Genomic DNA, 224,728 nt, shown 5'->3' with positions numbered 1-224,728 from the left:
CGTCGGGCGGGTCGCCTACCGGTACTACGTACCGGCCACTGTCTACCGGGGCGCCACCTACCAGGCGGCGTACTCCCCGAACTTCGTCCTCACCACGATCTGAACAGGCCTTCATGAGAATCCTCCCTGCCCTCGCCGTCACCGGCGGCCTCGTCGCCGCCCTGCTCGTCGCGTCCCCCGCCCACGCGGTGGAGCCGGCGCCGACCAACATCAAGCTCAGCTGGAAACCGAACGCGACGGAGCGCATCGTGGTGAGCTGGGACGAGGCCTCGCCGGTCGCGAACGTCATCTCGCTGCGTCAGCGCGGTCAGACCAAGGTGTTCCGGTCCTGGTCGACGACCGCCGAGCAGCCGAACTCGATCGAGCTCTGGACCGGCGCGGTCTCCTCGAGCTACGCCGGGATGCGGGACGGCCTCCCGCTGGAGCTCGCCGTGTCGGCGGGGTCGGACGGTCCCGAGGCACTGTCGCCGGGCTTCGACGCGGACGTGCCGGTGACACCGCAGCGCGTCTCGTCGACGCTGGCCGCCTCCGGCGCGATGACCGTGAAGTGGAAGTCGCCGCCCCTGACCGACCTCACGCCGAACGACCCGCTCGACCTGAGCTCGCCGGTGACGTACCAGGCGGGGTACGACGCGGCCGGCTTCTCCAAGATCAAGATCGGTGGACGGACCACCGCGACGCAGCTGACCTACACGCTGCGATCGGCACACACGCTGTGGGTCGACGCGTACAACGAGTGGGGCAGCTCCAGCGCCTACAACTTCCTCTCCACCTACCCGACGAGCGTGACCGCCAAGGTCCCGGCCTGGGCCGTCTACAACCGGGCCGCGAAGATCACCGGAACCTACGCGCCGGCCCACGAGCAGCGACAGATCGTGCTGCAGGCCCGGAACACCTCGACCAGCGCCTGGTACACGGTCAGTTCGGGCAAGTTCAGTGACGGCACGTTCTCCTTCCCGTTCGGAACCGGCGGCAGCCGCCAGTACCGAGCCGTCGCGCCGGCGACCTGGTTCGGGAACACGCTCGCCTACCAAGGGGTGAGCGCGACGTCGTCGTCCACGACGCAGCTCGACGTGTTCGGCTTCTTCGTGTCGCCGCAGATCGGCACTTACGACCGGAACACCGCCGGCGTCTACGTGTACCCGCAGGCCAACACGACCGCCACGCTGCAGCGCTGGAACGGCAAGACCTGGACGACAGTCGGGCCGGTCGCGGTGAAGAACGGCACCGGCAAGGGCTACATCATCGCCCCGAAGGCCGGCCGGACGGCGTACAGGTACTACGTGCCCGCCACCGTGTACGGCGGTGCGCGGTTCGCGGCGGCGTACACCAACACCTTCGTGAACAACGTGATTCCGGGGATGAGCACTCCCTGTTTGCCTTCGCAGGGCTGCCACTACTCGACCGCTCCTCGCTGAAAGGCGTTGCTGTGCAGAAGAAGCTGATGGCTCTGTCCGTGGCGGCCGGGATGCTCGGTTCGGTGCTGACGGCCACCGAGGCCTTCGCCGCCGACCCGGCGCCCACCGGTGTGACGATCACGTGGAAGGACGCGACCCACGCGTTCGTCCGGGTGACGTGGACCGACGAAGGTGACCTGCCGAACAAGGTGGTGGTGCGGGCGCCGAGCACGATGGCGACGCTGCTGCCGGTGTTCGTCCCCGCGGGTGCGGCGAACGTGGTCGACTACCCGGCCACCAGGCTGCCGATGGATGCCGACGCGCTGCAGATCGAGGTGTCGGCGGGGACGGCGGCGGGGGAGACCGGTCCGGCGGGTGTCTCGCCGCAGTTCGACACCACCGCGGCGGTTCCTGTCACGAAGGTCTCGGCAACGATCTCGGGAAGCAGCGCGATGCGGGTGCGGTGGAAGCCGATTGTCAGCTCCACCACGGACCGGACGCCGAGCGACCCGCTCGACCTCGACGGCACGACGCTGTACACGCCGCGCGTTGTTGCCGGTGGCAAGATCACCGACCTCGCGGCGGCGTCGAAGGCCACCGAGATCAGCTTCACCGGACCGCCGCCGCCGTACCGGTTCGAGGTTCTCACCAGCAACGAGTGGGGGTCACGCAGCAGCGAGGTGGTGACCGCGGCGACCAGCGGCCTGACCGCCGTCATCCCGGCCTGGGTGAAGTCGGGCTCGCCGCTCTCGGAGCCGGCCATCACCGGAACCTTCGCCGGCGACAGCGCGCAGGTGATCCTGCAGGCGCGCAACACCGCGACCAGCCCCTGGTACGTCGTGGCCTCGCAGATGAACTACGAAGGCACCTACAGGCTCGGCCTGGGCGCCGTCGGTTCGCGGCAGTACCGCGTCCAGGTGCCGAACCGGGTGAACGAGTTCAGCAACGTCGTCCACTTCGGCGGCTTCAGCCAGACCCAGGCGATGACGGTCCAGAACAACGCGTGGAGCGTGCGCTGGGAGCCCGCTGCGGTCAAGCGCGGCCAGACCGCGATGGCTGCGATGTCCCACTCGCCGGCGGCCGTCTACTCCGTGATCCTCCAGCGCTGGACGGGCACGACCTGGAGCACGGTCGGCCCGGTCAAGGCAGCCAGCGGGTCCGCTCGGGGCTACGTCAAGGGTGGAGCTCTCGGCCGGGTCGCCTATCGCTACTACCTACCGGCCACCACGGTGAAGGGCCTCTGGTACGCCGCGGCGTACTCGCCGAACTTCGTCCTCACCACGACTCCGTGAGGCCGGCCATGAAGAAGCAGCTTGGACTCGTACTCGCTGCCGGTATGGCGGCGTCGGTACTGGTAGCCGCGCCGGCGTCGGCGACGGATGTCGTGCCGACCAACGTCCGGATCGCGTGGAAGGACACGACGTTCCAGACGGTCGTGGTGAGCTGGGACGAGGCCGAGCCGGTCGGCAACTCGATTCAGCTGTTCAAGCGAGGCTTCACCACGGCGTACTACGCCACCTCGTTTCTGGCGGACCAACCGAACTCCGTGGAGGTTCCGGCGGCGACGATTCGGGCCGCCAACTGGCGTGAGGGGCGGGACACTCCGTTCGAGTTCGCGGTCTCGGCGTCGGGCGGGCCGAAGGTCGTGTCGATGAGCTTCGACGCGAACACGCCGGACGCGCCGGAGGTGGTGTCCAGGACGCTGTCGACGGCGGGTGTGAGCACCGTGCGGTGGAAGGACGCGTCGCGCGACACCACGCCGAACGATCCGCTCGACCGGACCGAGCCGCTGACGTACCAGGTGAACTACGTGCCGACGGGGTCGCCGAAGTCGTACCCGATCGGGGCCCGGACCGCCGCGACCCAGGCGACGTACACGCTGCGGTCGCCGTACTCGCTGTACGTTGCCGGGTACAACGAGTGGGGCAACCAGTTCTACCGCAGGCTGCTGACGGCCGAGGCGACCCGGCTCACCGCGAAGGTCCCGTCCTGGGTCGTCTACCAGGACTCCGCGAGGGTGACCGGCACCTACACGCCGGCGACGGAGAGCCGGCCGGTCGTGCTGCAGGCCCGCAACAGCTCGACCAGTCCGTGGTACGTCGTCGCGTCGGCGGTGTTCCGAAGCGGCAAGTTCGGCTTCCAGCTCGGCACCGGAGGCAGTCGCCAGTACCGCGTGGTCACGCCGACAGCGACGTACTCCGCCGGCGCCGTCATCGCGTACGGCGCGTCGACGGCACCGGCAGCGTCGACCACCCAGCTTCGGACGTCGGGATTCTTCACCGGGGACCCGATCCTCGCCGGGATGCGGAACACTGCCGGCGTCTACGTCTACCCTGCGCTCAACACGACCGCGCAGCTGCAGCGGTGGACAGGCACGGCCTGGTCGACTGTCGGCCCGGTCACCGTCAAGGCCGGCACCGGCTACGGCTCGGTCCTCGCCACCAAGCCCGGCCGTACGGCGTACCGCTTCTACGTCCCGGTCAGCAGGACCGGCGGGACCTGGTTCGCCGCGGCTTACACCAACACTTTCGTCAACAACGTCGGGCAGTGAGGATCACCATGAAGAAGCACGTCGGGCTTGCTCTGTCGGCCGGCCTGTTTTTCGGCGGGCTGGTGGCCACCCCCGCACATGCGGCCGACCCCGCGCCGACGAACGTGAAGATCAGCTGGAAGGACGACACGTTCGAGTTCGTCCACGTGACCTGGGAGGAGACCGGGGACCAGCCGAACCGGGTGTTCGTGCGGCCGGTGGGCGGCACGGCACAGAAGTTCACCGTGCACGTCGCCGCGGACGGCGAGAACACCGTTGACCTGCGCAAGGACCTGATCAGCGAGTACGGGAGCCGCAACGCGCCGCTCGAGGTCGGGGTCGCGGTCGGGACCGCCGAAGGGCTCACCAGTCCGGTGGCGGTCTCCGCGGCGTTCGACACGACCGACGCCGGAGCGCCGAAGCTCGTGTCCTGGAGTCCTGTGGCCAGCAGCACGCTGAACGTCAGGTGGGCGGCCGAGGCGCCGCCGGAGGACACCACCCCGGGCGATCCGCTGGACCGCAGCGATCCGGTGATCTTCCACCCGCGCTTCCGGATCGGTACCGCGGAGTGGAAGCCGGCCGCTCCGGCGGGTACGGCGACCGCGCTGACGTTCACCGGGCCGCCGCCGCCGTACGACTTCTCGCTGCTGTCCCAGAACGAGTGGTTCACCGGACTGTCGAGCGAGTGGATCCGGGCCGGACAGACCAAGTTCACCGCGAACGTTCCGGCTTGGGTGGTCGCCGGGGCCAACACCGTGATCAGCGGCACCTACACCGGCCCGGAGCACCTGCGAGCGACCTTGCAGGCCAGGAACTCGGCGACCAGCCCCTGGTACGCCGTGGCGTCGTACGACCTGTTCGACCAGACCTACCGGTTCGCCGTGCCCAGCCGGGGGACCAGGCAGTACCGGGTCGCCTTCGGGAACACCACCGGGAGCTACGAACAGGCGTGGTTCGGCGGCTACAGCGCGGCCGTCACGACGACGACTCAGCAGAAGGCCGTCGCGAGCCTGGCGGCCTCGAAGACGTTCGCGGGCGAGAAGGTCCCGGCATACCTGACGGTCAACCCGGCGGTGAACGGCACGGCGACCCTGCAGCGCTGGAACGGCAAGGCCTGGACGGTCGTCGGCTCCGTGGCCGTCAAGAACGGCGAGGCGACCGGGATCATCCACCAGACGACGGTCGGCTCCACGGCGTACCGGTACTACGTGCCGGCGCACACCTTCAACGGCCTGGGCGTCGCCGCGGCGTACAGCCAGCAGTTCGTACTGACGACGTACCGCTAACTCGCCGACCAGCCGGTCAACTTGTCGACGCTTGCGACGATGAACGGGCCGGCTGGAGGCGTCTCGGCGTACTGCTCGTACTTGGCCGCGAGAGCATCCACTGGATGCTCAGGCACGACCACAGCCGTGCAGTCCGCTCGGACCCACCACAGCTCGGTCCAATCCGGTGCGTAGTGGTCGATCAGCAGCGTGGCCCGCGGGTTCTCTGTGAGGTTGCGGAGGCGGCGCAGGTTGCGGGTGGTTTTGGGCTTGTGGTCGACGGCGATCAGGACGAGGTCGCCGGTCATGGCGAACGTGACCGGGACCACATGCGGCCGCAGGTCCAGACCGGTAGTGGCCAGGAAAGCTCGGTCCGCCGAGGCGAAGCGGATGCGGCAGACCTCGGTGGGGAGTATCACGATTCGGCCCTCCTGCTAGGCAGCCCGGGGTGCCAACTATGTATGGTCAACGCGTTCCAGCTTCCGCTAGGCAGGTGAGGTGCGATGGGCAGGGTGCGGTCACTGCCTGCCGTGGTTGCCGCGACAGTGCTCGGCGCCGCGGTCCTCACCGCCTGTTCGTCGGACCCGATGCCGACCGGGGTCTCGGTCGCCTGGGACCAGGCGCGGACCGCGGTGCAGGTCAGCTGGAAGGACGACAACGCGCCGAACCGGATCTCGATCGAGGGTGTCGTGTCCAGCAGCCCGTCGTACGTGAAGTACGTCGCGGCGACCGACCCGAACACCTGGGCGATCCCGACCTCGGCGTTCCCGGCCGACGGGAACTACCGGATCGCGGTCTCGACCGGTACGTCGCGCGGCGGTGTGACCAGCAAGCCGGCCCGGTCGCCGATGTTCGACACCGACGGGCCGCTGCGTCCGGCCGAGGCGGTCGCTCGGGTGTCGGGCAAGGACGTGCTGGTGAGCTGGAAGGTGCCGGCGGCGGCGCAGGACTTCACGCCGAACGATCCGCTCGACGTACCGGCCGGGACGCAGCAGTACACGCCGGTGATCGGCGTCAACGGGCAGCCGTTCAAGCCGGTCGCCGCGCCGACCACCAAGTCGAGCCTGGTGCTGAAGAACGTGCGGCCGCCGTACTACTTCCAGCTCCGGGCCAAGAACGAGTGGGCCTCGCTGACCGGCGCCGAGATCGCCGGGCGGACGACCGCGACGACGGCCGCCGTCCCGACGCTGTGGACGTTCGGCAAGCAGATGCTGATCCGCGGCCGGACCGTCCAGCACGAGATCAGCTGCGGCGGATCTCGTTGCACGGTGCAACAGTCGACGTCGGCCGGGCTGCCGGTGGTCGTGCTCGCGCAGAACCGGGCCGGCGGTCCGTGGGTGCAGGCCGGCCGCGGGACCACCCAGCCGGGCGGGCACTTCGAGATCCGGGTCAACACCGGCGGCAGCCGGACGTACCGGGCGTACGTGCCGGTCAACAGCCGGGTCGGCGCGCTGACCAGCGCGTCGAGCAGCAAGAACTACCTGACCCGCAGCCGGCTGCTGATCCAGGGCGCGGGGTACGCCGGCGGCAACCTGCACAACCGCAACGAGGTGATCAACGCCGCGGTCGTCGTCCGCCCGGCGCAGAACACCACCGCGATGCTGCAGTTCTGGAACGGCCGGGCCTGGGGCAACGTCAAGGCGACGCCGATGCGCGGCGGCCGGGCCGCGATCAGCTTCAAGGCGGTCAAGCCGGGGCTGTTCGCCTACCGCTTCCTGGTCCCCGGTACGACGTACCAGGGCACGCCGGTCTACGGCACCGCGACGCCCAGCCTCGTCCTGCGGATCCGCTGAGGGTTACTGCGCGTCGACCGTGACCTCGACCGGGTCGTCGGTCCGGTGCCGGTGCCGCAGCTTGTAGACGGCGTACGCCGTGACCGCGGCCGCGCCGATCAGGGCCAGCGCCCAGACCGACAGCTCGCCGAAGATCTTGTCGGCGTTGTCACCGATGTTGTACGCGACGATGCCGATCGTGGTCGACCAGGCGATGCCGCCGGCGGCGTTGGCGGCCAGGAACTGCGGGTACGGCATCCGGAGCATGCCCGCCATCGGCCCGGCGAAGATCCGCAGCAGCGCGACGAACCGGCCGAAGAAGACGGTCCAGACGCCGTACTTGTGGAAGTACCGTTCGGCCCGCTCGATCCGGTCGGTGGAGAAGTGCTTGGACCGCCGGCCGAGCCGCTCGAACAGTCCGCGGCCGGCCTTGCGCCCGATGAAGTAGCCGATCGAGTCGCCGACGATCGCGCCGGTCGCGGCCGCGGCGATCACCAGCACCAGCCGCAGGTCGCCCTGCGACGCGAGCAGCGACGCGGCGATCAGCGTGGTCTCGCCGGGCAGTGGGATGCCCATCGACTCGACGCCGATGACCAGTCCGACGACCAGGTACGCGACCACCGCGAGTCCCCCGGTCGGTACCGCGATCGCGAGTGCGTGAAGTTCCCCCATACTTCAATCCTGGCACTGGCAGGCAACCGTTTTACTGATCTGTGAAGTATCCGGCGCCAGGAATTTATGTGGCCGGCCCGGTGTTGGCCGGAGGATCGCCGGTCGGTACGACGGCCAGCAGCGTGCTCACCTGCCGGGCGGCGGCCGGGTGCGTGCTCTGGCTGCGGCCCTTCCGGTAGCGCTCGACCAGGTCCTCGAGCTCCTGGTTGAACTGCCGCGCCTCCTCGTGGGTGAGCCACAGCCGGGACCGGCTCATCGTGCTGACGTCGTCCCAGGGATCGGTCGCGGGCAGCTGCTGGAACTGCTCGAGAATCCGCTCGGCGGAGGTGCGCATCAGCGCCTGCCCGGCCAGCCGGCCGGCGCCGGTCGACTGCGACGAGATCACCAGCCGGGCGGCCGGCGCGCGCCAGGGACGTTCCCGGCCGTCCGGCGACTCCTCGGCACGCTCGACGATGCCCCACCGCTCCAGGGCCCGCAGGTGGTAGCTCATCGCGGACGGCGTCAGCCCGGCGAGCTTCGCGCACTCGGTCGCGGTCAGCACCTTGCCGTTGTAGAGCTCGTCGATGACCTGCTGCCGGGCCGGGTGCGCGAGTGCGCGGATCGCCCGGGGATCGGTGAGCACCACACGCTTCTTCTGGGCCACGGGGCTCAGCGTAACCAAAGCCCTTGACCGGTCAATCCGTGAAGCAGTAGCTTCACAAATATGAAGCAAACACTTCAGACTTCGATCTGGTCCTTCCGCGACATCCGGCTGGTGCTGCCGGCGCGGGCGCTGTCGTACGCCGGTGACTCGGTGGCCCTGGTCGCGCTGATGCTGAGGGTGTCGGAGAACGGGGGACCGGGGGCGGTCACCGCCCTGCTGCTGGCGTTCGCCGTACCGACGGTGGCGATGATCCCGTTCGCCGGCCGGATCGTCGACGGGCACGACTCGCGGACCGTCCTGGTCTGCGCGTCGCTGCTCCAGGTCGTCGCCGGCCTGGGACTGGCGTTCAGCCACGGCCTGGCCGAGACGCTGGCGCTGGTCTGCCTGCTGCAGGTCGGCCAGGCTGTGGCCGGTCCGGCCTGGGCCGCGCTGATCCCGCGGATCGTCGGTGAGCAGCTGGTCGGCAAGGCCACTGGAACGAGCCAGGCTCTGGTTGGCGTCGCGACGCTGGCCGGGTCAGCGGTTGGCGGCGTACTGGTGAGCTGGTCAGGTGAGCGAGGAGCTCTGCTCGTCGACACCGCTACCTTCGGCGTCGTCGCGCTGGTGGCCCTGGCGGTCCGGACCAGGCGGCGGCCGGTCGCTGGCGCCGTACGGGAGCGTGGTGCGCTGACGGCCGGGCTGCGCAGCCTGCTCGGGGATCCGCTGCTCCGGATCCTGGTGGTCTGCCTGTGGATCTTCGTGGTGGTCGGCGAGGCGGTCAACGTGGTCGAGGTCTTCCTGGTCACCGACGAGATCGGGCTGGACGCGGCCGGCTACGGCTGGGTCATGGCGGCTCAGGGCGGCGGGGCGATCCTCGGCGCCTGGGGGACTGGCCGGCTGACGTCGTCGGCGGGCCGTTCGCGGGCGATGCTCGCCGGGATGGCGGCGATCGGTGGCGCCTGCGTGCTGATGGGTGTGGCCGGTGGGGCGATCACGCTGTTCGCCGGCGCCGTGGTGGTCGGGGCCGGCAGCGGTCTGCTCAACGCCGCGTCCAGCACGCTGATCGTCACCCGTACGGCGGAGGAGGTGCGCGGGCGAGTGATCGCGGCGCTCGGCGGGACCGTGCGGACCTGCAGCCTGGTGGCGCTGCCGCTCGGTGGGCTGCTGGCCGCCGTACTGGGGACGCGGACGACGTTCGTGGTGTGCGGGATCGCCTGCGGTGCGGCCGCCGGGCTGGCCGCCGTACTGGTGGTCAGGACAAACGATTCGGTTCCGGAGGCGGTCAGTCACTAGCCTTTGCCCTATGACTGAGCCACGCGAGACCCCGGTGACCCCCGACAGCGGGCAGGACGGCCTGCCCGAGCAGATGCGGGTCCGCCGGGAGAAGCGTGACCGGCTGCTCGCCGAGGGGGTGCAGCCCTACCCGATCACGGTCCCGCGGACGCATCTGCTGAAGGACCTGCGGGCCAAGTACGACGCTCAGGAGCTCGCGCCGGACACCCGGACCGGGGAACAGGTCGCGGTCGCCGGTCGGGTCATCTTCCTGCGCAACACCGGCAAGCTGTGCTTCGTCCGGCTCCGGGAGGGCGACGGGACCGAGCTGCAGGTGATGCTGTCGCTGGCCGACATCGGCGAGGAGGAGCTGGCCCGGTTCAAGGCGCTGGTCGACATCGGCGACCTGCTGTCGGTGCAGGGCGAGGTGATCACCAGCCGGCGCGGTGAGCTGTCGGTCCAGGCGACCGCCTGGCAGATGGCGGCCAAGACGCTGCGCCCGCTGCCCAACGAGCACCACCCGCTGAGCGAGGAAGCCCGGGTCCGGATGCGGTACGTCGACCTGATCGTGCGGCCGGAGGCCCGCGACATGGTGCGGACCAAGGCGACCGTGCTCAAGTCGCTGCGCCAGACCTTCGACGACGAGGGGTTCGTCGAGGTGGAGACCCCGGTGCTGCAGCTGACCAACGGCGGCGCCGCGGCCCGGCCGTTCCGGACCCACCTGAACGCCTTCGACCAGGACATGCTGCTGCGGATCGCGCTCGAGCTCGACCTCAAGCGGGCGATGATCGGCGGCGTCGACCGGGTCTACGAGATCGGCCGGACGTTCCGCAACGAGGGCCTGGACTCCACCCATGCCGCGGAATTCTCGATGATCGAGGCCTACCAGGCCTACGGTGATTACGACTCCATGAAGACTTTGACCCGGGATCTGGTCCTCAATGCGGGAGAGGCGTTGGGTCGTACGACCGTCACTGGGCGCGACGGTTCGGAGATCGACCTGACCCTGCCGTGGCGCTCGGCGAGTGTTTTCGACCTGATCTCGGAAGCGGTCGGTGAAGCCGTCGACGTGACCACCGACGCGGCCACGCTGACCAAGCTCGCCGAGCAGCACCAGGTCGAGTTGCAGCCCGGATGGAATGCCGGCGAGATCGCTCTGGAGCTGTACGAGAAGCTGGTCGAGCACACCTTGATCCAGCCCACCTACGTGCAGGACTACCCGGCCGCGGTCCGGCCGCTGGCCAAGCCGCACCGGACCACCGAGGGACTGGTCGAGGCCTTCGACCTGATCATCAACGGGGTCGAGCTGGCGCCGGCGTACACCGAGTTGAACGATCCAGTCATTCAGCGTGAACGCCTGGTGGCACAGTCGATGCTGGCCGCCGCCGGCGATCCCGAGGCGATGGAGCTGGACGAGGACTTCCTGCGCGCGATGGAGTTCGGGATGCCGCCGGCCGGTGGACTCGGGATGGGCCTGGACCGGCTGATCATGCTGTTCACCGAGGCCGGGATCCGGGAGACGATTCTCTTCCCGTTGCTGCGTCCGGAGTGAGCTGGAAACAGTCCCCGGCGGCTGTTGCTTAGCACAACCATCGGCCAGTTCAATTTCCGGGTCCATTCCGTTGCGGACGCATACGGTGAGTGACGGGGTTTTAAGTCACATCTTTCCCTACATTCCGCCTGTTGAATGACAACACCGGGGTTTGTGCGGTACAAATCAGGGGGAAGCCAAAAAGTAGGGGGATTGTGCCCGGTGGCGGGCGCGGAAAGGACTGTCATCGATGGCGCAAAGGGTCCAGGTAGTTCTCGAGGACGATCTCGACGGTGGTAAGGCCGACGAGACCGTGACCTTCGGATTGGACGGCACGACGTACGAGATCGACCTGTCCAAGAAGAACGCCGCCAAACTGCGCGACGCGCTGTCCGGGTACGTCGGGGTGGCCCGCAAGGTGGCCGGCCGTCGCGGTCCGGCCGGTCGCAGCGGTCGCGGCCGGGGCCGGTCGGCGACCGACTCCGCGGACATCCGCGCGTGGGCCAAGGACAACGGCTACGAGGTCAGCGAGCGCGGCCGGATCTCGGCCGAGGTGCGCGCGGCGTACAACGAGGCGAAGTAGTCCCCTGCGGATTCGGCCTCCGGGTCGCGCTGGTGAGAGCAAACGGTCCCGGTGCCTGCGACAGGCACCGGGACCGTCCGCATTCCGGTTGTTTCACACTGTGGACACTTCCGGGGACACGCCGTACGCAAGGTGCCTTCCGGGGCAGCTACCGCCACGAATTCGCTGGTGGCGAACACCGGGCGCGCCGGGAACACCGTGGCGGGCCCAGAGGTTGTTCCCTTGTGATCCCCAGTGGGCGGCCGGCGAGAGGTCTTCGCTTGTTCGCTGAGAGCGAGCCTGTCGATGCCGGGGACTAGCATGCATGTACGGGGGTCGGCCTACACGGCACGTCCGACTCCTCTGAGGCAAGGAGCGCTTTGGCGATGTTTGAACGATTTACGGACCGCGCCCGTCGGGTAGTCGTCCTGGCCCAGGAAGAGGCCAGGATGCTCAGCCACAACTACATCGGGACCGAGCACATCCTGCTCGGCCTGATCCACGAGGGTGAGGGTGTCGCCGCCAAGGCTCTGGAAAGTCTTGGTATCTCGCTGGAGGCTGTCCGTTCCCAGGTCGAGGAGATCATCGGCCAGGGACAGCAGGCTCCGAGCGGGCACATCCCGTTCACCCCTCGCGCCAAGAAGGTGTTGGAGCTCTCCCTGCGTGAGGCCCTGCAACTGGGCCACAACTACATCGGCACCGAGCACATTCTGCTCGGCCTCATCCGCGAGGGTGAGGGTGTCGCCGCGCAGGTCCTGGTCAAGCTCGGCGCGGACCTGAACAAGGTCCGGCAGCAGGTCATCCAGCTGCTGAGCGGGTACCAGGGCAAGGAGACGGCCTCGGCCGGCGCCGGGGCCACCGAAGGTGCTCCCAGCAGCTCCCTGGTGCTCGACCAGTTCGGCCGGAACTACACCCAGTCCGCCCGCGAATCGAAGCTCGACCCGGTGATCGGGCGCGAGACCGAGATCGAGCGGGTCATGCAGGTGTTGTCCCGCCGTACCAAGAACAACCCTGTCCTGATCGGTGAGCCGGGCGTCGGCAAGACCGCGATCGTGGAGGGTCTGGCCCAGCAGATCGTCCGCGGTGACGTCCCCGAGACGCTGAAGGACAAGCAGATCTACAGCCTCGACCTGGGCGCCCTGGTGGCCGGTTCGCGCTACCGCGGTGACTTCGAGGAACGCCTGAAGAAGGTGCTCAAGGAGATCCGCACCCGCGGCGACATCGTGCTGTTCATCGACGAGATCCACACCCTCGTCGGGGCCGGCGCGGCCGAGGGCGCGATCGACGCCGCGAGCATCCTGAAGCCGATGCTGGCCCGCGGCGAGCTGCAGACCATCGGCGCGACGACCCTCGACGAGTACCGCAAGTACGTCGAGAAGGACGCCGCGCTGGAGCGCCGGTTCCAGCCGATCCAGGTCGCCGAGCCCTCGATCGCGCACACGATCGAGATCCTCAAGGGCCTGCGCGACCGCTACGAGGCGCACCACCGGGTGACCATCACCGATGCCGCGCTGGTGAACGCCGCGCAGCTGGCCGACCGGTACATCTCCGACCGGTTCCTCCCGGACAAGGCGATCGACCTGATCGACGAGGCCGGGGCCCGGTTGCGGATCCGCCGGATGACCGCTCCGCCGGACCTGCGCGAGTTCGACGAGAAGATCGCGAACGTGCGCCGGGAGAAGGAGTCGGCGATCGACGCCCAGGACTTCGAGCGGGCGGCTTCTCTGCGCGACGACGAGAAGAAGCTGATCAACGCGAAGGCCGAGCGCGAGAAGCAGTGGAAGGCCGGCGACATGGACGTCGTCGCCGAGGTGGACGAGGAGCTGATCGCCGAGGTGCTCAGCACCGCGACCGGCATCCCCGTCTTCAAGCTGACCGAGGAGGAGTCCTCGCGGCTGCTGGACATGGAGAAGGAGCTGGCCAAGCGGTACGTCGGCCAGACCGACGCCGTCAAGGCGCTGTCGCGGTCGATCCGGCGTACCCGCGCCGGTCTGAAGGACCCGCGGCGGCCGAGCGGCTCGTTCATCTTCGCCGGCCCGTCCGGTGTCGGTAAGACCGAGCTGTCGAAGGCGCTGACCGAGTTCCTGTTCGGCGACGAGAGCGCGCTGATCAGCCTCGACATGTCGGAGTACTCCGAGAAGCACACGGCCTCGCGCCTGTTCGGTTCGCCTCCCGGGTACGTCGGCTACGAAGAGGGCGGCCAGCTCACCGAGAAGGTCCGGCGCAAGCCGTTCAGCGTGGTGCTGTTCGACGAGGTCGAGAAGGCCCACCCGGACATCTTCAACTCGCTGCTGCAGATCCTGGACGAAGGTCGCCTGACCGACGCCCAGGGCCGGGTGGTCGACTTCAAGAACACCGTCATCATCATGACCACGAACCTGGGCACCCGGGACATCGCCAAGGCCGTCAGCCTCGGCTTCTCCCAGGTCGGAGACGTCTCCGGTTCGTACGAGAAGATGAAGGCGAAGGTCACCGAGGAGCTCAAGCAGCACTTCCGGCCCGAGTTCCTGAACCGCGTCGACGAGATCGTCGTCTTCCACCAGCACGGCAAGGAAGAGATCGTCCGGATCGTCGACCTGATGGTCGCCCAGGTGGAGGAGCGCCTCAAGGACAAGGACATGGGCATCGAGCTCACGCCCGCGGCCAAGGCCCTCGTCGCCGACCGCGGCTTCGACCCGGTCCTCGGTGCCCGCCCGCTGCGCCGCGCCCTCCAGCGCGACGTCGAGGACGTGCTCGCCGAGAAGATCCTGTTCGGGGAACTGCGCCCCGGCCAGATCGTCCTGGTCGACGTCGCCCCCGAAGGCACCGTCAGCTCCGACGGGCTCCCGGAGTACTTCACGTTCACCGGAACCCAGAAGAGCACGCCTGACCTGGAGCTCACCGAGATCGCCGGCGGCGGCACGGGAATCCAGGACAGCTGATCAGCTAGCTGACGAAGGACCCCGCGGACTGATGTCCGCGGGGTCTTTTGTTGTGTGCTGGGGTAATCCGATTGCTGGTCGTTCGGGGTGGGCGGGACGATGCGGTGATGGAGATCAGGCAGATCGAGCCGGGCGACGCCGTGGGGTTGGGGCGGTGGTACGACCTGCGGGTGGTAGTGGCTCGGCATGATCTGCCGGACTGTGCGGTGCCGGGTCGGCGGGAGCATCTGGCTCGGTTCGAGTACCTCTGGCCTTCGGTGGACGAGGAGGCGGTGCTGGCCTGGGACGGCGGCCTGGCGGTTGGCGCTGCGTCGTACGAGCTGCCTCAGGTGGAGAACCTGCGGATGGTCTACCTGGACCTGATCGTGCATCCGGAGCACCGGCGTCGCGGTATCGGGACGAGGCTGCTGGACGAGGTGTACGCGGCCGCGCGACGGCACGGGCGGAGTCTGATCGAGGTGCATGCGGTACGGACGTTGCCCGGCGGGGTTACTCGCGACGAGGCCGGCTACCGGTATCTCACCAACCGCGCCCACCAGCCCGGCGCCACCGACATCAGGTCCCGGCTCGACCTCGATCTGGCCGACACCGAGGCGATCCTCGGCGAGGCGCGGGCCCACGCCGGCGGGTACTCGCTCGTGCAGTGGCGCGACGCCGTACCGGATGAGCTCGTCGACGACGTCGCCGCGCTCCAGAGCCGCCTCATGCTCGACGCCCCCACCGGCGACTTGGCGGTCGAGCAGCAGGTGTACGACGCCGCCCGCGTACGCCGCCAGGAGGCGACCGAACTCGGCCGCGGCCACCGCTCCTACTCGACCGCAGCCCGCCACGACGCCACCGGCCGGATCGTCGCCCGCACCAAGCTCGCCTTCGAGGCCGACGACAACACCCACGCCCGCCAGCGCACCACCATCGTCGAGCCCACCCACCGAGGCCACCGCCTCGGCCTGCTCGTGAAGGCGGCCAACCACGCTTACGCCGAGTCCAACGAACCAGCCCTCCGAGCCATCGACGCCTGGAACGCCGAAGACAACACCCCCATGCGAGCAGTCAACACAGCCCTCGGCTTCCGGCCAGTCGACCGCTGGTCGGTCTTCCAGCTCCCGGTCCCGGCTCCGTAGCCGCGCGTAGGTCACTACGGAATCCGCAGACACTCGCATTGGCGCACTCCAGGTCGCCAGCGGCGTACTGGCCCAAGTGGCTCAGCTGCGGAGCGCCGTGACACTTTCCAGCAGGCCGAGATGTTCGAGAGCGTCCAAGACGTCCTCGACAGTGCTCGGGCGGATCCAGGCGTCGGCCATGCGTTGGACCTGCGCGTAGACCTCCTGCCGGTTGAGATCGATCAAGTCATGGACGAATTCGTCGGCGTTCCGGGTCTCGAGGTTCCACGGGGTCAGCGCGGCGCGCGGGAAGTGCTTCGTGTTCTCGGTGACGATCACCTGCGCGTGCGCCTTGATCGCTGCCGCGAACACGTGCCGGTCGTCTGGGTCGGGAAGGTCCAGGCTGTCGATCAGCGGTTCGTAGCCGGTGACCCGCACGTCGCGGATCGCCTTGTTCATCAGCTCCCGGGTGCGGTCGAGCTTGGCCGGGTCGAGGTCGGGGCGGTCGATCCGGAGATTGCGGAAGGTCTCGTCGAGGATCTGGTCAGTCCATTTCGCCTGGACGAGGCCGGCCTGTGCGACGCGGATCAACAGGTCGCGCAAGCTGTTCGGGTAGAGGACGTTGGAGTCGTAGACGACGATGAACGGCACGTCAGTACAGGCCCATGTCCTGGTTGAGCTCGGTGAGTTCGTCGGCGACCTCGCGGCGCTCGTGATCGTCCTTGCGCCGATACTCGAGCAGGGAGTCGGCGCGGACGCGACGGTGGCTCCCGACCTTGCGGAAGGCGATCTCGCCGGCGTCCAGCAGGCCGATGAGGTGTGGCCTGGAGACGTTCAACAGGTCGGCTGCCTGTTGCGTCGTCAGCTCGGCGTGGGCGGGAACAACCGTGACGCCTTGGCCGGCCGCCATGTGGGCGAGGACCCGGGCCAGGAGTTCGACCGCGCTGCGGGGGATGGCGAGGGTGTCGTCGGGATCGCCGCCGACGACGACCCGGATGTCGCGTTCGTCGGTGTGGTCGGCGAGGTAGCGCTTGACCCGGCGCATGGCGACGTCGGCGGTCCTGACCTCGGCGGCGTCCGGGCGCGCGGTCGCGGGTTCTGCTGCGTTCATGACCTCTCCTCTCGTCCATCTGCAGTATCCGCAACAAACGCAATAAGCGCAAAAGCCGGAGTGTCGGTCACAATGAGTGGGAACTCGCAGCAAAGTGGTTGCTGACAGCCACAGGGCTCGTTGAGGAGGCCGGGATGGCACGCCGTAAGCATCGAGCGAAAGCTCTGGTCGCCGGGTGGTGGCGGGTGGTGGCTGTCTTGTGTGGGGTGCTGGCTGTGGCCGGGGTGGCTACGGCTGTGGTGCTGTGGCGATCGGGGGATGAGGCGCCTGGTGCTGGGGCGACTCCGGCGCCTGAGCGGGTGGTGGGGATCAGTACGCCGGTGGCTGGTGGGCAGGTTTCGCAGGTGGAGCGGCTGGTGGGGACCGTGCGGGGGCTGCGGGCGGGGGAAGAGGTGTGGGTGCTGATTCGGCGGGCGGCGGCGCAGGAGGCCTACTATCCGGCGTCGGGGCCGTGTCTGACTGCTGGTGAGGCGCTGACGTGCCCGGACGTGACGATCGGCGGTACGGCCTCCACGGGGACCTTTGAGTTGGTGCCGGTGGTGGTGGACGGCGACGGGCAGCGGGCGTTGGTCGACTACCTGCGGGGGGCGGGGAAGCAGTCGAGCGGGCCCGGGCTGGCGGGGGTGCCGCGGGGGACGGTCGCGCAGGGGCCGACGGTCACGGTGTCCCGCCGGCCCTGAGCTGTGCAGGCTTCCCTTCCGAGCCCCCGAGCCCCCGAGCCCCCGAGCGCGCGAGCCCGCGAGCCCCTGAGCCGCGAGCCGCGGTGACCTGCCGGCCCGGAGGGGCTGGAGCGGCCGGAGCCGCCGGACCCGGTCGGCTGAGCCGTACGGCGTACCGGCCGGCTGGCTAGGCGCACGTCGGGCAGGGCTTGCGGCGGCGGTAGTAGTAGGCGGCTGTGGCGACCGCCAGGGAGGCGCCCCAGAGGGGGAACGGGAACAGGGCCAGGTGGCCGAGGTTGGTGAGGAGGGACTCCTCGGGGAGCCAGAGCAGCTGGCCGAGGGAGAGGCTGCTGACCAGGAGGCAGGCGGCGACTGTGGTGGCGGGGATCAGGGCGGCCTTCAGGGGGACCGGACGGCCGGCGAGGAACGGGATCAAGCGGGGCCAGGTTTCGCCCCACGGGCGGATCAGGCCGAGGGTGACGATGCCGGAGGTCAGGGCGACCACGCCGAGGCCCAGGCCGAACAGCTTCAGGCCGGGGTTGGCGTCGAGGGTGGCGGAGTCGATGCCTAAGCCGACCGGCGTCGGGAGTAGCCAGGTCAGGCGGACGAGCGCGTAGGGCATCGGGCAGAGGGCGGCGATGATCGTGGCCCAGAAGCCCCAGCGGCGGGCGGACTCGGGATCGGTCCAGTGCGGGGGCCCGCCGAGCGGATCAGCACCAGCCCGAACACCGGCCGCGTCGTGAGAACGCCCGCAGTGCAGGCAGCGGCCGCGCACGGCGCGAAGCGTCCGGACGCCCAGGGCGACCCAGCCGGCGCCCAGCAGCAAGGCGCCGAAGACGAACAGCGGGTCGGTGCCGATGCGTTCAGGCACGTCCGCCAGAGCGGAGCCGAGTTCGCGAAAGGCCTGCCAGTCGAACAGGCCGGTAGTGAACTGCAGCACGGCAACAAGCGCGAGCACACCGAGCAGCAGCACCCGAGTGACCGGCTGGCGCCAAGCACCGGCGACCAGGAACGCGAAGGCGACCGGCAGACCGACCAGCACCAGCAGGTACCCGACGACGATGATGACGGTCATGCTCGGTGCGAGCACGCCGAAGACGACGGCTTGCAGCGCGGTGAAGAGCAGCAACGGCCGGTACGCCGACGGCGTCCACGTGGTCTGCGTGTGCCCGAGAGCAGCCGGTACGCCGAGGAACCCGAGCACGGCCACGAGTCCGGCGCCCACGTCCGTCGAGACGAACGCGAGCAGCGAGATGCGGTCGCCGTCAGCTCTGGTCGGTCCGAACGGGTAGTCCAGCGGACCGCCGAGCAACCAGGTCAAGCCGAGTACGCCGTACAGGAGGGACAGCGCGGCCACCGCCACCGGGAGGCGGCTGGTGCGGGTAGGTCTGGCGGTGGTGACGGTCATGACTTCCTCCGGTGCTCGTGTGGTTCCACGGTGCGACCGGAGGGGCCTCGAGCACCTCCGTCCTGCGAGGGGTTCGGCTCCCTCGCACGGGTGAACTTCAGCGGTTCTGACGGAGACGCCGTACGGCGGTTGCGACCTCCTCGGCGTCCGGCTCGACCGGATGCGGTTGGTCGGCGATGAGCTGCGCACTGGCGCAGAGCAACCAGATCAGGCCGGTGACGAGTGCCACCGCCGGACCAGGCCCAGGCCAGGTGTCGCTGAGAGCGCTGGCGGTGTTGGCCTGCCAGCCGCCGGCCGCGTAGATCAGTCCGACGACTCCGGAGACAGCGGCCGCGGCCTGGGCCAGCTGGCCGGGCGGGAGAGCCAGAGCCAGTACGGCGGCCAGCAGCCCGGCCAGCCAAGCCAGAGCCAGCGTCGGCTGGGTCTCGATGCCCAGCTGCCAGACGGATTGACCAAGACGTCGGCTGAAAGCCCACGGCAGCAGGAGCGCAACCCCAGCCGGCAGAGTGGCGAGCAGCGTGGCCAGAGCGAACCAGCGGTGCTGACCGACCGAGAGCCGACGCTCGGCCTGCTCGACCAAGTGGGGAAGCGCTTCGTCGGGCAGGCTCATCGGATCGGTTCCAGACGGACGGTGTCGTGGCCGAGCGCGAAGTACAGGCTCGTGCCGATCGGGGTGACGTCGTCCGCGGCCTGCGGGACGCCGTCGGCCGGTCCGGCGATGACTGTGACCCGGCCGGGGCCGTCGACCCGGGTGAGATGCGTGCCGTCGTAGACCCAGGGCCTGCCGTCCGGCCCGGTGAACCAGGTGCCGTCAGTCGTCCGCTCGGCCGCGGGGACGCCAGCAGCCGACACCGGCCACCCAGTCGACGAGCCGCCGAGGAGGACGGTCTCCCGGCCGTCGGGCTCGACCTGGATCAATCTCTCGCCGAGGACCATCGCGATCGCGCCGGACGGCAGCTGGGCCAGGGCCCGGAGTTTCCCGTTCACCTGAAGGCGTTTCACCGTAGGCCCGTAGAAGTTGTACTGCCCACCGCCGATCGCGTTCACCAGGAGGTCGCCCGCCGCGGCAGCCGATTCGCCGCGCTGATCAGGGGCCGTCGGCAACGGATCACGCAGCACGGTCGCCTTCCCGGACTTCAGGTGGACGGCCAGTTGGTACGACGGCTTGGCGCGGCCGGCGACAGTCCACCAGACACCGCCCTGCCCATCAGGAGCCCACACGTGCGCGGCATTCGGCACCCGCATCCGCACCAGCCGGCCGCCGGCGTCCAAGGCCAGCTGCGAGCCAGTCCCCGGGACTGCCTTGCCTGCTTGGCCTTCCACATCCACCGGCGGATCCACCAGGGGCACAGGTGACACCACACTCATCCGGTACGACGTACTGCCACCAGCCGGCTTGCGCCGATCGCACCGGGCCGACGGCTCACCAGCGGCCGGGTACGACGCCGCCGACGCAGCCGCATCCGGTACGACGAGCACCTGGTCCCCGCCACCCGGCGAGACCCCCAGTACGACGGACCCGTCGGGCCGGGCCTCGATGCTGTCCACTCCGGCGACACGACTCGGTAGCGGCCGCAGTACGCCGTCCGGCGTGACCACCGCGGTCGGAGCACTCCCACCGAGCCACAGGTTGCCGCGCACATCCACCGCGAACGCCTCGACGGTCAGCGACGAGCTGGCCGCGTCCCGACTCAGAGGACAGCCGGCAGGTGCGACTCCGGCGAGCTGCGCGACTCCTGAGCCCGGTCGGTGAAGAGCGAGACCGGTCTGGCTCGTCCGCCAGGCCACCGTGCCGTCCGGCCCGGTGGAGACCGAGTTGCCGGGAGCACCAGGCCCGGGGTTCACCAGGAAGTCGTCGAGCTTCATCCCGGGCCGCAGCTCAGCAGCCGGGATCTCCCACGTGCTGGTGCCACCCCAGATGACGACCGAGCGGTCCGCGTTCCGGTGGGTGAGGGCCGGTCCGGTGCCGCTGGCGAGGACCTCGACGCCAGGCGTCACGTAGTACCGGCCGTCGGGGTCGCGGTGACTGAGGCTGATGTCCGCCGAGACCAGGTTGAGCGGGACCGCCAGGACAGCCCACGGCCGGTTGCCGGCGCCTCCGGCGAGCAGCAGCATCCGGTGGTCGGCGACACCGAGCAGAGCCGGCGGTGTGGAGCCATGGCTCAGTGCGACCTGGGGCAGCGCGACACCGTCGGCATAGGCGAAGACCGTCGAGCCCTCCGAACCGGTCCGGCCGAGCAGCCACTCACCTGGTGTGCCGTCGAGGTTGCCGGCGATGGAGTCGAGCGGGTCCGACGTACCGATCGCCACGCGCATGCCCATGGGGTCTTCGAGCTGACCGCCGTTGAGGTTCAGCAGGCGGTGCGGTGACCCGGCCGCGACCTCAGGCTCGTACGCCGCGGCAGCAGCCTGGGGTACGAGCAGTCCGCCGACCAGGCCGAGCACAGCCGCCGCCGCGACCGCCGCGAGCTGACGCAACGGCAGGAGACCAAGGACCAGAAGCAGTACGCCAAGCAAGAGCGCGAGCCAAGCGCCGATGCCCGGCTGGTAGCCGACGCCGTCCGGTAGACGCGGCGGGAGCTGCACGAGCGAGTGGAGTGTGCCGACCACAGTCAGCGCTCCGGTCGCGGTAGCGGCTGTCCGTCGTACGAGGGGCAGGTCAGTGACAGAAAGGGCGAGAGTGCCGGCGGCCAGTACGGCGACGAGCACGGCCCACGTCAGCGCGTACGGCAGCTCCCACAGCTGGGAGCGGAGCAGACCCGCCTCGGCACCCGCCGGGCCGAGCGCGACCGGGTCCACCAACTCGCGCCAGGGGAGCAGGGTCGACAGGAGCAGAAGTGCCGACGCCGCGGCGGTCAGGACCGCCGCGACGGACCGCCGAGGGGGTCCAGGAGTGACGAAATCGCAGAGCTGGACAAAGGTTGCCCGCAATTCGGACTGGTTCAGCGGCTGGTCCGAAGATTTTTCGGGACGCTCGGGGAGCAGCTCGTCGACCGGTACGCCGCGGGTCGCCCAGTGCGCGCAGACCGTCGCGGCCAGCACTCCGCAGACGACCGCACCGATCACAGCCGGTGAGGTGGCGCAGCCGGATCGGCCCTGGACCACCAGACCAGTCCAGACCACAGCGGTGAGCGCGGTCAGTCCCACGGAGGCCCAGCCGCGTACCTGCCGTCGTACCGCGATTTTGTCCGCCCACAAGCGATCCGCGAGGACGACGACCAGCATCGCGAGCGGCAACGCGAGGGCCGGACCACGCCCGCTGACTGGTTGGGTCGTGGCTCGCCAGAGGTAACAGCCTGTGCTTGGGGAGCCCGGGAGCAGCACCGAAACCGCTGCGGTCACAGCGAGTCCGGCGAGTGCTGGACCGTGCCACCCTGTCCGTCGTACGGTCACGCGGTGCCGCAGCCGCTGCACCTGGAGCAGGCCCGTTGCGGCCTTCGATTCAGTGGGAAGATCACGCAACGGCATAAAAAAGAAGCTACCCGTAGCCGGTTGTGGCTCGTTGTAAGAGCATGACTGCGCCAAGTGGACCCGGACTGTTGGAGAGGGGGCCGGAGATGGAATCATCTCGTCGCATGGACGCACCGCGTCTGCCCCTGACCCAGGAACCGGTCGTCGACGCCGGTTCCTTTGGCGTGCGGCAAGCGGGCGGCGTGCTGGAGCGCGCGCAGCGGATCGCCGACACCCTGCGCGAGCAGGCCGAGCACGAGAACGACTCCGCCCTGCGCGAGGCCGAGGAGATCCGGGCCCAGGCCGAGCAGTTCAGGGCCGCGGCCGAGAGCGAGGCCCAGAAGCTCCGGGCCGACGCGTCCGCGTCCGCCGAACGCCTGCTCGCCGACGCCGAGCGGGCGGCCGAGAAGTTGCGGACCGACGCCGAGAACGAGTCCGAGCGGGTCCGCACCGAGGCGGCCGAGGAGGCCGAGCAGCTGCGCGCGACGGCGACCGCCGAGGTGGCCAAGCTGCGGGCCGACACCGCGGCCGAGGTGCAGCGCCTCCGGGACGAGGCCGACGCCGAGGTGGCGAAGGTCCGGGCCGACGCGACCAGTACGGCGGAACGCCTGAAGACCGAGTCCGAGTCGGCGGCCGAGCAGTTGCGGGTCGAGGTCGACGACGAGGTGACCCGGCGCCGGAGCGAGTCGGAGGCCGCGGCGGACAAGCTGCGCACCGAGACCCAGGCGGCGGCCGACGAGCTGCGGGCCGAGTCCCAGGCCGCGGCGGCCCGCCGGATCGCGGACGCCGAGATGACGGCGGCGCGGATCAAGGCCGACGCCGACAACCACCGCGGCGAGGCGGAGGCGGCGGCCGAGCAGGTCCGGACCGAGTCCGAGGCGACGGCCGAGAAGCTGCGCGCCGACTCCGAGGCCGCGGCGGCCCAGCTGAAGGCCGACTCCGAGGCGGCGGCCGCGAAGGTGCAGGCCGATTCGGAAGCAGCCGCGGCGAAGCTCAAGGCGGATTCCGAAGCCGAGGCGGAGAGGCTGCGGTCCGAGTCCGAAGCCGCTGCCGAGAAGCTGAAGGCCGAGACCCAGGCCGCCGTCGACAAGCTGAAGGAAGAGACCGAGGCCGAGGCCGCGCGGCGGATCGCCGAGGCCGAGAAGGCCGCGGCGCAGATCAAGGCCGACGCCGACGAGCTGATCGTCGAGGCGCGCGAAGCCCGCGAGGCCGCGGCGCAGAACGTCGAGCGAGCCGGCCGCGAGGCGCAGCAGTTGGTCGCCGACGCCGGTGAGCAGGCCGCGCTGGTGTCGCAGGCCGCCGTACGGGCCGAGGCCGATCTGATCTCACGCGCCGAGACCGAGGCGAAGGACCTGCGGATCGCCGTCGAGCGCGAGGTCGAGGCGGCCCGGGAGAAGGCGCGCAGCGAGATCACCGAGGCGCACGCCGAGATCGAGCGGCTGCGCGGCGAGAACCGGGCCGAGCTGGAACGGCGTACGGCCGAGCTGGAGGAGACCGAGCGGGCCAAGCTGGCCGCGATCTCCCTGGAGATCGACAAGCTCCGGGCCGAGGCCGTCGAGGACATCGCCCGGCAGAAGTCCGAGGCCGAGGCGGCCAACGAGCGGCTGATGGCCGACGCCCGCGCCCAGGCCAAGCTGGTCGTCGACAGCATCGAGGCGGACCGCCGGACGGCGTCCGCGGAGGCGCAGCGGATCGTCGAGGACGCCAACAAGGCCGCCGAGGTCGCGATGGCCGAAGCCGAGAAGCAGACCGCGTGGACGAAGAAGACGGTCGCCGAGCTGGTCTCCGCGGCCGAGTCCGAGGCGCAGGCGATCCGGGAGAAGGCCGCGGCCGAGGCGACCGAGCTGATGCGCGAGAAGCGGGCGCACCTGCGCCGCGTGGTCAGCCGCTCGACGAGCCGGCTGAAGGCGACCCAGGAAGAGATCACCCGGCAGAACGCCGAGCAGACCACCCAGGCCAACGCCGCGCTCAAGCAGGCGACCGCGCAGGCCGAGGCCGCGCTGGAGAACGCCGCTCAGCAGGCCGAGCGGGTCACCGTCCAGGCACAGGCCAAGGCCGAGCGGCTGAAGGCGACCGCCGAGGCCGAGGCCAAAGAGATCGTCGACCGGGCCAACCGCCGGGTCGCCGAGGCCGAGGCCAGCACGCAGGTACTGCGCGAGCGCGCCGCGAACGACCTGGCCGACGCGCAGCGCCAGTCGCACGACCTGATCCGCAAGTCCCGCGCCGAGGCGCAGCAGCTCGAGGCGCAGGCCCGCGCGCACGCCGACGAGCTGCGGTCGCAGGCCCGAAAACTTCTCGCCGACGCCGAGGCGAGGGTCGCCGCGCTGAACCAGCGCCGCGACGAGATCACCAAGGAGCTCACCCAGCTTTCGGGTGTGATCGAGGCACTCGCTGTACCCGGCTTCCGCGTTGATGGTGGAATGTCCTCCAGCGAGGGTTCCACGGGGGAATCAGGATGAGGACGTGACAGTCAGATCCTTGTCAGTGACAATGTGTGATCCACCCACCAGTCGAAGTGAGCATCTGAAGACATGAGCAGTGAAGCACCAACCCCGTTCCGCACCGTTCTGCGTGGCTACGAGCCGGCCCAGGTGGATCAGCACGTTCGGGAGCTGACCACCTCGCTGACCGCACTCCAGCAGCAGTCCGAGCAGTTGCAGCGCCACGTGCAGGAGCTGCAGACCCGGACCGACGCGGCCGAGTCGGCTGTCATCTCGGCGCAGGAGGACAACAAGGACCGTGCGCCGACGTTCACCGAGTTCGGTGAGCGCGTCGCCAAGATCCTGTCGCTGGCCGACGACGAGGCGCGCGACCTGGTCACCCGGGCCCGCACCGACGCCGAGGCGATCGTCGCCGACGCCGAGGCGCACGCGAAGAAGGTCCGCAAGGAGGCCGAGCAGTACTCCCTGGACTGGAAGAGCGAGGTCGACGCCGAGGCTGCCCGGATCCTCGAGGAGGCCCGGACCCAGGCCGACGACATGCGCGACGAGGCCGAGCGCGACGCGAACGCGCGGCGCAGCGAGGCGCAGGCGCTGTACGAGCAGGAGCGGGCGAAGTCCGCCCAGGCCGCGGCCGCCTTCGAGACCACCCTGGCCGAGCGCCGCGGCAAGGTCGAGCAGGAGTTCGCCGCCCGGACGGCGCTGGCCGAGCAGCAGCTGGCCGCGGTCACCGACCGCGCCGCCCAGGTGCAGCGCGAGGCCGACCGGTCCCGGTCCGAGGCGGAGCGCCTGGCCCAGCAGCAGCTGGCCGACGCGAACCGTCAGGCGCAGGAGATCGTCGCCGCCGCGAAGGACAAGTCGGAGCGGATCCGCGCCGAGTCCGAGCGCGAGCTCGCCGCCGCGACGCAGCGCCGGGACAGCATCAACGCGCAGCTGACCAACGTCCGCCAGATGCTGGCGACGCTGTCCGGCAGCCCGGCGATGCCGCTCGACCTGCTCGCCGACGACGAGGACGAGACCGCCACGTCCAGCAAGAAGAACTGAGCAGACTCCACCACTGCTCCGTCGCGTTGAGGCCGGCCCTCCCCTCGGGGAGAAGCCGGCCTCAAGCATGCTCTCACCCAGGTGGTGGGAATGGGAGGGGTAGGGGTGCGGCCGCCCCGAGGCGTGCGCTTCGCGCCGCCAACCGCCGGCTGCGCCGCCAACCGCCGGCTGCGCCGCCAACCGCCGGCTGCGCCGCCAACCGCCGGCTGCGCCGCGAACCGCCAACCGCCGGCTGCGCCGCCAACCGCCGGCTGCGCCGCCAACCGCCGGCTGCGCCGCGAACCGCCAACCGCCGGCTGCGCCGCCAACCGCCGGCTGCGCCGCGAACCGCCAACCGCCGGCTGCGCCGCCAACCGCCGGCTGCGCCGGGAACCGCCCCCAACCGCCGGCTGCGCCGGGAACCGCCCCCAACCGCCGGCTGCGCCGCGCCGTCACCCGCCGGCTGCGCCCGCCGCTGCTCCTGCGTCGCCGTGCCTGCGCTGCGCCCCGCCTGCGTGTGGGCGGGCTACTGCGGGAGCTGGTAGCGCTTTCGTGCGAGTGGCTCGACCAGGCCGTCTGCGATCAAGCCGTCCAGAGCTCTTTCGCGTTGCACGTTGTCCGGCCAGCAGGCGTCCAGGGTCTTCTTGGGGACCGGCCCGCTGGCAGCGCGTAGTACGGCGAGGAGGCGGCCTCGGACCTGGCGGTCGGTGCCTTCGTAGGTCTGGCCCTTGCGCGCTGGGCCGTCGTACGGCGGGGAGCCGGCCAGGAGCCAGGCGCACTGGGTGCTGATCGGGCACCGGACGCAGCGGGGGACTCGGGCCGTGCAGACCAGGGCGCCGAGCTCCATGGTCGCCACGGCCCAGCGGGCGGCGACGCTCTCCTCGGCGGGCAGCGCGGTGACTGCCAGGCGCTGGTCGGCGGCAGTGGGGGAGATCGTCGGCTGTGCGACCCCGGTGAGGGCCCGGGCGAAGACCCGGCGCACGTTGGTGTCCACGACCGCGTGCCGCTGGCCGAAGGCGAACGAGGCGATGGCAGCCGCCGTGTAGGTGCCGACACCAGGCAGAGCCAACAGTGCAGCGTGGTCCGACGGCACCTCCCCGCCGTGCAGCTCCACGATCGCCTTGGCGGCCGCGTGCAGCCGGAGGGCCCTCCGGGGGTAGCCGAGCCGGTCCCAGGCCCGTACGGCCTCACCAGGCGGCTCTGCGGCCAGGTCACCCGGCTTGGGCCACCTGCGCATCCACGCGTCGTACGCCGGCAGCACCCGCGCGACCGGTGTCTGCTGCAGCATGAACTCGCTGACCATCACCGCCCAGGCCCCGGCATCCGGCTCCCGCCAGGGCAGCGTGCGGGCGTTGGCGGCGTACCACTGCAGCACGGGGGCGTGCAAGGCCGAAGCGGGGGAAAGCGGCGAGTCTGACATGTCGGGGTCAATCCTGACATTAAGGTGCGGACATGAGCAGCATGCTCCGTCCGGTCGGGCACCTGCCTGCCAGCGTCTACTGGTTCCGCAGGGGCCTGCTGCTGGTCGCCCTGGTGGTCGTGCTGGTGCTGTTCGGTCGGCTGATCGGCGGAGGCGGCGACAAGCCCGAGAACACCGCGGCCAACGGTCCGCAGCAGGGTGAGACTCCCGCGGCCCCGGTCGACCCGACCAGTACGCCGTCGACCGACGAGCAGACCCCGGTCAAGACCCCCACCGGCAAGCCGACGCAGAAGCCGACGGACAAGCCGAGCACTCCGGAGACCCCGAAGACGCCCGAGGCGCCGAAGGACTGCGCCGGCCGCGACGTCCGCGTGAACGTCCTGCCCGCGGTCCGGTCGATCAAGTCCGGCGGTGCGCTGAACTTCGCCGTCCAGCTCAGCGCCGTCCGCGCCGAGTGCAAGGCCGCGATCGACCCGACGCTGCTCTCGCTGACGATCACCTCCGGCGCGGACCAGATCTGGTCCACCACGCAGTGCGAGCAGACCGTGCCGCGGGCCACCTTCCTCGTTGCCAAGGGCAAGCAATCCACCAGCACGGTCGCCTGGGACGGACGCCGGTCCGGCCCCGGCTGCCTGCCGGGACAGCCGCTGGCCAAGCCCGGCACCTACGTGGCCAAGGCCGTGTACGACGGACAGGCGTCCGCCGCACAGGCCTTCTACATCGTCGCCGCCTGAGACTGCGCCGGCCGCGACGCCCGCGGTCCCGGCCGCCGATGCCGAGCTCGAACTAGTCCGCTTCGACCTTCGCCGTACTCGCGTAGGCCTTGTCCTGCAGGTGCAGCGGCCGCGTGAAGAACAGCGCGGCGACCAGACCGATGATCAGCACCGCCGCCGGCAGCATCAACGACTGCGCCATCGCGTCGCTGAACCCCTGGTGGATCGCCTCCGGCAACTTCCCGGCGAAGCTCGGCTCCGACGACGCCCCACCCGGCGCGGCCGGCAGGTTCGCGACCAGCCGCGACTCCATCAGTACGGCGATGCCCGCGCTGCCGAGGACCGCGCCGACCTGACGCGTCGTGTTGTAGACGCCCGCGCCCGCGCCGGCCTGGTGGTACGGCAGGTTCCGCGTCGCGGTCGTGCCGAGCGGCGCCCACATGAACCCGTTCGCCACACCCAGCAAGGCGATCGGCAGCAGCAGTTGCCAGATCGGCACGGTCGGCTCCATCACCTGGCTGAGCCAGAACAACGACACCGAGCAGCACAGCAGCCCGAAGCCGGCGATGAACCGCGGCGGCGCCTTGTCGGTGAGCCGCCCGACGAACGGCGCCAGCGCCCCGGAGATCACGGCCATCGGGACCAGCAGCAACGCCGCCCGGGTCGGGCTCAGGCCGCGCACGCTCTGGGCGTACAGCATCAGCGGGAACGTCATCGCGGTGATCGCGAACCCGACGGTGGTGATCGCGGTGTTGGCCAGCGAGAAGTTCCGGTCCTTGAACAGCGACAGCGGCAGCAGCGGCTCGCCCTTGTTCTTCGCCTGCCAGAGCAGGAAGCCCGCGATCACGACCAGCCCGGCGATGATCAGCGACCAGACCGAGATCGGCCCGGTGATCTGACCCCAGTCGTACTTCTGCCCTTCCTGGATGCCGAACACCAGGCAGAACAGGCCGATCGAGCTCAGCGCGACGCCGAGCAGGTCGAACTTGTGCTCGTTGGTCGGCAGGTTCGGTACCAGCCGCAGCGCCAGCACGAAACCGACGATGCCGACCGGCGCGTTGATGAAGAAGATCCACTGCCAGCCGAGCCCGTCGACCAGGACGCCGCCGAGGATCGGGCCGACCAGCGTGGCCACGCCGGCCGTCGCGCCCCACAGGCTCATCGCCCGGCCGCGCTGGTCGGCCGGGAAGATCCGGGTGATCACGGCCATCGTCTGCGGCGTCATCATCGACGCCCCGAGGCCCTGGAAGATCCGGGCCACGATCAGCATCTCGATCGAGTTGGTCAGCCCGCACCAGATCGACGCCAGCGTGAACAGCGTCAGGCCGGTCAGGTAGAGCTTCTTCGGGCCGAACCGGTCCCCGAGCCGGCCGGTGATCAGCAGCGGTACGGCGTACGCGAGCAGGTAGGCGCTGGTCACCCAGACCACGCTGCTGACGTCCGCGTCCAGGTCGGTCAGGATCGCCGGCGTCGCCACCGACACGATGGTCGAGTCGACCAGGATCATGAAGAAGCCGAGCACCAGCGCCCACAGCGCCGGCCACGGCCGCACGTCGGGCCTCACTTGCGGTGTTGCCATGAAAGATCCTTGCTCTCGATGCGGTGGATGAGGGTGGCCAGCCAGTCGCGTTCGGCGGCCAGCACCGCCCGTTGGTAGTCCGCGGCGACCCAGAACTGCTCCGGGACCTGCCGTTCGGTGACCTCGGCGATCGAGGCGTGCAGCTCGGCCAGCTCGGCGTCGAGGGCGGCCAGCCGCTGCCGGAACGCCCCGGCCGCGTCGTCGGGCTCGAGGTTGTGCGCCTCGCTCAGGACGACGGGGAACAGCGGGTACTCGTACACGTAGTTCTCGATCCCGGTCCGCACCCGCTCCGCGAGGGCCCGTTTCCCGGCCGGGGTGATCTCGTACGTCGTCCGCTCGGGGCGGTTGCCCGCGCGTTCGGTGCCGGTCGCGTGCACGAGTTCCTGCCCAGCCAGCCGCTCGACGGTGTGGTAGAGCGAGCCGGGCTTCACCTTCAGCAGCCGGTCGTTCCGCCGCTGCAGGAGGAGCTGGTACATCTCGTACGCGTGCATCCCGCGCTCGTCCAGCAACGCGAGCACCGCGATCCCCAGAGGCGTCAGTTCCGCCACGTCTCCCACTCCGACTATTCCGTGCGAACTATTCCACATGGAGTATTACGCGCCCGCTGCCCCGGAAGCAAGTTCACGCGGGCGCGACGCCGGGATCATTTGGTGGGTGAACCCATGAAGAAGCCCGTTGGCCCACGGAATTTCGGTGGGCCAACGGGCGAGCTCGTGGGTTGACCCACGAAATGCGGAGAGGTGGGGAGGCGCGGGCGAGGGGGAGCCGAGCGGTGTGGAGGTGGGGGCTAGACGTAGCGCTCGAGGATGCTGGACTCGGCCAGGCGGGACAGGCCCTCGCGGACCGTGCGGGCGCGGTTCTCGCCGACGCCGTCGACGGTCTGCAGGTCGTCGATGCTCGCGGCGAGCAGCTTCTGCAGGTGGCCGAAGTGCTCGATCAGGCGGTCAATGACCGCGCCGGGCAGGCGCGGGACCTTGGCGAGCAGCCGGTACCCGCGCGGGGTGACGGCCGCGTCCAGCTGCTCGGCCCCACCGAGCTGCAGGGCCCGCGCGACCTGGCCGATGTCCAGCAGGTCGGTCGGGCTGACCGCGTCCAGCTCCAGCAGTACGTCGTCCGCCGTCTTGGCCTTGCGACCGGTCGCGGGCGGCAGGTAGTCCCGGACGACGAGCTCGCGCTCACCGGCGACGCCGGCGACGAGCTCGTTCAGCTGCAGCGTGAGCAGCCGGCCGTCGGTGCCGAGCTCGACCACGTAGCCGTCAATCTCGGTGGCGATCCGGCGGACCATCTCGAGGCGCTGGGCGACGGCGGCGACGTCCCGGACGGTGACCAGGTCCTCGATCTCCAGCGCCGACAGCGTGCCGGAGACCTCGTCCAGACGCAGCTTGTACCGCTCGAGGGTGGCCAGGGCCTGGTTCGCCCGGGACAGGATCGCGCCCGAGTCCTCCAGCACGTAGCGCTGGTCGTCGACGTACAGCGCGATGATGTGCATCGACTGCGACACCGAGATGACCGGGAAGCCGGTCTGCCGGGCGACGCGGTCGGCGGTGCGGTGCCGGGTCCCGGTCTCCTCGGTGTGGATCGACGGGTCCGGCATCAGGTGCACGGCGGCGCGCAGCATCCGGCTCATGTCGCGGTCGAGGATGATCGCGCCGTCCATCTTGCTCAGCTCACGCAGGCCGGTGGCGGTGAACGGAACCTCGATCTCGAACCCACCGGTCGAGATGGAGTCGACGACCTTGTCCTGTCCGAGGACCAGCAGGGCGCCGGTGCGCCCGCGCAGGATTCGTTCCAGGCCTTCACGCAGTTCGGTACCGGGCGCCACGGCGGCGAGGGTCGCACGCATCCGGGCGTCGGTGCTGTTCTTGTCGGAGTTCGGGGCCACGATCCCTGAGTCTATGCGGGTCGGCGCCGTGGTGTGAGCGAAAGCCCCCGGAGCGACGACTCCTGGTCCGGGCGTTTGCAAACGCCCGTGCATCCGAATGTGCACTCGACGCGTGCAACACCGTTTCCCGCGTACGGGCTCAGGTTTCCGGTCCTCGGCGGCACCGGAAACCTTCGGCGGTCAGTCATCCGGCGGGCGAAAACTCGCACACGCCGTACGGCGAGTCTCAGGGGCAGCGGATGATCTGACCGGCGTACGACAGGCCGCCGCCGAAGCCGAACAGCAGCACCGGGGCGCCGACCGGGATCTCGCGGCGCTCGACCAGCTTGGACAGCGCGATCGGGATGCTGGCCGCCGAGGTGTTGCCGGACTCGACCACGTCCCGGGCGACGACCGCGTTGATCGCGCCGAGCTTCTTGGCCAGCGGGTCGATGATCCGCAGGTTGGCCTGGTGCAGGACGACGCCGCCGAGGTCCTCGGGGACGATGCCGCCCTTCTCGCAGACCTCCTTGGCGATCGCCGGCAGCTGGGTCGTGGTCCAGCGGAAGACGCTCTGCCCATTCTGCGCGAACTTGCCGCCGCCCTCGATCCGGACCGCGTCCGACATCTCCGGCACCGAACCCCACACCACCGGGCCGACCCCGGCCTCGTCGCTGGCCTCCAGGACGAGCGCGCCGGCGCCGTCGCCGACCAGGACGCAGGTGGTCCGGTCGGTCCAGTCGGTGAAGTCGGACAGCTTCTCGACGCCGATCACCAGCGCCTTCGACGCCGCACCGGCGCGGATCGCGTGGTCCGCCGTCGCGAGTGCGTGGCTGAAGCCGGAGCAGGCCGTGTTGATGTCGAGGGCGGCCGGGTGGCCGAGGCCGAGGCGGGCGGCGACGCGGGCGGCGATGTTGGGCGAGCGGTCGATCGCCGTACATGTGGCGACCACGACGTAGTCGATCTCGGCCTTGTCCAGCCCGGCGTTCGCGATCGCCTTCTCGGCCGCCCGCCAGGCCATCTCGTCGACCTGCTCGTCGGGCGCCGCGATCCGGCGCTCCTTGATCCCGACCCGGCTCTGGATCCACTCGTCGTTGGTGTCCACCATCGTGGCGAGCTCGGCGTTGGTGAGCACCCGCTCGGGCTGGTAGTGGCCGAGCGCGACAACTCTGGATCCGGTCATGGAGGCTCCTTCGTGGGCGGCCGCGGGGAGGGGTGGGCCGTCCACCAGAGTACGTAATGGCGACTCAGGGTGTGGACACCCGTCTCACGCTTGTGAGAGGGATTACAGAATCCCCGCGGCGTGCATCGCGGCCCGGATGTCGCCCGCGGCGAAGACCCGCAGGCCGTACTTGGCCTGCATGTCGAGCGGCTTCAGGTCCTTGCCACGGTTCGGTACGTCGGCCGGCACGATCGCCTTGGTGAAGCCGAGCCGGGCCGCCTCGGCCAGCCGCTTCTCCAGGCCGCCGACCCGGCGCACCTCGCCGGCCAGACCCACCTCGCCGATCGCGATCAGGCCGGGGTGGATCGGCTTGTCGGTGACCGACGAGGCGACCGCGATCGCCACCGCCAGGTCCGCGACCGGCTCGGTGATCTTCACCCCGCCAACGGTCGCGACGTACACCTCGTGGTCGTGCAGCTTCACGCCCGCCCGGTTGCCCAGCACGGCGAGCACCATCGCGACCCGGGACGACTCCAGCCCGGAGGTCGTGCGCCGGGGCTGCGGCGCCGAGGACGGCCCGACCAGCGCCTGCACCTCGGCCAGCAACGGTCGGCGGCCCTCCATCATCACCGTCACGCACGTGCCGGCGACCGGCTCGGAGTGCTCGGAGACGAACAGGCCGGTCGGGTCGCTGACCTCGACGATGCCGGTGTCGACCATGTCGAAGCAGCCGACCTCGTCGGACGGGCCGAACCGGTTCTTGGTCGCGCGCACCATCCGGAAGCCGGAGTGCCGGTCGCCGTCGAACGCGAGCACGACGTCGACCAGGTGCTCCAGCATCCGCGGACCGGCGATCGCGCCGTCCTTGGTGACGTGACCGACCAGGACAACCGCGATGTTGCGCTCCTTGGCCAGCCGGACCAGCGCGCCGGTCACCTCGCGGACCTGCGTGACGCCGCCCGGAGCGCCGTCGACCTCCGGGTGGGCCATCGTCTGCACGGAGTCGATCACCAGGAACGCCGGATCGACCGCGTCGACCTGACCGACCACCGCGCCAAGGTCGGTCTCGGCCGCGAGGAACAACTCGTCGACCAGGGCGTCGGTGCGCCCGGCCCGCAACCGGACCTGCGCCGCGGACTCCTCGCCGGAGACGTAGAGCGTGCGGTGCCCGTTGCGCGCGGACTGGGCCGCGACCTCGAGCAGCAGTGTGGACTTGCCGACGCCGGGCTCACCCGCGAGCAGGATCACCGCGCCCGGGACGACGCCGCCGCCGAGCACGCGGTCGAGCTCGCCGATCCCGGTCGCCCGGGACTCGGCCTCGACCGCGGACACCTGCGCGATCGGCATCGCCGGCGACGAGACCGGGCCGGCGGTGATCCGCGCGGCCTTCGGCGCACCGACCTCGACGACCGTGCCCCAGGCCTGGCACTCGCCGCAGCGCCCGATCCAGCGCGCCGCGCTCCAGCCGCACTCCGTGCACTGGAACGGCGACTTGCCCGCCGCCTTCGACTTGGTCTGCCCCGTCGCCTTCACCATGCCCACAACCTAGGCGACGCCACCGACAAAGCTCAGCGCAACCGCCACTGCTCGATCTTGCGCCGCAACCATCCGATCGAACCGCGCCGCGACACCTCGGTCTCGACCGCGGCCGGCTCGGTCTGCGCGGCGACCTCCAAGTACTGCACGAGCACCGGACTCTCGTACCTCCGCAGTACGGCGCTCTGCTCCAGCAGCGTCCGCCCGCCGTCGCGATCACCGGCGACGACAGCAGCCGACCCCAGGTGCTGCAGGCACCGCGCCTGCCCTTCCCGCTCGTCGATCTCCGAGAAGAGATGCTCGGCCCGCCCCCACCACTTGGCCGCTTCGTCCGGCCGCTTCAGCATCCACGCGGCCACCCCGATCAGCTCGAACGCGTGCGCCTGAGCACTCCGGTCACCAGCCGCAGCTGCCCGAGCAGCTGCGGGCTTCAGGTGATCCAGCGCGCCTTCGGCGTCCTCCTGGTACAGCTGGACGATCGCCAGGTTGATCGAGATCGCCACGTCAGTTGCAAGGTCCGGACCGGGTCTGCTGAGCCGTGCGTCGTCCAGTCGGCTTCGGGCGTGCGCGACTGCCTCCTCCTGTTCACTGCCGACAGGAGATGCGTCCGCTCGCGCCAGGTGGACCAGCGCCAGCTCAACCTGCCGTCGGGTCTCCAGTGCTGCCGCTGTCCGGCTGTGCCCTCGCCGTGAAGGTGCGACGTTCGCCGAGATGCCGATCTTGGTGATGGCTGTGTCCAACTCGTCCAGCAACCGGTACGCCGTGGCCTCACGCGCTGTCGCCAGCTCCTCGAGGTCCTGCCGGCCGCAGCCCTCCGCAACTCCCAGCAGGTAGACGCTGACCTCCAGCAGGTCCTCCGCGCGGCCCTGCCGGACGTACCAGGCATCCAGTGCGTCGCAGATCCGGGCAAGGTCGTCAGCCGAAGCGCTGGTCGGCTTCTCGCTCGCCAGCACGTTCCGCAACCGTGGCTCGTTCAGGTCGAACCACTCCGCCGCAGCCAGTCCGGCAGCCTCGGAGCCGAGCGCCACCAACCACTGCTCGGCCTCTTCGGCCGCGGCGTGCAGCTCGGTCGGCGTACTGGTCGCGACAGCGCCGGCCCGCCAGGTCCGGTACTTCCGCAGCCCCACCGGCGCGTTGTAGATCGCCCAGATCAGGAAGAAGCCGATGGTCAGGCTCCACCCGGCCACCTTGATCCAGCCGCCGCTCTCCAGACTCTGCGACAGCTTCTCGCTCGCCAACCCGGACAGCAGACCCGCGGCGATCGCACTGATGCCGAGGAAGTCCCCGCGCCGCCGCTCGCTCTTCGGCTTCTCCTCGTCGGGTGTGCTCACGGCCTGCTCCCGATGGTCAGTCCACGCACGACAGTCCGCCAGAACGTCAGCATCAGCACCGCCGGTACGACGGACGCGACCACCGCTGCCGCAGCGACTGTCCCGCTCGACGAGGAGAACTGCCGGGCCTCACCCCACAGCACCAGCGACAGCGGCGTCGTACCGGCTCCGCTGATCAGGAAGCCGACGATGAAGTCGTTCCACACCAGCACGAACTCCAGCACAGCAACGGCAATCACCGCCGGCCGGTAGGTCCGCTGCACAGTCGCCAGTACGGCGCTCTGCCGCGCCGGCCCCTGCAACGCTTCGGCAACCAGCATCGGCGGAGCCGACGCGAACGCAGACCGCAGCAGCAGTACGGCGAACGGCAGCCCGGCCGCCGCATGCACCAACCCCAAAGCGATCCGCGACCCGGTCAACCCGGCCGCGTCGATCGCATCCCGCAGGGGCGCGGCGTACATCTGCACAGGCGTCACAGCCAGCACCACGAAGACCGACGTCACCACACGACCCAGCCAGGTCGGCAGGCCACCCCACGCCACCAGGTACGCCGTCGGCACGGCAACCACGAGCAACACCACCGTGGCGACCGAGGAGATCAGCACAGTCGACAGCAGCGACCGCAGCAACCCGATGCTCGCCGCAGCATCGAACGACGACAGCCCCAGCCCGTGCAGCGACCACCAGCCACGCAGTCCGGCCTCCCGCGGCGAGTGCAACGCAGTAGCCACCAGTACGACGGCCGGCAGGATCCAGAAGAGGCTGACGGCGAACCCGGCAGTCCATCCGATCCGCCGGACCCGCTTGCTGGGCTTGGGTCTGCGCAACGTCGAGTCAGCCGGTACGACGCTCACCGGCATCGCCCAGCGCCGCCGGCGCAACCCGCGGACGCCGATCACCGCCACGGCGGCGACGATGGCGAACAGTACGACGCCCAGCGCCGCCGTACGGCCGGAGTCGTCGCCGGTGGTGGTTGCTCGCCACCAGTTCAGGCCGAGCACGTCGGCGTCGTGCTGCATCGGACCCGGTACGACGATCAGCACCAGGTCGAACACCCGGACCGCCGCGACCACCAGCGTCAGCGTGATGACTCCGGTGATCGGCCGCAGCAGCGGCAGCTCCAGAGCACGCCAGCGACGCAGTCCGGTCAGCCCTTCGGCAGCGATCGTCCGGCTCACGTCGTCCGGGATCGCGTCGAGTCCGGCGCGGAACAGTGACACGACGTACCCGAGCCAGGTCCAGCCGAACGCGGACACCAGTACCAGCCAGAACAGGCCGGGCCCGAGCCAGACCGGACTGCTGCCGAACAGCGAGCTCCAGACGGCCGTCACCGTGCCGCGCTCAGGAGCCGAGTCGAAGATCAGCCGGAACGTCGCACCGGACACCAGCACCGACACGGCGAACGGAATCACCAACGCTGGTTGGAGAAACGAGGACAGGCCGGGCAGCCGGTAGCTCACCACGGCCAGCAGGAACCCGACGACGACCAGTGCGACGGCAACAGCCACCCAGGCCACGCTGTTCCGTACGGCGTGCAGTGCGGCCGGGTCACCCATCACCGCGAAGTTGCTGAACCCGAACGACCCGTCCGGCAGCCGGAACGCCGCGACCACCGTGATCACGATGGGCACCAGCAGCAGACTGGTCAGCAGCAGCGCCGGAATCCCCAGCAGATAAGGCCCTGCGGGCCGCTGCGGCCGTCCGGTCACCGGGCGACCGGAGACCGCGCGCCCGGCAACCTCGAGCGACAAGCCGTTGCTGCGCAGGCCCATCAGCCCTCCACCTTCTCCAGCTCTTCCAGGGCGAGCCGCACTGCTTCCGGTACGACGTCAGGCCCGCGATTGCCGACCCGCACGAGCAGATCGGTCAGTACGCGCCACAGCCCGTCGATGCCACCTAGTTCGCCCAGCCGGTCCGACAGGTCGAACTGCAGCGACGTACCGGGCGCGACCAACTGGTTGGCAAGGAGGGTCAGCTCGGGGGAGTAGCCGGTCGTGCGTCCGTCGACCAGGAAGCCGCCGGACGAGATCCAGGGCGCCGGAGCGGCCGGTGCCGCGAGCCGGCGCAGCAGATCCCACGCGTCGTCGGTCGCCGGTCGCGGCAGGACCATCACGTCCCCACCGACCACCACCGGCGCGGCCGCACCCGCGCCGAAGGCGGGGAAGGTGAACAGGCCGACGTCACCAGGGTCAGCGGCGAACGAACGGATCACCGGCTCGGCGAAGTCCGACGCGGCGACCATCGCGGCCCGGCGATGCCCGAAGACCTCCACGACCGCGTCCGGGAACTGCTGTGTGAGCGAGCGTTCCACTCCACCGGCCAGTGCGCCCGGAGCGGCCCACATCGTTGCCAGCCGCTGCAAGGCGGCCGCGAACTCCGGTACGCGCGAGGGCCGCGGGTCGTCCGACACGGCCAGTGCCCGGTACGCGTTGGGCGCCGTACCGAGGAGGACGTTCTCCAGGAAGTCGGTGAGCACCCAGCCGTCTCCTGCGCCCAGCGCGAGCGGCCTGATGCCTCCGAGCGACAGGGCCTTGTTCAGCTCCAGCCACTCGTCCCACTGCGTCGGCGGTCGCACGTTGGCCTTGCGGAACACCGACGGCCGGTACCAGACCGCCGACTTGTGCGCCGTCTTGAAGGGCAGCCCGTACGTCGTACCGTCGTGCGTCAGCAGCTCGTCCCACAGCCGGGCCCGGCCACGCTCGGCCAGGTCGGACGGCATCGCCTCCAGGTCACCGCGGTGCGGCGGGACCAGTCCGGGCTGCGGCAGCATGACGAGGTCGGGCCGGCGGGCCGAGCGAGCGCCGAACGCTGTGGAGATGTCGTCGCCGAGCGGAATGACCTCGACGGGGTAGTCGAGCTCGCCCAGCCCGTCCAGCACCCGGTGGAAGGCCCTCAGTTCGGGACCACTCCAGCTGACCGCCACTCGGACGCTGCGGCTCAAGCCGAGTACGTCGGGACTGCAGCCGGACAAGGCCGCGGCCGCGGCACCGGCGAGTACCACCCGTCGGCGGATCACGAGTCGAACCCCTTGGCACGGTCGACGTCGGTGGTGATCAGCACCAGCGCGATCGACCACAGCTCAGTGATGTTGTCCGGGCGCAGCAGCGAGCCCCAGGTCGGTAGGCCGGGGGCGTCCTCCAGCACGATCACCGACGGGTCTGCCCGGACCGCGCGAGCCAGTCCGGCCAGCCGGCGTCGTCCTGGGGTGATCTCGTGCGGGTAGCGGAGCAGTACGTCGTCCAGGTCGCAGTTGGTCGCGGTGAGCCGGCACTGCTTGTCCGCTGCGTCTCTGGTCACCCGGTGCGTGGCGATGTGGCCGTGCGCGATGTTGCCGAGCACAGTGAGGTGCGGCAGCAGTCCGCCCTCGGCAGGCACCAGCCGGACCGGTCCGCTGGTGTGGACCGCGGCCCCTGGCGGCAGGTCTTCCAGACCGGCGATCAGGTCGGCGCACAGCCGCGCCTCGGCCCTCGTCTCGAGCACCAGCGATCGCTGCTGTCCCGCACCGACCCTCACCTCGTCGGGGAGTCCCGGCAGCAGTCGCTGGAGCAGCAGTCCGTCCATGCCGGCGAGGCGCCTCCCAGGTCGTGGCGATGCTCACCTTAGGGCGACTCCGGGGCCACTGCATCACACAGCGTGTTGTCAGTAAGTGCGACTCCACAGGTTGATCGCGTAGTCGACCTCGTGCCCGGCGTACGACGTGATGATCCGCTCGGCGATCTGTGGCTGGAACTCGATCCGCACCACCGCCTCGAAGTCGGCGCGGCTCTCGAACCGCCAGCCCATGTCCAGCGGCGTGCGGTGCCAGCCGCGCGAGGTCCAGAACCGTTCCACCTCGGGCGCCTTGATCATCGGGTACGCCGCGCTGAACCAGCGGCCGAACGTCGACCGGCTCCCGTCGTTGTCGATGACGAAAGCCGTGCCGCCGTGCCGCATCACCCGGTCCAGCTCGGCCAGACCCGGCTCGCTGCCCGGACCGAAGAAGTAGGCCCACCGCGCATGCATGACGTCGATGGACGCGTCCGCGACCGGCAACTGCTGTGCCGTTCCCTGCTTGACCTCGACGTTCGCCAGCTGACGAGTACGCCGCCGAGCGGTCTCGGCCAGCGTCCCGTGCGGCTCCACCCCGATCACCCGCGCGGCGGTCTGCGCGAACATCGGCAGGTGGAACCCGGTCCCGCAGCCGAGATCCAGCACGGTTGCCCCGGCCCAGTCCCGGATCGCCCGCATCGCCGGTTCGATCACACCGTCCGGATCGACCGCCCGGTTCTCGATCTCGTACGTCTGCGGGTGGTGCCAGATGTTCGGGCTGGGAATCCCACCGTCGGCGATGCTCACGGCGAAACCTTAGTCAGGCCCGTCGTGCGTACTCGACCGGGTCGTGCGCCGAGAACACCACCGGACCGCCGGGGCGTCGCACCGCCTCACGCAACCGATCCCGGTTCGCGAGCCGCTGCGCGCGATCGGTTTCGGCGCGGGCCTGCAACTGGTCCCAGCCTTCGGGCCACGTCCCGTCCTCGCGCAGCTCGTGGCGATGGAAGTACGCGTCGCCCGCGTGCAGCAACCAGCCGTTCTCGGCCTGCACGGCGACCCCGACGTGCCCCGGTGTGTGTCCGAGCAGGGGCACCATCAGGATCTCCGGCAGCCCGTCCAGCTCCCGTACGCCGGTGAAGCCCATCCACTCGTCTCCAGCCGCACCGTCGTACGTCACCCACTTCGGTCCGTGGGCGTAGGCGGCGTTCAGGTAGATCCCCTCACCCGGCAGCGCCGCGTCGTACTCCGCCGCGTGCAGGTGCACCGAAGCATCGGGGAAGTCGGGCAGCCCACCACAGTGATCGCGGTGCAGGTGCGTCAGGACGACGTGCCGGACGTCGGACGCGGCGAATCCCAGCCGCTCGACCTGGCGAACGGCCGTCTCCTCGGATCGCAGCACCGGCGCGGCCCACCCGAGAAAGTCCTCCCCCAGTGAGCCGACCGGGTCCTTGACGTTCAGCAACCCCAGGCCGGTGTCGACCAGCACCAGCCCGTCGGCGTCGGTCTCGATCAGCAGGCAGTGACAGACAGCTGGTGGTTCTCCCGGCCCGGCCGATCCCATCGTCCCGCAGTTCAGCGAATGGACTCGCACGTTCTCGCTCCAGTGGTAGAAGGTGGGTGTTGTTGTTGCCGAAGCTAGGAGGGCGCGTCGTGGCTCACCAAACGGTTGGTCTCCTGCCGTCCTGCGCGGAGCTGGACGGTGAACCGCCGCCGGCCTGCCCGGTCGACGTCGCGCTCGACACGTTGCGCGGGCGCTGGACGGCCTTGATCATCGGCGAGTTCCGGCACGGCGACCGGAGCTTCTCGCAGTTGCGCGACGGACTGCCGAAGCTGTCCGACAAGGTGCTCACCGAGCGGCTCCAGCAGCTGACCGCCGACGGGGTTCTCGAGCGCACCCGGACGTCGGCCTATCCGCCGCGGGTCTCCTACAGCCTCACCGATCGAGGCCGTGCCCTGGTTCCAGTGCTGCGGGCGCTGTGGGAGTGGGGCTCGCAGGGATAAGGACTTGAGCCGGCCGGGCGCGGCCCGCGATGCTTCGACCTGTGCAGATGACCGAGTACGCCGGCCGGGACGGCCTCAGGGAGATGCAGGAACTCACCCAGCGAATCTGGAGCCCGGCCTCGCGGCTGCACCTCGGAGACCTGGCCTGGGAGCGGAGTGCGAACGCCGGCCGCGCAGACGGCTGGCGTACGGCGGTCTGGCGCGACGATGAGCAGGTCGTCGCCTGGGCTTGGCTGGCGCAGCCGGGACATCTGCTGATGACAGTCGACCCGGCCAGGCCGGAGCTCGCCGCGACGGTCGTCGAGTGGTTCCGGGCGGCAGCTGATGGGCCGGGGTTGGCAGCCGGCGTACTGGAGACCGAGCAGCACCTGCTGGCCGCGCTGGAGGCGGCCGGGTTCCGGCGCCAGGATGATGCGCCGTACTACACGCACCACTGGATCTCGCTGGACGACCTGGCCGAGCCGGTCGTGCCGGAAGGACTCACCCTGCGCCACGTGCGAGTGGACGAGGTCGCGCAGCGGGCCGCGGTGCATCGGGCGGCCTGGTCCGACGTGGCGCCGTCCACGATGGGTGAAGAGGCGATGGGCGAGGTCATGTCGACTTGGCCCTATCGGCCGGAGCTCGACTGGGTGGTGGAGAACGAGGCGGGGGAGTTCGTCGCCTCGGCGCTGATCTGGCTGGACGAGCAGCACCAGGTCGGGCTGGTCGAGCCGGTGGGCGTCGCCACGGCGTACCGGCGGCGTGGGCTCGGCCAGGCGGTCAACCTGGCTGCCCTGTACGCGCTGCGCGAAGCAGGTGGGACCAGGGCAGTGGTGTGCCCGCGGGGCGACGACGGGTACCCGCAGGCGCGGGCGCTTTACCAGAGCATCGGCTTCCGGCCCGGCTTACGCACTTTGCACCTGCTGCTTGGTTAATGCGGCGGTCAGGGCGACCGGGATCAGGAACAGCCCGCAGAGCACCGCCAGCCAGTGGAAGCCGAGGCCGGCCAGGACCGGCCCGGCCGCCGTACCGGCGATGGAGGCGAAGGCGCCCATCGTCAAGTCGGACAGGCCCTGCGCCGACGTACGGATGTCGGTGGGGACCGAGTTGGACAGCAGTGTGGAGCCGGCGACCAGGCAGGCCGACCAGCCGAGCCCCAGCAGGACCAGGGCCAGCGCGGTGAGGCCGTGCGCGTCGTCCGGAGCGACTGCGGCGACGGTCATCGCCACAGCCAGTACGGCGAGGCCGATGCCGATGGTGGGGATGCGGCCGAGGCGGTCGGTCAGCCAGCCCATCACCGGCGACAGGGCGTACATGCCGGCCACGTGTCCGCTGATGACGAAGCCGACGACCGTCAGCGAGGCGCCGTGGTGGCGCAGGTGCACCGACGTCATCGACATCACCCCGACCATCACCGAGTGCGCGGTCGCGATCGCCAGGAGGCCGAGCCGGGCGTGCGGGATCGCGACGACCCGGCGGAACGTCGTCAGCAGGGGCTGGCGTTCCACCTTCGTCCGGGGCGTCGACTGCTGCAGCCGGCGCAGCCCGAACCAGACCGTCGACAGACTGAGCGCGAACGCGATCACCGAGAACAGGTAGGGCCCGGCCAGCGCCAGTACGCCGACCGAGTCGCCGAGCGAGCCGCCGAGGCCAGTGAGGTTGGGGCCGACCACCACGCCGATCGTGGTCGCCCAGACCACCACCGACAGCGAGCGGGCGACGTACCGGGGGTCGGCCGCGTCGGTCGCGGCGTACCGGGACTGGAGGTTGGCGGCCGACCCGCTGCCGAACAGGCAACCGGCGAGCAGCAGGAGGAGCAGCGAGTCGATCTGGGCGGCGACGACGCTCAACGCGGCGCCGACCGTGGCGATCAGGTAGCCGGTGGCCAGTGAGACGCGGCGGCCGTGGCTGCGTGCCAGACCGGCCAGCGGTACGGCGAGAATCGCCGCGCCGAGCGTGGTCGATGTGGCGACCAGACCGGCCATCGAGGTCGAGCCGGAGATCTGCTCGGCGAGCAGACCGGCCACCGCGAACCCGCTGGCCACGGCGACCCCGCCGACGACGTTGCTGATCACCAGGACCCGGAGCGTCGTGCGCTGGAGACCGCGGGCGGTCACGTCCTGGGGGCGAGCGTCGGCGGTCACGCCTCAGCCTCTCACCCGGAAGGTTGTCGCGGCAGAGATTTTCCCGCGCGGTCGCGTTGCACGATTGTGCTCATAGACGGCATTAGCGTGCAGTTCAGAGCCTGGACCATCCCTGTTCCAGGCCCGGCGCCGGCTTGTAGGGTCCTTTCTGCAGCCTTCTTGCCGAACCATTCTTCGAGACCTCCTGGAGTCCGGATGCCCGACATCGCGATCGTCCCCGCACCGCGTGAGCTCGTCGTCGACGACGGCGCCTGGATCACCGCCGACCCGGCCGCCGACGCGGTCCGGACCGTGGTGGAGAACCTCGGCGAGACCGAGTACCGGATCGACGTCAGCGCCGACGGCGCGCGGCTGTCGGCCGGCTCCGAGGACGCGCTGCGCTGGGCCGAGACGACGTACCGGCAGCTGCTCGACGCCGCCGAGCCGGCCGACGGCGGCCAGGTCGCCGTCCCGGCGGTCCGGATCGCCGACGCGCCGCGGTTCGGCTGGCGCGGGATGATGCTCGACGTCTCCCGGCACTTCATGCCGAAGGACTTCGTGCTCAAGGTCGTCGACGGGGTCGCGCTGCACCGGATGAACGTGCTGCACCTGCACCTGACCGACGACCAGGGCTGGCGGGTCGAGATCGAGGCCTACCCGAAGCTCACCGAGGTCGGCGGCTGGCGACCCGAGTCGATGGTCGGCAAGATGACGCACGACCAGACCGAGTTCACCTACGACGGTCAGCGGCACGGCGGTTTCTACACCAAGGACGACCTGCGCGAGATCGTCGCGTACGCCGCCGAGCGCGGCATCACGATCGTGCCGGAGATCGACCTGCCCGGTCACATGCAGGCCGCGATCGCGGCGTACCCGGAGCTCGGCAACCACCCGGACACCCAGCTCGGCGTACGGCAGATCTGGGGCATCAGCGACGACGTGCTGAACGTCAACGACGCGACCGTCGAGTTCGTCAAGACCGTGCTGCGCGAGGTGCTCGACATCTTCCCCGGCCCGTACATCCACCTCGGTGGCGACGAGTGCCCGGACGTCCAGTGGCGTGAGTCGGACGCGGCGCAGAGGCGCCAGGCCGAGCTCGGGCTCACCGACGCCGGCCAACTGCAGGGCTGGTTCACCGCGCAGGTCGCGGAGGTGCTGGTCGAGCAGAACCGGCGCCTGGTCGGCTGGGACGAGATGGTCGAGACCGACTGCCCGAAGGACGCCGTGATCATGGCCTGGCGCAGCGCCCAGCGCGGGGAGATCGCCGCGAAGGCCGGCCACGAGGTGGTCATGTCGCCGTGCGAGTCGGTCTACTTCGACTACTACCAGGGCGACCCGGACACCGAGCCGCTCGCCATCGGCGGCTTCATCCCGCTGGAGAAGGTCTACGACTTCGAGGTCGTGCCCGAGGGCCTGACCGAGGACGAGCAGGCTCGTATCATCGGCGCCCAGGCCAACGTCTGGACCGAGTACATGGAGGGCCCCGACCAGGTCGGCTACATGCTCCTGCCCCGGCTGTCCGCCGTCGCCGAGCGCGCCTGGGGCTCGCCGAAGACGTCGTACGACGAGTTCCTGGGCCGGCTGCGGCCGCACCTGTCCCGCTTCGAGGCCCTGGGGCTCAACTACCGCCCGCTGGACTGACCTACATCAAAATTCGCCCCCGCCGCGTTGGCAGGTGTAGACGCGACCGGCTCCGCCGACGACGATGAGTCGTCGGCTGGAGCCCGGGTCGGGAGCGGAGGAGTCATGACCGCGGTAGGACCGCTCGACGCGATGTTCCTGCTCGGGGAGACCCGTGAGCAGCCCATGCACGTCGGTGGGCTGATGCTGTTCGAGCTGCCGGACGGCGCCGGGCGGGATCAGGTCTTTCCGGACGGCGGGCGGGAGTTCCTGTCCCGGCTGTACCAGGAGATGGTCGCGGGGGAGGCGCTCAACCCGGTCTTCGCGCGGCGGGTGCGACAGCGGGCGCGCGATCTCGGGTACTGGTCGTGGGAGCCAGACGGTGAGATCGATCTCGAGTACCACGTGCGGTTGTCGGCGCTGGCGCGGCCGGGGCGTTACCGCGAGCTGTTCGAGCTGACCTCGCGGTTGCACGGGACGCTGCTCGATCGGCGGCGGCCGTTGTGGGAAATGCACGTGATCGAGGGCGTGGAAGGGCACCGGTTCGCGATCTACACCAAGATTCACCACGCGCTGCTGGACGGCGTGAGCGCGTTGCGGTTGATGCAGGAAATGCTCACCACGGATTCCACCCGCACGAACATGCCGGCGCCGTACTCGATGCTCACCGAAAGGGCGGCCCAGCCGTCGCCGCTGGGTTCATTCCTGCGCGTTGTGCCGGACCTGGTCGGATTGTCGCCGGTCGCGCTGAAAGGTGCGGTCCGCGCCGTGCTGAGAGAGCATTCCCCGCTCGCTTTTCAGGCGCCGCGGACGATCTTCAACCAATCCATCACCGGCGCTCGCCGATTCGCCGCGCAGTCGTGGCCGATGGAACGGCTGGAGAAAGTCCGCGCGATCACCGGCGCGACGCTGAACGACGTCATGCTCGCGATGTGCGGTGGTGCGCTACGGACCTACCTGCTGGAGCAGAACGCCCTTCCCGACAAGGGACTGACGGCGATGGTGCCCGTCTCGCTGCGCGGCCTCGAAGGCACGGGCCCCGGCGGCGGCAACTCGCTCGCGACCCTGATCGCCGACCTCGCCACCGACGAACGCGATCCCGAACGCCGGATCCGCCGCGTGATGGACTCCACCACCTACGGCAAGACGATGCTCTCCCAGTTGAGCCCCCTGCAGAACCTGATGATCGGCGCCCTGGGCCTCGGCGTAGCCGGCCCCGCCGCGGTCCTGCCCGGGCTGGCGGGCCGCACACCCCCGCCGTACAACGTGGTCATCTCCAACATCCCCGGCCCGGCGGAGAGCCCGCTCTACTGGAACCGCTCACGCCTGCTCGGCATGTACCCGGCGTCCATCGTTCTCAACGGCCAAGCCCTCAACATCAGCGTCACCAGCTACGCCCACCAACTCCACGTAGGCCTCACCGGCTGCCGCCGAACCGTCCCCCACCTGCAAAGACTCCTCACCCACCTCGAGAACTCCCTGCAGGAGCTGGAACGGATCTAGATCAACCGCGGCACGATCTCCCGCTCACCGTCGGTGGTCACGTGCCACGCGCGTGCGTCCGGCAGGACCGAGATCACCTCGTGCAACGCGCCGTCCACGTAGTGGAGCCCGACTCCGTCCTCGGTCGCGTACCCGGCCGGCAAGGTGCCAGCGGCAACCAACTTCCGGTACGTCGTACGTCGCGGCTGGTCGCCGAGGTCGTCGTGGACCCCGTTGCTCCAGGGCAGCCAGCCAAGGCAGTTGCTGTAGGCATCGAGTGAGGACGTGAACGAGTCGGTGACGCCGCCGGTGTGCCAGCACAGGCTGCCGGCGCTCTGCCCGGCCAGCACGACACCGCGCTGCCAGCACTCGTGCAGGATCTCGTCGACGCCGTGCGCTCGCCAGAGCGCCATCAGGTTGACCACGCTGCCGCCGCCGACCCAGATGACGTCCTGGGCGAGCAGTTGCTCGCGGGACATGTTCGGGCGGGGGAAGACGGCGAAGACCGAGGTCTCCAGTGCAGGGTCGTCACCGAAGGTGTCGGTGAACCACTGCACGGCCAGGGGATGGTCGCCCTCAGCGGTGGGGAAGAAGCAGAAGCGGACCGGCCGATCAGGCCCGTCGGCACCAGCCGCGGGTGACAGCGCGACGGCGTACCGGATCAGGTCCAGGGTCCTGGAGCGGTCGCCGGTGAGGACGCCGGAGACGGCGAAGATCTGGCGGGCAGCCGCGCCGGAGTGCGGGCTGCCCGGAGCGGTCACAGCCGGACGATGCCGTTCGGGGTCTGGAAGACGGCGGCGTTGAGACCGGGCTGGCCGTTGGGGCCTACCCAGGCGACGTCGAGGTCGTCGAGGAGGTGGTCGGCGGGGTGGCCGATCCACTCGGTGACGCGGGTGGGGTCGCCGGCGATCTCCAGGGCGGTGAGCTTGATGCCCTTGCCGCCGACCGACGGGTGCTGGCCGAGGTCGTCCCAGTGGATGAAGAACGGCAGCTGCGGGTCGGCCATCAGGCCCTTGACGCCGATCTGGCGCCAGGTGATGTTCGCCCCGTCGGGGCGGTGCCGGTTGCCGGGGACGGCGTCGCGGCCGAGCCGCTTCTCCATCCGTTCCATGTCGCGGACCGCGACGACCCAGCCGAGCCAGCCGCCGCCGAGCTCCTTGCGGGCGCGGACGGCCTGGCCGAACGGCGCCTTGTCCGAGGCCGGGTGGTCGAGCACGTCGACCACCTCGATGTAGCGGTCGTTCTCCAGCGGGAGAATGTGGTTGACGGTCCCGAACCGCGGATGCACGCCACCGTCGACGAAGTCCGCCCCCAGCAGCGCGGACAACCGCTCGACCGTGGCGCGGTACCCGTCGGGTCCGGCCGCGTACGACAGATGATCCAAGCGCATGCCAGTCATTCTGGGCCCACCGAGGAATCCGCGTGGAATCGGGGTGTCGCAGCAAAGGGCACCCTTACCTGTTGCGACCGGGCAGAACAGGGCAGGCTCGGACCATGCGAACAGTCGTCGTCGGAGGCACCGGACACATCGGCACCTACCTCGTCCCCGGCCTGGTCAGAGCCGGTCACGAGGTCGTCGTACTCACCCGCGGAACCAGTACGCCGTACAGCTCGGGCGGGGAGTGGAAGCAGGTCGAGCTCATCCAGGCCGACCGCGCCGCGGAAGATGCCGAGGGCACCTTCGGCCGGCGCGTGGCCGACCTGAACCCGGACGTCGTGGTCGACCTGATCTGCTTCACCGAGGACAGCGCCCGGCAGCTCGCCGAGGCGCTCACCGGCAAGGTCCAGCACCTGCTGCACTGCGGCACGATCTGGGTCCACGGCCCGAGCGCCGAGGTCCCGACCCGCGAGGACACGCCCCGCAAACCCTTCGGTGACTACGGAGTCCAGAAGGCCGCGATCGAGACCTACCTGCTCGACCAGGCGCGCCGCCACTGCCTGCCGGTGACGGTGATCCACCCCGGCCACATCAGCGGACCGGGCTGGGCGCCGGTCAACCCGGCCGGCCACGTCGACGTCACCGTCTTCGAGAAGCTTGCCCAGGGCGCCGAGCTGGTCCTGCCCAACCTCGGCCTGGAAACCGTCCAGCACGTGCACGCCGCCGACGTCGCCGGGATCTTCCTGGCCGCGATCGCCAACCGTTCGGTCGCGGTAGGGGAGAGCTTCCACGCCGTCGCCGACGGCGCGATGACCCTGCGCGGGTACGCCGAGGCCGTCGCCGCGCACTTCGGGCAGGAGGCCAACCTGAGCTACCAGCCGTTCGAGCAGTGGAAGGCCACCGTCAACGAGCGCAGCGCGCAGACGACGTACGACCACATCGCGCACAGCCCGCACTGCTCGATGGAGAAGGCCGCGCGGCTGCTCGGCTTCCGGCCGCGCTACTCCGCGCTGGAGACCACGCTCGAGGCGATCGACTGGCTGGTCGCCAACGGCAAGCTCAACTAAGGATCACGGCGAGGCGGGGTGCGGCAGCAACGGCTGCGCCGCCTCCAGGTGCCGGCGGCAGTACTCCGCCAGGACGTCGTACGCCTTGAGCCCCATCAGCGTCTGCAGCTCGACCTTGCTCGACTCGAAGACCGCCTCGACGCCGATGTGGGCCTCGGTGTTGCCCGTGCAGTACCAGTCCAGGTCGTGCCCACCCGGACCCCAGCCGCGCCGGTCGTACTCACCGATCCCGACCTCCGTGTACGACGTACCGTCCGGCCGCTCGACGTCGCGGAACGTCCGCCGGATCGGCAGCTGCCAGCACACGTCCGGCTTGGTCTCGACGAAGTGCACGCCCTGCTTGAGCGCCAGGCCGTGCAGCGCGCACCCCGCGCCACCCTCGAAACCCGGCCGGTTCAGGAAGATGCAGGCGCCGTCCCAGACCCGGGTCTTGCGGTCGCCCTCGTCGTCGGTCTCGACCCAGCCGTTGGTCTTGCCCTCCTTGCGGAACTGCCAGTCCTCCTTGCCGAGCTGCTTCACGTAGCCCTTGACGCGCTTCTCGTCGTCCTCGTCGGAGAAGTGCGCGCCGAGCGTGCAGCAACCGTCGTTCGGGCGGCCCTTGTAGATCCCGCGGCAACCACCGCCGAAGATGCAGGTCCAGTTGGACGTCAGCCAGGTCAGGTCGCAACGGAAGACCTGGTCGGCGTCGTCGGGGTCGACGAACTCGACGTAGGCACGGGGGAAATCGAGAGAAACCTCAGGCACCCGAAAAGCGTACGCGCACCGTCACCGATCTTCGGCATCCTGACGCCGATCGGGGCCGCCCGTTCTGCCTGCCGGACGGTAGGTGACAGGTCAGATCCCGTGGAAGACCGCACCGGGTAGGGCCTGGTCTGGACGACTGTCCAGTAGCGTGAGGGTATGCGGCTCGGCGTACTCGACGTAGGTTCCAACACCGTCCACCTCCTCGTGGTGGACGCCCATCGTGGTGCCGCGCCGCTGCCGGCGTACTCGCACAAGACCGAGCTGCGGCTGGCCGAGCACCTGGAGAAGGACGGCAGCATCGACCACGCCGGCGCCGAGAACCTGGTGTCGTTCGTCAAGGAGGCCGCCGAGCTGGCCGAGGACAAGGGCTGCGAGTCCGTGCTCGCGTTCGCGACCTCCGCGCTGCGCGAGGCACCGAACGGGATGTCCGTGCTCGACCGGGTCCGGACCGAGAGCGACGTCGACCTGCAGGTGCTCAGCGGGCAGGACGAGGCCCGGCTGACGTTCCTCGCCGTACGCCGGTGGTTCGGCTGGTCGTCGGGACGGCTGGCCGTGTTCGACATCGGCGGTGGCTCGCTGGAGATTGCGGCCGGGTCCGACGAGGAGCCGACGATCGCGGTGTCCGTGCCGCTCGGCGCGGGCCGGCTGACCCGCGAGGGCCTGCACAGCGACCCGCCGGACAAGGACGAGGTCCGGGCCCTGCGCAAGCGGATCCGGGTCGAGATGGCCGCGGTCGCCGGTGACGTGCTGCGCGCGGGCAAGCCGCAGCGCGCGGTCGCGACCAGCAAGACGTTCCGTTCGTTGGCCCGGATCTGCGGCGCGGCGCCGTCCGACGACGGCCCGTACGTCGCCCGCTCGCTGCACCGCGACGACCTGACCGAGTGGGTGCCGAAGCTGATCGCGATGACCGCGGCCGAGCGCGCCGACCTGCCCGGCGTCTCGGCCGGCCGGTCGACCCAACTGGTCGCGGGCGCGCTGGTCGCGGACGCGGTGATGGACCTGTTCGACGTGAACTCGCTCGAGGTCTGCCCCTGGGCCCTGCGCGAGGGCGTCATCCTGAACCGGCTCGACCAGCTGCAACCCCGATGAACTCCCACGAAGGCACCTACCGATGAGCACCCGCACGGCCGCGAAGATCGGCCTGTCCACCGCCTCCGTCTACCCCGAGTCGACCGCCAGCTGTTTCGAGCTGTCCGCGCGGCTCGGGTACGACGGCGTCGAGGTGATGGTCGGGATCGACCCGCTGAGCACCCAGATCGACGCGATCAAGCGGCTGGTCGACTACCACCAGCTGCCGGTGCTCGCGATCCACGCGCCCTGCCTGCTGATCACGCAGCGGGTCTGGGGCACCGATCCGTGGGGCAAGCTCGAGCGGTCGGCGGAGGCGGCGAAGGATCTCGGCGCCGACGTGGTCGTCGTCCACCCTCCGTTCCGCTGGCAGCGCGACTACGCGCGCGGTTTCGTCGAGGGGATCGCCCGGCTGGAGCAGGAGAGCGGGATCGTGTTCGCGGTCGAGAACATGTACCCGTGGCGCGCACCGGGCAAGGGCCTGCAGGCGTACGCGCCGAGCTGGGACCCGACCGAGCAGACGTACGCGCACACCACGCTCGACCTGTCGCACTCGTCGACCGCCGAGCAGGACTGCGTCGAGCTGGCCGCGACGATGGGCAGGACGCTGAAGCACGTCCACCTCACCGACGGCACGGGCTCGGCCAAGGACGAGCACCTCGTGCCGGGTCGAGGCACCCAGCGCGCGGCGGATCTCCTGCAGGGCCTGGCGAACCAGGACTTCCGCGGGCACATCATCATCGAGATCAACACCCGCCGGGCCGCCACCCGCTCCGAGCGTGAGGTCGACCTGATCGAGTCGCTCGAGTTCACCCGCAAGCACTTCGTCCCGACCCCGGTTCCCCGTCACCCAGGCTTCGCCGTCACCCCGGACGGCGAGGTCTCGGAGCTCACCCCGTGAGCAACCGGACCGACGCGCGGGGGCGACGTCCGGGCGGCCCGGACACCCGCGGCGACATCCTCCGCGCGGCGCGGGAATCCTTTGCCAGTAACGGTTTTTCCGGTACGTCGATGCGCGGCGTCGCGCGTGGTGCCGGAGTAGATGCCGCTCTCGTCCACCACTACTTCGACAGCAAGGACGCCTTGTTCGTCGAGGCGATGGCCCTCCCGGTCGACCCGCGGCAGGTCGCCGCGACGGTGCTCGACGGGCCGCGGGAGGAAATCGGCGTACGGATCGTGACCGTCTTTCTCGGGGTGTGGGAGTCGCCCGACGGCCAGCAGCGGATGAAGGCGTTCCTGCGGAGCGTGGTGAGCAGCGACCAGGTCGCGCAGCTGATGCGGGACGGCATCAGCCGGCTGATCCTCGCGCCGGTGTCCGAGGTGATCGGCGGGAACGACGCCCGCCTGCGGGTCTCGCTCGTCGCCTCCCAGCTGATCGGCATGGCGCTGACCCGGTACCTGCTCGAGCTCGAGCCGCTCGCGTCGGCCCCCGTGCAGACGCTGATCGACCGGATCGCCCCGGTCCTCCAGCAGTACCTCACCGACTGATCCCTCCTTTCCCCTTGCCAGCACCCGTCCTACGTCCTAAATTCATCACATGATGAAAAATGCGGTGGAGTGCCGGAACGTGGTCGTCGTCCGCGGCGACCGCGAGGTCCTGCACGGGATCGACTGCAACCTCGCGACCGGCTCGGTGACCGGGCTGCTCGGCCCGTCCGGCTGCGGCAAGACCACGTTGATCCGCGCGATCGTCGGTCTCCAGGCCAAGGTCACCGGCGACGTCCAGGTCCTCGGCCTGCCCGCCGGCGCCGCGAAGTTGCGCGGCCGGATCGGCTACGTCACCCAGGAGCCGAGCGTGTACGGCGACCTGACCGTCGCCGAGAACCTGCGCTTCTTCGCCGCCGTACTGGGCGTCCCGGCCGCCGACGTCGACCGCGTGATCGAAGCCGTCGACCTCGGCTCCCACGCCACCGCGCGCGTCGACCAGCTCTCCGGCGGCCAGCGCTCCCGCGCGTCGCTCGCCGCCGCCCTGCTTGGCAACCCCGAGCTCCTCGTTCTCGACGAGCCGACCGTCGGCCTCGACCCGGTTCTGCGGCGCGACCTCTGGGACCTGTTCCACCGGCTCGCCGGCGACGGCGCGACGCTGCTCGTGTCCAGCCACGTGATGGACGAGGCGAGCCGCTGCGACCGCCTGCTGCTGATGCGCGACGGCGACCTGCTCGCCGACGACACCCCCGACGCGCTGCTCGCCGCGGCCGGGACCGGCGACATCGAGCAGGCCTTCCTCACCCTGATCGACCGGAAAGCAGGTGCCCGATGACCCCCCGCGTCACCTTCGCCGTCGCGGCGCGCGTGCTGGCCCAGCTCCGCCGCGACCACCGCACCGTCGCCATGCTGGTCGTGCTCCCGGCGCTGCTGGTCAGCCTGATGTGGTGGATGTTCACCGACTCGCCGTCCACCTTCGACCGGGTCGGCGGTCCGCTGCTCGCGGTCTTCCCGGCGATCATCATGTTCATCGTCACCTCGGTCGCGACGCTGCGGGAACGCTCGACCGGCACACTCGCGCGCCTGTTCACGATGCCGATGGGCAAGCTCGACTTCCTGCTCGGCTACGCGCTCGCGTTCGCACTGATCGCCGTCGTCCAGGCGGCCGTGGTCGTCTCGATCTCCCTGTACGCGCTCGATCTCGACATCCGCGGCGCCGCCTGGCAGCTCGGCGTGGTCGCCGTGCTCGACGGAGTGCTCGGTACGGCGCTGGGCCTGTTCGCCAGCGCGTTCGCGGCGACCGAGTTCCAGGCGGTGCAGATGATGCCGGCGGTGATGATCCCGCAGATCCTGCTGTGCGGACTGCTGGTCCCGCGCGACCAGCTGCCCGGCGTACTGCACGCGGTGAGCGACGTACTGCCGCTCTCGTACGCCGTGGACGCGGTCGCCGGGGTTGCCGCAGGCAACGGGTTCGGAGAGGGTGCGGGGGTGGACGCGCTGGTGGTGACGGCCTTCATTGTGGGAGCGCTCGCGTTGGGCGCGGCGACGCTCAAGCGCCGTACTGCCTGAGGCCGGACGTCCACCACTCACCAACCCTCGCACCCGACCGATTCGTACCGCCCCGGCCCGTCGGAGATCTGTCCTGCGCTGGAGGTTGCTGAGTGGTGGATGTCCGCGAACGCGGGGGATGGGCCGCCGGCGAGGGAGTATGGGGGTATGCGCATTTTCAAGCGGCGGCGGCCGGTCGACCCGATCGAGGGGTTCTGGGGCTGGTGGAACGAGTCCGGCGCCCAGCTGGTCGCCGACGCGATCGAGCGGAAGGACCCCGCCTCGACGTCCGCCGTACTGGCTGAGCACGTCAACGCCATTCACGGCGGCCTGGACTGGGAGCTCGGCCCGGGCCTGCACGCGAAGCACACGCTCGTGGTCACCGCCGCCGGCGATCCCGCGACCCGCGCGGTCGCACGCCGGTGGTTGCGCGCGGCGCCGCCGTCGGACCGGCTCTGGGAGTACGCCGACCTGCGGCGTCCCTCGCCGGAGGTGACGATCCAGTTCGAGGGCATGCCGCCGGTCGCGTCGGACGAGGCCGTCGTCGCGATCGACCCGGACGAACGCGCGGCGGCCGTGCACGTCGGCGTACACCACCCGGTCTTCCCGCAGCTGTCGGAGGACGCGCAGCGCCGGATCACCTTCCTCCTGCTCGACCTGTCGCTCGGCGAGGAGATGACCGAGACCTGGATCGGCGCCGTCGAGACCCTGATCGACCGCCCGGCCGAGGCCCGGCCGATCAGCGAGCTGCTGCCGACCGTCGCCAAGTTCGCCGCCGGTTTCACCACCGAGGACGGCGACCCGACCTGGCGCCTGCTGGAGGGCGAGATCGACGGCCACCGCCTGATCGCGACCACCGAGGTCCCGCTGCGCTCGATCCGTCTGCCCCACCTGGACACCCACGTCGGCGTCACCATCGGCTACCCGGCCGGCCGCGAGGACGGCCTGCCCGACGCCGAGATGCTCGACCAGCTGCGCGACCTCGAGGACCACCTCACCAACCGCCTCGGCGACTCGGGCCGCCTGCTCGCCCACGAGACCGTCGCCGGTGCCCGCACGCTGCACTACTACGTCGACGGCAGTACGCCGGCGCCCGCGCAGCTCCAGGCCGCCACCACCGGCTGGACGCACGGCGAGGTCTCGCTGACCACCGCCAAGGACCCCGGCTGGCACAACCTCAGCCACCTGGGCAGCTGACTGGCGATTCGCTTGTTCCGGCCGGAGCGATCCGTCACGCTGGAGAGCCGGACCACTCGGGCCACTGGTGTGGTCCTGGCCACACGATTAGGGGCGGTCCGGTCCAGGCGCGTAGCCTGCTGACACCCCTGGCATACGGGGCCAGGGGCGATGAGGAGGAACACGAGTGCTTCGGCGAGTCCTGCTGGGCGTGTCCCGCAGTCCCCAGATCAAGAAGGCTGTCTCGTCGTTGCCGGTGTCCAGCGGCATCGTCGCGCGGTTCGTCGCCGGTGAGACCGCGCCGGAGGCCGTACTGGCCACCGAAAAGCTGGTCAGCAACGGCCTGAACGTGACGCTCGACCACCTCGGTGAGGACACCACCGACCTCGCCGCGGCGACCGCCACCGCCGACGCGTACCTGGAGCTGCTCAAGCAGCTGAGCGAGGCCGGTCTGACGCAGAACGCCGAGGTCTCGGTGAAGCTGTCGGCGGTCGGCCAGGCGCTGCCCGGCGACGGCGAGAAGATCGCGCTGGAGAACGCCCGGACGATCTGCCTGGCCGCGCGCAACGCCGGTACGACGGTGACGCTCGACATGGAGGATCACACCACCACGGACTCCACGCTGAGCATCCTGCGCGAGTTGCGGCAGGACTTCCCCGAGACGGGCGCCGTACTGCAGGCCTACCTGCGCCGCACCGAGGGCGACTGCGTCGACCTGGCCCACGCCGGCTCCCGCGTCCGCCTGTGCAAGGGCGCGTACAAGGAGCCCGAGTCGGTCGCGTTCCAGAACAAGCAGGCCGTCGACAAGGCGTACGTCCGCGCGCTGAAGATCCTGATGAACGGCGACGGCTACCCGATGGTCGCCTCCCACGACCCTCGCCTGATCGCGATCGCCGGCTCCCTGGCCGACCGCGCCAACCGCGCGCCGGACACCTACGAGTACCAGATGCTCTACGGCATCCGCCCCGACGAGCAGCGCCGCCTGGCCCGCGAGGGCAACACCGTCCGCGTCTACATCCCGTACGGCGAAGACTGGTACGGCTACCTGGTCCGCCGCCTGGCCGAACGCCCGGCGAATCTGCAGTTCTTCGCCCGGTCCCTGATCAGCAAGAAGTAAGCGAGGTACGACGGCCCGGCCGGTCCCCAGGGATCGCGCCGGGCCGTTGGCGTCCGCGCCCAAGCGCGGCTCTCGGAGCGCGTCCTCAGGCAATCGGCGAATGAGTCAGCGCTAGCGGGCGCCTGGCTTATAGGTGTGAATCCGCGCGATTGTGTGGCCGGGCGGCAGCCCACGCCTACGCGCAACAGCGCGCACTTCGCGCGGTAGCGCGTACTCGGGCGGCAGCCCACACCTCCGCGCGACAGCGCGCACTTCGCGCGGTAGCGCGTACTCGGGCGGCAGCCCGTCCCTCAGCGCGACAGCGCGCACTGAAGCGCGCCAGCGCGTGGAACAACTGGGTGGGCGGGAGCGCCGCGTAGCACGCGACGGAGGAGCGGGCGTAGTCGGCGCGTGGGATGAAAGCAGGCGTGTGAGGTGAAAGCACTAGCCTGGCCACATGAGCGTGAACGGGCAGGTGGCGATTCTCGGCGCGGGTGTGATGGGGGAGACCCTGTTGTCGGGGCTGTTGCGGGCTGGGCGGCGGCCGGGGGAGTTGTTGATCACCGAGCGGCGGCAGGAGCGGGCGGACGAGCTGCGGGAGCGGTACGGCGTGGACGTGGTGACCAACGTCGAGGCCGCCGCGAAGGCGGACACGTTGGTGCTGGTGGTGAAGCCGCAGGACATGCCGGATCTGCTGGCCGAGATCGCGCCGGTGGTTCGGCCGGAGCAGACGGTGGTGTCTCTCGCGGCGGGGATCACGACCGGGTTCATCGAGTCGCGGCTGCCTGACGGGGTCGCGGTGGTGCGGGTGATGCCGAACACGCCGGCGCTCGTGGACGAGGGGATGGCGGCGATCTCCCGCGGCGCGCACTGCGACGAGAGCCACCTCGAGCTGGCCGAGGGGCTGCTGTCGGCGACCGGCAAGGTCGTTCGCGTGCCGGAGAAGCAGCAGGACGCGGTGACGGCGATCAGCGGGTCCGGGCCGGCGTACATCTTCTTCGTGGTCGAGTCGATGATCGAGGCCGGCGTGCACATGGGCCTGCCGCGCGGTACGGCGACCGAGCTGGTGGTGCAGACCGTGGTCGGGTCGGCGAAGCTGCTGCGGGAGACCGGCGAGCACCCGACCGTACTGCGCGAGCGCGTCACCTCACCGGGCGGTACGACGGCAGCCGCCGTCCGCGAACTCGAGGACCACAAGGTCCGCGCCGCGTTCCTGTCCGCGATCGAAGCGGCCCGCAACCGCTCCCGCGACCTCGCCGCCGAGTAACCCGAGCGTCCCTGGCCGCGACCGTTCACCGCCACGGTGGGGTGGGAATGGTGGAGGGTCCGCCGCTCCGCCACCGGCTTCGCCGGGGCGCCGGAACTGGCGGCGACCCATCCCACAGAAGTCGACCGGCAGCCGCAACCGCTGCCGCGACCTCGCCGCCGAGTGACTCCGCGCGCCGGACGTGGAGTGAACCCGAGCACCGCGCTCACCCGCCGCGCGTAGCACCGCGCGCGGCAGTTACCGCCGCGGAGTAACACCGTACGGCGGGTCACCGTTAGTGTTGTCGTCGCGGTTTCCTGCCACTTCAAGGATGAGACGACTATGGTCCCGGCCATGAACAACCATTCGGTGGACCCGGCTGCCACGGCTCCGGCCGCCGGGCGGGCGCCGGCGCTGCCCGCGCTGCCGTGGCGGGTCCCGCTCGACCGGGCGCCCTGGTGGGCGTGGGCGCTGTTCGTGCTGCCCTTCGTCGCGGTCCCGGTGCTCAACTCGTGGCTGTGGATGGGTGCCCGCGACTTCCTCGCGGTCGGCCTGTTCACGCTGATCGGCGCCTCCGTCGTCCGGGTCGCGGGCGGCGTCGTGCTCTACAAGGTCGAGATCACCCAGGCCACGCTGAAGGCCCGGACCAGCCTGCTCGTCCGCAGCTTGGCCTGGCAGGACGTCGACCGGGTCGAGGTCGTCGACGACTCCGTCGTACTCGGCTCCGGCCGCGACGAGAACGAGATCAACGGCATCTCTAAGGGCCGCACCGACGAGGTCGCGCGCGTGATCGAAGCCGCCCGCGACGCCGCGGCCGACCAGCCCGTACGCCGGTCCCGCCCGCGCCCCGGCCTCGGCGTGCTGCTCGTCCTGATCTACCTGGTGCTCTCGGTCGGCGCGTTCCTGATCCGCTGGCACCTGATCTGAATCCCCGATCCGTTCCCTCGATCCGGCTACGCTCGACAGCACCGGACAGCGAACGGAAGGTGCACGATGCTGGGACTGCCTCCTCAGGTGACGGTCTGTCTGTTCGACCTCGACGGCGTGCTGACCGACACGGCGGCGGTGCACATGGCCGCGTGGAAGGAGATGTTCGACGCCTTCCTCCGGGACCGCGGTGGCGCCCCGTTCACGGCGGAGGACTACGAGCAGTACGTCGACGGCAAGCCGCGGACCGACGGCGTCCGCGACTTTCTCGCCTCCCGCGGCATCACGCTGCCTGAGGGCTCACCCGACGATCCCCCGACGGCGAGCACGATCAACGGTCTCGGCAACCGCAAGAACGACGCGGTCCAGCACCGGATCCGCACCGACGGCGTTCGCGTCTTCGAGGGCTCCCGCCGCTACCTGCAGGCCGCGCAGCAGGCCGGTCTCCGTCGCGCCGTGGTCTCGTCGAGCGCGAACACCCAGGAGGTCCTCGAGGTCACCGGCCTCGCGCAGTACATCGAGCTGCGCGTCGACGGCGTCACGATCCGCACCGACAAACTCCGCGGCAAGCCCGCGCCCGACACCTTCCTCGCCGCCGCCCACCAGCTCGGCGTCGAGGCGTCCCAGGCGGTCGTGTTCGAGGACGCGCTGGCCGGCGTCGAGGCGGGTAGGGCCGGCGGCTTCGGGTACGTCGTGGGTGTCGATCGCGTCGGCCAGGCCGAGGCCCTGCGCCAGCACGGCGCGAGCGTCGTCGTACAGGACCTTGCCGAGCTGCTGGACGGAGACCACCGATGACCGAGCGCGCCGCCGAGCACCCGGTCGAGCCCTGGGCGCTGCGGGAGACCGGGCTGGACCTCGACCGGATGGCCCAAGCCGAGTCGCTGTTCGCGCTCTCCAACGGACACATCGGCCTGCGCGGCAACTTCGACGAGGGCGAGCCGTTCGCGATCCCGGGCACCTACCTGAACTCGTTCTACGAGCGCCGCCCGCTCCCGTACGCCGAAGCCGGCTACGGCTACCCCGAGTCCGGCCAGACGCTCGTCGACGTCACCAACGGCAAGCTGATCCGGCTGCTGGTCGACGACTCGCCGTTCGACGTCCGGTACGGCGACCTGCACAGCCACGAGCGGGTGCTCGACTTCCGGACCGGCATCCTGCAGCGCGACGTCGACTGGACCTCACCGGCCGGCAAGCGGGTCAAGGTCCGTTCGCGCCGCCTGGTGTCGCTGACGCAGCGCGCGATCGCCGCGATCGAGTACGTCGTCGAGGCGGTCGACGAGCCGACCCGGATCGTCGTCCAGTCCGAGCTCGTCGCCAACGAGTCCCAGCCGCGGTTGTCGGCGGACCCCCGCGTCGCGGCGGCGCTGGAGAACCCGCTGGAGCCGGTCTCCCAGCACGGCGACGCGGAGGACGTCGTACTGGTCCACCGCACGCGGCAGAGCGAGCAGCTGATGGCTTCGGGGATGGCCCACGAGGTCGACACCCCGACGCGGTTCAAGGTCGACCTCGACGTCCGCGAGGACTGGGCCCGCAACACGGTGATCTGCGAGCTGCAGCCGGGCGAGAAGCTGCGCGTGGTCAAGTACGTCGCCTACGGCTGGTCCAGCCTGCGGTCGGAGACGGCGATCGCCGATCAGGTCGCAGCCGCGATGGCCGCCGCGCAGTTCACCGGCTGGGACGGGTTGGTGCAGCAGCAGAAGGAGTTCCTGGACGACTTCTGGGACGCCGCCGACGTGGAGGTGCACGGCCACGCGGAACTGCAGCAGGCGGTCCGGTTCGCGCTGTTCCACGTGCTGCAGGCGGGCGCCCGCGCGGAGCGCCGGGCGATCCCGTCGAAGGGGCTGACCGGCGCCGGGTACGACGGGCACACGTTCTGGGACACCGAGGGCTTCGTGCTGCCGGTGCTGACGTACACGATGCCGGACGCCGCCGCCGACGCGCTGCGCTGGCGGCACTCGATCCTGGACCAGGCCAAGGAACGGGCCGGCGTACTGGGGCTGAAGGGTGCGGCGTTCCCGTGGCGGACGATTCGCGGGCAGGAGTGCTCGGGCTACTGGCCGGCCGGTACTGCGGCGTTCCACCTGAACGCCGACATCGCCGAGGCGGTCACCCGGTACTACTGCGCCACGCTGGACGAGCAGTTCATGACCGACGTCGGCGTCGAGCTGCTGGTGGAGACCGCCCGGCTGTGGATCTCGCTCGGGCACCACGACCGCGACGGCCGGTGGCACCTGCCCGGCGTGACCGGCCCGGACGAGTACAGCGCTGTTGCCGACGACAACGTGTTCACCAACCTGATGGCGGCCCGGAACCTGCGCTCCGCGGCGACGTTCGCGGCCAAGTACCCGGCCAAGGCCCGCGCGCTGAAGGTCGACTCCGAGGAGGAGGCCGCCTGGCGGGACGCGGCCAACTCGGTCTACGTCCCGTACGACGAGAAGCTCGGCGTGCACCCGCAGTCCGAAGGCTTCACCGGATACGCCGAGTGGGACTTCGAGGCCTACAAGGACAAGTACCCGCTGCTCCTGCACGCGCCGTACTTCGAGCTGTACCGCAAGCAGGTGGTCAAGCAGGCCGACCTGATGCTCGCGACGTACTGGTGCGGTGAGTCGTTCACGGCCGAGGAGAAGGCCCGCGACTTCGACTACTACGAGCGGCTGACGGTGCGGGACTCGTCGCTGTCGGCCTGCGTCCAGGCGGTCGCGGCGGCCGAGGTCGGGCATCTCGACCTGGCCTACGACTACGCGTACGAGGCGGCGCTGATCGACCTGCTCGATCTCCACCACAACACCGGCGACGGGCTGCACATGGCGTCGCTGGCCGGTGCGTGGATGGCGCTCGTCGCGGGCTTCGGCGGACTGCGTGAGCGAAACGGCCAGGTGAGCTTCGACCCGGCCCTGCCGGACGGGCTGGACGGGCTGGTCTTCCGGGTCCGCTGGCGTGGGGTGCGGCTGCGGGTCGAGGTCCAGCACCACCAGGTCACGTACGCCGTCCACGACGGTCCCGGCGCGCAGATCACCTTCCTGCACGCGGGCGAAGAGGTCCACGTGACCGATGAGCAACCGGTGACCAAGCCGCTGAGGAAGCGCAAGCCGCTGCTGCCCCGGCCGCCGCAGCCGGTCGGCCGGGAGCCGATGTCCGCCGTCACCAAGCACCCGAAGGAGAACCGCGAGAAGCACATCGCCGGCGAGGCATAGAGTCGGGCATATGGACTTTTCCCTGTGGCCGGCCGCGTCGCGGACCTGGCCGGAGATTCTCGAAGGTGCGGAGTACGCCGAGCGGACCGGCTGGCACAGTGTCTGGATCGCCGACCACTTCATGCAGAACGGCGACGACCTCTCGATCCCGGTGAACGAGGCGCTGGCGCTGCTCGCCGGCCTGGCGGCGCGGACCGAGCGGGTCCGGATCGGGTCGATGGTGCTCGGCAACACCTACCGGCACCCGGCCGTCGTGGCGAACTGGGCCGCGACGGTCGACCAGCTGAGCGGCGGCCGGTTCGTGCTGGGCGTCGGCGCGGGCTGGCAGGTCAACGAGCACGAGGTGTACGGGATCGACCTGCCGCCGGTGAAGGAGCTGCTGGCGCGGTTTGAGGAAGCCTGCCAGGTGTTCCGCGGGCTGCTCACCGAGGACCGCTTCAGCTTCGACGGCCAGTACTACCAGCTCGCGGGTGCGCCTTTGGAGCCCAAGCCCGCGCACCTTCCCCTGCTGATCGGCGCCTCCGGCGAGAAGGTCGCGCTGCGCATCGTCGCCCGGTACGCCGACGAGTGGAACCACTGGGGTCTGCCCGAGGTGGCCCGCCACAAGGGAGAGGTCTTCCGGTCGCACTGCGAGAAGATCGGCCGCGACCCGGCGACCGTCCGGCGGTCGACCCAGGCGATGATCCAGGTCATCGACCCCGGCGACACCGAGGCCGAGGCGCGCCGCGACAGCCTGATCGCCGCCGGCCGCCCGACGATCATCGGCACCGCTGATTACGTGCTCGACACGCTGGCGCAGTATCCCGACGCCGGCATCGACGAGCTGCTGATCCCCGACTCCTTCTACGGCTCCGGCAACCAGCGCTTCGACGCTCTGGAACGACTGCGCGAAGAGGTCCTGGTCAAGCTCTGAGCGTTGCCACGACCGGCCAGTGGTCGCTCGGCAGGCGACCACCTGGCCGGTACCGCGCGACGGACGCCTCCACCACCTCGAGGCGCTTGACCAGGATGTGGTCGATGCGTTCGTCGGCCTCGCCGGTGAAGTCGTGGAACGTCCCGCCGGCCTCGGTCGGCAGCGCATCGGTCCAGCCCGCGTCGGTGAGCACCTTGAGCGGCGGTGAGCCCGGCTCGGCGTTGAGGTCGCCCATCAGGATCCACGGCTGATCGGGAGTGGCCCACTGGTCGAGCAGGCGGGACGACTCGAGCCGGGCGATCTCTCCCAGGTGGTCGTAGTGCGTGTTCAGTACGCCGATGCGCTGCCCGTCGCTGTGCTTCAGATCGACCAGCGTCGCGATCCGGGTCAGATCGGCGTCCCACCCGACAGACCCCACCGTCTCCGGCGTCGGCGACAACCAGCGCGTCGCGTACGACGCGATCGTCCACGCACCAGGCCGCACCATCACCACCGAGTGCTCACCCGCCGACACCCCGTCGTCCCGCCCGGCGCCGACGATCTCCCACCCGTCGAAGCGCTCCCGCAGGTCGTCGAGCTGATCGGGCAGGACCTCCTGCAACCCGACCACGTCGGCCGCGAGCTCCGTGATCGCCGCGGCCGTCGCCTCCCGGCGGAGCGGCCAGGAGTCGTCGCCGTCCGGCGCCGAGGAGTTCCGGATGTTGAACGTCGCCACCCGCAGCTGCACACTCACCCCTCGATCCAACCATCCGGGGAGGGCGGGCGGCCCCGGCCCCCGCCCTCCCGGCGCTCCCGGACCCGCCCTCCGCGGGGTCGGGGCCCCGCCCTCCGCGGGCTCCGGCGCCTTCGCCGGGCCCCCGCTTCAAACCACGGCCGCCACCCTTCCGGTGCCCAGGCCCATCGCAGTCGTTGCCGAACGCAACAACGGCGCGCTCGCCTCGATCGCCCGGTCCCGCCCGGCGGCCAGCATCGCGTCGACCGTCGCCGGATCCGACGCCAGTACGGCGTACTGGCGCTGCAGCGGTTCGATGACACTCAGCACCGCGTCGGCGACGTCGGTCTTCAGCTCGCCGTAGCCTTGGTAGCCCTTGGCAAGCTCTTCGGGGTCCCCGTCGGTGCACGCGGCCAGGATCTCCAGCAGGTTGGTCACTCCGGGCTTGCCCGACGGGTCGTACCGGACGACGTTCTCGGAGTCCGTCACCGCCTTCATCACCTGCCGGCGGATCACGTCCGGCGGGTCGAGCAGCCGGATGGTGCCGATCGCGTCGTCCACGTCGGACTTGCTCATCTTGGCGGTCGGCGTCTGCAGGTCCTTGATCCGGGTCGCGTACGCCGCCTTGGCCAGTTCCGGGACGACGAACGTCTCGCCGTACTCGCGGTTGAACCGGATCGCCACGTCGCGGGCCAGCTCCACGTGCTGGTCCTGGTCGTCACCGACCGGCACCCGGTCCGTGCCGTAGAGCAGGATGTCGGCCGCCATCAGGCACGGATAGGTGAACAGCGACACCCGGGTCATCGGTTTGTCGCGACCCTTCTCCTTGTACTGGATCATCCGCGACAGCTCCCCGACGTACGACGTGCACTCGAGCAGGTACCCGAGCTGCACGTGCGCCGGCACCTCCGACTGCACGAAGACGGTGCCCTCGGGCGACCCGGCCGCGAGCATCAGCGTCGCGGTCTCGCGGGTGAGCTCGGCGAGTCGTCGCGGCACGTGCCGCATGGTCATCGCGTGCAGGTTCGCGACGAAGTAGAACCCGTGCGGGTCCGTGAAGCGGCGCAGCGCGCCCAGGTGGTTGCCCAGGGTCAGCCGGCCGGTCGGCATGATGCCGGATACCGAAGTCATCTCGTGTTCGTCCTCTTCTGTCGGGGCGAGACCACCCCGTCCGAGGGCAAACACTCTGCTGTGAAAAAAGAAGAGGCCGCCTCGGCGAGGCGGCCTCTGGATGCGTGTGAACGCTGCGGGTCCGCCCTCAGACGGCCCACCACTGCTGCAAGGTCAGCTGGTTCACTCGCACAGCATAGATCAGGCGAACATCTCGGCCAACAGTTCCGGGCCGATGACGATCGGCTCGGGGCGGTAGCCGGGCGGCGGCGTGCCCATCAGCTCGCGGACCAGGAAGTCCCAGCAGCGGCCGCGGACGTACGCCAGGCAGTCGAGGAACGAGTGCTCGGCACCCGGTACGACGAGCAGCTCGAAGTCCTTGTTGGCCGCGATCAGCCGGTCGGCCAGCCGCAGCGTGTGGTCCGGGTGGACCTGGTCGTCCAGCTCGCCGTGGACCAGCAGCAACTTGCCCTCCAGCCGGTCCGCGCGCTGCACGTTCGACGAGCGGTTCCAGGCCTCGGGGTTGCCCGCGCCGTCGTAGGCCTCGGTGAAACCCGCGTTGAAGAAGTGCGGATCGTGCGAGCCGGACAGTGCGACCCCGACCTTGTACGTCGCCGGGTGATCGAGCATCGCCCGCGCCGCCGCGAACCCGCCACCGGAGTGGCCGAACGCGCCCACCCGGTCGAGATCCATCCATGGCCGGGTCGCAGCCAGCTGCCGCAGCGCCGCGACGTGGTCGTCCAGGGAGCCGGCGTCGCCGAGGTGCCCGTACGACGCGTCGTGGAACGACTTGCTCCGTCCAGGACTGCCGCGCCCGTCCAGGGCGACCACGACGAAGCCCAGGGCGGCCAGGGGTTCCGCGTCGAGTCCCATGCCGCCGGGGTCGAAGCACGGCGCGACCCGGGTGACCTGCGGCCCGGGATAGAGCGTGTCTACGATCGGGTAGCGCTGGTCGGACGCGAACCCGTGCGGCCGGTACAGCACGCCGTACAGGTCCGTCTCACCGTCGGCGGCCTTCACGCGGAACCGCTCCGGCGCCGTCCAGCCGGTCGCGACGAGCTTGCTGATGTCGGCGCGCTCGAGCTCGACCAGCACCCGGCCGGTCCAGTCCCGCACGCTGATCACCGGTGCGGTCTCGACCGTGGAGGCGGCGTCGACGAAGTACTGCTGGTTCTCCGAGACCGTGACGATGTGATCCTGGTCGTCGTCGGTGAGCTTGGCGAAGCCGGAACCGTCCAGGCCGACCCGGCAGACCGTACGCCGGTACGGGTCGTCGTCGACCAGGCCGGACGCGGTGAAGTACACGACGCGCTCGGTCTCGTCGACGTGCAGGATCTGCCGCACGGCCCACTCGCCTTCGGTGACCTGGCCGAGGAGTTCGCCGGTGTGGACGTCGTACCGGTAGAGGTGGCCCCAGCCGTCGCGCTGCGAGTACCAGAGGACCTCGTCGGCCAGCGTCTTGACGATCGGCGCTTCGGTCATGAACTGGTTGGGCTCGACCCGGGTGTCGCCGGACTCGCTGAGGACGGTGGTGACTTCGCCGGTGTCGGCGTCCATGCGGTGCAGCGTCAGGGTGCGCAGGTCGCGCGGCCGGCTGAGGTAGTAGACCGCCGAGCCGTCCGGAGCCCACCAGGCCCACTGGGCCGTGACCGGTGACATCACCGGCGTCAGCAGCGGCTCGGCCTGAGCCCGTACGACGTTGCCGTCACCAACATTCAGGACGACCAGCTCGGCCAGCGGCAGGTGCTCGTCACCGGCGTACGGGAAGCGCTGGGTGTGGATCGCCGGAGCGCCGCCGTCGGCGGGCCGGGCTTCCAGGAGATGGGTCTGGCGCACGTCGCGCTCGTCGGTCCGATGGGTGAGGACCTTCGTCGAGTCGGGCGACCAAGCCACCGCGGGCGGCAGGTACGGAATGCCGAGCTTGCGCAGCAGCGTCGGGTTGGCGGTGGACGACGGGCCGGCGCCGTACTGGTGGTCGGCCTCGCCGTCGGTGGTCAGGGCCGACTCGCTGTCGGCCGAGACCGCCCACAGGTCGTGGCCCCGGCGGGAGACCGCGAACTTGCCGTCGGGCGACGGTACGTCGAGCGGGTTGGCGGACGGGCTGCCCGGCGCGGTGGGCGCGGGCGGCTCGGTGATGGTCTCGCGGGTCCCCGCGGCGGGGTCGACCAGCACCAGCCGGTGCTCGGTGCCGGTGTTCACGGCGTACCAGAACCGGGCACCACCGTCGATCCACTGCGGCCTGACCTTGTCGCCCACCACGAGTTCGCCGGGCCGGGCCGGGCGGCGGAGCAACCGCTCCGCCGCTTGGTAGTCCTGCGTGCTGGTCATCTGCTGAGGTGTCCTTGTCGTTCAGAGGCTGTGGGCGGTGATGTCGCCCTGGACGGTGGTGGCCTTGATGGTCAGGTCGGTCTCGCCGCTGTTCTTCAGCGAGTTCTGGACCCGGCCGACAGTGGTGCCGGCGTCCAGGGCGGCCGAGGCCGCGGAGCCGACCGAGATGTTGCCGGACTGGGTGGACAGGACGACGGTGCCGCTGACCGCCTCGTCGATCGTGAGGTCGCCCTGCAGGGTGGTGATCTCGCCTGACCCGTTGAGCCGACCGACCGAGACGTTGCCGGCCTTGGTGGCGAAGCGGACGCTCGCGGCCTCGTCGACCTTGATCTCGCCCTGCGCGCCGTCGAAGGAGACGTCGCCGAACCGGCCGACGGCGCGGAACTCGGCGCCGGCCGCCTTCGCCTCGACCTGCGAACCGGTCGGGAGCTGGACGGTGACCTCGATGGAGCCGGAGCTGCCGAGGACCTGGTTCTTCGCCGCGGCGACGATCCGCAGCACGCCGTCGGCGTACTCGACCGTGGTCTGCTCGGCGACCTTGACGTCGCGGCTCTTCGAGGGGTCGGCCGGGAGGACCTCGACGGTGGCGTCGGCGCGGTCGGCGGCGATGAGCTGGATCCGGCCGGCCGGGATGTCGACGACGGCGGTGATCGGGGTGCTGGTGCCGAACTTCTGCATGAGGTTTCCTTCGTTCGTGATGTCGTTTCTGATAGGTGAAACGCTACGTTGCGTTCATCAATCCTGCAACAACACTGTCGACCATGCGAGGCATTTGTGCAGGTCAGGTGCCTGTTTTCGTTGCAACGGCTGTGAATCTAACGCAACATAGACAGCGATGAGCGTTGCTTTGGGTTGGAAGTGGACGCACCGGCGGGCGTGTTCGCCGGACCGGGGCTAAGGTCTTGGCATGAGTGGTGAGGCGATGCTGGTCTTCGACGAGGAGCTGACGGCGTACGACTTCGGGCACGGGCATCCGATGAGCCCGGTGCGGGTCGACCTGACCGTCAAGCTGGCGCGCGCCCTCGGGGTGCTGGACCAGCTGAAGGTGGTCCCCGCGCCGACCGCGTCCGACGAACTGCTGCGGACCGTGCACACGCCGGACTACATCGCCGCGGTGAAGCGCGCCGGGCAGGATCCCGACGTACCGGATCTGCGGCACGGGCTCGGCACCGACGACACCTACTGCTTCCCGGGCATGCACGCCGCCTCGGCGCACGTCGTCGGCGCCTCCGTCGAGGCCGCGCGCGCGGTCTGGGAGGGCGAGGTCCTGCACGCCGCGAACATCGCCGGCGGGCTGCACCACGCGATGCGTTCGCAGGCGAGTGGCTTCTGCGTCTACAACGACCCGGCGATCGCGATCCAGTGGCTGCTCGACCACGGCGCCCGCAAGGTCGCGTACGTCGACGTGGACGTGCACCACGGCGACGGCGTCCAGGCGGTCTTCTACGACGACCCGCGCGTCCTCACCGTCAGCCTGCACGAGTCGCCCACCACGCTGTTCCCGGGGACCGGTACGGCGGGGGAGACCGGCGGGCCGGGCGCCGAGGGGACGGCGGTCAACATCCCGCTGCCGCCGGGGACGGGCGACGCCGGTTGGCTGCGGGCGTTCCACGCGATCGTCCCGGACGTCGTGAAGGCCTTCGGGCCCGACGTCCTGGTGACCCAGCACGGCTGCGACTCCCACGTCGAGGACCCGCTCGCCCATCTGACGAAGACCGTCGACGGGCAGCGCGCGGCGTACGCGGCACTGCACGACCTGGCGCACGAGGTGTGCGAGGGCAAGTGGGTCGCGACCGGCGGCGGTGGCTACGCGATCATCGAGGTCGTCCCGCGCGCCTGGACGCACCTGCTGGCGATCGTCGCCGGGAAGCCGATCGAGCCGACCACCGCGGTGCCCGAGTCGTGGCGCGAGGAGGTCAAGATCCGGTACGCGCGGATCGCGCCCTCGCGGATGACCGACGGCAACGACGGCTCGTACGAGTCCTGGTCCAGCGGGTACAACCCGGACACCTGGCTCGACCGCTCGATCAAGGCGACCCGGGACGTCTCGTTCCCGCTGCTGGGCCTCGATCCGACGTACTGAATCGAGCGCTGGAGTCAGTCACACCAGACACCCTCTTTCCCATTCGTACCATCAGCCACTACGCTCGGTTCATGCACGGGCGGAGGTGCCGGAGGGGAAGCCGGCGCACGATCCGTGCTGGAAGTGCGGTGCGTTATGGCATCAAAGAAGTCCGGTGGTGAGCAGCCGCTCGCCGAGGTGAAGTTCCTGACCGTGGCTGAAGTCGCCACGGCCATGCGCGTGTCCAAGATGACGGTGTACCGGTTGGTGCACTCCGGCGAGCTGCCCGCGGTGCGGGTGGGTCGGTCGTTCCGGGTGTCGGAGGACGCGGTGCACGACTACCTCAAGGGCGCCTTCTTCCAGGCCGGATAACTACGAGAAGCACAGCGGCCGGAATCCTCAACGGACCGGCCGCTGCGCCTTGCCCTGCCCTAGGCTGCCGAGGTGCCCGACATCCCGAAGCGGCAGGTCCGCGCGGACTTCGACGAGACCAGCCTGACCGTCTACCAGGCCTACGCCCCCGAGATCGCGGATCCGGCGCTGGCGGCCGGCCGGTTCGTACCGCCGTTCAAGCCGGACCGGATGACCTGGATCAAGCCGTCGTTCCTGTGGATGATGTACCGCTGCGGCTGGGCGACCAAGCCCGGTCAGGAGCGCGTGCTGGCGGTCCGGCTCAGCCGCGCGGGCTTCGACGCGGCGCTGGCGGCGTCGTACCTGAGTCACTTCGATCGCAAGGTCCACGCGAGCCAGGAGGAGTGGGCGGCCGGCGTACGGCGGACTTCGGTGCGCGTGCAGTGGGACCCGGAGCGCTCGCTGCAGCTCGAGCGTCTCGAGCACCGCTCGATCCAGATCGGCTTGAGCGGGTCCGCGGTGCACTCCTACGTCAACGAGTGGATCGTCGGGCTCACCGACGTGACCGAACTGGCCAAGCGCGTCCACGCCGCCGTACGGGCGGGCGAGCTGGAGACCGCACAGGCGATGCTCCCGCTCGAGCGCCCGTACCCGCTCCCGCCCGAGGCGGCGCTCGCGGTCAGCGCTTCAGCAGATTCCTGATCACGTCGGTGATCTCCTGGGGTGACTCCTCGGCCATGAAGTGGCCGCTGGTCGTCGTGCTGTGCACGAGATCCGGCGCCCAGGCACGCCACCGCTCGGCGGCGTCGAACCCGAGCGCGCTGCCCCAGTCCTGCTGTACGACCGACACCGGCATCGCCAGCTTCCGCCCGGCCTCCAGATCTGCTTGGTCGTGCCGTACGTCGATGCCCGCGCTCGCCCGGTAGTCCGCCACGATCGACGGCACCGCCGCGCGGCAGGCATCCAAGTACGCCGTACGAATGTCTGCCGGGATCGCCGCCGGGTCCTTCACCCACAGATCCAGGAAGTACCCGAAGAACGCGTCCGAGCTCGCCGCGATCATCGTCTCCGCCAACCCAGGCGGCTGAGCCATCAGGTACAGGTGGAACCCCACCGCGGCCGATGTCCCCTGCATCACCGACCACATGTCCAACGTCGGCAACACGTCCAGGCTCGCCAGGTGCGTCACCACGTCCGGGTGATCCATCGCCGCCCGAAACGCCACCAGCGCGCCCCGGTCATGCCCCACCAACGCGAACCGCTCATGCCCCAACGCCTTGGCCACCGCAACGACATCAGCCGCCATCGTCCGCTTGGAGTAGGTGTCCTCGCCGTCCTCCACCGGCTTGTCGCTGTCCCCGTACCCCCGCAGATCCGGACAGATCACCGTGTGCTCACCCGCCAGCTCCACAGCCACATGCCGCCACATCAGATGCGTCTCCGGAAACCCGTGCAACAACACAACCGGGCTCCCCACCCCACCCACCGCCACCTTCAGCGCCACCCCGTCGGCCACGCCGACCCGCCGATACTCGAACCCTTCGATCCCGCTCATCAGACTCCCGTCACAAATCACCAGTACGCCAAAAGCCTGCCGCCCCCGAATGAGCAACCAATGAGCACACCGCCCATGCCGGCTCTCCCGCGCTGAGCCCGGGCCGGTGCTCCGAGCCCGGCGCCCCACCGCGCGCTTCACGCGGCGCGTGCTCGCCCCGCCCCGCCCCGCCCCGGCCCCCGCCTGCCTGCCGTCACACGTGCCCCGCCCGCGCCCCGGCGCCCGCCGTCACACGTGCGCCGCCCGCGCCCCGGCGCCCGCCGTGACACGTGCGCCGCCCCCGCCCCGGTGCCCGCCGTGACACGTGCGCCGCCCCCGCCCGCCGTCACACGTGCCCCGCCCGCGCCCCGGCGCCCGCCGTCACACGCGGACCGCCCCGGCCCGTCGCCGCGCAGTGCTCCGCCCGGCGCCTGCGCTTTCCTCCCGCGCCTCCGGCTGTGCTCGCCGCCCGCCGCCCGCCTGCTCCGCCCGGCGCCCACGTCACACGCGTTCCGCCTGACGCCCACCGGCGGAGCGTCCGGGTTCGCGCCGTTGGCGACACCCCGTGCGCACGGGCTGGCCTGCTGCCTCCCCGCCGCCTCCCGCTGTGCTTCCGCGCCCGCCGTCTCCCGCCGCGCCGCGCCGCACCGGCCCCCGCGCCTCGCCGCACACGTGCTGCGCCCACCACCCGCCGCCACGCGTGCTCCGCCCCGGCGTCCTCCGCCACACCTGCTGTGCTCGGTGCCCACTGCCGCGGGTCCTGCGCCCGGTGCCCGCCGCCACGCGTGCTCCGCCCCGGCGTCCTCCGCCACACCTGCTGTGCTCGGTGCCCACTGCCGCGCGTCCTGCGCCCGGTGCCACGCGTGTGCCGCTCCGCCGCCACGGGCTGTGCCGCCAGCCGCCAGCCATCAGCCGCCCGCGTGCTCCGCCAGCCGCCCGCCGGCACACGTGCTCTGTTCGCCGCCGCCGCGGCGTGCTGCGCTCGGCGTCCGCGCCATGGGCTGTGCTGGGCCGCCCCGCCGCCCGCCCGCGTGCTCCGCCCGCCGCCGCGCGCTAGGCCCCGCTACCGCTACCGCTCGCGCCCGTGCCGCGCTTGCCTCGCGTCCGCCCAGCAGCCGACCCAGCTCTTGCTGTAGGTCCCAACCGGTGCCTGCTCCCCGCTCTGCTCGGCGGCGGTCCTCGCGCCGCCAGCTCCGCCCGCCGCCGCCCGCGGCCTCGCCGCGTCCGCTGCCACGCACCCGCACCGAAGTTCGGCGTGCAACTGCTCGCCCGTGAGCAGCACCTGCAGTTGCGCGTGGCGTCGCGTCCACCTGACGCTCTTGCGTCCGAAGAAGTTGCATGGGTCCGAAGAAGGGTGCGCTATAGCCTCGGCTTTTTCGGACGTTGCGCGATTGTTCGGACGCTACGGGCCGCTCACCGCTGCGTGAGCTTGGGGGCGGGGCGCGCTAGCGTGGGTGGGGTGAGTGACGAACCGCGGGCCGGGGGTGCGGGGGAGGGTTCGCCGGTGTTCGGGGTGCTGGGGGCGGTTGTTGCTTGGGGCAAGGACGGGGAACTGCTGCCGTTGAAGGGTCCTCGGCATCGGGCGGTGCTCGCGCGGTTGATCGTGGCGCGGGGGCGGGTGGTACCGGTCGACGTACTGGTGGACGACCTGTGGGTCGCGCCGCCGGCTGGTGCGGTGAGTGCGGTGCGGACGTTCGTCGCGGCGCTTCGCCGGGTGCTGGAGCCGGAGCGGGCGGCTCGGGCGAAGCCCCAGGTGCTTGTGACCGAGGGGCCGGGGTACGCGCTGCGGCTTCCGCCGGACGCGGTGGACGCGTGGCGGTTCGAACGTGCGGTCGCGGGTGGTGGAGTGGTCGGTGGTGGAGGTGCGGCTCGGGGCGGTGGATGGGTTGGTGCTGGACCTGCGGCTCAGGGCGGTGGACGGGCCGCTGGACCTGCGGGTTGGGCCGGCGACGGGCTGGGGATTGCAGAGGCGCTGGGGTTGTGGCGTGGCCCGGCGTACGCGGACTTTGCGGAGGAGCCATGGGCTCGGGCGGAGCGGTCTCGGTTGACGGAGCTGCGGCTGCAGGCCGTTGAGCAGCTCGCGGCTGCTCGCCTGAGTGCCGGGCGCGCGGTGGAAGCGGTGCCTGAGTTGGATGCGCACGTCACTGAACACCCTTGGCGGGAAGACGCTTGGCGTCTGCTGGCGTTGGCTTTGTACCGCTCCGGCCGCCAGGGCGACGCGCTCGCTGTACTGCGCCGGGCGCGCATGCTGCTGGTCGATCAGCTGGGTGTGGATCCGAGCCCGGCGCTTCGGCAGTTGGAAACCGACATCCTCCACCAGGCCGACCACCTCGCGAACTCAGCCGCAACCGCGCCGGCAATTGGGGCAGCAAGTGGGCCGACGACCGGGTCAGCGCACGAGTCGGCGGCCGGTGAGTCGACCGTATGGGATCGCGCGGTGGCGGCGTACGACGAGGGCGTCGGAGCGCGGGCCCGCCTGGAGCCGACCGTTGGGTTGTTGCGGAGTTTGGCGATTACCGGAGGCGGCGGGCTCGTCGCGGCGCGGGAGCAGCGCGTCGCGGTGATCGCGGCGGCCGAGGAGCTTGGTGATGCCGAGCTGACGGCCCGCGTGATCGGCGCGTACGACGTACCGGCGATCTGGACGCGCTCGGACGACGAGGAGCAAGCGGCCGCAGTCGTCGCCGCAGCGGAGCGCACGCTGACCGCGCTCGACCAACGCCTCGCGGAGAGCGAAGCCGACGCGCCGCAGTCAGACAGCGCGCCCGACGCGTCGCATGCAAACAGCGCGACCGCCGCGCCCTACGCAGACAGCCCGACCAACCAGCGCACCTCCCCGCTGCGAGCGCGGCTGCTCGCGACCATCGCGATGGAGTCCCGCGGCAGCGGATCCCCGCGCGCCCGCCGAGCAGCAGAGGAAGCCGTCGCGATCGCCCGCCGCCTGGACGATCCCGGCGTACTGGCCTTCGCGCTCAACGGCCTGTTCCTGCAGACGTCCTACCGCACCGGACTCGCGCCCGAGCGAGACGCGATCGGCGTCGAACTGATCGACCTGGCGGCCAAGCACGGACTGACGACGTACGAGGTTCTCGGCCACCTGATCCGCATCCAGGCCTGCAGCGCACTCAGCGACTACGACACCGCCGACCAACACGCCGCGGCAGCCGACCGGCTGGCGGCGAAGCACGAGACACCGCTCGTCAGCGTCTTCACCCGCTGGTACGCCGTACTGCGTGCCCCCAGCGAAGCCGCCTACCGAGACGCCACGAAGCTGCTCGACGGCGCCGGAATGCCTGGCCTGCAAGACGGTCTGGAAGCACTCGCCGTCCTGACGGTCAGGCTTCGAGAAGGCCGACCGCTGGACAGGAACGCGGACTACGGCCCGTACGAGCCCTGGATCCGCCCACTGCTCGACGGCGACGGCGAAGCCCTCGACCAGATCCCAGACCCGCCGAAGGACCTGCTGCAAGAACTCCTCTGGACTCTCCTCGCCGAAGCAGCACTTGCCCAAGGCAACAAACAGCTCGCCCAGCGAGCCGAACGAGCACTCACGCCGGCAGCCGCAGAAGACACAGCCGGTAGCGGCCTGATCACCCTCGGTCCAATCCAAACGATCCTGGATCGCCTCCGAGCCCGTCGTACAGCAGACTGAACCGCATGACGATCAGGTACGGCGGCCCTGGGGTGCGGATCGCGGGGGACGGGCTGGTGCTCCGCGAGTGGGAGCGCGGCGATCTCGCCGCGATGTCGGAGCTGTTCGACAACCCCGAGGTCGCGTACTGGACCCCGCTGCGCACCCCGTTCGACCTGGCCGCGGCCGAGGCGTACTACGACGCCGCGCACACCGACAACGGCCGGACCCACCTCGCGATCACAACCGACGGCGAGCAGCCGCTCGGTGAGGTGATGTTGAACGAGAAGACCGGCTCCCTCGGGTACGTCGTCGGCCAGGCGCACCGCGGCCAGGGCCTCGCCGTACGGGCCCTGACCCTCCTGACCGACTACGCCCACGGCGAGCTCGGTCTGCCCCGCCTGATCCTCGAGATCGAGCCCGAGAACCAGGCGAGCCAGTCGGTCGCGACGCGGACCGGCTACACGCTCACCGATCTCCCGCCGACCAGGCTGATGGAGAAGGGCCGTGACCTGCAGCTCCTCACCTGGGAACACCTGAGCTGAGCCGGGCCCGCACGGCCAATGCACCGGGCACCGGCCCGTCGCCCGGCTCGACCGCGTGTTCGAGCACGAAGCCCGCCGCGAAGAACGCGTTCAGGAACTCGGCCAGCGGCGTGTGCCGCATCCCCACCGTCCCGCGGATCCCGTCGCCGGCCCACCACGCCGACGGCTGGTGCCAGCCGGACTGCCGGTACGTCGGGTGCGCCAACCGTCCGCCGTCCTCCTGGTACTCGACGTGCGGACCGTTGAAGCACGGGTGAACCCCGTAGAAGTAGAACAGCCCGTCCGGCCGCAGTACCCGCCTGATCTCTCGCAGCGTCCCCGCGAAGTCGTCCAGATCGGTCGAGATCCACAGCGCAAGTACGTCGTCGAAACTCTCCGCCGCGAACGGCAGCCGCGCCGCGTCGCTCTCGACCAGCGGTACGTCGCCCTTCGTCCGCGCGAACCGCAACTGGTCCGACGACCGGTCCAGCCCGAACACCCGCCGCCCGGTCTCCTTGATCATCGCGAAGTAGTTCCCCGTCCCGCACCCGAGATCCAGGCACAGCCGGCCTTCCCCCGGCCCGAGCAGCGCGAGCAGGTCCTCCCTGTTGTCCTCGGCCCAGTTCGTGCTGCGGGCGGCGTACCAGTCGGCGACTCCGTTGTAACGAGCTCTCATGACTCCTTCCTACCCACTCCCGGGCACCTCACTTAGGTGACCGGCTGACTTGCAGGTAGGCTTTGCCGACGCTCTCTTTAAGTTTGGAAGGTCCAACTGTGGGTTCGGTAATCAAGAAGCGCCGTAAGCGTATGGCGAAGAAGAAGCACCGCAAGCTGCTCAAGAAGACGCGGGTGCAGCGCCGCAAGCTCGGCAAGTAAGCAGTTCCAGCCGCTCTGGTCACCAGAGCGGCGTTGTGCGGGGTTGCTGTCTGGCTGGGGGTCACTCGTGGCACAGGTAGTGATGGTCACCGGCGTCTCACGGGACGCCGGCGCTCGGTGTGCGCGGCGACTGGCCGCGGACCCGTCCATCGGGACCGTGATCGGGATCGACGTGGTCCCGCCGCGGGCCGAGCTCGGCCGGGTCCGGTTCGTCCGGGCCGACATTCGCAACCCCGTGATCGCCAAGGTCATCGCCGGTGAGGACGTCGACACTGTCGTCCACACGGGCGTGGTGGCGACCCCTGGAAGTGCCGGTGGCCGGTCGTCGATGAAGGAGATCAACGTCATCGGCACCATGCAGCTGCTCGCCGCGTGTCAGAAGGCACCCGGCCTGCGCAAGCTGGTGGTCAAGTCGTCGACCACGGTGTACGGCGCAGGTCCGCGTGACCCCGCGATGTTCACCGAGGAGATGGCGCCGCGGGCGATCCACCACACCGGGCTGAGCAAGGACGCCGTCGAGGTCGAGGGCTACGTCCGAGGCTTCGCCCGGCGCCGCCCCGACGTGACGGTCAGCACCCTGCGGATGGCCAACTGGATCGGTCCGCAGACCGACTCGCCGATCACCCGCTACTTCGCGATGCCGGTGGTCCCGACCGTCTTCGGGTACGACGCCCGCCTGCAGTTCCTGCACGAGAGCGACGGCGTCGAGGCGATCCACCACGCCACCGTCGAGGACCTCCCGGGCACGTTCAACCTGGCCGGCGACGGTGTCCTCGTGCTGTCCCAGGCGATCCGCCGGCTCGGCCGGCCGGTCGTCCGACTGCCCTCCTTCACCGCGTCGAGCACGGCGGCCGTCGTACGGCGTGCGCGGCTGGCCGACTTCTCGCCGGACCAGATCACCTTCCTCACCTACGGCCGCGCGGTCGACACGACCCGGATGCGGACCGAGTTCGCCTTCGAGCCGAGGTACACGACCGCCGAGGCCTTCGACGACTTCCGCGCCTCGATCGGGACCGGCGCGATGACCGCGGCCTCGAAACTGCTGACCGCCGGGCTGGGAGCGCTGCGTGGCTGACGCCGACATCATCCCGATCGGCTCCGGCGGCCGGCCCGGTCGCGGGAGCGCCCGGCGGACGACGCCGTCGGCGGCCGCGCGATCGCTGGCGGGGAAGAACAAGAAGGCCTCGCCGGACCGAGCTTCCGACCCTGAGCAGGCCGAGACGCCGGCAGCTCCCGGCGGCCCGATCGCGGGCGAGCCGTGGGGCGTGGGCGAGCAGGCGAGCCCGGCCGACGCCGGTGCCCCCGACTTCGTGGCGTTCGAGCGGATGGTGCGGGACCTGTTCGGGGCCGCGGGGGAGCAGAAGGTCGCGGAGTGGCTGGCGTTCCTGCGCCGGCGGCTGACCGGGCAGTACGAGGTGGACGAGTTCGGGTACGACGCCGAACTCACCGACCAGGTGCTGCTGTCGGCGCTGCGGCCGCTGGCGGAGAAGTGGTTCCGGGTCGAGGTGCGCGGGATCGAGAACATCCCGGACACCGGCAGCGCGCTGATCGTCGCGAACCACTCCGGCACGATGCCGCTCGACGGCCTGATCACCCAGCTGATCGTCGCCGACCACACCAACCGCCCGCTGCGCACGCTCGCCGCGGACCTGGTGTTCCGTACGCCGTTCGTCGGCGAGCTGTCGCGGAAGGCCGGTGCCACGCTGGCCAGCAACGACGACGCCGAGCGGCTGCTCCGCGCGGGCAACCTGGTCGGCGTTTGGCCGGAGGGGTTCAAGGGCCTCGGCAAGCCGTTCAGCGAGCGGTACAAGCTGCAGCGGTTCGGGCGCGGCGGCTTCGTCAGCGCGGCCATGCGCACCGGCGTACCGATCGTTCCGTGCTCGATCGTCGGCGCCGAGGAGATCTATCCGCTGGTCGGCAACATCGCCTCGCTGGCGCGGCTGCTCGGCGTTCCCTACATCCCGGTGACGCCGTTCTTCCCGCTGCTCGGACCGCTCGGCATGGTCCCGCTGCCGTCGAAGTGGCTGATCGAGTTCGGCGAACCGATCCGCACCGACGACTTCCCCGAGGGCGCCGCCGACGACCCGATGCTGGTCTTCAACGTCACCGACCAGGTCCGCGAAACCATCCAGCAGACCCTGTACGCCCTGCTCATGCAACGCCGCAGCGTCTTCTTCTGATCGCCCGATGAGTGCGGTCGAGGAAGAGTCCCCACCACGCGAGGGGCTGTTGACCGGCGGCAACGTCGCCGATGCGGTGGTCCGAGTCGGTACGACCGTCCGCAAGCCGGTCACCGCCGCCACTCCCGGTGTCGAGGCCGTCCTCGACCACTTGCACCAGAGGGGATTCGAGGGTGCACCGCGCACCCTGGGCCGCGACGACAAGGGCAGGCAGGTCCTCGAGTTCGTGCCGGGCACCACCGCCATGGAGCTCCCGGCGTTCACCCCGGACGAGTTGCGCCGCCTCGGACGGTTGATCCGCGCGCTGCACGACGCGATGGAAGACTTCTCCCCGCCTGTCGACGCGCAGTGGGACATGCCGATCCCGGACCCGACCGATGGACGCCTGATCTGCCACAACGATCTGGCGCCGTGGAACCTCGTGGTCGACGGCGCCCGGTGGGTCTTCATCGACTGGGACGGCGCCGGACCGGCCTCACGCTCCTGGGACCTCGCCTACGCGGCCCAGAGCTTCGTGCCACTGCAGGCCGGCGGTCTGGTGGCCGAGGCTGCGCCGCGCCTCCGGGCCCTGGTCGACGGCTACGGCCTGGACGACGGCGAGCGGCGAGAGTTCCCCGGGCTGATCGCTGCGCACACCCGAGGCATGTTCGACCTGCTCGTCCGCGGCGCCCGGACCGGCGAACAACCCTGGGCCCGCCTCCACGCCGAAGGCCACGCCAACCACTGGGGTCCCGCCGCGGAGTACATCGAGTCCCACCAGGCCGCCTGGCTCGACGCTCTCCTCTGACGTGTCGGGACCCTGAACAAGGCAGCGAACGAGGCGTGGACCGTGGACTAGCTGCGGGACCGTGAACACCAAACCGGGACCTGGGACATGGCACGACGTGTTCAAGGTCCCGATTTCCTGTCCGAGGTCGCAGCTGCGGGACGGGAGCGACGCGCCTGCGATCGCCCTGGGCGTGCGAAGAGCCCCGGTCGACAGCTGTCGACCGGGGCTCTTCAGGTAGTGAAAGGTGCTACTTCCAGGGAGGTAGCAGAGTCTCGATCACGCCGGGCAGGTTGATCGTCGGCAGCGGCAGGCTCAGGGAGGGGAACGGCCAGGGCCAGCTCGGCGTTCCGGCGGTGGGTAGGGAGGGGAGCGGGGTTCCCGACGGTGTCGTCGTCGGGTTCCCGGTCGGCTGGCTGCCGGGCGGGGTGAGCAGCTTGGTCGGCTGCGTCGTGTTCCGCTCCTCCACCTTGGTGGTGTCCGGCACCTCGGTCGGCGCCGTGCTCGGCTTGGCGCTCGGCTTCGCCGACGGCACCGTCGTCGGATCCGACGCGATCGGGTCCTTCGGGTCGTTCGGCTGACCGGGCTGCTGCTCGGTGCTCGGCTGGATCGCGTTCTTCGCCGGCTTCGGCTGGTCGCACTTGGGGCAGGCCAGCTTGGTGTGCCGGGTCAGTTCGTCGATCGTCGTGACCGCCTCGACAGCGGCCTTCAGCGAATCCGGGGGCAACTTCGGTGCGAGCTCACCCATGGCCTGGCGGGCGCTGGTGATGAACGTCGTGATCGCCTGGATCGAGCTGGGGTCGTCGTCCTGCTGGTACGACGCGACGAGCCGGGACACGCCCTTGCGGGCCTGCTCCGAGAACAGGCCGAGCGTGCTGTCGATGGCAGCCGTGTCGCCGCCGTTCGACACCAGCGCGTCCACCTCGGACAGCCTGGTCATCGCGTGCTCGAGGTCACGCCGGCCGCGGGAGTCGTCCCCCACGCTGACGTTGGTCGAGACGTTCTCGATGCTGCGCTTCATCCCGTACAGCGTGTCGCCGGGCATCGCCTGCTGGGCGGCGGCAGCGGAACCGATGCCACCTCCGAGCAGCACGAGCGCGGCGGTGCTCGCCACCAGCCGGATCCTCCGGCCGGGGCGATGACGGATCGGTGTCACGGACGCCTCGTCGTCCTCGCGGGGCGGCAAGTCCTCCTCGCTGTCCGGCGAGCTGTGCACCACGGTCGGGGTCGTTGCCGCCCGGGCGGCCGCCTGCTCCAGCAGACGGTGCCTCAGTTCGGCGCTGAACTCCGGTCGCGGTGCGACTGCCCCGGCGGTCCTCAGCCGCCCGGCCAGTTCGACAGCTTCCAGCAACTCAGGGTCATCGCTCAGTCGCGAAGAGTGACGGGGCCCGTGATCGACGGCGTGCGCGAATGCATCCGCGCGCGCTCGAGCCCTGGTTAGGTCACTCATGATGTTCGTTCTCCTCAATGGTCCGCCGGGGTCACCGACGGGTCCTCATGAGGAAGAACGAGGAAAGTCGCTGACTGGTTACGGAAGACATTCGTTGTCACCCGTCTCACCTCAAGTCCTTGGGGATTACCTTCGCCAAGTGCCTGACGGCCCTCAACTGCAGTTGCTTGACCGCGCCTTCGGACTTCTCCAGCGCCTTGGCCGTCTCGGCGATCGACAGACCGGCGAAGAATCGCATGGTCAGGCAGTCGCGCTGCTCGTCCGGCAGGGCCGCGACGGCGTCCCGCAGGACCTCGGCGGTCGCGGCGGCCAGGACGTCGACCTCCGGCCCCTCGGTCTGCCGGTCGTGCGTCTCGATCTCGTCGGTGACCACCTCGAGACGGACCCGGCCCGACTTGTAGTGATCGGTGATCAGGTTGCGGGCGATCGTCACCAGCCAGGCACCGAAGTCCCGGCCCTGCCAGCGGAACGAGTCCAGCGCGCGCAGCGCCCGGACGAACGTCTCGCTGGTCAGGTCCTCGGCCAGGGCCGAGGACGACACCCGCGCGTAGATGTAGCGATAGACGGTGAGCGAGTACTCGTCGTACAGCTCACCGAATGCACCGACGTCTCCAGCCTGGGCGCGATCGACGAGTTCTGCACGTCTCATCCCGTCCGGGCTCGGCTCCGGCGTCGTCAAGATCTCTCCCCGTTTCAACTGACACGTCTACGACTTGCACATCCCCGACTGAGACATCGTTGGATGGCCACAGCGGCTGAGACAGCACCGAGCGTTACGCCTGAAGCACCCGCTGTCAACAGGAGAAGGCGCGTCGCCCTCCGTCCGGTCCGGTAGTCCCGGACCTGCCAGCCGGCCGTCCGGGCATGCCGCCGCAGCCTGCTGTCAGGATTGATCGCCCACGGATTCCCCACCATTTCCAGCATCGGCAAGTCGTTCACCGAGTCCGAGTACGCCGAGCACGCGGTCAGGTCCAGCTCCTCGTGCTTGGCCAGCGCCCGGACGGCTTCCGCCTTGGCCGGGCCGTGCAGAATATCGCCCACAAGTACACCTGTATAGACCCCGTCACTCTGGGCTGCAACCGTGCCCAGCGCGCCGGTCAGACCGAGCCGCCGGGCCAGCACGCGGGCCACCTCGACCGGGGCGGCGGTGACCAGCCAGACCCGTTCGCCGGCGTCCAGGTGCTGCTGCGCGAGCGCCTTCGTGCCCGGCCAGATCCTGTCGGCCATCAGCTCGTCGAAGATCTCCTCGACCAGGATCTCGACCTCCGAGACGCGGTGGCCGGCGATGAACGACAGCGCCGACGCGCGGGCTTTGGCGACCGAGTCCGGCGTCTCGCCGCGCAGCCGGAAGGCCAGCTGCTGCCAGCCCTTGGCGGCGATCTCGGCGAAGGTGAAGAACCGGCGCCGGTACAGACCACGGGCCAGGTGGTACACCGACGCGCCCTGCAGCAGCGTGTTGTCGACGTCGAAGAAGGCGGCGGCGTGGCTCACCGAGGGGGTCGCCAACGCGGCTTCCAGTTCGGCCGCGGCCGCGCTCGCCTCACCGGCCAGCACGGACCTGGCGCGTAGGTCCCGAGTCACTCTGAGCACCTTAACGGGAACATGACAGACTCGCCTGGTGAACTTCAACTTCGCGGATGTTCTTCGTGACACAGCGCGACGTCATGGGGAGCGTCTCGCGCTGGTCGACGGTGACCGGCGACTGACCTGGAGCGAGCTCGACGAGGCCGTCGAGCGGACCGCCCAGGGGTACGCCGGTGCGGGGCTCGTGCCCGGGTACCGGGTCGTCCTGCTGATGGCCAACAGCATCGAGTTCGTCACGGCGTACTTGGGATGTCTGCGCGCCGGCCTCGTCGCCGTACCGCTGAACACGGGCCTGACGAAGACCGAGATCGGCAACGTGGTGAAGCACTCCGGCGCCCGTCTGGTGGTCGCCGACGGCGGCCTCGCGGACAAGGCCGAGGGCGTCAAAGTGGTCCGGGCCGGCGAGCTCGACGGTCACGCTCCGTTGTCGCCGCAGACCGACCCGGAGAGTCTCGCGGTCCTGCTCTACACGTCCGGCACCAGCGGCGACCCGCGCGCCGCGATGCTGACCCACCGCGCGCTGGCCGCCAACGTCGAGAACCTGGCCGGCCTCGGCGAGGACCGGATGGGCCCCGAGGACCTCGTGCTCGGCGTGCTCCCGATGTTCCACGCGTTCGGCCTGAACGCCGTCCTCGGCTGGGCGGTCGCGACAGGCGCCGCGCTCGTCATCGACCAGCGGTTCGACTCGACCGGCACGGTCGACCTGATCAGCTCGTACGCCGTGACGCGGCTCCCGCTGGCGCCGCCGGCCCTGCACGCGCTGCTCGCCCGCGACGACCTCCGGGAGCGGCTCGCCTCAGTGAAGGTCGTGCTGACCGGCGCGTCCAGCCTCGATCGCGCGCTGGCCGACCGGTTCGAGCAGGCGACGGGCCTGTTCGTCCACCAGGGCTACGGCCTCACCGAGGCGTCCCCGGGGGTCACCACGACGCTGGGCGAGGAGAACCCGAAGCCGGGCTCCGTCGGTCGCCCGCTGCCCGGCGTGGACCTGCGGATCGCCGACGAGCAGGGTGAGGACGTCGAGGGCGACGACCCGGGAGAGATCCTGATCCGCGGCAAGAACCTGTTCTCCGGCTACTGGCCCGACGGGGCCGGCGGCCCGGACGCCGACGGCTGGTACCGCACCGGCGACGTCGGCTTCCTGGACGCCGACGGCGATCTCTACCTGGTGGACCGGCTCCGCGAGCTCGTCATCGTGAGCGGCTTCAACGTGTTCCCGAGCGAGGTCGAGGAGGTCCTGGTCGGCGCCCCCGGCGTCCGCGAGGCGGCGGTGATCGGCGTCCCGTCCGACGACACCGGCGAGGCGGTCAAGGCGTTCGTCGTACCGGCCACCGGTGCGTCGGTGGACGTCGCCGACGTGCTCGAGTACGCCGGGCAGCGGCTGGCCCGCTTCAAGCTGCCGGTCGAGGTCGAGGTGGTCGACCACCTGCCGCACTCGGTCACCGGCAAGGTCGCGAAGGGCCGGCTGCGGGAGGCGGACCGGTGAGCGAACCGCGCGTCACCCTGTACGGGAAACCGGGCTGCCACCTCTGCGAGGACGCCCAGGCGATCGTCGCCGCGGTCTGTGCCGAGCTGGGCGTCGGCTGGACCGAGATCGACATCACCACCGACCCCGAGCTGTTCCGCGAGTACGGCGAACAGATCCCGGTCACCTTCGTCGACGGGCGTCAGCACGACTTCTGGCGGGTCGACCCGGTCAGGCTGAAGAAGGCCTTGACAACGGCGTGAGTTTCGACGTGACGTCCGTCATGGGTGTCGTCGCCGATTTTGTTCTCACGTTCACAAGCTCCTAGAGTGGGGGTGTCGCCCGCCGTGAGGCGAGTGACTCGCGAACCACCTTTCCAGGAGAACTGTGACGCCTGCCCGCAGCCGTCGCCCCGGCGCGCCGACGCGAACCGAACGCGGCATTCCCGAGGCCACTGTCGCGCGCTTGCCGGTGTACCTGCGGGCCCTGACCGCGCTGTCGGACAGTGGCATCGCCACCGCGTCGAGCGAGGATCTCGCGACCGCGGCCGGCGTCAACTCGGCCAAGCTGCGCAAGGACCTGTCCTACCTCGGCTCCTACGGCACCCGCGGGGTCGGGTACGACGTGGAGTACCTGCGCTACCAGATCGCCCGGGAGATCGGCGTCACCCAGGACTGGGCCGTGGTCATCGTCGGGATCGGAAACCTGGGCCACGCGCTGGCCAACTACTCCGGCTTCGGCACCCGTGGCTTCCGGATCGTCGCCCTGCTGGACGCGGCGCCCGAGCTGGTCGGCGAGCGGATCGGCGACATGGTCGTCCGCGACTTCGCCGAGCTCGAGGAGATCGTCGCCGCCGACCGGGTCTCGATCGGTGTCATCACCACTCCCGCCGGTCCCGCCCAGGAAGTCTGCGACCGGCTGGTCGCCGCCGGGGTGACCAGCATCCTCAACTTCGCGCCGGTGGTGCTGTCCGTGCCCGACGGCGTCGACATCCGCAAGGTGGACCTCTCGATCGAGTTGCAGATCCTGGCGTACCACGAACAACGAAAGTCCGGAGAGGCGGCGCTCCCCGAGGTGCCCGAGCTACCAGCGATCAACGGCCTGCCCGATCTGCCCAGCGTCAACGGGGGTGTGGGCGCATGAGCTACCTGGTCGTCGGCATCTCGCATCGCAGCGGGGACATCTCGGTTCTGGAGCGGGTCGCGCTGGACGCGGACGCGGCGACCAAGCTGGCGATCGCCGTCCAGCACAGTCCCGCGGTCAGCGAGTCCGCCGTCCTGGCGACCTGCAACCGCACGGAGGTCTACGCCAACGTCGACCGCTTCCACGCGGGCATGGACGAGGTCACCGCGATCCTGTCCGACATCACCGGCGTACCGCTGCTGGACCTGGCCGAGCACCTGTACGTGCACTTCGAGGAAGGCGCCGTCGCGCACCTGTTCCAGGTGTCGGTCGGGCTGGACTCGATGGTCGTCGGCGAGAGCCAGATCCTCGGCCAGGTGAAGGACTCGCTGCGCGTCGGCCAGGACCTGGAGACGATCGGCAGCGGCCTGAACGCCCTGTTCCAGCACGCGTTGCGGACCGGCAAGCGGGCCCGCACCGAGACCGGCATCGACTCGGCCGGCCGCTCGGTGGTCACCGCCGGGCTGGACGCCGTCGGCGGCTTCGAGGGCCGCCGCGCGCTGATCGTCGGGGCCGGCTCGATGGCCTCGCTGGCCGCTCAGACCCTGATCAACGGCGGTGCCGCGAGCGTCACGATCGCGAACCGCAACCACGACCGCGCGGTCGCGCTGGCCGAGCGGATCGGCGGTACGGCGATCCCGCTGGCCGGCGTACCGGACGCGCTCGCCGAGGCCGACCTGGTGGTCAGCTGCACCGGCGCCCGCGGCACCGTGCTGACCGAGGAAATGATCCGCACCGCGACCGACGGGCGCCCGTTCGGCGTACTGGACGTGGCCCTGCCGCGCGACGTCGAGCCCGGCGCTGCACGGATCCCCGGCGTCACGCTCGTCACCCTGGCCGACCTGGCCGGTACGGCGGGCGGCAGCGAGCACGACATCGACGAGGTCCGCCGGATCGTCAGCGAGGAGACCGGCGCCTTCGAGGCGACCCGGCGCGCGGCCTCGGTCGCGCCGACCGTCGTCGCGCTGCGGGCGATGGCCTCCGAGCTCGTCGACTCCGAGCTGGCCCGCCTCGACCGCCGCCTGCCCGGCCTGGACGAGCACCAGCGCCACGAGGTCGCCCGGACCATCCGGCGCGTCGTCGACAAGGTTCTGCACACCCCCACCGTCCGCGTGAAGGAACTGGCCGCCGATCCCGGCGGCCCGACCTACGCCGACGCGCTGCGCGAGCTGTTCGCGCTCGACCCGGCGACCGTCGACGCGGTCACCGCCCCCAAGACCACCACCGGAGGTGAGTCCGCATGATCAAGCTCGGTACCCGCCGGTCGGCTCTCGCGACCGCGCAGGCCACCACCGTCGCCGAGGCGCTGCGGGCGCTGGGGCACGAGGTCGAGCTGGTCCCGATCGTCACCACCGGCGACACGAACCGGGCGCCGCTGGAGCAGATCGGCGGCACCGGCGTCTTCGTCAGCGCGCTGCGCGACGCGCTGGTGGCGCACGAGATCGACATCGCCGTGCACTCCCTGAAGGACCTGCCGACCGCGCCGGTCGAGGGCCTGACCCTCGGCGCGATCCCGGTCCGCGAGGACCCGCGCGACGTCCTGGTCGCCCGCGACGGGCTGACGCTCGGCGAGCTGCAGACCGGTGCCCTGATCGGGACCGGGTCCCCGCGCCGGGTCGCGCAGATCGAGGCGCTCGGGCTCGGCGTCGAACTGACCGGCATCCGCGGCAACGTGGACACCCGGATCGGGATGGTGGCCGACGGCAAAGTGGACGCGGTGGTGCTGGCGAGGGCAGGGTTGGCCCGGTTGGGCCGGCTCGCCGAGATCACCGAGACGCTCGACCCGATCCAGGTGCTGCCGGCTCCGGGACAAGGTGCCCTGGGCATCGAGTGCCGCAGCGACGACACCGTCGTACTGGCCGCGCTGGCGCCGCTCGACGACCCGTCCACCCGGATCGCGGTGACCGCCGAGCGGCAGTTGCTGGCGACGCTCGAGGCCGGGTGCACCGCGCCGGTCGGGGCGCTGGCCGAGGTGGTCGAGGGTGAGGACGGCCCGGAGCTGTGGCTGCGGGGAGCACTCGGTGAGGACGGCGGCGGAGTTCGCCGGCTGTCCGCCAACGGATCGGTCGACGATCCAGCGGCGGTCGGACGGGCGCTGGCGCACGAGTTGCTGGAGCAGACATGACACCGGCACGGGGCACGACGACGGAAAAGACGAGCAAGACAAGGGCGAAGGCGACGGCAGACGTGAGCAGCGCGAAGACAGCAGCGGCCACCCAGACTCCGCAGAAGGTGCCGGCCAAGGCCGCGGCGGCAGGCAGCACAGCCAAGCAGACCAGACCGCTCGGGCACGTCACCTTCGTCGGGGTCGGTCCGGGTGATCCGGCGCTGCTGACGATCGCCGGGCGCGACGTCCTGGCGAACGCCGACGCCGTGGTGGTCGAGGGCCCCGAGCACGACGCCTTCCTGGCCTACTGCCGGCCCGGCGTCGAGGTGATCGACGGCTCCGGCGCCGAGGGCAGCCGGGCGCTGCGGGTCGCGGCCCGCGCGCGGCTGGTGGTGAAGACCGCCAAGACCGCGTCGAACGTGGTCCGCCTGCTGACCGGTGACCCGTTCACCTTCTCCAGCGGCGCCGAGGAGGCCGCCGCCTGCCGCAAGGCGGGGATCAGCTTCAACGTCGTCCCGGGCGTCAGCGAGGTCAGCGCCGTACCGGCGTACGCGGGCATCCCGCTGACCGTGAAGAGCGAGCGCGAGGTCACGGTCCTCGACCTGGCCGAGGCCAAGCTCGACTTCACCCGCCTGCACCCGAAGCAGACGCTGGTCCTGCTGAACGCGGTCGAGATCCTCAAGGACGTCACCGCCGCGCTGGTCGAGGCCGGCTTCGACGCCGGTACGCCGGTCTGCGCGACCGTCGGTGGCACCACCACCGCCCAGACCAGCGTGGTCGGCACGCTCGGCACGATCGTCGCCGACCTGCGGTCCGCCAAGGTCGTCGGCGAGGCCGTGATCGTGGTCGGCTCCGTGGTCGAGCAGCGCGAGGCGCTCAGCTGGTTCGAGACCAAGCCGCTGTTCGGCTGGCGGATCCTGGTGCCGCGCACCAAGGACCAGGCCGGGCCGCTGATGGACCGCCTGCGCCGGTACGGCGCGATGCCGGAAGAGGTCCCGACCATCTCGGTCGAGCCGCCGCGCAACCCGCAGCAGATGGACAAGGCGATCCGCGGGCTGGTCGAAGGCCGGTACGAGTGGGTCGCGTTCACCTCGGTCAACGCGGTCAAGGCCGTGCGCGAGAAGTTCGACGAGTACGGGCTGGACGCACGGGCGTTCTCCGGGCTGAAGATCGCCGCGGTCGGCGAGAAGACCGCCGAGGCGATCGCCGCCTGGGGCATCCGCCCCGACCTGCTGCCCTCGGGCGAGCAGTCGGCCGCCGGGCTGGTCGAGGACTGGCCGCCGTTCGACGAGGTGCTGGACCCGATCAACCGGGTCTTCCTGCCGCGCGCGGACATCGCCACCGAGACCTTGGTCGCGGGGCTGACCGACCTGGGCTGGGAGGTCGACGACGTCACGGCGTACCGGACCGTCCGGGCCGCCCCGCCGCCCGCGCCGACCCGCGAGGCGATCAAGTCGGGCAAGTTCGACGCGGTCGTGTTCACCTCGTCCTCGACCGTGCGGAACCTGGTCGGCATCGCCGGCAAGCCGCACGCGTCGACGGTGATCGCGGTGATCGGTCCGGCGACCCTGAAGACCGCCGAGGAGCACGGCCTGCGCGTCGACGCGATGGCCGAGTCGCCGTCCGCCGAGGAGCTGGCCGACGCACTGGCCCGGTTCGGCGCGGACCGGCGTGACACCATGGTGGAGGCGGGGGAGCCCGTCACCCGTCCGTCCGAGCGTCGCTCGGGCTCGCGCAGGAAGAGCTGAGTGCTGTGACCGGTTTCCCGGATGTTCGTCCGCGGCGGCTGCGGTCGTCGGCGGCTGTCCGACGGTTGGTGTCGGAGACCACGATCGAGCCGCGGCAGCTGATCCTGCCGATGTTCGTCCGGGAAGGCGCACGGGAGCCGATCGCGATCAGCTCGATGCCGGGCGTCTACCAGCACACCCGCGACACCGCGCGGAAGGCCGTCGCCGAGGCGGTCCAGCTGGGGCTGGGTGGCGTGATGCTGTTCGGCGTACCGACTTCCAAGGATGAAGTCGGGTCCGGGGCACTCGATCCCGAGGGCATCCTCAACGTGGCGATCCGCGACGCGGTCTCCGAGGCCGGCGACGACCTGCTGGTGATGTCGGACCTGTGTCTGGACGAGTTCACCTCGCACGGGCACTGCGGCGTACTGGACTCCGCCGGCCGCGTCGACAACGACGCGACTCTGGAGATCTACGCCGAGATGGGCGTCGCCCAGGCCTCCGCCGGCGCGCACGTCGTCGGCCCGTCCGGGATGATGGACGGCCAGGTCGGCGTGGTCCGATCCGCCCTCGACGCCGCGGGCTTCCTGGACACCGTGATCATGGCGTACTCCGTGAAGTACGCGTCCGCCTTCTTCGGCCCGTTCCGCGAGGCCGTCGACTCGTCCCTGCAGGGCGACCGCAAGAGCTACCAGCAGGACCCCGCCAACGGCGGCCGCGACGCGCTCCGCGAGGTCGACCTCGACATCGCCGAAGGCGCCGACCTGGTGATGGTCAAGCCGGCCCTGGCCTACCTCGACATCATCCGCCAGGTCCGCGACCACGTGAACGTCCCGGTCGCGGCGTACAACATCTCGGGCGAGTACGCGATGGTCGAGGCCGCGGCGGCCAACGGCTGGATCGACCGCGAGAAGGCGATCATGGAAACGCTGACGAGCATCCGCCGCGCGGGCGCCGACACGATCCTGACGTACTGGGCCGCCGAAGCCGCGCAGCTGCTGTCGCACCACCGGTAGGCACCCTCACGGGCCGACTCCGGTCTCCCCACGCGGCCGGCTACGGTCGCTCCTTCGTCGCGACCTACGCAGTCCGCTCCCACCCGCCCTGGGTGCGGGCTTCGCGCCCTGACATGAGTGCGGGTGGGCGTGCGCTTGTGTGGGTTCGGTGCGTGCGCCGCCGTTCGACGTTCCGACCAGCTGACGCTGCTGGGCGGCCATGCACCACTCACCAACTTCGCGGCGGGGCAGAAGCGACGCCTGGAAGTCGCCGCCCTGTGGAGACGACGAGCGGTTGGTGAGTGGTGGCGGTGCGCTTCGGCGACTGGTCAGGGACGACCCGGCTGACTCGGGCTGCATGCGGCGGACCGACGTGCACCACTGATCAACCTCGCCGGAATAGTCGGCGCTACGCCCGCAAGGCATCGGAATGCGTCAGCGGGAGCGGGTTGATCAGTGGTGGGCGTCGCTTGTCTGCGCTCGCGGAGGGGCGGTCTCGGGGTTACGTGCGGGCAGCCTTCAGGACTGCCAGCCGCTGCGGGCGAATGCGTCGACCACTCCCGGCGCGGAGGCTAGGCTGCCTGCGTGCGGGAAAACTGAAGGCGCAGGCGGCTTGCCGACCGAGCGCGTACTGGATTGGGCAGCTGCAGCGACCGGCGGTGAGGCCAGGACCGTTGGGGTGCGCGCTCTCCACGAGTGGCAAGGGCCGTGGCTCCTGCGGATCGAGAGCCGTGGGCGGCTGACCGAAGCCGTGCTGCGGGCACCGACCCCGCGGATCGACGCGGCGATGATCGCTACCGGAGCTGCCGCGCTCGAGTTCGCAGAGCGACACAGCCTGCCGGCTCCGCGGTTGCTCGGCGCCGACTTGCTGGGTGAGACGGCTGGCGTGCCCGCCACGCTCGAGACCGTCGTACAGGGCAGCGCTCAGTGGTCGGCGTCTTCGTCCATCGAACGACTGCGTACCGCGGGAGCCGTTCTCGCTCGTGTCCATGCGGTCTCGACAGCACCGACCGACGCGTTGCCCGTCCGGCCGCGGCCGATCGCGGTGGACGACTTCGCGGAAGATCGGCGTACTGGCCGCATGCCGACGACAACCCTTCTCGAGATCGCCGACGAGGCGGTCACGGCGTGCGGCGTGCCGCCCAGCGAGCACGTCTTCCTCCACGGGGACGTCTGGCCGGGCAACCTCATCTGGGCAGGTGACGAGGTTGCAGCCCTCATCGACTGGAAGACCGCCGGCGTCGGAGCCCCCGGCGTGGACCTCTGCGAACTCCGCAAACAGGCCGCCATCTCTTTCGGCCCCGAAGCACCCGCCAAGGTACTCAATGGCTACGAACAGGCGACGTCCACCAAGGCCGACCACGTCGCCCACTGGGACGCGGTCGCCGCCCTCAACACCCCCACCGAGCTGTACGACGCCAGAGCGACCGCCCGCCGCGACACCTTCCTGAGAACTGCGCTCACTGCTCTCGGCGCCTGACCACTCCTGACGTCGGCGACTCCAGTTAGCAGGCCGGTAGGTGTAGCCGCCGCAGAGTCAGGTGAAGGTGCCGAGGAATCCGGGGGACGGGAGCCCCGCCTGGGCAGCGAAATCCGCGCTGATGCCGACGAGTTCGCTCATCGGGACTCGGCGACGGCTGGTCGCCGGAAGGTTGGACTGAGCTTCCTTCGACCACAGGAACGGGTAGACCGCGATGCCCTGGGTGGGAGTCAGAGTTCGGCTCTCGTCCTGCCAGCCGGGCCAGCGGAGGGACTCGTAGAACTTGTTCGTAGCGCCGGAGAGAAGCCAGCCGATCCATTGGCTGTGGGTGATCTCGAGGGTCTCCCACTCGAGGGTGTCAGGGGCGAAGTAGCCGACCTGGCCGGGATCACCAGGGCGGCCGGTGGTTGCCGCGTCGTACGAGCTGAGGGCGAACACACCACCCAGTACGTCGTACCCGATGATCAGCTCGTCGCGCGGTCCCCAGTTCGGATCGGGGCTCGTCGGAAACTCGTTGACTCGGCCGATGCCCAGGCCGGCGTCCGAGGAGCCGCCGAGCACGCGGGCCCAGCCGCTGTCGACGAGGAGGCCCCCGCAGTTCCGGACGATCGCGCCGAGTGCCGAGCGCTCGGTGACCTGCAGTTGCGCGAGGGCCGCCCTGCCCGACGGCTCGTCGAGCGGCAGTACCTCCACCTGCATGGGCTTCCGGCGATCTGCTCCAGGATCCACGGCCAGGCCGAGTCGGTTGCGTTCACCGGAGCAGTCTGGCGGACAGGGGGCTCTTGCCGGGGATCGAGCCGGGTGGGAGCATCGCCGGATGCTGCACACACGAAAGGTTCATGCCGCACCGCATTGTTGCTGACGGCAAGCACTCGTGGCTCGACCGGCGGGATGGGGAGTGCGGGATGTGGGTGTGCTGTCCGCCGACCGCGGGGATTTGGACGTTGCTCGCGATGCTGGAGCCGGAGATGCGGCGACCTGATCGGGAGAGGTTGTACGCCGAGCTGCGGTGGGTCCAGTCGCTCGGCTAGTGGGAAGCGAGTTCGCCGGCGAGTTCGGCGGTGGCTGCCCAGCTCGACAGCAGCTTCAAGGCGTCTGCGGTCGGGCTGCCGGCGGGCGCGGTGTAGACGAGAAGCGTGAGCCCTGGGTGTCCCGGGAACTCCAGGGCCTCGAAGGTGAGGTCCAGGGTGCCGACGACCGGGTGGTGGAGCTTCTTCAGGCCGGTGCGGTGGAAGCGGACGTTGTGGGCGGCCCAGCGGGTGCGGAACTCCTCGCTGCGGGTGGAGAGCTCGCCGATCAGCTCGATCAGGAGTTTGTCGTGCGGGTTGTGGCCGGCCTCGGAGCGGAGCATGGCGGCGATGTCGTTGGCGGTGCGGTCCCAGTCGGGGTAGTAGTCCTGGGCGGCGGGGTTGAGGTACACGAAGCGCGCGGTGTTCGCGGGGCGCCGGGGGTCGGCGAGGACGGGGGAGTAGAGGGCGCGGGCCATCCGGTTCGCGGCGAGGATGTCGTGGCGGGCGTTGCGGACCCAGGCGGGGGCGTCACCGATCGTGTCGAGGACCAGCTGAACGCTCGCGGGGACCGTCGCCGGGGCGGCTTTGCGTTTGCGTGCCGGGACCGGCGCGGAAGCGCGGGCGAGGTCGTACAGATGTGCCCGCTCGGCGTCGTCCAGCTGGAGGGCCCGCGACAGACCCTCCAGTACGGCGTCCGAGGCGCCCGCCAGATTCCCGCGTTCCATCCGGACGTAGTAGTCGATGCTGACCCCCGCGAGCAGCGCGACCTCCTCGCGGCGCAGCCCCTTGACCCGCCGGTTCCCGCCGTACGCCGGGAGGCCGGCCTGCTCAGGCGTGATCCGGGCGCGCCTGGAGGCCAGGAACTCGCGGATCTCGGCACGGTTGTCCATGCCTCCACCGTAATCGGTGCCCGCGGGCCGAAGGAGGTACTGGCATTACCCGGAAGACCAGTGACTCCCGCGCGGCCGCGACCAGGCGTTGACTGGGTGGCATGCAGACCCCCACCGATCCGGAAACCATGACCCCCGCGCAGCGCGCGGTCGGGGACTTCGCGCCCAAGCTGGTCGAGCTGACCGACGACGTCCTGTTCGGCGACGTCTGGACCCGGCCCGAGCTGAGCCCGCGGGAGCGCAGCCTGATCACCTGCGCCGCCTTGGTGGCCAACGGCAACACCGAGCAGCTGCCCCACCACCTGGCCCGGGCCAAGAGCAACGGTCTCACCGAGACCGAGCTCAAGGAACTGATCATCCATCTCGCCTTCTACGCCGGCTGGCCGCGGGCGATGTCGGCGATCGCCGTCGCCAAGGACGTCTTCGGAGCCCAGGAGTGAGCACCATGCAGTACACCCGACTCGGCAGTTCGGGGCTGAAGGTCAGCCGGATCGCGCTCGGCTGCATGAGCTTCGGCGACACCTCGCGCGGCTTCAACACCTGGGCGCTCGACGATGCCGGCGCCGAACCGATCTTCCGGCAGGCCCTCGACTTCGGCATCACCTTCTGGGACACGGCGAACGTCTACGGATTCGGCAGTTCTGAGGAGATCGTCGGCCGTGCGATCCGCAAGTACACCCGCCGCGAGGACATCGTGCTCGCCACCAAGGTGCACTTCAAGCTGCACGACGGACCGGGTGGTTCCGGCCTGTCCCGCAAGGCGATCATGGAGCAGATCGACGCCTCGCTGACCCGGCTCGGCACCGACTACGTCGACCTCTACCAGATCCACCGGTTCGACCCGGAGACGCCGGTCGAGGAGACGATGGAGGCCCTGCACGACGTGGTCAAGGCGGGCAAGGTCCGCTACCTCGGGGCCTCGTCGATGTGGGCGTGGCAGTTCTCGAAGATGCAGTACGTCGCGCAGCTGCACGGCTGGACGAAGTTCGTCTCGATGCAGAACCAGTACAGCCTGATGCAGCGCGGGGAGGAGCGCGAGATGTTCCCGCTGCTCGCCGATCAGGGCGTCGGATCGATCCCGTGGAGCCCGCTTGCCAAGGGCCGGCTGGCCCGCCCGTGGGGCACGCAGACCACGCGCGCCGGCAACGACCCGGTCGCCGACCGCCGCTTCAGCGAGGCCGACCGGCCGGTGGCTGACGCCGTCCAGAAGGTTGCCGAGGCGCGCGGCGTACCGATGGCCGCGATCGCGCTCGCCTGGGTACTGAAGCACCCTGGCGTCACCGCGCCGATCGTCGGCCCGACCAAGGAGCACCACCTGGCCGACGCGGTGGCGGCCCTGGACCTGACCCTGACCGACGACGAGATCAGCACCGTGGAGGACGCGTACACCAAGAGCGTCCCCGCCAGCTTCTGAGCAGAGGAATCCATGAAAGCGACCTACCTGTACGGCGCCGGCGACGTGCGCGTCGTCGACGTTCCCGACCCGACGGTCAAGGAACCGACCGACGCGGTCGTCCGCGTCGTCCGGGCCTGTGTGTGCGGGTCGGACCTGCACCCGTACCACTCGATGCCCGCGGCAACGGACGGCCGGTCGATGGGCCACGAGTTCGTCGGCGTGGTCGAGGCCGTCGGCAACGACGTGGCGACGGTCAAGCCCGGCGACTTCGTGATCGCGCCGTTCGCCTGGTCCGACGGGATCTGCGACTTCTGCCGTGAAGGCCTGCAGACCTCGTGCCGGCACGGCGGCTTCTGGAACGCCGGTGAGGTGAAGGGCGGCCAGGCCGAGGCCGTCCGCGTCCCGCTCGCCGACGGCACGCTGGTCGCCGTACCGGTGGAGGAGTCGTCGCCGCTGATCCCGTCGCTGCTGACGCTGTCGGACGTGTACGGCACCGGCTACCACGCGGCGGTCAAGGCCGGCGTCAGCGCGCGCACGACCGTCACGGTGATCGGCGACGGCGCCGTCGGCCTGCTCGCCGTCCTGTCCGCGAAGCGCCTCGGCGCCGAGCAGATCATCCTGATGGGGCGGCACAAGGCGCGCACCGATCTCGGTCGGGAGTACGGTGCCGGCGAGGTCGTCGCCGAACGCGGCGAGGAAGGCATCGCTCGGGTGCGCGACCTCACCGGCGGCGACGGCACGCACGTCGTGCTCGAGGCGGTCGGCCACCGGCCGGCGTACGACCAGGCGGTCGGCGTGGTGCGCGCCGGCGGCGTGATCAGCCGCGTCGGAGTTCCGCAGTACGACGACGCGCCGGTCGGCTTCCCGAGCCTGTTCGGCCGCAACATCACGCTCACCGGCGGTCCGGCTCCGGCCCGCGCCTACATCGAGACGCTGCTGCCGGACGTGCTCGACGGCACGGTCGACCCGGGCAAGGTCTTCGACCACGAAGTTGCCCTGGACAAGGTCGCCGAGGGCTACCGGGCGATGGACGAGCGGACTGCTCTCAAGGTCCTGGTCAAGCCGTAGACCGAATGCCCGTCAGCGCGACGCGTCGTACCTGCGGAAGGTCTTGGACGAGGCGGTGAGGAGGCCCGCGCCCAGGAGGCAGGTGAGGCCTCCGAGGAGGAGGGCGGGGGCCGGGCCGAGGACGCCGCCGAGGGTGCCGGCCCGGAGGTTGCCGAGGTTCGGGCCGCCGATGCCGACCATCAGGTCGAGGGAACTGACGCGACCCAGGAGGTCGTCGGGGGTATTGGCCTGAAGGATGGTTGCGCGGAAGACGGTGGTGATGATGTCGGCGGCGCCCGCGGTGGCCAGGCAGATCAACCCGAGCCAGAGGTGGGTGGTGAGGGCGACGGCGCCGATCGCCGTACCCCAGAGGGCTACCGAGATGAGCATGGCTCGGCCCTGATGTCGGAGGTGGCCGAGCGGACCGGAGAGCGTGGCGGCGACGATGCCACCGTCGCCGATCGCGGCGAAGAGGTAGCTGACGGTCTGCGGGCCGCCGCCGAAGTGGGTGTCGGCGAGGGCCGGGAACAGCGCGGTCGGCATCGCCAGCGCGGTCGCGTTGAGGTCGAGCAGGAAGATCATCCCGATCAGCGGGTGGCGCGCGGCGTACCGGATGCCTTCGGCAACAGACCGGAGGCCGAAGGTGGCGCCACCGCCGACGGGAGGCATGGGTGGGAGGCGCCGGACGCCGGCGAGTGCGGCGAGGAACGTGACCGCGTCCACGGCGTACGCCGCTCCGATGCCGACCGTGGCGATCAGGACTCCGGCGAGCAGGGGCGCGGCGATGATCGCGACCTGGAAGGACAGCTGGTTGAGGGCCGCGGCCGCGGGGAGCAGGCGGGCCGGCAGGAAGCGCGGCGGGAACGTTCGGCGGGCCGATCCGTCGACTGCCGCGAGGGCCGCAGACGTTGCTGTCAGCAAGTAGAGGAGCCAGAGGCGGTCCCAGTGCAGGAACGCCTGTACGGCGAACAGGATGGCGACGGCCATCAATCCGGTACTGGTGAGCAGGACGAGGCGTCGGCGGTCGACGGCGTCGGCGATCGAGCCGCCGAAGAGGCCGAGGAGCAGTGTCGGGATCAGGTTGGCGAGGCCGAGTCCGCCGACGGCGATCGAGGAGCCGGTCACGTCGTACGCCTGGATCGAGACCGCGACCATGGTCATCACGTTGCCGACGGCGGACAGTGACTGACCGGCCCACAGCCAGCGGAAGTCGACCGACTCCCGTAGCGGACTGAGGTCGGCGAACAACCGTCGTCGGGGCACGAGCAGCAATCTTCGTCCTCGTGCGGGGGGCGGGCAATCGGGTTTCTCGTGGGCCGTTGCGGGGAAACCGGGCGGTGTCGTGGAGCGGGGTGGCCTGCTGAGACGTCTACGGTTGGTGAGCAGGTGCCGAGCGAGAGGGAGTGTTGAGCGTGGGCGAGCAGCCGGGTGGGCCGACGCCGGAGCAGGATGTGCGGGCCGCGAGCAATCACCTTCGGGACGCGGCCGCCGTACTGCGGCAGGCGCTCGCGGCTGACGACGAGCTTGTTGGTGGGCCGACGCCGGGTGAGCCCGGCCCGGCGGACGGGGGCGCGCGATGAACGACCCGGTGGAGATCGCCAGACACACCGAGGACGTGGCGAGCGCGGTGGGCGCCGCGCGGCCGCTGATCGAGACGGTCGCCGGGGACGCGGTCGCGCTCGCCGAGCAGGTCGAGCGCAACAGCGACGACATCGGGATGCTGCGGCAGCAGGCCGAGCGGCTCCGGACGTACGACGACGTGGAGCCGGCGAGGATCCTGCAGAGTGCGATGGTCGACGCCGACACGATCGACGCGCGGCTACGGCGTACGGGCGGGCAGGTCGACGAGCTCCGCGGCGACTTGGACCGCGCCGGCAGACATCTGGCGGAGGGATCGAAGGCCCACGCGAAGCTGGTGGACGAGCTCGGCGGACCCACGCCACAGACCGAGCAGCTCGGAAGACGCCTGCAGGATCTCTCGGGCGCGGTCAAGGCCGCCCATCAGTCGCTGGACGCCGCCGACCAGTGCATCCGGGGCGCCCGCGGCTCGTTGAACGCGTTGATCATGACCGACCTGCAAGCGGACCGAGCCGGCACCGAGGCGAAGATCGAGTCCGCCCACACCGCCACCCGCGCCGGCGCGGCGTCCCTCGGCTCCGAACTGAAGAACGTCACCCAACGCCTCGAGGGCGTCCGCCCGCAGCTCCAGGGCGCCACCGCCGAAAGCCAGGCCCTCGCCCAAGCAGCCCACGCCGCCCTCAACCCGACCCCGAAGTCCCAACAGGTAGCCCCTGGCTCAGCCTCCCAGTCCCACGCACAGTCCCACCGCCAAGACGCCCCCACCCGAGAACGCGACCGCTAACCCGCGTACGAGAGGGGGAGGGAACCTGCCGCCCCGCCTACGCTCCGCTCGGCGACGATCTCCGCCGTTCCGACCTCAGCGGTGGATCGTGTAGTCCGACTGGACGAAGCCCGCGTTCAGCGTGCGGGTGGCGTTGTGGTTCAGGGAGATGTCCTGGTCGAGCGCACCGAACAGCGGGATCCCCGAGCCGATCAAGACGGGCACCGTGGTGATCGTGAGCTCGTTCAGCAGGCCCGCGCGGAGGAACGTCTGGACGACGCGCCCGCCGTCGGCGTAGATGCGTTTGGCGCCTCGGTCGTCGAGGGTTTGGACGAGGGCGTCGAGGGTGCGGTGGACGATGACGCGTTCGTCGACGTCGAGGGGCAGCGTGGTGCTGAGGACCTCGACCTGTTTGCCCTCGTACGGCCAGAAGTCGAAGGTGAGGACCGTCTCGTAGGTGTTGCGGCCCAGTACGACGGTGTCGATCGCCGCCATGAACTCGTCGTACCCGGTCTCGCCGGCTCGTTCGCCGCGCTCGGTCAGCCAGTCGATCGCGCCGTCGGGGCGGGCGATGAACCCGTCCAGGCTGACCGCGATGAACACCGCCGCGTGAAAGCTCACTCTGCTCCCCGTCTGTCGTGGAACCCCAGTTTTCCACGCGCCGGAGCGGGGCGGCCGCGCAGCGTCGGTCCGAACGTACGCCGGACCGCCGCTGCTGAGGGGTCAGACCCCGGCGACCATCGCCTGGTCGACGGAGTCGACCACGGTGAACACCTTGTCGAGCTTGGTGATCCGCAGGATCTTCGCGACCCGCGGGTGCGGGCCGGCCAGGATCAGCGCACTGCCTTGGACGGCGGCCTGCTGGTGGACCCCGACCAGGACGCCGAGGCCGCTGGAGTCCATGAACTCCACCTCGGTCAGGTCGAGCACGAGTGGTTGGGTGCCGATCGTTGCGAGCACGGCTTTGAGGGTCTCGGTGAGTTCGGGGGTCGACTCGACGTCGACGTCGCCGGACAACCGGACCAGGGGGCTGGGGCCGAGGTGATCGACCTGGACGGACAGATCCGCGCTGTGGACAGCCACGATCTGATGCTCCTCGAGATTTTCGGCGCCCGCTGATGGTCACCACGGGTACCGGCCGCGTCCGTGGGGGTCCGACGGACACGATGGCGGTGGCTCCAGACTGAACCACCGGACTCTGATCAGTATCACCCGCCGAGCCGCCGGAGCCAATCGTTCGTCCCGGTCGAGACGCCGTTGTGCGCGAAGCGTGAGGCAATCAGTACCGGCGGCGACCGGTTCAGCCCTTCAGCCCGGTCTGGGCCAGGCCCTCGACGAACTGCCGCTGGGCCAGTACGAAGATCACCAGCACCGGGAGCGCGCTCAGCGTCGCGGCCGCGAGCTGGACGTTCCACAGCGCGCCGCCGTACGCGTCGACGTACTGGGTGAGGGCCTGCGGGATGGTGAACCGTTCCTTGCTGGACAGGAACACGATCGGTTCGAGGAACAGGTTCCAGCTGTGCAGGAAGGTGAAGATCGAGACCGCGCCGATCGCCGGTTTCGCCAGCGGCAGCGACACCTGCCAGAACAGCCCGAACCGGCCCAGCCCGTCGACCCGCCCGGCCTCCTCCAGCTCGCGCGGCAGCGTGATGAAGAACTGCCGCATGATGAACGTCGCCAGCACGCTCGGCGCCCCGAGCATCGGGATCAGGATCAGCGGCCAGTGCGTGTTCACCAGGCCGAGCCCGTCGAACATCCGGTACAGCGGGATGATCGTCACCTCGTTCGGCACCAGCAGCCCGGCCAGGACGACGACGAACACGACGCCCGACCCGCGGAACGGGATCCGCGCGAACGCGTACCCGGCCAGCGACGACACCACCAGCGTCCCGAGTGTCACCAGGACGGCGATGTAGAGGCTGTTCAGGTACTGCTGCCCGAACGGCTGCAACGCGAACACCTGCCGGTACGCGTCGAACGTGACGTCGCGCGGCCACAGCCGCGGCGGGAACGCGAAGATCTCGTTCACCGGCTTCAGCGACGTCGTCGCCATCCACCAGGTGGGGAAGACGAACGGCACGCAGCAGACCAGCAGCACGCCGTACACGAGCAGCTTCAGCCTACGACTCATGGAACACCCACTTCCGCCGCATCCGCCACTGCAGGACAGTCAATGCGAGCACGATGACGAACAGCAGCAGCGAGATCGTCGCGCCGTAGCCGAAGTGATGGAACTGGAACGCCTGCTGGTACAGGTAGTAGACGAGCACCGTCGTCGACGTCCCCGGCCCGCCTTGCGTCAGGACGGCGATCTGCGCGAACACCTGCAGCGACCCGACGACGGTCAGGATCGAGGTGAGCAGGATCGTCGGACTGATCAGCGGCACGGTGACCCGGCGGAACCGGGTCCAGGCCGACGCGCCGTCGATCCGCGCGGCCTCGTACAGCTCGGCCGGAACGCCTTGCAGGGCAGCGAGAAACAGCACCATGTTCAACCCGACGCCCTTGAACAGCTGCACCACGATCACCGAGATCATCGCCGTGCCCTCGCCGCGCAACCAGTTGGGCCCGTCGATCCCGATCACGTCCAGGAAGCCGTTGATCCCGCCGTTGTCCTGCAGCAGGAAGCCCCAGACGATCGTCCAGGCGACCAGCGTCACCACGACCGGCGAGAAGAACAGCGTCCGGAACACCACGGTGCCGCGCAGCTTCTGGTTCAGCAGTACGGCGAGGAACAGCGCGAGACTCAGGTTGAGCACGACGAGCCCGACCGAGAACAACCCGGTCGCCCGCAGCGCCGGACCGAGTCGCGGGTCCGAGGCGAGCTGCTCGAAGTTCGCAGCCCCGACGAAGTCGAACGTGCCGGCCAGCACGTTCCACTCGTGCAGGCTGTACCAGACCACGAGCCCGAGCGGAACGAGGACAAAGGCGACGATCCCGACCAGCTGCGGCGCGACCATCAGCCACCCGGCCAGCTCGTCGCGCCGCCGCATCGTCCAGTACGGCGCCCGCTCCGGCGACGTGACCGAAGGAGCGGGCCGGGAGGCGAGCAGCGTCATTTGGCCAGCAGCGGGTTGATCTTGGCGCAGACACCCGACATCACGGCCTTCACGTCCGCGTCCGGCTTCCACAGCGGGTCGAGCGCGGCCCGTACGGTCTGCTGCAGCTCGGCGTACCCGGTGTGGCTGGTCTTGATGTCGCCGCGCTCGATGCCGTCGATCACGACGCTCTGCAGCTGCGCGGGCTCGAGCAGCGGGTTCGCCTTGGCCAGTACGGCGGTCGTCAGCTGCGACTTGCGCGGCGGCGGGAAGAACGCGGCGAGCTTGGCCGAGTTCTCCTGGTTGGTGAAGAAGGCCAGGAAGTCCTTCGCGGCGTCGACGTGCTTGCCACGCTTGAGGACGCCGATTCCGGCCTGCCCGACGACGGCGTACTCACCGGCGGGGCCCTTCGGCAGCGGCACCAGGTCCCACTTGAACTTCGCCTTCTCCAGCAGGGCCGCACGGCTGATCTGGGTCAGCACCATCGCGGCGTCACCGGCGAAGAAGTCCTTGGTCACGCCCGGCCCGGGCATCGCCTGGTCGGTGAACACCATCTTGTGGATCGCGGTCATCGCGTTCACCATCTCGGGCTGGTCGAACCCGCAGGTCTTGCCGTCCTCGCTCCACGGCCGCGCACCCCAGCCGGCCCAGATGGAGTTCAGCGTGTCCCAGCCCTTGTAGTCGAAGTCGCCGACCACGATGCCGCCCTTGCCTGCCTTCTGGACGGCGGCGCCGGTGGCGACCGCCTGGTCCCAGGTCCAGTGGCCAGCGGCAACCTGTTGCGCGGGCGCCGGTCGTCCGGCCGCCGTCACCAGGTCGGTGTTGACGAAGACGCCCAGCGGCGAGGTGGAGAACGGGTACGCGAACAGCTGACCGTCCTGCTCCCAGGTCTTGGTGGTGCTCGGCACCAGGTCGGGGTCCTTGTCGATCGGCGCGAGCGCGCCCGACGTGACGAAGTCCTGCGCCGTGCTCTCCAGGATCCAGGCCAGGTCCGGCACGTTGCCGCCGCCGATCTGGGTGGTCAGCGCGGTCGTGTAGTTCTCGTACGGGATCGACTCGAAGGTGATCTTGCCGACCTCCGGATGCGTCTTCTGGTACTCCGCGGCGATCTGCTCGAACAGCGCGGTGTGCTTGGCGTTCGCGCTCCAGATCGTCATCCGCAGGTCGGCCGGGCCGGACGCGCCGGCGTCGTCGGAGCCACCACCGCAGCCGGCCAGCGCCAGCATCGCCGCGACGACACCGGCCGCGGTCAACGAACGAACTCTCATCAGTCCTCCATCAGTAGCCGGAGATGGCCGGCCAGCTCAGTTCGACGCCCTGGGCGACCAGTCGTGCCTGGAAGTCGCTGAGCAGAGCAGGGGTGGCCCGGACCGCGTGGGGGCTGACCCCGCGGTCCAGGCAGAAGGCGGCGAGCAGCCCGGCGGCCTCGCCGATGTTCCACTCGACCGGGTGCAGCCGGTAGCAGCCGTTGGTGATGTGGGTGGTGCCGAGGTTCTTGCTCGCGGGCAGCAGGTTCTCGACCCGGCGTGGGATCAGCGCGCCGAGCGGGATCCGGAACGGGCTGCTCGCGACGTCGATGTAGTTGTCGCCGCCGGTCGACGGGTGCAGGTCGATCCGGTACATCCCGATCCCCACGCTGTCGCCGTACTCGACCGCGCCGGCCGCACCGCGTACGGCGACCGACAGGTCCTGCTCGACGACCGTGTATTCCGCCAGGATCCGGCGGGACTCCCGGATGTACGGCGCCTGCGCGAGCCCGTCGGCCGAGCCGAGCAGGTCGCCGCGCAGCCGGAGCCCCGGGAAGCCGGTGCCGCCGTCAGGGCGGGGAGCCTCGGTCTGCAGCCAGTACAGGACCGACTGGGACAGTTCCTTGGCGCCCTGCAGGTGCCGCTCGGCGTCGGGCACGTCGAACACGTTGCCCTCGAGGTAGTCGATCATCGGCCAGTTCACCAGGCAGATGTCGCTCGCGTACGCACCCGGCCGGAAGTGCCGGCGGGCGGCGATCCGGCGGAAGGTCCACAGGTTGGTGTCACCGCCGGTACGCCGCTGGTCGGCGACGACGGCGAGCGGGTCGTCGTCCGGGTTGGGGGTGAAGGTACGCCGGGAGGTCTGCAGCGTGCGCGGATCCGGCGCGTTCCACGACAGCATCCGGTCGCCCCAGAACGGCGGCTGGTAGTTGCGCCAGAACGCGTAGTTCGCAGGCTTGTCGCCGACCTGGTCGCCGTCCACGTGGTCGACGGCGAAGCAGTACGAAACCGCCTGCATGTTGAGCGGCTGCGCCGTCGCGGGCGCGCTCGGCTCCTGCGTGTCGGCCTGCGACTCGAAGCCGGTGACGTACTCCGTGCCCGTCAGCGGCAGCAGCTCGCCGGTCTCGGTCGCGTCCAGGATGTACGGCGCGGTCAGCGTCAGCTGGTCGCCGGTGTCGCGATGGGCGACCGTCACCGAGGTGACGTGGTCGCCGTCGGTGGTCGCGTCGACCGGCCGGTACGGCTGGAGGATCCGGAGCTGGCGGCTCGCCCGGTACGGCGCGAGCAGGGCCTCCATCACCGCGACGGCGACCCGCGGCTCGCTGCAGAGCTTCGAGACGTAGCCGGCGCCCGGGTTGAGCTCGGGCGCCGCGCGCGACGACTCGGTGAGCGGGTAGTGGCGGCGGTAGTAGTCGCGGATCCCGTCCCGCAATGACCGGTACGACGCCGTGACGCCGAACTGCTCGACCCAGGTGTGCTCGTCCGGCGGGACGGCCTGACTGGTGAGCTGGCCGCCGATCCAGTCGTACTCCTCGGTCATCACCACGTCGCGGCCGGCGCGCAGGGCGGACAACGCCGCCGCCACGCCGCCGAGACCGCCGCCGATGACGAGTACTTCGGTATGCATCGCTCAGAGCCCTTTCGGTGGCGCGAGAGTGCTGCCGTCGACGAGCTCGCAGGGCAGCAGTTGCTGGAGGTCGGGGGTGTCGCCGGAGAGGATCGCCTCGAGCAGGCCGACCGCTTGGCGGCCCATCTCCTTGCGCGGGATGTGGAAGCCGGAGTAGTCGACGTCGCTGGGCACCGGCCGGCTCGCGTCGCCGAGGGCGACGACGGACAGGTCGCCGGGCACGGTCAGCCCGCGTCCGCGCGCGGCCTCGGCCAAGGCATCGGCATCGGCGAGGTCCTCGACGAACACGGCGGTGACGTCCTTGGCGAGCAGCTCGTCCAGTACGTCGGTCAGCGGGCGGTCGGTCGGCGCGATGTGCAGTCCCCGCGCGGCGATCTGCCGGAAGCCGAGAAGACGATCGGCGGAGGATTCGGCGCCCTCGCCGGGCCCGACGAAGGCGACCTGCTGGTGCCCCAGCCCGCGAGCCCGCTCGGTCAGAGTGGCGGTCGCGGAGACGTAGTCGGCGCCGACGTACGGGACCAGAGCAGAGCTGTCCGGGTTGTCGCGACGGCCGACCGAGACGAACGGGTAGTTCTCGGTGACCAGGCGAGCCAGCTCCTCGGCCGGGATGTGACGACCCAGCAGCAGTGAGCCGTCGGCGAGGCGGAGGCGGTTGTTGGCGTGGAAGACGCGGCGGCGGCCGTCGGTGACGGGCGCGCTGGTGAAGAGCAGCAGGTCGAGGCCGCGCTCCTCGGCGCTCTCCTCGATACCGCTCAGGAACGGGTGGTAGAAGTCCGCGCTCGCACTCGGGAACACCGACTCGTAGGTGAACACCCCGAGGATCTGGTTGCGCTGCTGCTGCAGCCGGCGGGCCAGCGGGTCGGCGACGTACCCGGTCTCGCGGATCACCTTGAGCACCCGGTCGCGGGTCTCGGCCGGGATCCGCGCGGACGCGTCGGCGCGGTTGTTCAGCACCAGGGAGACCGTCGTCTGGCTCACCCGCGCCAGCCGCGCGATGTCCCGTTGCGTCAGTCGCACTGTCGATCTCCCTTGAGTAATACGTATTGCCCAGGAACGGTAGGGCGACCAGCCTAGACCGTCAAGAGGACAGATCCCAGGTAATACGAATTAGCAGATCAGCAGACGACAGCGCCCGAAGAACCTGAGGCTCTTCGGGCGCCGGCGGGCCGGGCTAGGAGGAGGTGCGCAGGCGGAGCGTGAGCCGGCCGGGGGAGCGGCCGGTGACGTAGACGCGCTGGCCGTCGGGGACGAGCGAGCCGTTGAGCTGGGTGTAGCGCTCGCCCGGGTCCATCGCGACGCGCGTCGCGCCGTTGCCGGGGCCGAACTCGATCCGGTCGGTGCCGACGGCGTACGCGCCGGTGCCCTCGACCAACTGGTAGTTGCCGGGGGCACCCAATGACTCGACCCCGGAGAGCGTCCCGCCGGCCCGGAAGCACAGCTCGATCGCGAACGGGACCTCCGAGCCGTCCAGCGCGAAGGTGAGGTCGAAGCCGTCGCCGCTCTCGGCGACCGTGACCGACGTCCGCAGTGTCCGGTACTGCTTCGGCCGGTGCGGGAAGTCCATCGCCGCGTAGAACCGGCCGTCGAGCGTGAGCGGGTACGCGCCGTCCTTGCGCCGGTACCGCTTGGGCAGCGGCAGGTGGTACGGCACCTTCACCTCGTCGCCCAGGCGGAACGTGCGCGACCCCGTACGCCGTAAGCCGTCGCTGCGGAAGTGTCCGGTGCTGAAGAACTGCGGCGAGAGTCGGACCGAGTCCAGGATCGCGGCGCCCTGGCGCAGCTTGAAGAACGTCGGGTTGGTGGACAGCCCGGACGCGATCACCGGGATGTCGTGGAAGTCGGTGCCACCGAAGATCGTCGCCGTACGGTCGCCGCGACGGACCCGGGCCAGCGCGTGCGCCGGGAACTCGGCCACGAAGTCGGTCGGTGCCGCCTTCGGATCTGGCAGTACGGCGGCCAGCTCGGGCCGTTCGAGCACCTCGGCCAGGAAGTCGCCGAGCTCACCGGTCCCGCGGCGCTCGATGTCCTTGGCAACGGTCGCGAACCGGCCGTCGCGGTCGTGCAGCGCGAGCTCGCGGAACTGGGTCAGGTACCACCAGACCTCGCGGACCCGATTCTGGTCCTGGCGCCGGGATGCGATCGTGTCGACCTCGCCGTTGGGCTCCAGCAGGTGCAGCGTCGCCTCGAGGTTGCGGCGGACGAACCCGAGCAGCTCGGGCTTGTGGCGCAACCAGGCGATCGTCAGCAGGCTCGGGTTGGTCACCTCCGAGGCGTACGTCGCGGACCGCTCGCTGTAGATCCCGTCCGGCGTCGCGTCGATGCCTTCGTCCAGCCAGTCGTCGATGCGGGCGGCGTACCGGCGGTCCGGGAACAGGTGGTGGGTGCGGGCCAGCGCGGCCGACACCTCCCAGCGGTGGTTGGGCGTGTGCACGCCACCGGTCGCCAGGGCCGGGCCGGCTTTGCGGATGACGCGGGCGAGCACCGCGCGGTGGGCTTCGGTGTCCGGGCTGCCGTCGGCCTCCAGCAAGGAGTAGACCGTGCAGAAGTCCTGGACGGCGAACGCGCTGTCCGGCGGCGAGTGCAGGTTGCCCACGTCGTACGTGCCGTCGTCGTGCTGGGTGCTCTCGAGTTTGTCGACCAGGAAACGCAGCGGTGTGAGCAGCGCGGCGTCGTGGTGGAACCGCGAACGGCTCCAGATGTAGCCCGACACCAGGCGGCGGGCTTTGCGGGCGACCGTGCGGACGCTGTCGCCGGTGCTCTCGTAGTTGCCGAGCACGAGCGGGATCTGTGCCTCGTTGAAGCGGGTGAGAAGCGTCAGCAGCTCCTCGTCGGCAGCCGCGGCCGGCGCGGCGTTCGCCGTACCGGTCAGTCCGGGGAGAACGGTCCCGGCAGACAGTCCGGCGAGCGATCCGGCCAGAAAAGTTCGACGCTGCATGAAGCCTCCACTGACTCGGAAAGCGATTGCCAAATGCCCAGTACTGTTCTTCGGTGGTGCTGCGCTGTCAAGACTTCGCAGGTGTCCGGAATCGGTCACTTGACTGTCCGGCGAGGTCTTGTCCGAACCGGTTCACTGCATTAGTTTAACCGCTCCGGGTAAACGCTTTCCATGAATCGTCCAATACTCTCTGGAGGAAAGAAAGTGAGTGGGCAGAAAAAAGACAACGTGGCTGCCTACCTCTTCCTGTCCCCGTGGCTGGTCGGCCTGTTCGTCATCACCGTCGGACCGATGATCGCGTCGCTCTACCTCGCGTTCACCGACTACAACCTGATCCAGGCCCCGGAGTGGATCGGCCTGGAGAACTTCACCCGGATGCTGTCCGACCAGCGGCTGCACAACTCGCTGCAGGTCACCTTCACCTACGTCTTCGTCTCGGTGCCGCTCCAGCTCGCGGTCGCCCTGCTGCTGGCCGTCGTGCTCGATCGCGGCGTACGCGGGATGGCCTTCTACCGTTCGGTGTTCTACCTGCCGTCGCTGCTCGGCTCGAGCGTCGCGATCGCGATCCTGTGGAAGCAGGTGTTCGGCACCGACGGCCTGCTCAACCAGGTGATCGCCCCGCTCGGCTTCGACGGCAAGGGCTGGATCTCCGACCCCAGTACGGCGCTCGGCACGCTCGTCGTCCTGAACGTGTGGACCTTCGGCGCCCCGATGGTGATCTTCCTGGCCGGCCTGCGGCAGATCCCTTCGATGTACTACGAGGCCGCCTCCGTCGACGGCGCCGGCCCGCTGCGACGGTTCGCGAGCATCACGCTGCCGCTGCTGACGCCGATCATCTTCTTCAACCTGGTGCTGCAGATCATCCACGCGTTCCAGTCGTTCACGCAGGCCTTCGTGGTCTCCGGCGGCACCGGCGGCCCGTCGGACTCGACGATGTTCTACACGCTCTACCTCTACGACCGTGGCTTCGGCAATTTCGACATGGGCTACGCCTCGGCGATGGCGTGGTTCCTGCTCGTGATCATCGGGGTCTTCACCGCGGCGAACTTCGTCGCCTCGAAGTACTGGGTGTTCTATGACGACTGAGACCCTGCCCCGGTCGGTCCCGGCCAGCTCCGGTACGACGCTCGCCTGGCGGCGGGTCCGGCCCGCGCTGACCCACGTCGCGCTCGCCGCGACCGCCCTGGTGATGCTCTACCCGGTGATCTGGATGGTGGTCAGCTCACTGCGGCCGGGCAACGAGATCTTCCGCGACCCCGGCATCCTGGTCCGCGACCTGCGGATCGAGAACTACCGGGTCGGCTGGAACGCGTTGACCGAACCGTTCACCCGCTACCTGCTGAACTCGGCGGCCGTCGTGCTCGGCTCGATCGTCGGCAACCTGGTGTCCTGCTCGATGGCCGCCTACGCGTTCGCCCGGCTGAACTTCACCGGCAAGCGGTTCTGGTTCGCGATCATGCTGGTCACGATCATGCTGCCGATCCACGTGGTGATCGTGCCGCAGTACATCCTGTTCAGCCAGGCCGGCTGGATCAACACGTTCCTGCCGCTGGTGGTGCCGAAGCTGCTGGCCACCGACGCGTTCTTCGTGTTCCTGATGGTCCAGTTCATCCGCGGCATCCCGCGCGAGCTGGACGAGGCGGCGCGGATCGACGGCTGCGGCAAGGGCGGCATCTTCCTGCGGGTGATCCTGCCGCTGATGGTGCCGGCCCTGGCGACCACCACGATCTTCACCTTCATCTGGACCTGGAACGACTTCTTCAGCCAGCTGATCTACCTGACCGACCCGAAGATGTACACCGTCCCGGTCGCGCTGCGGGCCTTCGTCGACGCCACCGCGAGCACCTCGTGGGGCTCGCTGTTCGCGATGTCGGTGGTCTCGCTGGTCCCGGTCTTCCTCGCCTTCCTGCTCGGCCAGCGGTTCCTGATCAAGGGCATCGCGACCACCGGCATCAAGTAGTCCCCCGTAGTTCTGCTCTGCAGTACCGCTCATCAGAAAGGTTCACCATGAGGCCGCTACCCCGACTGACCGCACCGCCGCGCCGGCGTGTGCGGGCCCTGGCCGCCGTCGCGATGGCCGCCGCCCTGCTGGCCACCAGCGCCTGCGGAGGTGACTCCGGCGGTGGCGGTGGCGACTCCGCCGGTGGAGAGGTCACCCTCCGGTTCAACTGGTGGGGGTCCGACACCCGGCACAAGATCACCCAGCAGGTGATCGACTCCTTCCAGAAGGAGAACCCGAACATCAAGATCAAGGGCGAGTTCGGCGAGTGGGCCGGCTACTGGGACAAGCTCGCCACCACCGTCGCCGCCAACGACGCGCCCGACGTGATCCAGATGGACGAGAAGTACCTGCGCGAGTACGCCGACCGCGGCGCGCTGCTCGACCTGAAGAAGGCCGACGGGCTGGACACCGGCAAGTTCGAGCCGGACACGCTCGGCGCGGGCGAGTTCGACGGCGGCCTGTACGGGCTGAACGCCGGCATCAACGCGTTCACGATCGTCGCGAACCCGGCCGTGTTCAAGGCCGCCGGGGTGGCGATCCCGGACGACACCACGTGGACCTGGGACGACTACGCGAAGACCTCGGCCGAGATCAGCCGGAAGCTGAACGGCAAGGGCTGGGGCACCGCGGCGTACGGGGCCAACGACGCCAGCCTGAACATGTGGCTCCGGCAGCGCGGGGAGTCGTTGTTCACCGAGGACGGCAAGCTCGGGGTGAGCAAGGACAAGCTGGCCGAGTTCTACACCGACCTGCTCGCGCTGCAGGCCTCGAAGGCGACGCCGTCGCCCGAGTTCACCTCGCAGGACATGACCGCTCCGCTGGACCAGAACGGGATGGCGACCGGGAAGCTGGCGATGGCCTACTCCTGGAGCAACCAGCTCAACGCGCTGAGCAAGGCGTCGGGTCAGCAGCTCAAGCTGCTGCGGCTGCCGAGCGTGACCGGCAAGGCGAGCGACAACGGTGCCTACTACAAGGGCTCGATGTTCTGGTCGATCTCGTCGCGGTCGAAGCACCCGAAGGAGGCCGCCAAGTTCGTCAACTACCTGGCCAACAGCACCGCCGCCGGGAACTTGCTGCTGGCCGAGCGCGGCGTGCCGCCGAACACGGAGATCCGCGCCGCGGTCGCCTCGAAGCTGCAGCCCGCCGACGCCGCCTCCGCAGCCTTCATCCAAGGCATCGCCAAGGAGCTCGGCAAGCCGTCCCCGCCCCCGCCGGTCGGCGGTGGACAGGTCGAGAAGATCATCCAGCGCTACACCACCGAGGTCCTCTTCGGCCGCCTCGCCCCCGCGGACGCGGCCCAGAAGTTCCTCGACGAGATGAACAACGAGATCGCCAAGTAAACGGTGCAGGAGGCAACTGATTCATGGTGAAGCCGAGGGTCGCCGTGGTGGGCGTGCACGGGCACGGCACGTCGCACGTCCGCCACTGCACCGACCTGCACACCACAGGCCGGATCCACTTCGCCGCCGTCGCCGACCCCCAGCTCGCCCCGCCGGCGAAGCCAGGCGATGCCGCCCGGCTCAGCCCGCCGGCGGAGCCAGGCGTCGGGGGCGCCGGGCCCTCCCCCTCCCCGCCCGCCCCCGGCGCAGCCGGGGGCGGGCGGGTCACCCGGGTGGAGGACCTGCCCGAGGGCACACAGGTCTTCGCCGATCTGGCGAGCTTGCTCGCCGGTGCCGAGGTCGATGTGGTGGTGATCAGCACGCCCATTCACACCCATGTCCCCTTGGCTGAGCTCGCTCTGCGTGCCGGCGCGGATGTCTTGCTGGAGAAGCCTCCGGCGGCTTCGCTTGGGGAGTTCGGTCGGCTGTTGCAGGTGGTGGCGGAGACCGGGCGGGCCTGCCAGGTCGGGTTTCAGGTGCACGGATCCAAGGCCGCGAGGACGATGAAGGAGTGGGTGGCGGACGGGCGGCTCGGTGAGGTGCGGGGGATCGGGGCCGTGGGCACCTGGATCCGGACCCAGGAGTACTGGCAGCGCGCGCGGTGGGCCGGGCGGCGCGAGCTGGACGGCGTCGCCGTGGTGGACGGTGCGGTGACCAACGCGTTCGCGCACGCGTCGGCGACCGCGCTGCTGGTCGACGGATCAGGCGCGGCCGAGCAGGTCACCAGTGTGGAGACCGAGCTCTACCGCGCGAACCCGATCGAGTCCGACGACACATCGAGCGTCCGCATCCGCACCACCCGCGGGACGACGATCGTTGCCGCGCTCACCCTGGCCGCGGAGCCGCCGGGTGCCGACCCGCGGATCATCGTGCACGGATCGCGCGGCCGCGCCGTACTGACCTATCCGTCGGACCGCCTCGACCTGACCGTCGACGGCGTCACCACCGGTACGACGTACGAACGCGACGACCTCCTGCTCAACCTGATCGAGCACCGCGAAGACCCCGGCGTCGAGCTGCTCGCACCGCTCGAACAACTCGGCGGCTTCACCAAGGTCCTCGAAGCCGTCCGCCTCTCGACGCCCCCGCATCTGATCGACCCGGCGTACGTCACCTGGCAAGGCGAAGGCCAAGAACGCCACCCGGTCGTCGCCGAGGTGAGCAAGTGGGCCGAGCAGGCCGCCGAGAACCTCGCGCTGTTCAGCGAGCTCAACGCTCCCTGGGCCTCACAGTAGGCGCCCGGCGGCCAGGCGAAGCTCCGCCAGTTCGCCGGCCGCCCAGCCCTCGCCCCGCGACTCGGTGCCGTACCACTGCGGCTTGCGGACCAGGTGGAAGTGCAGGTTCGCGATCCGCCCGGCGACGCCCAGCCAGTCGATCGCCGCGAGATCGTCCGTCGAGATCTCACGATGCCGCTGGTACCCGTCGCGGAAGGCCTGCCAGTACGGCGTCGAGGCGACCCCGCAGAAGTCCGCCGCCAGGAACCCCTCGCCGGCCAGGTCGAAGTCGTGCAGGTTGAGCCCGTCCGGCGCGACGAGCACGTTGTCCATCGACACGTCCCCGTGCCGGACCCCACGACTCGCGCCCTCGGCAACCTTCCCCGGTACGGCGGCCGCCAGTGCCCGGACGACCTCCGCGTCGGCCGGCGAGACGAGCGGCACGATCTCCCCGACCAGCCGGTCGAGATCGTCAGGGTGCTCGGCGGCCCGGCGTCCCGGCATGTACGTCGAGGCCGAGAGGTGGAACCGCGCGATCAGCTCGCCGAACTCCCGGTAGAGCTCGTCGCCGAACGGCGGCTGCGGCTTGCGACCGTCGACGAAGGCGGTCAGCACGAACGGCCGATCGCCCTCCGGCAGAGCAAGTGCGCCGCACGTCGCGCCGTCGGCCAGCGGCTGGATCGGCGGGGTCGCCACCTTGCCGAGCAGGTGACCGGAAAGTCCTGCCTCCCAACGGATCTCGGCCACCGGGCGACCGGCGTACAGCTTGAGGACGTAGGCGCCTGTCGGGGTGGTCAGCCGGTAGACGTCGTTGACCAGCGATCGCACCAGCGAGCACCCGGTGAAGGGCAGTGCGTAGACCTCCGCGAGGTGGTCGCGCAGGCCGTCGGGGTGGGGCAACGATCTCAGGGTGCGGACCATGTGATGTCCTTTGCGTGACGTCGCGGGGGTGGCAGGCGTTGGAGAGTACTGAAGCAGACGATTCCGTACTCGGGCGCTCCGCAGGAAGCGGGTTTTCCTGCGGGACAGATGAGGTCCACGGGGTAGGACGGAATCGTTGTACGGATTCACCTCCCCTGAACGCCCCGGGAACCGGTAGCCTCGTGCAGCCGCTGCAGTACTTGCCTGGGGAGGCCCAGACGGTCGCGGTACGACGACCACCACCGACGAACTGCCGGAGAGCCCAAACCGGTCAGGAGATCACGTCTTGCAGGAGAACACCACCAGCGCCAGTTCCGGCGAACTCTCGAACGTACCCCTCACAGGTGCGGACAAGGTCGCCTACGCCTTCTACGCCACCGCGGCCACCGCCGCACTCGTCGGCCAGGTCTGGGCCGGCGTCACCCACATCCCCTGGCCCGACGAGGGCTTCTCGACGTTCCTGAAGATCGCCCTCGTCACCCCCGCCGTCGCCGTCATCGAGCTCGGCGGCGTGGCGACCGCGGCGCTCGCCGACCTGCGCCGGCGCAAGGGCGAGCAGGCCTACGCCTACCGCGCGATGTCGCTGTTCGCGGCGATCGTCGCCCTCGTCTTCAACGTCGTCGGCCACTGGCGGCCGGAGGAGCGGTTCCTGGCCTTCGGCTTCGGCGGCCTGTCCGCGTTCGCCTACGTGCTCTGGCTGATCCACAGCTCGGCCCGGCGGCGCGACGCGCTGCGGGTGTCGGGCCAGATGGCCAACACCGGACCCGTGTACGGCGTCGTGCAGTGGATGCGCGAGCCGCGGCTGACCTGGCAGGCCCGGTCGCTCGCGATCGAGCACGGCTACGGGATGTTCGAGAGTCTGCGGGCGGCCCGCGAGCACGTCCGCAACGCGGCCCGGCGGAACGCGATCGCCGGCACGGTCGCGGAGTACATCCGGTCGGAGCACCAGGACGAGCGGCTGGCCAAGATCGCCGAGACGACCTACGACGCGGACCGGCTGGCCGGGATGCTCGAGGAGCGGATCAACTACGAGGTCGTCACCAACAAGCTGACCCGCGCCATCTCGCCGCCGCCGGAGGAGCCGCCGGCCGAGGAGCGCAACGACCTGCGCGCCGCGGTCTGGGTCGTCGAAGGGCAGACGCTGAAGCCGCAGCAGCTACGCGCCGACGGTGGCGTCAACATCCGCGACGAGGACGCCTGGGGCGAGGCGATGACCGGCGAGCTGATGGCCATCGTCGACCCGCCGGTCAACGCCGAGGGGGTCGCCGAGGCCGAGGTGGTCGAGGACGAGGCCGAGCACGTGGTCAACGGATCGCGCAAGCCGGTCAAGGCGTCGCCGGTGGTGCAGAAGCCGCAGGAGCCGTCGCCGTTCGCGCCGGCCGACCAGGTCGCGCGCCCCGGCGTACCGGAGCCGGTCGTCGAGTCCGTGCTGCCGCCGGTGCTGCCGGAGCCGGTCGTCGTCGAGCCGGTCGCCGCCCAGCCGGCCAAGCCCGCGAAGGCGAAGCCGGCCGCGAAGGTCGTCGCGGCCGAGAGCGAGGCCGAGCCGACGGATCTGGAGAAGCGCCGGATGCGCGCGTGGAACATGCTGTCGGACTGGCCGGAAGGTCACGAGCGCAGCGCGAAGAAGCTGGCCGAGGCGATCGGCTGCAGCGAGCCGATGGCGAGCCGCTTCATCGAGCAGTACGAGACCGAGCACGACCTGGTCTCGCAGAACTGAACCTCTCACCCGACCCCCGCTCCGGCTGCCCGGAGCGGGGGTCGGGTGTTTGTGGGGGGAGCGCCGCCCCGAGGCCTGCGGGCAAGCCCGCGGCCGCTCAGTTTCCGAGGTTGACGGGGAGTTCGGCGAGGCCGCTCACCAGAACTCGTCGCCACTCCAGTTCTTCGGCAGGCTTGGCCAACGACAGCTTCGGGAAGCGGCGGAGCAGGGCCAGCAAAGATTCCTGCAGTTCGATGCGGGCCAACTGCGCGCCGAGGCAGAAGTGCGGGCCGAAGCCGAACGAGAGTTGCTTGTTCTCCTTGCGGTCCAGCTGCAGCTCGTCGGGATTGGTGAACGCGCGCGGATCCCGGTTCGCCGAGTTGAGCGCGGCCATCACGCCCTCACCGGCCTTGATCCGTACGCCGTGCAGCTCGACGTCCTCGACCGCGACGCGCAGCTGACCGACCTCCGAGAAGCGGTTGAAGCGCAGAAGCTCCTCCACCGCAGACGGGACCAGCGCGTGGTCGTCGACGAGCCGCGCCCAGTTCTCCGGCCAGCGCAGCAACGTCGCCACGCAGCTGGAGATCTGGTTCGCCGACGTCTCGTGCCCGGCGACCAGCAGGTTCACCCCGAACGCCATCAGCTCTTCCTGACTCAGCCGATCGCCTTCCTCCCGCGCCCGGACCAACTCGTCGAGCAGGTCCTCGGCCGGTTGCTCGGCGTTCGCGAGCTTGCGGTCGACCAGCTCCTCGATGTACGCCGTCAGCGCCGTCATCGCGTTCTCGACCAGGTCCTTCTCGGCCATCTTCATGCTGTAGCCGAGCTCGGTCCACTCCCGGAACTGCTCGCGGTCGTCGTACGGAACGCCGAGCAGCTGGCAGATCACCTGGATCGGCAACGGCAGTGCGACCAGCTGCCGGATGTCCGCCCCGTCCCCGGCCTTCGCGACGTCGTCCGCGAGCTGCGCCGACAGTTCGGCGACCCACGGCCGGGTCCGCTCGATCCGCCGGTGCGCGAACGTGGTCGAGACGAGCTTGCGCAGCCGGGTGTGCTCGGGCGGATCGGTCGTGGTCAGACTGTTCGGCATCGGCTTGGCCAGCGCGACCCGCGGCGCGCCCTGCTTGACCACCGCGGCCCGCGAGAACCGCGGATCGGCCAGCACCAGCTTCACGTCGTCGTACCGGGTGACCAGCCAGACTTCAGCGCCGGCCAGCGTCCGCACCCGCGCCACCGGCCGGTTCTCGCGCAGCTCCGCGAAGGTCGGCGAGGGATCGAACCGGAACGCGTCGTCGAACGGGATGTTCAGCACGGTCTCCGTCATGGCTCGACCCTATGTACTTAGGTGACCCTTCGCTCGGCGTCTCAGCGGGTCGCGTGGGCGGCCGCGGCGGGCGTTCAGCGGGTCGCGTGGGTGCGCAACGTGTCGGCGAGGCGGCTGTAGTCGTCACCTCCGTGGCCGTCCTCGATCGCCTGCCGAGCGAGTGCGTGCGCGGCCTTGAGGACAGCGGCGTCCAGGCCGTTGCGCTCGGAGGCATGGATGATGTGCTCGAGACTGGCCGCCGCCGAGGTGACGTTGGAGAAGGTGCCGGGGTGGTTGCCGCTGTCCACGTTCGCCGCGAGCGCGTCCAGGCTCGGCGACAGGAGGTCGCTGATACCGCGGGCGAAGCCGGCCAGGTCCGCGGCCGCGATGTTCTCCGCCTTGGCCAGCGCGAACGCGTGCATGATGCCGGTCATCGCGGTCCAGAAGATGCCGAGCAGCGCGACGTCGTGCGCCGCCGCCCGGCCGGGGTCCTCGCCGAGGTGGGTCGCGGTTCCGCCGAGCGCGGCGAGCGTCGGCGAGTGGTCGTCGTACAGGGATCGTGGGCCGCTGTAGAGGAAGACCGCGTCGGGTCCGCCGATGGTGACGGTCGGGGTCATGATCGCGCCGTCGAGATAGTCGATGCCGTGCGCGGCCGCCCACTCCGCCGTACGGCGGGCGCGCTCGGGAGTGTCGGCGGTGAGGTTGACGACGGTGCGGCCCGTCAGCTCGTCGGCGGCGGAGTCGAGGATCGCGTCGGTGGCGTCGTAGTCGATCACGCAGACCACCACCAAGGGGCTCGCGGCAACGGCTTCGGCCGCGCTCGCGGCGACCACGGCACCGGTCAGGCCGGCGGCCTTGCCCGGCGTACGGTTCCAGACGGTGGTGGGGTGGCCGGCGGCGAGGAACGCGGCGGCGAGCGCCTGGCCCATCGGGCCCAAGCCCAGGACGGTGACGGGTGTGCGGGAATTGCCTGGGGAATTGTCGGTCATGTCCGGCACGCTAGACATTCACATCAGTGTGAGAGTCAACCTCGGGAGACCAGATGCGCATCGGTGAACTGTCCCGCCGGACCGGCGTCAGCGGCCGCCTCTTGCGGTACTACGAGGAGCAGGGCCTGCTCGCCCCCGACCGCACGTCGACGGGCTACCGCGTGTACGAGGAGGCCGACGTCCAGCGCGTCCGCCACATCCGCATCCTGCTCGGCGCCGGCCTCGGCACCACCACGATCGCCGAGCTCCTCCCGTGCATGACCGAGTCCAACGGCGACCTGGTCGCGATCTGCCCCGAGCTCGTCCCTCAGTTCGAGAAGGAACGCGACCGCATCACCGCGACCATCACCTCGCTAGAAACGGCCCGCACCGCCCTGACCGCGATCATCGCGACCCCGCTCCCGGAGGGCGTCTACCAGGCGTCATGACTCCCAGACCGGCACCGACGGGAGACCGCGACGGGCCCGGGCGTCGTCGGTGAGTTCCTGGATGAGGGTGGTCTTGGCCTTGGTGTAGTCGAAGCCGGTGAGGCCTTCGGCGGCGAGGGTGTGCTTGAGCTCGGCGTAGCGGCGTACGGCGTCGGGGGTGTCGCGGAGGTAGTCGCGGAGCAGGCGCTGGTTGAGGTGGTCCCACGCGGTGGCGGGGAAGACGTGCAGGTTGTGCGTGAGCACGCCGCCGACGACCCGGGTGTAGGTACGGCGGTTGGGCGGGCCGTCGGGGTTGTGCTCGAAGCCGAGCGCGGCGAGGGGCTTGTCGTCGATGGCGTCCAAGGTGACCGCGCGGGCGGCGATGTCGATGACGGGCTTGGCGACCAGCCCGGGGACCGCGGTGCTGCCGATGTGCTCGACGGCATCGACCGAGTCGCCGAAGGCTGCGGTCAGGTGGGCGGCCATGTCGGCGTACTGGGTGGGCCAGGCGGGGTCGTAGTCGGCGAGGACGGTCATGCCGGTGAGGCTAGCCCGCGGCGGTCGATGAGTACGGCGAGGCCGTCGAGGATTCGGTCGATGCCGAACTGGAGGGCGTTGCCGGGGTGGCCGTTGGCGGATTCTTCGGCGAAGGCGGCGGTGGCGGCGGGGTAGAGGTGTCCGACGGCGCTCATCGTTTCGGCGAGCTGGGTGGCATAGACGTCGTCGGACGTGTTCGGCGGGGCGAGCTGTTCGACCAGGCTGCGGACGTGGCCGTTGAGCAGGACGATCGTGTCGAGGCGCTCCGACCCGGTGAGGCCGGTGCCGTCGAGCGCGGTGAGCGCGGTCTCCATCCAGCCCAGCTCGTTGGGGCCGACCGGGCGCTGGCCGGTGGTGAGGTCGATCGTCCACGGATGGGCGCTGTAGCGGGCGAAGATCGTGTTCGCCCAGATCTGCAGCCCGGCACGCCAGCCGGGAGTCGGAGGGGGCGGCGTACCGATCGCCGCGTCGAGCATCAGCGCGGTCAGCTCGGCCTTGCCGGGGACGTACCGGTAGAGCGACATCTTGGTGAAGCCGAGGCGCTCGGCCAGGCGCTGCATCGAGAGGTTGGCCAGCCCTTCCGCGTCGGCCAGTGCGATCGCCTCGCCGACGATCCGGTCGAGGGACAGCGCCGGCTTCGGTCCTCGCCGGGCGCGCTGCTGCGTGCCCCAGAGCAGCTCGAGCGCAGTCGGTGCCGGCATCGCGGGCCTCCTCGGAATCGGTGTTGACGTCGAACTGTGTCTACCATACTCTAATTCGTGTCCACCGGAAACAGATTTCACCAGACACAGTTCTAGGGAGGCCGTCATGGCCCAATCCGTCCTGATCTCCGGCGCGAGCATCGCCGGACCCGCTCTCGCGTACTGGCTGCACCGGTACGGGTTCGACGTCACCGTCGTCGAGCGTGCGCCCGAGCTGCGCCGCGGCGGCCAGGCCGTCGACTTCAAGGGCCGCACCCACCTCACCGTGCTCGAGCGGATGGGCGTGCTCGACGAGGTCCGCCGGCGCCGCACCGGCACCACGGACACCGTCTTCGTCGATGCCGACGGCAAGCAGCTGGCGATCGCGTCCGGCGAGTTCACCGGCGGCGACGTGGAGATCCTGCGCGGCGACCTCTCGGAGATCCTGTACGAGCGGACCGCCGACGAGTGCGAGTACCTCTTCGGCGACTCGATCAGCACGCTCGTCGACACCGAGCACGGCGTCGAGGTCACCTTCGAGCACGGTCCGGACCGGACCTTCGACCTCGTGATCGGTGCTGACGGCATCCACTCCCGCGTCCGCAAGCTGGCCTTCGGTCCGGAGCAGGACTTCGTGAAGTACCTCGGCCACTACTACTGCGTCGCCGGGGCGAGTCCTTGGAGCGGCAACGGGTCGCAGGAGCGACAGGTTGCCTACGGCCACAACGTGCCCGGCCGGCTCGCGGTCACCGGCGGCTCGAAGGCCCAGCAGCTCTACATGTTCGCGTCGCCCGAGCTCGACTACAGCCGCGACGACACCGACGCCCAGCGCGCCGTCCTGCGCGGGAGGTACGCCGACGTCGGGTGGCAGGTCCCGCGGATGCTCGACGAGCTGAACGGCTTCGAGGACTTCTACCTCGACTCGCTCAGCCAGGTCCGGCTGAACGGCAGGTACAGCAAGGGCCGGGTCGCGCTGGTCGGCGACGCGGCGTACGGGAACACCCTGGGCGGGTTCGGGACCGGGCTCGCGGTCGTCGGCGCCTACGTTCTCGCCGGTGAGCTGGCTGTTGCGCAGGGCAACCACGTGGCGGCCTTCGCGCAGTACGACGAGATCATGAAGCGCTACGCCAAGATCGCCGGCAACAGCAACGCCGGCCGCTTCCTCGCACCGAGGACAGCGACCGGCATCAAGCTGCGCAACTGGTTCCTGGGGTCACGGATGTTCCAGCTGATGACCAAGTACGCCGACAAGGCCGCCAACGACATCGAGCTCCGCGACTACCCGGTCAAGGTCAACGCCTGAGCGATCACCGCGGCTCGGCGTCGGCCGTGCAGTGGTAGTCCCTGGCCGGGCGTTCGCCCGTGGTCAGGAAGGTCGTCACCGCGTGGTTCGCGCAGCGGTTCTTGCCGCCGGGGAAGACACCGTGCCCGCCCTGGTCGGCGGTGACCATCGCGGCCCTGTCGCCCAAGGCCTTGCGCAGCTGACGAGCACCGGCCAGCGGGGTGGCCGGGTCGCGCAGGTTCTGGACCAGCAGCACGTTGGACGGGCCGTGGTCGGTGATGCGCACCGGCGGCTCGGTCGGCTCGGGCCAGTAGGCGCACGGGGTGATGTTGGCTCCGGCAGCGCCGAACAGCGGGTACTTGATCCGGTCGGCGGCGACCGCGCGCTGGTAGGTGCTGACGGACTTCGGCCAGTAGGCGTCGTTGCAGATCATGTAGTAGCGGCCGGAGATCAGGTTCTCGGGATTTGCGACGTCTCCGGGGATCGGGGGCAGCGGCTGGTTCGCGTCCAGGGCTCGCCAGATGGTCGCCAGGAGCGGAAGCTGCGTCGGCCCGTACAGCAGTCCGAAGTTGAGCAGCCGGAAGGCGCCGCTGTCGAAGGGGCCGTCCGGTGTCTGGACCGGCTTCTTCTCCAGCCGCTTGGCCAGCTCGAAGTACTTCGCCTTGACCTGCGCGGGCGTCCGGCCGAGACCGTACTCGCGGTGGTTGGCCGCGGCGAACTTCGCGAAGTCGGGGAAGCGGTCCTCGACGCCTTGCGACCAGAGCCGGTCGCTCGGGTAGTCCCAGCCGCCCGGGCCGAGGTTGCTGTCGAGCACGATCCGGTCGCTGCGCCCGGGGAACAAGGTGGTGTAGACCGCGCCGAGGTGGGTGCCCCAGGACGCACCGGCGTACGAGATCTTCGGCTCGCCGAGCGCGGCGCGGATCAAGTCCATGTCGCGGGCGGTGTTGGCGGGGTTGACGTGCGGCAGCATCCACGCGGTCTTCGAGGTCGCGCACTGCTTCGCGATCTGCTTCACCTCGGCGGCCCGCTTGGTCACGTCGGCGGCGTTCTTCGCGTACGGCGGAATGTTGCCGGAGGCCAGCTGCTCAGCGGTGAGGTCACAGGTCACCGGCGTGCTCTTGCCGATGCCGCGCGGGTCGAACCCGATCACGTCGTACGCGTCGCGCACGCTCTGCGGAAGCCCCATCGCGACGAGGAACGCGGGATAGTTCTGCCCGGGCGCGGGGCCGCCGGGATTGGTCAGCAGGACACCGCGGCGCTGGTCCGGCTTCTTGCTCGCCAGTCGCGAGACCGCGATGTCGATCGTCCTGCCGTTCGGCGCGCGATAGTCGAGCGGGACCTTCAGCGTCCCGCACTGCATCCCCTCCGGAATCGGCACCGGTGAGATGTCGGCCGGACACTTCTCCCACGTGATCCCGGCGGCTGCCGCGGGTTCGGCCAGCGACACCCCCGGCACCAGAGTGGCGGCCACCAAGGCGGCACCAACGGTCAACGGAACTGCGGATCGCATCGAGATTCCCTCCGGACGATGTGTGGACGCGACCAACTCTTCGCGAACCACACCGTCCCGCACGTCCCCCGAGCGGCCCTTCCCTTGTCCACCGAAAGTTGCGACCCCGGGGCGCCCGGCCCCGGGGTCGACGGACTACTTGGTGCCGAAGGAGTAGATCGTCCGGGTCGCGTAGGTCTGGCCGGGGCGCAGGACCGTCGACGGGAAGTTGGGCTGGTTGGGGGAGTCGGGGAAGTGCTGGGTCTCGAACGCGAACGCGTCACCCTGGCGGTACGTCTTGCCGCCGATCCCCTGGAAGGTGCCGTCGAGGAAGTTGCCGCTGTAGAACTGCGCGCCGGGCTCCGCCGTACGGACGGAGACCGTCCGGCCGCTGTCGGGCTCCCAGAACCGGCCGGCGAACCGCAGCCCGTCGTGGTCGGCCTTGCCGCCCAGCACGAAGTTGTGGTCGTAGCCACGCCCGATCACCAGTTGGGGGTGGTCGTCCCGCAGCCGCTTGCCGATCGCGGTCGGCCGGCGGAAGTCGAACGGCGTACCGGCCACCGGCGCGATCTCGCCGGTCGGGATCAGGCCCGAGTCCACCGGCGTGTACGACGGTGCGTTCAGCTCGAGCACGTGGCCCTCGATCGAGCCGCTGCCCTCACCGGCCAGGTTGAAGTAGACGTGGTTGGTCAGGTTCACGATCGTCGGCTTGCCGGCGACGGTCGCGTGGTAGTCGATCCGCAGGTCGTCGTCGAAGTCGAGCGTGTACGTGACCGTGGTGGTCAACGTGCCGGGGAAGCCCATCTCGCCGTCCGGGCTGACGTAGGTGAACGCGACCCCGACGTGCGACGGGGTCTGCACGACCTTGGCCTTCCAGACCCGCTTGTCGAAGCCGAGCGTGCCACCGTGCAACGCGTTCTCGCCGTCGTTGACGGGGATCTGGTACTTGTTCCCGTCGATCGAGAACTGGCCCTTGGCGATCCGGTTGCCGTACCGGCCGATGGTCGCGCCGAAGTACGGGCTGAGCTCGGCGTAGTCGGGCAGGTTGTCGAAGCCGAGGCTGATGTTCTCGGTGCGGCCCCGGCGGTCCGGGGTCTCGACCCGCTGGATGGTGGCACCCCAGGTCAGCATCGAGACGGTCACCCGACCGTTGCTGAAGGTGTACACGTCGACGCCGACCCCTTCCGGGGTGGTGCCGAACGGGTCCTTGCGGATGGACAGGCGGCCGTGGTGTGAACCCATGGACGCGACTGTAGTAGCCGCCGGTTCAGCACCGGCGGGGCTGGTCAGGGCCCCGGCCGTGACGGCGCCGAGGCCGAGCGCGCCGGCGGTTCGCAGGACATGGCGACGAGGCAGGTGGTCAGTCATGAAGTCCCCTCGGTCGGTTGGGCGGTGAGCGGCGAGAGCGTTTCCACGCCGCCTCGGGCACTGTAAGCACCGAGGCGCGATGTTTGGAACAGTTCGTAACCGTTCGCATTCGTCCGATGACTGGCGGATCGGTGGAGGTGTCGGCGAGGCGTTGACCGGATCCGTCCGCCGCGGGGCGCGATGGTGCCTGTCGCGGCGTCCGTCGTACGGCGAGGCTGGAGGCATGACACAGACAGCGCTGATCGTGATCGACGTCCAGGAGTCCTTCCGCGTCCGGCCGAACTGGCAGGCCGTGAACCATCCCGACATCGCCGACCGGGTCAACCGGCTGGTCGCTTCCGCGCGCGAGCGCGGGGACCTGGTCGTGTGGGTGCTGCACACCGAGCCCGGGACCGGCGGCGCCTTCGACCCGGCGAACGGGCACGTCCGGTTGATCGAGGGGCTCGAGCCGCGCGACGGCGAGCCGGTGATCCGCAAGACGTCGCACAACGCCTTCACCACCACGAATCTGCAGCAGGTGCTCACCCAGCACGGTATCCGCGAGCTGGTGATCAGCGGGATCCGGACCGAGCAGTGCTGCGAGACCACCACGCGCGTCGCGTCCGATCTCGGGTACGACGTGGTGTTCGTGACCGAGGCGACCGCGACGACGCCGCTGCCGCACTGGACGCTGCCCGCGGACGCCTCGCTCGACGAGGTGCTGGCCGACCCGCGGACGCTGATGCCGGCGGTGGTCGTGGAGCGGACCGAGTACGCGCTGGCGGGACGGTTCGCCACCATCCGGACGCTCGACGAGCAGGCCGGGCTCCTTGTGGGATCCTGACCGGATCATGCGCAAGGTCGTCTTCTTCCTGGTCCCCCGACTGCACCTGCTCGATCTCGCCGGGCCGGCGCAGGTGTTCTCGACGGCTGCCGACCTCGGGTACGGCTACGAGCTGCACTACGTCGCCGAGGTCGAGGAGGTGTCGACCGCGCAGGGTGTGCCGGTCAAGGCGTCCTTGGCGTGGCCGGAGCTCGGGCGGGACGACCTGATCGTCGTACCGGGGTGGCGGTCGCCGCGGTTGTCGCCGTGGCCGCCGATCTCGGCGCGCACCAAGCAGGTGCTGCGGACGCATCATGCGTCGGGCGGGTCGGTGGCGAGCGTCTGCTCGGGTGCCGACGCGTTGGGTGCTGCTGGGTTGCTCGACGGGCGGCGCTACACGACGCACCACGACCTGACCGAGGAGCTCGCGGCGCGGTACCCGAAGGCGAGCATCGTGCGGGACGTCCTGTACGTGATGGACGAGCGGGTGATCACGTCCGCGGGGATCGCGAGCGGGATCGACCTCGCGCTGCACCTGGTCGCCGTCGAGCACGGCGCGGTCGCGGCGGCCAGGGTCGCGCGGGAGATGGTCGTTTACGCCCGGCGCAACGGCGACGAGCTCCAGGAGAGCGCGATGCTCCGGCACCGCGGTCACCTCAGCGATCTCGCGCACCGCGTCCAGGACGTCATCGACAGCCGGTACGCCGACCGCCTGCCGCTGGCCGACCTCGCCCGATCCGCCGGCGTCAGCGAACGCACCCTCACCCGGGTCTTCACCGCCGCCACCGGCCTCACCCCACTGCGCTACCAGCAGCTCCTGAGGCTGGAACGAGCCGAACACCTGATAGCCCACGGCACCACGGTGGAGTCGGCGTCGAGGGTGGTCGGCTTCGAGGACCCCCGCATGCTCCGCCGCCTCCGCTCCCGCACCCCGGCCGCCACCGCCTGACTGTCTCCGTCGTACTGCGGGGTGGACTTTCCTCCACCCCTCGTGGGGGTCTGCGTCTCCTGAGTTCCGCTCGCTTTCCCGACAGGCTCGTCACCAGGCGGGCAGAGAGCCCGGGCGGGGTCGGCGAGAGGGCGCAAGTATGAGCAGGGGATCCGTGACCGTGCGGGCCGCGCGGTGGAGTGCTACCCATCCTTGGCGGGCGATCGGCTTGTGGCTGATCCTCGTCGCCGTCGCGGTCGGGTTGTCCGTGATGGTTCCGAAGCAGACGACGAAGGACGCGGACACCTGGGTCGGGCAGTCCGGCCAGGCCGCGGAGCTGATCCAGCAGGCGGGGCTCGACGGCAAGCCGAGCGAGACCGTTCTGGTCACCGATCCCGACGGACCACTCGACAAAGCCGAGGCGACCACCGCGCTCGCGCAGCTGAAGCAGAAGCTGACCGCGATCGACTCCGTCGACACCGTCGGCGACCCGGTCTGGTCCGAGAACGGCAAGGCCGCCCTGCTCCCGATCGAGCTGAAGGGCAGCGCCGACGACGCCGCGGACAACGTCGAGAAGCTCGTCGCCGCCACCGCCGACGTACAGAAGGACAACCAGAGCCTGAGCATCCAGCAGACCGGCGCCGCCTCGCTCGACGCCGGCATCTGGAAGCAGGTCGGCAACGACCTGGCCAAGGCCGAGAAGCTCAGCCTGCCGATCACGTTCGCGCTGATGCTGCTCGTCTTCGGCGCCCTGATCGCGGCCGGAATCCCTGTCCTGCTGGCGTTCTCGGCGGTCGGCGCGGCCCTCGGCTTCTACGCGCCGCTGTCCTACCTGTTCCCCGACGGCGGCTCGGTCGCCAACGTCGTGCTGCTGATCGGCATGGCGGTCGGCGTCGACTACTCCCTGTTCTACCTCAAGCGCGAACGCGAGGAGCGCCGCCGCGGGCACAGCACCGTCGACGCCGTCGAGATCGCCGCGGCCACGTCGGGACACTCGGTGGTTGTCTCCGGCCTCGCGGTCATCGTCTCGATGGCCGGCCTGTACGTCGCCCAGGACCCGGTCTTCTCCTCGATGGCGACCGCCACCATCGTCGTGGTTGCGGTCGCGGTCCTCGGCTCGCTCACCGTCCTGCCCGCCCTGCTGGCCAAGCTCGGCCACCGCGTCGACCGTCCCCGGGTCCCGCTGATCTGGCGGCTCAACCGACGCATCGGTCCCGGCGGGATCAGCCGTCGCCTGGTCGCCCCGGTCCTGCGCTTCCCGAAGATCGCGCTCCTGCTGTCGGCCGTCGCGGTGGTCGCGCTCGCCGTCCCGGCACTCGGTATGAAGACCGACCCGGGTGGCCTGAACACCCTGCCGGGCACCATTCCCGAGGTGAAGACGATGCAGCAGCTGCAGGCGAACTTCCCGTCCGAGGGCATGGCGTACGACGTCGTCGCGAAGGCCGACGGCAAGGCTCCGGTCGAGGCGCTGACCGCGCTGCAGCAGTCGGCTGTCGCGACTCAGCAGTTCGTCGTCCCGCCAGGCCAGGCCGTCCGGACGTCGGGCGACACCGCCGTACTGACGCTGGTCTCGGTCCTGCCGGACACCAGTGAGGACGCGAAGGCCGCGCTCGACCAACTGCGGGACACGCTCGTGCCCGCGGCGTTCGACAAGGTGCCCGGGGCAACCTGGGCGGTCGGTGGCGAGACCGCGAGCGGGGTCGACTACGGCGCGAACCAGCGCGACAAGCTGCCGTACGTGATCGCGTTCGTGCTCGGGCTGACCCTGCTGATGATGCTGTTCACCTTCCGCAGCCCGGCGATCGCGATCGTCACGACGCTGCTCAACCTGGCCTCGGTCGCGGTCTGCTTCGGCGCGCTGTCACTGGTCTTCCAGCACACCTGGGCCGAGGGGCTGCTCGACTTCACCTCGCCCGGGTTCGTGATCTCGTGGATCCCGCTGTTCCTGTTCGTGATCCTGATCGGGCTGTCGATGGACTACCACGTGTTCGTGCTCGGCCGGATCCGCGAGGCCGTGCAGGACGGGCTCGCTCCGGCTGAGGCCGTACGCCGCGGCATCACCGAGTCGGCCGGTGTCGTGACCAGCGCGGCCGCGGTGATGGTCTCGGTGTTCGCGCTCTTCGCGACGCTCGGGATGATCGAGATGAAGCAGATGGGCGTCGGCCTCGCGGTCGCCGTACTGGTCGATGCCACGCTGGTCCGGATCGTGATGCTGCCGGCGATCCTGGTCCTGCTCGGCCGGAAGGCCTGGTGGCCGAACAAGTTGGCCAAGGCCGGCGCCGGCGAGCGTCCGGAACGCGAGCTGATCTCGGTCTGAGAACACCAGTGGGGCCCGGCAGCAGGCAGCTGCCGGGCCCCACTGGTCTGTCCTACTTCAGCTTGTACGCCGCCGCGAGCTTCGCGATCGCACCGCCCAGGTCACCGGTCAACGCCAGGTGCTCGGCGTCCGCGGTGAGCTTGGACACCGAGGCGTCCAGGTTCTGCCCGATCTGGTCCTGGGCGATCCAGCGGGCCGCCGCGACGACCGCGTCGTCCTCGGCGAAGCCGTCGACCCGGCTGCGCTGCAACGCCTTGCCGGCCGCGGTGAGCGCCGCCAGCGCGGTCGTCGCCTGCGGCCCGGACCAGTCCTTCACGTGCAGGGCGACGTCGATCGAGATCGCCGCGACCAGCACGTTCGGGTCCAGCAGGCCCTTGCGGAGCAGGGCGGTCTTTGCGTCCAGCAACTTCTGCCGGGCGGCCGCCTGCGTGGTCAGACCCCAGCCGTACGGGTACTGCGGGTCGTACGACGCGTCGCCGACGTTGATCGGCTGCTGCGTCTCCGCCTTCGGCCAGGTCACCGGCAGCCGTCCGCTGAACGGCTTCTTGCCGAACAGCACGTCGGCGACGCCGGCCCCTTCGGTCCCGGGCAGCCAGGAGGCGACCAGCGCGTCGATCTCGCCGAGCTGGTCCGCGATCACCTGCGGCCGGCCGGACACCACGAGCACGACACACTTCATCGCGGCGCAGACCTTGTCCACCGATGCCCTGTCGGCGTCGGTGAGCAGCAGGTCGTGACCGTTGCCGACGTCACCGATTCCCTCGGCGTACGGGCGTTCGCCGACCACCACGACACCGACGTCGTGGCCTTCGAGCGGAGCCGACGCGTCCTGGCTGAAGGTTGCCGTCGGCACGTTCTCCTGAATGCCTTGGAGGATCGTCGTCCCGGTCGTGGTCGTACCGGAGCCGCCCTGCCAGCTGATGCTCCAGCCGCCGAGCTGGTTGCCCAGGTCGTTGGCGTTGCTCCCGGCAACGTAGACCTTCGCCGTCGACTTCAGCGGCAGCACGTTGCCGTCGTTCTTCAGCAGCACCTGGGACTTCGCCGCCGCCTCACGACCGACCGCGCGGTGCTTGGTGCCACCGACCTCGGCGAGCTTGCTGGTGTCGGCGTACGGCTTCTCGAACAGGCCGAGCTTGAACTTCTGCTCCAGGATCCGCCGGACGGCGTCGTCCACCCGCGACTGCGCGACCCGGCCCTCGGTGACCTCCGTGGTCAGGCCCTGGGTGAACTCCTGGTACCGGGTCGGCACCATGATCATGTCCAGCCCGGCGTTGATCGACGTCCGGATGTCGCTCGCGTAGTCGCCCGGCAGCTGGTCGATCGCCTGCCAGTCGGAGATCACGAAGCCGTCGAAGCCCATCCGGTCCTTCAGCACGCCGTTGATCAGCTCGGCGTTGCCGTGCATCTTCACCGCCGGCTTGTCGTCGCCGATGATGTCGACGCTCGAGTACGACGGCATCACGGTCCCGACACCGAGGTCGACCGACGTCTTGAACGGGTCGAGGTGGATCGCCTCGAGCTCCTGCTTCGTCACCTCGGTGACGCCCTGGTCGATCTTGTACGACCCGGTCGTCGACGACCCGTACGTCGTACCGCCGTCGCCGACGTAGTGCTTCGCGCTCGCGAGCACGTGGTTGTTCTGCTTCAGCTGGCTGCCGTCGGCCTTGCCCTGCATGCCGGTGATCACGGTCGCCATCGCCTTGACCAGGGCCGGGTCCTCGCCGAAGCCCTCGTACGAGCGGCCCCAGCGGTCGTCGCGCACCACGCAGACGCACGGCGCGAAGTCCCACGGGATGCCGGTCGCGCGCACCTCGGTCGCGGTGACCTCGCCGGCGCGCCGGGACAGGTCCGGGTCGCGGGTGGCGCCGATGCCGATGTTGTGCGGCAGGATCGTCGCGCCGATCACGTTGTTGTGCCCGTGCACCGCGTCGACACCGTAGATCAGCGGGATCTGCAGGCGGGTGGCCTGCGCGTTCAGCTGGAAGTTGTCGATCATCGCGGCCCAGGCGGCGGGCGTGTTCGGGGTCGGCACCGAGCCGCCGCCGGACAGCAGCGACCCGAGCGCGTACGTCGCGATGTCGGACTTGGTCCGGACCGCGTTGCGCTCGGCCTGGGTCATCTGGCCGACCTTCTCGGCCAGGGTCATCCTTTTCAGGAGGTCGTTGACCCGGGTCTTCACCGGGAGCTTGGCGTTCAGGTACGGCAGGTCGTGTGCGTTGATCACGACCACGGGCTGGGTCGCCGGCGCCTTCGCGCCGGTCACGGTCAGCTCGACCGGGATCGTCTCGGCGGCTTCGGCCGACCGGTCCTTGCGGGTCGCCACCTGGATGGTGTGCGACGTACCGGACGGCGTACCGGCCGGGAAGGTGAACGCGCCGGAGACCGGGGTGTAGTCGTCGGCGCCCGCCGTACCGGTGCCGCTGCGGAAGTCGACGGTGACCGGCTCCTCCAGCGGCGTGCTGCCCGTGGTGGCGACGGACACCTTGACCTGCGCGGTGCCGCCCTCCTTGACCGGGTAGACACCGGCGTCGGTGACGACACTCGCCTTGAGCGCCGGGTCGGCCTTGCCGTAGATCTCGATCTGGTCGATCGCGAACTCACCAGGAGTCCCGACCGGCATCGTGAACGCGTAGCCCCACATCTGGGTCAGGTTGAGGATCTGGTCGATCCCGCCGACCGGCTGGTAGTCGCCGCGGTAGGCCAGGTCGCTGAACGGGATCTCGACCAGGTGCCAGCCCTGCCAGTCGTCGGTGAAGCTGGTGTTCCACAGCTCCGACGCCTCGGCGTTCGCGCCGCCGTCCTTGATCTCGAAGAAGATCCGCTTGCCCGACCCGGGCGGCAGCGGCGCGGTGTTCTGCCCGTACCACCAGAACCGGATCCCCTTGTACGCCGACCAGTTCCCCGGGTTCTGGTCGAACGTGATGTCGTGACTGAACCCGCCGTACCCGCTGACGTTGTAGGTCCCGTGCAGGACCTTCTCACCAGCTGGCGCGTCGTCCCGAGCCTGCAGCTCCATGGTCGGCGGGTCGTCAGCATCACTGCCCCACCCGAAGATCCCCGGGTTGGGCGGCGAAGCGAACGGCTCAGCCCCCTCGAACGCCGCCAGCACCGTAGGCACCGGGTCATCCGCGGCAGCCTGCGAAGCCACCCCCAACGGCAACAACCCCGCCACCACCGCGAGAGCCGTCACCCCCACCGTCCGACGCCGAACACGAACCCCTGGCCACCTGGGCATGGGCGACTCCCTGACTCTCCGCACAGGCGCCTCACACCCGTGTCGCGCCCGATGCTCAGCCCTCCCAACCCCGCGGTCAAGACCCCACCGGTTCCGGAACTAGAGCGCTCTCACACCGCAAGACCGGCAGCGCGTACGGCGTTGGTCGTGTAGGGCGCCCGACTGAGATCATGAGCCCATGGCGATCCCCGAACCGTGGCGGCCGCTGAGGGTCCTGGTCACCGGCGCGTCCGGATTCGTCGGGTACGCCGTCGCCCGCCGTTTCGCCGAAGTCGGCCACGAGGTCCACGGCCTGACCCGCCGAGCCTCCGGTCTCCCGCCAGGCATCGAGCGGGTCGCCGGCGACCTGCTCGACGGCGGCTCGATCCGGAAGGCCGTCGGACAGGTCGAGCCGGAGGTGGTGTGCCACCTGGCCGCAGCCGTCCGGGTTCGGGAGTCCCGAACCGATCCGGTGAGGTACTGGCAGACCAACGTCGGCGGAACGCTGTCGCTGCTCGAAGCGCTGGCGGAAGCCAGGCCGGGTTCGAGGCTGATTCTCGCCTCGACCTGCGCGGTGTACGGCGAACCCGCGCGGCAGCCGATCACGGAAGATGCCCGGTCCGAGCCCATTAACCCGTACGGCGCCGGCAAGCTGGCCGCCGACCGTGCGGCGGCAGACCTGGCCGCCACCGGCGCGATCGGGGCAGTCAGCCTGCGGTCCTTCAACGTCGCCGGTGGCCTGCCGGGGCATCCGGACCGGGACGAGGCGAGGCTGATCCCCAAGGTGGTCGCGGTGGCGCAGGGCCGGGCCCAGGAGTTGGTGGTCAACGGCGACGGTACGACGGTCCGCGACTACGTCCACGTCCTCGACATGGCGGACGCGTTCCTCGCCGCGGTCGAGGTGTGCGTGCGGGGCGCGTGGCAGGCGTACAACGTCGGTGGTGGTGGCCGGACCAGGATCGTCGACGTGATCGCGACCACCGAGCGACTGACGGGCAAACCCTTGGCCGTTCGGCATCAGCCGGCCGCCGCCGAACCACCGGTCATGACCGCCGACTCCACGAAGTTCCAGCAGGCCACCGGATGGTCGGCTCGTCGATCCGGACTCGACCAGATCATCGGTGACGCCCTGGAGGCGGGCCGGACCGGATATCCGCCCGGCGAGTAGTCACCACCGAGGTCAAGCAGGCCGCGGGCGGGGGACGGTGGGCTGACCGAGCTGGACGCTGACCAGGGTCTCGGGGCGGCGGTGGGGGCGGACACCCTCCTCGTGATGGAAGCGGACGAGGTCGGCGGTGGTGATGGTGAGGTCGCCGATGGGGTGGTTGCGGTGGGTGGTGGCCCAGGTGAGGAGGGCTGTGGGGGAGGGGATGGGGGCGGCGAAGTGGAGGAGGTTGATGTACCAGATGTCGCGCGGGCTGTCGGCCTCGAGCCAGGCGTCGGGGCCGAGGGCTTCGGCGTACAACTTCTGGAGGTGGTCGGCGTGGTCGTCGAGGGGCTGGGCGCAGACCATCACGGTGCCTCGGGTGAGGATCAGGCCGGTGAGGGTGAAGCGGACCGGCGCGACCTGGGACGCGGCGCTGCGGAGGGCGGTGGTGTAGCGCTGGACTACGGGGTCCGCGGGGGTGACCTGCTCGCGGTAGCGCTCGAGGGCTCGGATGGTGAGGTGGGCAGAGCCCAGTTGGCCGGTCTGGAAGTGGCCGGGGCCGGCGATCGAGGCGGCCTCGCGGGTCAACGCGTCCAGGCGGTGGGCGACGGGGTCGGCCGGGTCGACGGTGAAGGCCGCGCTGACGGGCCAGCGGTTGCCGTTCTCGACGAGGGGGATCTCGACGTTGTGCCGCCCGGCGGCGATCAGGGGTCCGGCGGTGGCGAAGAGGCGGTCGAAGGTGTTCATCGTCGGAGTACGACGTCGCCCGCGGGTCCTGGGTTCGGGCTGATTGAGAAACCACGGTGCTGGAACTGAGAAGGAACTCCGTCCGTCAGGTGGTGGACCGGTTCAGTGGGCCGGGAAAGGATGGGGGTATGACTTCACGTTTCGGGATTTTTGTTCCGCAGGGCTGGAAGATGGACCTGACCGAGATCGCCGACCCGGTCGAGCAGTGGGAGGCGATGACGAACGTCGCCAAGCGGGCCGACGAGGGATCCTGGGACTCGATCTGGTTGTTCGACCACTTCCACACCGTGCCGGAGCCGAGTGACAACACGACCTTCGAGTGCTGGTCGGCGACCGCCGCGCTGGCCCGCGACACCCAGCGGGTGAACATCGGCCAGATGGTCGGCTGCAACGGGTACCGCAACCCCGCGCTCTACGCGAAGATCGCGTCCACCGTCGACGTGGCCAGCCACGGCCGCCTGTACGCCGGGATCGGCGCGGGCTGGTACGAGCACGAGTGGAAGGCCTACGGCTACGAGTGGACCGACGTGAAGCCGCGGATGGCGGCGTTCCGTGAGGCCACCGAGATCATCTGGAAGATGTGGACCGAGGACAAGCCGGTCTACAACGGCAAGCACTACTCGATCGACGCCCCGATCAACCTGCCGAAGGGCGCCGGCAACACCCGGCCGCAGTTCTGGATCGGTGGTGGCGGACCGCAGGTCACGCTGAAGCTGGTCGCGCAGTACGCCGACGCCGCGAACATCGGCGGCGGCAACCCCGAGGTGATCAAGGAGAAGGTCGCGATCCTGCGCGGCCACTGCGAGAAGGTCGGTCGCGACTACGACGAGATCACCAAGTCGACCGGGCTGAACGTGTTCCCGATCGACGCCGGCGACGACCCGAAGAAGGCCACCGAGAAGGCGCGCGGGCCGCAGAACTGGGACAAGTTCAGCGCCGACAACACGATCGCGACCGAGGACGAGATCGCGCTCAAGGTCGAGGCCGCCCTCGAGGCCGGCGCCGACTACGTGATCTTCTACGTCCCCGGTGTCGCCTACGACCTGGACCTGGTCGACCGCGTCGAGCGGGTCGCCAAGCGTTTCGCCTGACCCCAGCACCCAGCACTCAGCGCATTTGGTGGGTCAACCCACCGACTGGACCGTTGGCCCACCGGAATTCGGTGGGCCAACGGTCCATTTGATGGGTTGACCCATGAAATGCGGTCTCGCTTCGGTTGCGGTTGCGGGTGAGGGCCCAACCGGGGAGGGGAGAGGCGCAGGGCCGTACGGGGTCTGGTGACTGGTACCGGTCATGACGGGTTCAGGTCAGCCGGATCCGTGGACCGTGGCCGAGGGCAACTGCCAGGCTCGCAGGCGGTGGCCCCGCGCCCGTCGGGCCCCCGTGAGGAGGCAGACAATGCGGTGGTCACGTCGCGCGACCAGCATGTTCGGCTCGGTGATCGTCGGCGCCCTGGCGGTCGCCGTACCGATCCAGGCCCAAGCACAGACCACCGGTGGCGCCGGAGCCCCTCCCCAAACCCCTCCCGGCGCCACCGGTCACGCGACGCCCGGTGCGTCGACGTACCGGATCACCCTCGTCACCGGTGACGTCGCCGAGCTGACGATCTCCGCCGACGGCAGCCGCAGCGGCCGGTTGGTGGACGGCAGCAACTACTACTTCGGCGACTTCGACGGCGAGCTCACGGTCGTCCCGGCGGCGGCGTACCCGCTGTTCACCGCCGGGAAGCTGGACCGCCGCCTGTTCAACCTCAGCCTGCTGGCGGCACAGCGGTACGACGACGCGAGCACGGCCAAGCTGCCCGTCCTGCTCAGCGGCTCGAGCGCGCCGGCCGCTCCCGAGGGCACGACCCGGCGGATGACGCTGGCGAGCGTCGGCACCACCGCGGTCTCGATCGACAAGTCCGAGGCCAAGCAGTTCTGGCAGGGGATCGCGGGTCCGCGGACGCTGAGCAGCGCGAGCGGCGTCGGCAAGATCTGGCTCGACGGCCGCACGCACGCGACGCTCGACCGCTCCACCGCGCAGATCGGCGCGCCGATCGCCTGGCGTTCGTCGTACGACGGCCGCGGGGTGAAGGTCGCCGTGCTGGACACCGGGTACGACGCGGGCCACCCGGATCTGCAGCAGAAGGTGATCGGCGAGGCCAGCTTCGTCCCCGACCAGGCGGTCCAGGACGGCCACGGGCACGGCACCCATGTCGCGTCGACCGTCGCCGGGCTCGGTAAGGCGTCCGGCGGGAAGCGGAAGGGTGTCGCTCCGGGCGCGGAACTGCTGGTCGGAAAGGTCCTCGACAACAACGGCGGCGGGCTCGACTCCGAAGCGATCGCCGGAATGGAGTGGGCCGTCCAGCAAGGCGCGAAGGTCGTCAGCATGAGCCTCGGCGGTCTGCCGTCGGACGGGACGGACCCGATGAGCGAGGCCGTGGACCGGCTGTCGAAGTCCAGCGGTACGTTGTTCGTCATTGCCGCGGGCAACGCCGGGACCGAGGAGTCGGTCGGTACGCCGGGCACGGCCGCGGCCGCGCTGACGGTCGGCGCGGTGGATCGCGACGACAAGCTCGCGCCGTTCTCCAGCCGTGGGCCGCGACTCGGCGACGGCGCGCTCAAGCCGGAGGTGACCGCGCCGGGCGTCGAGATCGTGGCGGCGCGCGCGGCCGGGACCGAGCAGGGGCACGTGGTCGGTGAGCACTACACGGCGATGAGCGGTACGTCGATGGCGACGCCGCACGTCGCCGGCGCGGCGGCGATCCTCGCGCAGCGGCACCCGGAGTGGACCGGGCAGCAGCTGAAGGCGGCGCTGGCGACGACGGCGGTTCCCAGCAAGGGCACAGCGACGGCGGCGCAGGGGCTGGGACGGATCGACATTCCGCGGGCGCTGGATCCGAAGATCCTGGCCGACACGGCGAACGTGTACTTCGGTGACGTGTCGTGGACCGGGAGTGCGCCGAAGCCGGTCGAGCGGAAGGTTGCCTACAGCAACACATCCGGCCGGGCGGTGACGCTGGACTTGTCGGTCGAGGCCAAGTCGCCGGCCGGCGTCACCGCGTCCCTCGCTGTCACGCCGAGAAGGCTTGTAGTACCGGCGGGAGGGTCTGCCGCGGCGACCGTGCGGCTGGACCTGGCGAAGACCGGGCCCGCGAAGTACGCGGGGGAGCTGGTTGCTCGGGTCGCCGGAGAGCGCGGCGGAGCAGGCGGCGCCGAGGCCGGCGTCACGTCGTACCGGACAGGCTTGGGCTTTGCCGCCGGTGGTCGCCTGCACCAGGTGACCGTCCAGGGGATCGGTCGCGACGGCAAACCCGCGCGGCCGACCGTCGCGGCCAACAGCGGGGTCCAGCTCTGGAATCTCGACACCGGTGACGTCAACGCCGTCGTCTTCGACGACAACGGTCAGCGCACGCTGGACGTGCCGACCGGCAGGTACGCCGTGATGGTGTACGTGATGAGCGCCGACCAGGCGGACTGGGTCAACGGCGTCGCGTTGCTCGGCGCGCCCGAGGTGACGATCAATGGCGACCGGACGCTCGTCTTCGACGCCCGCACGGCGCAACCGGTGACGGTGAAGACACCGCAGCGTGCGGAACTGGAGAACTTCGGGATCGCCTGGCACCGCAAGGTGGGCGACCGCGAGGCCGTGTCCGGATTCGGCTACGACCGCGAGGTCAGCGGCAACGTGTACGTCGGTGACTTCGGCAAGGTGCGGGACGGATCCGTCCGCGCGGTCCAGCGCTGGGACCTCGCGCAGCCGAAGCTGACCGCCGACGTCCTCGGCGCAGGTGGCTTCCGGCTGCCGACACCGCGGGACGGCAACGACATCTTCGGGTACGTCGGCGCCGAGACCTTGCCGCTCGTCAACGCCGGCGACGGGCGGCCGGAGGAGTTGAAGGACGTCCGCGGCAAGATCGCGCTGATCCGCTGGCGCGCCTACGACCAGACCTTCGGCCAGGTCGAGGCGGCCAAGGCGGCCGGCGCGAAAGCGGTCTTCCTGTACAACGAGCAGCCCGGGTTCTGGAGCGACAGCGCCTGGGTCGACGTGCCGCTCTACCTGCTCCGGCAGCCGGAGGGCGCGAAGTTGCTGCAGCTCCTGAAGCAGCGGCCCGTCCAGTTGAAGCTGACCGGTCTGAAGGACAGCACTTACCGCTACGACCTCGCGGTCGCGCCGCAGCAGGTCAAGGGTGCGCTGACCTACGACTTCGCCAAGCTGCGTCCGGCGGTCGTCACCACGAACTTCCCCCGGGTCGACGCCAACGTCCTGCACATCGACCAGCGGTCGGCGCACCTGTCCGGCGTGAGCGCGGGCCTGGGAGCAACCCGGCTGGTGGCTGGTCCGGTGACGCGGACGGACTACCTGGCGTCCGACGACCCGGGCACGCGCTGGGACGAGAAGACATCGGCAGGGGAGTGGAACGAATCGGGTGTCGAGTACAGCCTGGCGCGGAGCTACCGGCCGAACGAGCGGGTGAACCGCGAGGTGTGGGCGCCGATCGCGCGGCCGGCGATTCCGGACGCGGCCGGGAGCGAGGCCGACGGGTTGCCGGTGGCGCGGTTCGAGAACGCGCTGCGGATCGCGATCCCGCAGCACGTGAACGGCGACCGGACGATCTACGGCTGGAGCGATATGCGCGGGGACGAGACGCTGCTGAGGCTCACGAGTGGTGGCAAGGAGCTCGGTCGGAAGGACTGGTCCGTGGCGCAGTTCGCCGTACCGGCGAAGAGTGCTTGGTACGAGCTGAGTCTCGACGTACGGCGTGCGCCCAACACCTGGGCGACGACGTCGACGGCGACGCAGACCGAGTGGCGCTTCCGGTCGGGGCCGGTGAGGACGCGCGAGGTGCTGCCGCTGGTCCAGGTCGACTACAAGCTGAGTGGGCGGCAGTTGGAGCTGAAGCCGGGCTACCAGCCGGGTGCCCGGGGACTCGGGTTCTTCCGTACGACGGCCGAGGTCAGCGTGGACGGCAAGCACTGGCAGCCGCTCCGGCTGCGCCCGGGTGGATGGGGCCTCGGCGCCTCCGGTGCCCTCGGCGGGAGGGTGGCGGGGGAAGTGCCCGCCGGCCCGGTCGCCGCGCTCCGGGTGACTTCGACCGATCTGCTCGGCAACCGGATCACGCAGACCATCGAGAAGCCCTGGCCGGCAAAGTGAGGATGTCTCAAGTAAGCGCTTGACCACGAAAAGGGCGACGCCACGAAGCTGGGGGGGAGGTGCTCCGTGGCGTCGCCGGGGGCGCGCCAAGGGAGGGGTGGGGGCGGCGCGCCGTCTAGGGGGTGGTCAGCTGCCGAGCAGTCCTCCGCCGAGGATGCCGAGCAGTCCGAGCAGGGACAGCAGGTTGCGGATCACCTGGTCGACCGCGGCGGTGCCGCCGGTCTGGTAGGCGGTCACGCACTTCTGCAGCTGGGCCTGCGTCGGGTTCTTGATGGTGACCTTGGCCATCTCGCTCTGGCAGTACTGCGTGGCCTTGGTCAGCTCGGTGAGCGTGCTGCCGACGGTCCCGACGATCAGGCCGGCGGCGGTCCGCAGCGTGGTCACGCCGGCCGGCGTGCTCGGCGGCGGGGTGCCCGGCTTGGTCGGCGTCGGCTTGCCCGGAGTCGGCTTGGTCGTCGGCTTGCCCGGGGTGGGCTTGGCGGACGGCTTGGTCGGCGTCGGCCTGGTGGTCGGCCGGTCCTGGCCACCGTCTTCCGGCGTCGGCTTCGTCGTGCTGCCGGGCTTGCCGGGCGGGTAGACCGGCAGGTCGATCGCCTGCGGGAGGTCGTTGTCGGCCGGGGCGTCGATGGTGTCGTCACCGGTGCGGCCGTCGGCCCGGACCACGCCCTGGTCGCCGTCCTCGGTGCCGTTGCCGACGACGATCCAGCTGCCACCGGCGTACGCCTTGGCGATGCTGACCACGAGATCGACGTACGCCTGCGAGTGGTTGTAGCGCAGGACGGCCTGGTTCAGGTCGCCGGCCCGGGTCAGGTCGACCCCGCCGGAGCACAGGTAGACCGCGGTCGACATCGCCGCGTCGTCGATGTCCTGCGGGTTCTTCGTCCCGTCGCCGTCACCGTCGACGCCCATCGCCTGCCAGGTGGCCGGGATGAACTGCATCGGCCCGACCGCGCGGTCGAACGCGCCGTCGCCGTCGAGCCGGCCGGCGTCGGAGTCGGTGATCCGGGCCGTGGTCAGGCCGTCGAGGCGCGGACCGTAGATGCCCGGGGTGGCGATCCCGTTGGTGGTCAGCGAGTTGCCGCCGAAGCGGCCGTGGTTGGACTCGACCCGGCCGATCGCGGCCACCAGCGTCCACGGCAGGTGGCATCCCGGGTCGGCCTGCGCGAGCACCTGCTGGGCCCGCGAGTACGCCTTCAGTGCGGCCGTCGGGATCCCGTTGCGGGAGAGCCCGGAGACCACCTGGGTCGGTTCCTCGTTCTTGTCCACCCCGTTGCCGACCGAACCGGGAACCGGCACGTTGGCCGGGTCGCTGATCGGTTGCTTCGGTACGACGACCGGGACGTTCGGGCCGAGGCCCTGGTCCAGCGCGGCGGTCGCGACCGCCGGGTCGTCGGTCGCGCTGACGGTGAACGCGCTCGCGAACAACGCCAGCGGCACCAGCGGCGCCACCTGGCGCCACCCGCCCGCAGTGGCGCGGCGCTTGCCCTTCGCCATCGATGATCCCCTCCGTGACTCATCGACCTGTCCTGCCCCACGCTGCAGACACGTCTCTTCGTCGGTCCCCGATTACCGCGTTCACCTGGTCTAACGCCTGGCCCGTGCGTGGGTTACGGAGCGGGCGTGGACTGTGCACTGGCGGTCACCGGGTACCCATACTGGCGCGTAACAACGCTCAGCGGAACCCCCCGCGCCCTGCCCGCCCGCTCTGCTGCCTGACGGGTCGGGGAGAATGGCCGCCGTGTCAGACCACACCGCTCGCTCCGCCGCACTGTTCGACCAAGCCACCGCGGTCACGCCCGGAGGCGTGAACTCCCCGGTCCGCGCGTTCCGCGCCGTCGGCGGGGTCCCGCGCTTCATGACCTCGGGTGACGGATGTCACATCACCGACGTCGACGGCAACACGTACCTCGACCTGGTCTGCTCGTGGGGCCCGATGCTGCTCGGCCACGCGCACCCCGAGGTGATCGCCGCCGTCCAGGCCGCGGTCAGCCGCGGTACGTCGTTCGGTACGCCGACCGAGACCGAGGTGCTGCTCGCCCAGGAGATCGTCGGACGCACGCCGGTCGACAAGGTCCGGCTGGTCTCGTCGGGCACCGAGGCGACGATGTCGGCGCTGCGGCTGGCCCGTGGGTTCACCGGACGGGACAAGATCGTCAAGTTCGCCGGTTGCTACCACGGCCACGTCGACGCGCTGCTGGCCCAGGCCGGCTCCGGCGTGATCACCCTCGGCATCCCGGGCACGCCCGGCGTCACCGAGGCGACCACCGCCGACACGATCGTGCTGCCGTACAACGACCAGGATGCGGTCAGCGCCGCTTTCAGCCAGTACGGCGATCAGATCGCGGCGGTGATCACGGAGGCTTCGCCCGGCAACATGGGCGTCGTGCCGCCGCAGGACAACTTCAACGCGTTCCTCGCCGCCATCTGCAAGGCCAACGGCGCCCTGTTCATCTCCGACGAGGTGATGACCGGCTTCCGGATCACGCGTTCGGGTTGGTACGGCGTGGACGGCGTCCAGCCCGACCTGATGACGTTCGGCAAGGTGATGGGCGGCGGCTTCCCGGCCGCGGCCTTCGGCGGCCGCGCCGACGTGATGTCTCACCTGGCGCCCGAGGGCTCGGTCTACCAAGCGGGCACGCTGTCGGGGAACCCGGTCGCCACGGCGGCCGGTCTGGCCACGTTGCAGCTGGCCACCGACGAGGTCTACGCCAAGCTCGACGAGACCTCGGCCACCATCCAGCGCCTGGTCGGTACGGCGCTGGACAAGGAAGGTGTGCCGTACGTCATCCAGTCCGCCGGGAACCTCTTCAGCGTCTTCTTCGTGGAGTCGGAGGAGGCAAGTGGCCCGATCCGCGACTTCGCCGGTGCCGGAGCCCAGGTGCTGCCACGGTTCGCCGCTTTCTTCCATGCCATGCTGGACGCCGGTGTCTACCTGCCGCCGAGTGCGTTCGAGGCGTGGTTCGTGAGTGCCGCGATCGACGACGACGCCCTGTCGCGGCTCGAGACCGCACTCGCTCCGGCCGCTCGCGCGGCGGCCGCCGTACAGAAGAACTGAGAAGGGATCGGCTCGGTGACCGAAACGACGGTCGTGCACCTGATGCGACACGGCGAGGTGCACAACCCGGCCGGCGTGCTCTACGGCCGGATCCCCGACTACCACCTGTCCGAGCTCGGCCGGAAGATGGCCGAGCGGGTCGCCGAGCACGTGGCCGGCCGCGACATCGTGCACCTGGTCAGCTCCCCGCTGGAGCGCGCGCAGGAGACGATGGAGCCGATCGCCGCCACGTTCGGGCTGACGCCGGACATCGACGAGCGGGTGATCGAGGCGGCGAACCTGTTCGAGGGCAAGAAGTTCGGCGTCGGCGACGGAGCCCTGCGGCAGCCGAGCGCGTGGTGGCTGCTGCGCAACCCGTGGAAGCCGTCCTGGGGTGAGCCGTACAGCCAGCTCGTCCGCCGGATGCGCGACGCGATCGAGACCGCCCGGCAGAAGGCCGCCGGGCACGAGGCACTGATCGTGTCGCACCAGCTGCCGATCTGGATCGTCCGCTCCGCGATCGAGAACCGGCGGATGCTGCACGACCCGCGCAAGCGGCAGTGCAGCCTGGCGAGCCTGACCAGCTTCACCTTCCACGGCGACCAGATCGTCTCCGTCGGGTACGCCGAACCGGCCAAGGACCTGCTGCCGGTCAAGCACCCGAAGAAGTTCGTGGGCGGTGCCTGATGCGCCGTACGGTGGTGGTGGTGGCCGCGGTCGCGCTGCTGGCGACCGCCTGCAGCTCGGGTGAGTCGACCAACGAGAACCGCAGCGGCCAGACCGGCTTCGTCAGCGGCAACGGCAACGTGTCCAGCTTCGCCGCGGCCGACCGCAAGCCGGCGCCGGACTTCGGCGGCGACACCCTGGACGGCAAGCCCTGGAAGCTGGCCGACCACAAGGGCAAGGTCGTCGTACTGAACGTGTGGGGCTCGTGGTGCCCGCCGTGCCGCAAGGAGGCGCCCGACCTGGTCGCCGCGCACAAGCAGCTCGGCACGGGCGTCGAGTTCATCGGGCTGAACACCCGGGACCTGGACCGGGCCCCGGCGAAGAAGTTCGTGCAGGAGTTCGGCGTCGGTTTCCCGAGCTTGTACGACCCGAGCGGCAAGCAGCTGCTCGGTTTCCGCGGCCAGATCTCGCCCAGCTCGATCCCGAGCACGCTGGTGATCGACAAGGACGGCAAGGTGGCGTCACGGGTGATCGGGTCGGTCACCAAGCAGACCCTGCTCGGCATGGTCGCTGATGCTGATTAGGTTAGGCGCCGGCTGATGGCTGACTGGTTCGCCCAGTCGATGACGGGCTCGATGCTGGTGGCACTGCCGATCGCGGTGCTGGCCGGCGCGATCTCGTTCTTCTCGCCATGCGTCGTACCGCTGCTGCCTGGCTACCTCTCGTACGTCACCGGTCTGTCGGCGGCCGAGCTCGGCTCGAAGCAGCGCGGCCGGATGCTGGCCGGGACGAGCTTGTTTGTCGCCGGGTTCTCGGCGGTGTTCATCCTGACCGGCGTGCTGTTCGGTGCCATCGGCAACGCGTTGCTCGACCACCAGACGCTGATCACCCGCGTGCTCGGCGGGGCGACCGTCGTCCTCGGGCTGATCTTCCTGGGGGGCTTCGGCTTCCTGCAGCGCGACGTCCGGGTGCACCGGGTGCCGGCGGTCGGGATCGCGGCCGCGCCGCTGCTCGGCGTGCTGTTCGGCTTCGGCTGGACGCCGTGCATCGGCCCGACCCTCGGCACCGTGATGAACCTGGCCGCCACCGAGGGCAGCACCGGTCGCGGCGCGACGCTCGCGCTGGTGTTCAGCCTCGGCCTGGGGATCCCGTTCATCGTCGCGGCGCTGGCCTTCCGCCGGATGCTCGGCGCGGTCGCCTGGGTCCGCAAGCACCAGCTGCTGGTGATCCGGATCGGCGGCGTACTGATGATCGCGGTGGGTCTGCTGCTGCTGACAGGAGTGTGGGACACGATGACCGCCGATCTTCGCCAGTGGGTCGCCAACTTCGGATCGGCGGTCTGAGATGAGCGACGTCAAGGAACAGGTCGAGCCCGAGGCCACCATGTCCGGCGGCAAGCCGCCCGAGCGCCCCGACCCGCCCGCGATGGGCCTGGTCGGCTGGCTGCGCTGGGCCTGGCGCCAGCTCACCTCGATGAAGACCGCGCTGATCCTGCTGTTCCTGCTGGCCCTCGGCGCGGTCCCGGGCTCGCTGATCCCGCAGATCCCGGTGGACCCGATCAAGGTGTCGGACTTCTACGACGCCAACCCGGAGCTGGCGTCCTGGTACGACAAGTTCGGGCTCTTCGACGTCTACAAGTCGGTCTGGTTCTCCGCGATCTACCTGCTGCTGTTCATCTCGCTGATCGGCTGCGTGGTCCCGCGGCTGCAGGTCTACCTGAAGGCCCTGCGCTCCCGTCCACCGAAGCCGCCGCGCAACCTGATCCGCCTGCCCGGCCACCAGCAGTTCGAGACCGACGCGACCGAGGCCGAGGTGCTGGCCGCGGCTCGCCAGGAGCTGCGCAAGCGCCGCTTCCGGGTCGAGGCGTACGACGGCGCGCTCGGCGCCGAGCGCGGCTACCTGCGCGAGGCCGGCAACCTGCTGTTCCACTTCTCGCTGATCCTCGCGCTGGTCGGGATCGCCTGGGGCTCGCTGTTCGGCTACCGCGGCACCGTACTGGTTGTCGTGGGCAACGGTTTCTCCAACGCGGTGGCGCAGTACGACGACTTCACGCCGGGCCGGGCGTTCACGCCGGACGACCTGCCGCCGTTCACGCTGACCGTGAACAGCTTCAAGGCCACCTTCGAGACCCAGGGCCCGCAGCGTGGCGCGGCCCGGTCCTTCGACGCGGGCATCACCTACCAGGTCAGCCCGGACTCGCCCGAGCAGTCGTACGACCTGCAGGTGAACCACCCGCTGTCGGTCGACGGGACGAAGGTGCACCTGCTCGGCCACGGCTACGCGCCGAAGGTGACGGTCCGCGACGGCAAGGGTGACATCGCCTTCTCCGGCCCGTCGCCGTTCCTGCCGCAGGACGCGAACTTCTCGTCGTTCGGCGTGGTCAAGGCACCGGACGCGCGGCCCGAGCAGCTCGGCTTCGAGGGTTTCTTCCTGCCGACCGCGGTGATCGACCAGCGCGGCCCGGTCTCGGTCTTCCCCGACGCGGTGAACCCGGCGCTCGTGCTGACGGCGTACTACGGACGCCCGGCCGACGAGACCGGCAAGCCGCAGTCGGTGTACCAGCTGGACAAGACCAAACTGACCCAGTTCGACGACGGCAAGGGCGACAAGCTGCGGTTCCAGCTCGCGCCCGGCCAGAGCATCGACCTGCCGGACGGCCGCGGTTCGCTGACGTTCGACTCCTACGACCAGTGGGTGAAGCTGCAGATCAGCCACACCCCCGGGCTGAACCTGGCGCTGGCCGGGATCCTGCTCGCGATCCTCGGGCTGATGGCGTCGTTGTTCGTCCACCCGCGGCGTACCTGGGTGCGCGTCCGCACCGAGGACGGGCGTACCGTGGTCGAGGTCGCCGGTCTCGACCGGGGGCCGGAGCGTGGTCTCGGCGACGAGATCGACGCCATCTCCACCATTCTGAAGAAGAAGCGGGAGCAGGCATGAACTCCTCGACCCTCGCCTCGGTGTCGAACCTCTTGGTTCCGACCGCGACGGTGATCTACACGCTGGCTCTGCTGGCGCACACCGTGGAGTGGTCGAGCGGTCTGCGGGTCCGCAAGCCGGCCGAGCAGAAGGTGCTGGTCGGGGCCGACGGCGCCGAGATCCCCTCCTCCGAGGACACCTCCGCGGTGGACGAGGAGCCGTCGCAGCGCTGGGAGCAGGCAAGCCGGATCGGCGTGCTGCTGACGGTACTGGCGTTCGTCATGCACGCCGGTGGGGTGCTGACCCGCGGTCTGGCCGTGAGCCGGGTGCCGTGGGGCAACATGTACGAGTTCTCCATCACCGCTTCGCTGGCCGTCGCCGCGGTGTACCTGGTCCTGCTCACGCGCCAGCGCCTGCAGTGGCTCGGGCTCCTGGTCACCTTCGTGATCGCCGCGACGCTGGGCATCGCCGTACTGGCGCTCTACGTGCCGGCCGCCGACCTGCTGCCCGCGCTGCACTCGTACTGGCTGGTGATCCACGTGTCGGCCGCGGCGATCGCGGGCGGTGGCTTCACCGTCGGCGCGATGGCGTCGATCCTCTACCTGGTGAAGAGCCGCGCCGAGGCCCGCGAGGCCGACGGCAAGCCGATGCCGGCCGCGCTGCGCCGCGTCCCGTCGTCGGCCGGCATGGACGCCGTCGCGTACAAGGTGCACGCGTTCGCCTTCCCGCTGTGGACCTTCGGCGTGCTGGTCGCCGGCCCGATCTGGGCGTACTACGCCTGGGGCCGCGCCTGGGGCTGGGATCCCAAGGAGGTCTGGTCGCTGGTCACCTGGGTCGTGTACGCCGCGTACCTGCACGCCCGGGCCACCGCCGGCTGGCGAGGCCGCCGCGCCGCCTGGGTCGCGATCGCCGGTTGGGTCGTCTTCCTGTTCAACTTCATCGGCGTGAACCTCCTGCTGTCGGGCTTCCACGCCTACTCGGGCCTGTAGGAGAGTGCCGGTATGAAGGAGTTCGCTGTCTACACCGGGTTGCGGCTGGCGTTGTTCGCCGCGTCGTTCGCGGTGCTGTGGTTCGCGTTGAACACCTGGCTGTCGGTGTTCCCGTTGCTGCTGCTGGCGCTGATCGTGTCGTCGATCCTGTCGATCTTCGTGCTGCGGGCCTGGCGGGACCGGCTGGCGGCACGGATCGAGACGCGCGCGACCCGGATGACCGAGCGGCTGGAAGCGGCCCGGAGGGCCGAGGACGAGGACTGACCACGGGCTCACCGGCCCCGTCGACCTGAGGGTCGGCGGGGCTTTTCGTTTTCCGTACCAGCTGACGCAGTGGTACGCAGAGTGACTCAGGCCACTTTTGAGTCTGCCCGAAAATCCCTTGTGCATTCCTTCACATGAGTCGTAACGTGGTGGATGAAACGAAACCGTTTCGTTCTATCTGTCGCTTTCCGATCACACAGGGTGAACATGACCGAAGTTGCCGAGACCGGGCCCCGCCAGCGTCCGCGGGTCGAGGGTGGGCGTGAGGACGAGATCCTCGACGCGACCGTCGAGCTGGTCGCGGAGCTGGGGTACGACCGGCTGACGATGGACGCGGTGGCGACCGCCGCCAAGGCCAGCAAGGCGACGTTGTACCGGCGCTGGACGAGCAAGGCCGAGCTGGTCGTCGACGCGATCAGCCGGGCCAAGGGCTGCCCGATCCCGGAAGAGGTCGACACCGGCAGCCTGCGCGGCGACCTGATCGCGCTGTCGTGCAACGAGGGCGGGTTCACCGACGAGATGCCGATGTCGGTGATGGCCGGTCTGCTGACCGCGCTGCACCGCGACGACGACCTGCAGCTGGCGTTCAAGGAGCGCTTCCTGAAGCCGCGGCTCGCCCTGACCGCCCGGCTCTACCAGCGGGCCGTCGAGCGCGGCGAGATCGCCGCCGACGTCGACGTCGAGCTGCTGTCGCAGACCCTGCCGGCGCTGGTCATCCACCATGCCTTCGTCCTCGGCGTCGAGCCGACCGAGGACCTGATCCTGCGTGTGATCGACCACCTGATCCTGCCTGCGGCGCGGGGGTCGCAGGCGAGCTGACCGGTGTGGGGCCGGTCGGCGACCCAGAAGCCAGTACCACCCAAGAGGGGAATTCCAGTTATGTCCGAAGACGTCGTCAAGGCCGATCCGCCGGAAGGGCGGCCGGTCGACTCGGTGACCGAGCCCGCGGCCCACGGTCACCGCAACCTCGGGATCGCGCTCGCGCTGATCAGCATGGCGCAGCTGATGGTCGTGCTGGACGGCACGATCGTCAACATCGCGCTCCCGCACATCCAGACCGATCTCGGTTTCACCAACGCCTCCCTGCCGTGGGTCGTCAACGCGTACGCGCTGGCCTTCGGTGGTCTGCTGCTGCTCGGTGGCCGGATCGGTGACATCCTCGGACGCCGCAAGGTGTTCATGTTCGGCGTCGTGCTGTTCGGCGTCGCGTCGTTCGTCGGGGGCATCGCGCAGAACGAGACGATCCTGCTCGCCAGCCGGATCCTGCAGGGCGTCGCCGCGGCGGCCGCCTCGCCGAACGCCCTGGCACTGATCACCACGACCTTCCCGGCCGGCAAGGAGCGCAACCGCGCGATGGCCGTGTACGCCGCCATGTCGGGCGCGGGGGCCGCGGTCGGCCTGATCCTCGGTGGCGCACTGACCGAGGCGTCGTGGCGCTGGACGTTCTTCATCAACACCCCGATCGGCCTGATCGTCGCCGTCCTGGCGATCCGCTACCTCGGCGAGTCGGCCCGGCAGCAGGGCAAGTTCGACATCCCGGGCGCGGTCACCGGCACGGTCGGTCTGACCGGTCTGGTGTACGGCCTGACGCACGCGGCGGAGAAGGGCTGGGGCGACCCGGTCACGCTGGCCTTCATCCTCGGCGGTCTGGCCCTGATCGGGATCTTCCTGGCCATCGAGGCGCGCTCCAAGCACGCCCTGATGCCGTTCCGGATCCTGGCCGACCGGACCCGCGGGGTCAGCTTCTTCGTGATGCTGATCGTCGGTGCGGCGATGTTCTCGATGTTCTACTTCCTGGGCATCTACATCCAGAACATCCTCGGGTACAGCGCGCTGAAGACCGGTTTCGCGTTCCTGCCGTTCAGCTTCGGCATCGTGGTCGCCGCGCAGATCGCGTCCACGCTGATCGCCCGGATCGACCCGCGCTGGATCGCCGGTGCCGGCGCGGCGCTGGCCGGCGTCGGGATGTGGGGCTTCTCCCGGCTCGAGGTCGACTCGACGTACCTGACCCACGTCATGCCGTTCATCCTGCTGCTGTCGTTCGGCATGGGCCTGATCTTCGTGCCGCTCACCCTGACCGCGGTCTCGGGTGTGGCCAACGAGGACTCCGGTGTCGGCTCCGCCGTGCTGAACACGGTCCAGCAGATCGGTGGCGCGGTCGGCCTGGCCCTGCTGGGCACGGTCTCGGCCAACGCGATCAAGGACAAGTTCGCCGAGCTCGCCCCGGGCCTGCAGAAGGCCGCTGAGTCCGGCCAGTCGCCGACCCAGCTGAAGCAGCTCGAGGGCCAGTTCACCGCGGTCGCGACGACGCACGGGTTCACCCGGGCGTTCACCGTGTCGGCGTTCATCATCCTGGGCGCGGCGCTGATCACGCTCCTGGGTCTGTCGGTCAAGGCCAAGGACCTGGCCAACGACGGCAAGCCGGGCGGCGTCCACATCGGCTGACGCCTCGCAGACAGAAGGGCCGTATCCCCGGGGGCGGGAGGTACGGCCCTTCGCCGTTGCCGGGTACGCCGTACGACGGTGCCCGTGGCCGTTTCGCTGTGGGTCATGACCGGTGCGCCGGCTACCGCCCGTCCGGCCGGGTCACCCTTGGTCGTCTCCGGCGTCGAGCGCTCGCAGGCCGTCGGTCCAGCGTTGCCTGCGCTCCTGGTCGGACTGCTCCCACCAGGGTGCTCCTCGCTCGCCCAGCGCGACCTTGGCGAGTTGCACCCGGGACCTGGCCTCGCGCTCGGCCTCGGGGTCCTCGTCGCGGTGGGACTGGGCGATCGCTCGGCGGGCGGCCATCAGGGCGTGCTGCAGGCGGTCCCGGACGTCGGCGGGGATGGCCGGGTCGGTGGCTCGCCACTTACGGCCGTTGACGACGACGTGGTGGCCGTCCGGTGTGGTGGGAGCTGGCATGTCCTACCGGTGCCCGCTCGACCCGCTCCGTACGCCGCCCGCTCTGCCGCCCGCGCCGCTCGGCGATCCGCTCCGTACGCCCGCTCAGCCGCCCGCGCGCCGCCCGCACCGCACGCTCGCTGCTGGCGGCGGTCGCCCGAGCACGGCGTCGGTTCAGACTCGGGTGTTGAACGGCCCCTCGGTGAACGCGTGCTGGACGAAGCGTTCGGCGATGCGTTGGTGGGTGGCGGTGTCGGGGTGGAGGCGGTCGGGGAGGGGGAGGTCGGCGTGGTCCGCTTCGCCGTACAGGGTGAGGCCGTCGAGGTAGTGGAGGTTGGGGTCGTCGGCGGCGCGGGCAGCGGTGATGCGGGCCAGCTCGGCGCGGATGACCGTCAGCGTGAGCTTGCCGGCGGCAACCTCTTCGGGGTTGCCGGTGGCCTTGAAGGCGACCTTGCCGTCGGCGAAGTCCGGCGCCAGCGGGCCGGGGGTGTGCTCCTGGATCGGGCAGTAGATGGAGGAGATCACCACCAGCGGCGTGGTCGGGTGGCCCTCGCGGAGGATGTCGAGGAAGTTGTGAACGGCGGGGCCGAGGGCGCGCAGGCGCATCAGGTCGGCGTTCACGAGGTTGATGCCGAGCTTGATGCTGATCACGTCGGCGGGAAGGTCGCGCATCGTGCGCGCGGTGAACGGGTCGAGCAGCGCGCTGCCGCCGAAGCCGAGGTTGGTCAGTTCGACGCCGGCCAGCCGCGCGGCGACCGCGGGCCAGGTCCGGGTCGGGCTGTCGGCGTTGGAGCCGTGGCTGATCGAGCTGCCGTGGTGCAACCACGTACGACGGCCGAGATCGGCGGCGGGCTCGACCGGTGCATCGGTGCGTAGGGCAACGAGCTGGGTGCTCTCGGTGTGCGGCAACCAGATCTCGACGTCCTTGGCTGTTGCCGGAAGCCCCGAGAACTTCACCGAGCCGACCGGCCCGGGGGTGACCTCCGAGGTACCGGTGCTCAGGTCGATGGTCAGCACGTTGCCGCCGTCGGCGGTGCCTTGGGCAGCCAACTGGCCGTCGAGCAGCAGGTCGAAGACCCCGTCCGGCCGCGGCGGAGCGCCGATGTAGGCGATCTTGGTCGGCAGGACGTCGAGCTCGATCTCCGTCGCCGTACTCCGGAAGGCCAGGCGAACCCCCGACGGCTGTGCTTCCGCCATCGCCAGCTGACCGTCGACGTTCTGCTTGCGCCCCAACGCTCCGAGGCGGTGCGGCAGTACGCCGTACGGCGTCTGCTCCAACTCGACGGCGCCGCGGACGAGTTCAGGGGTGATGGGCGTGCTGATCCACTCGGGCATACCCACGAGCCTGCCCGCCGTGGTTGCCTCAGGCAAGTCAGTTACAACGTCTTGCGCAGGACCAGCTCGCGGTTGATGCCGTCGGGCATGAGATCGCCGGACTTGTCAGTCAGGGCGTAGCCGTGCCGCGCGTAGAGCGCCTGGGCCTTGTCGTTGCCCTGCACAACCGACAGCTCGACGGCGACGGCACCCTCGGAGCGCGCCCAGTCCTCGACTGCCGTCATCAACCGGTCGCCGAGCCCGCGGCCACGGGCGTCGGGCGAGATCCACATCGACACCAGCTCGCGGACGTCCGGCTCGTCGTGGGCGGGAAGCCCGCTGGCCATGCCCGCCGGACTGCCGTCGAGCGAGGCGATCAGGTTGTACGAGCCAGGAAGTGCCAGGCGGGCACGCCAGCGCTCCTCCTCGGCATCGACCCAGTCCTCGTACCGCGACCCGAAGGCCGTCGGGGCATCGGAGAGCGCCGCCAGCCGAAGCTCGCGCCAGTCTTTCCAGTCGTCCGGCACCAGTTGCCGCAGCTCGATCACCGGGCCAGCATTCCCCATCCGGCTTCGCGGGTCACGCTGTTTTTGCCGACGGGCGGCAGGGCGCCGGCGGCGAGGTTGTACTGGGCGAGGGTGTAGGTGATGCCGACCAGGAGGTCGCGGTGGCGAAAGTTCCAGCCGGCCAGGCGGGCGCCGATGAGGCTGTCGGAGGTCAGGAAGAGCGCGCCGCCGGCTGCCGACCGCCCACCCGCCCAGCCCGACGTGACGGCCGTTGCCGTGAGCATCAGCGAGTACGCCGCGACCGGCGCGCGGAGCTCGCCGAGACCGGGCCACAGCACCGCCATCAGGGCGACACCCAGTACGGCGTACGCGGCCAGGATCCGCCAGCGACGCCGGTCCGGACGTCGTACGAACAAGGCGACGTAGCAGGCGTGCGCGGCGGCGTACACCGCGAGGGCGGGCAGGATGAGTCCGGCCTCCATCAAGGTGTCGCCGACGCACGAGAAGAGCAGCGCGGTCACCAGCAGCGGGGAGCCGTGATGGGCCCGGGTCCAGATCGCCAGAGCCGGCATCATCGCGGACTTCGCCGCGACCCGCAGCGCCCGCTGACCGAACGCCGTACCGGCCACATGAGCTCCGACGCAAGCCCAGTACACAGGAGCCCAACGACTGGCCCGGGACACTCTCATCGCCGACCTCCTCGCTGAAGTGGTGAGTGGAGGTACCCGGGCAACAAGCCGTCTAACGCCGGCGCCGCGAAATCGTCTTGCCGACGCGGATCAACCGCGGCCGGTAGCCCGCCCGTGCCGCACGGCCAAAGCGGTGGGGTAGCGCGCGAGCAGCGGGGCGACGACTTCCGGCGGAGCGTTGGTCTCGACGTCGACCACGTCGGCGACGGCGTCGTAGCCGAAGCCGTAGGCGTACGTGCGGGCGTCCGGGTGCCAGCGGCGAAGGCGCAGTTCGTTGAGGACCAGGTCGATCTCCGCCTGGGTGTGGCGGCTGTGCGCGACCAACGCCTCGGCGCCGCCGAGATCCACTACCTCGCCCGACGTACCGGGGTGGTCGGCTGCGAGGCGGATGACGAAGGTGTGCGCGGCGCGGTCCCAGCTGTGGCCAACGGCCGCGTGGTCGGCGCAGTACAGCTGGACGAGTGCGGCGGTTCGCTCGTGGGACGGCGACGCGGAGGCCGCCTCGGCGCGGAGGGCGTCGAGGCCGGCCGTCTTCTTCTCCGCCGCGGCCGCCAGCATCCGGTCCAGCTCGGTCCGGTCGTCGGGCGACCAGTTCGGCATGTCAGCGCGGGGGGAACTTGGAGCTGACCCAGTCGCGGACGCCGCCGAGGCCTTCGCCGAGGTCGCGGACGAACTTGGCGAGCGGGTCCTGGGAGCGGGCGAAGGCGTCGGAGTACGACTTGGCGGCGTTCTTCGCCTCCTGGGTCATCGAGGCGTCGCCGTCGTCCTGGCGCTTGGGGTAGTCGCCGGAGACGATCGTCGTGTACTCGCCCTCGTCGACCCAGCGGCGCAGCTCGTGCGCGCGGATAACGGCCAGCGGGTGGGTCTGCGCCTCGAGCAGCAGCAGCTTGAGGACGGAGTCGCGCAGGTCGCCGGAGCTCTCGTACTCGGTGCCCTGGGCCAGGAACGCGGTGGTGTCGAGCTGGTCGAGCTGACCGCCGGACGCGAGCTTCATCTGCACGCGGAGCGCGACCGCCGGGTCCTGTACGGCGAGCAGGCCGGCGCGGTCGCCGGACAGCTCGGCCTTGCGGGACCACTCGTGCAGGGCGGCGATGATGGCGCGGATCCCGAGCGCGCCGATCGGCATCCAGTTGATCGCGCCGGTCAGCCGCATCAGCCAGAGCAGGAGCGACTGGTACAGCGCGTGGCCGCTCTGGGCGTGACCGAGCTCGTGGCCGAGGATGAAGCGCAGCTCCTCCTCGTCGAGCCCCTGGACCAGCGCGCTGTTCACGACGATGAACGGGCGGTCCATGCCGATCGTCACGGCGTTCCAGATCGGGCTGTTGGTGACGAACAGCTCGGGCAGCTGCCGGACGTCGAGGGTGGCGGCCGCCTCGGTGTAGAGCCGGTGCACCTTCGGGAACTGGCGCTCGTCGACCTTGATCGCCGAGCCGAGGAACTGCAGCCGGAAGGCGCGCTCGTTGATCAGCCCGGACATCTTCCGGAGCACGAAGTCGAACCCCTTGAGCTGCCGCAACGCGACCAGCGCGCCGCGGTCGGCCGGGTGCTCCCACGCCCGCGAACTGATGTCGGTCAGCGTCACCCGCTGGCGGGTCGGCCGTTCGTCGTTGTCGGTCATCGTTCCCCCACGGGTCGGCGTGCTTCCCTCCAACGTAGCCGCCCCAGGGGTCCGGGCCGTAGCAGCCAAGCGGCCACCAGCCCCGGCACCCACCCGAAAGGCACCGCCCACCAGCCCAGTTGCAGGTTGAAGCAACCGATCATCGTCGCCCAGCTCAGCGCCGTACCCCACACCCAGAACCAGACCCCACGCCCGGTCGCGGACCGCCCGTCCCGCCGGGCCCGCAGTACGCCCACCGCCGCCAACGGCACACTCGCCGGCATCGCCGCCGCGGTCGCCAGCAGCCCCAGTACGACGAGCAGCACCACCTGCTCGGTCGCCGACAGATGCAACTCGAAACCCAGAGGGATCATGACTTGATCGTGCCGGGGGCGGCTGTGGTTGCAGAGAGTAGGAATACTCAAGATCGCGGGAGTAGCCCTAGCCTGTGGCCATGAGTGAGCTGTTGGCGTGCAGGGAAGTGGATCGGCGGGACGACAAGCAGCGGGCGTGGGTGTCCGAGGCGGTCAGGGTGGTCGATGCGGACGCCAACCGGAGTGCGGACACGCATCTGCACGTGTTTCCGATGCCGGCGATGAGCGGGGTCGACCTCTATCTCAAGGACGAGTCGGTGCATCCGACGGGGTCGTTGAAGCATCGGCTGGCGCGGTCGCTGTTCTTGTACGCGCTGTGCAACGGGTGGATCCACGAGGGCACGACCGTCATCGAGGCGTCCAGCGGGTCCACCGCGGTGAGTGAGGCGTACTTCGCTCGGCTGCTCGGGTTGCCCTTCGTTGCCGTGATGCCGGCGTCGACGAGTCCGGAGAAGATCCAGCTGATCGAGTTCTACGGCGGGCGGTGCCACTTCGTCGAGCGGTCGGGGCAGATCTACGGCGAGGCCAAGCGGCTGGCCGAGGAGACAGGCGGGCACTACATGGACCAGTTCACGTACGCCGAGCGGGCGACGGACTGGCGGGGGAACAACAACATCGCCGAGTCGATCTTCGGGCAGTTGGCGCTCGAGCAGCACCCGGTGCCGACCTGGGTGGTCGTCGGGGCCGGTACGGGCGGTACGTCGGCGACGATCGGCCGGTACGTGCGCTACCAGCGGCACGCGACGTCGGTCGCGGTCGTGGACCCGGAGGGGTCGGCGTTCTTCCCCGGCTTCGAGGCGGGCGACAGCGACTTCGCGACCGGGCGGCCGTCACGGATCGAGGGGATCGGGCGGCCGCGCGTCGAGCCGTCGTTCGTACCGGGCGTGGTCGACCGGATGATCGCGGTGCCGGACGCCGCGTCGATCGCGGCGATGCGGTTCTGCTCGCGGGTCACCGGGCGGCTCGTTGGTGGATCGACCGGGACGAACCTGTGGGGCTCGCTCCGGCTGGCGGCCGAGATGCGCCGGATGGGGCAGCGAGGAAGCATCGTCACGCTGCTGTGCGACGGCGGCGAGCGCTACACGAACACGTATTACGACGACGACTGGCTGCGGAGCAACAGCATCGACATCAGCCCGTACGAGGAGACCCTCCGAGGCTTCGCCGAAACGGGGTTGTGGAGGGAGTAAGCCGGGCCGCCCGAGCGCCTGGCCGCTGCGCGGCCGGCAGAGGCCGGGGGCCGAGCTGCCCAGGCGGCCGGCGGAGGCCGGGGGCTGAGCTGCCCAGCCGGCCGGCCGGCTAGCTGCCCAGCGCCAGGCCGATGGCCAGGCCTACGGCGTACACGAGCTCGGTGAGCCCGGTGCCCTTCAGCACCGGGATCAGGGCCGGGCCCACAGCGTCGCTGACGACCACGCGGACCGACTTGACGGCCAGCGGGAGCGCGACGAGCGCCAGCAGGGTCCACGGCGTCGCCAGCGCGGACAGCGCCGCCAGGATGAACGCCAGCGCGATCAGCGCGGCGTACAGCTGCCGCGACCGCGCGGCACCGATGACGACGGCCAGCGTCCGCTTGCCGGTCTCGCTGTCGGTGGGGATGTCCCGCAGGTTGTTGGCGACCAGCAGCGCGCAGGCGATCGCTCCGATGGCGACAGCGCCGGCGACGGCCGTCCAGTGCAGCCGCTCGGCCTGCACGTACGTCGTACCGAGCACTGCGACCAGGCCGAAGAACAGGAACACGCTGACCTCGCCCAGCGCGCGGTACCCGTACGGCGACTTGCCGCCCGTGTAGAACCACGCACCGACCAGCGAAGCCGCCCCCGCGACCAGCAGCCACCAGCTGGACGTCGCGCAGAGCACGATCCCCAGCACGGCGCCCACGCCGAAGCAGGTGAACGCGGCGGTCTTCACCGCGCGCGGTGTGGCCACCTTCGACCCGACCAGCCGCAGCGGGCCGACCCGGACCTCGTCCGTCCCGCGGATGCCGTCGCTGTAGTCGTTGGCGTAGTTCACGCCGATCTGCAGCGCCAGGGCGACGCCGAGGGCCAGCAGCGCCTTCCACCAGACGAAGCCGTCCAGGTAGGCGGCCGCGCCGGTCCCCACCAGGACGGGAGCGACGGCGGCAGGCAGTGTCCTGGGGCGGGCACCCTCGATCCACTGAGAAAGGTTGGCCATGAATGCGATTCTGTCAGCCGTCGGATCGGCGAACGGGCGTCGGGGCTACGCTCAGCGGAGTATGTCTAGTTTGCGTCTGGTGCCAGGCACGCCTGAGGCCGTCCTTGCCGCGCTGTCCGAGGTGCTGGACGGTACCGGTCAGCCCTTCGCCCCGGTGCCCCCGGATCCGGCCGCTGCCGAGCGCGTACGCCGGGCAGCTGCGCCGGACGAGCCGCTGGAGGACGACTGCGCCGTCGTACTGACCACGTCGGGGTCGTCCGGTGAGCCGAAGGGCGTGCTGCTGTCCAGGGACGCGCTGGTCGCCTCGGCCACGGCCACGCACGACCGGCTCGGCGGTCCGGGCCAGTGGCTGCTCCCGATGAAGCCGTACTTCGTCGGCGGGCTGCAAATCCTCACTCGCTCCCTCCTGGCCGGTACGACGCCGGTGGTGGCTGACGACCTGGCGGCGGCGGAAGCGATGACCGGCGCCCGGCGCTACACCGCCATGGTCCCGACCCAGCTGACCCGCTACCTGGACACCGCGCCCGACGCGCTGCGGAGCTTCGACGCGATCGTGATCGGCGGTGCGTCGATGGGAGCCGAGCTGAAGGCCCGGGCGGCGGCCGCGGGCGTGACGGCGATCCCGGCGTACGGGATGACCGAGACGGGCAGCGGCTGCGTGTACGCCGGACTGCCGCTCGACGGGACCGAGCTGGCGCTGGATGACGGGCGCATCCTGATCAAGGGGCCGACGCTGTTCTCCGGCTACCGGCTGCAGCCCGCGCTGACCAAGGAGGTGCTGCAGGACGGCTGGTTCCGGACGCAGGACCGTGGCCGGTTCGTCGACGGGCGGCTGGAGGTGGTCGGCCGGTTGGACGACGTGGTGATCTCCGGTGGGGTCAACGTGACGCTCACTGCGGTGCAGGCGCGGCTGCTGGAGCATCCGGACGTGGCTGATGCCGTCGTACTCGGTGTGCCCGACCAAGAGTGGGGCAGCCGGGTAGTGGCCTTCGTGGTCGGCACTGCTGAGCTGGAAGCCCTGAGGGACCATGTGGCCGAGACACTGCCGCGCACCTGGGCTCCGCGTGAGCTGGTCCGGCTGGACGAGCTGCCGATGCTCGGCTCGGGCAAGGTGGACCGGCAGCGGTTGCTGGACGGTGTGCGGTGATCACCTACTCGCTGGGCCTCAAGAACAAGTTCCGCGGGATCACCGTCCGCGAGGGCATGCTGTTCGAGGGCCCGGCCGGCTGGGCCGAGTGGAGCCCGTTCCTGGACTACGACGACGCCACCTGCGTCTCCTGGCTGCGCGCTGCGGAGGAGGCCGCTGTCGACGGCTGGCCCGAGCCGCTCCGGCAGCAGATCCCGGTGAACTGCACAGTTCCGGCGCTGGGACCGGAGCGAGCCGCCGAGATCGTCCGGGCCTCCGGCTGCCGTACGGCGAAGGTGAAGGTCGCTGAGCCCGGCCAGACGCTGGCCGACGACCTGGCCAGGGTCGAGGCGGTCCGGAACGCGCTGGGCCCCGACGGCCGGGTCCGGATCGACGCCAACGGCGGTTGGTCGGTCGACGAGGCGCTCAAGGCCCTGAAGGAGCTGTCGCGGTTCGACCTCGAGTACGTCGAGCAGCCGTGCTGGACGGTGGAGGACCTGGCGCTGGTACGACGGCGTACCGACGTACTGGTCGCCGCGGACGAGTCGATCCGGCGGGCCGAAGACCCGCTACGGGTCCGGGAGCTGGAGGCGGCCGACGTCGCCGTACTGAAGGTGCAGCCGATCGGTGGCGTCCGGGCGTGCCTGGAGATCGCCGAACAGATCGGACTGCCGGTGGTGGTTTCGTCGGCGCTGGAGACGTCGGTGGGCATCGCCGCAGGGGTAGCGCTGGCCGCTGCGTTGCCGGAGCTGCCGTACGCGTGCGGACTGGCGACCGTGGCCATGTTCACTCAGGAGGTGGTCAGCGAGCCGTTGCTGCCGGTCGACGGGTTCCTGCCGGTCAAGCGCCTCACCCCCGACCCAGCACTGCTGGCTGCTGCGACCGCATCGCCGGACACGACAGCCAGCTGGGAAGCACGGCTGGCCAGAGTTCAACAGCTGAAGGGAAGTCAGGGATGAACCCGTCCACTGCGTTCGCGACGGTGGTCGTCGACGAGCTGATCAGGTGCGGCGTCCGAGAGGTCGTGCTCGCTCCCGGCTCGCGCAGTGCGCCGCTGGCGATGGCGCTGGCTGCTGCCGACCGCGAGGGCCGGCTGCGCCTGCACGTACGGATCGACGAGCGTACGGCGGGCTTCCTGGCGATCGGACTGATCCGTGGGACCGGTCTGCCGGTGCCGGTGGTCACCACGTCCGGTACGGCGGTGGTCAACCTGCACCCCGCCGTACTGGAGGCGTCGCACAGCGGGCTGCCGCTGATCGTGCTGAGTGCGGACCGGCCGCCGGAGCTGCGGGGGAGTGGTGCGAATCAGACCACCGACCAGCTGAAGGTGTTCGGCGGTGCGGTGCGGCTGTTCCACGAGATGGGCGTGCCGCGACAGGAGGTCGGCCAGGTCGCGTACTGGCGGTCGCAGGTCTCGCGAGCGGTGGCAGCAGCCGTGGGAGTGCGCAGCAACGATCCTGGGCCGGTCCAGCTCAACTGCTCGTTCACCGAGCCGCTGGTACCGACCGACGGCCCGGACTGGCCGGAGTCGCTGGACGGCCGGACCAGTGGGCCGTGGACGAGTGTGCGGGCTGCTGGTGGTCAGCCGTCGTCACTCTCGCCCGGTCCGAAGACCGTCGTGGTCGCCGGAGACGGCGCTTCCCAGGCGGCCCGGCTCGCCGCGGAGGCGGGGAACTGGCCGCTGTTCGCCGAGCCGTCGAGCCGCGCCCGGATCGGTCCTTCGGTGATCCCGGCGTACCGGTTGTTGCTCGGAGCAACGAAGCTGGCGGACGAGATCGAGCGCGTGATCGTGTTCGGCCACCCGACGCTGTCCCGGCCGATCACCAAGCTGCTGGGCCGCCCGGACGTCGAGGTCGTCGTGGTCGCACCGACCGGCTCCTGGCCGGACGCCGTACGACGTGCTGCGACCGTGCTGACCGGCCTGGAGATCACCGGTGCCGACAGCACCGACTGGCTCGCCCGCTGGCAGCAGGCCGACCAGCTGGCGCGACCGGCGATCGACAAGCTGCTCGCTGGTGAGCTGACCGGCCCGGGCATCGCGGCGATCGTCGGTGAGGCTGTGGGCGCCGACGGGATGCTCGTCGTGGCGTCGTCGAACCCGGTGCGCGACTTGGACCTCGCGCCCGTCGTACCGATCCGCACGGTGGCCAACCGAGGGCTCGCGGGCATCGACGGGACGATCTCGACGGCGGTCGGTGCGGCGCTGGCGAACGCCGGCGCGACGTACGCGCTGATCGGCGACCTGGCCTTCCTGCACGACTTCACCGGGCTCGTGATCGGCCCGGCCGAGGCGCGGCCGGACCTGCGGATCGTCGTGGTGAACGACAACGGTGGCGGGATCTTCTCGACACTGGAGCAGGCCGGGACGACCGACTTCGAGCGGGTCTTCGGGACCCCGCACGGGACGGACTTCGGCGCGCTGGCTGCAGCGACCGGTACGCCGTACACGCTGGTCACGACGGCCGACGAACTGCGGGCCGCACTGGTCAGGACTGTTGCGGGTGTGGATGTGGTGGAGGTACGGCTGCCACGGCCGACAACGCTGCATCAGGAACTGCAGGCCGCGGTGAACGCGGCGCTCTAGCCGGCTGGAGGGTGCGGAGTCGGCCGAGCAGCGTGCCGACGACCACCAGTACCAGCGAGGTCGTCACGAGGATGGGGATCACCGCACCGCGCAGCGACGAGTTGAGCGGTGCGGCGATCGTCAGGATCATGCTGACGCCGACCAGTGCCGTCATCAGGCGACGGCCGGGACGTGCCACGGCCAGGAACGGCAGGCACCACAGGAAGTACCAGTCGTGCGCCGTCGGCCCGAGCAGTACGACGGCCAGCATGGCTACGCCGACCGCACGGGCCGCCTGGTGGATGTGCGAGCGCAGACCGAGTACGGCGATCAGTCCGAGCGCCGTGAGGATGCCGAGCAGCCGGATGAGTTGCAGGGCTTGCTGAGCCGCGTCCTCCGCACCTAGCCAGTTCAGTACGCCGGAAGTGCCCAGCCCGATCAGGTTGGCGATCGACAGTGGAGACATCACTAGACCAGGGACGTCCAGGGCGTTGAGCCAGCCGGAGCCGATGCCCGTCAACTCTCCGACGGTCACCAGGGTCAGCACTGACACCACACCGGCGATAGCAAGGCTGGCCAGGCGTTGCAGAGCTCTGCCGGCCAGCGGACTCATCACTGCGGCGATGGCGATCACCACCAGGCCACCTGGCGCTTTGACTGCCGCAGCGGTGCCGGCGATGACTGCTGCCGTGCCCCATCGACCAGTGAGGGCTACGGCGAAGGCGGAGCAGGCCAGACCGAGCATCAGGACGTCGTTGTGCGCTGCGCCGAGCCCGTGGGTGATGAGGACCGGGTTGGCGACCACCAGCCAGGTGGCGACGCTCGGGTCGACCCGGCAGGCTACGGCGATCTTGGGGACGGCCCAGGCGATCAGGACGATGCCGAGCAGGGCCAGGCCGCGGTGGGCGAGCATGAGGACGTACGGGTTGTCGGTGACCTGAGCTGCCAGGCCGCCGTACGCCAGAGGGATCGGCCCGTACGGCGCTGGTGTGTTCATCCACATCGGGTCGACCGCCTCGACCACGCGGCCGGACAGGGCAGCCGGGCCGACCGTGTAGGGGTCGAAACCCTTGGCGACCAAGGCGCCCTGCGCGGCGTAGCTCCACGCATCCCGGCTGAACAGTGGAGGCGCCAGCAGCAGCGGCAGGCTCCAGAGCACGGTCATCCGGATCAGCCGGTGCCGTACGCCGGCCAGCACCTCACGGCCGACCTCCAGCCAGGCCCAGACCATCAGCCCCAGCCCGAACACCAGGAACGTCAGGCCGGTCATCCGCCCGGCCAGCGAGTCCCGCAACGGCATCGCGGCCATCCACGACGACTGCGGTACCACCGACGTCGCCAGCGCCGAGGCGGCTACGACCCAACTCCCCACCACTCCGCGTACCCATGGTGAAGGAACCCGCATGGCCGGACCGTAACCGCCCCAGAAGAAGCGCCGATGAACGCTAGGCGGATTCCTTCTTGAACGTCCGCGCGCCGACCGTCAGGCCGACGGCGGTGAGCAGGACGACCCAGAACAGGCCCCACAACGACGCGCTGCTGGAGATGTCTCCGCGGAACAGCGCCCGTACGCCGGTGACGACGTGCTTGAGCGGACTGATGTCCGACAGCCGCTGCAGCCAGGTCGGGCCGATCTGCATCGGCAGCAGGATGCCGGACAGGAGCAGCAGCGGCATGGCGATCCCGTTCAGCAGCGGGGCCAGCGCGTCCTCGCTCTTGGTGATCAGCGCCACGGAGTACGACAGCGAAGCGAACGTCGCGCCCAGCAGGGCCACGATCACCAGCGACAGCAGCACGCCACCCCACGGCGCCCGCAGGCCCATTGGGATCGACACGACGAGCAGCAGCACCGACTGGACCACCAGTACGACGACGTCGCGCAGTACGCGTCCCGCCATCAGGGCCATCCGTGACGCCGGCGTCACCCGGTCGGCCTCGATCACGCCGGCCCGGTACTCCGCGATCAGTCCGAAGCCGACGAACATCGCGCCGAACATCCCGAGCTGCACAATCAGGCCGGGGATGAACACCTGGTAGGCGTTGGTGGTCGCGCCCTGGCTGATCTGCGCGGTGATCGGCTTCAGCAGCGGGCCGAACAGGAACAGGTACAGCAACGGCTGGCTGAGCATCAGGATCGACCACATCGGGTTGCGCAGCGACAGCCGCATCTGCCGGTGGAAGACGATCCAGGTCTCCTGGAGCACGGTCACGCCACGGCCTCCTTCTGCTTCTCCGGCTCGTCGGCCGGCGCCGGGCTGTCGTCGCGCAGCGACCGCCCGGTCATCGTCAGGAACACGTCGTCGAGCGTCGGCCGGTGCACCTCGACACCGTCCAACTCGATGCCCACGGCATCGATCTGCCGGAGCAGCCCGGGCAGCACGGAGCCGCCGCGGGGGATCCGGAAGTTCACTCCGTCGGCGACTGCCTCGACCTCAATCGCCCCATCCAGCTTCTCGACGATCCGGATCACCGTCTCGGTCACGTTCGTACGCCGCGAACCGCCGGCGCCGGCGTCGGCGCGGCCCCCGGCGTGGTCGGCGAGGCGGAGCCGGACGGCGTCCCCCGAGACCTGCTGCTTCAACGCTTCCGGCGTACCGGCGCCGACGATCCGGCCGTGGTCGATGACCAGGATCCGGTCGCAGAGGGCGTCGGCCTCGTCGAGGTAGTGGGTGGTCAGGAAGATCGTGGCGCCGCGGTCCCGCAGGCCGCGGATGTGCTCCCAGAGGTTGGCCCGCGCCTGCGGGTCGAGCCCGGTGGTCGGCTCGTCCAGAAAGATCAGCTTCGGGTCGTGGATCAGCCCCATCACGATGTCCAGCCGGCGCCGCTGCCCGCCGGACAGCGTCTTGCACTGCCGCCGCCACAGCCCCGGCAGGTCGAGCTCCTCGAACAGCCGCTGCCCGTCGGCGATCGCCTTCGCCTTGCTCACGCCGTACAGACGGGCGTGGTCGACGACCTCGTCCCCCGCCACCGCCTCCGGCAACGTCGAGCCGCTCTGCGGCACGTACCCGATCCGGCGACGCACGCCCACCGGGTCCTTAGCGAGGTCGCACCCGGCGACCGTCGCGGACCCGCTGGTCGGCGTGATCAACGTCGCCAGCATCCGCATCGTCGTGGTCTTACCGGCCCCGTTCGGCCCCAGAAAGCCGACGATCTCCCCGTCAGCCACGTCCAGATCTACTCCCTGCACAGCCTGCACCGGCCCGCGCTTGGTCTTGAAGGTGCGGACAAGTCCGCGAGCTTCGATCATCATGCCGCCCAGCATGGATGGTCAATCTTGAATAGTCAACATTGAATTCGAGGCTAGAGGGAGCGCTGGTTGTGAGAGCCTCCACGGGGTGGAGCGAGGAGCGGAGACAGGATGCGATACCGGGCTGACCACTTCGTGGTGGACGGGGCGTTGCGGGACGTGTGCGTCCTGGACGCCGCTCTCGGGGACTGGCAGCGGTTGATCTCGGCGCTGCCGTCCTGCGGATGGGAGGTGTCGTTCACGACGACGCTCCCCGAGCCGTCGGCGGAGGTGTTCGAGGTAGCGGGGAGGTTGTTCGAGGAGCTTGATCTCGACGGACAGGAGTCAGCGACGCTGGCGATCGCCGTCGATGGGACCTGGTTCACCTGCTACTTCTTCGAGGTCTCCGAGATCGAGTTCACGTTTCACCCCGACAATGTGACCGACCAGGCATCGTTCGGTGCCGTCGAGCGGTTCATGGCTTGGCTCGGCGACACTGTCGGAAAGCGGGCGATCATGACGATGGAGGGCTCCGACCACCCGTCGATGCCTGCGCTGCTCGAGTACGTTCCTGTTGCTCGTCGTACCGGTGGCGAAAACCTCGACCTGTCCAGCGGGCATGCGCGCTGGGATGTTTACCGTCGGATGATGGATTCGCCGGTCGAGTGGGGTCGGCTCCTGGAGTTCGTTGCAGCAGAGCCGGATCCGTCGATCGCCACGTCGTTGGTCCTGAAGATGCTGGAACGAGTGCCGGCGGCCGAGAGGGTTGTCTGGGTCGACAGGATGACGGTGCGGGACGAGCATCCGTTGGTCAGTCTGCGCCTGCGGGAAATTCGGATTCTGGAGGCAGCGAGTGGTGAGCTGGGGATGGAACAATCCTTCGCGCCTGACCAGATTTCCGAATGGTCTGACTGGCTGCAGCGTCGAGCGTCCGAGGAATCAACTTCGCCAGGGGTTTTGGAGCTGTTGAGTCAATCAGGACGGACGCGGCGCGTCCGGCATCTGGCCGCGGAGCGGCTGCGTTTCTTGCGGAGGACGGCGTAACTGCCGCAGCTTTGTCAGTCGGGTGGTTCAGGCAGGTTGCGCCACTGTTCGGCGGCTTCGGGGCCGGGGATCCAGTCGGGGAGTTCGCCGGCGAAGGAGTACTCGCCGGCGAGGACCCGGGCGCGGAAGGAGCGGGTCCACTCGAGTTCGCCGCGGTCGCGGGCGACGGCGATGCGGAACATCTCGACGACGTGGTTGGGCGTACCGGGGTCCTGGAGGATCTGGCGTTCGTTGAACGGCGCGGCCTTCTCGTGCTGCTCGAGTTGGACGATCCGGGACTCCAGGGCGGCGACGACCTCGTCGCGTTTGAGGGACCACAGGAAGCTCAGGGACGCCTGCATCAGGCCGGGCTGGAAGCCGTCGACCGTCCACAGCGCCTGGCGGAGCAGCGAGAAGTACTCGGTCTCGCCGTCGGCGGTCAGCTTGTACGACGTACGGCCGGGTTTGTAGCCCTTGCCCTCGGCGAGCTCCTCCAGGAAACCGTGCTTGGCGAGCGTGCGCAGGCCGGTGTAGATCGAGCCGGGGTTGATGTTCGCCCACTGCTGCACGTTCCAGGTGAGCAGCTCGCGGCGCAGCTGGTAGCCGTAGGCCGGCTGGAAGATCCGGACTACGCCGAGCAGCAACAACCGCGTGGTGGACATGAGACGCAGTGTAATTCGCGCCGCGTTGTCGGTGGGCGCGACTAGGTTTGGCCCATGACGATGCGCGTGACCGACGATCCGGCCGAATTCAGGGCCACGGTGTTTCCCTTCCTGGAAAGGGATCCCGTGCTGCACACCATCATCCTGAGCAACGTCGAGCAGCGCGCCGAGGGCAGCTACCGCCCGGAGGAGGGCGACTCGGTCTTCGTCTCGGTCCACGACGAGACCGGCGAGGTGGTCGGCGCGGCGATGCGCACGCCGAATCGGCCGGTCTACCTCGGCGCTCTGGAGCCGCAGTACGCCGGCGCGGTCGCCGAGGTCTACGCCGAGAAGGTCCCGGAGGCCCGCGGCGTGTCAGGCACTCGTGAGGCGACCGACGCGTTCATGAGCCGCTGGACCGAGCTACGGGGCGTCGGGGCGACTCAGACGCGCGGGACGAGGCTGCACAAGCTGGACGAGCTGCTCCGGCTGCAGGCCGAGGGCGGTCCGCGGCCCGCGACCGAGGACGAGGCGCAGCTCGCGGCCGAGTGGATCTCGATCGACTTCGACGACGAGATCGAGGGCAGCAACCTGGTCTGGGCGGAGCGGAAGATCGCCGACGGGGCGCTGTGGTTCTGGGAGGACGACAGTACGCCGGTGAGCATGGTCGGCCACCACCTGCCGATCTTCGGGGTGTGCCGGGTAGGGCCGGTCTACACGCCGGACGAGTTCCGGCGGAACGGGTACGCGGGAGCGCTGACGGCGTACGTCACGGGTGTGATCCTGGCGGCGGGGAACCAGGCGTGCTTGTTCACCGATCTGGCGAACTCGACGTCGAACAAGATCTACCGCCTCGCCGGGTACAAACCGCTGGCCGACTTCGTCGATCTCACCTTCGATCGATGAAGGTCCGGGTCACCGGGGATCCAAGCGCTTTCAAGGGGGTGGCTTTTCCCTTCCTGCGCAGCGATCCGGTGCTCAACTCGGTGCTGATCAGCAACATCCAGGGCCGGATCGACAACCTGCTGTACGACCCGGCGCCACCGGTGTTCGCCTCGGTTCACCAGGACGACGAAGTGGTCGGGGTCGTGTGCTGCACCGCGATGCGCGGCGTGATGCTCGGCGCGCTGGATTCCGAGTATCTGCCGCCCGTGCTCGCGGCGGTGATCGAGTCCGGCGCCGAGGTGAAGTTCGTCGAGGGTGTGCCGGAGGTGACATCGGCCTTCGCTTCGCAGTACGCCGAGAAGCTGGGCAAGCAGTTCGCCGAGGACCGGACGACCCGGCTGCACAAGCTGGTCGACTTCACTCCGCTGGAGGCGCCGGGCCATGCGCGGCTCGCGGCCGAGGCGGACCTCGCTGCCGTCACCCGGATGATCGGCGGCTTCGGCGATGCCATCGGTGCCCGGATCACCCTTGAGGAGGAGGAACGCTGGGCCAGCGACCGCATCAGGCTGAGCCGCCTGTGGGTCTGGGAGTACGACGGCCGAGTGGTCAGCATGGCCGCGCACAACGGCGGGGTGTTCGGGGCTTCGCGAATCGGGTCGGTTTACACGCCGCCGGAGGAGCGCGGCAACGGGTACGCCGGCGCGCTGACGGCGCACGTCACGCGGGAGATCCTGGACGCCGGAGATCAGGCGTGCTTGTTCACCGACCTCGCGAATCCGACGTCCAACAAGATCTACGCGCGGATCGGCTACCGCAAGGTCGTCGACTTCGTCCGGTACGCCGTGCGCTGAGCCCGGTCGCGGGACCGGGCTCAGCGCACGCGTCGCCTCCTGCACACGTTGCCCCCGCACGCGTTGCCCCCGCACGCGTTGCCCCCGCACGCGTTGCCCCCTGCACGCGTTGCCCCCGCACGCGTCGCCCCGCACGCCTCGCCCCGCGCGCGTCGTCCGCACGCCGCAGGCGTCATCCGCCTCCGCACCCATCCCGTCGGGCTGCGCTGCGCAATGTGACGGGTTAACCCCTGGCGTTGCGGGTTGGCCCATCGCATGAGCACCGCGAACCCCCAACGCCGGGGGTTAACCCATCAAATGGCCTGTTGGTCGGCGGGGCGGTCGTCGTACGCCTTGGGCGCGGTGCGCGGTGCGCGGTGCGCGGTGCGCGGTGCGCGGTGCGGTGCGCTCAAGCGCCGCGGCGGAGCGAACCGGGCCGGGCGTCCCGTTCGGGGCTTGACCGCTGCTGTCCGGTGTGCGGTGTGCGGCGTCCCAGGGGCCCGCGTAGGGCGTCCGGGGTGCGCTAGATCGTCGGTGGGGGAGCGGGGCGGCGGGTCACCCACGTTAGATCCAGCCGTGGGTGCGGGCGACCTGGACTGCTTCGTGGCGGTTCGTCGTACCGAGTTTGTGGGCGGCTGACGACAAGTAGTTGCGGACAGTGCCGGGGGAGAGGGCGGCTCGGCGGGCGATCTCCTCGACGGGGGCGCCGTCGGCGGCCAACTCCAGGACGTCGGCTTCGCGGGCGGTGAGAGGGCTGTCGCCGGAGCTGATGGCTTCGGCGGCGAGTTCGGGGTCGACGTAGCGGCCGCCGGTGTGGACGGTGCGGATGACGTCGGCCAGGACCTGCGCGGAGACGGTCTTCGGGAGGAAGCCGCGGGCGCCGGCGGCCAGGGCTTGCTTGAGGTGGCCTGGGCGGCCGTGGCCGGTGACGATCAGGGTGCCGCAGTCCGGGAGGTCCTCGCGGAGTTTCTCGATGACGCCGATGCCGCCGGTTGTCGAACCGGGCAGGCTTGGCATCTGCAGATCCAGTACGGCGACGTCCGGGCGATGCAAGCGCGCCATCGCCACCGCTTCGCTCGCGGAAGCCGCCTGGGCGACGACCTCGAGGTCGTCCTCCAGCGAGAGCAAGGCCGCGAGTGCCGAGCGGATCAAGTTCTCGTCGTCCGCGAGCAGCAGCCGAATCACGCGACCCCCGGCAATCGCGCCTGCAGGACGAACCACCCCGAAGGCATGTCCACAGTCAAAGTGCCCGCCACTCCCGCCAACCGTTCCCGCAACCCGACCAGTCCAGTTCCTTCAGCTGTCGACGCCTGACCAACCCCGTCGTTCGACACTCGCAGTACAACAGCTTCCTTGTCGGCTTCCAGCTCGATCTTGCAGGTGGTGGCCTGGCTGTGGCGGAGGACGTTGGTCGTGGCCTCCAGGACTACCCACGCCAGCGCGGTCTGGGTGGCGGGCGGGAGGGTGGAGCCGTCGCCGATGACTCGGCAGGTGATGCCTGCTGATCGGAGGACCGACTGAGCGCCGGCCAGTTCGGTGCCGAGGTCTGTGGCTCGGTATCCGCCGACGACCGCGCGCATCTCGCGCAGCGACTCGTGGGCGATTCGGCGTACGTCGAGCATCTGGTCGGCGGCACTGGCGTCGCCGCGCTCGGCCAGCCGCGCGGCCAGTTCGCTCTGGACGGCGACCAGCGACAGGTTGCGGCCGAGCGCGTCGTGGAGGTCGCGGGCGAAGCGGAGGCGCTCCTGGGCGACCGCGAGCTGCGCGCTGACCTCCCGGGACTTGTCGATCTCCCAGCCCAGCTTCAGCATCCACACCGAGATGCGGCAGGTGAAGGTCAGCAGCGCGACGCCGTAGAGGTAGCTGAACCCTCCGGCAACGTCACCCCCAAGCAGGCCAACCAGCCCAGCCCCGACCACCACCAGTCCGAACAACGCCGACAACCAGACCACAGGGGTGAGGGCGAGGGTCAAAGCGCCGCCCATCACCGCCAGGCCGAGCGCTCGGTCCGGCGACACCAGTACGCCGAGCACTCCCAGACCGGCGCCGAGAGCAACCATCCGCCGACTCAGCGGTGCGCCGCCCAGGTAGGCGGCAATTCCGGCCCGGAGGAGCAGAAGACCGACCACCGCGTGCGCGACCGCCAGCACCAGGAAGCCGATCATCCGAAGTCCTGCCGGTTCCGCCGCGGAGAGGAGCAGCAGCAGCGCGAGCAACGGCTCCACCACGATCAGCGCGTACAACGGCCACCGCAGGCTGACGTCGAAACGCTCGGCGCGACTGAGGTCGCTCCACCACCGTCCGACAGGGGTCATGGGCGCCAGCCTGTCACCGACGCGGCTCCCAACGGAACCAGCGACGTGTCGCCCACCCTCCGATTAGCACCCATGCCAGGAGCACCAGCACAGCCGGTACGGCGTGAGTGAACGACGCCGCGAACCCCACCGTGCCGCCGTCCGGAGTGGTACCCGACAGGCCGAGTCGGAGAAGGTCCACGACCGGAGTGAGCGGCAGTGCCCGACCGACGTACTCCATCGGACCGCTCAGCGGCAGGTAGAGCCCGCTGAACGTCAGCGCGACGACCATCACCGGCGCGGTCACCAGTTGCGCCGCGTCGACCGTCGGAGCGAACGCAGTACTGGCCGCCGCCAGCAGGACGACGACGAGTGTTCCGAGCAGGATGGCGATGAGCACCAGGAGGAGATTCACCGGCGCGTCGAGCGTGAACCACACCGCGGCGGCCACCGTGGTGAGCAGGATCTGGGCCCAGGCGATGACCACCGACGGGGCCGCGGCGCCGGCCAGGATCTCCAGGTCGGACAGCTCGCCGGTCCGCAGCCGCTTGAGAACGAGTTCCTCGCGCCGGGCGACCAAGGCGGTCACCAGTTGGTAGTAGACGAACAGAATCAGTCCGACGACGGTGACGGAGGTGATCAGCTCGGCCCCCGTCCGCGCGGTCCGCGCGGTCGAGGTCGCCACGGTGAACACGGTGAAGACCGGGATTCCCACGGCGACGAGCAGCATCATCGCGTTGCGCAGCAGCAGGATGCCTTCGGCTTTGCCGACGGCGGCGACCCGGGTCATGCGGCGATCTCCTCGGAGGATCCGGTGATGGCCAGGAACGCCTCTTCGAATGAGGCGGGCCTGGCGGTGAGGTCGCCCAGGTGGAGGTCTTGTTGATGCGCCCAGGTGAGGACCTCGGTCAGAGTGGCTTGCAGGTCTTGGGTTTCCAGCTCGACGCCACCGGAACTGTTGATGGTGGCAACTACCTGCGGGAGGTGTGGGAGGGAGACCGGTGCGGGAAGGCGGAAGGTGATCCGGGCGGGGCGGGTGGCGGCGAGTTGCTCGGGGGTGCCGAGGCCGACGAGCCGGCCGTTGCGCAGGATCGCCAAGCGGTCGGCCAGCGCGGACGCCTCGATCAGCTGATGCGTGGTCAGCAGTACCGTCGTACCGGACAGCAGCAGGTCGGAGATCAGCTCCCAGGTCTGCTTGCGCGCGGCTGGGTCGAGTCCGGCTGTCGGCTCGTCGAGGAAGAGCACCTCGGGCCTGCCGAGGATTGCGAGCGCCAGTCCGAGGCGCTGCTGCTCACCGCCCGACAGTTGCCGGATCCGGACGTTGCGGCGCGTCGCGAGGCCGACCAGATCCAGGGCCTCGCCGAGAGGTCGCGGCCGGGTCAGGCTGCCGGCCCAGGTGCTGACGGTTTCGGCGACGGTCAGGTCGGCCGCGAATCCCCGGGACTGCAGCATGATCCCGATGCGGGATCGGACCAGGCGTCGCGAGCGGAACGGGTCCTGACCGAGTACTCGTACGGTTCCCGAGGTCGGCGGCGCGAGGCCGGCCAGGACCTCCAGCGCGGAGGTCTTGCCGGCGCCGTTGGTGCCGAGCAGCGCGAACAGTTCTCCCCGCCGTACGGCGAGGTCGATGCCGCGGACGGCTTCGTGGCCGGGCCTCCCGCCGAAGCGGCGGGCGAGCCGCTCGGCGGTGATGACAGCTGACTGGTCCATGACAACCAGCCTGGCGCTCCGAGCGGCCTCCGGGGTGTGCAGGCGTCACCAGGAGTGGTGACAAATGTCAGTTGATCTCGATCGAGTCGCCGGGCTGGGCCAGCTTGTACGGGCGGTCCGCCTGGCCGTCGAGGAAGCGCTGCATCATGCCCTGGCCGATCGGGCTGAGCAGGGCGTCGTGGATGCCGAGGGTCTGCTGCGCGTTGACGGCGCGGGCGTACTCGACCGCGGGCGGGAGCGCGAACCACGGGCCGGACACCGGTACGAGGTTGGTGTGCACCTGGCGGTCCGGCTGGGTGAACGAGTCGCCCGGGTGGTAGACCGCGTCGTCGACGAGGAAGCCGATGTTCTGGCAGGGGACACCCAGCTCCGGAAGGATCACCGCGTGGTCCTTGCCGTAGGCACGGATCGCGAACCCGGCCGCGTCGAAGGCCTGTCCGCCCTCGACGACCTGGACCCGGTCGCCCAGCTCGGTCAGCTGCGCAGCGACACCGGCGTTGGTGTAGATCGGCGCGTCGAGCCCCTTGATCCGCTCGACGTCCAGGTGGTCCGGGTGCTCGTGGGTGACCAGGATCGCGTCCGCGGCCTCGAACACCGCGTCCTCGCTGAACGTCCCCGGATCGATCAGCAGCACCTTGCCGTCCTTGTCGATCCGGACACAGGCATGCGTGAACTTGGTCAACTTCACAGTCGGACTCCCAACGAAAGGGTCAGCTTCCTGGCGCGTCGGAAATCCTACGCCGGGCTGGAAATCGCGGGTTTTCGGCGATCGGCCGGGTAGATCGGACCCTGCCGACATCGTGTGCAAGAACTGGAGGGAGGCGAGTCAGGCGGTAGGTCTCGGCGGCAGCCCAGTGCTTCGGCGGTAGCCGCTGAGTGTCGACGGCCACCACCGTCCAACCTCCCGCCGAGAGCCATGGCGAGGCCGCCGCGAGCGTGACGGCCGGCATCCGGCAGGGCTTGGACAGTGGTGGGCGTCGGCGACACCGCTGAGCGCCGGCCGAGCGGCAGTTGACGCCTCCAGCAGCCGGAGAGCCGGCGCCCGCCGGAAGCTGAATGTACGGCGCCAAGCCGGGGGTGGGTGGGAGCGGCCGCGGCGAGGAGCGTAGCGACGAGTGGCTGCGGCGGACGCGTGGGCTGATCAGATGCCGAGGGCGTCGCGCATCGGGACGAGTTTGGCGTTGGTCTCGGCGAGTTCGGCGTCGGGGTCGGAGCCGGCGACGATGCCGGCGCCGGCGAACAGGCGCATCTTGGTCGGGTCGTCGGGGTCGGCCTGGCCGCAGCGGAGGGCGATGCACCACTCGCCGTCGCCGGAGGCGTCCATCCAGCCGACCGGGCCGCTGAAGCGGCCGCGGGACATGCCTTCGACCTCGGCGATCAGGTCGCGGGCGACGTCGGTCGGCGTACCGCAGACCGCTGCCGACGGGTGCAGGGCGGCGGCGAGGCCGAGGGCCGAGGCGCCGTTGGCGGCGACGCCGGCGACGTCGGACGCGAGATGCATCACGTTCGGGAGGTGCAGGACGAACGGCGTCTCCGGCACGTTCATCGACTTGCAGTGCGGCTCGAGCGCCTCGGCGACGGACCGGACGGCGAACTCGTGCTCCTCGAGGTCCTTGCTCGAGCGTGCCAGCGACGCCGCGAGCGCGAGGTCGTGCGCGTCGTCGCCGGTCCGGCGGATCGTCCCGGCCAGGACGCGGGAGGTGATCAGGCCCTTCTCCCGTCGTACCAGCAGTTCGGGGGTGGCCCCGATCAGGCCGTCGACGGAGAAGGTCCAGCAGTTCGGGTACGCCGAGGCCAGCCGCTTCAGCGGCCAGCGCAGGTCGATCGGCTGGTCGGACTGGGCGACCAGGTCGCGGGCCAGCACGACCTTGTCGACCTCGCCGGACGTGATGCGTTTCACCGCGTCGGCGACGATCGCGGACCACTCGGTGCCCGACCGGGCGCCGTCGGCGAACGCGATCTCACCGACCGGGGCCGGGTCGTTCACGGTCAGCTCAGGCGGCGCAGCCAGTGACGAAGCCGGGGAGATCGTGGTCACCCAGGTCGTCCGCCCGCGGCGCCCGACGATCACCTCGGGCACCACCAGCCCGGCCGGGTCCTGATCGGTGAAACCGAAGGATCCGAAGCAGACCAGTCCCGACCCTGGTACGCCGACGTCATCCCGTACGACGGCCGCCGCGGTGAGCGCCTTCCACCACTCCTGCGCCGTCGCGAAGCGGTTGCTCCCGGCAACGTCGAGCCGGGCGGCGACGCCCCAGCCGACCTGGCCGTCGCCCCGGCGTACCCAGGCGAGCGCTCCGTCGGCCGGCAGGTGGTCCAGCAGGTGCTTCGAGACTTCCTCGACCGGGTGGCTGCGCACCACCAGGTGCGGGACCGGCTCGGCACCGGGGTGGACCGGGTCAGGCAAGCTCACGACAACGCTCCTCGCTGCTCGGCTCGGTCCCGGGTCACGGTGGCCGATCTGGCTGGTTGACGCTCCCTCACGGCATGCAAGCGTATGCCTGGTCTGTGTCCAGCGAATTTCGGTGCCTCCTCCAGCCGTGATCAACCAGACAAGTCGGCCGTGATCCACCAGACAAACCCCGGCTGCCGGGTGCCGCGCGTTCTGCGCAACACTGAACCGGTGACCCGCGCAGACCTGAGCAAACAGCCGCACGACGTCGCCGCGATGTTCGACAACGTGGCCGAGGGCTACGACCGGACCAACGCGGTGGCGACGATGGGCCTGGAGAAGCTGGTCTGGCGGCCGGCGACGCTGGCCGAGATCGCGCCCCGCAAGGGGATGCGGATCCTCGACCTGGCCGCCGGGACCGGCGCGTCCAGCATCAAGCTGCGCGAGGCCGGCGCCGAGGTGGTGTCCTGCGACTTCTCGGTCGGGATGCTGCGGGTCGGCAAGCGGCGCTACCCCGAGCTCGACCTGATCGCGGGCGACGCGCTGCACCTGCCGTTCGCCGACGAGAGCTTCGACGTGGTGACCATCTCGTGGGCGCTGCGGAACGTGAACGACGTCACGGTCGCGTTGCAGGAGATGCTCCGGGTCACCCGCCCGGGCGGGCGGCTCGTCGTGCTCGAGCAGTCGCACCCGACCTGGAAACCGTTCCGGGTGGCCTACCTGGAGTACATGATGCGCGCGGTGCCGGTGGTCGGGCGGCTGGTGTCGACCAACCCCGAGGCGTACGAGTACCTGGCCGAGTCCACCCGCGCCTGGCTGCCGCAGGAGCCGCTGGCCCGGGCGATCGAGGCCTCGGGCTGGACCCACGTCCAGTGGGCCAACCTGACCGGCGGCCTGGTGGCCATCCACCGAGGCGTGAAGCCGAGTTAATTACGCAAGGAAATCAGGACCTAAATCGCTTGCGGGCAAGGGAGTCCGGGTCGGTTTCGCGTCCTCGTCAGGCAGTCCTAGACTGTCGGGTGACCAGACCTCGTGAAGCGATTCACGAGGGTCCGGAGACCAACTGCCCCAACTCCAGGCCGGGATGAGATGAGCCAGAGCGTGCCGCACAGGCAGCAGGCCGAGACCGCTGATGTGATCGTCGTCGGCGCCGGGCCCGCAGGCTCGGCCGCGGCGTACCACCTGGCCAACGCCGGCCTCGACGTCCTGCTGCTCGAGAAGACCGCGTTCCCGCGCGAGAAGGTGTGTGGCGACGGCCTCACCCCGCGCGGGACCAAGCAGCTGATCAACATGGGGATCGACATCTCCGAAGAGGCCGGCTGGATCAAGAACTACGGCCTGCGGATCCAGGGCGCCGGGCACCAGCTGCAGCTGGACTGGCCCGACCTGGCCAGCCACCCGAACTACGGGCTGACCCGCAACCGGATGGACTTCGACGACATGCTGGCCCGCCAGGCCGTCAAGGCCGGCGCCCAGCTGCGCGAGCGGACCAACGTGACCGCGCCGATCCTCGACGACAAGGGCTTCATCGTCGGCGTCACCGCCAAGCCGGTCGACGACAACGGCCGCCGGGCCGGCGAGGACATCGAGTTCCGGGCGCCGCTGGTGATGGCCGCCGACGGCAACTCGTCGCGGCTCAGCGTCTCGATGGGCCTGCACAAGCGCGACGACCGCCCGATGGGCGTGGCCGTGCGCACCTACTTCACCAGCCCGCGCCACGACGACGACTACCTCGAGTCGTGGCTGGAGCTGTGGACCGACGACCCGAACAACCCCGGCCAGCGCAACCTGCTGCCGGGCTACGGGTGGATCTTCGGGATGGGCGACGGCACCGTCAACGTCGGCCTCGGCATCCTGAACACCTCCGACGCCTTCGGCAAGGTCGACTACGCCGACCTGCTCAAGCAGTGGCTGAAGAACACGCCGGAGGAGTGGCAGTTCCGCGACGAGTTCCAGACCATCCCGATCCGGGGCGCGGCGCTGCCGATGGGCTTCAACCGGCAGCCGCACTACACCCGCGGCCTGATGCTGCTCGGTGACGCCGGCGGCATGGTGAACCCGTTCAACGGCGAGGGCATCCCGTACGCGATGGAGTCCGGGGCGTTCGCCGCCGAGGTCGCCGCGCAGGCGCTGCGCCGGCAGCCGAACCAGCGCGAGCGCGCGCTGTCGGCGTACCCGAAGGCGCTGAAGCAGGAGTACGGCGGGTACTACACGCTCGGCCGGGTCTTCGTGAAGCTGATCGGCAATCCGGAGGTGATGCGGCTGTGCACGAAGTACGGTCTGCCGCGCACCACGCTGATGAAGTTCACGCTGAAGTTGCTGGCCAACCTCACCGACCCGCGCGACGGTGACGTGATGGACAAGATCATCAACGGACTCACCAAGGTGGCACCGGCCGCGTGAAAGCGGCGGGGCGAGTGACGTGAGCCACAGCGGTACTGATAACACAGTGCTGACTCGCAACAGGTAAATCAGGCGGCAGGACGACGCAAGAAGGAGGGAGCACCGACCGATGCACCCTTACGTACCGATCCTCGTGCTCGGCGTACTGGCGGCGATCTTCGTGGCGGGCACCTTGGTGACCAGCGCGGTGGTCGGCCCGAAGCGCTACAACCGGGCCAAGCTCGACAGCTACGAGTGCGGGATCGAGCCGACCCCGCAGCCTGTCGGCGGTGGCCGCTTCCCGGTGAAGTACTACATCACCGCGATGCTGTTCATCGTGTTCGACATCGAGATCATCTTCCTCTACCCGTGGGCCGTCGCCTTCGACCAGATGGCGCTGTTCGGGTTGATCGAGATGGTCATCTTCATCGCAACCGTCTTCGTCGCCTACGCCTACGTGTGGCGTCGCGGCGGACTGGAGTGGGACTGACCTATGGGTGTTGAGGAACAGCTTCCGGCCGGCGTACTGCTGACCACCGTGGAAGGCCTGTCCGGCTACATGCGGAAGGCCTCGTTGTGGCCGGCAACCTTCGGGCTGGCCTGCTGCGCGATCGAGATGATGACGACGGGTGCGCCGCGCTACGACGCCGCCCGGTTCGGCATGGAGGTCTTCCGGGCCTCGCCGCGTCAGGCCGACCTGATGATCGTGGCCGGCCGGGTGAGCCAGAAGATGGCCCCGGTGCTGCGCCAGATCTACGACCAGATGCCGAACCCGAAGTGGGTGCTGGCAATGGGTGTCTGCGCCTCGTCGGGCGGCATGTTCAACAACTACGCGATCGTCCAGGGCGTCGACCACGTCGTACCGGTCGACATGTACCTGCCCGGCTGCCCGCCGCGGCCGGAGATGCTGCTGGACGCCTTCCTCAAGCTGCACGACGACATCCAGCACGGCAAGCTCGGCGCGAACAAGAAGGCGCTGCAGGCCGAGCAGGAGGCCGCCGCGCTGACCGCGTCCCCGACCCTTGAACTGAAGGGCCTGCTTCGATGAGCGACCACCAGCCGGAGAACCTTCCGGCCACCACCTCGGCCGGCGACGCTCAGACGCCGGCGGCGGAGGTCGTCGACCAGCGCGAGGGCATGTTCGGTGTCCGTGGCACCGGCGACACCTCCGGCTTCGGTGGCCTGCGCCGCCAGGTCGCGCTGCCCGGTGGCAGCGCCAAGCCGTACGGCTCCTGGTTCGACGGCGCGACCGAGCGCCTCGAGGGCCTGGTCGGCGACCAGGCGCTGGAGAAGGTCGTCGTCGACCGCGGCGAACTGACCCTGCACGTACGCCGGGAGCGCCTGGTCGAGGTCGCGCAGCACCTGCGCGACGACGAGGCCCTGCGGTTCGAGTTCTGCTCCGGCGTCTCCGGGGTGCACTACCCGAACGAGACCGGCCGCGAGCTGCACGCGGTCTACCACCTGCTCTCGATCACCCACAACCGGCGGATCCGGCTGGAGGTGTCCTGCCCGGACACCGACCCGCACATCCCGTCGATCGTGAGTGTCTACCCGGCCAACGACTGGCACGAGCGCGAGACCTGGGACTTCTTCGGGATCGTCTTCGACGGACACCCGGCGCTGACCCGGATCCAGATGCCCGACGACTGGCCGGGCCACCCGCAGCGCAAGGACTACCCGCTCGGCGGCATCGACGTCGAGTACAAGGGCGCCGTCATCCCGCCGCCCGACACGCGGAGGTCTTACAACTGATGACCACTACCGACCCCTACGCCGACGCCCGCGACACCACCGAGGGCAAGGTCTTCACCGTCACCGGTCAGGACTGGGACTCCGTGGTCGCCGGCCTCGCCGACGAGCCCGAAGAGCGGATCGTCGTCAACATGGGCCCGCAGCACCCGTCGACGCACGGCGTGCTCCGGCTGATCCTCGAGATCGAGGGCGAGACGGTGACCGAGGCCCGCTGCGGCATCGGCTACCTGCACACCGGTATCGAGAAGAACATGGAGTTCCGCTCCTGGACGCAGGGCGTCACGTTCTGCACCCGGATGGACTACCTGTCGCCGTTCTACAACGAGGCCGCGTACTGCCTGGCCGTCGAGCGGCTGCTCGGCATCGAGGACCAGATCCCCGAGAAGGCCAACGTGATGCGGGTGCTCCTGATGGAGCTCAACCGGATCAGCAGCCACCTGGTCTGCATCGCCACCGGTGGCATGGAGATCGGCGCGCTGACCGTGATGACGATCGGGTTCCGCGAGCGCGAGATGACGCTGGACCTGTTCGAGCTGATCACCGGCCTGCGGATGAACCACGCGTTCATCCGGCCGGGCGGTGTGGCGCAGGACCTGCCGCCGGGTGCCCTGGACAAGATCCGGGACTACATCACCTGGATGAACAAGCACCTGCCCGAGTACGCCGAACTCTGCAACGCCAACCCGATCTTCAAGGCGCGGCTGCAGGACGTCGGGTACCTCGACCTCGCCGGCTGCATGGCGCTGGGCATCTCCGGCCCGCCGCTGCGCGCCACCGGCTACGGCCTGGACCTGCGCAAGACCCAGCCGTACTGCGGCTACGAGACCTACGACTTCGACGTGCCCACCTGGGACACCGCCGACTCGTACGGCCGCTTCCGGGTCCGGCTGCAGGAGATGTGGGAATCGCTCAAGATCGTCGAGCAGTGCGCCGAGCGGCTCGCCAAGATGGAGGGCGAGCCGGTGATGGTGGCCGACAAGAAGATCGGCTGGCCGAGCCAGCTGGCCGTCGGCAACGACGGGATGGGCAACTCCCTCGACCACATCAAGCACATCATGGGCGAGTCGATGGAAGCGCTGATCCATCACTTCAAGCTGGTCACCGAGGGCTTCCGGGTACCGGCCGGCCAGGCCTACGTGGCGATCGAGTCGCCGCGCGGCGAGCTGGGCTGCCACCTGGTCTCCGACGGCGGCACCAAGCCGTACCGGGCGCACTTCCGTGACCCGTCCTTCGCAAACCTGCAGGCGATGCCGATCCTGTGCGAGGGCGCACAGGTCGCCGACGTGATCGTCGCCGTCGCCAGCCTTGACCCGGTGATGGGTGGAGTGGACCGCTAAATGGCCGAGAACCACGCTACGGCGACCGACAAGCAGGTGCCTTACAGCACCGGCGACTCGAAGATCACTGAGACCACGATCGCGGAGATGCGCGAACTGGCCGCCCGGTACCCGGTCGGCCGTTCCGCGCTGCTGCCGATGCTGCACCTGGTGCAGTCGGTCGAGGGCCGGGTCACCCCCGAAGGCATCGAGGCCTGCGCCGACGTGCTCGGGCTGACCGGCGCCGAGGTCTCCGCGGTCGCCACCTTCTACACGATGTACAAGCGCCGCCCGGTCGGCGACTACCACGTCGGGGTCTGCACCAACACGCTGTGCGCGGTGATGGGCGGCGACCTGATCTTCGAGCGGCTCAAGTCCCACCTGGACGTCGGCAACGACGAGACCACCGAGGACGGCAAGATCACCCTCGAGCACCTCGAGTGCAACGCCGCCTGCGACTACGCGCCGGTGATGATGGTGAACTGGGAGTTCTTCGACGACATGACGCCGGAGTCGGCCACCCAGCTGGTCGACGACCTGCGCGAGGGCACCGAGGTGAAGTCGCCGCGCGGCGCCACCATCTGCACCTGGAAGGAAGCCGAGCGCGTGCTGGCCGGCTTCCCCGACGGCCGCGCCGACGAGGGCCCGACCGGTGGCAAGGCGTCGCTGGCCGGTCTCCGGCTGGCCCGCGAGCGCAACTGGACCGCGCCGAACGGCAACCACGGTGGTGGCGGTGCGGCCGCCGAGCAGACGGTCTCGCCCGAGGCCGCCTCCGGCCCGCGGCCCGAGGACCAGCCGGGCAAGGAGTCCGGCACCGGTTCCCCGGCCACCCCCGACTCCCGGAAGGAGGACTGACCATGCTGACCCCGGTACTGTCCGACAACTGGGACCAGATCCGCGCCTGGCAGCTCTCGTCGTACCAGCGCTCCGGCGGGTACGACGCGTTGCAGACCGCGCTGCGGATGCAGCCGGCCGACGTGGTCACCGCCGTCAAGGACTCCGGTCTGCGCGGCCGTGGCGGCGCGGGCTTCCCGACCGGCATGAAGTGGTCGTTCATCCCGCAGGACAACCCGAAGCCGAAGTACCTGGTCGTCAACGCCGACGAGTCCGAGCCGGGCACCTGCAAGGACATCCCGCTGATGATGGCCTCGCCGCACACGCTGGTCGAGGGCGTCATCATCTCGTCGTACGCGATCCGTGCGTCGACGGCGTTCATCTACGTCCGTGGTGAGGTCCTGCACGTCGTACGGCGGTTGCAGCAGGCCGTCGAGGAAGCCAAGGCCGCCGGTTTCATCGGCACCAACATCCTCGGCAGCGGCTACGACCTGGACGTCATCGTGCACGCCGGCGCCGGCGCCTACATCTGTGGCGAGGAGACGGCGCTGCTCGACTCGCTGGAAGGTCGTCGCGGTCAACCCCGGCTGCGTCCCCCCTTCCCGGCCGTGGCCGGTCTGTACGGCTGCCCCACTGTCATCAACAACGTCGAGTCGATCGCCTCTGTTCCCGCCATCATCAAGAACGGGCCGGACTGGTTCGGCACGATGGGCACCGAGAAGTCCAAGGGCATGACGCTGTACTCGCTGTCCGGCCACGTCACCCGGCCGGGCCAGTACGAGGCGCCGCTCGGCATCACGCTGCGCGAGCTGATCGACCTGGCCGGCGGCGTCCGTGAGGGCCACCAGCTGAAGTTCTGGACCCCGGGCGGCTCGTCCACGCCGCTGCTGACCGCCGAGCACCTCGACGTCCCGCTGGACTACGAGGGCGTCGGCGCGGCCGGCTCGATGCTCGGCACCAAGGCGCTGCAGATCTTCGACGAGACCGTCTGCGTGGTCCGTTCGGTGCTGCGCTGGACCGAGTTCTACAAGCACGAGTCCTGCGGCAAGTGCACGCCGTGCCGTGAGGGCACCTGGTGGCTGGTCCAGATCCTGGAGCGGCTGGAGAAGGGCCAGGGCAGCGAGGCCGACCTCGAGACGCTGCTGGACCTGAGCGAGAACATCACCGGCCGCTCGTTCTGCGCGCTGGCCGACGGTGCGACCGCGCCGATCACCAGCTCGATCCAGCACTTCAAGGACGAGTACCTCGCGCACTTCACCCACGGCGGCTGCCCGTTCGACCCGATGGCGTCCACCGTCTTCGCGACCGCTGGAGCAAGCGCATGACCATCCAAGCCAACCCCCCGTCGGGCGCCGAGGTCGAGAAGGTCGACCTCGTCACCGTGACCATCGACGACATCGAGGTCAAGGTCCCGAAGAACACCCTGCTGATCCGGGCGGCGGAGAAGGCCGGGATCCAGATCCCGCGGTTCTGCGACCACCCGCTGCTCGACCCGGTCGGCGCCTGCCGCCAGTGCCTGGTCGAGATCCCCGACGCCGGCAACGGCCGCGGGATGCCGAAGCCGCAGGCCTCCTGCACGATCACCGTCGCCGACAACATGGTGGTCCGCACGCAGGTGACCTCGCCGGTCGCGGACAAGGCGCAGCACGGGATCATGGAGTTCCTGCTGATCAACCACCCGCTGGACTGTCCGGTCTGCGACAAGGGCGGCGAGTGCCCGCTGCAGAACCAGGCGATGACCAACGGGAACGGCGAGAGCCGCTTCGACGCGGTCAAGCGGACCTTCCCCAAGCCGATCAACATCTCCGCCGAGGTGCTGCTGGACCGCGAGCGCTGCGTGCTCTGCGCCCGCTGCACCCGGTTCTCCGAGCAGATCGCCGGTGACCCGTTCATCGCGCTGATCGAGCGCGGCGCGCTGCAGCAGGTCGGGATCTACGAGAAGGAGCCGTTCGAGAGCTACTTCTCCGGCAACACGATCCAGATCTGCCCGGTCGGCGCGCTGACCTCGGCGGCGTACCGGTTCCGCTCGCGGCCGTTCGACCTGGTGTCGGTGCCGTCGGTGGCCGAGCACGACTCCTCCGGTGCGGCGATCCGGGTCGACTACCGGCGCGGCAAGGTGATGCGGCGGCTGTCCGGCGACGACCCGGCGGTCAACGAGGAGTGGATCTCCGACCGCGACCGGTTCGCGTTCAACTACGCGACCACCGGCGACCGGCTGACCCACCCGCTGATCCGCGAGGACGGCGAGCTGCGGCCGGCGTCCTGGCCGGAGGCGCTGACCTTCGCGGCCGAGAAGCTGACCGCGGCGCGCGGCAACGCCGCCGTCCTGACCGGCGGCCGGCTGACCCTCGAGGACGCCTACGCGTACTCGAAGTTCGCCCGCGTTGCCCTGGGCACCAACGACATCGACTTCCGGGCCCGTCCGCACTCGCCGGAGGAGGCCGACTTCCTGGCCGCCGCGGTGGCCGGTACGGGTCTCGGTACGACGTTCTCCGACCTCGAGCGGGCCGGCGCGGTGCTGCTGGCCGGGTTCGAGCCCGAGGAGGAGGCGCCGACGGTGTTCCTCCGCCTCCGCAAGGGCGTGCGCAACCGCGGCACCAAGGTGTTCACGGTCGCGTCGCTCGCGTCGCGCGGTGTCGAGAAGCTCGACGGTGTCGTGGTCTCGACCACGCCGGGCACCGAAGCCGCCGTACTGGCCGACCTGGGCAACCAGGGCGACACCGGCGCGGCAGCCAAGGCGGCGCTCGGACCGGACGCGGTGATCATCGTCGGCGAGCGGCTCGCGACCGTGCCTGGTGCACTGTCCGCGGCGCTGCGGCTGGCGCTCGACACCGGTGCCCAGCTGGCCTGGATCCCGCGTCGCGCGGGCGACCGGGGCGCGCTCGAGGCTGGTTGCCTGCCGGGCCTGCTGCCCGGTGGCCGGCTGGTCTCCGACGCTCAGGCCCGGGTCGACCTGCAGGCCGCGTGGGGCGTCGAGAACCTGCCGACCGCGGCCGGCCGGGACACCAGCGAGATCCTGGCCGCGGCCGGGTCGCTGCAGGCCCTGGTCGTCGCGGGCGTCGAGATCGACGACCTGCCGGACCCGTCGGCCGCACTGGCCGCGCTCGAGGCCGCGCCGTTCGTGGTCAGCTTCGAGGTCCGCAGCTCGCAGGTCACCGAGCACGCCGACGTGATCTTCCCCGTCGTACCGCCGGCCGAGAAGGACGGCACCTTCGTGAACTGGGAGGGCCGCGAGCGGCCGTTCCCGGTCGTGCTCAAGGTGCCGGCCGCGATGCCGGACGTCCGCGCGCTGGCCGCGCTGGCCCAGGAGATGGACGCCTCGCTCGGGTTCAGCACCCCGGCCGGCGCCAAGCGCGAGTACGACGAGCTCGGCCGCTGGGACGGCGACCGCGCGCAGGAGCCGACGTACCAGGCCGGTCCGTCGCTCGGCGCGTTCGACTCGACCCGCCTGGCGACCTGGCGGATGCTGATCGACGCCAGCCGCAGCAACGACGGTGAGCCGCACCTGGTCGCGACCGCGCGCAAGCCGGTCGCCCGGTTGTCGCTGACGACCGCGCACCGGGTGGGCGTGACCGAGGGCGACGAGCTCGTGGTGAGCACCGACGCCGGCTCGATCCGGCTGCCGGTCGCGATCACCCCGATGACCGACAACGTGGTCTGGCTGCCGACGAACTCGGCCGACTCGCACGTCCGGCGCGCGCTGCACGCCGACCACGGCTCGATCGTGACCATCGCCGGAGGGAACTCATGAGTCTCGTCGTCCCGCTCGCCGCGACGGCCGACGTACCGGACGCCGGATTCGGCAACGACCCCTGGTGGGTCGTCGGCCTGAAGGTGCTGCTGGTCTTCGTCTTCCTGGTCGTGCTCACCCTGTTCAACATCTGGTGGGAACGCCGGGTCGTGGCGCGGATGCAGCACCGGGTCGGCCCGAACGTGCACGGCCCGTTCGGTCTGCTCCAGTCGCTGGCCGACGGTATGAAGCTGATGTTCAAGGAAGACCTGATGCCGAAGGGCGTGGACAAGTTCGTCTACGTCGCGGCGCCGGTGATCGTGTCGATCCCGGCCTTCCTGACCTTCGCGGTGATCCCGTTCGGCCCGACGGTGAAGATCCCGTTCACCGACACCTACACCCGGCTGCAGATCACCGACCTGCCGGTCTCGGTGCTGTACGTGATGGCGATCGCCTCGATCGGCATCTACGGCATCGTGCTCGGCGGCTGGTCGTCCAACTCGACGTACTCGCTGCTCGGTGGTCTGCGCTCCAGCGCCCAGATGATCTCGTACGAGGTCGCGATGGGCCTGGCGCTGGTGACGGTGTTCCTGTTCGCCGGCTCGATGTCCACCTCGGAGATCGTCGCCGCGCAGGGCTCGCACCAGTCGGTCAGCCTGTTCGGCGCCGACATCCCGATCCCGGGCTGGTACGCGTTCCTGCTCTTCCCGTCGTTCGTGATCTACGTGATCTCGATGGTCGGCGAGACGAACCGGGCGCCGTTCGACCTGCCGGAGGCCGAGGGCGAGCTGGTGGCCGGCTTCCTGACCGAGTACTCGTCGATGAAGTACGCGATGTTCTTCCTGGCCGAGTACATCAACATGGCGACCGTGTCCGCGCTGGCCACCACGCTGTTCCTCGGCGGCTACCGCGCACCGTGGCCGATCTCGATCTGGGACGGCGCGAACTCCGGCTACTGGCCGGTGCTGTGGTTCGTCGGCAAGATGATGTGCTTCATCTTCTTCTACATCTGGCTGCGCGGAACGCTGCCGCGACTGCGCTACGACCAGTTCATGAAGCTGGGCTGGAAGATCCTGATCCCGGTCTCGCTGGGCTGGATCGTGCTGGTCGCCACCGTCCGCGCCGTCGGCCGCGAGGTCGACTTCCAGCGCAACTGGCTGCTGCTGGCCGCCGGTGTGGTCGCGCTGATCGCGGTGATCACGATGTTCCTGCCGCAGAAGAAGACCGATCCCGAGCCCGAGGTCGACGACGCCGAGTTCGACGCGTTCGCCGGCGGGTTCCCGGTTCCCCCACCGCTCGTCAACGCTCCGAGCGCAAGCGAGACGGACAGTCGTAGCAAGACTGACAGCCGTAGCAAGGAAGGCAGCCGTGGCTAGCGTCAAAGAATCCCTCTGGGATCCCGTAGCGGGGTTCGGAGTCACCTTCCGGACGATGTTCCGCAAGGTGTTCACCGAGGAGTACCCGTTCGAGAAGAAGCCGACCGCCCCGCGGTTCCACGGCCGGCACCAGCTGAACCGCTGGCCCGACGGCCTGGAGAAGTGCATCGGCTGCGAGCTGTGCGCGTGGGCCTGCCCCGCGGACGCCATCTACGTCGAGGGCGCGGACAACGAAGAGGGCGGGCGGATGTCGCCCGGCGAGCGGTACGGCCGGGTGTACCAGATCAACTACCTGCGCTGCATCCTCTGCGGACTCTGCATCGAGGCGTGCCCGACCCGGGCACTCACGATGACCAACGAGTACGAGCTGGCCGACCGTAGCCGCGAGTCCCTCATCTACGAGAAGAAGGACCTGCTGGCGCCGCTCCTGCCGGGCATGGAGGAGCCGCCGCACGAGATGCAGCTGGGCCGGTCGCAGACCGACTACTACCTGGGCCTGACGGGCTCGGCCGTGGTCCCGGAGAGCGCCTCGAAGCACCCGGACAGCTCGCTGCAGGGCGGTGGCGACCAGTGACCAGTCTCGTCACCGGCGGCCAGGTCGCGTTCTGGATGCTGGCGCCGGTCATGGTGCTGGCCGCGATCGCGATGATCCTGGTCCGCAAGGCGGTGCACTCGGCGTTGCTGCTGGCCACGGTGATGGTCTGCCTGGCCGTCCAGTACGCCGCGCAGGACGCGCCGTTCCTGTTCGCCGTCCAGATCATCGTCTACACCGGCGCCATCCTGATGCTGTTCCTGTTCGTGCTGATGCTGGTCGGTGTCGACGCGTCCGACTCCCTGGTGGAGACGATTCGCGGACAGCGCCTGCTGGCCGGGCTGGCCTTCCTCGGGATCGGCGTGCTGCTGGTCTTCGCGGTCGGCAACGCCGTGTACGGCGACCCGGTCGGCCTGAGCCAGGCCCAGCCGGACGGCAACCCGCACGGGATCGCCCAGCTGCTGTTCGGCAAGTACGTGTTCGCCTTCGAGGTGACCTCGGCGCTGCTGATCACCGCCGCGATGGGCGCGATGATGCTGGCCCACCGCGAGCGGCTGACCCGCAAGAAGACCCAGCGCGACCTCGCCGAGGAGCGGATCCGCAAGTACGCCGACCACGGCGTGCACCCCGGCCCGCTGCCGACGCCGGGTGTGCTCGCCCGGCACAACGCCGTCGACACCCCGGCGCTGCTGCCGGACGGGTCGATCGCGCCGACCTCGGTTTCGCGGGTGCTGCAGGCCCGTGGCACGGTGTTCCCCGAGAACGAGGAGCGCGACGAGATCGACACGGTCCGCCGGATCAGCGAAGGCGACCCCGGTGACCAGGTCCCGTCCGAGCCCGAGAGCACGGACCTGACCGGCTACGGCGAAGGAGACAAGCTGTGAGCACCGAGCCGTACATCATCTTGGCGGCGATCCTTTTCAGCATCGGTGCTCTGGGTGTTCTCGTACGCCGTAACGCCATCGTCGTGTTCATGTGTGTGGAACTGATGCTGAACGCGTGCAACCTGGCGTTCGTCAGCTTCGCCCGCCAGCACGGCAATCTCGACGGCCAGATCGCCGCCTTCTTCGTGATGGTGGTGGCCGCGGCCGAGGTCGTGATCGGCCTGGCGATCATCATGGCCATCTTCCGCACCCGTCGTTCGGCCTCGGTCGACGACGCCAACCTGCTCAAGTACTGAGGTAATCACCGATGAGTCATGAGCTCGCGTGGCTGCTGGTCGCGATCCCAGCGGTGTCGGCGGCGATCCTCCTGCTCGGTGGCAAGGCCACCAACGCCTGGGGACACCTGCTCGGCACCGCGGCGTCGCTGGCCTCCTTCGTCTGCGGTGCTGTCCTGTTCGTCCAGATGCAGGGGCACGGCGCCGAGGAGCGGTCCGAGACGGTCAAGCTGTTCGAGTGGTTCTCGGTGGGCAGCGTGCACGTCGACGTCACCCTGCTGGTGGACCAGCTGTCCATCCTGTTCGTGCTGCTGATCACGGGTGTCGGGTCGCTGATCCACATCTACTCGATCGGCTACATGTCGCACGACCCGCGCCGGCGCCGCTTCTTCGCCTACCTGAACCTGTTCATCGCGGCGATGCTGCTGCTGGTGCTGGCCGCGGACTACCTGCTGGTGTTCGTCGGCTGGGAAGGCGTCGGTCTGGCGTCGTACCTGCTGATCGGGTTCTGGCAGGACCGGCACTCGGCCGCCACCGCCGCCAAGAAGGCGTTCGTGGTGAACCGGGTCGGTGACATCGGCCTCTCGCTCGCGGTGATGAGCATGTGGGCGCTGTTCGGCTCGTCGGCCTTCACCTCGGTGAACTCCGGCGCCGAGGGGATGTCGTCGACCTGGGCCACGCTGGTCGGCCTGATGCTGCTGCTCGCGGCCTGCGGCAAGTCGGCCCAGGTGCCGCTGCAGTCCTGGCTGCTGGACGCGATGGAGGGCCCGACCCCGGTCTCGGCCCTGATCCACGCGGCGACCATGGTCACCGCCGGCGTCTACCTGGTCACCCGCTCGCACGCGATCTTCGAGCAGACCGAGGTCGCCTCGACCGCGGTCGTCATCGTCGGCACCGTGACGGTGCTGGCCGGTGCGATCATCGGGTGCGCCAAGGACGACATCAAGAAGGCGCTGGCCGGTTCGACGATGAGCCAGATCGGCTACATGATGCTCGCCGCGGGCCTCGGCCCGGCGGGCTACGTGTTCGCGATCTTCCACCTGATCACCCACGGCTTCTTCAAGGCCAACATGTTCCTCGGCGCCGGCTCGGTGATGCACGGCATGAACGACGACGTGAACATGCGCCACTACGGCGCCCTGCGGACGTCGATGAAGATCACCTTCGCGACCTTCCTGATGGGCTACCTGGCGATCATCGGGTTCCCGGGCTTCGCCGGCTTCTGGAGCAAGGACAAGATCATCGAGGCCGCCTTCGCGGACAACTTCGTGATCGGGTTGTGCGCCCTGCTGGCGGCCGGCATCACCGCGTTCTACATGACCCGGCTGATGATGATGACCTTCTTCGGCAAGAAGCGCTGGGCCGAGGACGTGCACCCGCACGAGTCGCCCAAGTCGATGACGGTCCCGCTGATCGTGCTGGCGTTCCTGTCGATCTTCGGCGGCGCGCTGTACTTCCTCGGCGACTGGATCGTGCACTGGCTGGAGCCGGTGGTCGGGCACGAGGAGCACCACCCGCCGGTCAGCGCGCTGGTGATGACGCTGATCACGGTCGTCGTGGTTCTCGTCGGCGCCACCGTCGGGTACCTGCGCTACCGCCAGGAGATCCCGCGCGAGGCGCCGGTCAAGGTCTCGCCGGTCACCACGTTCGCCCGCCGTGACCTGTACGGCGACGCGCTCAACGAGGCGGTCCTGATGCGTCCGGGCCAGTACCTCACCCGGACGCTGGTCTGGCTGGACAACCGGGGCGTGGACGGCTCGGTGAACGGCCTGGCCGCACTCTTCGGCGGTCTGTCCGGCCGGCTCCGCCGGTTCCAGACGGGCTTCGTCCGTTCGTACGCACTCAGCATGGTCTTCGGCGCCGCTCTCGTGGTCGTCGCCCTCCTCGCGGTGAGGTTGTCGTGAACATCGGTTGGCTGACGTATCTGTTGCTCCTGCCTCTCGTGGGAGCCCTGGTCACCTTGGCGGTGCCCAAGGCGAAGGCCCTGCTGGCCAAGCAGGTCTCGCTGGTCTTCTCGCTGCTCACGCTGGTGCTCACCCTGGTGATTGCCGTCGGCTACCACCAGAACGGTGCGGCGGACTACGAGGAGACCCACACCTGGATCGGGGCCTTCGGCGCGCACTTCGCGCTCGGCCTGGACGGGGTCGGCCTGGTGCTGCTGGTGCTCACCGCGCTGCTCACCCCGATCGTCCAGCTGGCCTCCTGGAACGACGCGAAGACCGGTCGCTGGAGCGAGAAGTCCTTCTTCGTCTGGCTGCTGGTGCTCGAGGCGCTGTCGCTGGGGGTCTTCGCCGCCACCGACGTGTTCCTGTTCTACGTGCTGTTCGAGGCCACGCTGATCCCGATGTACTTCCTGATCGGTGGCTTCGGCGGCGCGCAGCGCTCGTACGCCGCGGTGAAGTTCCTGCTCTACTCGCTGCTCGGCGGGCTGCTGATGCTGGCCTCGGTGATCGGCCTGTACGTCGTCTCGGCCAAGGCCGGCGACCCGTCGTACCTGCTGACCGACATGATCAAGCTGGACATGTCGCAGAACACCGAGCGCTGGCTGTTCCTCGGCTTCTTCTTCGCCTTCGCGGTGAAGGCGCCGATGGTGCCGTTCCACACCTGGCTGCCGGACGCCGCCGCCGAGGCGACGCCGGGCACCTCGGTGCTGCTGGTCGGCATCCTGGACAAGATCGGCACCTTCGGGATGATCCGGTTCTGCCTGGGCCTGTTCCCGGAGGCCTCGAAGTGGGCCACCCCGGTGGTCCTGGTGCTCGCGCTGATCAGCGTCCTGTACGGCGCGCTGGTGGCGATCGGGCAGACCGACATCAAGCGGCTGATCGCCTACACCTCGATCTCGCACTTCGGCTTCATCGTGATGGGCATCTTCGCGCTCACCTCGCAGGGGCTGACCGGGTCGACGCTCTACATGTTCAACCACGGCCTGTCGACGGCGGCGCTGTTCCTGGTCGCCGGGTACCTGATCTCGCGCCGCGGTTCGGCCCGGATCGCCGACTACGGCGGCGTCGAGAAGGTCGCGCCGGTGCTGGCCGGGACGTTCCTGTTCGCCGGCCTGTCCAGCCTCGCGCTGCCGGGTCTGTCGCCGTTCATCAGCGAGTTCATGGTGCTGGCCGGGACGTTCAGCAAGCACAAGGTGATCGCCGTGATCGCGGTGGTCGGTATCGTGCTGGCCGCGCTCTACATCCTGATCATGTACCAGCGCCTGATGACCGGGCCGGTCCGCGACGGGATCGAGAAGCTGAAGGACCTGAACTTCCGCGAGGTGTTCGCGATCGCCCCGCTGGTGCTGCTGATCGTCGGCTTCGGGATCTACCCCAAGCCGGTGGTCGACATCATCAAGCCGGCGGTGGAGTCGACGATGCAGATCGTGGGCGTCACCGACAGGGCCCCTGAGATCCCCGTGACGGAGGGACAGAAGTGAGTGCAGTGCTGACGGCGCAGGTTCTGCCGCTGGCGGACTTCGTCGCGCCGAAGATCGAGTACAACGAGCTGATGCCGTTGTTCGTCGTCTTCGGGGCGGCCTGCCTCGGCGTACTCGCCGAGGCGTTCCTCCCGCGCGCCTGGCGTCACCTGGTCCAGGTCGCGATCGCGATCGTCGGCGTGGTGGTGGCCGGCGTGCTGACCGTGCTGCTGATGGCCGACGAGAAGGAGCTGATCGCGGCGCAGGGTGCGATCTCGGTGGACGGCCCCGCGCTGTACACCTGGGTGATCCTGCTCGCGCTGACGCTGATCAGCCTGCTGCTGTTCGCCGAGCGCTCGGTCGACGGAGGCCTGTCGGCGTTCGCCGGCCAGGCGGCCGCCGTACCGGGCAGTGAGGCCGAGCGCGAGGGCACCGCGGCCAAGGTCGAGCACAGCGAGGTCTTCCCGCTGACGATGTTCGCGATCGGCGGCATGATGCTGTTCGCGTCGGCCAACGACCTGCTGGTGCTGTTCGTCGCGCTCGAGGTCTTCTCGCTGCCGCTGTACCTGCTCTGCGGTCTGGCCCGGCGTCGCCGGCTCATCTCGCAGGAAGCGGCGATGAAGTACTTCCTGCTCGGCGCGTTCGCCTCGGCGTTCCTGCTGTTCGGCATCGCCCTGCTCTACGGGTACGCCGGCACCATGTCGCTCGGCGGCATCGCCGACGCGCTGGCCACCCAGACCGGTGGCGACGCGATCCTGCTGGCCGGGACCGGTCTGCTCGGGGTCGGCCTGCTGTTCAAGGTCGGCGCCGTGCCGTTCCACTCGTGGACCCCGGACGTCTACCAGGGCGCGCCGACGCCGGTCACCGGGTTCATGGCGGCCTGCACCAAGATCGCCGCGTTCATCGGGCTGATGCGGGTCTTCTACGTCGCGCTCGGCGGAACGCGCTGGGACTGGGCACCGATGATGTGGATCGTCGCGATCCTCACCATGGTGGTCGGTTCGATCGTCGCGATCACCCAGACCGACGTGAAGCGGATGCTGGCCTACTCCTCGATCGCGCACGCGGGCTTCCTGCTGACCGCGTTCATCGGGCTGGCCCAGGCCGGCAGCGGCGTGCTGAACGGGATCACCTCGACCCAGGCGGTGCTGTTCTACCTGGTCACCTACGGCTTCCCGACCATCGGCGCGTTCGCCGTCGTCACGCTGGTGCGCGACGCCGGCGGCGAGGCGACCCACCTGTCGCGGTGGGCGGGGCTGGGCAAGAAGTCGCCGCTGCTCGGCGGCATCTTCGCCTTCTTCCTGCTGTCGTTCGCCGGCATCCCGCTGACCGCGGGCTTCACCGGCAAGTGGGCCGTGTTCACCGCGGCCTGGACCGGTGGCGCGTGGCCGCTGGTCGTGATCGCCGTGCTCTGCAGCCTGGTCGCCGCGTTCTTCTACGTCCGCGTGATCGTGCTGATGTTCTTCTCCGACCTGCCGGACGACGCTCCGGACGTGGTGCTGCCCGGGTGGCAGACCACGACCGCCGTCGCCCTGGGTCTCGCCGCCACGGTGGTGCTCGGTCTGGTTCCCGGACCGATGCTCGACCTGGCGGCCCGTGCGGGTGAGTTCATCCGTTGAGTCCGACCCCGCTGCCGGCCGAGAGCCTGGGATTCGCGTTCGCCGACGAGGCGCTCGAGTCCCGGGTTCGTGCCGGGCTGGAACGGGTCGAGCAGGCGCTGCGCGACTCCACCCAGTCCGAGGCGCCGTTCGTCACCCAGGCCGCCCAGCACGTGATGGTTGCCGGGGGCAAGAGGTTCCGGCCGTTGCTGGTCCTGCTGGCCGCGGAGTTCGGGCCCCGGCCCGACGCGACCGAGGTGGTCGACTCGGCCGTCGTGGTCGAGCTGACCCACGTCGCGACGCTGCACCACGACGACGTGATGGACGAGGCCGCGCTGCGGCGCGGCGCGTCCACCGCGAACGCCGCGTGGGACAACTCGGTCGCGATCCTGGCCGGGGACTGGTTGTTCGCCCGGGCGTCTGACCTGGTCGCTTCGCTCGGGCCGGAGGCGGTCCGGATCCAGGCCCGGACGTTCGGCCGCTTGGTCGAGGGGCAGATCCGGGAGACGCTCGGCGTCGGCGAAGGACAGGACCCGCTGGCGCACTACCTGTCGGTCGTCGCCGACAAGACCGGCTCGCTGATCGCGACGTCGGCCCTCTTCGGAGCCCGGTTCGCCGGCGCGTCCGAGGAGATCCAGGAGACCCTGCGTGCGTTCGGCGAGGAGATCGGCGCGGCCTTCCAGCTGGCCGACGACATCCTCGACGTCACCTCGGAGTCCGGTCAGTCCGGCAAGACGCCCGGTACGGACCTGCGCGAGGGCGTGCCCACGCTCCCGGTGCTGATCTTCGAGGCGCAGGCCGACCCGTCCAACCCCGAGGACGCCCGCCTGACGGAGCTGCTGGCCGCCGACCTCACCGACGACGCCCGCCTGGCCGAGGCCCTGGCCGCGCTCCGGGCCCACCCGGCGCTGCAGCAGGCCGAGGACGACGTACGCCGTCGCGCCGACGAAGCCCGCAAGCTCCTGGCCGCCCTCCCCGAAGGCATCGCCCGCGAAGCCCTCGAGTCCCTCTGCGACCTGGTCGTCACCCGCTCGGTCTGAGCGGGCGACGGCCTGCGCGGATGACGTGAGCTTCCTCGAAGCGGCGCCGGGTCAGAAGTTCGCTTCGGGTTGGTGGAACACGATCTCCTCGACCTGATTGGCCTGCCCCCGGCTGAGCACCACGGCGCTCACCGCGCCCGGCACCACCAGTCCGGGATCCTCGGCGGCCTGCTTGACCAGCTCCGGCCAACGCCTGCTGTGGTTGGCCATGCTGGCCTCGCGGACCACTCGGTTGCGGTCCTCCTGTCCGCGTCGGGCCACCTCCTCCGGTACGTCGAGCATGATCAGGTGGACCGGCAACCCCGCCGTCCGCGCCGCCCATCCGATCAGCCGCCGCGCCACCGGCCGGGTCGCGCAGTCGTGGATGACCAGCGGGCCACCGCGCCGGATCGCCCGGACCACGCGTACGTAGCACGTGAGGTGCACGAGCGGCCGCCACACGCCGTACGGCAAGCCTCCGAGCATCGGCCGCCACTCGTCGCGCGTGGTCGCGGAATCCAGCACGGTCACGTTGCTGCCGGGTGGAAACACCCGCCGCAGCAACGTGCTCTTCCCGGCCCCGGGAATCCCGGCCAGCACCACCACCGACTCCGCCGGGTAGGACAGCACCCCGGTCGCCACCGCCGTACCAGCCATCGCGTCTCCCATCGCCGCTTTGCACGATGGTGACGCACCGTACTGAGAACTTCCTTGGAATCCACTGAGAGCAACTTTCGCCCTACCGACAACCCGCGGCCCACCGCCGCCGGCTCGGCGCCCGTATCCAACCGCCGTCCGCTCGGCCGCCAAGTGCCCGCCCCGATACCCCGACACCCCGACACCAAGGTGACTTTGTGCGCCACTCAGCCACAGAATGCCGCCTGCGACGGCTGAGTGGTGCTCAAAGTGGTGTTTGGGTGAGGTGGGGGCTCGGTGTGGGGCGCGGAGTTGGCGGTAGGCGTTGCGGGATTGGTCGTGGCCGGTTCGTTCGGCGAGGCCGTTCGCGGGCTGGGCGAACGGTTCTCGTGCTGTTGATCTACCGGCCGATCCAGGTCGGGCTCTCGACGTAGTGGTTGTCGTAGGTGTCGGAGGTGGTGGCCAGGACGGCGGGGTCGGTGTCGCCGCGGTAGACGCCTTCGAGCAGGCGGTAGTAGTCGAAGCGGGGCTTGGCGTGGGTGAGGACGAACAGGACCTCGGCGGTCGAGTCGCCGGCGGCTTCGAAGGCGTGCGGGGTGCCGGGCGGGACGACCAGGAAGTCGCCCGCGTGCAGGGTGGTGAGGGTTTCGCCGGTGAGGACGCGGAGGTTGCCGGTGAGGACGTAGAAGAGTTCGGAGGCCTCGCGGTGCAGGTGCGGGGGAGCGCCTTCCTTGCCGGGCTGGAAGATCGAGCGGTGGCTGGTCAGGTGGCCGTTGGTGGCCGGGGTGTCGGCGAGCAGCGTCACTCCGCTGGCGGCGAGGACCTCGGCGTCGGTGGCGCGGACGAGAATCGGTGCAGACATGGTCGGACTCCTAAACTAGATGATCAATATCCAGAATCAAGGGATGGGCTAAGGGGAGTGGGCACAGCTCAGGACTTGAGGTTGGCGAACCAGGCGCGGGTGCTCTCCGGGGTCTGCGGGAAGGACCGCTCGACGTCGGCGACGAGGTCGGCGATCGTGCGGGCCGCCAGTTCGCGGCGGTAGACGAGCTCGGCGCGGCGCATCGAGCCGGCGACCAGGCAGGTCTTGCGGTAGTCGACCTTCGGGTCGGCGCCCGGGCCGGCCTTCAGGATCTCGGTGCACCGGAAGGCGTCCTCCGGACCGTCGATCGCGACGACGACGTCCAGCAAGGTGATGTCCTCCGGTCGCCTGGCCAGCTGGAAGCCGCCCTTCGGCCCCGACGTCGACGACATGATGCCGGCCCGGGAGAGCGCCTGGAGCTGCTTGTTCAGGTACGCCGTGGGGAGTTCGTAGAAGGCGGCGAGCTTCTTCGCGGTGACGGTCTCACCGGGGATCCAGCACAGGTTCACGCAACTGTGCAGGGCCCACTCGACGCCCTCGTTCATCTTCATAACCTAGATCCTAAATGTCCAGAATAGAGGTGTCAAGATCGCTCCACGGCCTCCGACGTACCCGACATGAACGCACAGACGAGGTTTCCGCGGGTGGTCGACCGGGCCACCTTCCAGGCGCAGATCGACGAGCTGCGGGTGCGCGAGAAGGCGCATGCGCGCGAAGGCGATGCCATCGCCGCCGCGCGACGGCGGTTGCCGATGGTGGAGGTCGACGCGGGGCTGGAGCTGACCGGCCCCGACGGTCCGACCACGCTGCTCGACGCTTTCGAGGGCCGCAGCCAGCTGATCGCGTACTACTTCATGTGGCACCCCGGCCATCCCGCGTCCGAGCAGTGCGAAGGCTGCACGTGGTGCACGACGCACGTCGCGGAGCTGTCCTACCTGCACTCGCGCGACATCACGTTCGCCGTCTTCGCGCAGGGCCCGTACGCCGAGAGCCGGCGCTACCGCGACTTCATGGGCTGGACGATGCCCTGGTACTCCGCCGACCCGTCGAAGGCCGAGCTGCTGGTCGGCCGGACCGTCGGGATGATGCACCTGGTCTGCTACGTCCGCGACGGTGACCGGGTCTTCGAGACCTGGTGGACCACTCAGCGGGGCGTCGAGGTGATGGACAACAGCTACTCGCTGATGGATCTCACCGTGTACGGCCGGCAGGAGCCGCACGAGGACTCGCCCGAGGGTTGGCCGCAGGGCTGGGGCGGCGAGGACGCCCCAGCCCTTCATCGGGTCAACGGCCGCCCGACCGCCCAGTGGTCGCGCTTGGAGGCTGGGCGGTCGGACGATCTGGTGGACTGACTCGTTGCCTTCGGCAACCTCGTACCAAGAAAGAGAAAGCGAGGTGGCGAGCAGCAAGCTCCGACGGGACGTCAGCTGCCGACGCGGCCGTTGTCCTTGCGCCAGACGCAGGAGATCGCGGGGCGCGGGTAGTCGTGGGTGTGCGGCCAGGTCGACGTCGGCTGCTCGAAGGTCGCGCCGTCGGTCTCGCCCGGGTGCTGTACGGCGACGAACGCGGTCCTGTCGTCCTCGCTGATCAGCGGGCCGCAGGCCTCCGCGGCGAACGGTACGGACAGGAACTGCTTGACCTGGCCGCGCTTCGGGCCGGCCACCGGGACGGTGAAGATGCCGTCGTTGGAGCCGAGCACGTTGCCGTCGGTGGAGATCCACAGGTTGCCCGACCCGTCGAACGAGACGTTGTCGGGGCAGGAGATCGGGCTGACCTTCGACTTGTCGTAGCCGCCGAAGTAGGTCTCCTGCGCGGCCGGGTCGCCGCACACCAGGAACAGGGTCCAGAAGAACCCGGTCTTGGCCGCGTCGTCGCCCTCCTCGGTGAGCTCGAGCACGTACCCGTTGCGGTTGCCGGCCTGCTCGACCAGCGGGCCGCCGAGCGTCGCGCGGGTGTGCGACTTGGCCAGCGGGTTCGCCTCGTCGACGGGGAAGGTGCCGCCGCGGTTGGAGTTGTTGGTCAGCGCGGCGTACACGCGGCCGTTGACCGGGTTGCGCTCGATGTCCTCGGGCCGGTCCATCCGGGTGGCGCCCACCTTGTCGGCGGCCAGGCGGACGTCGATCAGTACGTCGGCGACGCTCATCCCGTCGACGAACGACTTCTTGTCGGTGGTCAGCGCGATCCACCGGCCGGTGCCGTCGTACAGGCCGTCCTCGGCGCCGTCGCCGGTGAACTTGGCGACGTACAAGGTGCCCTCGTCCAGCAGGCCGACGTTGCGCTTGCGGTTGTCCGGGTCGTACTTCCCGGTGGAGACGAACTTGTACACGTACTCGCCCCGCTCGTCGTCACCCAGGTAGACCGCGATCCGGCCGTCGGCGGTGAGCGTGGTGGTGGCGCCCTCGTGCTTCATCCGGCCGAGCATGGTCAGCTTGCGCGGCGTGGCCTTCGGCTCGTACGGGTCGACCTCGACGATCCAGCCGGTGCGGAACGCCTCGGTCGGGTTCTTGCTCAGGTCGAAGCGCGGGTCGACGATGCTCCACTCCCGGGCCGACTTGGTGACCGTCGTCGGTACGCCGTACCGCTTGTAGCTGGTGCTGTACTGCGCGGGAACGGTGCCGCTGACGTCGAAGTACCCGTTGAAGTTCTCCTCGCCGGACAGGATCGTCCCCCACGGGGTGACCCCGCCGGCGCAGTTGCCGAAGGTGCCGTAGGCAACCTTTCCGACGCGGGCGTCGGCGGCGGCCGGGCCGGAGACGTCGAACTTGGTGGTGGCGGTGATCCGGCGGTTGTAGCGGCTGCCCTGCTTGTCGCGGCGCCACTGGCCGCTGCGGCCGACGCGCTCGATCTGGACCACCGACATGCCGTGCGCGGCCAGGCCGATCTTCGCGACCGTCTTCGCGTCGTACTTGCCGGTCGGCAGCATCAGGTTCTCGTCGGTGTACTCGTGGTTGCAGACGAGCAGCGCCTTCCGCTCGTCGCGCAGCGGCACGATCATCGTGTAGTCGTTGTTGTAGCCGAACTGCTTGGCCTGTGCCTCGGGCGTCTGCCGGTTCACGTCGAAGCGCGGCGCGCCGTACTCGACCGGGTCGCCCCACGCGATCACGACGGCCTGCTCGTAGCCCTTCGGCACGACGACGTCGTCCTTGCGGTTCGGCGGTACGACGCTGTGCGTCAGCTCACCCTGCGGACCACCGAAGCCGGGGAACGCGCCGTTGCCGCGGCCACCGCTCGCGGCCGTCGACAGGTCGGCCGCGGCGGGCATGTTCGCGGCCAGCGTGGCGACACCGGCTACCGCGGCACCCGCGGCACCGGCCTTCAGCATGTTGCGCCGGGAGAACGCGGTCTGCAGGACGGTCTGGAAGTGCTCGTTGCCGGAGGTGTTCGGCTCGGGGTGGTCGCACTGGTTGGCGCACTTCAGTTCACAGGTGCGGAACGACCGCGACCCGTGGCGGGTGCCGAGCTGACTGATCAACGGCAGGAACTTGGGACTCACGTCGGACTCTCCGGTGCTCGCAGGAAGATTCGGCGGTCGCCGCGAGGCTAGGGATCCGAAGCGGAAGCGGGGTGAAGGTCAGGTGAACGTCACGAGGCTTAGGTTGACCTCAGTAGCCAACGGCACCGGAACCGTCACACAGCGGAGGCGGCGACGTCCGGCGCGACCACCCGGCGGCGCCGGAGGAGTCCGTCCCAGGTGAACAGCGCGAGCGCGAGCCAGACCAGCCCGAACCCGGCCCAGCGCATCGTCGACATGTGCTCGTGGAACAGCGTCACCCCGACCACGAACTGCATGATCGGCGCGATGTAGTTCAGCAGCCCGAGCGTCGTCATCGGGATCCGCGTCGCGGCGGAGCCGAACAGCAGCAGCGGTACGGCGGTGATCGGCCCGCTCAGCAGCACCAGCGCGAGGTACCCGCCGCCGTGCTCGGTCACCGTCGAGTGACCCTGCAGCGCCATCACCACGATCGCGATCGCCGCGACCGGCGCCATCGTCGCCGACTCGACCGCCATCCCCTCGAGCGCGCCGGCGCCGGCCTTCTTCTTGAGCAGCCCGTAGAACCCGAACGACAACGTCAGCGCGATCGCGATCCACGGCGGCCGCCCGGCCTCGATCGTCAGCCCGACCACCGCGACGAACGCGATCGCCAGCGCGGTCCACTGGATCGCCCGCAGCCGTTCGCCGAGCACGAAGACGCCGAGCAGCACGGTGAACAGGGGAGTGATGAAGTACCCGAGCGAGGTCTCGACGACCCGGTTCTGCTCGACGCCCCAGATGTAGACGCCCCAGTTGACCGAGATCAGCACCGCACCGGCGACCAGTGGCCACCGGCGGCGCGGCTCGGCGAGGATCGCGCGGACCTGGCCGTAGTGCCGCAGTACGACGACCAGCAGGGCGATCGAGATCAGCGACCAGACGATCCGGTGGGCGAGCAGCTCGATCGCGCCGGAGTGGTCGAGCTCGCGCCAGTAGAGCGGGAAGAGTCCCCACAGCACGTACGCGGCGAAACCCTGGAGAAATCCTCTGCGCTGCTCGGACACGGTTGCGAGCCTAAGCCCTCAGGTCAGGGTCATCCAAAGACTTTGCTCATGACGTGAGATCGGTCCGGGCCCGCGCTGGTGCGATGGGGTTGGATGGAGCTGAGCACAGGAGGCGCTAGTGGGTGTGAGGACCGGTCTGGTCTCGGTGACGTTCCGCCAGTTGGGGGTCGAGGAGGTCGTCGACGCCGCCGCGAAGGCGGGTCTCGCGGCGATCGAGTGGGGTGGTGACGTGCACGTCCCGCTCGGCGACCTGGCCGCCGCGCGGAAGGCGCGGGCGCTCTGCGAGGAGCGCGGGCTGGCGATTGCGGCGTACGGGTCCTACCTGCGGGCCGGCAGCGTCGACCGCGAGGAGATCCGGACCGCGGTGACGACCGCGGCCGAGCTGGGCGCGCCCCGGATCAGGGTCTGGGCCGGCACCGTCGGTACGGCGGAAGCCGGCGTCGGCGACCGGATGGCGGTCACCCGCGGCCTGGCCGAGCTGGCCGACGTCGCCGCGGGCGCCGGGATCGAGATCGCGATGGAGTTCCACCGCGGCACGCTGACCGACGAGGTCGACTCCACGATCACCCTGCTGCTGGACGTCGGCGCGCCCAACCTCACGACGTACTGGCAGCCGCCGGTCGACCTCGACGACGCCGCCTGCCTGGAGCAGCTGGAGGCGCTGATGCCATGGCTCAGCACCGTCCACGTCTTCTCCTGGTGGCCCTCCAACAACCGCCTCCCCCTGACCGGCCGCGAGTCCCTGTGGCGCCCGGTCCTTCAGCGGCTGTCGACCGAGGACCGCGAGATCAACGCGCTGCTCGAGTTCGTCGCCGATGACTCGGTCAGCCAACTCGTCACCGACGCCGCCCACCTGCACGCCTGGGTCTGATCACTTCACCGGCGTGTAGACGGCCAGGATGATCTTGCCTTTGGTCGGAGTGCCCTTGGTGATCTTGAGGGTGACGGGTCGGCTGGGGCCCGGGTGGTTGCCGTCGGTTTGGAGGCCCCAGCTCTTGATTCCGGTGTCGCCGTAGTCGGTGGACAGCATGCCCTGACCGGCGAGGCCGTCGTCGAGGGTGCCGTCGACGGTGGCGCCCAGGGCGGAGCTGCCGTAGACGACCAGGAACGAGGTGTCGGCCGGGGTGCGGAGGGAGACCTGCCGGGTGGTGCTGGCGTCGGCGGCCCGGATATCGGTGAGCTGGTACGTCGTACCGGCGTACTCCATCCGCTCGTCCAGGGCCATGTCGTCGTAGACCCGTTGCGGGCCCTTCTCGTAGACGGCGAAGCCGATGCGGGCGCCCGGGACGGTGACCTCACGGCCGGCCTTGTCGGTGAGCCGGGCGGTCACGTTGACGGTCTCGCCGGGTTTGCCGAGCGCCGGGATCATGCCGCCGCCCGCGATGCCGACGTCGGTGGTCAGGGCGACGCAGCCCGCGACGCGGACCACCCCGCCGACGCTCACCCACAGGTCGTACGGGTAGTTCGGGAGACCGTCGTTCGCGGTGCAGAAGCTGGCGATCTGGATCGCTCGGCCGGTGGACTCGTAGCTGCCGGACAGGCTGTTGACACCGGGCTTGCCGCCGGCCGCGGTGAGCAATGTGTCGCCGCCGATGTGCGCGCGGAACTTGAGGCCGTTCTCCTCGCGGTCGCCCGGCGCGGGAGTCGGCGTCGCGTCAGTTGCACCAGGCAACGGGTCGCGCCGGCCGGCCCGATAGACGCCGACGCCGAGCTGGGCGCTGCCGGACTCGACGGCCTTGCCGTCCTCGTCGGTGAGCTGGACGTTCACGGTCGTGACCTGGTTCAGCGGGACGTCGAGCCAGACCGGCGCGTCAGGGCGGACCTGGACGCCGTTCTCCGGGCTGCTGTACGCCGAGTTGCACGGGCCGGTGACCGCCTCGCGACCGCCGAACCGCACGGCGTACCGGGCGGCACCGGGGGCGGCGCAGTACGTGTAGACGACGACGTCGTTGGTGGTCGGCGTCCAGCTGAAGCTGCCGCGGGACTCGCCGACGCCGCCGATCCAGGCCTTGTCGAGCCGGTCGGTGCCGATCATGCCCTTGAGGACGACGGCGTCGCGGGTGTAGTCCTGCGGGGCGTCGGCCGGTTCGGGGGCGGAGGTCGTCAGGCTCGGCGCGACGGCGATGCCGAGGGCAACGACCGCCGCGACGGCGGTGAGCGAGCCGGCGACGCGGCGGCGCTTGGTGGTGCGGATCCGGCGGCGGACGCCGGGCAGCAGGTCGGGGGTCTCGACGGTGTCGGCGCGGTCGGAGAGCTCGTCGCGCAGGTCGGTGAGATTCATCGCGAGGTCTCCTCGGCGGCGAGGTCGGCGGACGGGGTGGCGACTTCGGCGGCGCGGCCGGGTGGGTCGACCAGGTTCGGGTCGAGGCGGAGCTTGGCGAAGGCCTTGCTGGCCTGGCTCTTCACGGTGCCGATCGAGCAGCCGAGGACGCGCGCCGTTTCGGCCTCGCTCAGGTCCTCGTAGTACCGCAGTACGACGACCGCCCGTTGGCGCCGCGGAAGCTGCTGCAGCGCCCGCCACAGATCGGTGCGCTCAGCGGTCCCGACCCCCTCCGGCCCGGCGGACTCGGGCAGCTCGTCGGTGGGCTGCTCGCCGTTCCACCGGCGTCGCCACCAGGTGGAGTACGTGTTCACCAGCACCTTGCGCACGTACGGCTCGGGATCCCCGCCCTCGATTCGGGACCACGCGAACCACACCTTGGCCAGCGCGGTCTGCAGCAGGTCCTCGGCCAGGGCATGGTCCTGGGTCAGCAGGTAGGCGGTCCGCAGCAGCCGGCCGGACCGCGCCAGCACGAACGCGTCGAAGCTCTCGGCAGCCGTCATCGATCGCCCCGTTCCGGCACGCACGGTGAGCGTGCTCTCATCGATGGTCACATCATGGCTGACCAGGTGGTCCCGGGATTTGGTTGCCTGTTGGTCAAAAAGTTTCCGCTGAGCTCTGGTCAAGCGCCAGATGATGCCGCAAAACTGGCCGGTGACAGCGCGTTTTCGCCCCGATCGCGTCTCCCGGAGGTTCTCCGATGTCCGTTCGCACGTTCCTGTCCAAGCCCCTGCCGAGGATCCTCGCGATCCTGGCCCTGTTCGCCGCCGTCGCCGGCACGGCGGTCACCACCCAGGTCGTCACCGCGACCAAGGCCCACGCCGACGGCTGCTACACCTGGAGCCGCACGCTCAGCCAGGGCGCCAGCGGTGAGGACGTCCGCCAGCTGCAGATCCGCGTCGCGGGTTACCCCGGGTACGGCGCCCACCTCGCCGCCGACGGCGCGTTCGGTCCCGCCACCAAGGCGGCGGTGACCCGGTTCCAGCAGGCGTACGGGCTCGGCGCCGACGGCATCGCGGGCTCGGCGACGTTCAGCAAGCTCTACTCGCTGCAGGACGACGACTGCACCCCGATCCACTTCACGTACGCCGAGCTGGACGACGGCTGCGGCGGTTCCGGCTGGGACGGCGGTCCGCTGTCCGAGGCGGCGACCAAGGCCAACGCGCTGCAGACCATGTGGCAGCTGGAAGCCATGCGGCACGCGCTCGGCGACCAGCCGCTGAGCGTCACCAGCGGCTTCCGCAGCATCCCGTGCAACAACTCGGTCGGCGGCGCCAGCAACAGCCAGCACCTGTACGGCCGGTCGGCCGACCTGGTCGGCGTCCACTCGCTGTGCACGCTGGCCAAGCAGGCCCGCAACCACGGCTTCGGCGGCATCTTCGGTCCGGGCTACCCGGGCCACAACGACCACACCCACGTCGACATCCGGACCAGCAACTCGTGGTCCGCTCCCACCTGCGGGATCTAGCGCACAGGCTTCACCAGCTGAGCCAGTGTGATCCCCGCCGGGCGATCCAGGTGCTCGGCGCTCAGCCCAGCGGCTCGAGCGCCGAGCACGTCCAGCTCGAAGTTGTCGCCGATCATCAACGTGTCGGCCGGGTCCACGCCGAGCAGCCGGCAGGTCGTCAGGTACGCCTCGGCGACCGGTTTGCCGAAGCCCAGCGACTCGGTGGTCGCGACGACCTCGACGTACGGCGCCAGGCCGATCGCCGCCAGTTTCGCGTTCTGCTGGACCGTGCTTCCGTTGGTCAGTACGCCGATCCGCCAGCCGTTGCCCTGGGCAACTTCCAGTGCGGGGAGCGCATCCGGGAAGGCCGTCCAGTTGGCGCGGTAGTGCCGCAGGTAGCCCTCGAAGATGTCGTCGAGCTGCGCGTCCTGGCGTGGCACCGGTCGTCCGAGCACCGGCAGGAACGCGTGCAACCGCGCTCGCCGCTGTCCTTGGTGGGTCAGCTGGCCGGTGACGAAGCGGTCGTAGCACTCCTGCTCGATCTCGAACCACCGCACCGACAACTCGTCGGACCAGTCGATGCCCAGGTCCGCGACCCAGTGCTTCAGCGCCGTACCGGCCGAGGTCGTGTGGTCGAAGAGCGTGTCGTCCAGGTCGAAGATGATCGCCTTCACGCCGGCGTCACCGAGTCGCGGTTCAGCTCGCGGTGGTTCGCGTACCCGGACAGCGCCAGCGTGAGATCCAGCTCGGCGAGGAAGCACCGCAGGACGTGCTCGACGCCGGCCTGCCCGGCCAGCGCCAGCCCGTACAGCAGCGGACGGCCGAGCAGCACGGCCTTCGCGCCCAGCGCGAGCGCCTTGGCGGCGTCCGCGCCGGTCCGTACGCCGGAGTCGAACAGCACCGTGAGCTGCTCGCCGACCGCGTCCGCGATCGCGGGCAACGCGTCGAGCGAGGCGATCGCGCCGTCGACCTGGCGGCCGCCGTGGTTCGAGACGACCACGCCGTCGACGCCGTGCTCGGCGGCCAGCTTCGCGTCGTCGACCGACGTGATGCCCTTGAGCACGATCGGGCCGTCCCAGTTGTCGCGCAGGAAGGACAGCTCGTCCCAGCCCAGCCCGACGTTCGGGAACATCTGCGCCCAGTGCATCACCGCGGCGGTCGGGTCCTCGGCGACCGGCTTGGCCAGCTTCGCCTGGAACGCCGGGTCGCTGAAGTAGTTCGCGAGGCCTTCGCCCTTGAGGAACGGCAGGAAGCCGCGGTCCAGGTCGGCAGGGCGCCAGCCGATCGTGCCGGTGTCCAGCGTCACCACCAGTACGCCGTACCCGCTGTCCTTCGCGCGCTGCAGGAAGCTGAGGCAGACGTCGCGGTCGGTCGGCCAGTACAGCTGGTACCACTTGTTGTCGGCCTCGATCTGCTCGAACGCGTGGCTCGCCTGCGTCGAGTGCGTGTAGGTCAGCCCGAGCGCGTTCGCCGCCCGCGCCGTGGCCAGCTCGCCCTCGGGATGCGCGAGGGTCTGGACGCCGATCGGCGCGACCAGCACCGGCGCGGGCATCTTCGTACCGAGGATCGTGCAGGACAGGTCGCGTTCGGTGGAGCCGCGCAGCATCCGCGGCACCAGCCGCCAGCGCTCGAAGGCCGCGAGGTTCGCGCGCGCGGTCGAGCCGCTGCCGGCGCTCGGGACGATGTAGCCCATCGCCTCGGCGGACAGGTTCGCCGCGGCCTGCGCCTCCAGCCGGGACAGGTCGGTGGTGATCTCCGGCCGGGTGTCCTGGAACATGCCCTGCACGTAGATCGCCAGCTGATGATCACCGAAGTTGGCCATGCCGGATGCTTTCACAGACGCATGACATCCGTCAGCGTCCGATCCGGCCGTCCGGCACCCGTTCGTTCCGTCGTACGGCGTGATGCTGAAGCGGTGACCAAGCGAATCCTTCCGGCCCTCGGGCTGTTCCTCCTGTCCCCGCTGGTGGCGGAGTTCCTGCTGGGGAACCTGCCGATCACGTCGCTGTCCGCGTTGATCGCGCTGGCTCCGCTGTACGGCGGGGGCGCGGTGCTGATCCGTGAGCTCGTCCGGCATCGCGGGTGGGGGTATTCGAGCGTGCTGCTGCTCGCCCTCGCGTACGGCGTACTGGAGGAAGGGGTGACGACGCAGTCGCTGTTCAACCCCAACTACGCGGACCTGCGGTTGCTCGATCCGGGGCATGTCGCGTGGTTGGGGATGGGGGTGCCGTGGACGTTGTTCGTGCTCACACTGCACACGGTGTGGAGCGTGACGGTGCCGATCGTGCTGGTGGAGTCCGCGGCGCGGTCGCGGCGGCCCTGGCTCGGGCGGAAGGGCGTGGTGGTCTCCTGCGTGATCTTTGTCTTTGGGGTGGTGGCGACGACCGCGTTCCAGTTGCAGAGTGATTCGTTCGTGGCTTCGCCGGGGCAGTTCGTGGGGGTGGCTGTGGCGATCTTCGGCCTGGTCGCGCTGGCTGTGTGGGTGGGACGGCGACCGGTGGTGCGCGAGGCCGGAGGGGTGCCCGCGGACTGGGTGGTCGGGGTGTTCGGCCTGGTGGTGTCGTCGGCGTTCATGGTGGTGGACGACGCCGGCCTCGGTGCGTGGATGCGGGTCGGGGCGATGCTCGTGCTGTTCGCGGTCGCGCTGGTCGTCGTACGGCGGTGGTCTCGGCGTACCGCGTGGACGGCTCGGCACTCGACCGCGCTGGCGGGTGGGGCGTTGCTCACGTACGGGTGGCACGCCTTCCCGGAGCACCCCGTCGTGGATGCCTCGAAGAGCGTTGATCTGGTGGGGAACGTGGTGTTCGCGGTGCTCGCGGTGGGGTTGGTGGCGGTCTGCTGGATTCGGTCGGGCCGGTCGGCGGATGCGACAATTCAGGTGTGACAACTTCGGTGACTCCTGACACGCGCTACCGGCACGTCGGGCTGGCGTTGTTCGCGCTGGCGACGGGTGGGTTCGCGATCGGGACGACCGAGTTCGTCACGATGGGGCTGCTGCCGCAGATCGCCGACGGGGTGAACATCTCGATCCCGACCGCCGGGCACGTGATCTCGGCGTACGCGGTGGGGGTTGTCGTCGGTGCTCCGGTGATCGCGGCGCTGGGTGCGCGGACCGGGCGGAAGCGGCTGCTGCTCGCGCTGATGGGTGTGTTCGTGCTCGGGAACGTGCTGTCGGCCGTTGCCAACAGCTACGAGATGCTGATGGCCGCGCGGTTCCTGTCCGGGCTGCCGCACGGGGCGTTCTTCGGGATCGGCGCGGTGGTCAGCGCGTCGCTGGTGCCGGCCAACCGACGCGCCTGGGCCGTCTCGATGATCATGGTCGGGCTGCCGATCGCGAACATCGTCGGCGTTCCCGCGTCGACGTTGCTCGGGCAGCACTTCGGGTGGCAGTTGCCGTTCGTCCTGGTCGGCGTACTGGGGTTGCTGACGCTGGTCGCCGTGTGGTTCTGGGTGGCGCCGCAACCGGTCGGCAGCGAGGTCAACGTACGCAGCGAGCTGAGCGCGCTGGCCCGGCCGCAGGTGTGGATGGCGCTGCTGGTCGGGATGGTCGGCTTCGGCGGGATGTTCGCGACGTACACGTTCATCACGCCGACGATGACCGAGCTGGCCGGGTTCAGCGAGGGCGCGGTGACGATCGTGCTCGCGATCTTCGGCGTCGGCATGACCGGCGGCACCCTCGTCGGCGGCCGGCTCGCCGACCGCGCCCTGATGCCCAGCCTGTACGGCGGCCTGGTGGCGATCACGATCATGCTCACCACCTTCGGCTGGCTCGCCCACACCCGCCCGACCGCACTGCTCGCCGTCTTCCTGCTGGGCTTCTCCTCCAGCATCCTGATCCCCGCCCTGCAGACCCGCCTGATGGACGTCGCCCACGAGGGCCAGTCGCTCGCGGCGTCCCTCAACCACTCCACCCTCAACATCGCCAACGCCTTGGGCGCGTGGCTCGGCTCCCTGGTCCTCGCCGCCGGCTACGGCTACGAGTGGCCCAGCCGCCTGGGCGCGGGCCTCGCAATCCTGGGCCTGCTCCTGGCCCTGGCCTCAGGCCTGATGGACCGCCGCACCGCCCGGCTCGCTGAACCAGTCGTCCAGTAGGCCCTCAGGGGAAAACCCGGTGGTTTCCTGAGCGGGTTTTCACCAGGGGGTTGGTTGGATGGGGGGTATGGCGACGATGACCCTGAGTGGGCCTGATCTGGTGCGGCGGCGTGGGTTGCGGCAGATGCGGCTGGTGGCGCTGTCCCTGCTGGTGCTGGCTGCGATCGTCTACATCGTCACGCTGCACCGCGACGGCGCCTGGGGGTACGTGAACGCGGCCTCCGAGGCCGCCATGGTCGGAGCGCTGGCGGACTGGTTCGCGGTGACCGCGCTGTTCCGGCACCCGCTCGGGCTGCCGATCCCGCACACCGCGATCGTGCCGACCCGCAAGGACAGCCTGGCCGAGAGCCTCGAGCAGTTCGTCACCGAGAACTTCCTGTCCGAGGACGTCGTGGCCGGCAAGATGGCGTCGGCCGAGGTGAGCCGCCGGGCCGGGGAGTGGCTGGCCGACGGCAACCACGCCGAGCGGATCGTTGCCGAGGGCGCCCGTACGGTCGGCGCCGTACTGCCCAAGCTCGGCGACTCCGACGTGACCGCGTTCGTCCGCGGCGCCCTGCTCCCGCGCTTCGCCCAGGAGCCGCTGAGCCCGATCGCCGGCCACTTCCTGGAGTCGGTCGTCGACGACGGCGCGCACCACGCGCTGCTCGACCTGGTGTTCGACGAGGCGTACGACTGGCTGCGCGACAACCGCGACGTACTGGCCGAGGTCGTCGGCCCGCGCGCGCCGCGCTGGTCGCCGCGCTGGGTCGACTCGCTGGTCGTCGACCGCATCCACCGCGAGGCGCTCAGCTGGCTGGCCGGCGTACGGGACGACCAGAACCACCCGGCGCGGCAGGCCGTCGACCGCCTGCTCGGCAAGTTCGCCGCCGACCTGCAGGGCGACCCCGAGATGATGGAACGCTTCGAGGCCTTCAAGCGCCGCATGCTCGAGCACCCCGACCTGGCCCCCAGCCTGACCGCCGTCTGGGACGCCGCCCGGACAGCGCTGATCGGCGCGATCTCCGACCCGACCAGCGCCCTCCAGACCCGCGCCATCCAAGCCATCAAGGACCTCGGCACCCGCCTCCAGACCGACGACCCGCTCCGCGCCAAGGTCGACGCCCGAGCCACCGAAGCCGTCGCGTACGTCGTCCGCACCTACGGCAGCGAGATCGTCTCGGTCATCTCCGACACCATCGAACGCTGGGACGGCCACGAAGCCTCAGCCCGCATCGAGCTCCACGTCGGCCGCGACCTCCAGTTCATCCGCATCAACGGCACGGTCGTCGGAGCCCTGGTAGGCCTGATCATCCACACGGTCAGCCAATGGCTGTGAGTAGCACCTATGGTGGTGCGCATGGACGATCTCGGCCCGGACGACGAGCAGCAGGACAAGGCCGCAGACGTCCTGCGGATCCGGTCCGAGGTCGACTGGGCGACGGATCGAGAACTCATCGACCACCAGCTGCGGGACCCCTGGCCCTCGGAGGACTTCGTCGGGCTCGACGACCACATTCAGGTCATCGCCGTCTGATCGGCCGAGGAGACTGCTTGTCGGAGTACACCGCTCGCATTGGGAAGGTCGCGACGCGGGAGCTCGCGGTCAACGGCTACACGACGTACGAGCAGTTGACCCAGGTGACGGGCGAGGAGTTGCTGGCCGTTCATGGGGTCGGGCCGAAGGCGATCAGGATTCTGGAAGAGGAGTTGAGCGCTCGGGGACTGCGGTTCGCTGTGGGCGGAGGAGGATCGCGGTGAGCGCGGCGGCGAGCAGGAGGGTGGCGGCGCCTACGGCTTCGGCCAATTGGTAGCCGTGGAGGTAGGCAGTTCGGGCCGCGGTCGTCGAGGGGACGCCGCCGTCGGGGGACGACTGCCGGTAGACAGCGAGGACGATGCTGCCCAGGCTGGCGATGCCGAGGGCGCCGCCCAGTTCTGCGCTGGTCTCCAGGAGGGCTGAGGTCGTGCCGGCGCGTTCAGGAGGTGCGGCCGAGACGGTCAGGTCGGTGGCCAGCAGATAGACACCGGCCAGGCCGATCGAGAAGACGACGAAGCCGGTGGCGACGATCCAGAGCCGGCCGGGCTGGACCTGGGTGAGCAGGCCGAAGCCGGCTGCGCTGATCAGCAGACTCCCCGCCAGTCCGTACGCCGTACTGACGCGGGCCGCGAGCAGCGGTGCCGACAGCGACCCGATCAAGTAGGCGATGGTTCCGGGCAGCGAGATCAGGCCGGCTTCGAGTGCGGACAACCCGAGGACGAGCTGCAGGAGCTGAGCGGTGACGAACTGCGTGCCGTACAGCACGCAGAAGATCAGGCCGAGCACGACCAGCGGCCCGCTGAAACCGATCGATCGGAACAACCCGAGCTCGATCATCGGCCGGGCCAACCGGCGCTGCCGACGGACGAACCAGACCGCGAGGGCGATCCCCAGCAGCACCACCACGCCGTACGACGGGCGTGGGCCGCTCTCGGCAGCCCGCTTGAGTCCGTAGACGACGGCCAGTACGGCGGCCAGGGACATCGCCGCGCTCAGCAGGTCGAGGGGCGGTCGGTCGGCGCCGCGGTACTCCGGGAGCAGGAACGGACCGGCCGCGAGCAGCAGAACCATCACCGGTACGGCGACGAGGAACGCCGAGCCCCACCAGTACCGCGTCAGCAGCAGACCGCCCACCACCGGTCCGGCCAGGCCGCCCAGCGCGAAGCTGGCGGTCCACACCCCGAGCGCCGTCCGCCGTTGCCGGGCGTCGTCGAACATCGTGCGGATCAGTGCCAGCGTGGACGGCATCAACGTCGCGCCGGCGACGCCGAGCAGCACCCGGGCGGCGATCAGCAAGCCGGGACGGTCCACGAACGCGGCCAGCACGGAGGCTGCCGCGAAAACCGCCGCGCCGATCAGCAGCAGGCGCCGCCGTCCGATCCGGTCGCCGACCATGCCCATGGTGATCAGCAACCCGGCGACCACGAACACGTAGCTGTCGACGATCCACAGCTGCTGCGCTCCGGTCGGTCGCAGGACCGCGGTGATCTGCGGCATCGCGAGGTTCAGCACGGAGGCGTCCATCGACACCACCGTGCAGGGCAGTGCCAGCACCACCAGTCCGGTCCAGTCCCGAGGTGTCGCGCGCATCGTCACCACCACCTTCGATCGCCTGTAACGCCAGCAACTGATTTATGACGTTACGACAACGCGACAGGGTCATGCAACGGGATGACGAGATTCATGGCGTTACACTGCAGGGATGGACGTCGAACCGCTGTCGCCGGAGACGGTCGTCGTGCTGGTCAACGGCTGGGGATCGATCCCGCGCGCCGAAGGTGCGCGCGCGGAGGCGCCACCGGCGTCCGCGGCGCCGCTGCCGGACTGGGCAACGGCCGACGCGACCGCGCTGGAGCGGATCGCCGACCTGCTCTTCCCGGTCTTCGCCACCGCCGGTACGGCGGAGCGCGCGGAGCTGATCACGGGCCTGCTACGCCGTACGAAGGTCCTGCCGACGGTCTCGGCCGACGGCGACTCCGTGGCGGCGACCTGGAGTGTGAAGGACCCGCGCGACGCGCTGACAGCCGCGGCGGCGCTGACTCTTCGCCGGCAGCTCGCCGAGCACGATCCGGCCCGCGTCGGAACCTGCGCCGCGGACGGGTGCGCCGACGTCTACATCGACGTGTCGGCGCGCGCGCACCGCCGGTTCTGCTCGGTCACCTGCCAGAACCGGACGCGCGTCGCCGCGTTCCGCCGCCGTACCAAGTGACGGCGGCGGACGGCGGCGGAGCTAGGCGACGGTCCAGGTGTCCGAGCCGGTGATCAGGGACTGGAGGTCGCCGGTGCCGGCGGTTTCCTTGGCGGTCTCGACCTGCTGGCGGACCAGGTCGTCGTACGCCGGGCGGTCGACCTGACGGAAGACACCGATCGGTGCCTGGTGCAGGACGCCGGCGTCGGTGAGGCGGGACAGGGCGAACGCGTACGCCGGGTCGTCGGTGTGGGCGTCGTGGACGACCAGGTCGGCCTCGCCGCCGGGGAGGTCGGCGACCTCGCGGACCGCGAGGGACGCGAAGCCGTCGCGGACGACGCCGAGGTGGCCGTCGGTGCCGAAGCGGATCGGTTCGCCGTGCTTGAGCGGGATGATCGCGTCGTCGCGCGTCTCGGGGTTCTTGAACGCGTCGAAGGCGTTGTCGTTGAAGATCGGGCAGTTCTGGTAGATCTCCACGAACGCCGTACCGCGGTGCTCCGCGGCCGCCTTCAGCACCGAGGTCAGGTGCTTGCGGTCGGAGTCGACCGTCCGCGCCACGAACGTCGCCTCCGCGCCGAGCGCCAGCGAGACCGGGTTGAACGGGTTGTCGACCGAGCCCATCGGCGTCGACTTGGTCACCTTGCCGGGCTCCGACGTCGGCGAGTACTGCCCCTTGGTCAGCCCGTAGATCCGGTTGTTGAACAGCAGGATCTTCAGGTTCACGTTGCGTCGCAGGGTGTGGATCAGGTGGTTGCCGCCGATCGACAGCGCGTCGCCGTCACCGGTCACCACCCACACGCTCAGGTCCGGCCGGGCCACCGCGAGCCCGGTCGCGATCGCCGGCGCGCGGCCGTGGATCGAGTGCATCCCGTACGTCGACAGGTAGTACGGGAAGCGCGACGAGCAGCCGATCCCGGACACCATCGCGACGTTCTCGCGCTTGATGCCGAGCTCGGGCAGGAACCCCTGAAAAGCAGCCAGTACGGCGTAGTCGCCGCACCCCGGGCACCAGCGGACCTCCTGGTCCGACACGTACTCCTTGCGGTTCTGCGGCTCGGTCGCCGCCGGTACGCCGCGCAGCCCGCCCGGCAGACCGGGCAGTCCCAGGTCGACGGTGCTCATCGTGCTCCCTCCGACTGCTCCAGTTGTTCGCCGTGCTTCAGATTCGCCGCGTCGAGCCCCAGATGCCGCGCGTCGTCGTCGATCCCGGCGGTCTCCTCGACCAGGTTGCCGATCACCTCGGCCAGCTCCGCGGCGCCCAGCGGCATGCCCCGGACCTGTGCGTACGAGACGACGTCGACCAGGTACTTGGCGCGCAGCAGCATCGCCAGCTGGCCCAGGTTCATCTCCGGGACGAGCACCTTGTCGTACGACTTCAGCACGTCGCCCAGGTTCGCCGGGAACGGGTTGAGGTGCCGCAGGTGTGCCTGCGCGATCTTCCCGCCGACCCGGCGCACCCGCCGTACGGCGGCGCCGATCGGCCCGTACGTCGAACCCCAGCCGAGCACGAGCACCTTCGCCTCGCCGTCCGGGTCGTCGACCTCGAGCAGCGGGACGCTGACCCCGTCCACCTTGGCCTGCCGGGTCCGGATCATCAGGTCGTGGTTGGCCGGGTCGTAGGAGATGTTGCCGGTCTTGTCCTCCTTCTCCAGCCCACCGATCCGGTGGTCGAGCCCCGCCGTACCGGGCACTGCCCAGGCACGGGCGAGCGTCTCCGGGTCGCGCAGGTAGGGGAGGTACGCCGGCTTGCCGTCCTCGGTCGTCGCGTTCGGCTCGGTGGTGAAGTTCGGGTCGATCTTCACCAGGTCCTCGACCGCCGGGATCCGCCAGGGCTCGGAGCCGTTGGCCAGGTACCCGTCGGAGAGCACCATCACCGGCGTCCGGTAGGTGACCGCGATCCGGGCCGCCTCGACCGCGATCGCGAAGCAGTCCGCGGGGGACTGGGCGGCGAGCACCGGCAGCGGCGCCTCGCCGTTGCGGCCGAACATCACCTGCAGCAGGTCGGCCTGCTCGGTCTTGGTCGGCATACCGGTGGACGGGCCCGCGCGCTGGATGTCGCAGACCACCAGCGGCAGCTCGAGCATCACGCCCAGGCCGATCGTCTCGGACTTCAGGCTGATCCCCGGACCGGACGACGTGGTCACGCCGAGCGCGCCCGCGAACGACGCACCGAGCGCCGCGCCGACACCGGCGATCTCGTCCTCGGCCTGGATCGTCGTCACGTCGAACCGCTTCAGCTTGGACAGCTCGTGCAGTACGTCGGACGCCGGGGTGATCGGGTAGGCCCCCAGCACCAGCGGCAGCCCGGCCCGTTGGGCGCCCGCCACCAGGCCGTACGCCAGCGCGAGGTTGCCGGAGATGTTGCGGTACGTGCCGGTCGCCATCTGGGCCGGCTTCACCTCGTACCGGACCGAGAACTCCTCGGCGGTCTCGCCGAAGTTGAAGCCCGCGCGGAAGGCCGCGATGTTGGCGTCGCGGATGTCCGGCTTGCCGGCGAACTTGGTCTGCAGGAAGTCGATCGTCGACTCGACCGGGCGCTGGAACAGCCAGGAGACCAGGCCGAGCGCGTACATGTTCTTGGCCCGGGAGGCGTCCTTGCGGGACAGCCCGAACTCCTTCACCGACTCGACCGTCATGCCGGTCAGGTTCAGCGCGACCACGTGGTAGGCCTCGAGCTCGCCGGTCTCCAGCGGGTTCGCGTCGTACCCGATCCGCTTCAGGTTGCGGGCGGTGAAGTCGGCGGTGTCGACGATCAGCGTGGCGCCGCGCGGCACGTCGGGCAGGTTGGCCTTCAGGGCCGCCGGGTTCATCGCGATCAGCACGTCCGGCGCGTCACCCGGGGTGAGGATGTCGTGGTCGGCGAAGTGCAGCTGGAAGGAGCTGACCCCCGGCAGAGTTCCGGCAGGTGCCCGGATCTCGGCGGGGAAGTTGGGCAGGGTCGACAGGTCGTTGCCGAACGATGCCGTTTCCGCGGTGAACCGATCCCCCGTGAGCTGCATCCCGTCACCGGAGTCACCGGCGAAGCGGATCACCACGCGGTCCAGCTGCTTGACCTCGATGGCCATCTGTTCTGTCATCTCCAAGTCGAGCTTGGGTCGGCGGACGCCCTCGAGCGGACCGCCGATCCCCCCGGTCAGGGCGATAACCCAATGTTAGTTCGGCTTTTGCCGCGAACCAGTGGTCGGCCCCGCCGGTCCACAGCCTGGGACGGGTGGTAGCGCGGCCTTCGAAGTGACGTAGTGCAGTCGCTCGCTTGCCATCTGTTGCCGCAGCAGGCAGTGTGTCTGTCGACTGCAACGATCCACCCGGGGCGATCCCGGTCTCGAGGGAGCTTGACGATGGGCGTTCGTGCCTTCTTGTTCGGTGGTACGACGCTGACGACGGCTCTGCTGCTGGCCGGGTGTTCCGGAGTGGTCGCGCCGGCGCAGAGCGCGATGGTCGCGACCGACACGGCACGGGCCGCCGAGACCGCGCAGGCCGCGCCCGTTCGGACCGTCAAGATCACCAGCGTCCGGACGACCGACTACACCGCCGGCGTACTGACTGTCGCCGGCACCTTGACGCCCGCGCCTGCCGCCGGGTCGCGGGTCGCGCTGCAGCGCTGGGACGCGGTGAAGGGCTGGCAGGAGATCGGGCACGCGACGCCCTCGGGCTCGAACGTGACGGTGTCGTCGAAGCAGCCCGGTTCGATCCGGACCTACCGGCTGGCGATCGGCCCGCAGGCGCCGTACGCCGCGGCCGCCTCGGCGCCGTACGGGTACTCGCACTTCAAGTGGCGCGGGATCTTCGCCAAGCCGCTGCTCGCGTCGGGCGGCAAGGGGCACCCCGCGTTCAACGTGGTCGCGGCGGCGGAGTCGCCGCGCCGCGCGGAGGCCGAGCTGCTCGCCGACAAGGGCGGCGTGGTCTGGGGTGACGTGAACTCGGCCGGCTGCTCCTGGGTGAAGAACTGGCTCGGCAACATCACCGACGGCACCGTGCGGGTGTCGCTGCTGAACGGTGCGGCCGTGGTCGGCTCGGTCGACCAGACCCAGGAGACCGAGACCTGGCTGAACCGCCAGATCCCCGGCGTCAACCGGCTGCGCGTCCAGGTCACCGACCTGAAGTCCGGGTACGGCCCGCAGGTCGCGATGGACTCCATGCTGCTCTGCACCAATTAGAGTTGGCTCCGTGTCGGAGGCCTACGGTGTCGTCGTAACGATCGTCCTGCTCGGCCTCGGCGGCCTGGTCGGCGCCTTCGCGCTGAACCGCGCGCTCACCATCACGTACTCGACGCCGGAGAAGCTCACGACGTACGAGTCAGGCGTCGACCCGGTCGGCGAGGGCTGGGCGCAGATCCACATCCGGTACTACTTGTTCGCGTACCTGTACGTGATCTTCGCCGTCGACGCGGTGTACCTGTTCCCGTGGGCCACGGTCTTCGCGACGGTCGGGGTGTCGTCCCTGATCGAGATGTTCGTCTTCCTGGCCTTCGTCACCGTCGGTTTGCTGTACGCGTACCGCAAGAAGGTCCTCGCCTGGACCTAGGGTCAAGCGATGACCGATCCTGTCGCGACCTCGTGGGCCCGCATCGTCGGCTGGCTCGTCCCGGCGACGCGCCGGCTGATCAACCCGCCGGCGACCGCCGTCGACCTCCGCTACCTCGAGGCGGCGATGAACCGCCCGCTGCCGGCTGAGCTGGTCGAGTTGCTGCAGCTGGCGAACGGGACCCAGCATCGGGCGATCCGGGGCTCGGTGATTCCGTTCCACTACAACCTGGTGCCGGTGATGGAGATGCTGGCGATCCGGCGAATGTGGCAGAAGATCTGGACCGACCCGCGTCTGTCCCGCGCGGACATTCCCGGATGGCTGGACGACTACCTGCCGATTGCGGATGCGGCTGACGAAGGGATCACGTACGTCGACCTGAGCGACGGGCCGTCGTACGGGGCTGTGTACGAGTGGCATCCGGACAGTGGCGGCGGTGGTCGGCGGCTGTGGGACAGCGTCGGGGAGATGCTCGACGACATCGCGGGGGCGATGGTGGATCGGCGGCCGCTGACTCGGGTGCACGGCGTACCGCATCTGCCGGAGGTGGACGCGGGATATCTGCACTGGTTCCGGGTGTACGACTAGCTCTCGGCGAGCAGTTTGGCGATGGCCCAGTCCTGGGGGCCGAGGCCGACGGACTTGAAGACCGTGCGGCCGGACGGCGTGGGGGGATCGGCGAGTGCATCGCCTAGGGCGAGCAGGGAGGTGCGGGGGAGTGCGCCGGACTCGACGGCGTCGATGACCTCGCCGGACTCCTCCAGGGCGGCTTCCTCCTGGTCGACGACGACCAGCGAGGCGCTGGCGAGCAGGTCGCGGGGGAGTTCGCTCATGGTCGGGCGGAAGGCGCCGATCGCGTTGACGTGGACCCGCTCGGGCAACGCGTCCGCGCGGAAGAGCGGCGTACTGGACGACGTCGCGCAGCAGATCACCTCGGCGTCCCCGACGCCTGCGTCGATGTCCGTGCCGGACCCGAACTTCACCTCCGGGAACTCCTCGCTCAACGCTCTGGCCAGTGCCGCGGCCTTCCCGGCGTCCCGGCCGACCAACGTGACCTCGGCAATGCGCCGTACGGCGAGTACCGCGCGCACCTGATCCGCCGACTGCGCGCCGGTCCCGATCACCGTCAGCCGGGTCGCGTCGGCAGCCGCCAGCAGGTCGGTCGCAACCCCGACGACCGCGCCCGTCCGCAGCGTCGTGATCGACGTGCCGTCGGCAACGAGCTGCTCCCCGGCGCCCGTCCAGACCACCGTCGCCCGAATCGCCGGCACCTGGTCGAGCGCGATCCCGATGGTTTTCACCACCGCGGTCCGCGTCGGCGAGTGGTACGCCGACATGACCAGTACCGCGCCGTCCCCGAACACCTCCCGCGCCGGCAGCACGAAGTTCCCCGCCCGCAACTCCCCGAACGCCTCCCGCACAGCGTCCACGGCCGCCGCCATCGGCACCACCCGGCGAACGTCGTCCGCCCCGAAGATCCTCACCACCATCACCCTAGTCCCGACGACCCCAAAGGCCGGCCGCTCCTCCGCGACCCCTGATCCACCTTCCGCCACCGACTGCTGCTCGCCCCGCGCACGCCGATCCCGCTACCGCTGACCGGTCTTCCGCACGCCCGCCGGCGCGACCGCCGACGCCCAGCACTGATCAACCACGCGCCAACCTCCCTTCAGCAGCCCCCGCCCGCCTGACACCACCGCCCGACGCCGGCTTGATCAGTGCTGCACGTCGGTGGCGCCGGCGAAAAGCTCGCCGATCGCCTCGGCCATTCCCTCGCCTCGGCCGATCCCTGGGGTCGACAGCCTGAGGTGAACTGCGCCGCCGGATCGGCGGGAGCGGACGTGCACCACTCATCAACCACCCGGCAGCGGTCTCCCAGCAGCCCCCGCCCGCGTGACACTCTCCGCCGGAGGCGGGTTGGTGAGTGGTGGAGATCCGCCGATCCCACAACCCGATCGCACTGCGCGACCATCGGTCCCCGCCGTCCCGCGCGCCCCCGCCCCTACGGTCCCCGCGCCCCCGCGCCCCCGCGCCCTCGCGCCCCCGCGCCCCCGCGGGGCTCCGCAGTGCCGGCGTTCCGCCGCGGTCCCGCGGTCGCGCGCTCCCGCGGGGCCCCGCAGGGCCGGCGTTCCCCGCAGCCCCCGCAGCCCACGCCGTCCCCGCCCGGCGGTCGTCCCCGCGTCCCGCGGTCTCCGTGTCCCCGCGCGGTCCCCGCAGCCGGCTGCTGCCCTTGACCGTCCCCGGCAACGACCCCACTCCTGCCGACGCCGCTCCGGCTTCGGATCCGGCTTGATCTCAACCGGTCCGAGTGGTCGGCTGTCTTCGGGCCCACGTCGAGGAGAGCTGATGAACGAGCTGCACCGGACCGCGGTCGTCGCCGATGCGCACAACGATCTGTTGATGCTGGTCGCGCGGCGTCCGAAGGCGAGCTGGGGGAGCTACTTCCGCGAGCACTGGATTCCGCAGTTGCGGGACGGTGGGATCGACGTGCAGGTGCTGCCGGTGTTCATCGACGACGAGTTCCGGCCCGAGGGGGCGTTGCGGGAGACGCTGCGGATGATCGAGGCGGCCCATCAGGTCGCCGAGGAGAACGCCGACCTGGTCGCGCTCTGCCGCAACGGCGCCGAGATCGACGCGGCCACCGCGCAGGGCAGGATCGCGCTGGTGCTCGCGCTCGAGGGGTGCCCGCAGATCGACACCGACGTCGAGCTGTTCCACACGCTGCACCGGCTCGGCGTGCGGGTGATCTCCTTCACTCACTTCGGCCGTAGCGCGCTCGCCGACGGGTCCGGCGAGGACGCGGCCGGCAGCCGGCTCACCAAGGCCGGTGTCGAGTCGGTGGGACTGCTGGAGCAGCTCGGCGTCCTGATCGACCTCTCGCACGTCGGCCGCGGCGGCGTCGAGCACATCCTCGAGCTGGCGACCAAGCCGGTGATCGCGACGCACTCCGGCGCGTACGCCGTCCGCCCGCACCACCGCAACCTCACCGACGACCAGCTGCGCGGGATCGCGGCCACCGGCGGGGTGGTCTGCGCGAACTTCTTCGCCGGCTTCCTGACCGAGGACGAGAAGCCGACCGTCGGGCACCTGGTCGACCACCTCGAACACCTGATCGCGGTCGCCGGCGAGGACCACGTCGGTCTGGGCACCGACTTCGTCGCGGAGGTGTTCGAGGAGAAGATCCCGGCCTGCGATCTCCCGCTGATCATCGAGGGACTGGACGCGCACCGCTACGTTCCGGGTCTGGAAGGACCGGCCGGGATGCCCCTGGTCACCGAGGCGATGCTCGACCGCGGGCTGCCCGAGCCGACGGTCCGCAAGGTGCTGGGCCAGAACCTGGTCAGGGTCCTCAGCACGACGAAGTAACGCAGAGTCACCACCCGTCGCGGTCCGAGATCATTGCCTCATCACCGCAAAGTAATTGCGCTGGACAACATTTGAAGGTTCCAAAATCTCGCTTCGTAACGGATTGCGATGAACCTATCGCCTTCTGATGAAGACCGGTCTATGGTGATTACCAGGGGGAACGGGGCGATTGCAGGGTGGTGGGGAATGACTTGGCAACTCTGGGTATTGGTAGGAGCCGCAGCGGTCGGTGTCGTCGTACTGGTGACGTTGCGTTTCCGGAGCGCGCAGCACGTTCTGGACGAGCTGATCGACTCGATGGAGCCGCACGCCGGCGCCGAGTCCGAGCAGCAGCAGACCAAGGCCGAGCACCGGCCTGAGGTCGCGGCGCGCCGGGGCGACGAGCTGGCGCGGCACCGCAGCCGTCACCAGCTACGGGCGAGCTTCGTGCCGCGAGCGGCGCACACCTACCGCAGCCGGCACTAGGCCTCTAGTCGAGGAGCCCGTCGCGACGGGCGACGGCGGCTGCTTCGGTTCGGGAGCGGACGCCGAGCTTGGCCAGGATGTTGGAGACGTGCACGCTGACTGTCTTCTCGCTGATGTACAGCTCCCGAGCCAGCTGCCGGTTGGTGCGGCCCTCGGCGAGCAGCGCCAGCACCTCGGTCTCGCGGGCGGTCAACGCCGCAGATCCCACCGGATCCGCGGCACTGCCCAGCTCGTCCAGCAGCGGCTGAGCACCCAATCGCCGGCCGACCTCAGCAGCCAGTTGGGCCTGCTCGTTCGCATCCGCGACCCGCCCGGCGGCCCGCAGCGCCGAGGACAGCCGCGCCCGCGACCACGCCTGCTCGATGACGAACCCGTACCCGAAGGCGTCCACCGTCCGCTGCCACGTCGCCACATGCTCGTCAGCGGTCGGCGGGTCCACATCGGCCAGCCACCGCAGCCGCTCCCACTCGGCCTCCAGCCGTGCGAGCCAAGCGATCCCCTCGACGCCGAGCACGCGCCCCGGCGGCAGACCCTTCTCCGCCGTCGCGTGCCCCTCGGCCAGCAGCTCCGCCCCACGCGCCACCAGTTCGGCCGCCGCCGACGGCTCACTCACCACCCGGTGGCACAGCAGCTGCAGCCCGAGCGCGGCGAACCGGATCTTCGCCATGTACCACTCGGTCTGGAACACGTACTCCAGCTGCGCCGACACCTCGGCGATCAGCTTCTCCGCCTCAGCCACCTGATCCAGCTGCCGATACGCCTCGACCGCCGGCTGCAGCCCGATCAGCGGCAGCATCACGTCCAGCGACCACCATTTCCGCATCGCCTGCAGGTCCTCGGCGACCGACGTGTCGCCGCGCCCGCCGCGCACCATCAGCCCAACACTCCGCAGCCCAGCTGCCGCAGCCGACGGAGTCATCGAATCAGCCCGGGCCGTCTCAGCCGCCTCGTCCCACTCGCCCATCGTGAACTGCGTCAGCGCCAGCATCCGCCGAGCGTCGAACCCGTACGCCGCCCACTGCCGTCCCAGCTCACCGGCCCGCTGCGCGGCGTACTCGAGCGCCGCCTTCGCAGCAGACAGCTCGCCCAGGTCGAAGTGGTTCGAGCCCAGCAAGTACCGGCTGCGCACCTCAGCAGCAGCGTCACCCGCCAGCTGAGCCCGTACGGCGGCCTCCTCCAACTGCTTGGCCGCGGCCACCGGATCGCCGGCCCGCTTCCGCAGCTGGGCCAGCGTGATCCCGGCGTCGCCGGCCGCCGACTCCTGGCCGACCTCCCGCGCGATGTGCAGCGCCTCGCGCGCCCAGCGCTCGGCCTCCATCGGCCGGCCGAGCGCGTCCGAGACGCGGGCGTACAGCGCGATCACCTTGGCCTTGAACGCACTCGGCGGCTCGTCGGCGACCAGCCGGAACGCCTGCGAGGCCGCCTCGTTCGCCTCCTGGTCGTGGTCGATCACCAGCGAGATGTCGGACAGCGGCAGCAGCAGCTCGGCCCGCTGCTTGATCGGCGCGTCGGCCGGCAGGTCGGCCAGGGCCTTGCGCAGCAGCTTCACCGCGCGCAGGTGCTGCGACGAAAGCGTCGCCGCCATCGCGGTGTCGACGATCAGCCAGGTCCGGTCGACCGAGCTCGCGGCCGGGTCGGCAGGGAACAGCTCGAGCGCCATCTCGTAGTGCTTCAGCGCCTCCTGCGGCGCGGCGACCGACAGCGCCTCCTGCCCGGCCCGGACCCGCGCCTCGAACGCGGTGATCAGGTCGTGCGAGCGCGTCGCGTGCCCGGCCAGCTCAGCCGCCGTACCGGCGACGGTCTGGTCCTGCAGGGCCTTCGCGTACGCCGCGTGCTGGCGGACCCGCTCACCCGGCAGCAGGTCGTCGTACACGGCCTCGGCCAGCAGCGCGTGGCGGAAGTAGTAGCTCGCGTTGCCGGGGTGCTCGATGATGTGCGCGTCGATCAGCTCGCGCAGCGCGGTCTCCAGCTCGCGGTCGGGCAGTCCGGCGACCGCGGTCAGCAGCTGGTGCGACACGCGACGCCCGGCGACAGCGATCACCCGGGCGACCTGGCGGGCGTCGTCGGACAGCGGGTCGAGCCGGACGAGCAGCAGGTCGGCCAGATCAGGCGGTACGGCGCTGCCGTCGCCCATCGAGGCCGCAGCGACCAGCTCCTCGGTGAAGAACGCGTTGCCGCCCGCACGGTCCAGGATCCGGCGCTCTTCGTCCTCCGGCAGCCGCTCGGTGACCAGGGCGTTCAGCAGGGCGCGCGACTCGGCGGCGTCGAGCGGGTTCAGGTTGACCCGTCGTACCCGCGGATTGCGCGACCACTCGGCGATCGGGCGGCGCAGCGGGTGCCGGCGGTGCAGGTCGTCGCTGCGGTACGACACGATCAGCGCCAGCCGCTGCGAGGTCAGCCGGGTGAGCAGGAAGCCGATCAGGTCCCGGGTGGAGTCGTCGGCCCAGTGCGTGTCCTCGACGATCACCAGCAGCGGCTCGCTGGTCGACAGCGCGGTCAGCGCACCCAGTACGGCGTCGAACAGCGCGGCCCGGTCCAGCGGACCGTCCTGCGGGACCGGCTGGGCGCCGATCAGTCGGTGCGTCGGCAGCAGCCGGCCGATCGCCGGGAAGTTGGTGAGCACGCTCTCGACCAGGTCCGGGCGCTCGCCCGCGAGCCGGCCGAAGATCTCGCTGAACGGCAGGTACGGCAGGCCGGCGTCGCCGAAGTCGGTGCAGTGCCCGACGAGCACGCCGAACCCACGCTCGTGCGCGCCGGTGGCCACCTCGTCCAGCAGGCGGGTCTTGCCGACCCCGGCGTCACCGGACAGCAGGATGGCGCCGGCGCGACGCGTTTTGGCGTCGTCGACGGCGCTGAGCAGGGCGGCCATCTCGGTCGAGCGGCCGACGAGAGGTGTCGAGGTCCAGGGCACGTCGTCCATCTTCGCCCCTGGAGCCGACACAAATCGACGACAGCCCGGCCCACGCCCGTCGGCTGAGCGCAGAATCTCCGCTCGGTGCCCGGTTTTGTACTCCGTACCGGTCCCGGAAAGTGAAACGCCGTCCCTGACCGGTTGCGGGTCAGGGACGGCGTGCACGGCGCTCACGCGGCCGTGGAGGGTCGCAGGAAGCGGCGCGCGTTCCGCGAGGTCGGCTTCTGCTGCGCCGGCGCGGTGCGCTGCTTACGGCTGGTCGCCTGGAAGTCGCGCTTCAAGCGCTCCTGCCGGTAGGCGGTCTCCGCCTGAACGGACTGCTGGGTCGTGAACATCATGGTGTCTCCTCCTCTCAGGCGTTCCGGGTGAACAGGTGGGTGAGGTGCCGGCGAGCCCGGGTGCTCCGGTTCGCGCGGTGGAAGTCGCGGGTGAGGCGCTCCTTGCGGTAGCTGACCTCGGCCTTGACCGACTCGGTGGTGTACATCGGGTGCCTCCTGGGCGGTGGTGTCTCGACTCGTTGTCGATGGCCCTAATCTGCGCGTCTGAGGGGACCTGGCACATCGGGCTTCCTCCCTATCCCTGGGGGTGAGGGTCCCTAGTACGGCGTACGCGGGGCGCCGGCGGTCCCTAGAGCGGGTCGTCCCGCGGTCGGGTTCGTCGGTGGGGCCCGAACGCGGCAGCGCGACCGGGTTCCGGAGAACCTCGGTCGCGCTGGGGGTCGAAGGGTCGGACAGGCGGCGATCGCGCCCTCACATCGCGTGCCGGGCCCGCACCACCTGCGCCCGGGGCACGGGCGTCACCGGCGTACGGCGTAAGCGCCGGAGCAGGCTCGGACGCTGGTACTCCCTGCGGAGCAGCTCCTGGCGGTACGAGACCTGGGCCTGAACGAAGTCGGGGCTGTAGTTCAACATGCGGGACCTCCGGGGTTCGTCGATACCCCGACACTCCGCCTCTGAGGACGGGCCGCACATCCGCACTACTCCCTAGACGCGGCGCTCGGCACCCTTAGACCGCGCTCACAGGCCTTAGTACGCCGCTCAGGTGCGGGTCGGGCACCGCTCGGGCGTCGGTCGGGCTCCGCTCAGGCGTCGGCCGGGCTCCGGAGGAAGGCTTCGAGCTCGGCCTGGGTCGGGCCCGTCGCCGGGCCGCGGTGGGTGACGGCGAGCGCGGCGGCTGCGTTGGCTCGGCGGGCCGCCTCCAGCGGGTCGTGTCCGGCGGCGAGGGCGGCCAGGAACGCTCCGGAGTGGGTGTCACCTGCGCCGTTGAGATCGACCGCTTCGACCTGGAAGCCCTCAACCGGTTGGTTGTCCAGGGTGCAGCCGTCGGGTCCTCGGCGTACGAGGACGTGGGTCGGCGTTGGCAGGTCTTCGAGGGCGGATCGCCGGAGGTCCTCGAGGGCGGCTGCTTCTTGGGTGTTGCAGCTGAGCCAGTCGGCTCGGGCGAGGGCTGCAGCGAGGGCGTCCCGGGGGATCTGACCGACCAGTGGGCCGGGATCGAAGAAGACCGTGCCGCGAAGGTCGGCGAGATGCCGCACGAGCGTGGCGCGGTTGAGCTCGTACATGAGGCTGTACCCGGAGACGTACACGTAGTCCTCGTCGGTCGTCTCCGGAAGCCCCGTCAGCGTCGCCTCGGCGCCCGGACTGGTGACGAACGTGCGTTCCCCACCGGCCTCGACGATCGCGACGACGAACCCCGTGTCCAGCTCCGGATTCTGCGGCTGTGGAAAGTCGATCCCCTCGCGCCGCAGATCGTCCCGCGCCTGATCGCCGAACGGTCCGGTCCCGAGCACCCCGCCGTACGACGTCGCCAGCCCCAGCCGGCTCGCTGCGGCCATCACGTTGAACCCACCGCCCGTCGCCCGCAGCGTCGAGCCCGCGAGCACGTCGCCGCCACGCTCGGGCAGCGCGTCGACGGTCAGCACGAGGTCGATCACGACGTTCCCGAGATGCACCAGCCTCATCCGCGGCGCACCTTCAGCAGTTCGCCCGCGAGCGACTCCAGGTCGAGCCCGTTCACCGCCGAGACCGTACGCCGTACGTCGGCCGGAAACCCGTCGACGCCATGACACGCCCCGACCACAGCCCCCGCGATCGCCGCGATCGTGTCCGTGTCCCCACCCACAGACGCAGCCACCCGCACCACCATCCACGGCTCCCCGAACCCGTTGGCGACGGCAAACGCCGCCGGCACGGACTCCTGAGCAGCCAAACTCGTCCCCACCAGCTCGTACAAGACCGCAGCCGCAGCCCCTGCCTCCGGCCCCGCCTCGCCATCCCCGCTCCGACCGGCGCTTGCGCGCGTGTCTGCGGTCCCGCCCCGGTCTGCGCTCTCACGCGAGCCCCCGCCTCCGCTCCCACTCGGGCCTGGGGTTCCGCTACCACCGCTCCCGGCGAGCGCGCGGGTCGCCCACTCGATGCGGCGGGAGACATCTGCGCCCGCCACCCAGAATCCGCGCGATGCTGCCTCCCGTGCGGCGGCGACTGCAGCGCTGGTCGCTTCGCGGACAGTGGCTCCGTCGACTCCCGCGCTGACGGCAGCGGCAACGGCGGAGGCGGCGGCCAGCGCGAGACCTGTGTTGTGGGTGGGTGCGCTGGCGGCGACCACTCGGTCGATCAGCGTCGGCAGGTCGCCGGAAGCTGTCGCGATGCCCACCGGTGTGATGCGCATGGCAGCGCCGTTGGTGGTGCCGAAGCGACCTGTCTGCGTGATGTCGCCGCCGGCCAGCAGCGCGTCGAGGGCGCGCTTGGTCGACGGCCCCAGCAAATCGAGCGAGCCTCGGGCTCGCATGTCGTCCTCCCACGCGAGCAGCCGGCGGGCGAGTTCGTGCCCGTCGACGAGGCCGTTGCCCTCGACGACCAATCGACCCAGCAGGATCGCCTGCTCGGTGTCGTCGGTGATCGAACCGGCCGGCATCCCCGCCGCGAGCGGCTGGTCGTCCGGCGCCGGGTGCAACTCGTCCACCACCTCGCCGTACAGCTCGACAATGCGTGTCCTGGGCAACGATTGGGTCGGCATCCCGAGCGCGTCCCCGATCGCCAGCCCGTACAGGGCCCCCACGGCCCGCGCCTCGACCGACGTCATCGCCCGACCGCCCGCTTCATCGGGGCGTCTCGCTGTAGGTCAGGTTCAACTCGAAGTGCCGAGGATCCAGCAAACTGTCGACCTGCTCCGCGAACTGGTTGTCAGCCGTCCAGCTGGTCCGTCGGCTGTGCAGAAACCAAGTGTTCTCCGGCCGTCCCAGCAGCGCCGCCTCCTCACCTGACAGCGGCCGAGCCCGCAACCGCTGTTCCCCCTGCGTCAGATGCAACCCGGCCCGCGTCAACGTCGAGATGATCGACCCGTCGTCCAACCCCCGCGCCGGCAGATCGCGCAGCTCCTCGATCGCCGGCAGCCGGCTCCGCTCCAGCGAGATCGCCTCGCCGTCGACCAGCGAACGGATCCGCTCGACCACGATCACCTCCGGCGAATCCAGCTCCAGCTGCTCAGCCAGCTCCGGATCCTGATCCAGCTCCAGCCGAAGAATCCGTACGGTCGTCTCCACCCCCTGCTCGGCCAGCGCGTGCGTCCAGCCGAGCGGATCGTCCAGCGGCCGCCCGTCGAACAGCACGAACGAACCCTTCCCGGTCCGCGTCGTGATCAGCCCGTCCGCGGTCAGTACGGCGAGAGCGGAGCGCACCGTGTTCCGGCTGACGGCGAACCGCCGGGCCAGCTCGACCTCACCAGGCAACCGGTGGCCGTGGCCGACCCGGCCGGACTTGATCTCCCGGGCCAGGATCGCGGCGATCCGCTCGTGCTTCAGGGTGATGCCGGAGGTCACTGGCCGAGACCGCCCGAGGATCGCAGCTGGTCGACGGTGACGATCTCGAGCATCGGCGCGTACAGCCGCATGATGTCGATGGCCTTGCGGTGGCTCTCCTCGTCGACTCCGGCGCACGCGTCCTCGACGACTTGGACGTGCGCCCCGCCGTCCACCGCCGCGAGCGCCGTCGACAGCACGCAGCAGTCGGTCGTCACGCCCGCCAGCACCAGCCGCCCGTCCGGCGCGACCGCGTCCGCGAGCTCCCGCCCCCACTTGCTGAACGTCGGCTTGTCGAGCGTCGGTGCTCCGCGGAACTCGTCGACGAGCTGGTACGCGTACGAGTCGGGCGGTTGCAGCGCGAACGGCCACTGCTCGTAGTACGGGATCCAGGAACCGGTCGGTTCCCCGGCCGGTGCGACGAACCGGGTGAAGATCACCTGCGGCGCGAACAGCTCGACCAGCTCCTGCGTCGGCTTCACCACCCGCTGGAAGTTGGGCGTCGCCCACCCGCTCTCCGGCTCGGCGAAGATCTTCTGCAGGTCGATCAGCGCGAGCACCATGTCAGCTCTCCAAGGCCGGTACGGCGCGCCGCCGGTCGACGTACCAGCCGATGATCGCGACGGCGAACGATCCGACCAGCGCGATCAGGACGCCGAGGTTCGCGAAGGCCCACGCGCCGTCCTTGGCGCCCAGGCCGAACGGCTTCAGCAGGTAGCCCTGCCAGGTCAGCCAGCTCGCGCTCGCGTTCGTGACCAGCCCCCAGCCGATGCCGGTGGCAACGATCATGGTGGCGACCGGCAACCACCGGACGTCGCCGTACCGGCCGCGCCGGTCGAACAGGGCGGCGTCGTCGTAGTCGCCGCGCCGGGTCGCGACGTCGGCCAGCATGATGCCGCACCAGGCCGCGACCGGGACGCCGAGCGTGATCAGGAAGCCCTGGAACTCGCCCAGGAACTCGTCGCCGAAGAAGACCACGTAGATCGTGCCGGCGATCATCACCAGCCCGTCGATGAACGCCGCGACGTAGCGGGGAACCGGTACGCCGAGCGACAGCAGGGCCAGGCCGGAGGAGTAGATGTCGAGCACCGCGCCGCCGACCAGGCCGAGCACGGCGACGATCACGAACGGCACCAGGAACCACGTCGGCAGCGCCTCCGCGAGCGCGCCGATCGGGTCGGCCGCGATCGCGGCGCTGAGGTCGGTCGACGATCCGGCCAGTAGCAGGCCGAAGATCAGCAGCACGATCGGCGCGAGGGCCGCGCCGAACGTGGTCCAGCCGACGACGCCGCGGCTGGACGCCGTACGGGGCAGGTAACGGGAGTAGTCGGCGGCCGCGTTGACCCAGCCGAGGCCGAAGCCGGTCATCAGGAAGACCAGGGCACCGATCAGTTCCTGGCCCGAGCCGCTGGGCAGCGCCGAGACGGTGGTCCAGTTGACCTGGTCGGCGACCAGGATGATGTAGACGACCGTGAGCACGCCGGTGACGACCGTGATGATCGTCTGCATCCGCATGATCAGGTCGAAGCCGAGCACGCCGCAGGCAACGATCAAGGTGCCGACGACAACCAACGCGATCACCTTGGTGACCGAGCCGCCGCCCCACCCGAGCCGCTCGAACACGGTAGCCGTCGCGAGCGTCGCGAGGATCGTCAGCACGGTCTCCCAGCCGACGGTGAGCAGCCAGGAGACCAACGACGGGAGTTTGTTGCCGCGGACCCCGAACGCCGCACGGCTGAGCACCAGCGTCGGCGCCGAGCCGCGCTTGCCGGCCAGCGCGATCAGTCCGCAGAGCAGGAACGAGAACACGATCCCGACCACGCCCGCGATCACCGCCTGCCAGAACGAGATCCCGAACCCGAGCGCGAACGCGCCGTAGCTCAGCCCGAGCACCGAGACGTTGGCCCCGAACCACGGCCAGAACAGCTGACTCGGCTGCCCCTTCCGCTCGGCGTCGTCGATCACGTTCAGCCCGTTGCTCTCGACCGCGAGCGCCCTCGGCTCAACCCCCACGTCCACCTGCTCGGCCACAGCCGTCTCCCACCTGAGTGAACCTGTCCAGTCCTGTCCAGCCGAGGCTAGGTCGACGGATGGGCGTGGTCAAGGAGTTTCCCCGTACGACGAACCCGTCGGCCCCGCGCCCGTTCCCCCTGATCACGCTCGCGCCCACCTCGCGCCCGCTCCCGCCGCTGCTCCTGTTCCGCCCGCTCTCGGCGCCGCTCCTGCTCCGCGCCCGCTCCGGCTATGCGCCCCGCACCCACGGGCGCCTGCCCCCGCGCCCGCCTCGCCCGCTCCGGATCCGGCTCCGCGCCCGCTCCGGCTCCGCGCCCGCTCCGGCTCCCACCCCCGCGCCCGCGCCCACCCCCGCGCCCGCGCCCACCCCCGCGCCCGCTGCCGCTTCGCGCCCGCTCCGGCTCCGCTCCCGCCTCGGGCCCGCTCCGGCTTCGCGCCCGCTCCGGCTTCGCGCCCGCTCCGGCTCCGCGCCCGCTTCGGGTCCGCGCCCGCTTCGGGTCCGCTCCCGCTTCGGGCCCGCTCCGGCTCCGCGCCCGCTCCGGCTCCGCGCCCGCTTCGGGCCCGCGCCCGCTTCGGGCCCGCTCCCGCCTCGGGCCCGCTCCGGCTCCAGGCCCGCTTCGGGTCCGCGCCCGCTTCGGGTCCGCTCCCGCTTCGGGTCCGCTCCCGCTTCGGGCCCGCTGCCGCTTCGCGCCCGCTCCGGCTCCGCTCCGGCTTCGCGCCCGCTCCGGCTTCGCGCCCGCTCCGGCTTCGCGCCCGCTCCGGCTCCGCTCCCGCCTCGGGGCCGGTCCCGCTTCGCGCCCGCGCCTGCCCCGCTCCCGCTCCCGCCTCGGGCTCGCTCCGGCTCGGCGCCCGCCTCGCGCCCCGCTCCTGCTTCGCCAAGCATCGGGCGCGCGTTCAGCGTCAAACCGACCGGGTGCGTGCTTGACCTAGAGCGTGGTCTAGCTCCTAGCGTCGGAGGCCGACGCCGGGAGAGGGAGTTGCTGTGAAGCGGTTCGAGGGAAAGGTCGCGATCGTCACCGGGGCGGCGCACGGGATCGGGCGGGCGACGGCTGTGCGGCTGGCGGCGGAGGGCGCGTCGGTTGCCGTGGCGGACGTCGATCTCGAGGCCGCCGAGCAGGTGGTCGGGGAGTTGGACTCGCCGGGGATCGCGGTCGAGTGCGACATCACCAGCCGGCCGTCGGTCGACGCGGCGGTCGCGGCGGCGGTTGAGCGGTTCGGGCGGCTCGACGTACTGGCTCAGGTCGCCGGCCACAACCTCGCAAACCGGGAGACGGTCGAGCCGGGGGACGCGCAGTGGACGAAGCAGTACGACTTCACCTTCACCGGCGCGGTCCGCTGCATCGAGGCCGCGCTGCCGCACCTCGTGACCACCGAGGGCGCCGTCGTCCTGGTCGGCTCGATCAGCGGAGTCGTTGCCCTCGGCACCAACCCGTACGCCGCGGCGAAGGCCGCGCTGAGCAGCCTGGTCCGCAACCTCGCCGCCGACCACGGCCCGAGCGGTGTGCGCTTCAACATCGTCGCGCCGGGGACGGTCGCGACGCGTGCGTTCAAGGATCCGCAGGTGCTCGAGGAGCTGAAGGCGATCTACCCGCTCCGCCGCGTGGGTCAGCCGGAAGACGTCGCCGCCGCGGTCGCGTTCCTGGCGTCGGCCGACGCCAGTTGGATCACCGGCATCACCCTCCCGGTCGAAGGCGGCCTGACCACGGGCCCGGGACACCTGATCGGCTGAGGCTGCGGTCGGAGGGGGTTTGACCACGGGCCGGGGTGCACGTGATCGGCTGAGGCTGCGGTCGGAGGGGGTTTGACCACGGGCCGGGGTGCACGTGATCGGCTGAGGCTGCGGTCGGAGGGGGTTTGACCACGGGCCGGG

209 protein-coding genes (1 of these 209 cut by a window edge) are annotated in these 224,728 nt (G+C 70.1%); 115 read left to right on the top strand and 94 right to left on the bottom strand.

The window, feature by feature from the left end:
* The 5 genes in view from ABD235_RS35350 to ABD235_RS35330 are tightly spaced (at most 26 nt apart) and all read left to right on the top strand, a layout consistent with a single transcriptional unit that may run on beyond the window.
* Positions 1–103, top strand: partial view of a fibronectin type III domain-containing protein gene (locus ABD235_RS35350; RefSeq protein WP_344182227.1) — the 3' end only. It extends 1,139 nt beyond the left edge of the window; only the last 103 of its 1,242 coding nucleotides appear in the window; the start codon falls outside the window, past its left edge; it ends in the stop codon at positions 101–103.
* A 10-nt stretch (positions 104–113) separates the two neighbouring features.
* The gene (locus tag ABD235_RS35345) at positions 114–1,418 is read left to right on the top strand and encodes a hypothetical protein (protein ID WP_344182225.1); all 1,305 of its coding nucleotides are present in this window, start codon (positions 114–116) and stop codon (positions 1,416–1,418) included.
* A 26-nt stretch (positions 1,419–1,444) separates the two neighbouring features.
* On the top strand, positions 1,445–2,689 hold the full coding sequence (locus tag ABD235_RS35340) for a hypothetical protein (protein WP_344182223.1): 1,245 nt from the start codon (positions 1,445–1,447) through the stop codon (positions 2,687–2,689).
* Between the two features lie 8 nt (positions 2,690–2,697).
* Positions 2,698–3,948: a hypothetical protein gene (locus ABD235_RS35335; RefSeq protein WP_344182221.1), complete on the top strand. Its 1,251-nt coding sequence runs from the start codon at positions 2,698–2,700 to the stop codon at positions 3,946–3,948.
* Between the two features lie 8 nt (positions 3,949–3,956).
* Complete coding sequence (locus ABD235_RS35330; RefSeq protein ID WP_344182219.1) at positions 3,957–5,213, top strand: hypothetical protein; 1,257 nt, start codon at positions 3,957–3,959, stop codon at positions 5,211–5,213.
* Here the strand turns inward: ABD235_RS35330 and ABD235_RS35325 are convergent.
* Complete coding sequence (locus ABD235_RS35325) at positions 5,210–5,611, bottom strand: TIGR03668 family PPOX class F420-dependent oxidoreductase (protein ID WP_344182217.1); 402 nt, start codon at positions 5,609–5,611, stop codon at positions 5,210–5,212. The two genes, ABD235_RS35330 and ABD235_RS35325, sit on opposite strands and share 4 nt — an antisense overlap.
* Before the next feature lie 84 nt (positions 5,612–5,695).
* On the opposite strand from ABD235_RS35325, the gene ABD235_RS35320 reads away from it, so the two are divergent.
* Positions 5,696–6,985 (top strand): hypothetical protein, encoded by a 1,290-nt coding sequence (locus ABD235_RS35320; protein WP_344182215.1) that lies wholly within the window; start codon positions 5,696–5,698, stop codon positions 6,983–6,985.
* Positions 6,986–6,988: 3 nt separating this feature from the next.
* Here the strand turns inward: ABD235_RS35320 and ABD235_RS35315 are convergent, their stop codons facing one another.
* Positions 6,989–7,636 carry a DedA family protein gene (locus ABD235_RS35315; protein WP_344182213.1) on the bottom strand — a complete coding sequence of 216 codons (648 nt, stop codon included), beginning with the start codon at positions 7,634–7,636 and terminating at the stop codon, positions 6,989–6,991.
* A 64-nt stretch (positions 7,637–7,700) separates the two neighbouring features.
* Entirely contained in the window at positions 7,701–8,279 is a 579-nt protein-coding gene (locus tag ABD235_RS35310) for a helix-turn-helix domain-containing protein (RefSeq protein ID WP_344182211.1), read from the bottom strand.
* 60 nt (positions 8,280–8,339) lie between these two features.
* Between ABD235_RS35310 and ABD235_RS35305 the strand changes: the two genes are divergently transcribed.
* The 5 genes from ABD235_RS35305 (at position 8,340) to ABD235_RS35285 (ending at position 15,665) form a co-directional block, all read left to right on the top strand.
* Positions 8,340–9,551 carry an MFS transporter gene (locus ABD235_RS35305; RefSeq protein WP_344182209.1) on the top strand — a complete coding sequence of 404 codons (1,212 nt, stop codon included), beginning with the start codon at positions 8,340–8,342 and terminating at the stop codon, positions 9,549–9,551.
* Positions 9,552–9,561: 10 nt separating this feature from the next.
* Complete coding sequence (lysS, locus tag ABD235_RS35300; protein ID WP_344182207.1) at positions 9,562–11,082, top strand: lysine--tRNA ligase; 1,521 nt, start codon at positions 9,562–9,564, stop codon at positions 11,080–11,082.
* A gap of 229 nt (positions 11,083–11,311) precedes the next feature.
* Positions 11,312–11,644 carry a histone-like nucleoid-structuring protein Lsr2 gene (locus ABD235_RS35295; RefSeq protein ID WP_344182205.1) on the top strand — a complete coding sequence of 111 codons (333 nt, stop codon included), beginning with the start codon at positions 11,312–11,314 and terminating at the stop codon, positions 11,642–11,644.
* Positions 11,645–12,009: 365 nt separating this feature from the next.
* Positions 12,010–14,544 (top strand): ATP-dependent Clp protease ATP-binding subunit, encoded by a 2,535-nt coding sequence (locus tag ABD235_RS35290; RefSeq protein ID WP_344182203.1) that lies wholly within the window; start codon positions 12,010–12,012, stop codon positions 14,542–14,544.
* 107 nt (positions 14,545–14,651) lie between these two features.
* Positions 14,652–15,665, top strand: a complete 1,014-nt coding sequence (locus ABD235_RS35285; protein WP_344182201.1) for a GNAT family N-acetyltransferase — start codon at positions 14,652–14,654, stop codon at positions 15,663–15,665.
* Between the two features lie 81 nt (positions 15,666–15,746).
* Here ABD235_RS35285 and ABD235_RS35280 read toward each other — a convergent pair whose 3' ends face one another.
* Positions 15,747–16,295, bottom strand: a complete 549-nt coding sequence (locus ABD235_RS35280) for a VapC50 family PIN domain-containing toxin (RefSeq protein ID WP_344182199.1) — start codon at positions 16,293–16,295, stop codon at positions 15,747–15,749.
* A gap of 1 nt (position 16,296) precedes the next feature.
* On the bottom strand, positions 16,297–16,755 hold the full coding sequence (locus ABD235_RS35275; RefSeq protein ID WP_344182198.1) for a helix-turn-helix domain-containing protein: 459 nt from the start codon (positions 16,753–16,755) through the stop codon (positions 16,297–16,299).
* A gap of 134 nt (positions 16,756–16,889) precedes the next feature.
* Between ABD235_RS35275 and ABD235_RS35270 the strand changes: the two genes are divergently transcribed.
* Positions 16,890–17,435 carry a hypothetical protein gene (locus tag ABD235_RS35270; protein WP_344182196.1) on the top strand — a complete coding sequence of 182 codons (546 nt, stop codon included), beginning with the start codon at positions 16,890–16,892 and terminating at the stop codon, positions 17,433–17,435.
* Between the two features lie 166 nt (positions 17,436–17,601).
* On the opposite strand, the gene ABD235_RS35265 is transcribed toward ABD235_RS35270, so the two are convergent.
* The 3 genes from ABD235_RS35265 to ABD235_RS35255 form a co-directional block, all read right to left on the bottom strand.
* Positions 17,602–18,822: a hypothetical protein gene (locus ABD235_RS35265; protein WP_344182194.1), complete on the bottom strand. Its 1,221-nt coding sequence runs from the start codon at positions 18,820–18,822 to the stop codon at positions 17,602–17,604.
* Positions 18,823–18,919: 97 nt separating this feature from the next.
* Positions 18,920–19,432 carry a hypothetical protein gene (locus ABD235_RS35260; RefSeq protein ID WP_344182192.1) on the bottom strand — a complete coding sequence of 171 codons (513 nt, stop codon included), beginning with the start codon at positions 19,430–19,432 and terminating at the stop codon, positions 18,920–18,922.
* On the bottom strand, positions 19,429–22,164 hold the full coding sequence (locus tag ABD235_RS35255) for a hypothetical protein (RefSeq protein ID WP_344182190.1): 2,736 nt from the start codon (positions 22,162–22,164) through the stop codon (positions 19,429–19,431). The genes ABD235_RS35260 and ABD235_RS35255 overlap by 4 nt, the downstream gene beginning before the upstream one ends.
* A 233-nt stretch (positions 22,165–22,397) precedes the next feature.
* Here ABD235_RS35255 and ABD235_RS35250 point away from each other — a divergent pair, with 233 nt between their 5' ends.
* A complete protein-coding gene (locus ABD235_RS35250) occupies positions 22,398–24,731 on the top strand; it encodes a kinetoplast-associated-like protein (protein WP_344182188.1) in 2,334 nt (777 codons plus the stop codon).
* A gap of 72 nt (positions 24,732–24,803) precedes the next feature.
* Positions 24,804–25,754: a DivIVA domain-containing protein gene (locus ABD235_RS35245; RefSeq protein ID WP_184799394.1), complete on the top strand. Its 951-nt coding sequence runs from the start codon at positions 24,804–24,806 to the stop codon at positions 25,752–25,754.
* A 505-nt stretch (positions 25,755–26,259) separates the two neighbouring features.
* On the opposite strand, the gene ABD235_RS35240 is transcribed toward ABD235_RS35245, so the two are convergent.
* Positions 26,260–27,153 (bottom strand): HhH-GPD family protein, encoded by an 894-nt coding sequence (locus ABD235_RS35240; protein WP_344182186.1) that lies wholly within the window; start codon positions 27,151–27,153, stop codon positions 26,260–26,262.
* A gap of 32 nt (positions 27,154–27,185) precedes the next feature.
* Here ABD235_RS35240 and ABD235_RS35235 point away from each other — a divergent pair, with 32 nt between their 5' ends.
* A complete protein-coding gene (locus ABD235_RS35235; protein WP_344182184.1) occupies positions 27,186–27,887 on the top strand; it encodes a hypothetical protein in 702 nt (233 codons plus the stop codon).
* 52 nt (positions 27,888–27,939) lie between these two features.
* Here the strand turns inward: ABD235_RS35235 and ABD235_RS35230 are convergent, their stop codons facing one another.
* From ABD235_RS35230 to ABD235_RS35180, 11 genes are all read right to left on the bottom strand, one after another.
* Positions 27,940–29,445: a DHA2 family efflux MFS transporter permease subunit gene (locus tag ABD235_RS35230; protein ID WP_344182182.1), complete on the bottom strand. Its 1,506-nt coding sequence runs from the start codon at positions 29,443–29,445 to the stop codon at positions 27,940–27,942.
* Positions 29,427–29,993, bottom strand: coding sequence for a PadR family transcriptional regulator (locus tag ABD235_RS35225; RefSeq protein ID WP_344182179.1), 567 nt, complete (start codon positions 29,991–29,993; stop codon positions 29,427–29,429). Before ABD235_RS35225 ends, ABD235_RS35230 begins: the two co-directional genes overlap by 19 nt.
* Before the next feature lie 239 nt (positions 29,994–30,232).
* Positions 30,233–31,327 (bottom strand): DNA integrity scanning diadenylate cyclase DisA, encoded by a 1,095-nt coding sequence (gene disA / locus ABD235_RS35220; RefSeq protein WP_344182177.1) that lies wholly within the window; start codon positions 31,325–31,327, stop codon positions 30,233–30,235.
* Positions 31,328–31,553: 226 nt separating this feature from the next.
* Positions 31,554–32,489, bottom strand: a complete 936-nt coding sequence (locus ABD235_RS35215; RefSeq protein WP_344182175.1) for a beta-ketoacyl-ACP synthase III — start codon at positions 32,487–32,489, stop codon at positions 31,554–31,556.
* A 102-nt stretch (positions 32,490–32,591) separates the two neighbouring features.
* The gene (radA, locus tag ABD235_RS35210) at positions 32,592–34,004 is read right to left on the bottom strand and encodes a DNA repair protein RadA (RefSeq protein ID WP_344182173.1); all 1,413 of its coding nucleotides are present in this window, start codon (positions 34,002–34,004) and stop codon (positions 32,592–32,594) included.
* Positions 34,005–34,036: 32 nt separating this feature from the next.
* A complete protein-coding gene (locus ABD235_RS35205) occupies positions 34,037–35,335 on the bottom strand; it encodes a hypothetical protein (RefSeq protein ID WP_344182171.1) in 1,299 nt (432 codons plus the stop codon).
* Positions 35,332–37,107: a sugar ABC transporter permease gene (locus ABD235_RS35200; RefSeq protein WP_344182169.1), complete on the bottom strand. Its 1,776-nt coding sequence runs from the start codon at positions 37,105–37,107 to the stop codon at positions 35,332–35,334. The genes ABD235_RS35205 and ABD235_RS35200 overlap by 4 nt, the downstream gene beginning before the upstream one ends.
* Entirely contained in the window at positions 37,107–38,351 is a 1,245-nt protein-coding gene (locus ABD235_RS35195) for an ABC transporter substrate-binding protein (protein ID WP_344182167.1), read from the bottom strand. The genes ABD235_RS35200 and ABD235_RS35195 overlap by 1 nt, the downstream gene beginning before the upstream one ends.
* On the bottom strand, positions 38,348–38,896 hold the full coding sequence (locus tag ABD235_RS35190; protein WP_344182165.1) for a P-loop NTPase family protein: 549 nt from the start codon (positions 38,894–38,896) through the stop codon (positions 38,348–38,350). Before ABD235_RS35190 ends, ABD235_RS35195 begins: the two co-directional genes overlap by 4 nt.
* A gap of 78 nt (positions 38,897–38,974) precedes the next feature.
* Positions 38,975–39,670: a class I SAM-dependent methyltransferase gene (locus ABD235_RS35185; RefSeq protein WP_344182163.1), complete on the bottom strand. Its 696-nt coding sequence runs from the start codon at positions 39,668–39,670 to the stop codon at positions 38,975–38,977.
* 13 nt (positions 39,671–39,683) lie between these two features.
* A complete protein-coding gene (locus ABD235_RS35180; protein WP_344182161.1) occupies positions 39,684–40,457 on the bottom strand; it encodes an MBL fold metallo-hydrolase in 774 nt (257 codons plus the stop codon).
* Positions 40,458–40,516: 59 nt separating this feature from the next.
* Between ABD235_RS35180 and ABD235_RS35175 the strand changes: the two genes are divergently transcribed.
* Entirely contained in the window at positions 40,517–40,867 is a 351-nt protein-coding gene (locus ABD235_RS35175) for a winged helix-turn-helix transcriptional regulator (RefSeq protein ID WP_344182159.1), read from the top strand.
* 47 nt (positions 40,868–40,914) lie between these two features.
* Positions 40,915–41,781 carry a GNAT family N-acetyltransferase gene (locus ABD235_RS35170; protein WP_344182706.1) on the top strand — a complete coding sequence of 289 codons (867 nt, stop codon included), beginning with the start codon at positions 40,915–40,917 and terminating at the stop codon, positions 41,779–41,781.
* Here ABD235_RS35170 and ABD235_RS35165 read toward each other — a convergent pair.
* On the bottom strand, positions 41,752–42,990 hold the full coding sequence (locus ABD235_RS35165) for an MFS transporter (RefSeq protein WP_344182158.1): 1,239 nt from the start codon (positions 42,988–42,990) through the stop codon (positions 41,752–41,754). The two genes, ABD235_RS35170 and ABD235_RS35165, sit on opposite strands and share 30 nt — an antisense overlap.
* A 195-nt stretch (positions 42,991–43,185) precedes the next feature.
* Here ABD235_RS35165 and ABD235_RS35160 point away from each other — a divergent pair, with 195 nt between their 5' ends.
* On the top strand, positions 43,186–44,610 hold the full coding sequence (locus ABD235_RS35160) for a beta-N-acetylhexosaminidase (protein WP_344182156.1): 1,425 nt from the start codon (positions 43,186–43,188) through the stop codon (positions 44,608–44,610).
* Between the two features lie 105 nt (positions 44,611–44,715).
* Complete coding sequence (locus ABD235_RS35155; protein ID WP_344182154.1) at positions 44,716–46,092, top strand: WS/DGAT/MGAT family O-acyltransferase; 1,377 nt, start codon at positions 44,716–44,718, stop codon at positions 46,090–46,092.
* Here the strand turns inward: ABD235_RS35155 and ABD235_RS35150 are convergent.
* On the bottom strand, positions 46,089–46,832 hold the full coding sequence (locus tag ABD235_RS35150; RefSeq protein ID WP_344182152.1) for a Type 1 glutamine amidotransferase-like domain-containing protein: 744 nt from the start codon (positions 46,830–46,832) through the stop codon (positions 46,089–46,091). The genes ABD235_RS35155 and ABD235_RS35150 overlap by 4 nt on opposite strands.
* A complete protein-coding gene (locus ABD235_RS35145) occupies positions 46,829–47,461 on the bottom strand; it encodes a VOC family protein (RefSeq protein WP_344182150.1) in 633 nt (210 codons plus the stop codon). The genes ABD235_RS35150 and ABD235_RS35145 overlap by 4 nt, the downstream gene beginning before the upstream one ends.
* 104 nt (positions 47,462–47,565) lie before the next feature.
* On the opposite strand from ABD235_RS35145, the gene ABD235_RS35140 reads away from it, so the two are divergent.
* Positions 47,566–48,516 carry an NAD-dependent epimerase/dehydratase family protein gene (locus ABD235_RS35140; RefSeq protein WP_344182148.1) on the top strand — a complete coding sequence of 317 codons (951 nt, stop codon included), beginning with the start codon at positions 47,566–47,568 and terminating at the stop codon, positions 48,514–48,516.
* A gap of 3 nt (positions 48,517–48,519) precedes the next feature.
* Here ABD235_RS35140 and ABD235_RS35135 read toward each other — a convergent pair whose 3' ends face one another.
* Entirely contained in the window at positions 48,520–49,260 is a 741-nt protein-coding gene (locus tag ABD235_RS35135; protein ID WP_344182146.1) for a DUF3109 family protein, read from the bottom strand.
* Positions 49,261–49,416: 156 nt separating this feature from the next.
* Here ABD235_RS35135 and ABD235_RS35130 point away from each other — a divergent pair, with 156 nt between their 5' ends.
* The 12 genes from ABD235_RS35130 to ABD235_RS35075 all read left to right on the top strand — a co-directional run bounded on the left by ABD235_RS35130 (position 49,417) and on the right by ABD235_RS35075 (position 61,853).
* Complete coding sequence (locus tag ABD235_RS35130) at positions 49,417–50,349, top strand: Ppx/GppA family phosphatase (RefSeq protein ID WP_344182144.1); 933 nt, start codon at positions 49,417–49,419, stop codon at positions 50,347–50,349.
* Positions 50,350–50,371: 22 nt separating this feature from the next.
* Complete coding sequence (locus ABD235_RS35125; protein ID WP_344182142.1) at positions 50,372–51,229, top strand: sugar phosphate isomerase/epimerase family protein; 858 nt, start codon at positions 50,372–50,374, stop codon at positions 51,227–51,229.
* The gene (locus ABD235_RS35120; RefSeq protein WP_344182140.1) at positions 51,226–51,816 is read left to right on the top strand and encodes a TetR/AcrR family transcriptional regulator; all 591 of its coding nucleotides are present in this window, start codon (positions 51,226–51,228) and stop codon (positions 51,814–51,816) included. The genes ABD235_RS35125 and ABD235_RS35120 overlap by 4 nt, the downstream gene beginning before the upstream one ends.
* A 49-nt stretch (positions 51,817–51,865) precedes the next feature.
* On the top strand, positions 51,866–52,588 hold the full coding sequence (locus ABD235_RS35115; RefSeq protein WP_344182138.1) for an ABC transporter ATP-binding protein: 723 nt from the start codon (positions 51,866–51,868) through the stop codon (positions 52,586–52,588).
* A complete protein-coding gene (locus ABD235_RS35110; protein ID WP_344182135.1) occupies positions 52,585–53,322 on the top strand; it encodes an ABC transporter permease in 738 nt (245 codons plus the stop codon). Before ABD235_RS35115 ends, ABD235_RS35110 begins: the two co-directional genes overlap by 4 nt.
* A 147-nt stretch (positions 53,323–53,469) precedes the next feature.
* Complete coding sequence (locus ABD235_RS35105; RefSeq protein ID WP_344182133.1) at positions 53,470–54,498, top strand: DUF695 domain-containing protein; 1,029 nt, start codon at positions 53,470–53,472, stop codon at positions 54,496–54,498.
* A 166-nt stretch (positions 54,499–54,664) separates the two neighbouring features.
* Entirely contained in the window at positions 54,665–55,594 is a 930-nt protein-coding gene (locus tag ABD235_RS35100; protein ID WP_344182131.1) for a proline dehydrogenase family protein, read from the top strand.
* Positions 55,595–56,030: 436 nt separating this feature from the next.
* A complete protein-coding gene (proC, locus tag ABD235_RS35095) occupies positions 56,031–56,840 on the top strand; it encodes a pyrroline-5-carboxylate reductase (protein WP_344182129.1) in 810 nt (269 codons plus the stop codon).
* 333 nt (positions 56,841–57,173) lie between these two features.
* Positions 57,174–57,746, top strand: a complete 573-nt coding sequence (locus tag ABD235_RS35090; protein WP_344182127.1) for a hypothetical protein — start codon at positions 57,174–57,176, stop codon at positions 57,744–57,746.
* Between the two features lie 66 nt (positions 57,747–57,812).
* Complete coding sequence (locus tag ABD235_RS35085) at positions 57,813–58,541, top strand: HAD family hydrolase (protein WP_344182125.1); 729 nt, start codon at positions 57,813–57,815, stop codon at positions 58,539–58,541.
* Entirely contained in the window at positions 58,538–60,940 is a 2,403-nt protein-coding gene (locus ABD235_RS35080) for a glycoside hydrolase family 65 protein (protein ID WP_344182123.1), read from the top strand. The genes ABD235_RS35085 and ABD235_RS35080 overlap by 4 nt, the downstream gene beginning before the upstream one ends.
* 10 nt (positions 60,941–60,950) lie before the next feature.
* Positions 60,951–61,853, top strand: coding sequence for a TIGR03560 family F420-dependent LLM class oxidoreductase (locus ABD235_RS35075; RefSeq protein ID WP_344182121.1), 903 nt, complete (start codon positions 60,951–60,953; stop codon positions 61,851–61,853).
* Here ABD235_RS35075 and ABD235_RS35070 read toward each other — a convergent pair.
* The 4 genes from ABD235_RS35070 to ABD235_RS35055 form a co-directional block, all read right to left on the bottom strand.
* Positions 61,843–62,586, bottom strand: coding sequence for an endonuclease/exonuclease/phosphatase family protein (locus ABD235_RS35070; protein ID WP_344182119.1), 744 nt, complete (start codon positions 62,584–62,586; stop codon positions 61,843–61,845). The two genes, ABD235_RS35075 and ABD235_RS35070, sit on opposite strands and share 11 nt — an antisense overlap.
* 129 nt (positions 62,587–62,715) lie before the next feature.
* Positions 62,716–63,696, bottom strand: a complete 981-nt coding sequence (gene trpS, locus ABD235_RS35065) for a tryptophan--tRNA ligase (RefSeq protein WP_344182117.1) — start codon at positions 63,694–63,696, stop codon at positions 62,716–62,718.
* A gap of 180 nt (positions 63,697–63,876) precedes the next feature.
* Positions 63,877–66,003, bottom strand: coding sequence for a S9 family peptidase (locus tag ABD235_RS35060; RefSeq protein WP_344182115.1), 2,127 nt, complete (start codon positions 66,001–66,003; stop codon positions 63,877–63,879).
* Positions 66,004–66,024: 21 nt separating this feature from the next.
* Positions 66,025–66,681, bottom strand: a complete 657-nt coding sequence (locus tag ABD235_RS35055) for a DUF4097 family beta strand repeat-containing protein (protein WP_344182113.1) — start codon at positions 66,679–66,681, stop codon at positions 66,025–66,027.
* 229 nt (positions 66,682–66,910) lie between these two features.
* Between ABD235_RS35055 and ABD235_RS35050 the strand changes: the two genes are divergently transcribed.
* The 3 genes from ABD235_RS35050 (at position 66,911) to ABD235_RS35040 (ending at position 69,118) form a co-directional block, all read left to right on the top strand.
* Positions 66,911–68,086 (top strand): acetoin utilization protein AcuC, encoded by a 1,176-nt coding sequence (locus ABD235_RS35050; protein WP_344182111.1) that lies wholly within the window; start codon positions 66,911–66,913, stop codon positions 68,084–68,086.
* A gap of 135 nt (positions 68,087–68,221) precedes the next feature.
* Positions 68,222–68,437 carry a helix-turn-helix domain-containing protein gene (locus tag ABD235_RS35045; protein WP_012923942.1) on the top strand — a complete coding sequence of 72 codons (216 nt, stop codon included), beginning with the start codon at positions 68,222–68,224 and terminating at the stop codon, positions 68,435–68,437.
* A gap of 72 nt (positions 68,438–68,509) precedes the next feature.
* Positions 68,510–69,118 (top strand): DUF4291 domain-containing protein, encoded by a 609-nt coding sequence (locus ABD235_RS35040; RefSeq protein ID WP_344182109.1) that lies wholly within the window; start codon positions 68,510–68,512, stop codon positions 69,116–69,118.
* Here ABD235_RS35040 and ABD235_RS35035 read toward each other — a convergent pair.
* Complete coding sequence (locus tag ABD235_RS35035; RefSeq protein ID WP_344182107.1) at positions 69,096–69,971, bottom strand: alpha/beta fold hydrolase; 876 nt, start codon at positions 69,969–69,971, stop codon at positions 69,096–69,098. The two genes, ABD235_RS35040 and ABD235_RS35035, sit on opposite strands and share 23 nt — an antisense overlap.
* A 1,438-nt stretch (positions 69,972–71,409) precedes the next feature.
* Between ABD235_RS35035 and ABD235_RS35030 the strand changes: the two genes are divergently transcribed.
* Both ABD235_RS35030 and ABD235_RS35025 read left to right on the top strand, forming a co-directional pair.
* Positions 71,410–73,599 (top strand): AfsR/SARP family transcriptional regulator, encoded by a 2,190-nt coding sequence (locus ABD235_RS35030; RefSeq protein ID WP_344182105.1) that lies wholly within the window; start codon positions 71,410–71,412, stop codon positions 73,597–73,599.
* Positions 73,600–73,604: 5 nt separating this feature from the next.
* Positions 73,605–74,123, top strand: a complete 519-nt coding sequence (locus tag ABD235_RS35025; RefSeq protein ID WP_344182103.1) for a GNAT family N-acetyltransferase — start codon at positions 73,605–73,607, stop codon at positions 74,121–74,123.
* Here ABD235_RS35025 and ABD235_RS35020 read toward each other — a convergent pair.
* The gene (locus ABD235_RS35020; RefSeq protein ID WP_344182101.1) at positions 74,101–74,778 is read right to left on the bottom strand and encodes a class I SAM-dependent methyltransferase; all 678 of its coding nucleotides are present in this window, start codon (positions 74,776–74,778) and stop codon (positions 74,101–74,103) included. The two genes, ABD235_RS35025 and ABD235_RS35020, sit on opposite strands and share 23 nt — an antisense overlap.
* A 98-nt stretch (positions 74,779–74,876) precedes the next feature.
* Between ABD235_RS35020 and ABD235_RS35015 the strand changes: the two genes are divergently transcribed.
* From ABD235_RS35015 to ABD235_RS35000, 4 genes are all read left to right on the top strand, one after another.
* Entirely contained in the window at positions 74,877–74,978 is a 102-nt protein-coding gene (locus ABD235_RS35015) for a 30S ribosomal protein bS22 (RefSeq protein WP_008356322.1), read from the top strand.
* 82 nt (positions 74,979–75,060) lie between these two features.
* A complete protein-coding gene (locus ABD235_RS35010) occupies positions 75,061–76,053 on the top strand; it encodes an NAD-dependent epimerase/dehydratase family protein (protein WP_425553221.1) in 993 nt (330 codons plus the stop codon).
* Positions 76,046–77,158 (top strand): lysophospholipid acyltransferase family protein, encoded by a 1,113-nt coding sequence (locus tag ABD235_RS35005; protein ID WP_344182097.1) that lies wholly within the window; start codon positions 76,046–76,048, stop codon positions 77,156–77,158. Before ABD235_RS35010 ends, ABD235_RS35005 begins: the two co-directional genes overlap by 8 nt.
* Before the next feature lie 7 nt (positions 77,159–77,165).
* On the top strand, positions 77,166–77,945 hold the full coding sequence (locus ABD235_RS35000; RefSeq protein WP_344182095.1) for a phosphotransferase enzyme family protein: 780 nt from the start codon (positions 77,166–77,168) through the stop codon (positions 77,943–77,945).
* 229 nt (positions 77,946–78,174) lie between these two features.
* Here the strand turns inward: ABD235_RS35000 and ABD235_RS34995 are convergent, their stop codons facing one another.
* The 3 genes from ABD235_RS34995 to ABD235_RS34985 form a co-directional block, all read right to left on the bottom strand.
* Positions 78,175–79,275, bottom strand: a complete 1,101-nt coding sequence (locus ABD235_RS34995) for a DUF5667 domain-containing protein (RefSeq protein ID WP_344182093.1) — start codon at positions 79,273–79,275, stop codon at positions 78,175–78,177.
* 205 nt (positions 79,276–79,480) lie between these two features.
* A complete protein-coding gene (locus ABD235_RS34990) occupies positions 79,481–80,023 on the bottom strand; it encodes a sigma-70 family RNA polymerase sigma factor (protein WP_041289570.1) in 543 nt (180 codons plus the stop codon).
* Positions 80,024–80,067: 44 nt separating this feature from the next.
* Positions 80,068–80,955 (bottom strand): HAD family hydrolase, encoded by an 888-nt coding sequence (locus ABD235_RS34985; RefSeq protein ID WP_344182091.1) that lies wholly within the window; start codon positions 80,953–80,955, stop codon positions 80,068–80,070.
* A 37-nt stretch (positions 80,956–80,992) separates the two neighbouring features.
* Between ABD235_RS34985 and ABD235_RS34980 the strand changes: the two genes are divergently transcribed.
* The 8 genes from ABD235_RS34980 to ABD235_RS34945 all read left to right on the top strand — a co-directional run bounded on the left by ABD235_RS34980 (position 80,993) and on the right by ABD235_RS34945 (position 89,911).
* Positions 80,993–82,441: a class I adenylate-forming enzyme family protein gene (locus tag ABD235_RS34980; RefSeq protein ID WP_344182089.1), complete on the top strand. Its 1,449-nt coding sequence runs from the start codon at positions 80,993–80,995 to the stop codon at positions 82,439–82,441.
* Entirely contained in the window at positions 82,438–82,683 is a 246-nt protein-coding gene (locus tag ABD235_RS34975; RefSeq protein ID WP_344182087.1) for a glutaredoxin family protein, read from the top strand. Before ABD235_RS34980 ends, ABD235_RS34975 begins: the two co-directional genes overlap by 4 nt.
* A 124-nt stretch (positions 82,684–82,807) precedes the next feature.
* On the top strand, positions 82,808–83,563 hold the full coding sequence (locus tag ABD235_RS34970; RefSeq protein ID WP_344182085.1) for a redox-sensing transcriptional repressor Rex: 756 nt from the start codon (positions 82,808–82,810) through the stop codon (positions 83,561–83,563).
* On the top strand, positions 83,560–84,846 hold the full coding sequence (locus tag ABD235_RS34965; RefSeq protein WP_344182083.1) for a glutamyl-tRNA reductase: 1,287 nt from the start codon (positions 83,560–83,562) through the stop codon (positions 84,844–84,846). Before ABD235_RS34970 ends, ABD235_RS34965 begins: the two co-directional genes overlap by 4 nt.
* Complete coding sequence (gene hemC / locus ABD235_RS34960; RefSeq protein WP_344182081.1) at positions 84,843–85,727, top strand: hydroxymethylbilane synthase; 885 nt, start codon at positions 84,843–84,845, stop codon at positions 85,725–85,727. Before ABD235_RS34965 ends, hemC begins: the two co-directional genes overlap by 4 nt.
* A complete protein-coding gene (locus ABD235_RS34955) occupies positions 85,724–87,457 on the top strand; it encodes a bifunctional uroporphyrinogen-III C-methyltransferase/uroporphyrinogen-III synthase (protein ID WP_344182079.1) in 1,734 nt (577 codons plus the stop codon). Before hemC ends, ABD235_RS34955 begins: the two co-directional genes overlap by 4 nt.
* A gap of 5 nt (positions 87,458–87,462) precedes the next feature.
* On the top strand, positions 87,463–88,452 hold the full coding sequence (gene hemB, locus ABD235_RS34950; RefSeq protein ID WP_344182077.1) for a porphobilinogen synthase: 990 nt from the start codon (positions 87,463–87,465) through the stop codon (positions 88,450–88,452).
* A gap of 658 nt (positions 88,453–89,110) precedes the next feature.
* Entirely contained in the window at positions 89,111–89,911 is an 801-nt protein-coding gene (locus tag ABD235_RS34945; RefSeq protein WP_344182075.1) for an aminoglycoside phosphotransferase family protein, read from the top strand.
* Between the two features lie 57 nt (positions 89,912–89,968).
* On the opposite strand, the gene ABD235_RS34940 is transcribed toward ABD235_RS34945, so the two are convergent.
* Entirely contained in the window at positions 89,969–90,610 is a 642-nt protein-coding gene (locus tag ABD235_RS34940) for a DUF2625 family protein (RefSeq protein ID WP_344182073.1), read from the bottom strand.
* Between the two features lie 140 nt (positions 90,611–90,750).
* Here ABD235_RS34940 and ABD235_RS34935 point away from each other — a divergent pair, with 140 nt between their 5' ends.
* Complete coding sequence (locus tag ABD235_RS34935; RefSeq protein ID WP_344182071.1) at positions 90,751–90,942, top strand: hypothetical protein; 192 nt, start codon at positions 90,751–90,753, stop codon at positions 90,940–90,942.
* Here the strand turns inward: ABD235_RS34935 and ABD235_RS34930 are convergent.
* A complete protein-coding gene (locus tag ABD235_RS34930) occupies positions 90,939–91,811 on the bottom strand; it encodes a helix-turn-helix transcriptional regulator (protein WP_344182069.1) in 873 nt (290 codons plus the stop codon). The genes ABD235_RS34935 and ABD235_RS34930 overlap by 4 nt on opposite strands.
* A 101-nt stretch (positions 91,812–91,912) precedes the next feature.
* On the opposite strand from ABD235_RS34930, the gene ABD235_RS34925 reads away from it, so the two are divergent.
* Genes ABD235_RS34925 through ABD235_RS34915 form a run of 3 tightly spaced genes read left to right on the top strand, consistent with a single transcriptional unit; the run spans position 91,913 to position 94,275 of the window.
* On the top strand, positions 91,913–92,251 hold the full coding sequence (locus tag ABD235_RS34925; protein WP_344182067.1) for a carboxymuconolactone decarboxylase family protein: 339 nt from the start codon (positions 91,913–91,915) through the stop codon (positions 92,249–92,251).
* A 5-nt stretch (positions 92,252–92,256) separates the two neighbouring features.
* Entirely contained in the window at positions 92,257–93,225 is a 969-nt protein-coding gene (locus tag ABD235_RS34920; RefSeq protein WP_344182065.1) for an aldo/keto reductase, read from the top strand.
* A gap of 12 nt (positions 93,226–93,237) precedes the next feature.
* Positions 93,238–94,275 (top strand): zinc-binding dehydrogenase, encoded by a 1,038-nt coding sequence (locus tag ABD235_RS34915; protein WP_344182063.1) that lies wholly within the window; start codon positions 93,238–93,240, stop codon positions 94,273–94,275.
* 12 nt (positions 94,276–94,287) lie between these two features.
* Here the strand turns inward: ABD235_RS34915 and ABD235_RS34910 are convergent, their stop codons facing one another.
* On the bottom strand, positions 94,288–95,517 hold the full coding sequence (locus tag ABD235_RS34910; RefSeq protein WP_344182704.1) for an MFS transporter: 1,230 nt from the start codon (positions 95,515–95,517) through the stop codon (positions 94,288–94,290).
* Positions 95,518–95,666: 149 nt separating this feature from the next.
* On the opposite strand from ABD235_RS34910, the gene ABD235_RS34905 reads away from it, so the two are divergent.
* Positions 95,667–95,834, top strand: a complete 168-nt coding sequence (locus ABD235_RS34905; RefSeq protein ID WP_344182062.1) for a hypothetical protein — start codon at positions 95,667–95,669, stop codon at positions 95,832–95,834.
* Complete coding sequence (locus ABD235_RS34900) at positions 95,831–96,616, top strand: hypothetical protein (RefSeq protein WP_344182060.1); 786 nt, start codon at positions 95,831–95,833, stop codon at positions 96,614–96,616. The genes ABD235_RS34905 and ABD235_RS34900 overlap by 4 nt, the downstream gene beginning before the upstream one ends.
* Before the next feature lie 75 nt (positions 96,617–96,691).
* On the opposite strand, the gene ABD235_RS34895 is transcribed toward ABD235_RS34900, so the two are convergent.
* The 8 genes from ABD235_RS34895 to ABD235_RS34860 all read right to left on the bottom strand — a co-directional run bounded on the left by ABD235_RS34895 (position 96,692) and on the right by ABD235_RS34860 (position 105,442).
* On the bottom strand, positions 96,692–97,216 hold the full coding sequence (locus tag ABD235_RS34895) for a dihydrofolate reductase family protein (RefSeq protein ID WP_344182058.1): 525 nt from the start codon (positions 97,214–97,216) through the stop codon (positions 96,692–96,694).
* Between the two features lie 102 nt (positions 97,217–97,318).
* Positions 97,319–97,678, bottom strand: coding sequence for an STAS domain-containing protein (locus tag ABD235_RS34890; protein ID WP_344182056.1), 360 nt, complete (start codon positions 97,676–97,678; stop codon positions 97,319–97,321).
* Between the two features lie 217 nt (positions 97,679–97,895).
* On the bottom strand, positions 97,896–98,726 hold the full coding sequence (locus tag ABD235_RS34885; RefSeq protein WP_344182055.1) for a carbohydrate ABC transporter permease: 831 nt from the start codon (positions 98,724–98,726) through the stop codon (positions 97,896–97,898).
* A complete protein-coding gene (locus ABD235_RS34880) occupies positions 98,716–99,654 on the bottom strand; it encodes a carbohydrate ABC transporter permease (protein WP_344182053.1) in 939 nt (312 codons plus the stop codon). Before ABD235_RS34880 ends, ABD235_RS34885 begins: the two co-directional genes overlap by 11 nt.
* Entirely contained in the window at positions 99,651–100,901 is a 1,251-nt protein-coding gene (locus ABD235_RS34875) for an ABC transporter substrate-binding protein (RefSeq protein WP_344182051.1), read from the bottom strand. Before ABD235_RS34875 ends, ABD235_RS34880 begins: the two co-directional genes overlap by 4 nt.
* A gap of 10 nt (positions 100,902–100,911) precedes the next feature.
* Positions 100,912–102,507, bottom strand: a complete 1,596-nt coding sequence (locus ABD235_RS34870; RefSeq protein WP_344182049.1) for an FAD-dependent oxidoreductase — start codon at positions 102,505–102,507, stop codon at positions 100,912–100,914.
* Between the two features lie 3 nt (positions 102,508–102,510).
* Positions 102,511–103,524 (bottom strand): LacI family DNA-binding transcriptional regulator, encoded by a 1,014-nt coding sequence (locus ABD235_RS34865; RefSeq protein ID WP_344182047.1) that lies wholly within the window; start codon positions 103,522–103,524, stop codon positions 102,511–102,513.
* A 154-nt stretch (positions 103,525–103,678) separates the two neighbouring features.
* Positions 103,679–105,442 carry a hypothetical protein gene (locus ABD235_RS34860; protein ID WP_344182045.1) on the bottom strand — a complete coding sequence of 588 codons (1,764 nt, stop codon included), beginning with the start codon at positions 105,440–105,442 and terminating at the stop codon, positions 103,679–103,681.
* Between the two features lie 171 nt (positions 105,443–105,613).
* On the opposite strand from ABD235_RS34860, the gene ABD235_RS34855 reads away from it, so the two are divergent.
* Genes ABD235_RS34855 through ABD235_RS34840 form a run of 4 tightly spaced genes read left to right on the top strand, consistent with a single transcriptional unit; the run spans position 105,614 to position 110,058 of the window.
* The gene (locus ABD235_RS34855; protein ID WP_344182043.1) at positions 105,614–106,528 is read left to right on the top strand and encodes a carbohydrate ABC transporter permease; all 915 of its coding nucleotides are present in this window, start codon (positions 105,614–105,616) and stop codon (positions 106,526–106,528) included.
* Positions 106,518–107,402, top strand: coding sequence for a carbohydrate ABC transporter permease (locus tag ABD235_RS34850; protein WP_344182041.1), 885 nt, complete (start codon positions 106,518–106,520; stop codon positions 107,400–107,402). Before ABD235_RS34855 ends, ABD235_RS34850 begins: the two co-directional genes overlap by 11 nt.
* 47 nt (positions 107,403–107,449) lie before the next feature.
* The gene (locus ABD235_RS34845; RefSeq protein WP_344182039.1) at positions 107,450–108,784 is read left to right on the top strand and encodes an ABC transporter substrate-binding protein; all 1,335 of its coding nucleotides are present in this window, start codon (positions 107,450–107,452) and stop codon (positions 108,782–108,784) included.
* Between the two features lie 23 nt (positions 108,785–108,807).
* The gene (locus ABD235_RS34840) at positions 108,808–110,058 is read left to right on the top strand and encodes a Gfo/Idh/MocA family protein (protein WP_344182037.1); all 1,251 of its coding nucleotides are present in this window, start codon (positions 108,808–108,810) and stop codon (positions 110,056–110,058) included.
* On the opposite strand, the gene ABD235_RS34835 is transcribed toward ABD235_RS34840, so the two are convergent.
* Positions 110,050–110,958, bottom strand: coding sequence for a phosphotransferase enzyme family protein (locus ABD235_RS34835; RefSeq protein WP_344182035.1), 909 nt, complete (start codon positions 110,956–110,958; stop codon positions 110,050–110,052). The two genes, ABD235_RS34840 and ABD235_RS34835, sit on opposite strands and share 9 nt — an antisense overlap.
* A gap of 286 nt (positions 110,959–111,244) precedes the next feature.
* Between ABD235_RS34835 and ABD235_RS34830 the strand changes: the two genes are divergently transcribed.
* Positions 111,245–112,675, top strand: coding sequence for a hypothetical protein (locus ABD235_RS34830; RefSeq protein WP_344182033.1), 1,431 nt, complete (start codon positions 111,245–111,247; stop codon positions 112,673–112,675).
* 97 nt (positions 112,676–112,772) lie between these two features.
* Here ABD235_RS34830 and ABD235_RS34825 read toward each other — a convergent pair whose 3' ends face one another.
* Together ABD235_RS34825 and ABD235_RS34820 are read right to left on the bottom strand one after the other, a co-directional pair.
* Positions 112,773–113,975: a cytochrome P450 gene (locus tag ABD235_RS34825; protein WP_344182031.1), complete on the bottom strand. Its 1,203-nt coding sequence runs from the start codon at positions 113,973–113,975 to the stop codon at positions 112,773–112,775.
* Between the two features lie 74 nt (positions 113,976–114,049).
* Entirely contained in the window at positions 114,050–114,943 is an 894-nt protein-coding gene (locus ABD235_RS34820; RefSeq protein ID WP_344182029.1) for an NAD(P)-dependent oxidoreductase, read from the bottom strand.
* Between the two features lie 53 nt (positions 114,944–114,996).
* Here ABD235_RS34820 and ABD235_RS34815 point away from each other — a divergent pair, with 53 nt between their 5' ends.
* Entirely contained in the window at positions 114,997–115,371 is a 375-nt protein-coding gene (locus ABD235_RS34815) for a MerR family transcriptional regulator (RefSeq protein WP_344182027.1), read from the top strand.
* Here ABD235_RS34815 and ABD235_RS34810 read toward each other — a convergent pair.
* Complete coding sequence (locus ABD235_RS34810; protein ID WP_344182025.1) at positions 115,366–115,887, bottom strand: GrpB family protein; 522 nt, start codon at positions 115,885–115,887, stop codon at positions 115,366–115,368. The two genes, ABD235_RS34815 and ABD235_RS34810, sit on opposite strands and share 6 nt — an antisense overlap.
* Positions 115,884–116,588, bottom strand: a complete 705-nt coding sequence (locus ABD235_RS34805; RefSeq protein ID WP_344182023.1) for a TetR/AcrR family transcriptional regulator — start codon at positions 116,586–116,588, stop codon at positions 115,884–115,886. Before ABD235_RS34805 ends, ABD235_RS34810 begins: the two co-directional genes overlap by 4 nt.
* A gap of 106 nt (positions 116,589–116,694) precedes the next feature.
* Between ABD235_RS34805 and ABD235_RS34800 the strand changes: the two genes are divergently transcribed.
* The gene (locus ABD235_RS34800; protein WP_344182021.1) at positions 116,695–117,870 is read left to right on the top strand and encodes an FAD-dependent monooxygenase; all 1,176 of its coding nucleotides are present in this window, start codon (positions 116,695–116,697) and stop codon (positions 117,868–117,870) included.
* A 4-nt stretch (positions 117,871–117,874) separates the two neighbouring features.
* Here the strand turns inward: ABD235_RS34800 and ABD235_RS34795 are convergent, their stop codons facing one another.
* Both ABD235_RS34795 and ABD235_RS34790 read right to left on the bottom strand, forming a co-directional pair.
* A complete protein-coding gene (locus ABD235_RS34795; protein ID WP_344182019.1) occupies positions 117,875–119,359 on the bottom strand; it encodes an alpha/beta hydrolase in 1,485 nt (494 codons plus the stop codon).
* Between the two features lie 135 nt (positions 119,360–119,494).
* On the bottom strand, positions 119,495–120,580 hold the full coding sequence (locus tag ABD235_RS34790) for an aldose epimerase family protein (protein ID WP_344182017.1): 1,086 nt from the start codon (positions 120,578–120,580) through the stop codon (positions 119,495–119,497).
* A 349-nt stretch (positions 120,581–120,929) separates the two neighbouring features.
* Here ABD235_RS34790 and ABD235_RS34785 point away from each other — a divergent pair, with 349 nt between their 5' ends.
* From ABD235_RS34785 to ABD235_RS34775, 3 genes are all read left to right on the top strand, one after another.
* Positions 120,930–121,529 carry a cysteine hydrolase family protein gene (locus ABD235_RS34785; protein WP_344182015.1) on the top strand — a complete coding sequence of 200 codons (600 nt, stop codon included), beginning with the start codon at positions 120,930–120,932 and terminating at the stop codon, positions 121,527–121,529.
* 7 nt (positions 121,530–121,536) lie between these two features.
* Positions 121,537–122,457, top strand: a complete 921-nt coding sequence (locus tag ABD235_RS34780; protein ID WP_344182013.1) for a GlxA family transcriptional regulator — start codon at positions 121,537–121,539, stop codon at positions 122,455–122,457.
* A 139-nt stretch (positions 122,458–122,596) separates the two neighbouring features.
* The gene (locus ABD235_RS34775) at positions 122,597–124,753 is read left to right on the top strand and encodes an MMPL family transporter (RefSeq protein WP_344182010.1); all 2,157 of its coding nucleotides are present in this window, start codon (positions 122,597–122,599) and stop codon (positions 124,751–124,753) included.
* 52 nt (positions 124,754–124,805) lie between these two features.
* Here ABD235_RS34775 and ABD235_RS34770 read toward each other — a convergent pair whose 3' ends face one another.
* Positions 124,806–127,871 carry a glycoside hydrolase family 3 N-terminal domain-containing protein gene (locus ABD235_RS34770; RefSeq protein WP_344182008.1) on the bottom strand — a complete coding sequence of 1,022 codons (3,066 nt, stop codon included), beginning with the start codon at positions 127,869–127,871 and terminating at the stop codon, positions 124,806–124,808.
* Between the two features lie 295 nt (positions 127,872–128,166).
* On the opposite strand from ABD235_RS34770, the gene ABD235_RS34765 reads away from it, so the two are divergent.
* Positions 128,167–129,135, top strand: coding sequence for an NAD-dependent epimerase/dehydratase family protein (locus ABD235_RS34765; protein ID WP_344182006.1), 969 nt, complete (start codon positions 128,167–128,169; stop codon positions 129,133–129,135).
* Positions 129,136–129,147: 12 nt separating this feature from the next.
* On the opposite strand, the gene ABD235_RS34760 is transcribed toward ABD235_RS34765, so the two are convergent.
* Positions 129,148–129,861: a hypothetical protein gene (locus ABD235_RS34760; protein ID WP_344182005.1), complete on the bottom strand. Its 714-nt coding sequence runs from the start codon at positions 129,859–129,861 to the stop codon at positions 129,148–129,150.
* A 128-nt stretch (positions 129,862–129,989) separates the two neighbouring features.
* Here ABD235_RS34760 and ABD235_RS34755 point away from each other — a divergent pair, with 128 nt between their 5' ends.
* Positions 129,990–130,952 (top strand): TIGR03560 family F420-dependent LLM class oxidoreductase, encoded by a 963-nt coding sequence (locus ABD235_RS34755; RefSeq protein ID WP_344182003.1) that lies wholly within the window; start codon positions 129,990–129,992, stop codon positions 130,950–130,952.
* A 307-nt stretch (positions 130,953–131,259) separates the two neighbouring features.
* Positions 131,260–134,997 (top strand): S8 family serine peptidase, encoded by a 3,738-nt coding sequence (locus ABD235_RS34750; RefSeq protein WP_344182001.1) that lies wholly within the window; start codon positions 131,260–131,262, stop codon positions 134,995–134,997.
* 126 nt (positions 134,998–135,123) lie between these two features.
* On the opposite strand, the gene ABD235_RS34745 is transcribed toward ABD235_RS34750, so the two are convergent.
* Positions 135,124–136,491, bottom strand: coding sequence for a lytic transglycosylase domain-containing protein (locus tag ABD235_RS34745; RefSeq protein ID WP_344181999.1), 1,368 nt, complete (start codon positions 136,489–136,491; stop codon positions 135,124–135,126).
* Between the two features lie 235 nt (positions 136,492–136,726).
* Here ABD235_RS34745 and hemL point away from each other — a divergent pair, with 235 nt between their 5' ends.
* From hemL to ABD235_RS34700, 9 genes are all read left to right on the top strand, one after another.
* The gene (hemL, locus tag ABD235_RS34740) at positions 136,727–138,052 is read left to right on the top strand and encodes a glutamate-1-semialdehyde 2,1-aminomutase (RefSeq protein WP_344181997.1); all 1,326 of its coding nucleotides are present in this window, start codon (positions 136,727–136,729) and stop codon (positions 138,050–138,052) included.
* Positions 138,053–138,094: 42 nt separating this feature from the next.
* Positions 138,095–138,718 (top strand): histidine phosphatase family protein, encoded by a 624-nt coding sequence (locus tag ABD235_RS34735; protein WP_344182703.1) that lies wholly within the window; start codon positions 138,095–138,097, stop codon positions 138,716–138,718.
* Positions 138,718–139,281 carry a TlpA family protein disulfide reductase gene (locus ABD235_RS34730; protein ID WP_344181995.1) on the top strand — a complete coding sequence of 188 codons (564 nt, stop codon included), beginning with the start codon at positions 138,718–138,720 and terminating at the stop codon, positions 139,279–139,281. The genes ABD235_RS34735 and ABD235_RS34730 overlap by 1 nt, the downstream gene beginning before the upstream one ends.
* A 15-nt stretch (positions 139,282–139,296) precedes the next feature.
* Positions 139,297–140,040, top strand: coding sequence for a cytochrome c biogenesis CcdA family protein (locus tag ABD235_RS34725; protein ID WP_344181993.1), 744 nt, complete (start codon positions 139,297–139,299; stop codon positions 140,038–140,040).
* A gap of 40 nt (positions 140,041–140,080) precedes the next feature.
* Positions 140,081–141,634: a cytochrome c biogenesis protein ResB gene (gene resB / locus ABD235_RS34720; RefSeq protein ID WP_425553220.1), complete on the top strand. Its 1,554-nt coding sequence runs from the start codon at positions 140,081–140,083 to the stop codon at positions 141,632–141,634.
* The gene (gene ccsB / locus ABD235_RS34715; RefSeq protein WP_344181989.1) at positions 141,631–142,602 is read left to right on the top strand and encodes a c-type cytochrome biogenesis protein CcsB; all 972 of its coding nucleotides are present in this window, start codon (positions 141,631–141,633) and stop codon (positions 142,600–142,602) included. Before resB ends, ccsB begins: the two co-directional genes overlap by 4 nt.
* Before the next feature lie 12 nt (positions 142,603–142,614).
* Positions 142,615–142,866 carry a DUF4229 domain-containing protein gene (locus ABD235_RS34710; RefSeq protein ID WP_344181987.1) on the top strand — a complete coding sequence of 84 codons (252 nt, stop codon included), beginning with the start codon at positions 142,615–142,617 and terminating at the stop codon, positions 142,864–142,866.
* 207 nt (positions 142,867–143,073) lie between these two features.
* Entirely contained in the window at positions 143,074–143,685 is a 612-nt protein-coding gene (locus tag ABD235_RS34705) for a TetR/AcrR family transcriptional regulator (RefSeq protein ID WP_344181985.1), read from the top strand.
* A 60-nt stretch (positions 143,686–143,745) separates the two neighbouring features.
* Complete coding sequence (locus tag ABD235_RS34700; protein ID WP_344181983.1) at positions 143,746–145,311, top strand: MFS transporter; 1,566 nt, start codon at positions 143,746–143,748, stop codon at positions 145,309–145,311.
* Positions 145,312–145,452: 141 nt separating this feature from the next.
* Here ABD235_RS34700 and ABD235_RS34695 read toward each other — a convergent pair whose 3' ends face one another.
* The 7 genes from ABD235_RS34695 to ABD235_RS34665 all read right to left on the bottom strand — a co-directional run bounded on the left by ABD235_RS34695 (position 145,453) and on the right by ABD235_RS34665 (position 150,226).
* The gene (locus ABD235_RS34695) at positions 145,453–145,767 is read right to left on the bottom strand and encodes a hypothetical protein (RefSeq protein ID WP_344181981.1); all 315 of its coding nucleotides are present in this window, start codon (positions 145,765–145,767) and stop codon (positions 145,453–145,455) included.
* 153 nt (positions 145,768–145,920) lie between these two features.
* Positions 145,921–147,081: an SGNH/GDSL hydrolase family protein gene (locus ABD235_RS34690; RefSeq protein ID WP_344181979.1), complete on the bottom strand. Its 1,161-nt coding sequence runs from the start codon at positions 147,079–147,081 to the stop codon at positions 145,921–145,923.
* 41 nt (positions 147,082–147,122) lie between these two features.
* Positions 147,123–147,608: a GNAT family N-acetyltransferase gene (locus ABD235_RS34685; RefSeq protein WP_344181977.1), complete on the bottom strand. Its 486-nt coding sequence runs from the start codon at positions 147,606–147,608 to the stop codon at positions 147,123–147,125.
* Positions 147,605–148,255: a lysoplasmalogenase family protein gene (locus tag ABD235_RS34680; protein ID WP_344181975.1), complete on the bottom strand. Its 651-nt coding sequence runs from the start codon at positions 148,253–148,255 to the stop codon at positions 147,605–147,607. The genes ABD235_RS34685 and ABD235_RS34680 overlap by 4 nt, the downstream gene beginning before the upstream one ends.
* Positions 148,256–148,345: 90 nt before the next feature.
* The gene (locus ABD235_RS34675) at positions 148,346–148,855 is read right to left on the bottom strand and encodes a hypothetical protein (protein ID WP_344181973.1); all 510 of its coding nucleotides are present in this window, start codon (positions 148,853–148,855) and stop codon (positions 148,346–148,348) included.
* A gap of 1 nt (position 148,856) precedes the next feature.
* Complete coding sequence (locus ABD235_RS34670; protein WP_344181971.1) at positions 148,857–149,873, bottom strand: M48 family metallopeptidase; 1,017 nt, start codon at positions 149,871–149,873, stop codon at positions 148,857–148,859.
* Positions 149,870–150,226 carry a hypothetical protein gene (locus ABD235_RS34665; RefSeq protein WP_344181969.1) on the bottom strand — a complete coding sequence of 119 codons (357 nt, stop codon included), beginning with the start codon at positions 150,224–150,226 and terminating at the stop codon, positions 149,870–149,872. The genes ABD235_RS34670 and ABD235_RS34665 overlap by 4 nt, the downstream gene beginning before the upstream one ends.
* An 80-nt stretch (positions 150,227–150,306) precedes the next feature.
* Between ABD235_RS34665 and cds1 the strand changes: the two genes are divergently transcribed.
* Complete coding sequence (cds1, locus tag ABD235_RS34660) at positions 150,307–151,416, top strand: L-cysteine desulfhydrase Cds1 (protein WP_344181967.1); 1,110 nt, start codon at positions 150,307–150,309, stop codon at positions 151,414–151,416.
* A 109-nt stretch (positions 151,417–151,525) separates the two neighbouring features.
* Here cds1 and ABD235_RS34655 read toward each other — a convergent pair whose 3' ends face one another.
* A complete protein-coding gene (locus ABD235_RS34655; protein WP_344181965.1) occupies positions 151,526–152,398 on the bottom strand; it encodes a 1,4-dihydroxy-2-naphthoate polyprenyltransferase in 873 nt (290 codons plus the stop codon).
* Positions 152,399–152,477: 79 nt separating this feature from the next.
* On the opposite strand from ABD235_RS34655, the gene menE reads away from it, so the two are divergent.
* The 3 genes from menE to menD are packed head-to-tail and all read left to right on the top strand — an operon-like array spanning position 152,478 to position 156,108.
* Complete coding sequence (gene menE / locus ABD235_RS34650) at positions 152,478–153,545, top strand: o-succinylbenzoate--CoA ligase (protein WP_344181963.1); 1,068 nt, start codon at positions 152,478–152,480, stop codon at positions 153,543–153,545.
* Positions 153,542–154,483, top strand: coding sequence for an o-succinylbenzoate synthase (locus ABD235_RS34645; protein ID WP_344181961.1), 942 nt, complete (start codon positions 153,542–153,544; stop codon positions 154,481–154,483). Before menE ends, ABD235_RS34645 begins: the two co-directional genes overlap by 4 nt.
* Entirely contained in the window at positions 154,480–156,108 is a 1,629-nt protein-coding gene (gene menD, locus ABD235_RS34640) for a 2-succinyl-5-enolpyruvyl-6-hydroxy-3-cyclohexene-1-carboxylic-acid synthase (protein ID WP_344181959.1), read from the top strand. Before ABD235_RS34645 ends, menD begins: the two co-directional genes overlap by 4 nt.
* Here menD and mptB read toward each other — a convergent pair.
* From mptB to ABD235_RS34625, 3 genes are read right to left on the bottom strand one after another with little or no spacing between them, the layout of a single operon-like run.
* Positions 156,011–157,492, bottom strand: coding sequence for a polyprenol phosphomannose-dependent alpha 1,6 mannosyltransferase MptB (mptB, locus tag ABD235_RS34635; RefSeq protein ID WP_344181957.1), 1,482 nt, complete (start codon positions 157,490–157,492; stop codon positions 156,011–156,013). The genes menD and mptB overlap by 98 nt on opposite strands.
* A 40-nt stretch (positions 157,493–157,532) precedes the next feature.
* Positions 157,533–158,297 carry an ABC transporter permease gene (locus ABD235_RS34630; protein WP_344181955.1) on the bottom strand — a complete coding sequence of 255 codons (765 nt, stop codon included), beginning with the start codon at positions 158,295–158,297 and terminating at the stop codon, positions 157,533–157,535.
* Complete coding sequence (locus tag ABD235_RS34625) at positions 158,294–159,337, bottom strand: ABC transporter ATP-binding protein (RefSeq protein WP_344181953.1); 1,044 nt, start codon at positions 159,335–159,337, stop codon at positions 158,294–158,296. The genes ABD235_RS34630 and ABD235_RS34625 overlap by 4 nt, the downstream gene beginning before the upstream one ends.
* Before the next feature lie 108 nt (positions 159,338–159,445).
* Between ABD235_RS34625 and ABD235_RS34620 the strand changes: the two genes are divergently transcribed.
* The gene (locus ABD235_RS34620; RefSeq protein WP_344181952.1) at positions 159,446–160,357 is read left to right on the top strand and encodes a hypothetical protein; all 912 of its coding nucleotides are present in this window, start codon (positions 159,446–159,448) and stop codon (positions 160,355–160,357) included.
* Positions 160,358–160,371: 14 nt separating this feature from the next.
* Here ABD235_RS34620 and ABD235_RS34615 read toward each other — a convergent pair whose 3' ends face one another.
* Positions 160,372–160,998: a PadR family transcriptional regulator gene (locus ABD235_RS34615; protein ID WP_344181950.1), complete on the bottom strand. Its 627-nt coding sequence runs from the start codon at positions 160,996–160,998 to the stop codon at positions 160,372–160,374.
* 54 nt (positions 160,999–161,052) lie between these two features.
* Between ABD235_RS34615 and ABD235_RS34610 the strand changes: the two genes are divergently transcribed.
* Together ABD235_RS34610 and ABD235_RS34605 are read left to right on the top strand one after the other, a co-directional pair.
* The gene (locus tag ABD235_RS34610) at positions 161,053–161,883 is read left to right on the top strand and encodes a GNAT family N-acetyltransferase (protein WP_344181948.1); all 831 of its coding nucleotides are present in this window, start codon (positions 161,053–161,055) and stop codon (positions 161,881–161,883) included.
* Positions 161,880–162,713, top strand: a complete 834-nt coding sequence (locus ABD235_RS34605; protein ID WP_344181946.1) for a GNAT family N-acetyltransferase — start codon at positions 161,880–161,882, stop codon at positions 162,711–162,713. The genes ABD235_RS34610 and ABD235_RS34605 overlap by 4 nt, the downstream gene beginning before the upstream one ends.
* Positions 162,714–163,256: 543 nt before the next feature.
* On the opposite strand, the gene ABD235_RS34600 is transcribed toward ABD235_RS34605, so the two are convergent.
* From ABD235_RS34600 to ABD235_RS34575, 6 genes are all read right to left on the bottom strand, one after another.
* Positions 163,257–163,877 carry a response regulator transcription factor gene (locus tag ABD235_RS34600; protein WP_344181944.1) on the bottom strand — a complete coding sequence of 207 codons (621 nt, stop codon included), beginning with the start codon at positions 163,875–163,877 and terminating at the stop codon, positions 163,257–163,259.
* Positions 163,874–165,007 carry a sensor histidine kinase gene (locus ABD235_RS34595; RefSeq protein ID WP_344181942.1) on the bottom strand — a complete coding sequence of 378 codons (1,134 nt, stop codon included), beginning with the start codon at positions 165,005–165,007 and terminating at the stop codon, positions 163,874–163,876. The genes ABD235_RS34600 and ABD235_RS34595 overlap by 4 nt, the downstream gene beginning before the upstream one ends.
* Before the next feature lie 13 nt (positions 165,008–165,020).
* Complete coding sequence (locus ABD235_RS34590) at positions 165,021–165,776, bottom strand: ABC transporter permease (RefSeq protein WP_344181940.1); 756 nt, start codon at positions 165,774–165,776, stop codon at positions 165,021–165,023.
* Positions 165,773–166,696: an ABC transporter ATP-binding protein gene (locus tag ABD235_RS34585; protein WP_344181938.1), complete on the bottom strand. Its 924-nt coding sequence runs from the start codon at positions 166,694–166,696 to the stop codon at positions 165,773–165,775. Before ABD235_RS34585 ends, ABD235_RS34590 begins: the two co-directional genes overlap by 4 nt.
* Positions 166,697–166,763: 67 nt before the next feature.
* Positions 166,764–167,384 (bottom strand): MBL fold metallo-hydrolase, encoded by a 621-nt coding sequence (locus ABD235_RS34580; RefSeq protein WP_344181936.1) that lies wholly within the window; start codon positions 167,382–167,384, stop codon positions 166,764–166,766.
* A gap of 453 nt (positions 167,385–167,837) precedes the next feature.
* Positions 167,838–169,109 (bottom strand): isochorismate synthase, encoded by a 1,272-nt coding sequence (locus ABD235_RS34575; protein WP_344181934.1) that lies wholly within the window; start codon positions 169,107–169,109, stop codon positions 167,838–167,840.
* Between the two features lie 210 nt (positions 169,110–169,319).
* Here ABD235_RS34575 and ABD235_RS34570 point away from each other — a divergent pair, with 210 nt between their 5' ends.
* The 17 genes from ABD235_RS34570 (at position 169,320) to ABD235_RS34490 (ending at position 188,210) form a co-directional block, all read left to right on the top strand.
* The gene (locus ABD235_RS34570; RefSeq protein ID WP_344181931.1) at positions 169,320–170,018 is read left to right on the top strand and encodes a demethylmenaquinone methyltransferase; all 699 of its coding nucleotides are present in this window, start codon (positions 169,320–169,322) and stop codon (positions 170,016–170,018) included.
* A 159-nt stretch (positions 170,019–170,177) separates the two neighbouring features.
* Positions 170,178–171,491: a geranylgeranyl reductase family protein gene (locus ABD235_RS34565; protein ID WP_344181929.1), complete on the top strand. Its 1,314-nt coding sequence runs from the start codon at positions 170,178–170,180 to the stop codon at positions 171,489–171,491.
* Positions 171,492–171,600: 109 nt separating this feature from the next.
* Complete coding sequence (locus tag ABD235_RS34560; protein WP_184799103.1) at positions 171,601–171,960, top strand: NADH-quinone oxidoreductase subunit A; 360 nt, start codon at positions 171,601–171,603, stop codon at positions 171,958–171,960.
* A 3-nt stretch (positions 171,961–171,963) separates the two neighbouring features.
* Entirely contained in the window at positions 171,964–172,518 is a 555-nt protein-coding gene (locus ABD235_RS34555; RefSeq protein WP_344181924.1) for a NuoB/complex I 20 kDa subunit family protein, read from the top strand.
* On the top strand, positions 172,515–173,222 hold the full coding sequence (locus tag ABD235_RS34550) for an NADH-quinone oxidoreductase subunit C (protein WP_344181921.1): 708 nt from the start codon (positions 172,515–172,517) through the stop codon (positions 173,220–173,222). The genes ABD235_RS34555 and ABD235_RS34550 overlap by 4 nt, the downstream gene beginning before the upstream one ends.
* Positions 173,222–174,559: an NADH-quinone oxidoreductase subunit D gene (locus ABD235_RS34545; protein WP_344181919.1), complete on the top strand. Its 1,338-nt coding sequence runs from the start codon at positions 173,222–173,224 to the stop codon at positions 174,557–174,559. The genes ABD235_RS34550 and ABD235_RS34545 overlap by 1 nt, the downstream gene beginning before the upstream one ends.
* Positions 174,560–175,393, top strand: coding sequence for an NADH-quinone oxidoreductase subunit NuoE (gene nuoE, locus ABD235_RS34540; protein ID WP_344181916.1), 834 nt, complete (start codon positions 174,560–174,562; stop codon positions 175,391–175,393).
* Positions 175,394–175,395: 2 nt separating this feature from the next.
* Entirely contained in the window at positions 175,396–176,697 is a 1,302-nt protein-coding gene (gene nuoF, locus ABD235_RS34535) for an NADH-quinone oxidoreductase subunit NuoF (RefSeq protein WP_344181914.1), read from the top strand.
* Entirely contained in the window at positions 176,694–179,123 is a 2,430-nt protein-coding gene (locus ABD235_RS34530; RefSeq protein WP_344181912.1) for an NADH-quinone oxidoreductase subunit G, read from the top strand. The genes nuoF and ABD235_RS34530 overlap by 4 nt, the downstream gene beginning before the upstream one ends.
* Positions 179,120–180,478, top strand: a complete 1,359-nt coding sequence (gene nuoH / locus ABD235_RS34525; RefSeq protein ID WP_344181910.1) for an NADH-quinone oxidoreductase subunit NuoH — start codon at positions 179,120–179,122, stop codon at positions 180,476–180,478. The genes ABD235_RS34530 and nuoH overlap by 4 nt, the downstream gene beginning before the upstream one ends.
* Positions 180,471–181,052 (top strand): NADH-quinone oxidoreductase subunit NuoI, encoded by a 582-nt coding sequence (gene nuoI / locus ABD235_RS34520; protein ID WP_344181908.1) that lies wholly within the window; start codon positions 180,471–180,473, stop codon positions 181,050–181,052. The genes nuoH and nuoI overlap by 8 nt, the downstream gene beginning before the upstream one ends.
* Positions 181,049–181,894: an NADH-quinone oxidoreductase subunit J gene (locus tag ABD235_RS34515; protein ID WP_425553214.1), complete on the top strand. Its 846-nt coding sequence runs from the start codon at positions 181,049–181,051 to the stop codon at positions 181,892–181,894. The genes nuoI and ABD235_RS34515 overlap by 4 nt, the downstream gene beginning before the upstream one ends.
* Positions 181,891–182,190, top strand: a complete 300-nt coding sequence (nuoK, locus tag ABD235_RS34510; protein WP_077019076.1) for an NADH-quinone oxidoreductase subunit NuoK — start codon at positions 181,891–181,893, stop codon at positions 182,188–182,190. The genes ABD235_RS34515 and nuoK overlap by 4 nt, the downstream gene beginning before the upstream one ends.
* Positions 182,191–182,201: 11 nt before the next feature.
* A complete protein-coding gene (gene nuoL / locus ABD235_RS34505; protein ID WP_344181905.1) occupies positions 182,202–184,073 on the top strand; it encodes an NADH-quinone oxidoreductase subunit L in 1,872 nt (623 codons plus the stop codon).
* The gene (locus ABD235_RS34500) at positions 184,070–185,593 is read left to right on the top strand and encodes an NADH-quinone oxidoreductase subunit M (protein WP_344181903.1); all 1,524 of its coding nucleotides are present in this window, start codon (positions 184,070–184,072) and stop codon (positions 185,591–185,593) included. The genes nuoL and ABD235_RS34500 overlap by 4 nt, the downstream gene beginning before the upstream one ends.
* Entirely contained in the window at positions 185,590–187,191 is a 1,602-nt protein-coding gene (gene nuoN, locus ABD235_RS34495; protein ID WP_344181902.1) for an NADH-quinone oxidoreductase subunit NuoN, read from the top strand. The genes ABD235_RS34500 and nuoN overlap by 4 nt, the downstream gene beginning before the upstream one ends.
* A complete protein-coding gene (locus ABD235_RS34490; RefSeq protein WP_344181901.1) occupies positions 187,188–188,210 on the top strand; it encodes a polyprenyl synthetase family protein in 1,023 nt (340 codons plus the stop codon). Before nuoN ends, ABD235_RS34490 begins: the two co-directional genes overlap by 4 nt.
* Positions 188,211–188,261: 51 nt before the next feature.
* Here ABD235_RS34490 and ABD235_RS34485 read toward each other — a convergent pair whose 3' ends face one another.
* The 3 genes from ABD235_RS34485 to ABD235_RS34475 form a co-directional block, all read right to left on the bottom strand.
* The gene (locus tag ABD235_RS34485) at positions 188,262–188,846 is read right to left on the bottom strand and encodes an AAA family ATPase (protein WP_344181900.1); all 585 of its coding nucleotides are present in this window, start codon (positions 188,844–188,846) and stop codon (positions 188,262–188,264) included.
* A gap of 379 nt (positions 188,847–189,225) precedes the next feature.
* Positions 189,226–189,687 (bottom strand): cupin domain-containing protein, encoded by a 462-nt coding sequence (locus tag ABD235_RS34480; RefSeq protein WP_344181898.1) that lies wholly within the window; start codon positions 189,685–189,687, stop codon positions 189,226–189,228.
* A 68-nt stretch (positions 189,688–189,755) separates the two neighbouring features.
* The gene (locus ABD235_RS34475; protein WP_344181896.1) at positions 189,756–190,238 is read right to left on the bottom strand and encodes an RrF2 family transcriptional regulator; all 483 of its coding nucleotides are present in this window, start codon (positions 190,236–190,238) and stop codon (positions 189,756–189,758) included.
* A gap of 66 nt (positions 190,239–190,304) precedes the next feature.
* Here ABD235_RS34475 and ABD235_RS34470 point away from each other — a divergent pair, with 66 nt between their 5' ends.
* Positions 190,305–191,039 (top strand): DUF899 family protein, encoded by a 735-nt coding sequence (locus ABD235_RS34470; RefSeq protein WP_344181894.1) that lies wholly within the window; start codon positions 190,305–190,307, stop codon positions 191,037–191,039.
* Positions 191,040–191,110: 71 nt separating this feature from the next.
* On the opposite strand, the gene ABD235_RS34465 is transcribed toward ABD235_RS34470, so the two are convergent.
* Positions 191,111–193,180: a PhoX family protein gene (locus tag ABD235_RS34465; protein ID WP_344181892.1), complete on the bottom strand. Its 2,070-nt coding sequence runs from the start codon at positions 193,178–193,180 to the stop codon at positions 191,111–191,113.
* Positions 193,181–193,314: 134 nt separating this feature from the next.
* A complete protein-coding gene (rarD, locus tag ABD235_RS34460; protein WP_344181890.1) occupies positions 193,315–194,223 on the bottom strand; it encodes an EamA family transporter RarD in 909 nt (302 codons plus the stop codon).
* 118 nt (positions 194,224–194,341) lie between these two features.
* On the opposite strand from rarD, the gene ABD235_RS34455 reads away from it, so the two are divergent.
* Positions 194,342–195,094, top strand: coding sequence for a sugar phosphate isomerase/epimerase family protein (locus tag ABD235_RS34455; RefSeq protein ID WP_344181888.1), 753 nt, complete (start codon positions 194,342–194,344; stop codon positions 195,092–195,094).
* On the opposite strand, the gene ABD235_RS34450 is transcribed toward ABD235_RS34455, so the two are convergent.
* Entirely contained in the window at positions 195,095–196,504 is a 1,410-nt protein-coding gene (locus ABD235_RS34450) for a hypothetical protein (protein WP_344181886.1), read from the bottom strand.
* Positions 196,501–197,046, bottom strand: a complete 546-nt coding sequence (locus ABD235_RS34445) for a SigE family RNA polymerase sigma factor (protein WP_344181884.1) — start codon at positions 197,044–197,046, stop codon at positions 196,501–196,503. The genes ABD235_RS34450 and ABD235_RS34445 overlap by 4 nt, the downstream gene beginning before the upstream one ends.
* A gap of 197 nt (positions 197,047–197,243) precedes the next feature.
* On the opposite strand from ABD235_RS34445, the gene ABD235_RS34440 reads away from it, so the two are divergent.
* Positions 197,244–198,011, top strand: coding sequence for a D-Ala-D-Ala carboxypeptidase family metallohydrolase (locus ABD235_RS34440; RefSeq protein ID WP_344181882.1), 768 nt, complete (start codon positions 197,244–197,246; stop codon positions 198,009–198,011).
* Here ABD235_RS34440 and ABD235_RS34435 read toward each other — a convergent pair.
* Both ABD235_RS34435 and ABD235_RS34430 read right to left on the bottom strand, forming a co-directional pair.
* Positions 198,008–198,664: an HAD family hydrolase gene (locus tag ABD235_RS34435; RefSeq protein ID WP_344181880.1), complete on the bottom strand. Its 657-nt coding sequence runs from the start codon at positions 198,662–198,664 to the stop codon at positions 198,008–198,010. The genes ABD235_RS34440 and ABD235_RS34435 overlap by 4 nt on opposite strands.
* Complete coding sequence (locus tag ABD235_RS34430) at positions 198,661–199,812, bottom strand: alpha-hydroxy-acid oxidizing protein (RefSeq protein ID WP_344181879.1); 1,152 nt, start codon at positions 199,810–199,812, stop codon at positions 198,661–198,663. The genes ABD235_RS34435 and ABD235_RS34430 overlap by 4 nt, the downstream gene beginning before the upstream one ends.
* 93 nt (positions 199,813–199,905) lie before the next feature.
* Here ABD235_RS34430 and ABD235_RS34425 point away from each other — a divergent pair, with 93 nt between their 5' ends.
* From ABD235_RS34425 to ABD235_RS34410, 4 genes are all read left to right on the top strand, one after another.
* Complete coding sequence (locus tag ABD235_RS34425; protein ID WP_344181877.1) at positions 199,906–200,874, top strand: hypothetical protein; 969 nt, start codon at positions 199,906–199,908, stop codon at positions 200,872–200,874.
* On the top strand, positions 200,871–202,082 hold the full coding sequence (locus tag ABD235_RS34420) for an MFS transporter (protein WP_344181873.1): 1,212 nt from the start codon (positions 200,871–200,873) through the stop codon (positions 202,080–202,082). The genes ABD235_RS34425 and ABD235_RS34420 overlap by 4 nt, the downstream gene beginning before the upstream one ends.
* Before the next feature lie 67 nt (positions 202,083–202,149).
* Positions 202,150–203,397, top strand: a complete 1,248-nt coding sequence (locus tag ABD235_RS34415; protein ID WP_344181871.1) for a DUF445 domain-containing protein — start codon at positions 202,150–202,152, stop codon at positions 203,395–203,397.
* 21 nt (positions 203,398–203,418) lie between these two features.
* The gene (locus tag ABD235_RS34410; RefSeq protein ID WP_344181869.1) at positions 203,419–203,595 is read left to right on the top strand and encodes a hypothetical protein; all 177 of its coding nucleotides are present in this window, start codon (positions 203,419–203,421) and stop codon (positions 203,593–203,595) included.
* 153 nt (positions 203,596–203,748) lie between these two features.
* Here the strand turns inward: ABD235_RS34410 and ABD235_RS34405 are convergent, their stop codons facing one another.
* Entirely contained in the window at positions 203,749–205,185 is a 1,437-nt protein-coding gene (locus ABD235_RS34405) for an MFS transporter (protein ID WP_344181867.1), read from the bottom strand.
* Positions 205,186–205,297: 112 nt separating this feature from the next.
* On the opposite strand from ABD235_RS34405, the gene ABD235_RS34400 reads away from it, so the two are divergent.
* Complete coding sequence (locus ABD235_RS34400) at positions 205,298–205,804, top strand: CGNR zinc finger domain-containing protein (protein WP_344181864.1); 507 nt, start codon at positions 205,298–205,300, stop codon at positions 205,802–205,804.
* 21 nt (positions 205,805–205,825) lie between these two features.
* Here the strand turns inward: ABD235_RS34400 and ABD235_RS34395 are convergent, their stop codons facing one another.
* Both ABD235_RS34395 and ABD235_RS34390 read right to left on the bottom strand, forming a co-directional pair.
* On the bottom strand, positions 205,826–206,905 hold the full coding sequence (locus ABD235_RS34395) for a 2-oxoacid:ferredoxin oxidoreductase subunit beta (RefSeq protein WP_344181862.1): 1,080 nt from the start codon (positions 206,903–206,905) through the stop codon (positions 205,826–205,828).
* Positions 206,902–208,848 (bottom strand): 2-oxoacid:acceptor oxidoreductase subunit alpha, encoded by a 1,947-nt coding sequence (locus ABD235_RS34390; protein ID WP_344182699.1) that lies wholly within the window; start codon positions 208,846–208,848, stop codon positions 206,902–206,904. Before ABD235_RS34390 ends, ABD235_RS34395 begins: the two co-directional genes overlap by 4 nt.
* Before the next feature lie 273 nt (positions 208,849–209,121).
* On the opposite strand from ABD235_RS34390, the gene ABD235_RS34385 reads away from it, so the two are divergent.
* From ABD235_RS34385 to ABD235_RS34375, 3 genes are read left to right on the top strand one after another with little or no spacing between them, the layout of a single operon-like run.
* Entirely contained in the window at positions 209,122–209,940 is an 819-nt protein-coding gene (locus tag ABD235_RS34385; RefSeq protein ID WP_344181861.1) for a hypothetical protein, read from the top strand.
* A 10-nt stretch (positions 209,941–209,950) separates the two neighbouring features.
* Positions 209,951–210,307, top strand: a complete 357-nt coding sequence (locus tag ABD235_RS34380; protein WP_344181859.1) for an NADH-quinone oxidoreductase subunit A — start codon at positions 209,951–209,953, stop codon at positions 210,305–210,307.
* 9 nt (positions 210,308–210,316) lie between these two features.
* Positions 210,317–210,895 carry an SMI1/KNR4 family protein gene (locus tag ABD235_RS34375; RefSeq protein WP_344181857.1) on the top strand — a complete coding sequence of 193 codons (579 nt, stop codon included), beginning with the start codon at positions 210,317–210,319 and terminating at the stop codon, positions 210,893–210,895.
* Here ABD235_RS34375 and ABD235_RS34370 read toward each other — a convergent pair.
* Positions 210,892–211,797 carry an ornithine cyclodeaminase family protein gene (locus ABD235_RS34370; RefSeq protein ID WP_344181855.1) on the bottom strand — a complete coding sequence of 302 codons (906 nt, stop codon included), beginning with the start codon at positions 211,795–211,797 and terminating at the stop codon, positions 210,892–210,894. The genes ABD235_RS34375 and ABD235_RS34370 overlap by 4 nt on opposite strands.
* A gap of 856 nt (positions 211,798–212,653) precedes the next feature.
* Between ABD235_RS34370 and ABD235_RS34365 the strand changes: the two genes are divergently transcribed.
* A complete protein-coding gene (locus tag ABD235_RS34365) occupies positions 212,654–213,673 on the top strand; it encodes a dipeptidase (RefSeq protein WP_344181853.1) in 1,020 nt (339 codons plus the stop codon).
* 186 nt (positions 213,674–213,859) lie between these two features.
* Positions 213,860–214,138 carry a hypothetical protein gene (locus tag ABD235_RS34360; RefSeq protein ID WP_344181851.1) on the top strand — a complete coding sequence of 93 codons (279 nt, stop codon included), beginning with the start codon at positions 213,860–213,862 and terminating at the stop codon, positions 214,136–214,138.
* A gap of 4 nt (positions 214,139–214,142) precedes the next feature.
* Here ABD235_RS34360 and ABD235_RS34355 read toward each other — a convergent pair whose 3' ends face one another.
* The 9 genes from ABD235_RS34355 to ABD235_RS34315 all read right to left on the bottom strand — a co-directional run bounded on the left by ABD235_RS34355 (position 214,143) and on the right by ABD235_RS34315 (position 222,876).
* Positions 214,143–217,058: a helix-turn-helix transcriptional regulator gene (locus ABD235_RS34355; RefSeq protein WP_344181849.1), complete on the bottom strand. Its 2,916-nt coding sequence runs from the start codon at positions 217,056–217,058 to the stop codon at positions 214,143–214,145.
* 161 nt (positions 217,059–217,219) lie between these two features.
* Complete coding sequence (locus tag ABD235_RS34350) at positions 217,220–217,387, bottom strand: hypothetical protein (protein ID WP_344181847.1); 168 nt, start codon at positions 217,385–217,387, stop codon at positions 217,220–217,222.
* A 14-nt stretch (positions 217,388–217,401) separates the two neighbouring features.
* Positions 217,402–217,533 (bottom strand): hypothetical protein, encoded by a 132-nt coding sequence (locus ABD235_RS34345; protein ID WP_344181845.1) that lies wholly within the window; start codon positions 217,531–217,533, stop codon positions 217,402–217,404.
* 265 nt (positions 217,534–217,798) lie between these two features.
* The gene (locus tag ABD235_RS34340) at positions 217,799–217,960 is read right to left on the bottom strand and encodes a hypothetical protein (protein WP_344181843.1); all 162 of its coding nucleotides are present in this window, start codon (positions 217,958–217,960) and stop codon (positions 217,799–217,801) included.
* A 170-nt stretch (positions 217,961–218,130) separates the two neighbouring features.
* Positions 218,131–219,009 carry a PfkB family carbohydrate kinase gene (locus tag ABD235_RS34335; RefSeq protein WP_344181841.1) on the bottom strand — a complete coding sequence of 293 codons (879 nt, stop codon included), beginning with the start codon at positions 219,007–219,009 and terminating at the stop codon, positions 218,131–218,133.
* Complete coding sequence (locus ABD235_RS34330; protein WP_344181839.1) at positions 219,006–220,130, bottom strand: ADP-ribosylglycohydrolase family protein; 1,125 nt, start codon at positions 220,128–220,130, stop codon at positions 219,006–219,008. The genes ABD235_RS34335 and ABD235_RS34330 overlap by 4 nt, the downstream gene beginning before the upstream one ends.
* A gap of 16 nt (positions 220,131–220,146) precedes the next feature.
* Positions 220,147–220,866: a GntR family transcriptional regulator gene (locus tag ABD235_RS34325; RefSeq protein WP_344181837.1), complete on the bottom strand. Its 720-nt coding sequence runs from the start codon at positions 220,864–220,866 to the stop codon at positions 220,147–220,149.
* Positions 220,863–221,408: a cysteine hydrolase family protein gene (locus tag ABD235_RS34320; RefSeq protein ID WP_344181834.1), complete on the bottom strand. Its 546-nt coding sequence runs from the start codon at positions 221,406–221,408 to the stop codon at positions 220,863–220,865. The genes ABD235_RS34325 and ABD235_RS34320 overlap by 4 nt, the downstream gene beginning before the upstream one ends.
* Position 221,409: 1 nt before the next feature.
* A complete protein-coding gene (locus ABD235_RS34315) occupies positions 221,410–222,876 on the bottom strand; it encodes a purine-cytosine permease family protein (protein WP_344181832.1) in 1,467 nt (488 codons plus the stop codon).
* A gap of 964 nt (positions 222,877–223,840) precedes the next feature.
* Here ABD235_RS34315 and ABD235_RS34310 point away from each other — a divergent pair.
* Entirely contained in the window at positions 223,841–224,587 is a 747-nt protein-coding gene (locus ABD235_RS34310) for an SDR family NAD(P)-dependent oxidoreductase (protein WP_344181830.1), read from the top strand.
* The last annotated feature ends 141 nt before the right edge of the window (positions 224,588–224,728 follow it).

Origin of the sequence: Kribbella lupini, from assembly GCF_039529595.1 — a bacterium.
In the GTDB taxonomy this organism is placed as follows: Bacteria; Actinomycetota; Actinomycetes; order Propionibacteriales; family Kribbellaceae; genus Kribbella; species Kribbella lupini.
The sequence above is the reverse complement of the archived record's forward strand: the minus strand, read 5'-3'. Positions and strand labels throughout refer to the sequence as shown.

What these genes read in the sequence shown, in the direction of transcription:
- ABD235_RS34335 (WP_344181841.1), bottom strand. Translation starts at nt 219,009, where the DNA reads ATGAGGCTGGTGCATCTCGGGAACGTCGTGATCGACCTCGTGCTGACC.
- ABD235_RS35345 (WP_344182225.1), top strand. Translation starts at nt 114, where the DNA reads ATGAGAATCCTCCCTGCCCTCGCCGTCACCGGCGGCCTCGTCGCCGCC.
- ABD235_RS34430 (WP_344181879.1), bottom strand. Translation starts at nt 199,812, where the DNA reads ATGGCCAACTTCGGTGATCATCAGCTGGCGATCTACGTGCAGGGCATG.
- ABD235_RS34615 (WP_344181950.1), bottom strand. Translation starts at nt 160,998, where the DNA reads ATGTCCACCACGCGGTTGTTGCTGCTCGGCGTAGTCCGGATCTTCCAG.
- ABD235_RS34405 (WP_344181867.1), bottom strand. Translation starts at nt 205,185, where the DNA reads ATGCGCGCGACACCTCGGGACTGGACCGGACTGGTGGTGCTGGCACTG.
- ABD235_RS34965 (WP_344182083.1), top strand. Translation starts at nt 83,560, where the DNA reads ATGAGCTACCTGGTCGTCGGCATCTCGCATCGCAGCGGGGACATCTCG.
- ABD235_RS34840 (WP_344182037.1), top strand. Translation starts at nt 108,808, where the DNA reads ATGGTGAAGCCGAGGGTCGCCGTGGTGGGCGTGCACGGGCACGGCACG.
- menD (WP_344181959.1), top strand. Translation starts at nt 154,480, where the DNA reads ATGAACCCGTCCACTGCGTTCGCGACGGTGGTCGTCGACGAGCTGATC.
- ABD235_RS35285 (WP_344182201.1), top strand. Translation starts at nt 14,652, where the DNA reads ATGGAGATCAGGCAGATCGAGCCGGGCGACGCCGTGGGGTTGGGGCGG.
- ABD235_RS35275 (WP_344182198.1), bottom strand. Translation starts at nt 16,755, where the DNA reads ATGAACGCAGCAGAACCCGCGACCGCGCGCCCGGACGCCGCCGAGGTC.
- ABD235_RS34680 (WP_344181975.1), bottom strand. Translation starts at nt 148,255, where the DNA reads ATGAGAGTGTCCCGGGCCAGTCGTTGGGCTCCTGTGTACTGGGCTTGC.
- ABD235_RS34320 (WP_344181834.1), bottom strand. Translation starts at nt 221,408, where the DNA reads ATGGTGCTCGCGCTGATCGACCTGCAGAAGATCTTCGCCGAGCCGGAG.
- ABD235_RS35025 (WP_344182103.1), top strand. Translation starts at nt 73,605, where the DNA reads ATGACGATCAGGTACGGCGGCCCTGGGGTGCGGATCGCGGGGGACGGG.
- ABD235_RS34375 (WP_344181857.1), top strand. Translation starts at nt 210,317, where the DNA reads ATGACCGATCCTGTCGCGACCTCGTGGGCCCGCATCGTCGGCTGGCTC.
- ABD235_RS34665 (WP_344181969.1), bottom strand. Translation starts at nt 150,226, where the DNA reads ATGATCCCTCTGGGTTTCGAGTTGCATCTGTCGGCGACCGAGCAGGTG.
- ABD235_RS35085 (WP_344182125.1), top strand. Translation starts at nt 57,813, where the DNA reads ATGCTGGGACTGCCTCCTCAGGTGACGGTCTGTCTGTTCGACCTCGAC.
- ABD235_RS34925 (WP_344182067.1), top strand. Translation starts at nt 91,913, where the DNA reads ATGCAGACCCCCACCGATCCGGAAACCATGACCCCCGCGCAGCGCGCG.
- ABD235_RS35155 (WP_344182154.1), top strand. Translation starts at nt 44,716, where the DNA reads ATGACCGCGGTAGGACCGCTCGACGCGATGTTCCTGCTCGGGGAGACC.
- ABD235_RS34625 (WP_344181953.1), bottom strand. Translation starts at nt 159,337, where the DNA reads ATGATGATCGAAGCTCGCGGACTTGTCCGCACCTTCAAGACCAAGCGC.
- ABD235_RS34820 (WP_344182029.1), bottom strand. Translation starts at nt 114,943, where the DNA reads ATGACCGACAATTCCCCAGGCAATTCCCGCACACCCGTCACCGTCCTG.
- ABD235_RS35075 (WP_344182121.1), top strand. Translation starts at nt 60,951, where the DNA reads ATGGACTTTTCCCTGTGGCCGGCCGCGTCGCGGACCTGGCCGGAGATT.
- ABD235_RS34745 (WP_344181999.1), bottom strand. Translation starts at nt 136,491, where the DNA reads ATGGCGAAGGGCAAGCGCCGCGCCACTGCGGGCGGGTGGCGCCAGGTG.
- nuoE (WP_344181916.1), top strand. Translation starts at nt 174,560, where the DNA reads ATGGCCGAGAACCACGCTACGGCGACCGACAAGCAGGTGCCTTACAGC.
- ABD235_RS35000 (WP_344182095.1), top strand. Translation starts at nt 77,166, where the DNA reads ATGAGTGCGGTCGAGGAAGAGTCCCCACCACGCGAGGGGCTGTTGACC.
- ABD235_RS34730 (WP_344181995.1), top strand. Translation starts at nt 138,718, where the DNA reads ATGCGCCGTACGGTGGTGGTGGTGGCCGCGGTCGCGCTGCTGGCGACC.
- ABD235_RS34775 (WP_344182010.1), top strand. Translation starts at nt 122,597, where the DNA reads ATGAGCAGGGGATCCGTGACCGTGCGGGCCGCGCGGTGGAGTGCTACC.
- ABD235_RS35035 (WP_344182107.1), bottom strand. Translation starts at nt 69,971, where the DNA reads ATGAGCGGGATCGAAGGGTTCGAGTATCGGCGGGTCGGCGTGGCCGAC.
- ABD235_RS34805 (WP_344182023.1), bottom strand. Translation starts at nt 116,588, where the DNA reads ATGCCGGCACCGACTGCGCTCGAGCTGCTCTGGGGCACGCAGCAGCGC.
- ABD235_RS34750 (WP_344182001.1), top strand. Translation starts at nt 131,260, where the DNA reads ATGCGGTGGTCACGTCGCGCGACCAGCATGTTCGGCTCGGTGATCGTC.
- ABD235_RS34355 (WP_344181849.1), bottom strand. Translation starts at nt 217,058, where the DNA reads ATGGACGACGTGCCCTGGACCTCGACACCTCTCGTCGGCCGCTCGACC.
- ABD235_RS34870 (WP_344182049.1), bottom strand. Translation starts at nt 102,507, where the DNA reads ATGCATACCGAAGTACTCGTCATCGGCGGCGGTCTCGGCGGCGTGGCG.
- ABD235_RS34935 (WP_344182071.1), top strand. Translation starts at nt 90,751, where the DNA reads ATGCCGCACCGCATTGTTGCTGACGGCAAGCACTCGTGGCTCGACCGG.
- ABD235_RS34755 (WP_344182003.1), top strand. Translation starts at nt 129,990, where the DNA reads ATGACTTCACGTTTCGGGATTTTTGTTCCGCAGGGCTGGAAGATGGAC.
- ABD235_RS35090 (WP_344182127.1), top strand. Translation starts at nt 57,174, where the DNA reads ATGAACAACCATTCGGTGGACCCGGCTGCCACGGCTCCGGCCGCCGGG.
- ABD235_RS34825 (WP_344182031.1), bottom strand. Translation starts at nt 113,975, where the DNA reads ATGACGGAGACCGTGCTGAACATCCCGTTCGACGACGCGTTCCGGTTC.
- ABD235_RS34885 (WP_344182055.1), bottom strand. Translation starts at nt 98,726, where the DNA reads ATGAGTCGTAGGCTGAAGCTGCTCGTGTACGGCGTGCTGCTGGTCTGC.
- ABD235_RS34485 (WP_344181900.1), bottom strand. Translation starts at nt 188,846, where the DNA reads ATGGCTGGTACGGCGGTGGCGACCGGGGTGCTGTCCTACCCGGCGGAG.
- ABD235_RS34815 (WP_344182027.1), top strand. Translation starts at nt 114,997, where the DNA reads ATGCGCATCGGTGAACTGTCCCGCCGGACCGGCGTCAGCGGCCGCCTC.
- ABD235_RS34675 (WP_344181973.1), bottom strand. Translation starts at nt 148,855, where the DNA reads ATGCCGAACTGGTCGCCCGACGACCGGACCGAGCTGGACCGGATGCTG.
- ABD235_RS35130 (WP_344182144.1), top strand. Translation starts at nt 49,417, where the DNA reads ATGCGGCTCGGCGTACTCGACGTAGGTTCCAACACCGTCCACCTCCTC.
- ABD235_RS35295 (WP_344182205.1), top strand. Translation starts at nt 11,312, where the DNA reads ATGGCGCAAAGGGTCCAGGTAGTTCTCGAGGACGATCTCGACGGTGGT.
- ABD235_RS35045 (WP_012923942.1), top strand. Translation starts at nt 68,222, where the DNA reads ATGGCATCAAAGAAGTCCGGTGGTGAGCAGCCGCTCGCCGAGGTGAAG.
- ABD235_RS34445 (WP_344181884.1), bottom strand. Translation starts at nt 197,046, where the DNA reads ATGACGGCTGCCGAGAGCTTCGACGCGTTCGTGCTGGCGCGGTCCGGC.
- ABD235_RS34695 (WP_344181981.1), bottom strand. Translation starts at nt 145,767, where the DNA reads ATGCCAGCTCCCACCACACCGGACGGCCACCACGTCGTCGTCAACGGC.
- ABD235_RS34400 (WP_344181864.1), top strand. Translation starts at nt 205,298, where the DNA reads ATGGACGTCGAACCGCTGTCGCCGGAGACGGTCGTCGTGCTGGTCAAC.
- ABD235_RS35305 (WP_344182209.1), top strand. Translation starts at nt 8,340, where the DNA reads ATGAAGCAAACACTTCAGACTTCGATCTGGTCCTTCCGCGACATCCGG.
- ABD235_RS34475 (WP_344181896.1), bottom strand. Translation starts at nt 190,238, where the DNA reads ATGAAGATGAACGAGGGCGTCGAGTGGGCCCTGCACAGTTGCGTGAAC.
- ABD235_RS34940 (WP_344182073.1), bottom strand. Translation starts at nt 90,610, where the DNA reads ATGCAGGTGGAGGTACTGCCGCTCGACGAGCCGTCGGGCAGGGCGGCC.
- nuoH (WP_344181910.1), top strand. Translation starts at nt 179,120, where the DNA reads ATGAGTCTCGTCGTCCCGCTCGCCGCGACGGCCGACGTACCGGACGCC.
- ABD235_RS35110 (WP_344182135.1), top strand. Translation starts at nt 52,585, where the DNA reads ATGACCCCCCGCGTCACCTTCGCCGTCGCGGCGCGCGTGCTGGCCCAG.
- ABD235_RS35235 (WP_344182184.1), top strand. Translation starts at nt 27,186, where the DNA reads ATGAGCAGCATGCTCCGTCCGGTCGGGCACCTGCCTGCCAGCGTCTAC.
- ABD235_RS34705 (WP_344181985.1), top strand. Translation starts at nt 143,074, where the DNA reads ATGACCGAAGTTGCCGAGACCGGGCCCCGCCAGCGTCCGCGGGTCGAG.
- proC (WP_344182129.1), top strand. Translation starts at nt 56,031, where the DNA reads ATGAGCGTGAACGGGCAGGTGGCGATTCTCGGCGCGGGTGTGATGGGG.
- ABD235_RS35190 (WP_344182165.1), bottom strand. Translation starts at nt 38,896, where the DNA reads ATGGACGGACTGCTGCTCCAGCGACTGCTGCCGGGACTCCCCGACGAG.
- ABD235_RS34955 (WP_344182079.1), top strand. Translation starts at nt 85,724, where the DNA reads ATGACACCGGCACGGGGCACGACGACGGAAAAGACGAGCAAGACAAGG.
- ABD235_RS34850 (WP_344182041.1), top strand. Translation starts at nt 106,518, where the DNA reads ATGACGACTGAGACCCTGCCCCGGTCGGTCCCGGCCAGCTCCGGTACG.
- ABD235_RS34545 (WP_344181919.1), top strand. Translation starts at nt 173,222, where the DNA reads ATGACCACTACCGACCCCTACGCCGACGCCCGCGACACCACCGAGGGC.
- ABD235_RS34915 (WP_344182063.1), top strand. Translation starts at nt 93,238, where the DNA reads ATGAAAGCGACCTACCTGTACGGCGCCGGCGACGTGCGCGTCGTCGAC.
- ABD235_RS34920 (WP_344182065.1), top strand. Translation starts at nt 92,257, where the DNA reads ATGCAGTACACCCGACTCGGCAGTTCGGGGCTGAAGGTCAGCCGGATC.
- ABD235_RS34480 (WP_344181898.1), bottom strand. Translation starts at nt 189,687, where the DNA reads ATGTCTGCACCGATTCTCGTCCGCGCCACCGACGCCGAGGTCCTCGCC.
- trpS (WP_344182117.1), bottom strand. Translation starts at nt 63,696, where the DNA reads ATGACTTCGGTATCCGGCATCATGCCGACCGGCCGGCTGACCCTGGGC.
- ccsB (WP_344181989.1), top strand. Translation starts at nt 141,631, where the DNA reads ATGAACTCCTCGACCCTCGCCTCGGTGTCGAACCTCTTGGTTCCGACC.
- ABD235_RS34780 (WP_344182013.1), top strand. Translation starts at nt 121,537, where the DNA reads ATGCGCAAGGTCGTCTTCTTCCTGGTCCCCCGACTGCACCTGCTCGAT.
- nuoL (WP_344181905.1), top strand. Translation starts at nt 182,202, where the DNA reads ATGAGTCATGAGCTCGCGTGGCTGCTGGTCGCGATCCCAGCGGTGTCG.
- ABD235_RS35125 (WP_344182142.1), top strand. Translation starts at nt 50,372, where the DNA reads ATGAGCACCCGCACGGCCGCGAAGATCGGCCTGTCCACCGCCTCCGTC.
- ABD235_RS34690 (WP_344181979.1), bottom strand. Translation starts at nt 147,081, where the DNA reads ATGCCCGAGTGGATCAGCACGCCCATCACCCCTGAACTCGTCCGCGGC.
- ABD235_RS34845 (WP_344182039.1), top strand. Translation starts at nt 107,450, where the DNA reads ATGAGGCCGCTACCCCGACTGACCGCACCGCCGCGCCGGCGTGTGCGG.
- ABD235_RS35330 (WP_344182219.1), top strand. Translation starts at nt 3,957, where the DNA reads ATGAAGAAGCACGTCGGGCTTGCTCTGTCGGCCGGCCTGTTTTTCGGC.
- ABD235_RS34385 (WP_344181861.1), top strand. Translation starts at nt 209,122, where the DNA reads ATGGGCGTTCGTGCCTTCTTGTTCGGTGGTACGACGCTGACGACGGCT.
- ABD235_RS34365 (WP_344181853.1), top strand. Translation starts at nt 212,654, where the DNA reads ATGAACGAGCTGCACCGGACCGCGGTCGTCGCCGATGCGCACAACGAT.
- ABD235_RS34800 (WP_344182021.1), top strand. Translation starts at nt 116,695, where the DNA reads ATGGCCCAATCCGTCCTGATCTCCGGCGCGAGCATCGCCGGACCCGCT.
- ABD235_RS34795 (WP_344182019.1), bottom strand. Translation starts at nt 119,359, where the DNA reads ATGCGATCCGCAGTTCCGTTGACCGTTGGTGCCGCCTTGGTGGCCGCC.
- ABD235_RS34350 (WP_344181847.1), bottom strand. Translation starts at nt 217,387, where the DNA reads ATGATGTTCACGACCCAGCAGTCCGTTCAGGCGGAGACCGCCTACCGG.
- ABD235_RS34655 (WP_344181965.1), bottom strand. Translation starts at nt 152,398, where the DNA reads ATGGCCAACCTTTCTCAGTGGATCGAGGGTGCCCGCCCCAGGACACTG.
- ABD235_RS34610 (WP_344181948.1), top strand. Translation starts at nt 161,053, where the DNA reads ATGACGATGCGCGTGACCGACGATCCGGCCGAATTCAGGGCCACGGTG.
- ABD235_RS34605 (WP_344181946.1), top strand. Translation starts at nt 161,880, where the DNA reads ATGAAGGTCCGGGTCACCGGGGATCCAAGCGCTTTCAAGGGGGTGGCT.
- radA (WP_344182173.1), bottom strand. Translation starts at nt 34,004, where the DNA reads ATGGTGAAGGCGACGGGGCAGACCAAGTCGAAGGCGGCGGGCAAGTCG.
- ABD235_RS34735 (WP_344182703.1), top strand. Translation starts at nt 138,095, where the DNA reads ATGCGACACGGCGAGGTGCACAACCCGGCCGGCGTGCTCTACGGCCGG.
- ABD235_RS35020 (WP_344182101.1), bottom strand. Translation starts at nt 74,778, where the DNA reads ATGAGAGCTCGTTACAACGGAGTCGCCGACTGGTACGCCGCCCGCAGC.
- ABD235_RS34595 (WP_344181942.1), bottom strand. Translation starts at nt 165,007, where the DNA reads ATGACCCCTGTCGGACGGTGGTGGAGCGACCTCAGTCGCGCCGAGCGT.
- ABD235_RS34860 (WP_344182045.1), bottom strand. Translation starts at nt 105,442, where the DNA reads ATGCAGCGTCGAACTTTTCTGGCCGGATCGCTCGCCGGACTGTCTGCC.
- ABD235_RS34835 (WP_344182035.1), bottom strand. Translation starts at nt 110,958, where the DNA reads ATGGTCCGCACCCTGAGATCGTTGCCCCACCCCGACGGCCTGCGCGAC.
- ABD235_RS35055 (WP_344182113.1), bottom strand. Translation starts at nt 66,681, where the DNA reads ATGCAGAAGTTCGGCACCAGCACCCCGATCACCGCCGTCGTCGACATC.
- ABD235_RS35060 (WP_344182115.1), bottom strand. Translation starts at nt 66,003, where the DNA reads ATGACCAGCACGCAGGACTACCAAGCGGCGGAGCGGTTGCTCCGCCGC.
- ABD235_RS35230 (WP_344182182.1), bottom strand. Translation starts at nt 29,445, where the DNA reads ATGGCAACACCGCAAGTGAGGCCCGACGTGCGGCCGTGGCCGGCGCTG.
- ABD235_RS34990 (WP_041289570.1), bottom strand. Translation starts at nt 80,023, where the DNA reads ATGAGACGTGCAGAACTCGTCGATCGCGCCCAGGCTGGAGACGTCGGT.
- ABD235_RS34470 (WP_344181894.1), top strand. Translation starts at nt 190,305, where the DNA reads ATGAACGCACAGACGAGGTTTCCGCGGGTGGTCGACCGGGCCACCTTC.
- ABD235_RS34530 (WP_344181912.1), top strand. Translation starts at nt 176,694, where the DNA reads ATGACCATCCAAGCCAACCCCCCGTCGGGCGCCGAGGTCGAGAAGGTC.
- ABD235_RS34620 (WP_344181952.1), top strand. Translation starts at nt 159,446, where the DNA reads ATGCGATACCGGGCTGACCACTTCGTGGTGGACGGGGCGTTGCGGGAC.
- mptB (WP_344181957.1), bottom strand. Translation starts at nt 157,492, where the DNA reads ATGCGGGTTCCTTCACCATGGGTACGCGGAGTGGTGGGGAGTTGGGTC.
- ABD235_RS35335 (WP_344182221.1), top strand. Translation starts at nt 2,698, where the DNA reads ATGAAGAAGCAGCTTGGACTCGTACTCGCTGCCGGTATGGCGGCGTCG.
- ABD235_RS34710 (WP_344181987.1), top strand. Translation starts at nt 142,615, where the DNA reads ATGAAGGAGTTCGCTGTCTACACCGGGTTGCGGCTGGCGTTGTTCGCC.
- ABD235_RS35010 (WP_425553221.1), top strand. Translation starts at nt 75,061, where the DNA reads ATGGTCACCGGCGTCTCACGGGACGCCGGCGCTCGGTGTGCGCGGCGA.
- ABD235_RS35080 (WP_344182123.1), top strand. Translation starts at nt 58,538, where the DNA reads ATGACCGAGCGCGCCGCCGAGCACCCGGTCGAGCCCTGGGCGCTGCGG.
- ABD235_RS34330 (WP_344181839.1), bottom strand. Translation starts at nt 220,130, where the DNA reads ATGACGTCGGTCGAGGCGCGGGCCGTGGGGGCCCTGTACGGGCTGGCG.
- ABD235_RS35245 (WP_184799394.1), top strand. Translation starts at nt 24,804, where the DNA reads ATGAGCAGTGAAGCACCAACCCCGTTCCGCACCGTTCTGCGTGGCTAC.
- cds1 (WP_344181967.1), top strand. Translation starts at nt 150,307, where the DNA reads ATGAGTGAGCTGTTGGCGTGCAGGGAAGTGGATCGGCGGGACGACAAG.
- hemL (WP_344181997.1), top strand. Translation starts at nt 136,727, where the DNA reads ATGGCCGCCGTGTCAGACCACACCGCTCGCTCCGCCGCACTGTTCGAC.
- nuoF (WP_344181914.1), top strand. Translation starts at nt 175,396, where the DNA reads ATGCTGACCCCGGTACTGTCCGACAACTGGGACCAGATCCGCGCCTGG.
- ABD235_RS34875 (WP_344182051.1), bottom strand. Translation starts at nt 100,901, where the DNA reads ATGAGAGTTCGTTCGTTGACCGCGGCCGGTGTCGTCGCGGCGATGCTG.
- resB (WP_425553220.1), top strand. Translation starts at nt 140,081, where the DNA reads ATGTCCGGCGGCAAGCCGCCCGAGCGCCCCGACCCGCCCGCGATGGGC.
- ABD235_RS35240 (WP_344182186.1), bottom strand. Translation starts at nt 27,153, where the DNA reads ATGTCAGACTCGCCGCTTTCCCCCGCTTCGGCCTTGCACGCCCCCGTG.
- ABD235_RS35200 (WP_344182169.1), bottom strand. Translation starts at nt 37,107, where the DNA reads ATGGGCCTGCGCAGCAACGGCTTGTCGCTCGAGGTTGCCGGGCGCGCG.
- ABD235_RS35115 (WP_344182138.1), top strand. Translation starts at nt 51,866, where the DNA reads ATGATGAAAAATGCGGTGGAGTGCCGGAACGTGGTCGTCGTCCGCGGC.
- ABD235_RS34900 (WP_344182060.1), top strand. Translation starts at nt 95,831, where the DNA reads ATGAACGACCCGGTGGAGATCGCCAGACACACCGAGGACGTGGCGAGC.
- ABD235_RS34450 (WP_344181886.1), bottom strand. Translation starts at nt 196,504, where the DNA reads ATGAATCTCACCGACCTGCGCGACGAGCTCTCCGACCGCGCCGACACC.
- ABD235_RS35250 (WP_344182188.1), top strand. Translation starts at nt 22,398, where the DNA reads ATGGACGCACCGCGTCTGCCCCTGACCCAGGAACCGGTCGTCGACGCC.
- ABD235_RS34765 (WP_344182006.1), top strand. Translation starts at nt 128,167, where the DNA reads ATGGCGATCCCCGAACCGTGGCGGCCGCTGAGGGTCCTGGTCACCGGC.
- ABD235_RS34390 (WP_344182699.1), bottom strand. Translation starts at nt 208,848, where the DNA reads ATGGCCATCGAGGTCAAGCAGCTGGACCGCGTGGTGATCCGCTTCGCC.
- ABD235_RS34785 (WP_344182015.1), top strand. Translation starts at nt 120,930, where the DNA reads ATGACACAGACAGCGCTGATCGTGATCGACGTCCAGGAGTCCTTCCGC.
- ABD235_RS34440 (WP_344181882.1), top strand. Translation starts at nt 197,244, where the DNA reads ATGTCCGTTCGCACGTTCCTGTCCAAGCCCCTGCCGAGGATCCTCGCG.
- ABD235_RS34700 (WP_344181983.1), top strand. Translation starts at nt 143,746, where the DNA reads ATGTCCGAAGACGTCGTCAAGGCCGATCCGCCGGAAGGGCGGCCGGTC.
- ABD235_RS35270 (WP_344182196.1), top strand. Translation starts at nt 16,890, where the DNA reads ATGGCACGCCGTAAGCATCGAGCGAAAGCTCTGGTCGCCGGGTGGTGG.
- ABD235_RS35170 (WP_344182706.1), top strand. Translation starts at nt 40,915, where the DNA reads ATGACCGAGTACGCCGGCCGGGACGGCCTCAGGGAGATGCAGGAACTC.
- ABD235_RS34560 (WP_184799103.1), top strand. Translation starts at nt 171,601, where the DNA reads ATGCACCCTTACGTACCGATCCTCGTGCTCGGCGTACTGGCGGCGATC.
- ABD235_RS34555 (WP_344181924.1), top strand. Translation starts at nt 171,964, where the DNA reads ATGGGTGTTGAGGAACAGCTTCCGGCCGGCGTACTGCTGACCACCGTG.
- ABD235_RS35215 (WP_344182175.1), bottom strand. Translation starts at nt 32,489, where the DNA reads ATGACCGGATCCAGAGTTGTCGCGCTCGGCCACTACCAGCCCGAGCGG.
- ABD235_RS34790 (WP_344182017.1), bottom strand. Translation starts at nt 120,580, where the DNA reads ATGGGTTCACACCACGGCCGCCTGTCCATCCGCAAGGACCCGTTCGGC.
- ABD235_RS34810 (WP_344182025.1), bottom strand. Translation starts at nt 115,887, where the DNA reads ATGACCGTCCTCGCCGACTACGACCCCGCCTGGCCCACCCAGTACGCC.
- ABD235_RS34930 (WP_344182069.1), bottom strand. Translation starts at nt 91,811, where the DNA reads ATGGACAACCGTGCCGAGATCCGCGAGTTCCTGGCCTCCAGGCGCGCC.
- ABD235_RS34590 (WP_344181940.1), bottom strand. Translation starts at nt 165,776, where the DNA reads ATGACCCGGGTCGCCGCCGTCGGCAAAGCCGAAGGCATCCTGCTGCTG.
- ABD235_RS34550 (WP_344181921.1), top strand. Translation starts at nt 172,515, where the DNA reads ATGAGCGACCACCAGCCGGAGAACCTTCCGGCCACCACCTCGGCCGGC.
- ABD235_RS35315 (WP_344182213.1), bottom strand. Translation starts at nt 7,636, where the DNA reads ATGGGGGAACTTCACGCACTCGCGATCGCGGTACCGACCGGGGGACTC.
- ABD235_RS35340 (WP_344182223.1), top strand. Translation starts at nt 1,445, where the DNA reads ATGGCTCTGTCCGTGGCGGCCGGGATGCTCGGTTCGGTGCTGACGGCC.
- ABD235_RS34565 (WP_344181929.1), top strand. Translation starts at nt 170,178, where the DNA reads ATGAGCCAGAGCGTGCCGCACAGGCAGCAGGCCGAGACCGCTGATGTG.
- ABD235_RS34760 (WP_344182005.1), bottom strand. Translation starts at nt 129,861, where the DNA reads ATGAACACCTTCGACCGCCTCTTCGCCACCGCCGGACCCCTGATCGCC.
- ABD235_RS34415 (WP_344181871.1), top strand. Translation starts at nt 202,150, where the DNA reads ATGGCGACGATGACCCTGAGTGGGCCTGATCTGGTGCGGCGGCGTGGG.
- ABD235_RS35105 (WP_344182133.1), top strand. Translation starts at nt 53,470, where the DNA reads ATGCGCATTTTCAAGCGGCGGCGGCCGGTCGACCCGATCGAGGGGTTC.
- ABD235_RS34410 (WP_344181869.1), top strand. Translation starts at nt 203,419, where the DNA reads ATGGACGATCTCGGCCCGGACGACGAGCAGCAGGACAAGGCCGCAGAC.
- ABD235_RS35050 (WP_344182111.1), top strand. Translation starts at nt 66,911, where the DNA reads ATGAGTGGTGAGGCGATGCTGGTCTTCGACGAGGAGCTGACGGCGTAC.
- ABD235_RS35320 (WP_344182215.1), top strand. Translation starts at nt 5,696, where the DNA reads ATGGGCAGGGTGCGGTCACTGCCTGCCGTGGTTGCCGCGACAGTGCTC.
- ABD235_RS34395 (WP_344181862.1), bottom strand. Translation starts at nt 206,905, where the DNA reads ATGAGCACCGTCGACCTGGGACTGCCCGGTCTGCCGGGCGGGCTGCGC.
- lysS (WP_344182207.1), top strand. Translation starts at nt 9,562, where the DNA reads ATGACTGAGCCACGCGAGACCCCGGTGACCCCCGACAGCGGGCAGGAC.
- ABD235_RS34855 (WP_344182043.1), top strand. Translation starts at nt 105,614, where the DNA reads ATGAATCGTCCAATACTCTCTGGAGGAAAGAAAGTGAGTGGGCAGAAA.
- ABD235_RS35260 (WP_344182192.1), bottom strand. Translation starts at nt 19,432, where the DNA reads ATGAGCCTGCCCGACGAAGCGCTTCCCCACTTGGTCGAGCAGGCCGAG.
- ABD235_RS34340 (WP_344181843.1), bottom strand. Translation starts at nt 217,960, where the DNA reads ATGTTGAACTACAGCCCCGACTTCGTTCAGGCCCAGGTCTCGTACCGC.
- ABD235_RS34360 (WP_344181851.1), top strand. Translation starts at nt 213,860, where the DNA reads ATGACTTGGCAACTCTGGGTATTGGTAGGAGCCGCAGCGGTCGGTGTC.
- ABD235_RS35290 (WP_344182203.1), top strand. Translation starts at nt 12,010, where the DNA reads ATGTTTGAACGATTTACGGACCGCGCCCGTCGGGTAGTCGTCCTGGCC.
- ABD235_RS34725 (WP_344181993.1), top strand. Translation starts at nt 139,297, where the DNA reads ATGGCTGACTGGTTCGCCCAGTCGATGACGGGCTCGATGCTGGTGGCA.
- ABD235_RS34345 (WP_344181845.1), bottom strand. Translation starts at nt 217,533, where the DNA reads ATGTACACCACCGAGTCGGTCAAGGCCGAGGTCAGCTACCGCAAGGAG.
- hemC (WP_344182081.1), top strand. Translation starts at nt 84,843, where the DNA reads ATGATCAAGCTCGGTACCCGCCGGTCGGCTCTCGCGACCGCGCAGGCC.
- ABD235_RS35160 (WP_344182156.1), top strand. Translation starts at nt 43,186, where the DNA reads ATGCCCGACATCGCGATCGTCCCCGCACCGCGTGAGCTCGTCGTCGAC.
- ABD235_RS34880 (WP_344182053.1), bottom strand. Translation starts at nt 99,654, where the DNA reads ATGACGCTGCTCGCCTCCCGGCCCGCTCCTTCGGTCACGTCGCCGGAG.
- ABD235_RS35265 (WP_344182194.1), bottom strand. Translation starts at nt 18,822, where the DNA reads ATGACCGTCACCACCGCCAGACCTACCCGCACCAGCCGCCTCCCGGTG.
- ABD235_RS34585 (WP_344181938.1), bottom strand. Translation starts at nt 166,696, where the DNA reads ATGGACCAGTCAGCTGTCATCACCGCCGAGCGGCTCGCCCGCCGCTTC.
- ABD235_RS34670 (WP_344181971.1), bottom strand. Translation starts at nt 149,873, where the DNA reads ATGACCGACAACGACGAACGGCCGACCCGCCAGCGGGTGACGCTGACC.
- ABD235_RS34370 (WP_344181855.1), bottom strand. Translation starts at nt 211,797, where the DNA reads ATGGTGGTGAGGATCTTCGGGGCGGACGACGTTCGCCGGGTGGTGCCG.
- ABD235_RS35145 (WP_344182150.1), bottom strand. Translation starts at nt 47,461, where the DNA reads ATGCGCTTGGATCATCTGTCGTACGCGGCCGGACCCGACGGGTACCGC.
- ABD235_RS35140 (WP_344182148.1), top strand. Translation starts at nt 47,566, where the DNA reads ATGCGAACAGTCGTCGTCGGAGGCACCGGACACATCGGCACCTACCTC.